191 protein-coding genes, 4 tRNA genes, 5 pseudogenes and 1 riboswitch (1 of these 201 running past the window's edge) are annotated in these 230,171 nt (G+C 72.7%); of the genes and pseudogenes, 114 read left to right on the forward strand and 86 right to left on the reverse strand.

Going from position 1 to position 230,171, the window contains the following annotated elements; genetic code table 11:
- From ACH34T_RS19395 to ACH34T_RS19405, 3 genes and pseudogenes are all read left to right on the forward strand, one after another.
- A pseudogene (locus tag ACH34T_RS19395) lies at positions 1-370 on the forward strand (magnesium chelatase); the annotation flags it as partial.
- A 1-nt stretch (position 371) separates the two neighbouring features.
- Positions 372-974: a cob(I)yrinic acid a,c-diamide adenosyltransferase gene (cobO, locus tag ACH34T_RS19400; RefSeq protein ID WP_395993569.1), complete on the forward strand. Its 603-nt coding sequence runs from the start codon at positions 372-374 to the stop codon at positions 972-974.
- 20 nt (positions 975-994) lie between these two features.
- Complete coding sequence (locus tag ACH34T_RS19405; RefSeq protein WP_395993792.1) at positions 995-2,350, forward strand: cobyrinate a,c-diamide synthase; 1,356 nt, start codon at positions 995-997, stop codon at positions 2,348-2,350.
- Here ACH34T_RS19405 and cobN read toward each other — a convergent pair.
- Entirely contained in the window at positions 2,269-5,913 is a 3,645-nt protein-coding gene (gene cobN / locus ACH34T_RS19410; RefSeq protein WP_395993570.1) for a cobaltochelatase subunit CobN, read from the reverse strand. The two genes, ACH34T_RS19405 and cobN, sit on opposite strands and share 82 nt — an antisense overlap.
- Before the next feature lie 52 nt (positions 5,914-5,965).
- Positions 5,966-6,089, reverse strand: a riboswitch (cobalamin riboswitch).
- A 123-nt stretch (positions 6,090-6,212) separates the two neighbouring features.
- Here cobN and ACH34T_RS19415 point away from each other — a divergent pair.
- The 3 genes from ACH34T_RS19415 (at position 6,213) to ACH34T_RS19425 (ending at position 9,504) form a co-directional block, all read left to right on the forward strand.
- Positions 6,213-7,322 (forward strand): precorrin-3B synthase, encoded by a 1,110-nt coding sequence (locus tag ACH34T_RS19415; RefSeq protein ID WP_395993571.1) that lies wholly within the window; start codon positions 6,213-6,215, stop codon positions 7,320-7,322.
- Positions 7,319-7,939: a precorrin-8X methylmutase gene (locus ACH34T_RS19420; RefSeq protein WP_395993572.1), complete on the forward strand. Its 621-nt coding sequence runs from the start codon at positions 7,319-7,321 to the stop codon at positions 7,937-7,939. The genes ACH34T_RS19415 and ACH34T_RS19420 overlap by 4 nt, the downstream gene beginning before the upstream one ends.
- Before the next feature lie 77 nt (positions 7,940-8,016).
- Positions 8,017-9,504 carry a precorrin-2 C(20)-methyltransferase gene (locus ACH34T_RS19425; protein ID WP_395993573.1) on the forward strand — a complete coding sequence of 496 codons (1,488 nt, stop codon included), beginning with the start codon at positions 8,017-8,019 and terminating at the stop codon, positions 9,502-9,504.
- Here ACH34T_RS19425 and ACH34T_RS19430 read toward each other — a convergent pair.
- From ACH34T_RS19430 to cbiE, 3 genes and pseudogenes are all read right to left on the reverse strand, one after another.
- Positions 9,495-10,226, reverse strand: coding sequence for a cobalt-precorrin-6A reductase (locus tag ACH34T_RS19430; protein ID WP_395993793.1), 732 nt, complete (start codon positions 10,224-10,226; stop codon positions 9,495-9,497). The two genes, ACH34T_RS19425 and ACH34T_RS19430, sit on opposite strands and share 10 nt — an antisense overlap.
- Positions 10,223-10,966, reverse strand: a complete 744-nt coding sequence (cobM, locus tag ACH34T_RS19435; protein WP_395993574.1) for a precorrin-4 C(11)-methyltransferase — start codon at positions 10,964-10,966, stop codon at positions 10,223-10,225. The genes ACH34T_RS19430 and cobM overlap by 4 nt, the downstream gene beginning before the upstream one ends.
- Before the next feature lie 214 nt (positions 10,967-11,180).
- Positions 11,181-12,257, reverse strand: a pseudogene (gene cbiE / locus ACH34T_RS19440) (precorrin-6y C5,15-methyltransferase (decarboxylating) subunit CbiE); the annotation flags it as partial.
- Between the two features lie 8 nt (positions 12,258-12,265).
- Between cbiE and cobF the strand changes: the two are divergent.
- From cobF to ACH34T_RS19455, 3 genes are all read left to right on the forward strand, one after another.
- A complete protein-coding gene (gene cobF / locus ACH34T_RS19445) occupies positions 12,266-13,021 on the forward strand; it encodes a precorrin-6A synthase (deacetylating) (protein WP_395993575.1) in 756 nt (251 codons plus the stop codon).
- 63 nt (positions 13,022-13,084) lie between these two features.
- Positions 13,085-14,002, forward strand: coding sequence for an MMPL family transporter (locus ACH34T_RS19450; protein WP_395993576.1), 918 nt, complete (start codon positions 13,085-13,087; stop codon positions 14,000-14,002).
- Positions 14,003-14,065: 63 nt separating this feature from the next.
- A complete protein-coding gene (locus ACH34T_RS19455) occupies positions 14,066-14,497 on the forward strand; it encodes a hypothetical protein (protein ID WP_395993577.1) in 432 nt (143 codons plus the stop codon).
- Positions 14,498-14,566: 69 nt separating this feature from the next.
- Here the strand turns inward: ACH34T_RS19455 and ACH34T_RS19460 are convergent, their stop codons facing one another.
- Positions 14,567-15,250 (reverse strand): hypothetical protein, encoded by a 684-nt coding sequence (locus tag ACH34T_RS19460; protein WP_395993578.1) that lies wholly within the window; start codon positions 15,248-15,250, stop codon positions 14,567-14,569.
- Positions 15,251-15,542: 292 nt separating this feature from the next.
- On the opposite strand from ACH34T_RS19460, the gene ACH34T_RS19465 reads away from it, so the two are divergent.
- Positions 15,543-16,367 (forward strand): helix-turn-helix domain-containing protein, encoded by an 825-nt coding sequence (locus ACH34T_RS19465; RefSeq protein WP_395993579.1) that lies wholly within the window; start codon positions 15,543-15,545, stop codon positions 16,365-16,367.
- 8 nt (positions 16,368-16,375) lie between these two features.
- On the opposite strand, the gene ACH34T_RS19470 is transcribed toward ACH34T_RS19465, so the two are convergent.
- Both ACH34T_RS19470 and ACH34T_RS19475 read right to left on the reverse strand, forming a co-directional pair.
- Complete coding sequence (locus tag ACH34T_RS19470) at positions 16,376-16,543, reverse strand: hypothetical protein (RefSeq protein ID WP_395993580.1); 168 nt, start codon at positions 16,541-16,543, stop codon at positions 16,376-16,378.
- A 99-nt stretch (positions 16,544-16,642) separates the two neighbouring features.
- Positions 16,643-17,338, reverse strand: a complete 696-nt coding sequence (locus ACH34T_RS19475; protein WP_395993581.1) for an alpha/beta fold hydrolase — start codon at positions 17,336-17,338, stop codon at positions 16,643-16,645.
- 401 nt (positions 17,339-17,739) lie between these two features.
- On the opposite strand from ACH34T_RS19475, the gene ACH34T_RS19480 reads away from it, so the two are divergent.
- From ACH34T_RS19480 to ACH34T_RS19500, 5 genes are all read left to right on the forward strand, one after another.
- Positions 17,740-19,674: an amino acid transporter gene (locus ACH34T_RS19480; protein ID WP_395993582.1), complete on the forward strand. Its 1,935-nt coding sequence runs from the start codon at positions 17,740-17,742 to the stop codon at positions 19,672-19,674.
- A 187-nt stretch (positions 19,675-19,861) separates the two neighbouring features.
- Positions 19,862-20,692, forward strand: a complete 831-nt coding sequence (locus tag ACH34T_RS19485; RefSeq protein WP_395993583.1) for an LLM class flavin-dependent oxidoreductase — start codon at positions 19,862-19,864, stop codon at positions 20,690-20,692.
- Positions 20,693-21,037: 345 nt separating this feature from the next.
- Positions 21,038-21,367 carry a YciI family protein gene (locus ACH34T_RS19490; protein ID WP_395993584.1) on the forward strand — a complete coding sequence of 110 codons (330 nt, stop codon included), beginning with the start codon at positions 21,038-21,040 and terminating at the stop codon, positions 21,365-21,367.
- Complete coding sequence (locus tag ACH34T_RS19495) at positions 21,364-22,605, forward strand: RNA polymerase sigma factor (RefSeq protein ID WP_395993585.1); 1,242 nt, start codon at positions 21,364-21,366, stop codon at positions 22,603-22,605. The genes ACH34T_RS19490 and ACH34T_RS19495 overlap by 4 nt, the downstream gene beginning before the upstream one ends.
- A gap of 392 nt (positions 22,606-22,997) precedes the next feature.
- The gene (locus ACH34T_RS19500) at positions 22,998-24,158 is read left to right on the forward strand and encodes an SIS domain-containing protein (protein ID WP_395993586.1); all 1,161 of its coding nucleotides are present in this window, start codon (positions 22,998-23,000) and stop codon (positions 24,156-24,158) included.
- Here the strand turns inward: ACH34T_RS19500 and ACH34T_RS19505 are convergent.
- Genes ACH34T_RS19505 through ACH34T_RS19515 form a run of 3 tightly spaced genes read right to left on the reverse strand, consistent with a single transcriptional unit; the run spans position 24,155 to position 27,883 of the window.
- Entirely contained in the window at positions 24,155-25,096 is a 942-nt protein-coding gene (locus ACH34T_RS19505) for a bifunctional heptose 7-phosphate kinase/heptose 1-phosphate adenyltransferase (RefSeq protein ID WP_395993587.1), read from the reverse strand. The two genes, ACH34T_RS19500 and ACH34T_RS19505, sit on opposite strands and share 4 nt — an antisense overlap.
- Before the next feature lie 25 nt (positions 25,097-25,121).
- On the reverse strand, positions 25,122-26,342 hold the full coding sequence (locus ACH34T_RS19510; protein ID WP_395993588.1) for a glycosyltransferase family 9 protein: 1,221 nt from the start codon (positions 26,340-26,342) through the stop codon (positions 25,122-25,124).
- Positions 26,343-26,392: 50 nt separating this feature from the next.
- On the reverse strand, positions 26,393-27,883 hold the full coding sequence (locus ACH34T_RS19515) for a carbamoyltransferase C-terminal domain-containing protein (protein ID WP_395993589.1): 1,491 nt from the start codon (positions 27,881-27,883) through the stop codon (positions 26,393-26,395).
- Between the two features lie 339 nt (positions 27,884-28,222).
- On the opposite strand from ACH34T_RS19515, the gene ACH34T_RS19520 reads away from it, so the two are divergent.
- The 6 genes from ACH34T_RS19520 (at position 28,223) to ACH34T_RS19545 (ending at position 38,474) form a co-directional block, all read left to right on the forward strand.
- Complete coding sequence (locus ACH34T_RS19520; RefSeq protein WP_395993590.1) at positions 28,223-29,977, forward strand: ABC transporter ATP-binding protein; 1,755 nt, start codon at positions 28,223-28,225, stop codon at positions 29,975-29,977.
- A gap of 100 nt (positions 29,978-30,077) precedes the next feature.
- The gene (locus tag ACH34T_RS19525; protein WP_395993591.1) at positions 30,078-33,185 is read left to right on the forward strand and encodes an ATP-binding protein; all 3,108 of its coding nucleotides are present in this window, start codon (positions 30,078-30,080) and stop codon (positions 33,183-33,185) included.
- Positions 33,186-33,268: 83 nt separating this feature from the next.
- A complete protein-coding gene (locus ACH34T_RS19530) occupies positions 33,269-34,675 on the forward strand; it encodes an FAD-binding oxidoreductase (protein ID WP_395993592.1) in 1,407 nt (468 codons plus the stop codon).
- 928 nt (positions 34,676-35,603) lie between these two features.
- On the forward strand, positions 35,604-35,921 hold the full coding sequence (locus ACH34T_RS19535; protein ID WP_395993593.1) for an acyl carrier protein: 318 nt from the start codon (positions 35,604-35,606) through the stop codon (positions 35,919-35,921).
- A gap of 123 nt (positions 35,922-36,044) precedes the next feature.
- A complete protein-coding gene (locus tag ACH34T_RS19540) occupies positions 36,045-37,577 on the forward strand; it encodes a long-chain-fatty-acid--CoA ligase (RefSeq protein ID WP_395993594.1) in 1,533 nt (510 codons plus the stop codon).
- Positions 37,578-37,685: 108 nt separating this feature from the next.
- Entirely contained in the window at positions 37,686-38,474 is a 789-nt protein-coding gene (locus ACH34T_RS19545; protein WP_395993595.1) for a BTAD domain-containing putative transcriptional regulator, read from the forward strand.
- Between the two features lie 161 nt (positions 38,475-38,635).
- On the opposite strand, the gene ACH34T_RS19550 is transcribed toward ACH34T_RS19545, so the two are convergent.
- Together ACH34T_RS19550 and ACH34T_RS19555 are read right to left on the reverse strand one after the other, a co-directional pair.
- Entirely contained in the window at positions 38,636-39,445 is an 810-nt protein-coding gene (locus ACH34T_RS19550; protein ID WP_395993596.1) for a thioesterase II family protein, read from the reverse strand.
- A 2-nt stretch (positions 39,446-39,447) separates the two neighbouring features.
- A complete protein-coding gene (locus ACH34T_RS19555) occupies positions 39,448-42,576 on the reverse strand; it encodes a type I polyketide synthase (protein WP_395993597.1) in 3,129 nt (1,042 codons plus the stop codon).
- A 150-nt stretch (positions 42,577-42,726) separates the two neighbouring features.
- On the opposite strand from ACH34T_RS19555, the gene ACH34T_RS19560 reads away from it, so the two are divergent.
- The 7 genes from ACH34T_RS19560 to ACH34T_RS19590 are packed head-to-tail and all read left to right on the forward strand — an operon-like array spanning position 42,727 to position 56,838.
- Positions 42,727-42,945 (forward strand): MbtH family protein, encoded by a 219-nt coding sequence (locus ACH34T_RS19560; RefSeq protein WP_395993598.1) that lies wholly within the window; start codon positions 42,727-42,729, stop codon positions 42,943-42,945.
- Positions 42,942-43,313, forward strand: a complete 372-nt coding sequence (locus ACH34T_RS19565) for a phosphopantetheine-binding protein (RefSeq protein ID WP_395993599.1) — start codon at positions 42,942-42,944, stop codon at positions 43,311-43,313. The genes ACH34T_RS19560 and ACH34T_RS19565 overlap by 4 nt, the downstream gene beginning before the upstream one ends.
- A complete protein-coding gene (locus ACH34T_RS19570; protein WP_395993600.1) occupies positions 43,310-46,480 on the forward strand; it encodes an amino acid adenylation domain-containing protein in 3,171 nt (1,056 codons plus the stop codon). Before ACH34T_RS19565 ends, ACH34T_RS19570 begins: the two co-directional genes overlap by 4 nt.
- A gap of 9 nt (positions 46,481-46,489) precedes the next feature.
- Positions 46,490-49,624 carry an amino acid adenylation domain-containing protein gene (locus ACH34T_RS19575; protein ID WP_395993601.1) on the forward strand — a complete coding sequence of 1,045 codons (3,135 nt, stop codon included), beginning with the start codon at positions 46,490-46,492 and terminating at the stop codon, positions 49,622-49,624.
- 9 nt (positions 49,625-49,633) lie between these two features.
- Positions 49,634-53,584, forward strand: a complete 3,951-nt coding sequence (locus ACH34T_RS19580; protein WP_395993602.1) for an amino acid adenylation domain-containing protein — start codon at positions 49,634-49,636, stop codon at positions 53,582-53,584.
- Positions 53,584-54,927: an MFS transporter gene (locus ACH34T_RS19585; protein WP_395993603.1), complete on the forward strand. Its 1,344-nt coding sequence runs from the start codon at positions 53,584-53,586 to the stop codon at positions 54,925-54,927. Before ACH34T_RS19580 ends, ACH34T_RS19585 begins: the two co-directional genes overlap by 1 nt.
- A 51-nt stretch (positions 54,928-54,978) precedes the next feature.
- Entirely contained in the window at positions 54,979-56,838 is a 1,860-nt protein-coding gene (locus tag ACH34T_RS19590) for a hypothetical protein (RefSeq protein WP_395993604.1), read from the forward strand.
- A gap of 97 nt (positions 56,839-56,935) precedes the next feature.
- On the opposite strand, the gene ACH34T_RS19595 is transcribed toward ACH34T_RS19590, so the two are convergent.
- Positions 56,936-57,091 carry a hypothetical protein gene (locus ACH34T_RS19595; protein ID WP_395993605.1) on the reverse strand — a complete coding sequence of 52 codons (156 nt, stop codon included), beginning with the start codon at positions 57,089-57,091 and terminating at the stop codon, positions 56,936-56,938.
- 120 nt (positions 57,092-57,211) lie between these two features.
- Complete coding sequence (locus ACH34T_RS19600; protein ID WP_395993606.1) at positions 57,212-58,207, reverse strand: bifunctional lysylphosphatidylglycerol flippase/synthetase MprF; 996 nt, start codon at positions 58,205-58,207, stop codon at positions 57,212-57,214.
- A gap of 228 nt (positions 58,208-58,435) precedes the next feature.
- On the opposite strand from ACH34T_RS19600, the gene ACH34T_RS19605 reads away from it, so the two are divergent.
- The 5 genes from ACH34T_RS19605 (at position 58,436) to ACH34T_RS19625 (ending at position 63,002) form a co-directional block, all read left to right on the forward strand.
- A tRNA-Cys gene (locus ACH34T_RS19605) sits at positions 58,436-58,529 on the forward strand.
- Between the two features lie 106 nt (positions 58,530-58,635).
- Positions 58,636-59,814: a hypothetical protein gene (locus tag ACH34T_RS19610; protein WP_395993607.1), complete on the forward strand. Its 1,179-nt coding sequence runs from the start codon at positions 58,636-58,638 to the stop codon at positions 59,812-59,814.
- A gap of 37 nt (positions 59,815-59,851) precedes the next feature.
- Complete coding sequence (locus tag ACH34T_RS19615; RefSeq protein ID WP_395993608.1) at positions 59,852-60,808, forward strand: prenyltransferase/squalene oxidase repeat-containing protein; 957 nt, start codon at positions 59,852-59,854, stop codon at positions 60,806-60,808.
- Positions 60,805-61,590, forward strand: a complete 786-nt coding sequence (locus tag ACH34T_RS19620) for a tryptophan synthase subunit alpha (RefSeq protein ID WP_395993609.1) — start codon at positions 60,805-60,807, stop codon at positions 61,588-61,590. The genes ACH34T_RS19615 and ACH34T_RS19620 overlap by 4 nt, the downstream gene beginning before the upstream one ends.
- Before the next feature lie 11 nt (positions 61,591-61,601).
- On the forward strand, positions 61,602-63,002 hold the full coding sequence (locus tag ACH34T_RS19625; RefSeq protein ID WP_395993610.1) for a pyridoxal phosphate-dependent decarboxylase family protein: 1,401 nt from the start codon (positions 61,602-61,604) through the stop codon (positions 63,000-63,002).
- 118 nt (positions 63,003-63,120) lie between these two features.
- Here ACH34T_RS19625 and ACH34T_RS19630 read toward each other — a convergent pair whose 3' ends face one another.
- Positions 63,121-64,224: an FkbM family methyltransferase gene (locus ACH34T_RS19630; protein WP_395993611.1), complete on the reverse strand. Its 1,104-nt coding sequence runs from the start codon at positions 64,222-64,224 to the stop codon at positions 63,121-63,123.
- Positions 64,225-64,429: 205 nt separating this feature from the next.
- Between ACH34T_RS19630 and ACH34T_RS19635 the strand changes: the two genes are divergently transcribed.
- Genes ACH34T_RS19635 through ACH34T_RS19650 form a run of 4 tightly spaced genes read left to right on the forward strand, consistent with a single transcriptional unit; the run spans position 64,430 to position 67,655 of the window.
- A complete protein-coding gene (locus ACH34T_RS19635; protein ID WP_395993612.1) occupies positions 64,430-65,566 on the forward strand; it encodes an acyl-CoA dehydrogenase family protein in 1,137 nt (378 codons plus the stop codon).
- A 34-nt stretch (positions 65,567-65,600) separates the two neighbouring features.
- Positions 65,601-66,122 (forward strand): hypothetical protein, encoded by a 522-nt coding sequence (locus ACH34T_RS19640; RefSeq protein ID WP_395993613.1) that lies wholly within the window; start codon positions 65,601-65,603, stop codon positions 66,120-66,122.
- A complete protein-coding gene (locus ACH34T_RS19645; protein WP_395993614.1) occupies positions 66,119-66,700 on the forward strand; it encodes a flavin reductase family protein in 582 nt (193 codons plus the stop codon). The genes ACH34T_RS19640 and ACH34T_RS19645 overlap by 4 nt, the downstream gene beginning before the upstream one ends.
- Entirely contained in the window at positions 66,672-67,655 is a 984-nt protein-coding gene (locus tag ACH34T_RS19650; RefSeq protein ID WP_395993615.1) for a hypothetical protein, read from the forward strand. Before ACH34T_RS19645 ends, ACH34T_RS19650 begins: the two co-directional genes overlap by 29 nt.
- On the opposite strand, the gene ACH34T_RS19655 is transcribed toward ACH34T_RS19650, so the two are convergent.
- Complete coding sequence (locus tag ACH34T_RS19655) at positions 67,652-69,031, reverse strand: NB-ARC domain-containing protein (RefSeq protein WP_395993616.1); 1,380 nt, start codon at positions 69,029-69,031, stop codon at positions 67,652-67,654. The genes ACH34T_RS19650 and ACH34T_RS19655 overlap by 4 nt on opposite strands.
- Before the next feature lie 319 nt (positions 69,032-69,350).
- On the opposite strand from ACH34T_RS19655, the gene ACH34T_RS19660 reads away from it, so the two are divergent.
- Genes ACH34T_RS19660 through ACH34T_RS19670 form a run of 3 tightly spaced genes read left to right on the forward strand, consistent with a single transcriptional unit; the run spans position 69,351 to position 76,345 of the window.
- Complete coding sequence (locus tag ACH34T_RS19660; RefSeq protein ID WP_395993617.1) at positions 69,351-70,004, forward strand: hypothetical protein; 654 nt, start codon at positions 69,351-69,353, stop codon at positions 70,002-70,004.
- The gene (locus ACH34T_RS19665; RefSeq protein WP_395993618.1) at positions 70,001-72,652 is read left to right on the forward strand and encodes an NACHT domain-containing protein; all 2,652 of its coding nucleotides are present in this window, start codon (positions 70,001-70,003) and stop codon (positions 72,650-72,652) included. Before ACH34T_RS19660 ends, ACH34T_RS19665 begins: the two co-directional genes overlap by 4 nt.
- Positions 72,653-72,703: 51 nt before the next feature.
- Complete coding sequence (locus tag ACH34T_RS19670) at positions 72,704-76,345, forward strand: hypothetical protein (RefSeq protein WP_395993619.1); 3,642 nt, start codon at positions 72,704-72,706, stop codon at positions 76,343-76,345.
- 16 nt (positions 76,346-76,361) lie between these two features.
- Here ACH34T_RS19670 and ACH34T_RS19675 read toward each other — a convergent pair whose 3' ends face one another.
- The 4 genes from ACH34T_RS19675 to ACH34T_RS19690 form a co-directional block, all read right to left on the reverse strand.
- Positions 76,362-77,015: a DUF4360 domain-containing protein gene (locus tag ACH34T_RS19675; RefSeq protein WP_395993620.1), complete on the reverse strand. Its 654-nt coding sequence runs from the start codon at positions 77,013-77,015 to the stop codon at positions 76,362-76,364.
- A 223-nt stretch (positions 77,016-77,238) separates the two neighbouring features.
- The gene (locus ACH34T_RS19680) at positions 77,239-78,450 is read right to left on the reverse strand and encodes an ammonium transporter (RefSeq protein ID WP_395993621.1); all 1,212 of its coding nucleotides are present in this window, start codon (positions 78,448-78,450) and stop codon (positions 77,239-77,241) included.
- Between the two features lie 188 nt (positions 78,451-78,638).
- Positions 78,639-79,208 (reverse strand): TetR/AcrR family transcriptional regulator C-terminal domain-containing protein, encoded by a 570-nt coding sequence (locus ACH34T_RS19685; protein WP_395993622.1) that lies wholly within the window; start codon positions 79,206-79,208, stop codon positions 78,639-78,641.
- 167 nt (positions 79,209-79,375) lie between these two features.
- On the reverse strand, positions 79,376-80,584 hold the full coding sequence (locus tag ACH34T_RS19690; protein ID WP_395993623.1) for an MFS transporter: 1,209 nt from the start codon (positions 80,582-80,584) through the stop codon (positions 79,376-79,378).
- 58 nt (positions 80,585-80,642) lie between these two features.
- Here ACH34T_RS19690 and ACH34T_RS19695 point away from each other — a divergent pair, with 58 nt between their 5' ends.
- Entirely contained in the window at positions 80,643-81,662 is a 1,020-nt protein-coding gene (locus ACH34T_RS19695; protein WP_395993624.1) for a transcriptional regulator, read from the forward strand.
- Positions 81,663-81,680: 18 nt separating this feature from the next.
- On the opposite strand, the gene ACH34T_RS19700 is transcribed toward ACH34T_RS19695, so the two are convergent.
- On the reverse strand, positions 81,681-82,469 hold the full coding sequence (locus tag ACH34T_RS19700; RefSeq protein WP_395993625.1) for an SAM-dependent methyltransferase: 789 nt from the start codon (positions 82,467-82,469) through the stop codon (positions 81,681-81,683).
- Positions 82,470-82,577: 108 nt separating this feature from the next.
- Between ACH34T_RS19700 and ACH34T_RS19705 the strand changes: the two genes are divergently transcribed.
- Positions 82,578-84,050, forward strand: a complete 1,473-nt coding sequence (locus tag ACH34T_RS19705) for a trypsin-like peptidase domain-containing protein (protein WP_395993626.1) — start codon at positions 82,578-82,580, stop codon at positions 84,048-84,050.
- A 5-nt stretch (positions 84,051-84,055) separates the two neighbouring features.
- Here ACH34T_RS19705 and ACH34T_RS19710 read toward each other — a convergent pair whose 3' ends face one another.
- A complete protein-coding gene (locus ACH34T_RS19710; protein WP_395993627.1) occupies positions 84,056-85,138 on the reverse strand; it encodes a LacI family DNA-binding transcriptional regulator in 1,083 nt (360 codons plus the stop codon).
- Positions 85,139-85,245: 107 nt separating this feature from the next.
- Between ACH34T_RS19710 and ACH34T_RS19715 the strand changes: the two genes are divergently transcribed.
- From ACH34T_RS19715 to ACH34T_RS19735, 5 genes and pseudogenes are all read left to right on the forward strand, one after another.
- Entirely contained in the window at positions 85,246-86,526 is a 1,281-nt protein-coding gene (locus ACH34T_RS19715; RefSeq protein WP_395993628.1) for a hypothetical protein, read from the forward strand.
- 95 nt (positions 86,527-86,621) lie between these two features.
- Positions 86,622-87,500, forward strand: a pseudogene (locus ACH34T_RS19720) (amidohydrolase); the annotation flags it as partial.
- 44 nt (positions 87,501-87,544) lie between these two features.
- A complete protein-coding gene (locus tag ACH34T_RS19725) occupies positions 87,545-88,204 on the forward strand; it encodes an amidohydrolase family protein (RefSeq protein ID WP_395993629.1) in 660 nt (219 codons plus the stop codon).
- Positions 88,205-88,233: 29 nt separating this feature from the next.
- Positions 88,234-89,628: an amidase gene (locus ACH34T_RS19730; RefSeq protein WP_395993630.1), complete on the forward strand. Its 1,395-nt coding sequence runs from the start codon at positions 88,234-88,236 to the stop codon at positions 89,626-89,628.
- A gap of 258 nt (positions 89,629-89,886) precedes the next feature.
- A complete protein-coding gene (locus tag ACH34T_RS19735) occupies positions 89,887-90,657 on the forward strand; it encodes a hypothetical protein (RefSeq protein ID WP_395993631.1) in 771 nt (256 codons plus the stop codon).
- A gap of 15 nt (positions 90,658-90,672) precedes the next feature.
- On the opposite strand, the gene ACH34T_RS19740 is transcribed toward ACH34T_RS19735, so the two are convergent.
- Complete coding sequence (locus ACH34T_RS19740) at positions 90,673-91,581, reverse strand: class I SAM-dependent methyltransferase (RefSeq protein WP_395993632.1); 909 nt, start codon at positions 91,579-91,581, stop codon at positions 90,673-90,675.
- Between the two features lie 242 nt (positions 91,582-91,823).
- Here ACH34T_RS19740 and ACH34T_RS19745 point away from each other — a divergent pair, with 242 nt between their 5' ends.
- From ACH34T_RS19745 to ACH34T_RS19760, 4 genes and pseudogenes are all read left to right on the forward strand, one after another.
- Positions 91,824-92,789, forward strand: a complete 966-nt coding sequence (locus ACH34T_RS19745) for an SIS domain-containing protein (RefSeq protein WP_395993633.1) — start codon at positions 91,824-91,826, stop codon at positions 92,787-92,789.
- A gap of 68 nt (positions 92,790-92,857) precedes the next feature.
- Positions 92,858-92,980 (forward strand): annotated as a pseudogene (locus ACH34T_RS19750) (PfkB family carbohydrate kinase); the annotation flags it as partial.
- Entirely contained in the window at positions 92,937-93,713 is a 777-nt protein-coding gene (locus ACH34T_RS19755; RefSeq protein WP_395993634.1) for a 1-phosphofructokinase family hexose kinase, read from the forward strand. The pseudogene ACH34T_RS19750 and the gene ACH34T_RS19755, both read left to right, overlap by 44 nt.
- A complete protein-coding gene (locus ACH34T_RS19760) occupies positions 93,691-94,530 on the forward strand; it encodes a class II fructose-bisphosphate aldolase (protein WP_395993635.1) in 840 nt (279 codons plus the stop codon). The genes ACH34T_RS19755 and ACH34T_RS19760 overlap by 23 nt, the downstream gene beginning before the upstream one ends.
- Here ACH34T_RS19760 and ACH34T_RS19765 read toward each other — a convergent pair.
- The 5 genes from ACH34T_RS19765 to ACH34T_RS19785 all read right to left on the reverse strand — a co-directional run bounded on the left by ACH34T_RS19765 (position 94,511) and on the right by ACH34T_RS19785 (position 99,406).
- Positions 94,511-95,113, reverse strand: a complete 603-nt coding sequence (locus ACH34T_RS19765) for a dihydrofolate reductase family protein (protein ID WP_395993636.1) — start codon at positions 95,111-95,113, stop codon at positions 94,511-94,513. The genes ACH34T_RS19760 and ACH34T_RS19765 overlap by 20 nt on opposite strands.
- Positions 95,114-95,150: 37 nt before the next feature.
- The gene (locus ACH34T_RS19770; protein ID WP_395993637.1) at positions 95,151-96,317 is read right to left on the reverse strand and encodes a hypothetical protein; all 1,167 of its coding nucleotides are present in this window, start codon (positions 96,315-96,317) and stop codon (positions 95,151-95,153) included.
- Complete coding sequence (locus ACH34T_RS19775; RefSeq protein ID WP_395993638.1) at positions 96,314-97,441, reverse strand: WxL protein peptidoglycan domain-containing protein; 1,128 nt, start codon at positions 97,439-97,441, stop codon at positions 96,314-96,316. The genes ACH34T_RS19770 and ACH34T_RS19775 overlap by 4 nt, the downstream gene beginning before the upstream one ends.
- A gap of 88 nt (positions 97,442-97,529) precedes the next feature.
- Positions 97,530-98,489 carry a hypothetical protein gene (locus ACH34T_RS19780; protein ID WP_395993639.1) on the reverse strand — a complete coding sequence of 320 codons (960 nt, stop codon included), beginning with the start codon at positions 98,487-98,489 and terminating at the stop codon, positions 97,530-97,532.
- 83 nt (positions 98,490-98,572) lie between these two features.
- Positions 98,573-99,406, reverse strand: a complete 834-nt coding sequence (locus ACH34T_RS19785; RefSeq protein ID WP_395993640.1) for an IPT/TIG domain-containing protein — start codon at positions 99,404-99,406, stop codon at positions 98,573-98,575.
- Positions 99,407-99,507: 101 nt separating this feature from the next.
- Here ACH34T_RS19785 and ACH34T_RS19790 point away from each other — a divergent pair, with 101 nt between their 5' ends.
- The 6 genes from ACH34T_RS19790 to ACH34T_RS19815 all read left to right on the forward strand — a co-directional run bounded on the left by ACH34T_RS19790 (position 99,508) and on the right by ACH34T_RS19815 (position 106,738).
- A complete protein-coding gene (locus tag ACH34T_RS19790) occupies positions 99,508-100,152 on the forward strand; it encodes a hypothetical protein (protein WP_395993641.1) in 645 nt (214 codons plus the stop codon).
- Positions 100,149-101,183, forward strand: a complete 1,035-nt coding sequence (locus ACH34T_RS19795) for a hemin ABC transporter substrate-binding protein (protein WP_395993642.1) — start codon at positions 100,149-100,151, stop codon at positions 101,181-101,183. Before ACH34T_RS19790 ends, ACH34T_RS19795 begins: the two co-directional genes overlap by 4 nt.
- The gene (locus ACH34T_RS19800; RefSeq protein ID WP_395993643.1) at positions 101,183-102,229 is read left to right on the forward strand and encodes a FecCD family ABC transporter permease; all 1,047 of its coding nucleotides are present in this window, start codon (positions 101,183-101,185) and stop codon (positions 102,227-102,229) included. Before ACH34T_RS19795 ends, ACH34T_RS19800 begins: the two co-directional genes overlap by 1 nt.
- Positions 102,230-102,255: 26 nt before the next feature.
- On the forward strand, positions 102,256-103,101 hold the full coding sequence (locus ACH34T_RS19805) for a heme ABC transporter ATP-binding protein (RefSeq protein WP_395993794.1): 846 nt from the start codon (positions 102,256-102,258) through the stop codon (positions 103,099-103,101).
- Positions 103,102-103,163: 62 nt separating this feature from the next.
- Positions 103,164-104,918: a sulfatase gene (locus ACH34T_RS19810; protein ID WP_395993644.1), complete on the forward strand. Its 1,755-nt coding sequence runs from the start codon at positions 103,164-103,166 to the stop codon at positions 104,916-104,918.
- A gap of 125 nt (positions 104,919-105,043) precedes the next feature.
- The gene (locus ACH34T_RS19815) at positions 105,044-106,738 is read left to right on the forward strand and encodes an ArnT family glycosyltransferase (RefSeq protein ID WP_395993645.1); all 1,695 of its coding nucleotides are present in this window, start codon (positions 105,044-105,046) and stop codon (positions 106,736-106,738) included.
- 32 nt (positions 106,739-106,770) lie between these two features.
- Here the strand turns inward: ACH34T_RS19815 and ACH34T_RS19820 are convergent, their stop codons facing one another.
- From ACH34T_RS19820 to ACH34T_RS19830, 3 genes are all read right to left on the reverse strand, one after another.
- Positions 106,771-109,617, reverse strand: a complete 2,847-nt coding sequence (locus ACH34T_RS19820) for a hypothetical protein (RefSeq protein WP_395993646.1) — start codon at positions 109,615-109,617, stop codon at positions 106,771-106,773.
- An 87-nt stretch (positions 109,618-109,704) separates the two neighbouring features.
- On the reverse strand, positions 109,705-110,253 hold the full coding sequence (locus tag ACH34T_RS19825) for a carboxymuconolactone decarboxylase family protein (RefSeq protein ID WP_395993647.1): 549 nt from the start codon (positions 110,251-110,253) through the stop codon (positions 109,705-109,707).
- A gap of 29 nt (positions 110,254-110,282) precedes the next feature.
- On the reverse strand, positions 110,283-111,845 hold the full coding sequence (locus tag ACH34T_RS19830) for an FAD-dependent monooxygenase (protein WP_395993648.1): 1,563 nt from the start codon (positions 111,843-111,845) through the stop codon (positions 110,283-110,285).
- A 143-nt stretch (positions 111,846-111,988) separates the two neighbouring features.
- Between ACH34T_RS19830 and ACH34T_RS19835 the strand changes: the two genes are divergently transcribed.
- The 5 genes from ACH34T_RS19835 to ACH34T_RS19855 are packed head-to-tail and all read left to right on the forward strand — an operon-like array spanning position 111,989 to position 115,917.
- Entirely contained in the window at positions 111,989-112,792 is an 804-nt protein-coding gene (locus ACH34T_RS19835) for a DUF4129 domain-containing protein (RefSeq protein WP_395993649.1), read from the forward strand.
- Positions 112,789-113,286: a hypothetical protein gene (locus ACH34T_RS19840; protein ID WP_395993650.1), complete on the forward strand. Its 498-nt coding sequence runs from the start codon at positions 112,789-112,791 to the stop codon at positions 113,284-113,286. Before ACH34T_RS19835 ends, ACH34T_RS19840 begins: the two co-directional genes overlap by 4 nt.
- Positions 113,271-114,254 carry an AAA family ATPase gene (locus tag ACH34T_RS19845; RefSeq protein WP_395993651.1) on the forward strand — a complete coding sequence of 328 codons (984 nt, stop codon included), beginning with the start codon at positions 113,271-113,273 and terminating at the stop codon, positions 114,252-114,254. Before ACH34T_RS19840 ends, ACH34T_RS19845 begins: the two co-directional genes overlap by 16 nt.
- Positions 114,251-115,576 carry a DUF58 domain-containing protein gene (locus tag ACH34T_RS19850; protein WP_395993652.1) on the forward strand — a complete coding sequence of 442 codons (1,326 nt, stop codon included), beginning with the start codon at positions 114,251-114,253 and terminating at the stop codon, positions 115,574-115,576. The genes ACH34T_RS19845 and ACH34T_RS19850 overlap by 4 nt, the downstream gene beginning before the upstream one ends.
- A complete protein-coding gene (locus ACH34T_RS19855) occupies positions 115,573-115,917 on the forward strand; it encodes a hypothetical protein (protein WP_395993653.1) in 345 nt (114 codons plus the stop codon). Before ACH34T_RS19850 ends, ACH34T_RS19855 begins: the two co-directional genes overlap by 4 nt.
- On the opposite strand, the gene ACH34T_RS19860 is transcribed toward ACH34T_RS19855, so the two are convergent.
- From ACH34T_RS19860 to ACH34T_RS19870, 3 genes are all read right to left on the reverse strand, one after another.
- Positions 115,847-116,365 carry an inorganic diphosphatase gene (locus ACH34T_RS19860; RefSeq protein WP_395993654.1) on the reverse strand — a complete coding sequence of 173 codons (519 nt, stop codon included), beginning with the start codon at positions 116,363-116,365 and terminating at the stop codon, positions 115,847-115,849. The two genes, ACH34T_RS19855 and ACH34T_RS19860, sit on opposite strands and share 71 nt — an antisense overlap.
- 48 nt (positions 116,366-116,413) lie before the next feature.
- Positions 116,414-119,119, reverse strand: coding sequence for a DNA polymerase I (gene polA / locus ACH34T_RS19865; RefSeq protein WP_395993655.1), 2,706 nt, complete (start codon positions 119,117-119,119; stop codon positions 116,414-116,416).
- Between the two features lie 79 nt (positions 119,120-119,198).
- Complete coding sequence (locus ACH34T_RS19870; RefSeq protein WP_395993656.1) at positions 119,199-120,710, reverse strand: M20/M25/M40 family metallo-hydrolase; 1,512 nt, start codon at positions 120,708-120,710, stop codon at positions 119,199-119,201.
- A 259-nt stretch (positions 120,711-120,969) separates the two neighbouring features.
- Here ACH34T_RS19870 and ACH34T_RS19875 point away from each other — a divergent pair, with 259 nt between their 5' ends.
- The 4 genes from ACH34T_RS19875 to ACH34T_RS19890 all read left to right on the forward strand — a co-directional run bounded on the left by ACH34T_RS19875 (position 120,970) and on the right by ACH34T_RS19890 (position 125,137).
- Entirely contained in the window at positions 120,970-123,588 is a 2,619-nt protein-coding gene (locus ACH34T_RS19875; RefSeq protein WP_395993657.1) for a nitrate- and nitrite sensing domain-containing protein, read from the forward strand.
- A complete protein-coding gene (locus tag ACH34T_RS19880) occupies positions 123,585-124,028 on the forward strand; it encodes a roadblock/LC7 domain-containing protein (protein WP_395993658.1) in 444 nt (147 codons plus the stop codon). Before ACH34T_RS19875 ends, ACH34T_RS19880 begins: the two co-directional genes overlap by 4 nt.
- A 7-nt stretch (positions 124,029-124,035) precedes the next feature.
- Positions 124,036-124,410 (forward strand): DUF742 domain-containing protein, encoded by a 375-nt coding sequence (locus ACH34T_RS19885; RefSeq protein ID WP_395993659.1) that lies wholly within the window; start codon positions 124,036-124,038, stop codon positions 124,408-124,410.
- Between the two features lie 151 nt (positions 124,411-124,561).
- The gene (locus ACH34T_RS19890; protein ID WP_395993795.1) at positions 124,562-125,137 is read left to right on the forward strand and encodes a GTP-binding protein; all 576 of its coding nucleotides are present in this window, start codon (positions 124,562-124,564) and stop codon (positions 125,135-125,137) included.
- On the opposite strand, the gene ACH34T_RS19895 is transcribed toward ACH34T_RS19890, so the two are convergent.
- Positions 125,126-125,773, reverse strand: coding sequence for a TetR/AcrR family transcriptional regulator (locus ACH34T_RS19895; protein WP_395993660.1), 648 nt, complete (start codon positions 125,771-125,773; stop codon positions 125,126-125,128). The two genes, ACH34T_RS19890 and ACH34T_RS19895, sit on opposite strands and share 12 nt — an antisense overlap.
- 72 nt (positions 125,774-125,845) lie before the next feature.
- On the opposite strand from ACH34T_RS19895, the gene ACH34T_RS19900 reads away from it, so the two are divergent.
- From ACH34T_RS19900 to ACH34T_RS19920, 5 genes are all read left to right on the forward strand, one after another.
- The gene (locus ACH34T_RS19900; protein ID WP_395993661.1) at positions 125,846-126,988 is read left to right on the forward strand and encodes an acyl-CoA dehydrogenase family protein; all 1,143 of its coding nucleotides are present in this window, start codon (positions 125,846-125,848) and stop codon (positions 126,986-126,988) included.
- A gap of 149 nt (positions 126,989-127,137) precedes the next feature.
- The gene (locus ACH34T_RS19905) at positions 127,138-127,959 is read left to right on the forward strand and encodes a PaaX family transcriptional regulator C-terminal domain-containing protein (protein ID WP_395993662.1); all 822 of its coding nucleotides are present in this window, start codon (positions 127,138-127,140) and stop codon (positions 127,957-127,959) included.
- Between the two features lie 161 nt (positions 127,960-128,120).
- Positions 128,121-128,933 carry a 4Fe-4S dicluster domain-containing protein gene (locus tag ACH34T_RS19910; RefSeq protein ID WP_395993796.1) on the forward strand — a complete coding sequence of 271 codons (813 nt, stop codon included), beginning with the start codon at positions 128,121-128,123 and terminating at the stop codon, positions 128,931-128,933.
- Positions 128,930-129,952, forward strand: a complete 1,023-nt coding sequence (gene nrfD / locus ACH34T_RS19915; RefSeq protein WP_395993663.1) for an NrfD/PsrC family molybdoenzyme membrane anchor subunit — start codon at positions 128,930-128,932, stop codon at positions 129,950-129,952. The genes ACH34T_RS19910 and nrfD overlap by 4 nt, the downstream gene beginning before the upstream one ends.
- Positions 129,953-129,991: 39 nt before the next feature.
- The gene (locus ACH34T_RS19920; protein ID WP_395993664.1) at positions 129,992-130,591 is read left to right on the forward strand and encodes a TetR/AcrR family transcriptional regulator; all 600 of its coding nucleotides are present in this window, start codon (positions 129,992-129,994) and stop codon (positions 130,589-130,591) included.
- A gap of 19 nt (positions 130,592-130,610) precedes the next feature.
- Here the strand turns inward: ACH34T_RS19920 and ACH34T_RS19925 are convergent, their stop codons facing one another.
- Entirely contained in the window at positions 130,611-131,144 is a 534-nt protein-coding gene (locus tag ACH34T_RS19925; protein ID WP_395993665.1) for a DoxX family protein, read from the reverse strand.
- 278 nt (positions 131,145-131,422) lie between these two features.
- Between ACH34T_RS19925 and ACH34T_RS19930 the strand changes: the two genes are divergently transcribed.
- A complete protein-coding gene (locus ACH34T_RS19930) occupies positions 131,423-132,064 on the forward strand; it encodes a hypothetical protein (RefSeq protein ID WP_395993666.1) in 642 nt (213 codons plus the stop codon).
- 134 nt (positions 132,065-132,198) lie between these two features.
- On the forward strand, positions 132,199-133,872 hold the full coding sequence (locus tag ACH34T_RS19935) for a cytochrome bc complex cytochrome b subunit (RefSeq protein ID WP_395993667.1): 1,674 nt from the start codon (positions 132,199-132,201) through the stop codon (positions 133,870-133,872).
- Positions 133,873-133,907: 35 nt separating this feature from the next.
- Here the strand turns inward: ACH34T_RS19935 and ACH34T_RS19940 are convergent, their stop codons facing one another.
- Positions 133,908-134,468 (reverse strand): TetR/AcrR family transcriptional regulator, encoded by a 561-nt coding sequence (locus ACH34T_RS19940; protein WP_395993668.1) that lies wholly within the window; start codon positions 134,466-134,468, stop codon positions 133,908-133,910.
- Between the two features lie 37 nt (positions 134,469-134,505).
- Here ACH34T_RS19940 and ACH34T_RS19945 point away from each other — a divergent pair, with 37 nt between their 5' ends.
- Positions 134,506-134,697, forward strand: coding sequence for a hypothetical protein (locus ACH34T_RS19945; RefSeq protein WP_395993669.1), 192 nt, complete (start codon positions 134,506-134,508; stop codon positions 134,695-134,697).
- Between the two features lie 92 nt (positions 134,698-134,789).
- Here the strand turns inward: ACH34T_RS19945 and ACH34T_RS19950 are convergent, their stop codons facing one another.
- The 3 genes from ACH34T_RS19950 to ACH34T_RS19960 all read right to left on the reverse strand — a co-directional run bounded on the left by ACH34T_RS19950 (position 134,790) and on the right by ACH34T_RS19960 (position 137,569).
- Positions 134,790-135,494 (reverse strand): Crp/Fnr family transcriptional regulator, encoded by a 705-nt coding sequence (locus ACH34T_RS19950; RefSeq protein ID WP_395993670.1) that lies wholly within the window; start codon positions 135,492-135,494, stop codon positions 134,790-134,792.
- Between the two features lie 102 nt (positions 135,495-135,596).
- Positions 135,597-136,394 (reverse strand): DUF427 domain-containing protein, encoded by a 798-nt coding sequence (locus ACH34T_RS19955; RefSeq protein WP_395993671.1) that lies wholly within the window; start codon positions 136,392-136,394, stop codon positions 135,597-135,599.
- 200 nt (positions 136,395-136,594) lie between these two features.
- Entirely contained in the window at positions 136,595-137,569 is a 975-nt protein-coding gene (locus tag ACH34T_RS19960; RefSeq protein WP_395993672.1) for a helix-turn-helix domain-containing protein, read from the reverse strand.
- 260 nt (positions 137,570-137,829) lie between these two features.
- On the opposite strand from ACH34T_RS19960, the gene ACH34T_RS19965 reads away from it, so the two are divergent.
- Both ACH34T_RS19965 and ACH34T_RS19970 read left to right on the forward strand, forming a co-directional pair.
- Positions 137,830-138,483 (forward strand): dioxygenase, encoded by a 654-nt coding sequence (locus ACH34T_RS19965; RefSeq protein WP_395993673.1) that lies wholly within the window; start codon positions 137,830-137,832, stop codon positions 138,481-138,483.
- A gap of 247 nt (positions 138,484-138,730) precedes the next feature.
- On the forward strand, positions 138,731-139,903 hold the full coding sequence (locus ACH34T_RS19970) for a DUF2637 domain-containing protein (RefSeq protein WP_395993674.1): 1,173 nt from the start codon (positions 138,731-138,733) through the stop codon (positions 139,901-139,903).
- A gap of 88 nt (positions 139,904-139,991) precedes the next feature.
- Here ACH34T_RS19970 and ACH34T_RS19975 read toward each other — a convergent pair whose 3' ends face one another.
- From ACH34T_RS19975 to ACH34T_RS20005, 7 genes are all read right to left on the reverse strand, one after another.
- Positions 139,992-140,597: a YbhB/YbcL family Raf kinase inhibitor-like protein gene (locus ACH34T_RS19975; RefSeq protein WP_395993797.1), complete on the reverse strand. Its 606-nt coding sequence runs from the start codon at positions 140,595-140,597 to the stop codon at positions 139,992-139,994.
- Positions 140,598-140,823: 226 nt separating this feature from the next.
- Positions 140,824-141,972: a hypothetical protein gene (locus ACH34T_RS19980; RefSeq protein WP_395993675.1), complete on the reverse strand. Its 1,149-nt coding sequence runs from the start codon at positions 141,970-141,972 to the stop codon at positions 140,824-140,826.
- 135 nt (positions 141,973-142,107) lie between these two features.
- Positions 142,108-142,740 (reverse strand): SRPBCC family protein, encoded by a 633-nt coding sequence (locus ACH34T_RS19985; RefSeq protein ID WP_395993676.1) that lies wholly within the window; start codon positions 142,738-142,740, stop codon positions 142,108-142,110.
- Complete coding sequence (locus ACH34T_RS19990) at positions 142,737-143,093, reverse strand: ArsR/SmtB family transcription factor (RefSeq protein WP_395993677.1); 357 nt, start codon at positions 143,091-143,093, stop codon at positions 142,737-142,739. The genes ACH34T_RS19985 and ACH34T_RS19990 overlap by 4 nt, the downstream gene beginning before the upstream one ends.
- A 43-nt stretch (positions 143,094-143,136) precedes the next feature.
- Positions 143,137-143,793: a CE1759 family FMN reductase gene (locus ACH34T_RS19995; RefSeq protein WP_395993678.1), complete on the reverse strand. Its 657-nt coding sequence runs from the start codon at positions 143,791-143,793 to the stop codon at positions 143,137-143,139.
- A complete protein-coding gene (locus tag ACH34T_RS20000; protein WP_395993679.1) occupies positions 143,790-144,869 on the reverse strand; it encodes an LLM class flavin-dependent oxidoreductase in 1,080 nt (359 codons plus the stop codon). Before ACH34T_RS20000 ends, ACH34T_RS19995 begins: the two co-directional genes overlap by 4 nt.
- A gap of 169 nt (positions 144,870-145,038) precedes the next feature.
- Positions 145,039-145,620, reverse strand: coding sequence for a YceI family protein (locus tag ACH34T_RS20005; RefSeq protein WP_395993680.1), 582 nt, complete (start codon positions 145,618-145,620; stop codon positions 145,039-145,041).
- 109 nt (positions 145,621-145,729) lie between these two features.
- Here ACH34T_RS20005 and ACH34T_RS20010 point away from each other — a divergent pair, with 109 nt between their 5' ends.
- The 5 genes from ACH34T_RS20010 to ACH34T_RS20030 all read left to right on the forward strand — a co-directional run bounded on the left by ACH34T_RS20010 (position 145,730) and on the right by ACH34T_RS20030 (position 147,943).
- Complete coding sequence (locus ACH34T_RS20010) at positions 145,730-146,542, forward strand: universal stress protein (RefSeq protein WP_395993681.1); 813 nt, start codon at positions 145,730-145,732, stop codon at positions 146,540-146,542.
- Between the two features lie 155 nt (positions 146,543-146,697).
- A complete protein-coding gene (locus ACH34T_RS20015; protein ID WP_395993682.1) occupies positions 146,698-147,654 on the forward strand; it encodes a CHAP domain-containing protein in 957 nt (318 codons plus the stop codon).
- Positions 147,655-147,690: 36 nt separating this feature from the next.
- Positions 147,691-147,763, forward strand: a tRNA-Gly gene (locus ACH34T_RS20020).
- Between the two features lie 29 nt (positions 147,764-147,792).
- A tRNA-Cys gene (locus ACH34T_RS20025) sits at positions 147,793-147,863 on the forward strand.
- Between the two features lie 5 nt (positions 147,864-147,868).
- A tRNA-Val gene (locus ACH34T_RS20030) sits at positions 147,869-147,943 on the forward strand.
- A 121-nt stretch (positions 147,944-148,064) separates the two neighbouring features.
- On the opposite strand, the gene ACH34T_RS20035 is transcribed toward ACH34T_RS20030, so the two are convergent.
- Entirely contained in the window at positions 148,065-148,340 is a 276-nt protein-coding gene (locus ACH34T_RS20035; protein ID WP_395993683.1) for a hypothetical protein, read from the reverse strand.
- Between the two features lie 829 nt (positions 148,341-149,169).
- Between ACH34T_RS20035 and ACH34T_RS20040 the strand changes: the two genes are divergently transcribed.
- A complete protein-coding gene (locus ACH34T_RS20040) occupies positions 149,170-149,502 on the forward strand; it encodes a hypothetical protein (protein WP_395993684.1) in 333 nt (110 codons plus the stop codon).
- 64 nt (positions 149,503-149,566) lie between these two features.
- Here the strand turns inward: ACH34T_RS20040 and ACH34T_RS20045 are convergent, their stop codons facing one another.
- The 5 genes from ACH34T_RS20045 to ACH34T_RS20065 all read right to left on the reverse strand — a co-directional run bounded on the left by ACH34T_RS20045 (position 149,567) and on the right by ACH34T_RS20065 (position 152,656).
- A complete protein-coding gene (locus ACH34T_RS20045) occupies positions 149,567-149,755 on the reverse strand; it encodes a hypothetical protein (RefSeq protein ID WP_395993685.1) in 189 nt (62 codons plus the stop codon).
- Positions 149,756-149,807: 52 nt separating this feature from the next.
- A complete protein-coding gene (locus tag ACH34T_RS20050) occupies positions 149,808-150,014 on the reverse strand; it encodes an ATP-binding protein (protein ID WP_395993686.1) in 207 nt (68 codons plus the stop codon).
- Between the two features lie 514 nt (positions 150,015-150,528).
- Positions 150,529-150,816: a MerR family transcriptional regulator gene (locus ACH34T_RS20055; RefSeq protein WP_395993798.1), complete on the reverse strand. Its 288-nt coding sequence runs from the start codon at positions 150,814-150,816 to the stop codon at positions 150,529-150,531.
- Between the two features lie 981 nt (positions 150,817-151,797).
- Positions 151,798-151,953, reverse strand: a complete 156-nt coding sequence (locus ACH34T_RS20060; RefSeq protein ID WP_395993687.1) for a hypothetical protein — start codon at positions 151,951-151,953, stop codon at positions 151,798-151,800.
- Between the two features lie 160 nt (positions 151,954-152,113).
- Positions 152,114-152,656, reverse strand: a complete 543-nt coding sequence (locus ACH34T_RS20065; RefSeq protein ID WP_395993688.1) for an STAS domain-containing protein — start codon at positions 152,654-152,656, stop codon at positions 152,114-152,116.
- Between the two features lie 592 nt (positions 152,657-153,248).
- Between ACH34T_RS20065 and ACH34T_RS20070 the strand changes: the two genes are divergently transcribed.
- Both ACH34T_RS20070 and ACH34T_RS20075 read left to right on the forward strand, forming a co-directional pair.
- Positions 153,249-153,824, forward strand: coding sequence for an RNA polymerase sigma factor (locus ACH34T_RS20070; RefSeq protein WP_395993689.1), 576 nt, complete (start codon positions 153,249-153,251; stop codon positions 153,822-153,824).
- A complete protein-coding gene (locus ACH34T_RS20075) occupies positions 153,817-154,908 on the forward strand; it encodes a hypothetical protein (protein WP_395993690.1) in 1,092 nt (363 codons plus the stop codon). Before ACH34T_RS20070 ends, ACH34T_RS20075 begins: the two co-directional genes overlap by 8 nt.
- Positions 154,909-155,161: 253 nt before the next feature.
- On the opposite strand, the gene ACH34T_RS20080 is transcribed toward ACH34T_RS20075, so the two are convergent.
- Positions 155,162-155,359 (reverse strand): hypothetical protein, encoded by a 198-nt coding sequence (locus ACH34T_RS20080; protein ID WP_395993691.1) that lies wholly within the window; start codon positions 155,357-155,359, stop codon positions 155,162-155,164.
- Between the two features lie 1,656 nt (positions 155,360-157,015).
- Between ACH34T_RS20080 and ACH34T_RS20085 the strand changes: the two genes are divergently transcribed.
- The 4 genes from ACH34T_RS20085 (at position 157,016) to ACH34T_RS20100 (ending at position 160,537) form a co-directional block, all read left to right on the forward strand.
- Entirely contained in the window at positions 157,016-157,393 is a 378-nt protein-coding gene (locus ACH34T_RS20085; RefSeq protein WP_395993692.1) for a hypothetical protein, read from the forward strand.
- Positions 157,394-158,271: 878 nt separating this feature from the next.
- On the forward strand, positions 158,272-159,726 hold the full coding sequence (locus ACH34T_RS20090) for a DUF6882 domain-containing protein (protein ID WP_395993693.1): 1,455 nt from the start codon (positions 158,272-158,274) through the stop codon (positions 159,724-159,726).
- Positions 159,727-159,913: 187 nt separating this feature from the next.
- Entirely contained in the window at positions 159,914-160,111 is a 198-nt protein-coding gene (locus tag ACH34T_RS20095; protein WP_395993799.1) for a transposase, read from the forward strand.
- A gap of 219 nt (positions 160,112-160,330) precedes the next feature.
- Positions 160,331-160,537, forward strand: coding sequence for a transposase (locus ACH34T_RS20100; protein WP_395993800.1), 207 nt, complete (start codon positions 160,331-160,333; stop codon positions 160,535-160,537).
- A 139-nt stretch (positions 160,538-160,676) separates the two neighbouring features.
- On the opposite strand, the gene ACH34T_RS20105 is transcribed toward ACH34T_RS20100, so the two are convergent.
- Complete coding sequence (locus ACH34T_RS20105; protein WP_395993694.1) at positions 160,677-161,945, reverse strand: tetratricopeptide repeat protein; 1,269 nt, start codon at positions 161,943-161,945, stop codon at positions 160,677-160,679.
- 322 nt (positions 161,946-162,267) lie between these two features.
- On the opposite strand from ACH34T_RS20105, the gene ACH34T_RS20110 reads away from it, so the two are divergent.
- Complete coding sequence (locus tag ACH34T_RS20110) at positions 162,268-162,474, forward strand: hypothetical protein (RefSeq protein ID WP_395993695.1); 207 nt, start codon at positions 162,268-162,270, stop codon at positions 162,472-162,474.
- Positions 162,475-162,649: 175 nt separating this feature from the next.
- On the opposite strand, the gene ACH34T_RS20115 is transcribed toward ACH34T_RS20110, so the two are convergent.
- Positions 162,650-163,615, reverse strand: coding sequence for a DMT family transporter (locus ACH34T_RS20115; RefSeq protein ID WP_395993696.1), 966 nt, complete (start codon positions 163,613-163,615; stop codon positions 162,650-162,652).
- Positions 163,612-164,232, reverse strand: coding sequence for a CGNR zinc finger domain-containing protein (locus tag ACH34T_RS20120; RefSeq protein WP_395993697.1), 621 nt, complete (start codon positions 164,230-164,232; stop codon positions 163,612-163,614). Before ACH34T_RS20120 ends, ACH34T_RS20115 begins: the two co-directional genes overlap by 4 nt.
- A gap of 247 nt (positions 164,233-164,479) precedes the next feature.
- Between ACH34T_RS20120 and ACH34T_RS20125 the strand changes: the two are divergent.
- Both ACH34T_RS20125 and ACH34T_RS20130 read left to right on the forward strand, forming a co-directional pair.
- Positions 164,480-164,812: pseudogene (locus tag ACH34T_RS20125) on the forward strand (hydantoinase/oxoprolinase family protein); the annotation flags it as partial.
- Positions 164,813-164,915: 103 nt separating this feature from the next.
- Positions 164,916-165,422 carry a hydantoinase/oxoprolinase family protein gene (locus ACH34T_RS20130; RefSeq protein ID WP_395993698.1) on the forward strand — a complete coding sequence of 169 codons (507 nt, stop codon included), beginning with the start codon at positions 164,916-164,918 and terminating at the stop codon, positions 165,420-165,422.
- Positions 165,423-165,543: 121 nt separating this feature from the next.
- Here ACH34T_RS20130 and ACH34T_RS20135 read toward each other — a convergent pair whose 3' ends face one another.
- Positions 165,544-165,774, reverse strand: a complete 231-nt coding sequence (locus ACH34T_RS20135; protein ID WP_395993801.1) for a hypothetical protein — start codon at positions 165,772-165,774, stop codon at positions 165,544-165,546.
- 396 nt (positions 165,775-166,170) lie between these two features.
- Here ACH34T_RS20135 and ACH34T_RS20140 point away from each other — a divergent pair, with 396 nt between their 5' ends.
- From ACH34T_RS20140 to ACH34T_RS20160, 5 genes are all read left to right on the forward strand, one after another.
- Complete coding sequence (locus ACH34T_RS20140; protein ID WP_395993699.1) at positions 166,171-167,076, forward strand: metallophosphoesterase family protein; 906 nt, start codon at positions 166,171-166,173, stop codon at positions 167,074-167,076.
- Positions 167,077-167,125: 49 nt separating this feature from the next.
- Positions 167,126-168,352, forward strand: coding sequence for an MFS transporter (locus ACH34T_RS20145; protein WP_395993700.1), 1,227 nt, complete (start codon positions 167,126-167,128; stop codon positions 168,350-168,352).
- Entirely contained in the window at positions 168,349-169,326 is a 978-nt protein-coding gene (locus ACH34T_RS20150; RefSeq protein WP_395993701.1) for a hypothetical protein, read from the forward strand. The genes ACH34T_RS20145 and ACH34T_RS20150 overlap by 4 nt, the downstream gene beginning before the upstream one ends.
- A 123-nt stretch (positions 169,327-169,449) precedes the next feature.
- The gene (locus ACH34T_RS20155) at positions 169,450-172,758 is read left to right on the forward strand and encodes a protein kinase (protein ID WP_395993702.1); all 3,309 of its coding nucleotides are present in this window, start codon (positions 169,450-169,452) and stop codon (positions 172,756-172,758) included.
- A 13-nt stretch (positions 172,759-172,771) separates the two neighbouring features.
- Complete coding sequence (locus ACH34T_RS20160; protein WP_395993703.1) at positions 172,772-176,065, forward strand: tetratricopeptide repeat protein; 3,294 nt, start codon at positions 172,772-172,774, stop codon at positions 176,063-176,065.
- 7 nt (positions 176,066-176,072) lie between these two features.
- On the opposite strand, the gene ACH34T_RS20165 is transcribed toward ACH34T_RS20160, so the two are convergent.
- The 9 genes from ACH34T_RS20165 to ACH34T_RS20205 all read right to left on the reverse strand — a co-directional run bounded on the left by ACH34T_RS20165 (position 176,073) and on the right by ACH34T_RS20205 (position 186,653).
- Positions 176,073-177,575, reverse strand: a complete 1,503-nt coding sequence (locus tag ACH34T_RS20165; RefSeq protein ID WP_395993704.1) for a protein kinase — start codon at positions 177,573-177,575, stop codon at positions 176,073-176,075.
- A 48-nt stretch (positions 177,576-177,623) separates the two neighbouring features.
- Positions 177,624-178,040, reverse strand: a complete 417-nt coding sequence (locus ACH34T_RS20170; RefSeq protein WP_395993705.1) for a YybH family protein — start codon at positions 178,038-178,040, stop codon at positions 177,624-177,626.
- A complete protein-coding gene (locus ACH34T_RS20175) occupies positions 178,037-179,206 on the reverse strand; it encodes a tryptophan 7-halogenase (protein WP_395993706.1) in 1,170 nt (389 codons plus the stop codon). Before ACH34T_RS20175 ends, ACH34T_RS20170 begins: the two co-directional genes overlap by 4 nt.
- Positions 179,203-181,293: a LodA/GoxA family CTQ-dependent oxidase gene (locus ACH34T_RS20180; protein WP_395993707.1), complete on the reverse strand. Its 2,091-nt coding sequence runs from the start codon at positions 181,291-181,293 to the stop codon at positions 179,203-179,205. The genes ACH34T_RS20175 and ACH34T_RS20180 overlap by 4 nt, the downstream gene beginning before the upstream one ends.
- Before the next feature lie 38 nt (positions 181,294-181,331).
- Complete coding sequence (locus ACH34T_RS20185; protein WP_395993708.1) at positions 181,332-182,297, reverse strand: ferritin-like domain-containing protein; 966 nt, start codon at positions 182,295-182,297, stop codon at positions 181,332-181,334.
- Positions 182,294-183,067, reverse strand: coding sequence for a hypothetical protein (locus ACH34T_RS20190; RefSeq protein WP_395993709.1), 774 nt, complete (start codon positions 183,065-183,067; stop codon positions 182,294-182,296). Before ACH34T_RS20190 ends, ACH34T_RS20185 begins: the two co-directional genes overlap by 4 nt.
- Positions 183,068-183,086: 19 nt before the next feature.
- A complete protein-coding gene (locus ACH34T_RS20195) occupies positions 183,087-184,724 on the reverse strand; it encodes a Dyp-type peroxidase (RefSeq protein ID WP_395993710.1) in 1,638 nt (545 codons plus the stop codon).
- Positions 184,724-186,103 (reverse strand): hypothetical protein, encoded by a 1,380-nt coding sequence (locus ACH34T_RS20200; RefSeq protein ID WP_395993711.1) that lies wholly within the window; start codon positions 186,101-186,103, stop codon positions 184,724-184,726. Before ACH34T_RS20200 ends, ACH34T_RS20195 begins: the two co-directional genes overlap by 1 nt.
- Before the next feature lie 238 nt (positions 186,104-186,341).
- Positions 186,342-186,653, reverse strand: a complete 312-nt coding sequence (locus ACH34T_RS20205; protein ID WP_395993712.1) for a hypothetical protein — start codon at positions 186,651-186,653, stop codon at positions 186,342-186,344.
- 336 nt (positions 186,654-186,989) lie between these two features.
- On the opposite strand from ACH34T_RS20205, the gene ACH34T_RS20210 reads away from it, so the two are divergent.
- On the forward strand, positions 186,990-188,339 hold the full coding sequence (locus tag ACH34T_RS20210; RefSeq protein ID WP_395993713.1) for a hypothetical protein: 1,350 nt from the start codon (positions 186,990-186,992) through the stop codon (positions 188,337-188,339).
- Positions 188,336-188,665: a hypothetical protein gene (locus ACH34T_RS20215; protein WP_395993714.1), complete on the forward strand. Its 330-nt coding sequence runs from the start codon at positions 188,336-188,338 to the stop codon at positions 188,663-188,665. The genes ACH34T_RS20210 and ACH34T_RS20215 overlap by 4 nt, the downstream gene beginning before the upstream one ends.
- A 15-nt stretch (positions 188,666-188,680) precedes the next feature.
- On the opposite strand, the gene ACH34T_RS20220 is transcribed toward ACH34T_RS20215, so the two are convergent.
- From ACH34T_RS20220 to ACH34T_RS20235, 4 genes are all read right to left on the reverse strand, one after another.
- On the reverse strand, positions 188,681-189,121 hold the full coding sequence (locus ACH34T_RS20220; protein ID WP_395993715.1) for a hypothetical protein: 441 nt from the start codon (positions 189,119-189,121) through the stop codon (positions 188,681-188,683).
- Between the two features lie 281 nt (positions 189,122-189,402).
- Positions 189,403-189,882, reverse strand: a complete 480-nt coding sequence (locus ACH34T_RS20225) for a MarR family winged helix-turn-helix transcriptional regulator (RefSeq protein ID WP_395993716.1) — start codon at positions 189,880-189,882, stop codon at positions 189,403-189,405.
- A gap of 129 nt (positions 189,883-190,011) precedes the next feature.
- On the reverse strand, positions 190,012-190,866 hold the full coding sequence (locus ACH34T_RS20230; protein WP_395993717.1) for a nitroreductase/quinone reductase family protein: 855 nt from the start codon (positions 190,864-190,866) through the stop codon (positions 190,012-190,014).
- A 56-nt stretch (positions 190,867-190,922) separates the two neighbouring features.
- Complete coding sequence (locus ACH34T_RS20235; RefSeq protein WP_395993718.1) at positions 190,923-191,966, reverse strand: histone-like nucleoid-structuring protein Lsr2; 1,044 nt, start codon at positions 191,964-191,966, stop codon at positions 190,923-190,925.
- Positions 191,967-192,029: 63 nt separating this feature from the next.
- Between ACH34T_RS20235 and ACH34T_RS20240 the strand changes: the two genes are divergently transcribed.
- The 8 genes from ACH34T_RS20240 to ACH34T_RS20275 all read left to right on the forward strand — a co-directional run bounded on the left by ACH34T_RS20240 (position 192,030) and on the right by ACH34T_RS20275 (position 200,975).
- Positions 192,030-192,845, forward strand: a complete 816-nt coding sequence (locus ACH34T_RS20240) for a class I SAM-dependent methyltransferase (RefSeq protein WP_395993719.1) — start codon at positions 192,030-192,032, stop codon at positions 192,843-192,845.
- Positions 192,846-192,941: 96 nt separating this feature from the next.
- Entirely contained in the window at positions 192,942-193,787 is an 846-nt protein-coding gene (locus tag ACH34T_RS20245) for an SDR family oxidoreductase (protein WP_395993720.1), read from the forward strand.
- Entirely contained in the window at positions 193,780-194,385 is a 606-nt protein-coding gene (locus ACH34T_RS20250) for a non-canonical purine NTP pyrophosphatase (protein WP_395993721.1), read from the forward strand. The genes ACH34T_RS20245 and ACH34T_RS20250 overlap by 8 nt, the downstream gene beginning before the upstream one ends.
- Positions 194,382-196,877 (forward strand): MBL fold metallo-hydrolase, encoded by a 2,496-nt coding sequence (locus tag ACH34T_RS20255; protein WP_395993722.1) that lies wholly within the window; start codon positions 194,382-194,384, stop codon positions 196,875-196,877. Before ACH34T_RS20250 ends, ACH34T_RS20255 begins: the two co-directional genes overlap by 4 nt.
- Positions 196,877-198,067 carry a deoxynucleoside kinase gene (locus ACH34T_RS20260; protein ID WP_395993723.1) on the forward strand — a complete coding sequence of 397 codons (1,191 nt, stop codon included), beginning with the start codon at positions 196,877-196,879 and terminating at the stop codon, positions 198,065-198,067. Before ACH34T_RS20255 ends, ACH34T_RS20260 begins: the two co-directional genes overlap by 1 nt.
- Complete coding sequence (gene moaA / locus ACH34T_RS20265) at positions 198,064-199,089, forward strand: GTP 3',8-cyclase MoaA (RefSeq protein ID WP_395993724.1); 1,026 nt, start codon at positions 198,064-198,066, stop codon at positions 199,087-199,089. Before ACH34T_RS20260 ends, moaA begins: the two co-directional genes overlap by 4 nt.
- Positions 199,090-199,107: 18 nt before the next feature.
- Entirely contained in the window at positions 199,108-199,914 is an 807-nt protein-coding gene (gene surE / locus ACH34T_RS20270; protein ID WP_395993725.1) for a 5'/3'-nucleotidase SurE, read from the forward strand.
- On the forward strand, positions 199,911-200,975 hold the full coding sequence (locus ACH34T_RS20275) for a glycosyltransferase (RefSeq protein WP_395993726.1): 1,065 nt from the start codon (positions 199,911-199,913) through the stop codon (positions 200,973-200,975). Before surE ends, ACH34T_RS20275 begins: the two co-directional genes overlap by 4 nt.
- Before the next feature lie 45 nt (positions 200,976-201,020).
- On the opposite strand, the gene ACH34T_RS20280 is transcribed toward ACH34T_RS20275, so the two are convergent.
- Complete coding sequence (locus ACH34T_RS20280; protein WP_395993727.1) at positions 201,021-202,985, reverse strand: DUF2264 domain-containing protein; 1,965 nt, start codon at positions 202,983-202,985, stop codon at positions 201,021-201,023.
- 147 nt (positions 202,986-203,132) lie between these two features.
- Between ACH34T_RS20280 and ACH34T_RS20285 the strand changes: the two genes are divergently transcribed.
- The 6 genes from ACH34T_RS20285 (at position 203,133) to ACH34T_RS20310 (ending at position 210,782) form a co-directional block, all read left to right on the forward strand.
- Positions 203,133-203,849: a methyltransferase gene (locus ACH34T_RS20285; RefSeq protein ID WP_395993728.1), complete on the forward strand. Its 717-nt coding sequence runs from the start codon at positions 203,133-203,135 to the stop codon at positions 203,847-203,849.
- 61 nt (positions 203,850-203,910) lie between these two features.
- Complete coding sequence (locus ACH34T_RS20290) at positions 203,911-204,612, forward strand: ArsR family transcriptional regulator (protein ID WP_395993729.1); 702 nt, start codon at positions 203,911-203,913, stop codon at positions 204,610-204,612.
- A gap of 68 nt (positions 204,613-204,680) precedes the next feature.
- Positions 204,681-205,367 carry an arsenate reductase ArsC gene (locus tag ACH34T_RS20295; protein ID WP_395993730.1) on the forward strand — a complete coding sequence of 229 codons (687 nt, stop codon included), beginning with the start codon at positions 204,681-204,683 and terminating at the stop codon, positions 205,365-205,367.
- 45 nt (positions 205,368-205,412) lie between these two features.
- A complete protein-coding gene (locus tag ACH34T_RS20300; RefSeq protein WP_395993731.1) occupies positions 205,413-206,243 on the forward strand; it encodes an aquaporin in 831 nt (276 codons plus the stop codon).
- Positions 206,244-206,435: 192 nt separating this feature from the next.
- Positions 206,436-209,918 carry a carboxylic acid reductase gene (gene car / locus ACH34T_RS20305; RefSeq protein ID WP_395993732.1) on the forward strand — a complete coding sequence of 1,161 codons (3,483 nt, stop codon included), beginning with the start codon at positions 206,436-206,438 and terminating at the stop codon, positions 209,916-209,918.
- A 12-nt stretch (positions 209,919-209,930) separates the two neighbouring features.
- Positions 209,931-210,782, forward strand: coding sequence for an LLM class flavin-dependent oxidoreductase (locus tag ACH34T_RS20310; protein ID WP_395993733.1), 852 nt, complete (start codon positions 209,931-209,933; stop codon positions 210,780-210,782).
- Positions 210,783-210,818: 36 nt separating this feature from the next.
- Here ACH34T_RS20310 and ACH34T_RS20315 read toward each other — a convergent pair whose 3' ends face one another.
- From ACH34T_RS20315 to ACH34T_RS20330, 4 genes are read right to left on the reverse strand one after another with little or no spacing between them, the layout of a single operon-like run.
- Positions 210,819-211,688, reverse strand: coding sequence for an ornithine cyclodeaminase family protein (locus ACH34T_RS20315; protein WP_395993734.1), 870 nt, complete (start codon positions 211,686-211,688; stop codon positions 210,819-210,821).
- Between the two features lie 28 nt (positions 211,689-211,716).
- Entirely contained in the window at positions 211,717-212,625 is a 909-nt protein-coding gene (locus tag ACH34T_RS20320) for an HpcH/HpaI aldolase/citrate lyase family protein (RefSeq protein ID WP_395993735.1), read from the reverse strand.
- Between the two features lie 35 nt (positions 212,626-212,660).
- Positions 212,661-213,866, reverse strand: a complete 1,206-nt coding sequence (locus ACH34T_RS20325; protein ID WP_395993736.1) for an aminotransferase class I/II-fold pyridoxal phosphate-dependent enzyme — start codon at positions 213,864-213,866, stop codon at positions 212,661-212,663.
- Positions 213,867-213,910: 44 nt separating this feature from the next.
- Positions 213,911-214,450: a MaoC family dehydratase gene (locus tag ACH34T_RS20330; protein WP_395993737.1), complete on the reverse strand. Its 540-nt coding sequence runs from the start codon at positions 214,448-214,450 to the stop codon at positions 213,911-213,913.
- Positions 214,451-214,941: 491 nt separating this feature from the next.
- Between ACH34T_RS20330 and ACH34T_RS20335 the strand changes: the two genes are divergently transcribed.
- Positions 214,942-217,659, forward strand: a complete 2,718-nt coding sequence (locus tag ACH34T_RS20335) for an AAA family ATPase (RefSeq protein ID WP_395993738.1) — start codon at positions 214,942-214,944, stop codon at positions 217,657-217,659.
- A 110-nt stretch (positions 217,660-217,769) separates the two neighbouring features.
- On the opposite strand, the gene ACH34T_RS20340 is transcribed toward ACH34T_RS20335, so the two are convergent.
- The 10 genes from ACH34T_RS20340 to ACH34T_RS20385 all read right to left on the reverse strand — a co-directional run bounded on the left by ACH34T_RS20340 (position 217,770) and on the right by ACH34T_RS20385 (position 229,649).
- Positions 217,770-218,924 carry a CaiB/BaiF CoA transferase family protein gene (locus tag ACH34T_RS20340; protein ID WP_395993739.1) on the reverse strand — a complete coding sequence of 385 codons (1,155 nt, stop codon included), beginning with the start codon at positions 218,922-218,924 and terminating at the stop codon, positions 217,770-217,772.
- Positions 218,906-220,627 carry a urocanate hydratase gene (hutU, locus tag ACH34T_RS20345; protein ID WP_395993740.1) on the reverse strand — a complete coding sequence of 574 codons (1,722 nt, stop codon included), beginning with the start codon at positions 220,625-220,627 and terminating at the stop codon, positions 218,906-218,908. Before hutU ends, ACH34T_RS20340 begins: the two co-directional genes overlap by 19 nt.
- A gap of 30 nt (positions 220,628-220,657) precedes the next feature.
- On the reverse strand, positions 220,658-221,527 hold the full coding sequence (locus ACH34T_RS20350) for an enoyl-CoA hydratase/isomerase family protein (RefSeq protein WP_395993741.1): 870 nt from the start codon (positions 221,525-221,527) through the stop codon (positions 220,658-220,660).
- A gap of 12 nt (positions 221,528-221,539) precedes the next feature.
- Entirely contained in the window at positions 221,540-223,777 is a 2,238-nt protein-coding gene (locus ACH34T_RS20355; RefSeq protein ID WP_395993742.1) for an acetate--CoA ligase family protein, read from the reverse strand.
- Positions 223,767-224,918: an ABC transporter ATP-binding protein gene (locus tag ACH34T_RS20360; protein ID WP_395993743.1), complete on the reverse strand. Its 1,152-nt coding sequence runs from the start codon at positions 224,916-224,918 to the stop codon at positions 223,767-223,769. Before ACH34T_RS20360 ends, ACH34T_RS20355 begins: the two co-directional genes overlap by 11 nt.
- The gene (locus ACH34T_RS20365) at positions 224,915-225,772 is read right to left on the reverse strand and encodes an ABC transporter permease (RefSeq protein ID WP_395993744.1); all 858 of its coding nucleotides are present in this window, start codon (positions 225,770-225,772) and stop codon (positions 224,915-224,917) included. The genes ACH34T_RS20360 and ACH34T_RS20365 overlap by 4 nt, the downstream gene beginning before the upstream one ends.
- Complete coding sequence (locus tag ACH34T_RS20370; protein WP_395993745.1) at positions 225,769-226,647, reverse strand: ABC transporter permease; 879 nt, start codon at positions 226,645-226,647, stop codon at positions 225,769-225,771. Before ACH34T_RS20370 ends, ACH34T_RS20365 begins: the two co-directional genes overlap by 4 nt.
- Before the next feature lie 125 nt (positions 226,648-226,772).
- The gene (locus tag ACH34T_RS20375; protein ID WP_395993746.1) at positions 226,773-227,876 is read right to left on the reverse strand and encodes an extracellular solute-binding protein; all 1,104 of its coding nucleotides are present in this window, start codon (positions 227,874-227,876) and stop codon (positions 226,773-226,775) included.
- A gap of 1 nt (position 227,877) precedes the next feature.
- The gene (locus ACH34T_RS20380; RefSeq protein ID WP_395993747.1) at positions 227,878-229,395 is read right to left on the reverse strand and encodes an amidase; all 1,518 of its coding nucleotides are present in this window, start codon (positions 229,393-229,395) and stop codon (positions 227,878-227,880) included.
- Positions 229,392-229,649, reverse strand: coding sequence for a hypothetical protein (locus ACH34T_RS20385; RefSeq protein ID WP_395993748.1), 258 nt, complete (start codon positions 229,647-229,649; stop codon positions 229,392-229,394). Before ACH34T_RS20385 ends, ACH34T_RS20380 begins: the two co-directional genes overlap by 4 nt.
- Before the next feature lie 75 nt (positions 229,650-229,724).
- Here ACH34T_RS20385 and ACH34T_RS20390 point away from each other — a divergent pair, with 75 nt between their 5' ends.
- A protein-coding gene (locus tag ACH34T_RS20390) for an enoyl-CoA hydratase/isomerase family protein (protein ID WP_395993749.1) crosses the window boundary here: on the forward strand, positions 229,725-230,171 show its 5' portion. It continues 270 nt past the right edge of the window; 447 of the gene's 717 nt are visible here — the first part of the coding sequence; its start codon is at positions 229,725-229,727; its stop codon lies off the right edge, out of view.

Below are 230,171 nucleotides of genomic sequence, written 5' to 3' on the forward strand. Positions count from 1 at the left end.
CGTCCTGCCGCCGACGTCGTCGGTCGAGGCGGGCGCGGCGCGGCTGCGGGCCCTCCCCACCGGCGGGCGCACGCCGCTGGCCGCCGGGCTGGTCCGCGCGGCGGAGGTGCTGCGCGCCGAGCGGCTGCGCGACCCGGCGCGGCGCCCGCTGCTCGTGATCGTCACCGACGGGCGCGCGACCGCCGGCGGCGACGGCGACGTGGCGCGGGCCGCCGGGCTGCTCGCGGGGACGGCCGGGATCGTCGTCGACTGCGAGGACGGCCCCGTCCAGCTCGGCCTCGCCGGACGGCTCGCGACGCGGCTCGGCGCACGCCTCGTGCCGCTGGGCGACCTCGACGGGATCGTGCGCGATCAGCGGAAGGCGGCCTGAGATGCCCCAGGGGAAGCCCGTGTCCGTCCCCGACGACGGACTGACCACGCGGCAGCGCCGCAACCGGCCGCTGCTGATCGTCCACACCGGTCCAGGGAAGGGGAAGTCGACGGCGGCGTTCGGGATGGCGCTGCGGGCGTGGAACCAGGGCTGGCCGGTCGCGGTGTACCAGTTCGTGAAGTCGGCGAAATGGCGGATCGGCGAGGAACGCGCGCTGCTGGTCCTGGGCGAGAGCGGCGAGGGCGGGCCGGTCGCGTGGCACAAGATGGGCGAGGGCTGGTCGTGGCTCCGGCGGCCGGGCGCCGAGGACGACCACGCCGCGAACGCGCGCGAGGGCTGGGCGCAGATCAAGCGCGACCTGGCCGCCGGGACGCACCGCTTCTACGTCCTGGACGAGTTCACCTACCCGCTCAAGTGGGGCTGGCTCGACCTGGACGACGTCGTCGAGACGCTCACGTCCCGTCCCGGCGACCAGCACGTCGTCGTCACCGGGCGGGACGCGCCCGACCGGCTCGTCGAGGCCGCCGACCTCGTCACGGAGATGGGCAAGGTCCGGCACCCCATGGACGCCGGGCAGAAGGGGCAGCGGGGCATCGAGTGGTGACCGCGGGGCGCGTCCCACGGCTGGTGGTCGCGGCGCCGGCGTCCGGGAGCGGGAAGACGACGGTGGCGACCGGGCTGATCGCGGCGCTGCGGGCGCGCGGCCTGGCGGTGTCCCCGCACAAGGTCGGGCCCGACTACATCGACCCCGGCTATCACGCGCTCGCCGCCGGACGCCCGGGCCGCAACCTCGACCCCTGGCTGGTCGGCGAGGACCGGATCGCGCCGCTGTTCCTGCACGGCGCCGCCGGGTGCGACGTCGCCGTGGTCGAGGGCGTGATGGGCCTGTTCGACGGGCGCGGCGACGGCGGCTTCGCGTCCACGGCCCATGTCGCGCGGCTGCTCGCCGCGCCCGTCGTGCTCGTGGTGGACGCCGCCCGGCAGAGCCGTTCGGTGGCGGCTCTCGTGCACGGCTTCGCGTCGTTCGAGCCGGACGTCCGGGTCGGCGGGGTCGTCCTCAACCGGATCGGGTCGGACCGGCACGAGGAGCTGTGCCGGGCCGCGCTGGCGGCGGCGGGCGTGCCGGTGCTCGGCGCGGTCCGCCGCGACGACGCGGTCGTGACGCCGTCCCGGCACCTCGGCCTGATCCCGGCGGCCGAGCGCGGGACCGAGGCCGTGCGCGCGGTCGACCGGCTCGGCGACCTGATCGCCCGCTCCTGCGACCTGGACGCGCTGCTACGGCTCGCCGCCACCGCTCCCCCGCTGCCGGGCCGGGCCTGGGATCCGTCCGAGCAGGTGGAGGCGTTGCCGGGACGTCCGGTGGTCGCCGTCGCGGGCGGGCGGGCGTTCACCTTCTCCTACGCGGAGCACGCCGAACTGCTGCGCGCGGCGGGCGCCGACGTCGCGGTCTTCGACCCGCTGCGCGACGAGGCGCTCCCGGACGGCGCCGCCGCGCTCGTCATCGGCGGCGGGTTCCCGGAGACGCACGCCGCCGAACTCGCCGCCAACGCGCCGATGCGCGCGGCCGTCGCCGCTTTCCCCGGCCCGGTCGCGGCGGAATGCGCGGGCCTCCTCTACCTGTGCGAGGAACTCGACGGGCGTGAAATGTGCGGACGGGTGCCCGGACGGGCGCAGATGACGCCGACGCTGACGCTCGGATACCGGGACGCGGTCGCGGTGGCGGAGTCGCCGCTGACCCGTCCGGGCGAACGGTTCCACGGCCACGAGTTCCACCGGACGGCCCTGACCACCACCGCCGGTCCCCTCTTCCAGTGGAAGGACGGGAGAGACGGGTTCGGGGACGACCGGATCACCGCGTCTTACCTGCATCTGCACTGGGCCGGGCACCCGGAGGCGGCTCAGCGGCTGGTGTCGTCCGCGTCGCCCCCGTCGTCCGCGTCGCCCCCGTCGTCCTCCAGGTCGCCCTCCGCCTTGAGGTAGACCTCCTGGAGGCCCTGGAGGACCTCCGGGTCCGGGTGCTCCCACATGCCGCGCTCGGCCGCCTCCAGCAGCCGTTCGGCGATGCCGTGCAGCGCCCACGGGTTGGACTCCTGCATGAACGCGCGGTTCTCCTCGTCCAGGACGTAGGCGGCGGTGAGCCGGTCGTACATCCAGTCGGCCATGACGCCGGTGGTGGCGTCGTAGCCGAACAGGTAGTCGACGGTCGCGGCCAGCTCGAACGCGCCCTTGTAGCCGTGCCGGCGCATCGCGGCCAGCCAGTTCGGGTTGACGACGCGGGCGCGGAAGATCCGCGCGGTCTCCTCCGACAGCGTCCGGGTGCGGACCGCGTCCGGGCGGGTGCTGTCGCCGACGTAGGCGGCCGGGTCGCGGCCGGTCAGCGCCCGCACCGTCGCGATCATGCCGCCGTGGTACTGGAAGTAGTCGTCAGAGTCGGCGATGTCGTGCTCGCGGGTGTCGATGTTCTTGGCGGCCACGGCGATCCGCCGGTAGGCGCTCTCCATGTCGGCGCGGGCCGGGACGCCGTCCAGGTCGCGGCCGTAGGCGTGGCCGCCCCACACCGCGTACACCTCGGCGAGGTCGGCGTCGTCGCGCCAGGTGCGGCTGTCGATGAGCGGCAGCAGGCCCGCGCCGTACGCGCCGGGCGCGGAGCCGAAGACGCGGAGGGTGGCGCGCCGGTCGTCGCCGTGCCGCTCCCGGTCGGCGTTCACGTGGGCGCGGACGTGATTGGCGTCGTCGGGCTCGTCGAGGGCGGCGACGAGGCGGACGGCGTCGTCCAGCATCGCGACGACGTGCGGGAACGCGTCCCGGAAGAACCCGCTGATGCGGACGGTCACGTCGATGCGCGGCCGGCCGAGCTCGGCGGGCGGGACCGGTTCGAGGCGGGTGACGCGGCGGGACGCCTCGTCCCACTCCGGGCGGACGCCGAGCAGCGCCAGCACCTCGGCCACGTCGTCGCCGGCCGTGCGCATCGCGCTCGTCCCCCACACCGACAGGCCCACCGAGCGCGGCCATTCGCCGTGGTCGGCGCGGTAGCGCGCCAGCAGCGACTCGGCCATCGCCTGCCCGGTCTCCCAGGCGAGGCGGCTGGGCACGGCGCGCGGGTCCACCGAGTAGAAGTTGCGGCCGGTCGGCAGGACGTTGATCAGGCCGCGCAGCGGCGAGCCGCTCGGCCCGGCCGGGACGTAGCCGCCGTCCAGCGCGTGCAGGACGTGGTCCACCTCGTCGGTCGTGCGGGCCAGGCGCGGGACGACCTCCGTCGCGGCGAACGCCAGCACCCGCGCCACGAGCCCCCTCCGCTCCTCGGGCGCCCGGGCGGCGACCTGGGGAACCGCGTCCGGCGACCAGCCGGCGTCCTCCATCGCCTGGACGAGGGAGCGGGCCGCGGCCTCGGCGGCGTCGACGTCGGCGAGCGCCTCGGTGCCGTCCTCGGCGAGGCCGAGCGCCTCGCGCAGGCCGGGCAGCGTCTCGCGTCCCGACCACATCTGCCGGGCGCGCAGCATGGCCAGCACCAGGCCGACGCGGACCGCGCCGGACGGCGCCTCGCCGAGGACGTGCAGGCCGTCGCGGATCTGCGCGTCCTTCACCTCGCACAGCCAGCCGTCCACGTGCAGGACGAAGTCGTCGAACTCGGCGTCGTGGGGACGATCGTCCAGGCCGAGGTCGTGGTCGAGCTTCGCGGCCTGGATGAGCGTCCAGATCTGGGCGCGGATCGCGGGCAGCTTCGCCGGGTCCATCGCGGCGATGGTGGCGTGCTCGTCCAGGAGCTGTTCGAGGCGGGCGATGTCGCCGTAGGTCTCGGCGCGGGCCATCGGCGGGACCATGTGGTCCACGAGCACGGCGTGCGCGCGGCGCTTGGCCTGCGTGCCCTCGCCGGGGTCGTTGACGAGGAACGGGTAGACCAGCGGGACGTCGCCGAGCGCCGCGTCGGTGCCGCACGACGCCGACATGCCCGCCGCCTTGCCGGGCAGCCATTCCAGGTTGCCGTGCTTGCCGACGTGCACGATCGCGTGCGCGCCGAACTCGTCCGACAGCCAGCGGTAGGCGGCCAGGTAGTGGTGGCTCGGCGGCAGGTCGGGATCGTGGTAGATCGCGATGGGGTTCTGCCCGAACCCGCGCGGCGGCTGCACCATGACGACGACGTTCCCGGCGCGGAGCGCGGCGAGGACGATGTCGCCGTCCTGGACGAACAGCCTCCCGGGCGGCGGGCCCCAGTGCCGCTCCATCTCGTCCCGCAGATCCTGCGGGAGGGTGCGGTACCAGCGCTCGTAGGACGCGGCGGAGATCCGGACGGGGTTGCCCGCGAGCTGCTCCTCGGTGAGCCAGTCCTCGTCCTGCCCGCCCGCCGCGATCAGCGCGTGGACGAGCGCGTCCCCGTCCTGCTCGGCGACGCCGGGGAAGCCGTCGCCGAGGTCGTATCCGGCGCCATCGAGCCGGGCCAGGAGCCGGACGGTGCTCGCCGGGGTGTCCAGCCCGACGGCGTTGCCGACGCGGGAGTGCTTCGTCGGGTACGCCGACAGCATCACGACCAGGCGCCGCCCGGCGGTCGGCGTGTGCCGCAGGCGGCCGTGCCGGACGGCGATGCCCGCGACCCGGGCCGCGCGCTCGGGGTCGGCGGCGTAGACGGTCAGGCCGTCCTCGCCGGTCTCCTTGAACGAGAACGGGACGGTGATGATCCGTCCGTCGAACTCGGGGATGGCGACCTGCGACGCGGCGTCGAGCGGGGACAGGCCGTCGTCGCTCGCCTCCCAGTCGGCCCGGGGCATGGTGAGGCAGAGGCCCTGCAGGATCGGGACGTCCAGTTCGGCGAGGGCGCCGACGTCCCACGCCTCGTCGTCGCCGCCCGCCCCGGCCGTCGCGGGCCGCGACCCGCCCGCCGCGAGGACGGTCACGACCAGCGCGTCCGCTTCGCGGAGCGTGTCGAGCAGCGCGGGTTCCGCCGTGCGCAGCGAGGAGCAGAACACCGGCAGCGCCCGTCCGCCCGCGTCCTCCACGGCGGTGCACAGCGCCTCGACGAAGCCGGTGTTCCCGGCCACGTGATGCGCGCGGTAGTACAGGACCCCGACCACAGGGCCTTCGGAGGCGCGGGGCTCACGCTCCAGCCGTCCCCACGTGGGGGTGGGCTGCGGCGGCGCGAACCCGCGGCCGGTCAGCAGCACGGTGTCGCACAGGAAGGCGTGCAGCTCGGTCAGGTTCGCGGGGCCGCCGTGCGCGAGGTAGGCGTGCGAGTCGGCGCACACGCCGCCGCTCACCGTGGAGAGCTCCATCAGCTCCGCGTCAGGCGCCTGCTCACCGCCGAGCACGACCACCGGCCGCGGGCCCGCCAGCAGGGCGTCCAGGCCGTCCTCCCAGGCGCGCCGCCCGCCGAGCAGCCGGACGACGACGAGATCGGCGCCCTCGACCAGGTCGGGCAGGTCGTCCACGGCGAGCCGCGCGGGGTTGCCGAGGCGGTAGGCGGCCCCGGACGCGCGGGCGCTCAGCAGATCGGTGTCGGACGTCGAGAGCAGCAGGACGATGCGCTCCTGCGCGGACGTGTCGGCGGACACGGCGGATCCTCCCCTGGGGTCCTCGCCCCGGTCGCGGGTGTCACGACGGCTGGAGTGTCCTGGCTTCCGGATCGGCGCTCGCCCCGGCCTTCCCGTCCCTGCGGACAGTGGCCGTGTGCGGGGTTCGCTCCCCGGTGACAGTGGCGGGACCGCGCCGGATTCCCACCGGCTTCCTCCACTGCCGTCGTCGATCAGAAGCGTACGGCAGCGCGGGCCGCCCGCAAACAGTGGCCGAGCGGAGCTCGTCCTTTGACCGGCGGCGGGCGGGGGACGGGAGGACGGGGGTTAACATCCTCATCGTGCCGAATGTCCAAGCGATGGGGAGGTCGCGTGCCGACGCGTGCCCCGGGACGCTGCAAACTCACGACGCCGCGGACGGCCCGCTGGCGCGCGTCCGCGTCCCCGGCGGTGCGGTGACGTCCGCGCAGCTCAGGACGCTCGGCGCCGCCGCCCGCGAGCTGGGCCTCGACGTCATCGAGCTGACATCCCGAGGCAACCTCCAGCTGCGCGGAGTGCGCGACCCGGCGGCGCTCGCGGAACGGGTCGCGGCCGCGGGACTGCTTCCGTCGCCCGCGCACGAGCGGGCGCGCAACATCGTCGCCTCGCCTCTCGGCGGACGCGGGAGGCACGGCGTCCTCGGCACGGATCCGCTGGTCGCGGAACTCGACCTCGCGCTGTGCGCGCGTCCACGGCTGGCCGGGCTCCCGGGCCGGTTCCTGTTCGCGCTGGACGACGGCACCGGCGACGTCGCGTCCCTGAACGCCGACCTGACGCTGACTCCCCATGGACTGCTCCTGGCCGGAGCCCGCCTCGACCTGCCGTACGAGAACGCCGTGACGGTGCTGGTCGCGGCGGCGGAGGCGTTCCTCGACGTCCGCGGCGACGCGTGGCGGCTGGCGGAGGTGCCGGACGGGGCGCGCCTCGTCGCGGAGCGGCTCGGCGGCAGCCCGGCGGACGGGCCGCGCGTCCCCGAGCCCCCGCCTCCGCATGCCGGGATCATCGACCAGCGGGACGGACGGGTCGCGCTGGAGGCCGTCCCGCCGCTGGGACGGCTGACGGGAGCCCAGGCCGAGACGCTCGCCGAGATCTCCGAGGACGTGCGGATCACGCCGTGGCGCAGCGTCGTCGTCCGGGACCTGACCCGGGCGGGCGCACGTCAGCTCGCGGGACGGCTGGGCGCGGCGGGATTCGCGACCGATCCGGACTCGCCGTGGGTCGGCGTCAGCGCGTGCACGGGCAGCCCCGGCTGCGCGAAGTCGCAAGGCGACGTCCAGGGCGAGGCCCGCCGCTGGGTGGACGCCCTGGACCGCGCACCGGAGACCCGCGTCCACTGGACGGGCTGCGACCGCCGCTGCGGGATGCCCCGCGGCACGGTCGTCCTGAAGACGGCGAGCGGAGCGGAGCGGTGACCGGCTACATCCGCGACGGCGCCGAGATCTACCGGCGGTCGTTCGCGACCATCCGCGCGGAGGCCGACCTGTCCGGCCTGCCGGACGACGTGGCGCGCGTCGCCGTCCGCATGATCCACGCCTGCGGGATGACCGACCTCGTCGACGACCTCGCGTGGTCGCCGGGGGTCGTCGCGAAGGCGCGGGCCGCGCTGCTGGACGGCGCGCCGGTGCTGTGCGACGCGCGGATGGTCGCGTCAGGCATCACCCGGGCGCGGCTGCCCGCGGGCAACGAGATCGTGTGCACGCTCGGCGACCCGCGCGTCCCGGCGCTCGCGGCGCGGCTCGGCACCACCCGCAGCGCGGCGGCCCTCGACCTGTGGCTGGACCGGCTGGACGGCGCGGTCGTCGCGATCGGCAACGCGCCGACCGCGCTGTTCCGGCTGCTGGAGCTGGTCGGGGACGGTGCGGGCCGTCCGGCGGCGGTCCTCGGCGTGCCGGTCGGGTTCATCGGCGCGGCCGAGTCCAAGGACGCCCTCGCCGCGAGCGACCTGCCGCACCTGGTGGTGCGCGGGCGGCGCGGCGGAAGCGCGATGACGGCGGCGGCCGTCAACGCCATCGCCAGCGAGACGCTATGACCGCAGCGGAGCGAGGATCATGGCGCGAGCCAACTCGGGGGTCTGGGGGTCGCCCCCCAGAGAGGCAGGGCGGAGTGATGGCGGGGCGGCTCTACGGCGTGGGCGTCGGACCCGGCGACCCCGAGCTGGTCACCGTGAAGGCGGCCCGGCTGATCGGCGCGGCGGACGTGGTCGCCTACCACTGCGCCCGGCACGGCCGCAGCATCGCGCGCGGCGTCGCCGAGCCCTACCTGCGCGGCGGCCAGATCGAGGAACAGCTCGTCTACCCGGTGACCACGGAGACGACCGACCATCCCGGCGGCTACCACGGCGCGCTGGAGGAGTTCTACACCGCCTGCACGGCCCGGCTCGCCGCGCACCTCGACGCGGGCCGGACGGTGGTCGTCCTGAGCGAGGGCGACCCGCTGTTCTACGGCTCCTACATGCACCTGCACAAACGTCTCGCGCCCCGCTACCCGGCCGAGGTGGTGCCGGGCGTCACCTCGGTCAGCGCGGCGTCGGCCGCGGCGGGACGCCCGCTGGTGGAGCGCGAGGAGACGCTGACCGTGCTGCCCGGCACGCTCCCCGCCGGCGAGCTGACCGAGCGGCTGCGCTCCGCGGACGCGGCGGCCGTCCTCAAGCTCGGCCGGACGTTCCCCAAGGTCAGGCAGGCGTTCGAGGACGCCGGACGGCTCGGCGACGCCTGCTACGTCGAACGGGCCGCGACCGACCGGCAGCGGATCGCGCCCCTCGCCGACGTCGATCCGGCGGACGTCCCGTACATGTCGCTGGCCCTGCTGACCAGCCCGGCCGAGAAGACGTTCACCGCCGCTCCCCCGGAGGCGCTGGGAGGGCCGGGAGGCGTCACGGTCGTCGGGCTCGGCCCGGCGGGACGGCCCTGGCTCACCCCGGAGGCGCAGGACGTCCTGTCGTCCGCCACCGACCTCGTCGGCTACGGCCCGTACCTGGACCGGGTGCCGCCGAACCCGCGGCAGCGGCGGCACTCCAGCGGCAACCGCGTCGAGGCCGACCGGGCCCGGCACGCGCTGGCGCTGGCCCGGGACGGCGCGCGGGTCGCCGTCGTCTCGTCCGGCGACCCCGGCGTGTTCGCGATGGCGACCGCCGTGCTGGAGGCGGCGGCCGAGGACGAGTTCGCTGACGTGCCGGTGCGGATCGTCCCCGGGCTGACCGCGGCCCAGGCCGTCGCCGCCCGCGCGGGCGCGCCGCTCGGCCACGACTTCTGCGTCCTGTCGCTGTCGGACCTGCTCAAACCCTGGGACGCGATCGCCCGGCGGATCACCGCCGCGGCCGAGGCCGACCTGGTGCTCGCCCTCTACAACCCGTCGTCGAGCCGCCGCAGGCACCAGTTCCCGGCGGCCCGGGACCTGCTGCTGGAGCACCGCTCACCCGAGACGCCGGTCGTGATCGGACGCGACGTCGGCGGCCCCGAGGAGAGCGTCACCGTGACGACGCTCGGCAAGCTCGACCCCGACGACGTCGACATGCGCTGCCTGGTCATCGTCGGATCGTCCACGACCCGGGTCACCGACCGAGGCGTGGTCTACACGCCCCGCCGCTACCCCTGAGCCCAGCGCGCGGCGGCGGCGACGTCACCGGTCGTCTCGACCCCGGCCGGCGGGCGCGGCCGATCCACCATGATCACCGGCAGCCGGGCGGCGCGGGCGGCGGTGAGCTTCGCGCGGGTCATCGTCCCGCCGCTGTCCTTGGTGACCAGCACGTCCAGGCGGTGCTCGCGGATCAGCGCGCGCTCGCCGTCCACCGTGTAGGGGCCCCGGGAGAGCAGCACGCGCACGTTGGACGGGACGGGCGGCTCGGGCGGGTCGACGGACCTGGCGAGGAACCACGCGTCCGTCCGGGCGGCGAACACCGGGATGCCGCGCCGCCCGGTGGTGAGGAACGCGCGGGCGCCGTCCGGCAGCGCGGCGGCCGCCGCGGCGAGCGACGGGACGCGGCGCCAGGCGTCGCCGTCCCCCTCCCGCCAGCCGGGGCGGCGCAGCGCGATCAGCGGCACTCCGGCCAGCGCCGACGCCTCCGCGGCCGAGGCGCTCATCCGCTCCGCGAACGGGTGCGTGGCGTCCACGAGGCGGTCGATCCGGTGCTCGCGGAGCCATGCCGCCAGCCCGCGAGGGCCGCCGAAGCCGCCGACGCGCACCTCCCCGGCGGGCAGCCGCGGCTCCGTGACGCGCCCGGCCAGCGACGACACCGTCAGCAGACCCGGGACGCCGGACAGCCGCGCCGCAAGGCCCCGGGCCTCCGCCGTCCCGCCGAGGATCAGGACGCGCCTCACACCCGTTCCCGCTCCGCGCTGTACAGGTGGCTGTCGGGGAACGCCGACGCCGTCAGCACCCGCCCGACGACGATCACGGCGGTGCGCTTCACCCCGGCCTCGCGGACCAGGGCGGCGATGCCGTCGAGGGTGCCGCGCAGGATCAGCTCGTCCGGACGGCTGGCACGGGCGACCACCGCGACCGGGCAGTCCGCGCCGTAGTGCGGCAGCAGCCCGGCCGCCACCTCCTCGACACGCTGGACGGCCAGGTGCAGCACCATGGTGGCGCCGCTCGCGCCGAGGGTGGCGAGGTCCTCGCCCGCCGGCATCGGCGTGGCGCGCGCCGCCGTCCGCGTCAGGATCACCGTCTGCCCGACGCCCGGCACGGTCAGCTCCCGCCCCAGCGAGGCCGCCGCCGCGGCGAACGCCGGCACGCCCGGGACGATCTCGTGCGGCACGCCCGCCGCGTCCAGCCGCCGCACCTGCTCGGCGACCGCGCTGAACACCGACGGATCGCCGGAGCACAGGCGCGCGACGTCCAGCCCGTCGCGGTGCGCGGCGGTCAGCTCGGCGACGATCTCGTCCAGCGTCAGGTTCGCGGTGTCGACCAGCCGGGCGCCCGGCGGGCAGGCGTCCAGCAGGTCGCGCGGCACCAGCGACCCCGCGTACAGGCACACCGGGGCGGACTCCAGCACCCGCAGCCCCCGCACGGTGATGAGGTCGGCGGCGCCGGGACCGGCCCCGACGAAGTAGACGGTCATCAGGCGTCCTTCCAGGTCGTCCAGATGGTGTGACGGGCATCGCCGGGCGCCAGCCGGTGAACCGGCCCAGCGGCCCCGCCCGCTCGACGCCGAGGCGTAGCAGCTCGCCGCCGCGCTCCCGGCGGGCCTGCGCCACCCGCGCCTCCGATTCGAGGGTGACGGCGTTGGCGACGAGCCGCCCGCCGGGTTGCAAGGCGTCCCAGCAGTGTTCCAGCAGGCCGGGCACGGTGAGGCCGCCGCCGACGAACACGGCGTCGGGGGGCGGCAGGCCGTCCAGGGCGTCCGGCGCCCGTCCCGTCACGACCCGCACCCCGGGCACGCCGAGCGCGCCGGCGTTCCGGCCGATCCGCTCCGCGCGCTCGGGCCGGCTCTCCACCGCGACCGCCGCGCACGACGGATGCGCCCGCGCCCACTCGATCGCGACGCTGCCCGCACCGGCGCCGACGTCCCACAGCAGCTCGCCCGGCAGCGGCGCTAGACGCGACAGTGTGACCGCGCGGACCTCGCTCTTGGTGATCTGCCCGTCATGCTCGAACGCGTCGTCGGGAAGCCCGGACGCGCGGGACAGCCGCGCGGCTCCCGGTCCGGGCGCGCATTCCACCGCGACGACGTTCAGCGCTGACGCGGCGGGCTCCGTCCACTCCCCCGCGACGCCGTCCCGCACGGTCTCGTCCGCCGCGCCGAGGTCGCACAGCACGGTCATCCGGCTGGGACCGTACCCGCGCCCGGCGAGCAGCGCCGCCACGATCGCGGGCGCCTCCCGTCCCGCACCGAGCACCAGGACCCGCCTGCCGGGCGCGACGAGCGCGTTCAGGGTCTCCGCCGGACGGCCGACGAGGCTGACGACGTCCACCCGCTCCAGCGGCCAGCCGAGCCGCGCGCACGCCAGCGACACCGACGACGGATGCGGCAGCACCCGCAGGCGTCCAGGGCCGAGCAGTTCCGCGAGCGTGGAGCCGATCCCGTAGAACATCGGGTCGCCGCTGGCCAGAACGACGATCGCGCGGCCCTCGTACCGCTGGATCAGCCCGGGCAGCGCGGGCAGAAGGGGCGACGGCCAGACCACCCGTTCGGCCTTCGCTTCGGGGACGAGCGCGAGCTGGCGGCGGCCGCCGACCAGCACGTCCGCTCCCCGCAGCGTCTCGCGCGAGACCTCCGCGAGCCCCTCCCACCCGTCGGCGCCGATGCCCACGACGGAGATGACACGCGCGTCCACGAGCCTCCAACCTCGCCCTCCGGGACGAGTCGACCGAAATGCGACGACAAGCCTATAGCAGCAGCTCTGGCACACTTGGCCGGGTGAAGCGGCTCCTGATCATCGGCATCGGCGCGGGCGACCCCGACCACCTCACCTTCCAGGGCGCCAAGGCCATCGCCGCCGCCGACGTCTTCCTGCTCGTCGGCAAGGGCGAGGCCAAGGACGACCTCACCCGGCTCCGCCGCGACCTCATCGCCGCGCACGGCCGGGAACCGTACCGGATCGTCGAGGCCCGCGACCCCGAACGCGACCGCGCCGCCCCCGCCTACACGGCCGCCGTCGAGGACTGGCGCTCCCGCCGCGCCGAGATCTACGAGTCCTTCGTCGCGGACGAACTCGCCGACGGGCAGACCGGCGCGCTCCTCGTCTGGGGCGACCCCGGCCTCTACGACAGCACGCTCGCCGCCCTGGACGAGATCCGCGCCGAGTTCGAGTACGAGGTCGTCCCCGGCATCAGCAGCGTCTCGGCGCTCACCGCCCGCCACCGCGTCCCCCTCACCCGCGTGGGACGCCCCGTCCACATCACGACGGGCCGCCGCCTGGCCGCCGAGGGCCCCACCGCCGACGACGTCCTCGTCATGCTGGACGCCGCCTGCTCCTTCACCGGCGCCGGCGACGACTACCACCTCTACTGGGGCGCCTACCTCGGCACCCCCGACGAGATCCTCATCTCGGGCCCGGTCACCGAGGTCGCCGCCCGCGTCCGCGCCGCCCGCGCCGAGGCCCGCGCCCGCAAGGGCTGGATCATGGACACCTACCTCCTCCGCCGCACTCCGGGCAGCACCCGAACCCGGTAGAAACCCGGGATGGGGCGGGGCGTTTCATGTTTTGGGCGGTGGCGGGTCGCCGACGGTGTCCGGGTGCGCGGCGCCCCGGTGCGGGTGACCGGCATGGACGCGCTGTTCGTCCGGTCGAGCGAGGCGAGCGGGCCGGGAGTGCTCGCCGAGCTGACCGTCGCCGGAGTCGGCGCGCTCGCCGTCCTGGCGATCGTGTTCGGATCCGCGCTGGCGGTCCTGCCGCTGCTCATGGCCGCGATCGCGATCCTCGCCTGCTTCCTGGCCGTCTGGGGCGTCACCGCGGTCGCGGACGTGTCGTTCGTCGTCCAGTTCCTGATCGCGCTGATCGGGCTCGGCGTGGCCATCGACTACGCGCTGCTGATCACGACGCGGTGGCGGGAGGAACGCGCCAGGGGCGCCGACGAGATCGCGGTGGTCGAACGCGCGATGACCACCGCCGGGTCGGCCGTAGTGTTCAGCGGCGTCACCGTGGCCATCGCGCTGGCCGCGCTGGTCGTCCTGCCGGTGCCGTTCCTGCGCAGCCAGGGATATGGCGGCTGCTCGTCCCGCTGTTCAGCGTGCTGGTCGCGATCACGCTGCTTCCGGTCGTCCTGGCCACGGCCGGCGCCCGCCTCGACCGGGCCCGCGTCCGCACCCGCGTCCGGGTCGGCGGCCACCGGCGGTCGGAACGGTGGGCGCGGCTGGTCGTCCGGCGCCCGGCGCTCACCGCCGCCGCGGCGGCGACGCTGCTGCTGGCGTCCCTGGTCGTCCCGGCGTTCGGGATGCGCCTGGGCGCGCCCGAACCGCCCGCCACCGCCTCGTCCGGACCGGCGCGCCAAGCGCTCGACCAGCTCACCGCCTCCGCGACCGGCGCCGCCACGCGGTCCCGGGTGCGCGAGGCCATGGCGGACGTCCCCGGCACCCGGATCGGCGGCACCGCCGCGCAGGGCCGCGACTTCGTCGACGCCGTCTACGGCAACGCGCCCCTGGCCCTCACGCTGATCGTCCCGCTGACCCTGGCCCTGCTGATCCGGACGTTCCGGCCCGTCGAGCGGAGCTCGTCCGTTGGTTGGTGGTGGGTGGGCTGGAGGACGGTCCGTCCTGCTGGCGGTCAAGGCCGTGGCGCTCAACCTCCTCAGCGTCACCGCGACCTTCGGGCTGCTCGTCCTGGCCTGGCAACACGGCTACCCAATGATGTGCGCCGCCACCATCATCCCGATGAACCAGCTCAGCGCCGCACAGATGGACCGGCGGCAGCCGCGGCTCCCGCAGACGGTCAGCGCCTCCGCGCGCCACCCCGCCACGGCATCCGACGGCTCGGTCTGGCTGGGCCAGACGGTGAGCATGCCCGAGGAGGACCTGTGGACGCGGAGGTCAGGGCACGTCCGCGAGTTCGCGGCCGGACGCACCGGCATCGCGATCATCATCGCCGGGGCGTTCGTCGTGGTCACCTTCGGCCTCCGCGCCGGCTCCGGAAGAGGGCACCGGACCCCCTGACCTCAGGACCTCCCCGAAACGAACAGATTCTAGGCGCCGCCCCGAGAACCCAGGCTGTGCCCTCGCGCATTACCAGGCCTGCGTGGGGCCGGCTGCTCCGGGAGCAGGGACGGAGGACCACAACCAGGCCCTGGCGCGGGTCTCCTTGCAGCTGACGCGCAGGGGGCGGTAGGCGTCCGGGTTGATCAGGCCGCCGCGGGCGACGGCGTCGTCATACAGCCGGTCGGACACGATGAGCCCAAGGTCTGCGGAGCCGTCGGCGAGTGCCTTCTTGAACACGGCGGCTTCGAGCAGCCGGAACAGATGGAGCACCGCCTGACCGGCCACGCCGTGCGCATCGCGGTGGACGTGACCGGCATGGACGGCGACGCGCAGCCTTAACCGCGCCGCCGGGGACGCAAGGCGGTTGGAGCGGCGGAGCACCGCGGTCAGATGATGCGCGAAGGGGTCCAGGAAATCGTCGGGGGGCACGTCGGGCGGCGCGATGATGAGCGCGCCGTCGCCACGGTCCTCTCGGTAGCAGTCCCACCAGGGAATCCGGGTGATCTCACAGGCCTCGGCCAGGCGCGCGTGCATCTGGTGACGCTGATGGAGCTGGCTGTGCTCGTCGCCGAGCAGGCCGAAGGAGCCGATGTCGACGGCGGCCAGGGTGGTGTAGAGGGGGGACGGCCCGGCGTGCGGCCGGACGGCGACCTCCCCGTCCGGCGGGGGCGGCAGCGGTTCGACGACGCGCAGATTGTGGGCGCTGGCCATGATCGCTGAACTCCGTTCGTGCGGCTTCGTGGTGTCGGCCTGCTCTGGCGGGAGATCCAGGCGGTGTCGAGAATCGGCCTGGCATAAGGTCATTAATTGCCCGCCCATTTTGGCTCGGGGTCTCCCCTGGTTCAGATCTAGCAGATCGGCTAGGAGGGGTTCGGAGCCCTTGACAAGAGTGCGACCTTTACTAGCGCCCGAGGGCGGCAGCGAAACTTTCCGAACTTTGGCGAATTTCTCCGGGTGATGGCGGACAATGACGGGCAATGATGCCTGCCGGAGCCCGTCTACCATGCCGCCACGTCCACGTCCCCTGAACCCGTCGGTCCCCGTGGAGCGCTTCGCGCTGGCCCTGCGCCGCCTGCACCGGGACGCGGGCAGGCCCAAGCAGCAGGTGCTCGCCGCCGCGATGCACTGCAGCCACGCCACCGTCTCGGCCATCCTCAACGGCCACCGGTTCCCCTCCTGGGAGCAGACGGCGGCGTTCGTCCGGGCCTGCCGCGGCGACGTCCAGGTCTGGCGACCCCGATGGGTTGACGTGGACCGGGAGATCAGCGCGGAACTCTCCCCGGACCACGGGGAGGAGGCATTGCTGCGCGCCTCCTCGTCGCCCGTCCAGCAGCTGACCGGACGCCATCACTACAAGGCCCTGACCGCCCAGATCCGCGAGACCCAGTCACGCATCCTTACCACCTATATCCGTGTGACGCCGCCGTTGTACTTCGTCGGGTTCACCGACCGCGACACGGGAGACGCCGCGGAGGAGTACTTCGCCGAGTTGGGCAATTGGCTCCTTGTAGAGGGGGCGCGTTCAATGTGCCGCCTGATCTGCCTGCCCAACCGGGAAATGATCGAATGGGCCAGAGAGCACCACGAGAGAAGCAGAGATCTCCCGAACTACGAAGTGCGAGTCGTCGACTGGCAGATCAACGCGGACCCCGTAAACCTGGCCGTCTTCGACGACACGACCGCTTTCCTCACGTTCGCGGCCGGCACCGCCCAGGAGATGACCGGCTTCCGCATCGACGACCGGAACCTCGTGCGCGACGCCACCGGATACTTCGGCCGGCTCTGGTCCAGCGGCATCCCGCTCGCTGATCGGCTCGCCGAACTCTGAAACACGTCCTAGGCCAGAAGTTGATTCGTAGCGGCCATCGTGCCGAGAATATCGTCGGCCGGCGCCGGGAGGTCCTTGGCATAAGCGTTGATCATCATGTACTTGCCGACTTCCGCGAAGTCGGTCGGCCCCATTCCGGGGAAGATCATAGCCAGTTCGGCACGCCGCGCTGACATCGGCTCCCACCCAACCTAGGTGGACGAACCCATCAGGAACGTCCTCATGACATCGATAAAGTGCCGGTCTCTTCAATGTGCGGGACATGGCTGGAATTCTCAAAAACATGCCAATCCGCGCCCGGGATGCGTTCGACAAAGGGGCCGTGTCGTTTCGGGGGACGCTTCGTCGTGCCGACCGCTCAACACGAGGGTCGGAGTCTCGATCCGCGGGAGGAGGTCGATGACCGACCAGTCCTTCAGGCTCCCGATCACATGGAACTCGTTCGGCCCGTTCATCGTGTAGTAGACGGTCGGATCAGTATGGATTTCGAGGTAGCTGGCCTTCAGTTCGAGCGGCCACGGCAGCCGGCAGACATGGCGTTCGTAGTAGACGCCGACGGCTTCGAGATACTCCGCGGAATCCGTCGTCCCGGCGGCCTCGTGCCGCAGGAGGACCTGCTGGACGTCAGGAGGAAGCGCGGAGCGCAGCCGGGCGGCCTCCTTCAGCCGCAGCGGCATGGACGCCGGCGAGTTCGCGATCACCAGCCGCCTGAGGCCCCGGGGCCTTCTCGCGGCATGCGCCGCGGCCAGCATGCCGCCCCAGGAATGGCCGAACAGGACGTACTCATCCGAGAGCTTGAGCCCGTCCAGGAGGTTGTCGAGCTCGGCCAGAAAGAGAGCAACGCTCCAGAAGTCCGCCGGCCAATCCGGCAAATGCGTGGACTTGCCATTGCCGAGCTGATCATAATGCACGACGGGCTCCAAGCCCCTGAACGGCACGATCCCCTGGACGCTGGGCGACTGGAACTCCATGAGCCTTCCCCGGCGCGCCATTAACCAGCGTGATTTGCGATCGAAGTTAGATCAACCCCGGCGCCGCGGGCAATGAAAAGGCGATGTGATCTAGCCCACATCCATCCAATCTGCGATATTGGTAACGGACGGTAAGGGAGCCCGGTCACCGTCTCTCACCTGCACAGATGGAACCGTGGACATCCTCCGACGCTCTGCACGCCGGCGGACGCCTCATTTCCGTACGGACCCCAGAAAGGTACAAATCACCGGGATTGGGCCCTCCATTGCGTCCGCCGGCCCGCTGAGACAACTGAATTCGCTGGCGGCGGCACCTGGATTCAACTCGAAGACGGCCTGTGGGTAGCATGCCTGCTCGTTGATCGGCGAGAGGGCGTCGGCGAGAGGGCGCGGGTGAGTGAGTGAACAAGTCGACGCGGTCGTCCAGCGGATCATTGCTGGGCCGCTGGCTGCTGCAGGGGCTGCACCGGCCCGGACGCCAAGCGGGGCCGCATCTTCGGCGTAAGCCCGATCATGAAGAGGTCACGCACAAACAGCATCGCTGGTGGCAGGTCATGTGCCTCACCGGCGTCGACTATTTCTCCACGCTGGGCTACCAGCCGGGCATCGCGGCCCTGGCCGCGGGGGCGCTGAGCCCGATCGCCACCGTCCTGCTGGTGGCGCTGACCGTGTTCGGCGCGTTGCCGGTGTACCGGTCGGTGGCCGGGCAGAGCCCGCACGGTCTGGGGTCGTTGTCGATGCTGGAGAAGCTGCTGCCCGGATGGCGCGGCAAGCTGCTGGTGCTGTTCCTCCTCGGCTTTGTGGCCACCGCGTTCATTGTGACGATCACGCTGTCGGCCGCCGACGCCACCGCGCACGTGCTGCACAACCCGTTCGCCCCCGACTGGATGGCCGGATGGCAGGTGCCGGTGACGCTGGTGCTGATCGCGGCGTTGGGCGGGGTGTTCCTCGCCGGGTTCAGCGAGGCGATCTCGATCGCGGTCGTGCTGGTGGCGGTCTACCTGTCGCTGAACGTGGTGGTGGTCGGCAGGGCGCTCGCCGAGGTGCTGGGCAACCCGGAACTGGTGACCGACTGGCAGGACGTGCTGACCGCCGACTACTCCAGTCCGCTGGCGATGATCGCCGTCTCGGTGTACGTGATGCCCAAGCTGGCCCTGGGCCTGTCCGGCTTCGAGACCGGCGTGGCGGTGATGCCGCTGGTGAAGGGAGACCTCGACCGGCGGATCCGGGGGACGCGCAAGCTGCTGACCACGGCGGCCGCCATCATGAGCGTCTTCCTGATCACGTCGAGCTTCGCCACCACCGTGCTGATCCCGAAGCGGGAATTCGAGGAGGGCGGCCAGGCCAACGGACGCGCCCTGGCCTATCTGTCCCACAAATACCTGGGCGACTGGTTCGGCAGTCTCTACGACCTCTCGACGATCGCGATCCTGTGGTTCGCGGGGGCCTCGGCGATGGCCGGGCTGATCAACATCGTGCCCCGGTACCTGCCCCGCTACGGCATGGCGCCGGACTGGACGCGGGCCACCCGGCCGATGGTGCTCATCTTCACCGGCGCCTCGTTCGCGATCACGGTGCTGTTCAACGCCGAGGTGGAGGCCCAGGGTGGCGCGTACGCCACCGGGGTGCTCGCGCTGATCCTCTCGGCGGCGGTGGCGGCGACGCTCTCGGCGTGGAAACGGCGGCGCCGCCGGGCGGCCGTCGCGTTCGGCGCCGTCATGCTGTTCTTGTCGTACGCGACGATCGCCAACATCATCGAGCGGCCCGACGGCCTGGTGATCGCGATTCTGTTCTGCGCGGCGATCGTCGTCACGTCCCTGCTGTCCCGCGCCACCCGGTCGACCGAGCTGCGGGTCACCTCCGTCACGTTCTCCGACGCGGCCCGCCGCTATCTCACCGAGATGGGCGAGATCCGGTTCATCGCCAACGAACCGCACGATCGCGACCCCAAGGAGTACGTCGACAAGGCCCTGGAGGCATGGGCGCTGCACCGCCTGCGCAGCGACGAACGGGTGACCTTCCTGGAGATCACCGTCTCCGACGCCTCGGAATTCGAGATCGAGCTGTACGTGACCGCCGAGGAACGGCACGGGTACCGGATCCTGCGGGCCGAAAGCCCGAGCGTCTCCAACGCGATCGCGGCGATCCTGCTGCACGTGCGCGACGAGACCGGCCGGCTGCCGCACATCTACTTCCATTGGGCCGAAGGCAATCCGGTGGGGGCGCTGCTGCGCTACCTGGTCTTCGGCGGCGGCGACGTCCCCCCGCTCACCCGTGAGATCCTGCGCCAGGCCGAACCCGACATCGAACGCCGCCCCGCCGTCCACGTCGGCTGATCGTCCGATCCGTGATCGTCCGCACTGGGCGCGCTTGGGGAGGTGGAGCGCGGTCGTCCCGGGTCGCCGGCAGGCGTACCGGAGGATTCTCGGCAGAATTTCCGGAGGCCTTGTCGGATCGGGGCGGCGGTGTTCGTCGCAGGGGTGAGGCCGTCCGCACGGGGCGCCCGAGGAGAGGAACGGAACGATGACCGATTCGCCGGCGACCGGTGGAACCAGGCCCTTCCGGTTCGGGGTCGTCGCCCCGCTCAGAACAGACCTGGCGACGTGGCGAGACCGGGTTCTCCGTATCGCCGACAGCGGATACTCCACGCTGCTGATGCCCGACGTCCCGCGATGGCAGCCGGCGCCCGCCCCCACGCTGGCCGTCGCGGCCACCCTCGCCGATCTGCGGGTCGGCACCTGGGTGTACGCCTCCCCGCTGCGCCCGGCTTGGAGCACCGCGTGGGAGGCGCACTCGCTGACGGTGCTCACCGGCGGTCGCTTCGAGCTGGGCATCGGCACCGGCAGGCCCGGCATCGAAGACGAACTCCGCGAGCTGGGGCTGCCCGTCGCACCGCCGGGCGAGCGGCTGGCCCAGGTGCGTGAGACCGTGACGGCGCTGCGGGATCTCGACGGCCCCGGCTCGCACACTCCGGTGGTGATGGCCGTGCGCGGGCCGAAGGCCCGGGCAGTGGCGGCCGAGGTCGCGGACACGGTCGCCTTCGCACTCATGCCGGGAGACGAACGGGTCGAGATCACGCGGGTGGTACGCGACTTCCGCACCGTCCGGGACGTCGAACTCGCGCAACACGTGGCGGTGATCGGCGACACGGTCGCGCCGTTCATGGCGCCCCCCGACACCGACCCTGCGGCGCTTCGCGCGGCGGACTCGCTGGCGGTGCTTCCGGACGACCCCGCGGCGGCCGCCGAGGAGATCCAGCGCCGACGGGAGGAGATCGGCTTCTCCTATTTCGTCTTCGGCGCCGACGCCGCCGACAAGCTCGCCCCGGTCGTAGCCGACCTCGCCGGACACTAGGCCGACGGGCCAGCGCGCCGACGGCCCGACGGGCCAGCGGGCCAGCGGGCCAGCGGGCCAGCGGGCCAGCGGGCCAGCGCGCCAGCGGGCCAGCGCGCCAGCGCGCCAGCGCGCCAGCGGGCCAGCGCGCCAGCGGGCCAGCGCGCCAGCGCGCCAGCGGGCCGATGGTGGGACGGGCAGCGGCACGACGGCACCGAGGCCCGCAATCGGTAACGAGAGGTGCCTGGAGAAAGACGTGAAGAAGATCCGGGAGGCGGTGTCGGATCGGGGCAAAGGTGTTCGTAGCGGGGGTAAGAGGCCGCCCACACGGGGGCGCGTCCCCCGACCACGGGAGATGATCTTCAGATGCAGTACCTAGTTTCGGTGATCCACGACAGGGACGACCTGGCCACCCCCGACGAGCAGGCGGCGATCGACGTGTTCAACGAGCGGCTCCAGGCCGAGGGCCACTGGGTCTTCGCCGGCGGTCTCGGGGCGCCGGGCACGGCCACCGTCATCGACAACCGCGGCGAGGAGGCGATGGTCACCGACGGGCCCTTCCTGGAGACCAAGGAGTATCTCGCCGGCTTCTGGATCATCGAGGCCGCCGACCTCGATGTGGCGCTCAAGCTCGCCGCCGACGGATCGAGGGCCTGCAATCGCAAGATCGAGGTGCGGCCGTTCCTGGCCGAGTGAGCGTGGTCGACGTCCAGGAGGCGATCACCCGCACCCACCACGCGGAGTGGGCGCGGGTCGTCGCCTCCCTGACCAGGCGCTTCGGCGACCTCGACATCGCCGAGGAGGCGGCCGCCGAGGCGTTCGCGACCGCCGTGGAGCGGTGGCCGGACGACGGCGTACCGCCCAACCCCGGCGCCTGGCTGACCACCACCGCCAACCGCAAGGCCATCGACCGGATCCGGCGCGAGAGCAAGCGCGACGGCAAGCACAAGGAGGCCCGGACGTTGTACGACGACGACCCGCCCGAGCCTCTCGGCCCCATCGACGACGACCGGCTCCGGCTGATCTTCACGTGCTGTCACCCGGCGCTGGGAATCCATGCCAGGGTGGCGCTGACGCTGCGCATGGTCGCCGGTCTGACCGTCCCCGAGATCGCCCGCGCCTTCCTGGTGCGGGAGAGCGCCATGGAACAGCGGATCACCCGCGCCAAGGCCAAGATCAAGGCGACGCGCATCCCCTACCGGGTGCCGTCCGCCGAGGACCTGCCGGCACGCGTCACCGGCGTCCTCGCCGTCCTGTACCTGGTGTTCAACGAGGGCTACCTGGCGACCGGCCCCGGCACCGATCCGGTACGTCCCGGCCTGACGGCCGAGGCGATCCGGCTCACCCGCCTGATCCGCGCCCTCCTGCCGGACGACGGTGAGGTGGCCGGGCTGCTGGCGCTGATGCTGCTCACCGAGGCCCGCCGCACCGCCCGGGTCTCGACCAGCGGCGAACTGGTCGCCCTCAACGAACAGGACCGCGGCGCCTGGGACGCGGCGCTGATCGCCGAGGGGCACCGGCTGGTGCGCGAGCGCCTCGCCGCTGCCGCCGCCGGGGCGGCTCCGGGCCGCTACCAGATCCTCGCGGCGATCAACGCCGTGCACACCTCCGCCCGCGACGTCCGCGACACCGACTGGTCCCAGGTCCTCGCCCTCTACGACCAGCTCGCCCGCCTCGACCCCTCACCGGTCATCGCCCTCAACCGGGCCGTCGCGGTCGCCGAACTCGACGGCACGGAGGTGGCACTGGCAGCCGTCGACCGCCTTGAGGACCAGCTGACCGGCTATCACGCCTACCACGCCACCCGCGCCGACCTGCTACGCCGCCTGGGCCGCAGTCAAGAGTCGCGCGCCGCCTACGACAGGGCGATCGAACTGGCGGGCAACACCGCCGAGACCGCCTACCTGACCCGCCGCCGCGACCAGCTGAGGTAGCCGCGATCCCGATCGGACACCCGCGATGAAGACGGAGAAGGCGTTGTCCAGGTAAGCGGTGCTACGCCCCAATCGAGGCCGCGCCGAAGTCACGCTTTCGACCATTCGGAGCTCGTTGACGCCGACGCGCTGCGCGAGCCCCGCCATTATCCGCGGACGGGAACTGGGGCGCCGCCGGGCCCGTGACCACTTCCGGTCCCCGCACCGACGCGGCGACTGTCGGCGCGTCGGCTGCGACACTGACCGCCAGGCCGCCAGGCACCTCTGGGAACGAACGGCTCGTTGAATCCCGCCGCTCCTTGGCAGATCTTTTCGGCCAACTGTTATGTCCACGCATGTATGTCCTTACCCATCGTGTCGTTGATGGTTCGCCGATCGCCTAGTATCGACGCATGCCGGATATCGACCTGCCCGAGATCGCGAGCATCAACAAGCGGTTTTCGTCCTTGGCCGATACTCTGAGTCATACGCGGGCCTGCGGAACGCAGATTCTCTCGGCCGCCGAGCAGATCGTTCGAACGCTCCAGGTGAACGCCAAGTTAATCGCCTTGGGAAATGGCGGCAGTGCCATGCTGGCCCAGCATCTCGCCGCGGAGTACGTCGGCCGCTATTCGATACGGCGACCGGGCCTCCGGGCCATCGCCCTGTCAGCCGACTCGGCGACCGTGACCGCCGTGAGCAACGACTTCGGCTTTGACCTGGTCTTCGCGCGCCAGGTCGAGGCCCTCGGCGACGCGGCCGACACCGTCATCGCGTTCAGCGCGAGCGGCAGGTCGCCCAACGTGGTCCGGGGTCTCGAAGCGGCGAAGAAGCTCGGGATGACGACGATACTGCTGACCGGCCCCACCCCAGATCGGAATCTGGCGCGGACCACGGACATCGTCATCGCGGCCCCCACCGAATCCACCGCGATGATTCAGGAATGCCACCTCGTCATCGTCCATCTTCTCGTCGAACTGGTCGAGTCGACGATGTTCGGCCGGGAGATGGCGGAAGCCGCACCCAGGATCACGACCGTCGAAGAGCTTCTGCCGCATCGTGAAATGTGGCGCCGGGCGGGTCTTACCTTGGTCTGGACCAATGGCTGCTTCGACCTCCTGCACGCCGGTCACGTCCGGAGCCTGGCGGAGGCGAAGGCGCGTGGCGATATTCTCGTCGTGGGCTTGAACACCGACGCCAGTGTGCGGCGGTTGAAAGGGGACGGCCGGCCGATCTACACGCTCGGCCATCGACAGGAAATCCTCGCGGGCATGTCGGCCGTCGATCACGTCGTGCCCATGGACGGGGACGATCCGCGGACGGCGCTCGAAATGTTGCGGCCGGACATCCACTTCAAGGGCGGCGACTACGGCCGCGCCGCCGGGCTCGTCGAGGAATCCACGGCCGACCGTCTCGGCGTTCGCCTCGTACAGGGCGAATACTGGGATGAATTCGGGACCTCAGGCACGATCGACTCTGTTGTGGAGCGTCATGGTCATTCCGGGGGTCGCCCTCGGACCGCTGGAATGAAAGGAGAGCCGGAATCTTCGGCTGACGGGTCCGCTCATTCCTAGCTGTGACCGCGGACGGCCGTCGTATCGGCGCTCGCGATCGCCTCGGCAGCGGCGTGCAGCGCGAGGTCGGCCACGTCGGGCATGTCCATTCCGACCGCGATCCCTAGCGCCAGAACTGCCGTGACCGTGTCACCCGCGCCGACGACGGACGTCACCGTTCGACCGGGAGGCGGGAACGCCCGATGGCAGTGACCGTCCGAGTCCAGGTACAGGACGCCTCGTTCCCCGTCCGTCATGACCACCATGGATCCACCCAGGATCTTGGAGATCGCTTTCACGGCGGTCCCGCATCCGCTTTCGTGGGAAAGCTCGCACCTAAGGACCGCCTCCAATTCGTGCCGATTCGCCTTGAACAAGGTGCAGCCTTCGAAGTGGCCGATATTCGTCGCCTTGCTGTCGACGATCACCGGTAGCGCGAGTGATCGCGCCCGGGCCAGAAGGCTGCGCGTGAAAGGCGCCGTGACGACACCTTTCCGATAGTCGGAGAGAACGAGGGCCGACGCGCCATCGAGTGCGCCGAGGCATTGAGCGAGGAGCTTCCGCGCGGCCAAGTCGCCGATCGGTTCCGTCGACTCTGTGTCCACTCTGACCACCGGCCGCTCACCGTGGTAGATGCGAAGCTTCTTTGTCGTCGGCCGCGAGGGATCGGCCACAAGAATGTGGCCGACTCCCGACCGTCGGAGAGCAGCGCGTAGCTCCGCGGCATCACCGTCGTCGCCCACTACGCCGAGATGGACGGCCTCGCCACCCAGCGCACTGACGTTGGCCGCGATGTTCGAGGCGCCGCCGGGAAAGCCGTTCTCCAGGTAAGCGGAGACCACAAGAAGGTCTTCGTCCTGGTGGTGGTACGACCGGCCGGATCGGATCGACTTGTCGATCATGGCATCGCCCACCACCACGATCCGCCGGCCGCGGAACTCCGAAGGCACGTGAACCATGGCGCCGCCCCCTGGCCGAGCCGGCCTAGGCCTCGTCCATGATGCTGATGAATGCCTTGAAGACCGCGTCCCTTAGCACCGCGTCCGACCCGGACTGCCGGAAGTCGAATCTGGTCGTGCAGACAGGGCGGTACGGAGTCTTCAGATAGCCGTCCGGGTAGGGGAAGAAGTCACCGAAACGGTCCTCTTCGGGGACGATCGGCCGCAGGAGAATCGTCACCGTGGGCGTCCCGCACTGCACGGCCAGATGTGATGTCCCGGTGTCGGGGCCGATATAGCACGCCGCGCTTTCGAAGCGCTCGACCAGCTCGGCGAAGGGCACTTCGTCCACCAGCGTCCTGATCCGCGCCGCAGCGGACGCCGAGGCGCCGGCCCTGCGGATCGCCTGCCGGACCTCCCCGACCCTGTCGCGCTCGGCGGGACCGCCGACGAAGCAAGGCCGATATCCCAGTTCGGCGATCCGCACGGCGAGCACGGCCCATTCCGTGATCGGCCAGTGCCGTGTCGCGTCCTTCGCCCCGAAGTTCAGCAGCACAGTGCCGTCCCGAGGACGCTCGGCGGGGATATGCCGGTGCTCCAACCTCAGTCCGAGAGCGGAGGCGAAAGCGTGTTGACGTTCGAGAACGTGCGGGACCCGCCGAGGTTGGTCGCAGCCTTCCGGCGGGACCTGGCGGCTCGCTTCCAAATACGGCGGGCAGGACTCCACTATGCGCGACATCCGGTCGAGGTAGTAGTCGAAGAGCCATGGGTACCAGCGGAGGTGGTAGAAGGGCAGGCTGCCCACGATCGATTCGGGTGCGGCCGAGACGTGGACCAGCGCGTCATCGCGCATTTCCAGCCGGTGGTGCATGAAGCAGACGGCCCGCTCGAATCGGGCCGCTCGGACGCGGTAGTTGACGGAGAGCCGGTATCTCAGACTGCGCGTGTACCGGCCCTCGTCGATGAACACGGTGGGAATGTCGGCGTAAAGGTTGCCGGAAAGGCAGCGCCAACTCGCATCCCCGAGGACGAGAAACGGGCCGTCGTAATGTGACCGCAGTTGCCGCACGAGAGGCAGGCTGACGACGGCGTCCCCCAGCCGGTTCACCAAGACGACGAGCGTCCCTGACCGCTCACCCCTGAACGGCAACGCGCGGACGAGGATGTCGGCCAGGACGAACACGCACCACCGCCACGGATGACGGCGGGGGGCTCTCTGGTCCCGGTAGACGAGGTTCAGCGCGGCGAACCTCAGCGGCGCGACCACCTGGCCGAACCTGCGGCCAGTGTTCCGATGGCCAACACGCGACGGACCGCTCACTGGAATCGGCAGAACCTTCCACTGTGAACAAAGGCGTCAACACCGTGATGCTTGCAGTAGCTGTACAGGTCACTGGTCCGATTGATGAATCCGCTGCCGTGGTAATTGAGGGATGTGTTGCAGAGGACGCCGGTTCCGGTCCGGTCCCGGAAACGGGTCAGCAGGGCGTGCATCATCGGATTCTGATCCGCTCGGACCGTCTGCGCACGGGTCGTGCCGTCGACGTGGATGACGGCTTCCAGCTTCTGGTCGCGCACGGTCTGGAAGTAGAGCATGTGCGGCGACGGCCCGGTCCATTCGAAGTGCCGTTCGACGTCCTCCTCCAGGCAGATGGGCGCGATCGGCCTGAAGTCCTCGCGTTCTTTGATCTTGTTGAGCCGCGCCGTCGTCTGGGCGCTGAAGGGGGCGGCGAGAAGCGATCGGTTGCCCAATGCCCGGGGACCGAGCTCGCAGCGGCCGTTCGCCCATGCGACCACGCGGTCGTCGGCCAGGAATCCGGCGACCTCGTCGTAATCCAGCTCCCGGACCAGCACGTCCGGCATGTCGGGCCGATCGTCGACGAATTCCTGGCCCCGGTAGACGTCCCAGGAGACCTTGGCCTCTCCGGTGAACTCCCGCATGGCGTCGATCGCCGTTCCTATCGCCGATCCGGTGTCGTTGGCGCAGGGCGGCACGAAGACGTCCTCGAATAACCCGCCGGCCCGCCACGCGGAGTTCCAGTCGCAGTTCAGGCCGCAGCCCCCGGAGACGAGGAGCGGGTATCCCTTGGTGAGGTGCCGGCGCGCGAATTGTTCGAACCGGCGGAACAGCTCGTCGGAGAAGCGCTTCGCCAGCCGGGTGAACGCCGGCGAACGCACCCCGATGTTGTAGTACGGCGAATCGCGAAGGTCGTCCTTGGCGAGGTCCAGGAAGCTCGGGTGATCGAGGAGAGGGTCGATGACGTCCCGTTCCTCGGGCGTGGGGTCGCCGGGCTCGCCGTACGCGCACAACGCCATCAGCTTTCCTGGGTCGCTGTAGCGGACGTGGCCACGGGGCAGGGTGGCGGCGGGATCGGCCAGCGCGTAGAGAAAGGAGTACTTGTTCCCCGGCGCCTTCATCACCTGGCCGAGATGATGCACGTGGAGTTGCGCGTCGACTTCGTAGAAATCCCCGAGCGCCCCTTCCCAGACCAGCGCGTAACAGGGCCTGCCCTGCTCGTACGGGGACATCCCATAGGAACCCCAGATATGCGAGAGGGCGTGACTCGACGAGAAGACGCGTACTCTCCGGCCGAACACGTTCGCGGAATGAACTTGGCGATCGGCGTCGCTCACGCCGTCGTAGCCCGCACCTATCGAATTGTTGGGCGCCAGGGTCCCCTTGCCCCACCCGCTGATGGCGAAGACGTCGGGCAGGCGGTCGAGCATGCCCGCCGCGTCGAGCATGGTGACCGGGTTGAAGACCGAGTAGCGAGGAAAGCTGTCCTTCTCCGCCTCGTAGGCGAGCACCAGTTCCCGCGAGTCGGCGTCAATGACGGCGACGCCCCCGTCGTGGTCCGGCTTCATCGAGTAAATGAGCATGGCGACCCGAGCTTCTGATGGTCAGAAGCACTTGTCAAGGGCCGGGCGGCGGGCCGCTGATCACTCTGGGACCGGCGAAATACGTTCGCCTTACCCGGACCGCCTGAGGCAGCATGGGAGAACGGCGGCGTGGAGGGCGGGGTGGCTGTGCCAGGAGTACGAGGCGGCTCCAAGGACGGCCGGTCGGCCCGGCAGCGAGCGATTCTGCTGGCCTTGCGCCATTACTGCGATGTGCTGCGCCGTCAGTGGCGTATCTCGCTTCCGGCGATGACTTTGCCGGCGCTCGGGAACATCTGCCTGTTCTACCTGACACCGCTGGTGGTGGCCGCCCTGGTGGGGCATCTGGCCGGCGGCGGGGAAAGCGGCCTCGCCGCGCTCCTCCCCTACGTTCTCGGCTTCGCCGGCCTGATGCTGGCGGGCGAGGCGCTGTGGCGAGTCGGGTTGCATTTCCTCAACCGGACGAACGGCCGCGGCATCGAATGGCTCGGCACCGTCGGCATGGACGAGCTGCTCGCCAAAGACACCGCGTTTTTCCACGACAACTTCGCCGGTTCACTGACCAAACGGATACTGAGCTTCTCCGGCGGCTTCGAAAACTTCGCCGACACCCTCACTTTCTCGGTCGTGGCCAACCTGATCCCGTTGTCCTTCGCCTCGGTGGTCCTGTGGCGGTATCACCCGCTCCTGGTCGTCGTCCTCGTGGGGCTGATCATCGTCACCGGCTTCCTCGTCGCCCCGTTCATCCGCCGCCGGCAGGTGCTGGTGGACGAGCGCGAGGCGGCCAAGGTGCGTGTGTCGGGCCACGTCGCCGACGTGATGACCAACATGGAGACGGTCCGCGCGTTCGCCGCCGAGGAGCGGGAGGCCGCCGAGTTCCGTGACCGGCTCGCCGAGCAGCACCGCCTGTCGCTGCTCTCCTGGGACTACGCCAACCTGCGGGTCGACACGATCGTCGCTCCGATGACGATCCTGACCAGCGCCCTCGGCCTGCTCGTCGCGGTGGCGCTCCGCGGCGGGCTCGGGGTGGAGGCGATCGTGGTGACGTTCTCCTACTACAGCAGCGCGACGCGGATCATGTTCGAGTTCAACCAGATCTACCGGCGGTTGGAGAGCACGCTCACCGAGAGCGCGCAGTTCACCGAGTTGCTCCTGACACCGCCGACCGTCGTGGACCCGCCCGACCCGCAGCCGTTGCGCCCGGCCGACGCCGCGGTCCGCTTCGAGCGGGTGCTCTTCGCGCACGGCGACGGCCCTCCCCTGTTCGAGAAGCTGGACCTGGAGATTCCCAGCGGCGCCAAGATCGGTCTGGTGGGCCGGTCCGGTGGCGGCAAGACCACCCTCACCCGGCTGCTGCTGCGTCTCATGGACGTCGACGGCGGCCGGATCCTCGTCGGCGGCCAGGACGTCGCGCGGCTGCGCCAGAGCGACCTGCGCAGCCTGATCGCGTACGTCCCGCAGGAACCCGCGATGTTCCACCGGTCGGTGCGCGACAACATCGCCTTCGCCCGTCCGGGCGCCACCGAGACCGAGGTCCTGCGGGCCGCGCGGGCGGCACACGTCACCGAGTTCGTCGACGGCCTTCCGGACGGGTTCGACACGCTGGTCGGCGAGCGCGGCGTCAAGCTGTCCGGCGGTCAGCGGCAGCGCGTCGCCCTCGCCCGCGCCATCCTCCGGGACGCCCCGATCCTGCTCCTGGACGAGGCGACCAGCGCCCTGGACTCCGAAAGCGAACTTCTCGTCCAGGAGGCCCTGTGGCACCTGATGCGCGACCGCACCGCACTGGTCGTCGCGCACCGGCTGAGCACGGTCGTCCGCATGGACCGCCTGATCGTTCTCGACCGCGGCCGCGTCCTGGAACAGGGCTCCCACCGGGAACTGCTCCAGTCCGAGGGCCCCTATGCGCGGCTCTGGCACCACCAGTCCGGCGGCTTCCTGACCGACGAAGCCACCCTGGACGCCCCGAGCGCCGCCCGGCTCGACCGGGTCGGGCGCCCGGTCGCCGAACGGAAAGGATCAGCCTAGCTGCAGCGCCTAGCAGGGCGGCGGCCGCCGAGTCGGCGCGCGCGCCCTGCCTGGGACGCATAGCACCAGGCTAGCCTGGGTTCCGGGAGGCGGGGTTGAGATGCTATATGCGTCCCTGCTGGGGGATCAGGTCATCGGCGACGACGAGACGGGCGTGCGGTCTCGTTCACCGCGCACGGTCGGCCTCGTCGCGTATCTGGCCGCGCATGCCGGGGCGTCCCAGACCCGGCAGCGCATCGCGGGCGTCTTCTGGCCGGACTCGCCGGACGCGCAGGCCCTGACCAACCTCCGCCGCGAACTGCATCACCTGCGCCGGATCCTCGGCCCCGAGCCCTCGCTGGCGGTCACCCCCAGGGACCTGTGCTGGCGGGACCACGAGACCTGCCGGGTCGACCTGCGCGTCTTCACCGTCCAGTACGAGGACGCCCTGGCGGCCCTGGCCAGGGACGACCGCAAAGCCGCCGTCAAGTCCGCCACGAGGGCCATCGACGAGTACAAGGGAGAGTTCCTGCCCGGCGTGTACGACGACTGGGCGCTGGACGTCAGGTCGGAGCTCCAACGCCGCTGCGTGGACATGTGCGACCTGGTCGCCGCGACGCGGACGGGAACGGGCGACCTGACCGGGGCCGTCGACGCCGCCCGCCGCCGGATCCGGCTGCAGCCGCTGGAGGAGGTCGGCTACCGGGTCCTGATCCAGTTGCAGGCCGACCTCGGCGACCGGGCCGGCGCCATCAGCAGCTACCACCATTGCGCGTCGGTCCTGGAACGCGAGCTCGGCGTCGTCCCGGACCCGGCGACGCAGCGGGCGTTCCAGCGCCTGATGGCGGGCGCGGGCGAGGAGGCGGCCGATCCACACCACATGGCGGTCGAGCCGGCCGCCCTCAGGTCCGGCGTCGCCGTCGCCCGGCTCGTCGGCCGGTCGCGGGAGCTCGACCTGCTCGGCGACCTGTGGCGGGCCGCCGTGGCGGGCCGTCCCGGCTGCACGCTGGTACGGGGCGCGCCCGGCGTCGGGAAGACCCGCCTGGTGACCGAGTTCGCGCAGCTGGCCAGGCGGCAGGGCGCCGTGGTGGCGGGCAGCCAGTGCTTCGGCTCGTCGGGACGTCTCGCGCTCGCGCCGGTGGCGGACTGGCTGCGCACCCCGGCCGGTCAGTCGGCCACCGCGACGCTCGACGAGACGTGGCGCGCCGAGGTCGACCGGCTGGTGCCGGTGCGGGGCTTCAGGTCGCGGGGAGCCGGATCGCGGGCCATGGCGGACGCCTGGCAGCGCCCCCGCTTCTTCGAGGGCCTGGCGCGGGCGCTGATCGCGGTGGGCCAGCCCCTGCTGCTGGTCCTGGACAACATGCAGTGGTGCGACCAGGACACGCTGGCGTTCCTGACGTTCTATCTGGGGCTGGCCCACGACTCTCCGGTCATGGTGGCCGGGACGCTGCGCGACGAGGGCCTCGGGGACGGCACCGAGCTGGCCGACTGGACCGTCCGGATGCGGACGGCCGGGCTCCTCACCGATCTCACCCTCGACCCGCTGGAGGCCGAGGGCACGGCGGGGCTCGCCGAGGCGATCGCCGGGCGGCGCCTCCCCGAGGCCGACGCGGACCTGCTCCACGCGACGACGGGCGGGTTCCCGCTCTACGTCGTCGAGACCCTGCGCCGCGCCGCCGACTCGGACGGCGTCCCGCTGCCCATCGGCGACCTCACCTCCGTCCTGCGCGACCGCCTGGAACGGGCGTCCGGCCCGGCCCGGGAGGTCGCGGGGCTCGCCGCCGCGGTCGGCACCGACTTCACCCTCGACCTGCTCACCGAGGCGAGCGACCTGGACCCCGGCGTCGTGGTCGAGGCGGTCGACGAGCTGTGGCGCCAGCGGATCATGCGGGAGTTCCGGGGCGGCTACGACTTCTCCCACGACCTGCTGCGCGACGCGGCGTACGCGGGGGTCACCCCGCCCAGGCGCTGGCTGCTGCACCGCCGGATCGCGCAGGGCCTGGAGCTGCTGCACGCCGACGACACCGACGCGGTCTCGGCGCAGCTCGCCGAGCAGTACGCGCGCGGCGGCCGCCCCGACCGCGCGCTGGCCTACTACCGGCGGGCGGCCGAGGTCGCGGCGGGCCTGTTCGCCCACACCGAGTCGATCCGGCTGCACCGGAAGGCGCTGTCGATCGTCCGCGGCCTGCCCGCGGGACGCAACAGGGACACCAAGGAACTCGAAGTCCTCCGGGCCATGGCGGCGCCGCTCAACGCCAGGTACGGCTACGCGTCCCCGCACCTGCGGGAGGCGCTCGAACGAGCCGTCGCGCTGGCCGAATCGCTCGGTCACGACGACTCGAAGCTGGCCGGGCTGGTCGCGCTCTGGACGTCCCGGTTCGTCCAGGGCCGGACGGCCGACGGGTACCGGGTCGCCGTCCAGGCGCTGAGCATCGCCGACCCCGACTCCGAGCCGAGCGGTCCGGCCCACTTCGCCGCCGGGGGGACGGCCATCAGCCTCGGCAGGCCCGCCGAAGGGCTGCGTCACCTGGAATCGGCCGTCGCGCTGATGCGCGGCGCCTTCATGCTGAGCGTCGGCACCCGGCTCGACGTTCACGGCACGGCCTGGGCGGCCCACGCCCACTGGCTCCTCGGCCACGACGCGGAGGCGCTGGCGGGCTGCACCGGGGCGATCAAGCACGCCCGGGAGATCGGGCACCCCTACAGCCTGGCCGTGGCGCTGGCCTACGGCGCCATCACCCATCAGATGCGCCGCGACATGCCCGAGCTGAGGGACACGGTCGCCGAGCTGCGCGAACTGTGCGACCGCTACGACTTCGCCTACTACCGGGAGTGGGGCCTGATCCTGGACGGGTGGCACCGTGGCGGCGACACCGGCGTCGGCCTCGCCCGGAAGGGAATCGGGAACCTCAAGGCCCAGGGCTCCTTCGCCCGCATGCCGTACTGGCTGTCGCTGCTCGCCGACCTGCTGGCCCGTGAGCACCGCCCGGACGCGGCACGCGCCACTCTCGACGCCGCTCTCGCGGACGGGCAGGCCCACGACGAGCTCTGGTGGCTGCCCGAGGTGATGCGGATGCGAGCCGTCTACGACGACGGCGAACAGGCCGTCTCGCGGTTGCGCTCCGCCGCCCGGATCGCGTCCGGCCAGGGCAGCGCCGCCCTGCTCCAGCGCTGCGAGCGCGACCTGGACGCCCGGCGCTCCGGCCCCGGCGTTCCCCCCACCGGCTGAGACGGCCCGGCTGGGCGAACGCTCCACGAACGCCCCGCTTCCTAACGTCGTTCACATCGAGCAACGCGTCCAAGGGGGGCACCATGAGCACGACAACAGAGACGACCAGCACGGCCCCGTACGACGAACTGGCCGGCGTCCTGCACGGCGACCTGATCAGACCCGGGGATCCCGCGTACGACGGCGCGCGCGCCGTCTACAACGCCATGATCGACAAGCGTCCCGCCGCCATCGCCCGCTGCCGGGACGTCGTCGACGTCATCTCCTGCGTGCGCTTCGGCCGCGCGCACGGCGTCGAGCTCGCCGTCCGGGGCGGCGGGCACAACGCGGGCGGCCTCGGAGTCTGGGACGACGCGCTGGTCATCGACCTGTCGCCGCTGCGCGGCACCACGGTGGATCCCGCGGGCCGCACCGTCCGCGTCGACGCCGGATGCACCTGGCAGGACGTCGACCACGCGACCGTCGGATTCGGCATGGCCACCCCGTCCGGCTTCCTCGGGACCACCGGCGTGGGCGGGCTGACGCTCGGCGGCGGCATCGGCTACCTGTCCCGCCGGTTCGGCCTCACCGTCGACAACCTGATCTCCGCCGACGTGGTCCTGGCCGACGGCACGTTCGTGACGGCGAGCCAGACGTCCCACAGCGACCTGTTCTGGGCGCTGCGCGGCGGCGGCGGGAACTTCGGCGTCGTCACCTCGTTCACGTTCCGCTGCCACGACATCGGCGAGGGCGGCGTCATCGTCGGCGGCCCGGTGCTGTACGACCTCGCCGACACCGCCGACGTCATGCGCTGGTACCGGGAGCTGCTGCCCTCGCTGCCGGAGGAGCTGAGCGGCTGGCTCGGGATCATGACCATCCCCCCGGCCCCGCCGTTCCCGGAGGAGCTCTGGGGCCGCAAGTCCTGCGGGATCGTCTGGTGCTACACCGGACCGCACGACAGGGCCGACAAGGTGCTCGAACCGGTCAGGACCTACGGCTCGCCGCTGCTGGTGGGGTTGCACGAGATGCCGTTCAACGTCCTGCAGAGCGCGTTCGACGCCCTCTACCCGGCCGGCCTGCAGTGGTACTGGCGGGCGGACTTCTTCGACGAGATCTCCGACACCGCCATCGACATCCACTGCAAGCACGGCGAGCAGCTGCCGACCGGCCACTCCACCATGCACCTCTACCCGATCGACGGGGCCGCCGCCCGCGTCCCCGCCGACGCCACCGCCTTCGCCTACCGCGACGGCGGCTGGGCCGGCGTCATCGTCGGCGTCGACCCGGATCCGGCCAACTCCGCCGTCATCACGCGGTGGGCGCAGGACTACTGGCAGGAGCTGCACCCAACCTCGGCCGGCGGCGCCTACGTCAACTTCATGATGAGCGAGGGCCAGGACCGGGTCCGGGCGGCCTACCGCGGCAACTACGACCGGCTCGCCAGCGTCAAGAACCGGTACGACCCGGACAACACCTTCCACATCAACCAGAACATCCAACCCACCACCTGACCACGCCCGGTCGGCTTCCGGGGCTGGTGCGTGACCGACGGCCAAGACGCCGACGGCGAACGCGCGCGGCGGCGGAAGGCCCGGCGGCGGGAGGCCCGGCGGCGCTTCCCGCCGACTCGCGAACCAGGAGGAGAACGCCTTCGCGTAGCCGTTTCTCGCTGACAGGCAGGGAAGGGCTCGTCCCGCGGGGGGCGAGCCCTTCCCTCATGGCAGCGCAGGACACGACCCTGTGCGGCACGGCGGCGTCCCGCGCCCGTCCCTGCGCCCAGGTCCAGCACCCGCGCGGGACGTCCGTGGCGCGCGGGAAGTCGTGTCATCCGGGAATGAAGATCGGGCGAATCTACTCCCGTGAAGGTCGATCGCAGGGGCGCGCGGGGGCGACGGCCGGGCCGGGCCGGCACGGCCGTTACCGGTCAGCCGGGGGCCGGAGTCGAACCGGGCGGGGGCCGCGTCCGTGAGCGACTACAGGGGAAGCCCTCGTCCAGCCGCCCGCGGAGGCGTGAACGAGCTTCGGACCGCCGGGCCGAACCGGCGGGGAGCCGGTGTTCTGGGACACCGGCCGCAGGTAGGGCGACCAGTCGTCGCGGACGGGACGGAGGGGTGACATAACACGGACTGTCAATAGGGCAGCCGCGCATCACCCCGCACACCCCGCGACGCGCGAACGAAGTCTTCAGGTGCTCATGCGTGCGAGCCGCACGGCGAGTCCGGCATGCCATTCATCGATCGGGCCGGGTCGCCGGGCCCGGACGATGTCCGACGCTTGTGGGGGGAGGGCTCATTCCGATGTCAGGACGGCGTCAGCAACGGGGGTTAAGTTTCCCAGTAGAAAGCGAGGGGCAGGCAATAGCGGCCTATTCGCCTCCGCGAAGACCCGAGCATATGCTCAGCAGTTTCCCGCATGCTGGGAAGGAAATCGGTAGAGAATATGCTGGCGATCGAAAGGTTGCACGGGCTGCCGCCGTCCGAGCGGCGCGAGGGGCTCGAGGAAATCGTCGTCACGGAGTTCAGGACGACCCTGATGATGACGGACGACGAGGACCTGCCGTTCGATTTGAGCTACTTCGAGCTCGGCTTCACCTCGCTCGGGCTCACCGAGATCAAAGAACGGCTGGAAACGCAGCTCGGTCGCCGGGTGAGCACGAACGTGTTCTTCAACAGCCCGACCATGGAACGACTCATTTCCTATCTGGCCGACGAGGTACTGGCAGACCTCTTCGGCTCGCTGTCAGCGCCGACGGATTGAGGAGCAGCACATGAGGCCGTCTCGTACCGCGTTACCCCGGCCGACCACCGCGGCCTTACCCCGGCCGACCACCGCGGCTTTACCCCGGCGAACCGCCGCGACGGAGGAGAGGGGCGCCAGGCCGTGAACGACCCGCAGACGCTCACGGCCTGCTCCGCCGAGCACGCCCGGCGGCGCCCGGACCATCCGGCCATCGTGTGCGAGGGCCGCGAGGTGACCTATGCGGAGCTGCATCGTCGCAGCAACCGGACCGCGCATGCGCTGGTGGCCGAGGGGCTGCGCCGGGGAGCGCGCGTCGCCTACCTCGGCCGCGAGTCGGAGCACTACTTCGAGATCGCGCTCGGCTGCGCCAAGAGCGGGACCGTGCTCGTGCCGATCAACTGGCGGCTGACCGCGCGCGAGGTGGATCACGTGCTGCGCGACTCGAAGGCCGAGCTGCTGTTCGTCGAGCGCGAGTTCCGGCCGATGGCGGACCGGCTCCGGGGGGCGCTGCCGGCCACGGTCGTCGAAATGGACACGCCAGGGTCGCGGGCGGAGGGCTTCCTGAAGTGGCGGGCCGATCACCCCGACACCGACCTCGATCCCGGCACGGGGCGCGACGACGCCGTCGTGCAGATGTACACCAGCGGGACGACGGGCCTGCCGAAGGGCGTCGTGCTCGCGCACCGCGCGTACTTCACCCTCTCCGAGCAGCTGCGCCGGGCGGGCGTCGACTGGTTCGACTACTACCCCGGGGACCGGTCGATGAGCTGCTTCTCCGGCCTGCACTCGGCGGGCATGGGCTGGTTCATGTTCGGGTTCGCCGCCGGTTGCACGAACGTGGTCATGAGGATGTTCGTCGCCGAGGAGGCGGTGCGGCGCATCCGCGAGGACCGCGTCACGATCATGTTCGCGGCCCCGGCGATGCTGCGGATGCTGCTGGCCGAGCCGGACGCCACGCGGGAGGCGTTCACGTCCCTGCGCAAGGTGACCTACGGCGGGTCGGCGATCGCGCCGTCGCTGCTGACGGAGTGCATGGAGCGGCTGGACTGCGAGCTCGCACAGATGTACGCGGCGGCGGAGTCGGGCAGCGGGGTGACGTGCCTGACGCCGGCGGAGCACCGGCCCGGCAACCCGAGGCTGCGGTCGGTCGGGGTGCCCTGCCCGGGCAACGAGGTGCGGATCGTGGGCTCCGGCGGGGAGGTGCTCCCGGCCGGGCGGGTCGGCCAGATCCACGCCAGGAACCCCGGCCACTTCATCGAGTACTGGAACCAGCCGGAGGCGACCGGGAAGGCGCTGGTGGACGGCTGGCTCCGCATGCCGGACGCGGGCTACCTGGACGACGAGGGGTACCTGTACGTCCTCGACCGGCTGGACGACGCCATCATCGTCGCCGGCCAGAACATCTATCCGGCGGAGGTCGAGACGGCGCTGGCCGAGCACCCGGCGGTGGCCGACTCCGCGGTGGTGGGCGTGCCCGACCCGCGGTGGGGGCAGGCGGTCAAGGCCGTGATCGTGTTCGACGGGGACCGGCGGGCGACCGCGCGCGAGCTCAGGGTCTTTCTGCGCGGCCGGATCGCCGATTTCAAGATTCCCACCCGGTACGACTTCGTGGACGACCTCCCCCGCAATCCGACCGGCAAGGTCCTGCGCCGGATGCTGCGCGCGGACGCGTGAGGGGAGAGCACGGCCCGGATCGCCGGATCCGGGCGCATGAAACGGGGTTTTCTCCATCGTGACCCTTTGTCGTGATGGAGTTCGACGGACATTTGAGGGGGACTTCGCATGGCGGAATTCTTTGTCCTCGGGCCATTGGAGTGCCGGTCGGCGAACCGTCCTGTGCACATCACCGGGACGCTTCAGCGGGCCTTGCTCGCGACGCTGCTGGCGGCCGAGGGGACGCCGGTCTCGGCCGACTCGCTGGTCGCGGAACTGTGGGGAGGCTCGCCTCCGCCGCACTGGGAGAACGCGTTACAGGCGCATATCAGCCGGCTGCGCAGAAGGATCGACGAGTTAGCCGGCGGCCGGTCCGCCCGGCTCATCGTCGAGCATTCCGCGTATTGCCTGCGGACCGACGACGACACCGTGGACGCGAAAGTGTTCATGCATAAATTCGGTTGTTCCCGGCAGCTGGGCCACACCGATCCGAGAGCCGCGGCCGACGCGTTGCGCGAGGCCCTGTCGCTGTGGCGCGGCAGGGCCTTCGGCCTGGTGACGCAGGGATCGCTGTGCCGGACGGTCGCCCAGCGCTACGAGACCGCCCGGCTGGTGGCCCTGGAGACGCTGTTCGACCTGGAACTGCGGAGCGGGCGGCACACCGACATCATCCCGATGCTGTCGGAACTGGTGGAGGCGCCGACGTTGAACGAGCGCTTCTGCGAGCAGCTGATGATCGCGCTCTACCGGTCCGGGCAGCAGGCGCGGGCCCTGGGCTCGTACAGCCGGATGCGCGAACGGCTCGACACCGAGCTCGGCGTCGAGCCGACCATCACGCTGCGCAATCTGTTCAACGCGATCCTCAACCACGACCCGGCCCTCCGGCTGGGCGCCGACCACGCCGTGCTGCGCGCCTGACCCTGACCCGCCGCACGGTCCCTTCGCCGTACTCGGTCATGATCCGCCGCCCCGTCCCCCGCCGGCGCGATCATGACCGAGTACCCGGTCGCGCTTCCAGCGGCCGTTTCCCAGCGGCTGTTTCCCAGCGGTTGTCTCCGGCGGACGTCCAGTGGGCGTCTCTAGTGGTCGTCGGTGAGTCGCATCAGGCGCCGGGCGAAGTCCGACATGACGGCGGCGGCGTGCTCGCCGACGTAGAAGTGGTCGCCGGGATAGTCGCGGTGTCCCTGGTAGCGGCGGCTGCGGACGGTCCAGGCCGTCATCGCGTCCGGCTCGACCAGCAGCGGGTCCGACCGGCCCGCGTACGACACCAGCGGGCACTCCACCACGGCGCCGTCGTCCTCGTACTGCACCGCGATGCGGAAGTCCGCGATCACCGGCGGCATCACCAGGTCCAGCATGTCCGGGTCGTTCCAGAGTTCCTCGGGGAAGGCGCCGAGGTCCTTGAAGAGCCCGCTGAACTCGTCCATCGAGAGCTTCTCGTGCCCGGGCGGCGCCTGGAAGAAGCCCTTCGGCGACCAGCCCGACATGCCGAGCAGCGACGGCGGCGGATCGCCGCCGGCCTCCAGGCGGACGGCCAGCCGGTAGGCGAGCATGGCGCCGATGCAGTGCCCGAAGAACGCGTACGGGCGGTCGTCGCCGTCCAGTGTGCGCAGCACGGCCTCGTGGAGGTCGTCGAGGAGCGTCTCCCAGTCGTCGGGCAGCGGCTCGGCGCGCCTGCTCTGCCGTCCGGGCAGGGTCAGCGCCTGCACGCCGATCTCCGCGGGCAGCAGGCGGCGCCAGCCGCGGTAGGCCGCCGCTCCGCTGCCGGCGTGGGGCATCAGGAACAGGCGCGTCCGGGCCTCCTCCGGCGGCTGCGCCGGGCTGAACCACCTGCCGCCCGCCGGGGCGGGGGCGGCCCTGTCCGCCGCCGCGTTCGCCGTGGTGTCCATCGTCATCCCACCTTCTCGAGCCGCTCGTCGAGGAATCCGGCGAGCGCGCGGGGCGTCGCGTTGTTGAAGATCTCCGGTGTGGCGAAGGTGACCGACAGCGCCGCGCTGAGCTCCTTGCGGAGCCTGACCGCGAGGAGGGAGTCCATCCCCAGGTCGGTGAAGTCGACGTCGGCGCCGACGTCGGCGAGGTCGGAGAACTCCAGCACCGCGGCGACCTTCGTCCGGATCAGCTCGGTGATCGCCGCGCGGCGGTCCCCGCCCTCCGGGGTGGACGGCGGCGTCGCCGCGGCCGGTCCAGCCTCCTTGGCCGCTGCCGCTGCCGGGGCAGGGGCAGGGGTGGGCGCCGGCCTGGCGGGCGGGGCGGCCGGCGGTCTCCGTGCCGAGCCGGTCGACAGCCCGTAGGGCCTGCGGTCGAACGCGTACGTCGGAAGCTCGATCTTCCGCCCGCGCCGCCCCCGGTGGAAGTCCGGCCACGAGATCGGCTGGCCGGCCGCGTAGGCCTTCGCGACCGAATCGAGGATGACCGTGCCGTCCTCGTCGGACGGGTGCATGCTGGCCAGCCAGAGGTGCCGCCCGGCCGGGACGCAGCGGCGGCCCAGCGAGGTGAGGGTCGCGAACGGGCTGACCTCGATGAAGAGGTGCCTGCCCCGCCGGTCCAGCGTCCGCATGGCGGCCATGAAGTGCACCGGTCCGGTGAGCTGCCGCACCCAGTAGTCGGCGGTGAAGTCGTGCTGCCTGGCGACCTCGCCGGACACCGTCGAGACGAGGGTGATCTCGGGCTCGTTGTGCCGGACGCCGTCGACCGCCGCGCGCAGTTCCCCGGCCACCTCGGTCATCAGGGGCGAGTGTGAGGCCTGCGACACCGCGAGGGGCGTGAAGTCGATGTCCAGCGCGGCCAGGTCGGCGGTGATCGCCGCGATGGAGGCGCGGCCGCCGGAGATCACGCACTGCTGCGGCGCGTTGACGGCGGCGACGGCGGTGTCAGGACGTCCGTCCAGCAGCGGGGTGATCGCGTCTGCGCCGGCCCCGACGGACACCATCCGGCCGGGGGTGCGGACGGAGTCCATCAGCCGGGCCCGGGCCGAGATCAGCGTGGCGGCGTCCGCGAGGCCGAACAGCCCGGCCACCGCTCCCGCCGCGACCTCGCCCATGCTGTGGCCCGCGACCGAGGTCGGCCGGACCCCCCAGGACATCCAGAGGCGTGCGAGCGCGTACTCGACGGCGAACTGGACGGGCTGCCCGTACCGGGCCAGGCTGAGCGCGGCGGCGTCCGCCGTTCCGCAGGTCCCGAGCACGATCTCCTTCACCGGACGGCCGACGAGCGGCGTCAGGACCTCGTCGCAGGCGTCCAGCTCCGCGGCGAACACCTGGTGCCGCCGGTACAGCCCGGCGCCGACGCCGGGACGCAGCGGACCCAGGCCCGAGAAGAGGAAGCAGACCTTGCGGGACGCCCGTCCCGGCAGTTCGTCCCGTTCGACGGTGTCGAGCAGCTCGTCCAGCCGGGCGGCGAGGTCGTCGTGGCCGGTCACCACGGCCGACACCCGATGCCGGAAGTGCGCCCGGCCGACGTTGGCCGTGTGGCACAGGTCGGCGACGTCGACGGCGGGCCCGCCGTCCAGCAGCCGCCGGTAGCGCCGGATCTGCCCGGCCAGCGCCGGGACCGACTTGGCGGAGAGGGTCAGCACCGCGGCCTCCGGCCGCTCCGGCGCCCCGGCCGTCGGCGGCGCCGGCTCCGGGGCCTCCTCCAGGACGGCCGACGCGATCGTCCCGGTGAACCCGAACGAGTTCACCAGCGCGCGGCGCACGTCCGCCCGCCACGGCTCCACCCGCGTCGGAACGCGGACCGGCCAGGTCTCCCACGCGATGCGGCTGGACGGCTTGTCGAGGTTGAGGTGCGGATACACGGTGCCGTTACGCAGCTGCAGGACGGTCTTGACCACGCCGCCGATGCCGGCTGCGGCCTCCATGTGCCCGATGTTGGTCTTGAGCGAGGCGACCAGGAGCGGGTCCCGCGCGCTGTGGGACGGCCCGAACACCTCGGCGATCGAGCCCATCTCGATCGGGTCGCCGAGCGGCGTGCCGGTCCCGTGGGCCTCCACGAACTGGACGTCCCCGGGTTCGAGCGCCGCGTCGGCCAGCGCGGCACGCATGAGCGCCTCCTGCGCGAGGCCGTTGGGGGCGGTGAACCCGGCGCTCTCGCCGTCCTGCCGCACCGCGGTGCCGCGCACCAGCGCGAGGACGGTGTCGCCGTCGCGCCGCGCGTCGCTGAGCCGCTTGAGCACGACGACGCCGCACCCCTCGGCGCGTCCGTAGCCGTCGGCGGACTCGTCGAACGTCTTGCACCGCCCGTCGGCCGACAGGGCCTGCATGTCGGAGAGCAGCATGCTGCTGTAGGGGTGGTGGATGATTCCGACGCCGCCGCACAACGCGACGTCGCACTCCCGGCCGCGCAGGCCCTTGACCGCGAGGTGCAGGGCGACCAGCGACGACGAGCAGGCGGTGTCCACCGACATGCACGGGCCGCGCGCGCCCAGGAAGTAGGAGACCCGTCCCGCCACGGCCGCGTTCAGCACCCCGCCCGCGAGATAGCCCTCCATGTCCTCGGCGGCGAGCGCGCCGATCTCCCAGGCGTAGTCGACGGAGCTGGCCCCGAAATAGACTCCGGCATTTCCGCGGCGCAGCCCGGTGGGGTCGATATTGGCGTTCTCCAGCGCTTCCCAGGACGTTTCCAGGGCGATTCGCTGCTGCGGATCTATGCAGCGCGCCTCTTTCGGGGAGATGTTGAAGAACGGCGCGTCGAACAGGTCGATCTCGTCGAGGAATCCCCCGCTGGCCGAACTTATGCGGCCCGCGCCGCCGCCGTCGCCGTCCGGCCCGGCGGGCCCGTCCGGCCCGGCGGCCGCGGCGAACTCGGCGGCCTGCCATCGGCCCCGCGGGATGGGTTCGATGGCCGACCGGCCCGAACCGAGGTACTCGGCGAAGTCGCCTAGGGTCGTGCTGCCTCCGGGCATGCGGAGGCCGGCGCCCACGATCGCGATGGGCTCCGTCCTTTCGGCCGTCAGCCGGTGTATCCGCGACTCGTGCTCGCGAATGATCTCGCGCGCCGCCTCAAGCTCAGCCTCGATCGTCATGGGAGCCAATGTCCCAGGCGTCGCTGATGCGCGGCTGCCGCACGGCTGACATCGCGCGCGCGGAGCATTTGTCAGAACGCCGTCAGCCGGAGATCAGAAGCTCCTGCGAGGATTCCGCGAAGACGATGGAAACAATTCTGGAGCGCACTCGTGGCTGATCCTTTTGAAATCGAGGAAGCGGGTTATCTCGTTCTGGTCAACCACCTGGGCCAGCATTCGCTGTGGCCGGAGGCGATCGACGTCCCGGCCGGGTGGCGGGTGGCGTTCGGCGGCGGCGCGCGGCAGGAGTGCCTCGCCTACGTCACGGCGAACTGGCGGGACATCGCGCCCGCGGAGCAGGCGGCCCCGCACCCGGCGGACGCGCCATGATCGGCGCCGAGGCCGTCGAGGCGGCGCTGTGCCGGATCATCGCCGGCGTCCTCGGCGAGGACCGCATCGGCCCGGAGGACGGGTTCTTCGAGGCGGGCGGGGACAGCGTCCTGGCGGTCCAGGTGGTGGCCCGCGCGCGTGAGGCCGGCCTCGACCTGAGCGTGCGCGATCTCTTCGACCACCAGACGCCCGCGTCGCTCGCCGCCGTGATCGGCGCCCTTCCCGCCGCGACGCCCGGCCCGGCCGACGCGACCCTCACGCCCGACGCGCCGGACACCCCTCTGGTCGCTTTCGCGGACGACGAGTTCGGCGACTTCGAGGCCGTCGACGCCGCCGGCTCCGAAGCCGAATGGGAGACGATCACGTGAGCCGCTCCGGCATCGAGTGCGTCCTGCCGCTGACCTCCCTTCAGGAGGGCCAGCTGTTCCACGCCGAGTTCGACGAGGCGGGCCCGAGCCTCTACAACATGTTCCTGTCGGCCCTGCTGACCGGCCCGCTGGACGCCGCGGCGCTGCGGTCCGCCTGCGCGCGGTTGCAGGCCAGGCACCAGTGCATGCGCGCCTGCTTCCGCCGGGACCGCGAGAACCGGACCGTCCAGGTCGTCCTCCGGGAGGCGCCGCTGCTCTGGCGGCAGGTCGACCTGTCCGGCCTTCCCGAGCCGGAACGCGCCGAGCGGCTGGAACGGCTGGCCCAGGAGACCCGGTCGGAGCGCTTCGACCTCGCGCGGGCGCCGCTGACCCGGTTCGTGCTGGTGCGGCTGGCGCCGGACGAGCACCGCTTCATCCTCTGCACCTATCACGCCGTGCTGGACGGGTGGTCGTCCTGGCTGCTTCTGGGCGAGCTGGCCCACCTCTACGAGCGGGGCGGGGACGGCGCCGGCCTACCGGCGCCTCCGCCCTACGAGGACTACTACCGGTGGCTGGCCGGGCAGGACCGCGCCGCGGCCGAGAGCGTGTGGCGGGACGCGCTCGACGGGCTGCCGGGGCCGACCCTGCTGGCGCCGTCCGGTCCCGAACGGTGGCTGACCGACAGCGAGCAGTTCGACATCGAGGTCCCCGCCGGGCTGGTCGAGAGGTTGCGCGGCCTGGCCCGCGGCCGCGGCCTGACGATGAACACGATCTTCCAAGGGGCGATGGGGCTGGCGCTCGGCACCGCCACCGGCCGGGGCGACGTGGTGTTCGGCGGCACGGTCACCGGCCGCTCCCCGGAGGTGCCGGGCATCGAGCGCATGGCGGGGATGTTCCTCAACACCGTGCCGGTCCGGGTCCGCCAGGACCTGGCCCGGTCCGAGACCGTCGCCGCGATGCTGGCGCGGATCCAGGCCGAGCAGGCGCGGCTGATCCCGCACCACCATCTCGGCCTGGTCGACATCCGGCGCGCCGCGGGGCGGCCCGAGCTGTTCGACGCCCACATGTCGTTCCAGAACTTCCCGGGCGCCGGCACGACGGGCGGCTTCCCGATGTCCGACGTGCGGACCGACGTCAAGACCGACTACACGCTGAACATCGCCGTGCAGGCGTCGGGCGACGTCATCGACATGGCCGTCGAGCACCGGCCCGTCCTGTTTGGCCGGGAGCGCGCGGAGGAACTCGCGGCCGGGCTGATGCGGGCGCTGGAGGCGATGGCCACGGCGCCGGACGCCCCGGTGAGCCGGGTCCAGGTGCGGACCGCCGAGGAGCGGCGGGCGCTGCTGGGGCTCGGCCGCACCCGGCCGGTGGCGGCTGAGCCGGAGCTGGTGCCGGAGTCGTTCGCGGCGCGGGCGGCGGCGGTGGATCCGGGGCTGACCGCGCTGGTCTGCGGGGACGTCGAGCTGTCGTTCGGCGAGCTGGCCGGACGGGTGAACCGGCTGGCCCGCTGGCTGATCGCGGCCGGAGCGGGCCCCGGGGACCCGGTGGCGGTGCTGCTGCCGAGGTCCGCCGACTCGGTCGTCGCGCCGCTGGCGGTGCTGGCCGCCGGGGCGATGTACGTGCCGGTGGACGCGTCCTACCCCGCCGAGCGGGTGCGGTACATGCTCGCGGACGCGGCGCCGCGCGTGGTGATCACCACGGCGGAGCTGGCGGCGCTCGCGGGGCGGGCGGCGGGCGGTGCGCGGCGACTGGCGCTGGACTCCCCCGAAGCCGCGGCCGAGCTGACGGGATTCGCGGACACGCCGGTCGGCGCGGCGGAGCGCCGCAGAGCGCTCGCACCTTCGGACCCGGCGTACATGATCTACACCTCCGGTTCGACGGGCCGTCCGAAGGGCGTGGTCGCCACCCATCAGGGCCTGGCCAGCCTGGCGGCGTTCTCGCGCGCCGAGGTGATCGGACCCGCCGCCCGCCGGGCCGGACGGCGGCTCCGGACGGCCCTGGTCACCACGACGTCGTTCGACGCGTCCTGGGACAGCGTGCTGTGGCTGCTGGAAGGCCACGAGCTGCACGTGCTGGACGACGACGTCCGCCGCGACGCGCACGCGCTCGTCGACCACGTCCGCGAGCACCGGATCGACGTCCTGGAGGTCACGCCCTCCTACGCGGAGCAACTCGTCGCGGAAGGGCTGCTCGGGCGGAGCCGGTCGTCGGTGCTGATTCTGGGCGGCGAGGCGGTGGGCGCCGGGCTGTGGGAACGGGTCGCCCGCGCCGAAGACGTGACGGGCTGGAACTTCTACGGCCCCACCGAATGCACGGTGAACGCGGTGGTCGCCCGGATCAGCGGCGAACGGCCGGTGATCGGCCGTCCGACGCCCGGCAGCCGGGTGTACGTGCTGGACGAATGGCTGCGCCCGGTGCCGGTCGGGGTGCCGGGCGCGCTGTATCTGGCCGGGGCGCAGGTGGCCCGGGGATATTGGGACCGTCCCGCGCTGACCGCGGAGCGGTTCGTGGCCGACCCGTTCGGCACGCCCGGTGAACGCATGTACCGCACCGGCGACCGGGCCCGCTGGACGCGCGACGGCGTCCTGGAATTCCTGGGCCGGACCGACGACCAGGTGAAGCTGCGCGGGTTCCGCATCGAGCCCGGCGAGATCGCCGCCGTCCTGACCGAGAGCCCGCTGGTCACCCAGGCCGCAGTAGTCGTCCGCGACGACACCCTGGTCGCCTACCTGGTGCCCGCCAGCGACCCCGCCGACGAGGACGAGCTGCGCGGACACGCGGCGAGCAGGCTGCCCGCCCACGTGATCCCGTCGGCGTTCGTCACCCTCGACGCCCTGCCGCTCACGCCCAACGGCAAACTCGACCGCGCCGCCCTCCCCGACCCCGACGCCTCGCGGCTCCCGGCCGGGCGCGGCCCGCGCGACCACCGGGAGGACGTGCTGTGCGGGCTGTTCGCCGAGCTGCTCGGCCGCGAGCCGATCGGGATCGACGACGACTTCTTCGCGCTCGGCGGCCACTCGCTGCTCGCCACCCGGCTGACCAGCCGGATCCGGACCGAGCTCGGGGCCGAGCTGTCCGTCCGGAAGGTGTTCCAGGCGCCGACCGTGGCCGAGCTGAGCGCCGAACTCTCGGGCGCGCGTCCGGCCCGCCCCGCGCTGCGGCGAATGAGCCGCGCGGCGACGAGCTGAGGAGAAACGATGATCCCGTTGTCGTTCGCGCAGCGGCGGCTGTGGTTCCTGAACAAGCTGGAGGGGCCCAGCGCGACCTACAACATGGCGGGCGCGCTGCGGTTGCGCGGGCCCCTGGACCGGCGGGCGCTGGCGGCCGCGATCAACGACGTCATCGACCGGCACGAGCCGCTGCGGACGGTGTTCCCGGACCTCAAAGGCGAGCCCTACCAGCGGATACTCGACATCGACCAGGCCCGCTCGGAGCTGGAGATCTTCGAGCCCGAGCCCGGCGAGCTGGCGGCGGCGCTCCAGCAGGCCGCGAACCATGTGTTCGACCTGGCCGCGCCCCGGCCGCCGTTCCGCGCGACGCTGTTCGTCGTCGGCCCGGACGAGCACGTGCTGATGCTCGTGGCTCACCATGTGGCCGGGGACGGCTGGTCGACCGCTCCGCTGCTGCGTGACGTCGGACGCGCCTACCAAGCGCGATCCAAGGGACGGGCACCGGACTGGGAGCCGCTCCCGGCCACCTACGTCGACTACACCTTCTGGCAGTCTGAGCTCCTCGGCCGGAGCGACGACCCCGGCAGTGTGCTCGCTCAGCAGCTCGCATTCTGGGCCAAGGAGCTGGAGGGCGCGCCCGAGTGCCTGCCGCTGCCCACCGACCGGCCTCGTCCACCGTTCGCCAGCCATCGCGGCGACACCACACCCCTGACGGTGGACGCCGATCTGCACGCACGCCTCGCCGACCTGGCGCGGGCGAACCAGGCGACGCTGTTCATGGTGCTGCACGCCGCGCTGGCCGTGCTGCTGAGCGGCAGAGGGGCGGGCCAGGACATCCCGGTCGGATCGCCGCTGGCCGGACGCACCGACGAAGCCCTGGACGATCTGGTCGGGTTCTTCATCAACACGGTGGTCGTGCGGACGGATGTGTCCGGGTCCCCGGGTTTCGCGGAACTGCTGGGCCGGGTGCGCGAGCGGACGCTGGCGGCGCTGGAGAACCAGGACGCGCCGTTCGAGCTGGTCGTCGAGCACCTCAACCCGGACCGGTCACCGTCCCGCAACCCCCTCTTCCAGGTCATGCTGACGTTGCAGAACGCGCCACGCGACGCGGAGCCGCTGCCGGGGCTGGACGCGGAGATGGAGGCGATAGGCACTCCGACCGCCAAGGTCGACCTCTCCTTCACGCTGACCGAGCACCAAGACCGCGACGGCCGTCCGGCCGGGCTGTCCGGCGACCTCGAATACGCGCTCGACCTGTTCGACCGCGAGGGCGCCGAGTCGCTGGCCGCAGGGCTGGTACGGGTGCTGGCGGCGGTCGCGGCGGCGCCGGACGCCCCGGTCGACCGGCTCGACCTGCTGACGTCCGAGGAACGGCGAGCACTGCTCGACCTCGGCCACACCCCACCGGCGACCACCGAACCGGTCCTGCTTCCGGAGCTGTTCGCGACCCGGGCGACGGCGGAGCCGGACCTGACCGCGCTGGTGTGCGGGGACGTGGAGCTGTCGTTCGGCGAGCTGGCCGGACGGGTGAACCGGCTGGCCCGCTGGCTGATCGCGGCCGGGGCCGGGCCCGGGGACCCGGTGGCGGTGCTCCTGCCGCGGTCGGCCGACTCGGTCGTCGCGATGCTGGCGGTGTTGGCGGCCGGAGCGATGTACGTGCCGGTGGACGCGTCCTACCCCGCCGAGCGGGTGGAGTACATCCTGGCGGACGCGGCGCCGACGCTGGTGATCACCACGGACGGGCTCGCGGCGCTGGAGGACACGCCGGCCGGCACGGCGAAGCGCCGGAGGGCGATCGCGCCGTCCGACCCGGCGTACATGATCTACACCTCCGGTTCGACGGGCCGTCCGAAGGGTGTGGTCGCCACCCATCAGGGCCTGGCGAACCTGGCCGCGTTCTCACGCGCCGAGGTGATCGGGCCCGCGGCGAGGCGGGCCGGGCGGCGGCTCCGGGCGACGCTGGTCGCCGCGCTGTCGTTCGACGCGTCCTGGGACGCGGTGCTGTGGCTGGTGGAAGGCCACGAGCTGCACCTGCTGGACGACGACGTCCGCCGCAACGCGCACGCGCTCGTCGACTACGTCCGCCAGAACCGGATCGACGTGGTCGACGTGACCCCCTCCCACGCCGAGCAACTGGCAGAGAACGGACTCCTGGACGGACGGCACCGCCCCTCGGTCCTGATCCTGGGCGGCGAGGCGGTGGGCGCCGGGCTGTGGGAACGGGTCGCCCGCGCCGAAGGCGTGACCGGCTGGAACTTCTACGGCCCCACCGAGTGCACGGTGGACTCGGTGGTCACGCGGATCAAGGGAGACCGGCCGGTCCTCGGACGTCCCGTCCCAGGTACTCGCGCGTACGTGCTGGACGAATGGCTGCGCCCGGTACCGATAGGGGTCCCGGGCGAGCTCTACGTGGCCGGCCCCCAAGTGGCGCGGGGATATCGGCGGCGTCCGGAACTGACCGCCGAGCGGTTCGTCGCCGACCCGTCCGGCACGCCGGGCACGTCCGGTGAACGCATGTACCGCACCGGCGACCGAGCCCGCTGGACGCGCGACGGCGTCCTGGAATTCCTCGGCCGGGCCGACGACCAGGTGAAGCTGCGCGGGTTCCGGATCGAGCCCGGCGAGATCGCCGCCGTCCTGACCGAGAGCCCGCTGGTCACCCAGGCCGCCGTGATCGTCCGCGACGACGCCCTGGTCGCCTACCTGGTGCCCACCGACGGCCCTGCCGACGAGGACGAGCTGCGCGGGCACGCGGCGAGCAGGCTGCCCGCCCACATGATCCCGTCAGCGTTCGTCACCCTCGACGCCCTGCCACTGACCCCCAACGACAAGCTCGACCGGGCCGCCCTCCCCGACCCGGCCGACTCGCACACCCCGGCCGGCCGCGGCCCGCGCGACCACCAGGAGGAGGTGCTGTGCGGGCTGTTCGCCGAGCTGCTCGGCCGCGAGCCGATCGGGATCGACGACGACTTCTTCGCGCTCGGCGGCCACTCGCTGCTGGTCACCAGGCTGGTCAACGAGATCCGGGACGAGCTCGGCGCCGAGATCTCCGTCCGGGCGGTGTTCCAGGCGCCGACCGTGGCCGCGCTGGCCGCCGAGCTCGCCGGCGCGCGTCCGGCCCGTCCCGCGCTGCGCCCGATGACCGATCCGGCGTCGACCTGAGGAGACACGATGATCCCGTTGTCGTTCGCGCAGCGGCGGCTGTGGTTCCTGAACAGGCTGGAAGGCCCCAGCGCGACCTACAACATCCCGGGCGCGCTGCGGCTGCGCGGGCCGCTGAACCGCCGGGCGCTGGCCGCCGCGCTGAACGACGTCGTCCACCGGCACGAGCCGCTGCGGACGGTGTTCCCGGACGTCGAAGGCGAGCCCTACCAGCGGATACTGACCATCGACCAGGCGCGCCTCGACCTGGAGATCGCCGAACCCGGGCCCGGTGAGCTGGCGGCGGCGCTCCAGCAGGCCGCGAACCATGTGTTCGACCTGGCCGCGCCCCGCCCGCCGTTCCGCGCGACGCTGTTCGCCGCCGGCCCGGACGAGCACGTGCTGATGATCGTGATGCACCACATCGCGGGAGACGGCTGGTCGACGGCCCCGCTGTGGCGTGACCTCGGGCAGGCCTACCAGGCGCGATGCGAGGGGCGGGAGCCGGGCTGGGAGCCGCTGCCCGTCCGGTACGTGGACTACACGCTGTGGCAGGCCGAACTCCTCGGCCGGGCCGACGATCCCGGCAGCGTCCTCGCCGGTCAGCTGGCCTTCTGGGCGAAGGAGCTGGCGGGCGCGCCGGAGTGCCTGCCGCTGCCCGCCGACCGGCCCCGGCCGCCGTTCGCCGGATTCCGCGGCGACACCGTGACGCTCGCGGTGGACGCGGAGCTGCACGCACGCCTCACCGACCTGGCGCGGCGGAACGGAGCGACGCTGTTCATGCTGCTGCACGCCGCGCTGGCCGTGCTGCTGAGCCGGTGGGGCGCCGGACGGGACATCCCGGTCGGGTCGCCGCTGGCCGGGCGCACCGACAGGGCGCTGCACGATCTGGTCGGCTTCTTCCTCAACACGGTGGTCGTGCGCACGGACCTGTCCGGCGATCCGACCTTCGCCGAGCTGCTGGGCCGGGTGCGCGAGACGACCCTGACGATCCTGGAGAACCAGGACGCGCCGTTCGAGCTGGTCGTCGAGCACCTCAACCCGGAGCGGTCGCCGTCCCGCAACCCGCTCTTCCAGGTCATGCTGAACGTGCTGGTCATGCCGGCGGTCGCGGACCTGCTGCCGGGGCTGACCGCGGAGATGGAGGCGGTGCGCACGCCGACCGCCAAGGTCGACCTCACCTTCACGCTGACCGAGCACTTCGGACCCGCCGCGCGGCCGGCCGGGCTGGGCGTCGACGTCGCGTACGCCCTCGACCTGTTCGACCGTGAGACCGCCGAAGCGCTGGCCGGAGGGCTGGTGCGGGTGCTGGAGGCGGCCGCCGCCGCGCCGGACGTCGCGGTGAGCCGGATGGAGGTGCTGACCGCGGACGAGCGGTCGGCGCCGCTGGAACTGGGGCGGGGCGAACCGGCGTCCGCCGGTTCGGAGCTGGTGCCGGAGCTGTTCGCGGCGCGGGCGGCGGCGATGGAACCGGGCCTGACCGCGCTGGTCTGCGGGGACGTCGAGCTGTCGTTCGGCGAGCTGGCCGGACGGGTGAACCGCGTGGCCCGATGGCTGATCGCCGCCGGGGCCGGTCCCGGGGACCCGGTGGCGGTGGCGTTGCCGAGGTCCGCGGACTCGGTGGCCGCGATGCTGGGGGTGCTCGCCGCCGGGGCGATGTACGTGCCGGTGGATCTGTCGTATCCAGCGGACCGGGTGCGGTTCATGCTCACGGACGCGACGCCGCGCGCAGTGATCACGACGCCCGACCCGGCGGCCGCGCTGACCGGCGCTGGAGCCCGGTCGTTGAAGCTGGGCTCGGCCGGCGCGGAAGCCCAGCTGGCGGCGCTTTCCGATTCACCGGTCGACGCCGCCGAACGTCGCAGATCCCTGACGCCGTCGGACCCGGCGCACCTCACCTACACCTCCGGCTCGACGGGCCGTCCCAAGGGCGTGGTCGCCACCCACCAGGGCCTGGCGAACCTGGCGGCGGCCCTGCGCGGCGAGGTGATCGAGCCCGCGGCGCGGCGAGCGGGACGGCGGCTGCGGGCGAGCCTCGTCACCGCGCTGTCGTTCGACGCCGTGTGGGTCATGGTGCTGTGGCTGCTGGAAGGCCATGAGCTGCACGTGCTGGACGAGAACGTCAGGCGCGACGCGAACGCGCTGGTCGGCTACGTCCGCGAGCACGGAGTGGACATCCTGGAGGTCACCCCTTCCTACGCCGGGCAACTCCTCACCGAAGGGCTGCTCGACGAAGGCGGAGCCTCGGTACTGATTCTGGGCGGCGAAGCGGTGACGGCCGGGCTGTGGGCACGGATCGGCCAGGCCGAACACGTGACGGGCTGGAACTTCTACGGCCTGACCGAATGCACGGTGGATTCGGTGCTCGCCCGGATCGGCGGCGACCGGCCGGTGATCGGCCGTCCGATGCCGGGCTCCCGCGTGTACGTGCTGGACGAATGGCTGCGCCCGGTACCAGTGGGGGTGCCGGGCGCGCTCTACGTGGCCGGGAAACCGGTGGCCCGGGGGTACTGGGGCCGTCCCGCCCTGACCGCGGAACGGTTCGTCGCGGACCCGTTCGGCGCCCCCGGCGAACGGATGTACCGCACCGGCGACCTGGCCCGCTGGACCCGCGACGGCGTACTCGAATTCCAGGGCCGGGCCGACGCCCAGGTGAAGATACGCGGGTTCCGGATCGAGCCCGGCGAGATAGCGACCGTCCTCACCGGAAACCCCCTGGTCGGCCAAGCGGCGGTGGTGGCCAAGGAGAACAGGCTGGTCGCCTACCTGGTCCCCGCGGACGCCGGAACCCTCGACGCCGACGAGCTGCGCCGCCACGCCATGGCCGAACTCCCCGAGTACATGGTTCCGTCGGCGTTCGTCACGCTCGACGTCCTCCCGCTGACCCCGCACGGGAAACTCGACCGGAAGGCACTCCCCGACCCCGATTACGCGGCGTCGAGCACCGGCGGTCAGGCCGCCGCCCGCACCGGCCGCGAGGAGGCGCTGTGCTGCCTGTTCGCCGAGGTCCTCGGCCTGGACTCGGTCGGCGCCGACGACAACTTCTTCGCGCTCGGCGGCCATTCGCTGCTCGCCACGCGGCTGGTGAGCCGGATCCGGGCGGCGCTGGGCACGGACCTGTCGGTCCGGCTGTTCCTGCAGGCGCCCACCGTGGCCGGGGTCATCGGGTCGCTCGCGGCGGACCCGGCCGCGCAGGCGCGGATCGACCCGGTCGCGGCGATCCGGACGTCCGGCGAGCGGCCGCCGCTGTTCTGCGTGCATCCGGTGTCCGGGGTGGCCTGGTGCTACTCCGGCCTGCAGCGGCACCTGCCCGCCGACGTCCCCATCTACGGCCTCCAGCTGGAGATGGGCGACGAGTCGCCCCGGCCGCGCGACCTGGCGGACCTCACCGCGCGCTACGCCGCCCGGATACGCGAGGTCCGGCCGACCGGCCCCTACCGGCTTCTCGGCTGGTCGCTGGGCGGCGCCATCGCGCACGCCGTCGCCGGGAGGCTCCAGCGCGAGGGTGAGCGGGTGGAGTTCCTGGGCCTCCTGGATTCGTATCCCGCCAATCCCTGGCTTCTGGAGATGGAACCGGCCGCGATGCTCGACGCGATCGAGCAGGCGATCCTCGTCACGATGGCCCAGGATCTCGGGCTGGACGTCGAGGACGCCGACGATCCGCGCTCCCGGCGGCGAATGCGCCAGGCGGTCGCGGACGGCTTCGGTCTCCCGGAGGACGTCCTGGCCGGCCTTCCGGGCGCGGCCGGGAACCTCATCCGGATAGCGCAGGGCGACGAGCACGAGGTCTTCCACGGGGATCCGGTCTTCGTCCAGGCAGCGGACACCGTTCTCGGCGATGTCGGCGCGGCCGAGCTGTGGCGGCCGCACGTCCGCGGGACCATCGACCACCACACCGTCGGCTGCGGCCACTTCGAGATGATGAAGCCCGGCCCGATGGCGGAGATCGGCGCGATTCTCGCGGCCGGGATGGCGCCCTGATGGCCACGGACACCGCCGCGGCCGCCGCCCCCGACGCCATCGCGGGCGGCGGCGCCCTGCGGGGACGGGACTTCCGGCTGCTGTGGACCGCCGAGTCCATCAGCAAGACCGGAAGTGCCGTCACGACCTTCGCGCTGCCCCTCGTGGCGCTGCAGACGCTCGGCGCGAACACGCTGATGATGGGCGTGCTCAACGCCATGATCTGGCTGCCGTGGCTGCTCGTCGGGTTGCAGGCGGGGGTCTGGGCCGACCGCCGCAGCCGCCGGCCGCTGATGATCGGCTGCGAGGCCGCGTCGGCGGTGCTGATCGTGAGCGTCCCGGTGCTGGCCGCGTTCGACGTCCTGACCATGTGGTACCTCCTCGTGATCGCGTTCGCGTCGGGGTGCTCGACGGTGCTGTTCACGGCGTCGTACAACGCGTACGTGCCGTTCCTGGTCGGCAAGGACGAGCTGCTGGCGGCGAACTCGCGCCTGCTGGGCAGCGAGCAGGCGGCCAACGTCGCGGGACCCGGCATCGGCGGCCTGCTCACCCAGGTCCTGTCGGCCGTTCTCGGGCTGGTCGTGGACGCGGCGAGCTTCGCGGTCAGCGCCTTCTGCCTGTGGGCCATCCGGGCGCGGGAGCCGTCCGAACGCACGGGCGAACAAGCGGGCAAGCAAGCGGATCACCCGGACGGACCGCGGGCCACCGTCCGGTCCGACATCTGGACGGCGGTCAGGTTCGTGGTCCGGGACCCCTACCTGCGGGTGATCACCGCGAACAGCGCCTGCACGAACCTGCTCATGGGCGGTATCCAGGCGCTGGTCGTCGTGTTCCTGGTCCGGGCCGAGGGGCTCAGCCCGTGGGCGGTCGGCGCGACCACGATCGTGATCAGCGTCGGCGGGCTGCTCGGCGCGTTCGCCGCGCCCAGGGTCAGCGCCCGGCTGGGGTCCGCCCGGACCCTCCTGACGGCCCCGTTCACCGACTGCTTCCTCCTGCTGTTCCCGCTCGCCGCCCCCGGCCCGCTGCTCGTGGTGGCGCTCGCCGGAACCCTGATATGGGCCACGGGAGTGGTAGTGAGAAACGTGACGGGCGGCGCTTTCCGGCAGGCCTACTGCCCGCCTGAAATGAGCGCCCGGGTCGCCATGACCATGCGGTTCATGTTCTTCGGCGTCTGGCCGATCGGCAGCCTTCTCGGCGGTGTGCTGGGCACGGTGTTCGAGGTCCAGACGGCCCTTTTCATCCTCTCCGGCGCGAACATTCTCACCAATATCTGGCTGTTCACCGGCCCGCTCAAGCGGAGCAGGGATCTGCCGACCGACCATGCGGAACCGCCCGCCGCGAGCGCCGCAAAGACTGCCACCTGACCGTCCGACGGTCGATTGCCATGAATGGCTCGGCAAAGCGAGGAGGAGCCGATGAGAGTGCGCAGGATACGAGGGCTCGTGGCATTGGCCGCGGCAGGCGGCATGGTGGCCGCCCTGGCGACGGGGCCGCCGGTGTCCGGCGCCGCGGACGCGGTGGCGCCGGACACGTCCGCGGCGGGGCCGTCCAGGGCCACGGCCGCCCTGGTGAACATGCCAGGCCCGGCCGGGGAGTTCCCGCGGAACGCGCAGGTCGGGCCGACGATGGCGGTCGACCCGGTCAACCCGAACATCGTGGCGGCGGTCGCGGAGGACCTGGTGGACATGCAGCCGTGCTCGAAGGAGGCCGCGATCAACGGGGCGGCGTGCGCCCTCCCGGCCAACGCCCAGTTCGGCGGGGCGACCAACCGCGGCGTGGGGTTCAGCGGGATCTACTTCTCACACGACAGCGGCCGCAACTGGACCCAGCCCACCTATCAGGGCCTGACCGCGGCCGGATGCGACCCGGCGGCGGAGCCGTGCACGGCCAAGCCGGGGCCGATCCACACGATTCCCAACTACCACGAGAATGGCAAGCGGACCCGCGGCGGCCCATCCGTGGCTTTCGGCCCGGTGCTCCGGAACGGCAAATTCTCCTGGGCGAACGGCTCGCGGCTCTATGTGTCCACGATCGCGTCGAACCTGACGCACACGCCGCTCGATCCGGGCCGTCTCGACGGCACCAGGGCCATCATGGTCTCGCATATCGACAATCCGACGCGGGCCCGCGCGGCCGATCAGTCGAACTGGTCGGCACCGGTGATCGTGCCGGAGCGCACGCCCTCCGTCGTCCTGCCGGCCGAGGACCAGATCTGGGCGGACAACGCCGCCAGCAGCAGGCACTTCGGGAACGTGTACGCGTGCTACCACGACTTCCAGTACGCCCCCACCGTCCCGGGCAACGTCGGCCCCCTCCGGGTTTTGGTGGGAGTGTCAAAGGACGGCGGGCAGACGTGGTCGAACCACGACGTCGCCCCTCCGGTCAACTCGGCCGCCGAGGGCTACCGGATGGCGTGCACGGTCCGCACGGACAGCCGCGGCGTGGTCTACACGTTCTTCACCCACTTCACAGGTGCGTTCCCGTCGTTCGAGCCGAAAGCGGCGATCAGCGTCATGAAGTCGTACGACGGCGGCGACACGTGGACGAAGCCCGTCGACTTCATGCGGACGAACACCGGCTGCTACCACGTCGACCGGATCGGCGACCGCTGCACCGAGGAAGGACCGGCGGGGACCGCGAACGAGCCCGGACCCAGCGTCAGCATCGCCAACGGCGCTCCCACCGGCCGCGACGCCACGGACGACATGGTCCTCACCTGGGCCGACGGCCGGTTCGGCCGGGGCAGGGAGGCGGCCCTCCTGTCGCATTCGCGGGACAGGGGCAGGACGTGGTCCGCTCCGGCGAAGGTGTCGCTGCCCGGCGACCGGGTCCTGTACAGCGCCGTCGCCATCGCGCCCGACGCGTCCCGCATGTACCTGACGTACAACGCCTTCACCACGCCGTTCAGCGAGACGACGGCCGATCCGCGGCTGTTGCGGGGCGTCCTGCGGTCGGCGGGGATCGGCCGGCACGGCAGACCGGCCGGCTGGAAGAACGAGTACATCGGCCGCACCGGCGACGCGCGGGGCACCAGTTTCGCCGTCTGGAACTACCCCGAGTTCCTCGGCTACTTCGTCTCCGCCATCGCCACCCGCCGCTACGGGGCCGGCGCGTGGACCGACGTGTCCCGCACGGCCGGCTGCCCGGTCATCGACTCGTGGCGGCAGGGGTCCCTCGAAGCGGACAAGATACTGACCCCGGCGCCGTGGCCGCGGGCGGACTGCCCGCCGAACTTCGGGAACTCCGACCTCCTGAGCGCGACGACCGCCCGTTAGCCGCCGCACGAGGAGAAGCCGCACCGGAAACGGAACGGCCATCGCCCGTCCTGCCGGCAGGACGGGCGATGGCCGTTCCGTTCTCGGCGCACCGCCGTCAGGGGCCGCCCGACGTCAGGAGGCGTTCGAGTTCCATCAGGGCCTTGTCGGCGGCCTCGCCGACCTCCACGTCGTCGGGGGCCGCCGCGCAGGCGCCGAGCATCTCGACGACCTTGGCTCCGGCCGCGGCGATCTCATCGGGTTCCTCCGCCATGGCATCTCCTCTCGGGTCGGTCCCGCCGTTGCGGGTGGGGTCCCGCCGTTGCGGGTGGGGTCCCGCCGTTGCGGGTGGGGGTCCCGCCCGCCGTTGCGGGTGGGGTCCCGTCGTGGCGGCTCAGACGGCGTTGCACGCCCGGAAGACGTGCACCAGGGCCGGGATGCTGGCTTCGCCCTGGAAGGCGATGTATTCGGGCAGGACGACGTCCTGCTTCCACTTCTCCTTGTAGGCGTACTGGGTCTGCGCCGGGTAGATGTGCCCGCCGTTGGTCCAGAGCTCCTTCGTGAACCACTGGAAGGCGCGGCTGTGACCGGGGAACTCGTACTCGGGCGAGAGGCCGGAAAAGGGCGTGTAGCCGAAGTGGAGCCACTCCACCCCCTCGGCCTGGAATTGCTCGATGGCCGCCTTGTTGATCGCCTCCATCACCCCGGGCGGAGAGTCCGGCAGGCGGCGGCTGAGGTCGTGCATCCACCCGGGGCGTGAGCCGTAGACCGGGGAGTACGAGATGTAGCCGGTCAGCCGGTCGCCGCGCACGCCGACGAAGAGCCGGCGCAGGTGCTGGTACGGCCCGCCGTACTCGCCGACGAGGAACTCCAGCGGCCTGGCGCCGCCCTTGGCGCCCAGCCAGGCCGCGTCGAGCCGCCTCATCTCGTCGTGCCAGGCGTCGAGCGGCGCCTCGGTGATCGTCAGCCCGCTCCGCACGGCTCGCGCGATCTTGTTGCGCAGCTGCATGAACGCCGTCCCGCGCAGGCTGAACGTGTCCAGCCGCAGCGCGTACGACCCGCCTATCTGGTTGACGACGAAGCCCTCGTCCAGGTACTCGGCGGCGTCGGCCGCCTGGAGCTGGACGGCGACGATCTCCCGGCGCTGTTCCGCGGCCAGGTCGACGAAGGCGCGCAACAGCCGGGCCCGCGCCCCGGCGGGCGCGAACGGGCCGCCGAACTGCACCAGGTAGCGCCCGGTGGGGCGGTAGACGATCACGCCGGGCGCGTCCGGCAGGCGCAGGTAGCGGTTGCCCGCGTTGACCGCGAGGAACGAGCTTGGATTGTCGGCGCCGGGATATCGCCGGATGGCGTCCAGGGCGATGTCCGGCATCGCGAGCGTCTCGGTCATCGTGTGCTCCATTTCTGCCACGGCCTTTTCTGCGACGGCCTTTTCCGCCGCGGTCGTGGAGCACCCCCAGAGTGCGTTCATGGCGCAGTACGGAAACGGCTCGATACTCGGTCCATTTATTGCATACGGGTGCGCGGATATCAAGCGCGAGAAAAGGTCAGCAGAGAGTCAGCCGCGGATCAGGGGCGTCCGGCATGATGGTTTCAGCGACAAAGAACGGTAATGCCAGGAGAGGTTCCCAAAGTGGCCTAATGGGGCCCGGCGCAAGCCGGGAAGGCGTCGTCCGGCGCCTGCGCAGGTTCGAATCCTGCCCTCTCCGCCAGGACGGGCAGAAGAGGCTTTCACGCCGCTTCCGCTCGTCGCTTTGTGTTCGTCAATCGTGTTCGACAATTCCGCCGGGCGCCCGTGGGTGCCTTCTAGGAGGACCCGTGGGTGACGCGACCGCAGACGAAGCCGTGCCCCCGGCGGCCGGCCGGCCCGGGTGGGGAGGCGAGGTCTCGATCCCGGTGTCCGGCGTCCACCAGTGGCTCACGACCCTGCTGCGGGACCTGCCCAAGCCCACCGAGTACCGGTACACCGCGGACTACACGCGCGCGGTCGTCGGCTACTGCCTGGAGAAATGGCTGGCCGCGCGGCCGGGTGACGCCGCCGCGCCGTCCGTCGAGGAGGCCGGCGCGCGGTTCAGGGACGCGATGCTGGCCGCGAAGGACCTCTCCGAGGACCAGGTCGACCAGGTGTGCGACCGGACGTTCGGCATGGACGACGACCTCCAGGCGTGGCTGAGCGGCACTGCCGAGCGGTTCCTCGGCCTCGTCAAGCCGTGGACGCCCGTCTGGCTCGGCTTCACGGACTGGGCGCTGCGCTGGTGCCGGCAGAACTCGATCGAGACGCTGGTCTTCCTGGCCCGCGACGCGCTGCCGTTCTACGTCGCGGCGACCGCTCTGGAACAGGGCCTCCACCTGCATCTGGCGCACGTGTCGAGGCACACGAGCCCGGACGCCGTGACGGCGAACTCGATCCTCGGGCAACCCGCCATCGCCCTGATCGACTCAGGGTGCTACGGGACGTGCATCAGTGAGCTCCAGCGGCGCCGCGGAGCCCTCGGCGAGAACGCGCATCAGCAAGGCGCGGCCACACTTTTCTTCTACAGCAGGAATCCCCGGCTGTTCGGCTATGTGAACTACGTGATGTCCCGGGACATGATCGCGAGCCCGGAGACGATGGACCGGGCGGCCGACTTCGTCATCCAGGCGGGCGACCTGCTGGAGGCATTGCCGAAGCCCTACCGATATCGCGCGGACGACCCGTCCATGGTGGAGCCGAGCGATCTCGTCAGTTTCACCGTCTCGATCGCCGTGCTCAGCGAGATGGCGAGCCTGGCGAAGGCGAGCACTTTTCTCGACGCCGAACGGCTGACGGACGTCCACGATCAGGTGCGGCTGCTGTTCCGGTCGTACGAACTGTCCGGGCATCGCAGCGGGCTGCGAAGCGACTTCCTCTTCGACGAGCCGACGCCCAAGAGCCTTCCGGCGCCCGGCGCCCTGGCCGGCCTCGACTTCCTTGAGATCCCGCCGCAGAGTCACGTGTTCGGCACGGTGAGCGGCTGATTCCGTCCCTCCGCGACAACGTGAGGAGCATTTCCCGATGACACTTCCGGCCAGTTCTTCCCTGCTGCTTCCGGCCGGTGCGACGCTGCGCTTCCTGGCCTCCCGCCGCCGGGGCCCCGGCGCCTACCTGGAGGCCCACGAGGACGAGCCGACCATGGAGGCGCTGCGGTGGGCCGCCGAGATCACCGCGCTGCTGTCGGGCGAGCCGGTGACGCCCGCCCCGTTCGTCGGCGAGTGCCGCCGGGCGGGCGGCACGTTCGCGATGACGGCGGCCGGTTCGGAGCCGTCCCGTGCCGCGGGCTACTACGCGGTGCGCGCTCTCGTGCTCACCGGCAGGCGGGGCGAGGTCCCGGGCCCGCTCCCCCGCTGGTTCGCCGGCGAGGTCGCGACGCCCGGCCTGCCCGCCACGGTCGACATCGACGAGATGTTCTACGTCCTGCGCGCGCTCGAACAGCTCGACGCGCTCGGCCTGCTCGGCCCCGAGGTGTCGCGCTCGCTCATCGGCTTCGTCCGGAGCTGCCGGACCGGCGACGGGGGCTACGCGGGAGCGCCGGGCGGGCCGCCCGACACCGAGCACACCTACTGCGCCGTGTGCAGCCTGTCCCTCCTGGGCGAACCGCTCGGGGCGTCCGCCAGCCGCGCGACCGCCGCCTGGCTCAGGTCGCGGTTCGCCACCCCGTCCGGCCTCGCGACGCTCACCGCGGAGGACGACGCCCCGTCGCTCGCCGCCACCTACTGGGGCTTCCGCGCGGGCGAGGTCCTGGACGCCGCCGTCTGGACGGACCGGCTCGCGCCCGCGGTGAGCGCCCTGGCCAGGCCCGGCGGCGGTTTCGGCGCGCACGAGGACGCCACGCTGTGGGAGTCGTACTGCGCGCTGCGCGTCCTGACCAGGCTCGCGGCCACCGGCGGCGCCACGACCGCCGACGCAGGCGCGGCCGCCGACGCAGGCGCGGCCGCCGACGCGGGCGCGGCCGCCGACGGAGCCGGACGATGAACCCGTCGCGGCTGTCGGACGCCATCGGCGGGCACACGAAACGGGGCGGGCTCGCCGTCGGGATGTACCTCGTGCCGGGCTTCCCCGACTGGGCCACGAGCCTGACGGCGCTGGACCTCTGCCTCGGCCACGGCGTCGACTTCATCGAGTTCCCGGCGATGGCGGACCCGCGATGGTCCCCCAGAACCGGCCCGATGATCGCGCGGGCGCTGGGGAAGGCCGAGCCCTACGCCGAGGCCGAGGCGGCGGAGTGGCTGCTGCGCGCCCCCGTGCGGGTGGCCGTCGTCTACGAGTCCGCCTGGCCGTCGCCGGAGCGCGCCGCATGGACGGCGCCGCTCCCCCTCCGCACCGGCGTCTCCGGGTACCTGTTCGAGAGCGACCCGCCGGACCTCGCGCCTTACGCCCGTGCCGCCGCCGAGGACGGCGCGGTCGTGATCCCCGCCGTGGACGCCACCGCGGCCGGCCTGTCGGACTCCGACCGGCGCCTCCTCACCCTCGGCGGCGGTTTCGTGTACGCGGCCATGGGGCCGGAGACCGGGACGAGGGCCGCCTCCCCCGCCGACCTCCGGCGGAAGCGGGCGGAGATCCGCGCCGTCCGTCCTGACCTGCCGGTCTGCGCCGCGTTCGGCATCAGCCGGGCCGCGGACGTCGAGGAACTGCGCGCGGGCGAGGCCTGCGACGGGGTCGTCATCGGCTCCGCCGCCCTCGCCAGGCTGGACGAGGGTGTGCCAGCGTTCGCCGGCTGGCTCTCGGAGATCGTCACGGCGGCGAGGGACGCGTGAACGGCGGCTCCATGCACGACCTGGACCACAGGCTTGCGCGGCGCGTCCTCGACGAGTGCCTGCGGCAGCTCAGCCTGGACGAGGTCCCGCTGAAGACCGGCGGCGACAGGGACCGGCTCGCCGAGCGGCTGGACGGGCTCATCGGGCCGTCCGGCCACGATCCCGAGACGGTCCTGTCGGCGTTCCTCCGCGACGTGGCCCCGGCGATCCTCGCGTGCGACACCCCGCGGTTCATGGCGTTCGTGTCGTGCGTGCCGTCGAAGACGTCGATGCTGTTCGACCTGCTGGTCTCCTCGTTCACGCTGCACGGGATCTCGTGGCTGGAGGCCGCCGGACCCGTCGCGGCCGAGAACCAGGCGCTGCGCGTGCTGGCCGACGCCGCCGGGCTGCCCGCCGGCGCGGGCGGATGCTTCGTGTCCGGGGGTTCCAGCGGCAACCTGTCGGCCCTCCTCGTCGCGCGCGACATCGGCGTGCGCCGTCGCGGCGGCCGGATCGAGCGGCCGAAGGCGGCGGTCACGGCCGACGCCCACAGCTCGATCGGGAAGGCCCTGCACGTCCTGGGCATGGACCCGCTGCCAGTGCCCGCGCGCGACCACCGCCTGACGGGCGCCGCGCTGCGGGACGCGCTGGCCCGCGACCCGGACCGGGACGACGTCGTCGCGGTGGTCGCGACCGCCGGCACCACCAACGGCGGGCTGGTCGACGATCTCGCCGGCGCCGCCGAGGCGGCCCGCGAGCGGGGGCTGTGGCTCCACGTCGACGCGGCCTACGGCGGCGCCGGTCTGCTGGCGCCCACCGTCCGCGACCTCTTCGACGGCGTCGAGCGGGCGGACTCCCTCGTCGTCGACCCGCACAAGTGGCTCTTCTCGCCGTTCGACTGCGCGGCGCTGCTCTACCGGGACCCGCCGGCGGCGAAGGCGGTGCACACCCAGCGGGCGTCCTACCTGGACGCCATCCACGACGACGCCGCGGGCGTGTGGAACCCGAGCGACTACGCCCACCACCTGACCCGCCGGGCCCGCGGCCTGCCCCTGTGGTTCGGGCTCGCGGTCCACGGGACGGACGCCTACCGCGACGCCGTCGAGAACACGCTGACCATGGCCCGCTACGCGGCCGACCGCGTCACCGGGACCGACGGCCTCACGCTGGTCCGCGAGCCCGAGCTCTCCGTGGTCCTCTTCCGGCGGGACGGGTGGGGCTGGGACGACTACAAGCGGTGGTCGGACCGGCTCCTCGCCGACCAGGTCGCCTACGTCCTGCCGACGGACTGGGACGGCGAGCCCGCGGCCCGGCTCTGCTTCGTCCACCCGGAGACCACCAAGCAGCTGGTCGACGAGGTGATCGCGTCGATCGCCTCACCGCTGAACGCGCCGAGCGCGTCCAGCGCGTCGACCGGGACCACCGGCCGCTGATCAACGCGCCGGATCCGCCGGGCGTCGACCGGCGGCGCGGGGGCGGATCCGGTGCTTCACATAGATGAGGGCCCTGCCGCGCGGGATCGAACGCGGCAGGGCCCTCGGCCTCAGGGGGTCAGGAGGCGTGCCCCTGAAGCGGACGGGAAAGCTCGTCGACGACGACCACCCGGTCCGGGAGGCGGTCGGCCGGCAGGCGGCCGGAAAGCCAGCCCGCGACGGATCCGGGGTCGACCGAGCGCGCCGCCGCCACCGGGCGCGGGTCCCGGTCGTAGCCCGGCCGGACGGCGTAGACCGCGTAGCGCCCGGTGCCGCGGAGCATCTCCTCGACCTCCACGCTGACGCGGAACCCCTGGTCGTCGAGCCGCGCGGTGACCTGCTCGACCCGGCCCTCGGTCGGCGACCCGGCCTCGTCGTGGACCTCCATGCTGATCTGCTGGATCAGCGGCCAGTGGCGGTCCTCGATCCCCTGGAGCACGTCGTACTCGGCGCGCTGGGCGTCGATCTTGATCAGGTCGATCGCGCGGACGCCGACCTCGTCGACCACCGCCGACAGGGGGCGGAGCAGGCACCGGCACTCGACGAACTCGAAGTCCTTCGCCGCCAGGCCCTCGACCTCGGCGAGGTGCCCGGCGCGTCCCGGCGGCCCGTTCCGCCGCTCGTTCGCGACGTACCGCTTGATCAGCTCGACCTCGTTGTCCCAGTTCGTGTAGTCGTGGCGGCACGACATGATCGAGATATCCGGGTAGTAATAGAACGAGACGTCGTGCTCGCGGTCGGACAGCCCGAAATTGAACGCCCGCGTGCCGAGACCGCGTTCGGCGATGTTCTCCTGTAGTTTGGCGTGCACCTCGGGTACCGGCTCGAAGGCGTACACTTTCGCGGACGGGCAGCGCGCCTCGACGAAAAGGCTGAACATGCCGATGTTCGCGCCGACGTCGAACACCACGGCGTCCTCGCGGAGCACGATTCCGCCGCGCAGATAGACCTCGTCCACGAAGATCTCGTCGTGCAGGAACCGCGTCTCGGCCATGTTCACCGCCGCCAGCTCCGCGAGGACCCCCTGGTCGGCGGTCACGGCGTGCGTCCCCCACGGAAGCACCTGCGCCACCAGCTCCCCGCCGGCATCGCGGAAAACCCGGGCGCGCGCGACGCCGGGATAACGGCGCAGCGTCCTCTCGATCTCGGTCGCGACCCCGGAAGAATCATCAGAGGTGGACATGGGTCTCCTTACCTCTTGCCTCTCGACGGTCCGTCAAATGATGCCAGGCGACGCAGATCCCGCACTGACATCTCACTGACACCCCTCTCCCCCGCACCCCCCGCCGCCGAATATGCAAGCGTTGTGAATTCACGCCGTCAGCCGTATGTCAGGACGGGCTGCAATCATTTCGGGAAGGAACATAAACAGATCGGAGACTGATTCGATGCGCTCCCTTGATGAGGCGCGTGATGTGTGCGAGCGCCATCACCCCGGCCTGTGCGGCGCGCTCTCGGACATCTCCCTGGCCGAGCGCGAGGCTCCGGGCGGTCCGGTACTCGGCATGTTCCGCAAGTTCGGCGGGCCAGGGCTGCTCGTGCCGGCGGAGTTCGGCGGCCAGGGGGTGGACGCGCTCGCCGCGTCGCGCGTCGTCCGGGCGATGTCGTCGTACTCGCCCTCGCTGGGCGCCGCCACCACGATGCACCACTACACGACGGCGACGCTCTTCTCGCTCGCCAAGCGCGCCGGACGCCTGACCCCGGCCCAGCTGGACCTGCTGGCCGACATCGCGCCGGCCGACCTGATCGTCGCCTCCGGGTGGGCGGAGGGCAGGCCGGGGGCGAACATCGTCGTCCCGGCGGCGACCGCCCGTGCCACCGAGGGCGGCTACCTGGTCAACGGCGGGAAGAAGCCGTGCAGCCTGGCCCGCTCGATGGACCTGCTCACGGCCAGCGTCGCGCTGCCCGCGGACGGCGCCCAGACGCTCGCCCTGCTGCTGGTCCCGGCCGGCTCGCCGGGCATCTCGGTGCACCGGTTCTGGCTGAGCGACGTGCTGGCCGGGGCGGAGAGCCACGAGGTCAGGCTCACCGACGTGTTCGTCCCGGCGGACATGGTCATCCGGACCGAGCCGGACGCCCCGGACCGCCTGGACGACCTCCAGACCACCGGCTTCGCCTGGTTCGAGATGCTGGCGACCTCCGTCTACGTGGGCGCCGCGGGCAACCTGGTGGAGCAGGCGCTGACCAGGGGACGGGGCAGCGTGACCGACCGATTGCAGGCGGCGCTGCAACTGGAGTCCGCCGTCGCGCTGGTCGAGGGCGCGGCCCGCGCCCTCGACGACGGCCTCGCAGGCGACGCCGCCGTGTCGGCCGTCCTGGTGGCGAGGTACGCGGCCCAGCAGGCGCTCAGGGAGGCCGCGGACATGGCGGCGGAGCTCCTCGGCGGCATCGCGTTCATGCGGTCGCCGGACATCGCGTACCTGATCGCCGCCGTCCGCCCGCTGGCCTACCACCCGCCGTCGCGGACCGCCATGGCGGAGGCCCTTGTCGACTACTTCGCCGGCCGTCCGCTGCGGCTGGCGTGACCGGCCGTCAACGAAGGCAGGGAGGAATCCGGCCATGGACGTGAAGAACCCCTTCGAGAGCCCGGCGACGTTCCGGCTGCACCGGGCCGAGTACGTGGCCGCCTGGATCGCCGTGAACGTGCTCCTCGTCATGCACTGGAGCGAGATCCGCTGGCTGCCGGCGCTCGTCCTGTTCGCCTACATCGATCTCCTCGGGTACCTCCCCGGCGCGGTCGCGTTCCGGCGCAGCCCGGGCGGGCGGATCTCGAAGAACTACTACGTCGCCTACAACGTCCTGCACAGCCAGATCACGCAGGGCGCCGTCATCGTGGCCTGGGGGCTGACGATCGGCTGGGAGTGGGCGCTGCTCGCGATCCCCTGGCACATCTGGGGTGACCGCGGCATCTGGGGCAACTTCCTCAAGCCGTTCAGCCTGCCCTTCGAGCCGCACGCGGCCCCCGGGTACGGCCGCCTGATCGACGAGCTCTCCGCCGGACGCCCGGCCACCGAACCGGCCACCGAAGCGGCGCCCACGTCCGCCGCCGGGGCGCCCGCTGCCGGAGCGCCCGCCAAATGACGGCCGCCGATCTGGACGTGGCGCTGCGCCGGGCGGTCCGCCGCCTGGCGACCGGCGTGGCCGTGCTGACCGCGTGGCAGGGCGACGACGTCCACGGCACCACCGTCTCGTCGGTGGCCGCGATCTCGCGGGACCCCCTGCTGGTGGGCGTGTGCCTGCGCGAGGGGTCCGGTCTCTCCGGGCTCATCGGCGAGGCCCGCCGGTTCGCGGTGAACGTGCTGTGCACGCGGCAGTCCGCGCTCGCCGGCTGGTTCGCCGACCCGACCCGTCCGCGCGGGCTGGCCCAGTTCGACCACCTCGACTGGGAGCCCGACCCGTTCAGCGGAGCGCCGTGGATCGGCGGGTCGCTCGCGTCGCTCGGCTGCCAGCTCACCGCGACGGTCCCCGCCGGCGACCACAACCTCCTGATCGGCGAGGTCGTCACCGCCCGCGACGGCGAGGGCGGCCCGCTGCTGCACTTCACCGGGCGCCTGCACGACGGGACGCTCCGCGTCCTGCCGCGCGAGGCCACCCACCCCCAGAACGGCGACGAACGACGAGGAGACCGGCATGACGCGTTCAGTGCCGCGCGAGGCTGACTTCGACCGGGCGCCCGACCTGCTCGACGGCGCGACGAACCTGACCCTGACCACCCGCGACTGCGACCTGGCGTACTGGCTGACCGCCGTGGCGCAGGGCACCCTGCTCGGACGCGCCGAGACCGGCCACGCCGTCGCCGCCGCCACGCCCGACTTCATGCGCGAGGACGGCCCCCTCCGCGAGGCGCTGATCCTGGAGCTGGGCTGGCGTTCCGTCGCCGAGGACCGGGCGGCGCGGGCGCTGTCGTACTTCGTCGTCGAGGCGCCTGGCGTCCCGGAGCTGGAGTTCTTCGCGACGCAGGTGCTCGACGAGGCCAGGCACGCGATGGTCTTCCGCAATCACCTCGTCGAGCTCGGCGTGCCCGCGGAGCGGCTGCACGAGACCGTCGCGGAGCTGTCCGCCGACTACACCGCCGAGGTGCTCGCGCCCATCGAGGAGTTCGTGGTCCGCACCGTCCGCGACGAGGGCGACTTCGCCGGCGCCGTGGCGGCGTTCACGATCGTCGTGGAGGGGGTGCTGGCGCCCGCCGCGGAGCTGAGCGAGCGCAAGTGGGACCGGCTCGACCCGGCGGCCGGCGAGATCGCCCGGGGAGCCGGGATCGACGAGATCCGGCACCTGACCGTCGGGAGCTCGATCGTCCGCGAGCACCTCCTCCGCGACCCCGGCTACCGCTCGCGGGCCCTGGAGATCGTGACCGAGGGCCGCGGGATCTGGGACGAGGTGCCCGTCCTCAAGTACGTGCTGCGCCGCGAGAACCTCTTCCAGGAGGGCATGCGGGAGCACGCCGGCCTGCTCGACGGCTACGAGGTGTTCCCCGGCCGGAAACTGCTGGAGACCGGCGCGACCGAACGCTACGACATCGCCGAACGATGGACGGACGAGATGGCCGAGGCCCGCCTGCGCTACATGGGCCTCCCCGAGGCCGCCGCGATCCTGACCGCCACCGCGCGCTAGAGCGTGAGGCGGGCGTGGTCGCTCACCAGCTCATGGAACCGGTAGAGGCCCGGGGTGTGCTCTTGCAGGAGGTGGACGCGCAGTAGCTGGTCCAGGAGGCGGCCAGCCTGTTCCGGTGTCATGTCCAGGAGGGCGGCGGCCTCGTCGGGCCGGAACTCGCCGCCGCGCGAGCCCAGCACCCGGTACGCGCGCCGCTGGTCCTCGGAGAGGCGCTGGTAGGACAGGTCGAGCGCGGCGGCGACGCCGGATCGCCCGGCCGGCGGCCCGGCCGGGCGGCGGTCGCGGTCGTCCAGCCGCTCCAGCAGGTGCCCGACGCTCCAGGCGGGATGCGACCTGAGCCGCGCCGCGGCGAGGCCGACCGCGAGCGGGAGCAGCCCGCACCGCTCCACGGTCCGGCGCAGGACGTCCGCCGGAGTGTCCGCCACGCGGTCCTGCCCCGCCATGCGGACGAACAGCGCGACCGCCTCCCGCACCGGCAGGACGTCCAGCGACAGGGTCCGGGTGTGGTCCAGGCGGACCAGCCGGCGCCGGCGGGTGACGATCACCCGGCCGCCGGGGCTCGCGGGCAGCAGCGGCCGGCCCTGGTCCTCGTCGGCGGCGTTGTCCAGCACGATCAGGACCCTGCGGTCGGCGAGGACGCTGCGGAGCAGCGCCGAGCCGTCTTCGATGTGCCCCGGAACGTGCGCCTCGGGGACGCCGAGCGCGCGGATCACGCGGGCGAGCGCCGCCCCCGGCTGGACCGGCGCCGCGTCCGGGGTGTGGCCGTGCAGGTCCAGGAAGAGCTGCCCGTCGGGGAACCTGGACGCCAGCCGGTGCGCGGCATGGACGGCCAGGACGGTCTTGCCGGATCCGGCCATCCCGTCGATGGCGTCGACCGTCACCGTGTTCGCGCTCTGGTGGCCGTCCAGGGCCGTCAGTTCCCGCTCCCGGCCGACGAACGCGGCCACGTCCGCCGGAAGCTGCCGCGGGACGATCGGGGTCGGCGCGGCCCCCGTCGCGCCGACCCCGGCCGGATCCTCGTATCCGCCGAGGGATGACAGCCCACGAGCCGCGTCCACCAGCGTCTCCCGCTCCTCGGTGTCGAGTCCCAGCGCCTCCGCCAGCAGCAGAAGCGACGTCGTGCGAGCCTGCCGGAGCCCGTTGGCCTCCAGCCGGCGGACGGTGCGGACGTTGAGCCTCGCCCGCTCGGCCAGCTGCTCCTGTGTGAGCAGCGCCCGCTCCCGCCACCTGCGGAGGAGCACCCCCAGGTTCAGCTCGGCATCGCCGTACGGCCCGGCCCTCCCCGGCCGGGACACGGGCGGCCCGCATCCGACGGCGGCGACCTGCCCGGCCTCACCCGGGAGGGTGATGGGCCGGGAACGACCGTCGCCGGTCATCGCGTCCCGCTCCTGATGACATGGTCACGCTGCAGCATTTGATCTTTTCGCCCCCGTCGGCTGCGCGATCTGCACCTCCATGGAGCCGTATCCGGGCTGTTCAGACCACCACTGGGACGAATTCGCACGGAATCGGACGGCCCGCGGGCGTCCAGGGCGACCGCACCATCCGCGACGACCACGCCGCCCGTGCGGGAGACTGGACGGCGACGGCCGCGGGCGACGGAGTCCGGCCCGGGGCTTCCCGCATGAGCGAACGCAGGCGCGCGGTGGGTGATCATTCCAGCGCGGCCGAACCCTCGTGGAGTGACGAGCACCGATGTTCCTGAGAGGCTTCCGGCGCCGGACGGGCAAGCCGTCCCGGGAGCTCGCCGAGCTGTTCCGCTCGATCGCCGCCGAGGCCCGGGGAATCCATCCGATGGCCTCCGACTTCCTGACCCACTTCATGGACGGCGCCGGCGCCGCCAGGACGATGTCGCCGCGCTGGCTGCGCTCGTTCAAGGCGATCAGGAAGGCCGAGGAGAAGAACCACCGCCGGTTCGAGCGGCAGCTCGCGCGCGCCGCCGGGGAGATCGGCGACGGCGACTCGACCTGGCTCCACGACCACTGGGACGCCCGCGTCAACGCGTTCATCGGCACGGAGCTGTTCTACGTCAGCCGGATGAGCCTGCTGCGCTCGCAGGGGTCCTTCGTCCTGACCCGTTCCGGGGCCGAGGTGCGGGTGTCCGGCACGGTCCGCCACCACTGGTTCGACCCCTACGACTGGGACCGCGGCCGGTGGGTCTACATCCCGCGGCACGGGTTCGTCCCCATCGCGGTCGGCCGGGACCTGGTCGAGGCGGACGAGGCGCGCAACTTCCTCATGGAGTCGCGGCACGTCCACACGGTGGAGGGCACCTGCGCGGTCGGCGGGCGGTCACGGCGCGCGAGGACGTCGTTCGCATGGGCACTGACGACAACGGAGCAGCGATGACCACGGATCACTCCGCCCCACCCGACCCCGCGGAGGCCGGGACCGTGACCGAGTTCGTGCTGACCCTGGCGAGGCTCCGGCTCTGGGCCGGCGAACCGTCGTTAAGCAGGCTGCGGATGCTCGGCGGCCGGGCCGAGGCCCCGGACGGGAACCTCGTCGACAGGCTGCCCCAGAGCACGGTCTCGCACGTTCTGCGGCAGACCGGCAGGCTGCCCCGGTGGGAGTTCGTGGAGGCGTTCGTCACGGCCTGCCTGCGCTACTGCGGCCATCCGCCCGAGCGCATCCCCGGTGAGCTGGAACGCTGGCGGACGGCGAGGACGTCCCTGACCGAGCCGGTACCCGCCCCCGCTCCCCCACCCGAAGAGGCCACGCACCCCAGCCACCCCGCGCCAGACCACGCGGTGCCGCACCCCGCAGCGCCAGACCGCTCACATTCGGACCGTCCACACCCGGACGACGCACAGCCAGGCCACGCGGCGCCAGAGCGCGCAGAACCGGACCACGCCGTCGAGCTGCTGGCGCGGCGCGTGGCCCGCGAGGAGGACAGGGCGCGCAAGGGGCTGCTCGGCGGCTACAGCATCGCGCCCGTCACCTTCGGCGTGGACGCGGGCGGCGATCCAGAGGAGAAACCCGCCGAGGAGCCGGCCGACGACCTGCGCTCGATCGCCCGGTTCTTCGTCGGCCTCAGCCCGCGGCGCCTGATGGTCGTCGGCGGATCGGGCGTCGGCAAGACGGTGCTGGCCATCGAGCTGGTGCTGCAGCTGCTGGAGCCGCACACCGCCGGAGGGCGGCCCGGCCTCCCGGCCATGGTGCCGGTGCGCCTGGCCGCGGCCCGCTGGTCGTCGCGCCGCCGGTTCGAGCCGTGGCTGGCCGAACAGCTGACCCGGGACTTCGGGCTCTCCGCCAAGGACGCGGCCCGGCTCGTCCGCGACCGCCGAGTCCTGCCGGTGGTGGACGGCCTGGACGAGCTGGACCCCGTCCCGTCCGCTGGCCCGCCCCGGCAGGCGATCGAGCTGCTGGCCGAGCTGAACCGCTACAGCGACCCGTCCGGACGGCGTCCGGGCGCGGCCGTGGTGACCTGCCGCGACGACCGGTACGCCGAGCTGGCGCGGGCCCGGGTCAGCCTGGAGCACGCCACCCTGCTGCACCTGCACAACCTGAGCACCGGGCAGATCACCGAGTACCTGCACGCGCGCTGGGTGGACGGGCATCCCTGCGCCCCGCACCGGGACGCCGTCCTGACGGCCCTGTCGGGCGCCTCGGGAGAGGCCGTCCGGACCGCGCTGGGCACCCCGTGGCGGCTGCAGCTGACGGCGACCGCGATCGAGTCCGGCGCGGACCCGGCGGAGCTGCTGCGCGCCGACCCGGAAGGCGACGCGGAGGCCGAGGCCGCGCGGATCACCCGGCGGCTGATCGACGCCTACGTCCCGGCGGCGACGGAGCTGACCCCGCGCACCTCGCACGGGACCCGGTACCGTCCCGAGCAGGTGCGGTCGTGGCTCACGCACCTGGCGGTGCACCTGCGCCACCAGGCCGCGCAGGCGGGCGCGCTCGACCGGCCGCCCGCCGGGCTCACCGGGATCGACCTCGTCCCCCATCTGCTGTGGCCGATCGGCGGCCGGCGCCTGGTCCGGGTGCTGCACGGTTCGTGCTGCGCGGTCCTGGCGGTGGTCGCGATGCTGGCGTTCTGGACGGGATCGGCGGTCGACCGTCCCGGCGACCTGACCGACGGGCTGGCCCCGGGCGAGGCGTTCTCCCTGGTGCTCATGGCGGCGTGGGTGTGCCTTGCGGTCGCGCTGTCGCTGGCGCCGTGGCCCACCGCGGCGGGCGGGCGCTCGAACGTCCGGTACGGGCCGCGCCTGCTCGGCAGCCTGGTGGGCGCGCTGGCGGGCTGTGCCGTCGGCGTGGCGGGCGGCCTGGCCGGGCTGGTCGTGACGGGAGGCGAGATCTTCGGCCCCGCGTTCGCCGTCGCGGGCGGCGCGGCCGGTGCGGGGGTGTTCGGCGCGGTGATCGGGTTGACGGCCGCCGGGCGGCCCAGGTCCGAGCGGATGACGGTGTCCGAGACGGTCCGTACCGCGCCCGGCACGCTGGTGGGCTTCGGCCTGTGCGGCGCCCTCACGGGCCTGCCGCCGCTGCGGCTCGCCCACGTCGGCCCACCGGCGATGGCCGCGGTGGCCGTCGTGCTGTTCGTGCTGGCCTTCGCGCTCGGCGTCGGCTTCAGGATCGCCGCGGGCGGCTGGAGCGAGGACGCGGAGCTGGCCCACCCGCGCGAGGCGCTGCACCGCAACCCGATGCTCGGCGTGGCCTACGGCCTCACCGGCGGCGTCGCGGCGTTCCTGGTGTTCCTGATCAACAGCGACGTGCTGGTGTCGGCGGCCTGCGCGCTGGTCGGCGGCGTGACCTTCGGGGTGGCGTTCGGCGCGATCGCGTGGACCCGCGCCGTGATCGGCCTGGCCGTCGCCGCGGCCCGCGGCCGCCTGCCGCTGCAGCTGTGGGCGTTCCTCGACTGGGCCCAGGAGGCGCAGCTCCTGCGCATCAGCGGCCCTACCTACCAGTTCCGCCACCACGAACTCCAGGACTTCCTCGCCCCGCCGCCCCGGGAGACCGGCGCCGCAGGTGAGAAGGGTCCCGCCGTCACGGCGGCGTGAATGGCGCGATTCCCACCCGGCGCACGGAAAATGATCAGTGAGAATGGCGGCATGAATCCGGGAGAAGGTCACCGCGTAACGGCGGAAGCGGTCTCCGGCAGGTCCTTCCGGCCGCTGCCCGGCGGCGCGGAATGCCCCTACCAGGGCCTGGCGCCGTTCGCGACCGACCGGAGCGAGCTGTTCTTCGGGCGCACCCGGGCGACCCGGAACCTGCTCGACCGGCTGGCGCCGCGCCTGCGGGAGCGGGGGACCATCCTGCTGGTGTCGGGCGCGTCGGGCGTCGGGAAGTCGTCCCTGCTCAAGGCGGGCCTGATACCCGCGCTGGCGGAGGGCGCGCTGCCCGTCGCGGGCTCCGAGAAGTGGCCGCGCCTCCTCGTCACCCCCGGATCGGACCCGTGGCACGCGCTGTCCGCCGCCTGGACGCAGGCGTTCGGCGGCGACCCCGGCGAGACGCGCGCGCGCCTGCTGGACGATCCCCGCCAGGTCTTCGAGGGCGCCGGGCGCGTCATCCTGGTCGTCGACCAGTTCGAGGAACTGTTCACCCTCGTCACCGACGAGGCGGTGCGGCAGGCGTACGTCGAGGCCCTGCACGTCCTGGCCACGGGGCCCGCGGCCGCCGCAGTCGTCATCGGGCTTCGCGCCGACTACTGGGACCGGTGCGCCGCCTACCCCCGGTTCGCCCGCGCCATCCAGGACGGCCAGGTCATCGTCGAGCCGATGGCGGCGGACGACCTCCGACTGGCCATCACCGGTCCGGCCGGGGTCGCCGGTCTGGAGATCGAGCCCGGGCTGGTCGAGACGATCCTGGACGAGCTGCACGCCGACCGCGCCGCCGACCGCGGCCACGACCGGGCCGGCGGCCGGTACGAGGTCGGGGCGCTGCCCCTCCTGTCGCAGGCGCTGCGCAACACCTGGGAGAGGCGGGAGGACGGCCGCCTGACAATCCGGGGATACGAGGAGTCGGGCCGGGTCAGGGACGCCGTCCGGCGCACCGCCAACGGGGTGCTGGAGAACCTGTCGCCGGACGACCGCAAGACCGCGCTCCGCCTCTTCCGCCGGATGACCCTGATCACCCCCGGGGGACGGCTCGCGCGGCGTCGCGCGACGCTGGCCGAACTGCACGCCGCCGCGTCCGCCGCCACCGCGGAGCGGCGCGACCGGGTGACCGCGCTGCTGTCGGCGTTCGCGGACCGGCGGCTGCTGACCCTGGACGAGGACGCCGCCGAGATCTCGCACGACGCGCTCCTCACGGCGTGGCCGACGCTGCACCAGTGGATCGAGCCCGACCTGACGGCGCAGAACGTGTACGACCGGCTGATCTCGGACGCCGAGGCGTGGCAGCGGCACCACCGCGACCCCGACATGCTCTACCGGGGCGCCCGCCTGCTGAGCGTCCAGGACAGCCGGCCGCGCTGGGATCGCGACCCCGCGAGCTTCCCGCCCCCGGGGCCCACCGTGTCCGCCTTCCTGGCCGCGTCCGCCCGGTCCGCGCGCCAGGCCGGACGGCGCCGCCGCCTGATCACGGCCTCCCTGGCCGCCCTGACGGTGCTGGCCGTCATCGCCGCCACCGCCGCCGTCCGGGCCGCCGGAAACGCCGGCGACCAGCGCAGGCTGGCCGTCTCCCGGCAGCTGGCGGTGCAGAGCGGCGCGGCGGGCGACGCGGACGTGTCGGCGCTGCTGGCCGTGGCGGCCTGGGAGTCCGCGCCGACTCCCGAGGCCAGGTACGCGCTGATCGCCAGCGCCGCCCGGCCGGGGCGCGGGAAGCTCACCGGGCACGGCGACGCCGTCAGGACCATGGCGTTCAGCCCGGACGGGAAGACCATCGCCACCGCGAGCGACGACCGCACCGTCCGGTTCTGGGACTCCGCCTCCCACGCGCAGCTCGGCGCCCCCCTCGGCCCGCCGCGGGACTCCTGCTCAACGATGAAGGACCTGGACTTCAGCCCCGACGGCCGGACGCTGGCCGTGGCCTGCCTGGACACGGTCACCTTCTGGGACGTGGCGTCCCACCGCCCCCATGCCGCCCCGGTGGAGGCGGCGGGCATCGTCAACGCGGTCGACTTCAGCCCGGACGGGCGCCTCCTCGCGACCGGTCTCTCCAACGGGGCCGTCCAGCTGTGGAACGCGGCCGCCCGCCGTCCGGACGGCGAGCTCTTGGGCAAGGCCGCCGACTCCTTTGCCGATCGGATCGGCGTCGAGACGGTGCAGTTCAGCCCTGACGGGAAGATCCTGTTCAGCGGGCACGGGGACGGGCGCGCGCGATCCTGGGACGTCGGGACGCGCGCGCCGACCGGGACCTTCGCGGGGCATCGCGAAGGCGTGACCGACCTGGCCGTCAGCCCGGACGGGAGGAGCCTCGCCACCGTGGGCTACGACATGACGGCGCGGATCTGGGACACCTCGACCCGCAAGCAGTCAGGCGCCCTGCGGACGGACCGGCCGAACCTGATCAACTCGATCGCCTACAGCCCGGACGGCACGAGGATCGTCACCGGCAGCAGCAACGGGCGCACCCAGCTGTGGGACGCGCGGGGACACGGCCCCGTGGGCCCGTACCTCATAGAGAACGCCTATCCCGTCGAGGAGGTCGCCTTCAGCCCCACGGGAAGGCTCTACGCCGCGGCCAGCCGCGACGGCATCGTGCGCCTGGCCGACCCGGTGACCTTCCAGCAGACCGGCGCCACCATCCGCGCGGAGTCGGCGCTCGCGGTGAGCCCCGACGGCAGGACCCTCGCGACCGGCGGCCCCACCCTGGACGACCCCCTGACACGGCTGTGGGACGTCGCCTCCCAGCGGCCCATCGGTGAGCCTCTGCGGCCCACGGAGAAGCAGAAGAAGCGCCGCAACCCGTACGCGTCCCAGCTCTGGTTCGGTCCGGACGGGCGGACGCTGTTCGCCAACGACCCCGACGGCGTGCGGACCTGGGACGTCGCGTCCCAGGGCCAGCGCGGCCCGGTCATGCGGGAGGCGGATCGCGCGGGCGTGGGCGCGGTCAGTCCCAACGGCGGATTCGCCGCCGTGCAGGAGGGCGAGGCGATCGTCTTCCGCGCCACGGGCGACGGGCGCGAGATCCGCCCGAAGCTCCGCGTGCCCGGCTTCACCGAGGTCATCACCGCGATGGAGATCGGCCCGGACGCGAAGACCCTGGTCGCCTCCGGCTACGACCGGACCGCACGGGTCTTCGACGTGGCCACCGGCCGCCAGGTCGGGCGGCCGCTCCCCTTCAAGACCGACATCCTCGTCAACGACATCGCCTTCAGCCCCGACGGCCGGGTCGTCGCCGTCACGGCCGACGACAGCAGCGCCCAGCTGTGGGACCTGGCGCGCGGCCGCCTGCTCGCCGCCCCCCACACCGACCAGACCGAGGCCGTCACCGCGCTCGCGTTCAGCCCCGACGGCAGGACCCTCGCGACCGGCTCGATGGACAACACCATCCGGCTGTGGGACCTGCGGTCCCTGCGCCAGATCGGGACGCCCCTCACCGGCCACACGCGGAACATCGTCCAGATCGCCTACGCCGCGGACGGCAGGACCGTCGCGTCGATCGGCCAGGACGGGACGGCGCGCCTGTGGAACGTCACCCTTCCCTCCGATCTCGTCTCCACGGCCTGCGCGAACGCCGGCCGCTCCCTCACCCGCGCCGAATGGGAGCGGTACGCGCCGCGCGAGGACTTCCCGAACGCCTGCCGCTGACCGCCGCCGGGCGAGGTCAATTGCAGAACTTCCACACGAGGTGGTAGGTCGTCTTGCCGCCGCCGGCGGAGTTCATGGAGAGGAAGCTGGCCTTTGCCGGGTCGGAGGTTCCCTTGTCGACCCGCAGGTCGGAGTGGAGGGTGAGGTCCCGCTCCGAGCCGCACGGTTTCCACACGATCTGGTCCGCCGGTATCCGCTCGGTGATCTGGAATTTCTCGTCGTAGGGGCCGGCCAGATCGAGCGTGGTGATCTTGGGCGGCCAGCCGGCCTGGAAGAAGTAGGTGGCCTTCAACACGGCCTTCGCGCCGGATTGCAGGTTCGCGTGCGCACGGTAGTCCGTCTGCGAGATGGCGTAGGTGAAACCCTCGGGGAGGTGCGCCTTCAGGGTGATCTGGCAGAGACTGCGGGCGTCGGCCGGTTCCGACGCACCGCCTGCCTGGGCCGTGTGGTCGCCGTAGTCGACGGTGAAGGACTCCGCGTCGTCCGACAGGTCGACGGCGGCGGTGCCGGGGAGGCATCCCGCGCCGTTGCTGCGCACGACCTCGAAGGCGACGCCGTCGGGCCCGCGGACGGGCCGCGGCCCGGACGCGGCGGCCGGGACGGCGGCTCCCGCGGCCAGGACGGCGAGCGCCGCGCCGCCCGCGGCGGAAACGGCGATCCTCTTACGCATGCGAATTCCTCTTCACCGGAAATCTCGATTTCCCAGGCGCGCCTTCAATGAACGCGAATCCACTAGCTGACCGGATGCTAACCAGCAGCCGAAATGGTGTCAATCGTGAAGACACCGGCGAGCACATGGGCAGGCTCGATCACGAACACTCGAAAGTCGGCCCCCTTTTGGACAAGGATCGTTCCATTCCAAAATCGCCGTCGCGCAGGCGGCAGGTCCGGGGTCAGCCCTCGACGAAGGCGGCGTCCGTGCCCCGGGCCTGTTCCTCGTCGGTCATGCGCATGCGGAGCGCCGCGTCGATGATCCTGCCGATGACATAGGTGACGGCGAAGGCGTAGAGCCCGACGGCGATCACCGCGACGACCTGCTTGCCGAGCACCGAGACGGACCCGCCGTAGAAGAGACCGGCCTCGCCGGCGTCCCAGCCGGTGGCCAGGAAGCCGAGCGACACGACGCCGACGATTCCCCCGGCGCCGTGGATTCCGGTGACGTCCAAGGTGTCGTCGTAACCGGCGACCAGCTTCAGCTCGACCGCATAGGTGCACACCGCGGCGGCGACGGCCCCGATGACGAAGGCCCCCTCGACGCTGACGAAGGCGCAGGAGGGGGTGATGGCCACGAGCCCCGCGAGCGCGCCGCTCGCCGACCCGAGCTTGGTCAGGTGCCGGACGCGGATCCACTCCAGCACCCGCCAGGTCAGCATCCCGGCGCAGCCCGCGATCATCGTGCTGACGAACGCCCGGGTCGCGAGGCCGCCGTCGCTCAGCGCCGAGCCGGCGTTGAAGCCGAACCAGCCGAACCACAGCAGCCCGAGGCCCAGCAGCACGTACGGGACGTTCCCGGGACGCGGCCCCTCCCTCCGCCGGAACTCGACGCCCTGGCCGAGCACCAGCGCCAGCGCGAGCCCGGAGACGCCGGAGCTCAGCTCGACGACGAGCCCCCCGGCGAAGTCCATCACGCCCCATTCGTTGAGCCAGCCGGACGAGGCGAAGACCCAGTGCGCGACGGGCAGGTACACCAGCGTCACCCACACGACGACGAACAGGATCCACGGGCCGAACCTGGCCCGTCCCGCGATCGAGCCGCTGATCAGCGCGACGGTGATGATCGCGAACGTCAGCTGGAAGCACGCGTAGATCTGCTCCGGGATCCTGCCCTGGAGCGCGTCGGGGCCGGCGCGGCCGAGCCGCCAGTCCCCCCAGCCGATGAGCCCGGCGCCGCCGACGTCCTCGCCGAACGCCAGCCCGTACCCGTAGAGGAACCACAGGACCGTCACGAGGCTGATGCAGATGTAGCTCATGTAGAGCATCGTCAGCATGTTCTTGGAGCGGACCATTCCGCCGTAGAAGAAGGCGAGGCCCGGCGTCATGAGGAGCACCATCGCGGTGCTCACCATCAGCCAGGCGGAATCACCGGTATTCAGCCCCGTGGACATTTCAGGCCTCTCGGTCGCTCCCCTCCCCCGCCCCCGGAAAGCCCGATCCCAAGGCGAAGCATTTCCGGCTTACCTTCGCGTCCCGGCACACCACAAACGTCGCCGCCGGAAATTTGCCCGGCACTTAGCGCGATTATTGTGACTCGTCCGGCGGGGCTCGATCTCCGGGGCCGGTCGCGGGGCGTCCCTCAGGGGGACAGGCGCAGGCCCTCGACGAGGAGGGCGGCGTATTCCTGGCGCGGCGGAAGCATGTCGTCGCCGAGCAGCATGACGCTGAAGACGTAGTTGAGGCAGGCGCCGATCAGCAGCCGGGCCGCGCCCAGCGGCTCCGCGTCGGCGGCGACGCGTCCGAGCTCCTGCTCCCGGCGCAGGTAGGCGGCGACCGTCGCCTCCGCCTGATGCGGTCCGATCTGGCGGGGCTTCATCACCTGCCGCAGCCGGACCAGCTGCGGCGGGCTGGCCACCACCGCCATCTTGGCGGCCAGGACCTCGCTGTAGAAGCCGATCGTCGCCTCCGCGGCCATCACCAGGTTCTTGTGCACGCTGGCCTGCCCGGCCTGGGCGAAGAGCTCGTGCATCGTGCCGACGTAGACCGGCAGCCGGTCCTGCAGCAGCGCGAGGTAGAGGCGCAGCTCGCCATGGTCGAAATGCTCCACCGCCCGCATGGAGTCGCTGACCGCCTCGACCACGCGCCGCCGGACACCGTCGGCGGGACCCTCGGAGACGGGACTGGACGCAGGACCCCGTTCGGGACGCATGATCTCCTCAGGTTATTTACGGCATCCCTATCACGGGCGGTGCGCCGACGATCGGCATCACGTCTAATGGCGCGTCCTAGATTATGGGCTTCGCCTTTTCCGGGCAACGGAAACGAAAACTTGCCCCCCATGATCCGGGCCCCATGATCCGGGCCCCATGTTCCGGCTCACGGCCCGGCCGGTGATTCGCGGAGTTCCGTCGCGCCGGGCCGGGTTTCGGGGAGGGGGCGCAGGCCGGGGGCGAGGGCGAGGGTGACGGCGACCGAGGCGGCGGCCATGATCGCCATCGCGGCCGAGGGGGAGGTCAGCTGCGCGACGCCGCCGGCCAGGGCCGCGCAGACGCCCTGCATGGTCAGCATGGCGGACGAGTGCAGGCCCAGCGCGTGGCCGTGAATGGAGACCGGGGTCAGGGCCATGAGGCGTTCCTGCAGGAGCAGCGTCGCGGCGTACCCGGCGGACGCCAGAAGGACGGCCGCCGCGCCGAGCGGGAGCGGCGGGTCGACGGCGAACAGCAGGTACGGGACGGCCAGCAGCAGGCGCAGCGACGGGCCGAGGCGCTCGCGCAGGCGGCGCGGGACGAAGCGTCCCGTCACGGTGTCGCCGATCAGCATGCCGACGGCCGCGACGGCGAGCAGCAGACCCGCGTGCCGCGGGGAGTAGGAGACGAAGAGGGCCTCGCAGCCGACGATCAGGCCGTTCGGCACGCACATCGCCAGGTAGGTGGCGCGGCGCGGTCCGGACGAGAGCAGGTGCGCGTTGGTGCGCCAGGTCTGGGCGAGGCTCGGGTGGCCGGTGGCCCGCGGCCGGCGGCGGCTCAGCCCGGTGAGCGCCGTCGCCGCGGTGAGGAGGTAGAGCACGGCGGCGGTGAGCAGCGTGCCCCGGGGCGAGAGCACGACGACCAGGACGCCGCCGACGGCGAACCCGCAGATCTGCATGGTCCCCACGGACATGTTCAGGACCGAGCGGCCGAGGAGGTAGCCCTCCTCGGGGAGGATCTCGCTCAGCAGCCCGTACCGGACGGCGCTCGCGAGCGAGGTGACGAGGCCGGTGCCCAGCACGAGGGCGAGCAGCGCGGCGACCGGCAGGCCGGGGACCGCCAGCACGGCCGTGCCCGCGCCGAAGATCAGCGCCATCCAGGTCAGCGCGGCCCGCGGCGGGAGGCGGTCGGCGGCCGACAGGAGGGTCAGCGCGCCGATCATCTGGGCGAACGAGCCGCCGAACATGCTCAGCGCCGACAGCAGCGGCGACCGGGTCGACTCGTACACGAGCGTGCCGAGGGCCAGGGCGGCGACCGTCTGGGCGGACGCCTGGAGCGTGAACGACGCGAAGAGCGGGGTGTACTCGGGGGTGCGGAACAGGTCCCGATACGTGCGCATGATCCAAGGCTCCGGGGCCGCCGGCGCGGGCCGGTAATGTTTCGCACGGAGGCGAAACATGGGGTGGTGGCTGATCGACGCGGACACGCTCGCGGGCGGGCGGTTCGCGGTCTCGGCCCTGGCGGAGACCAGCGCGTGCCTCAGGCTCCTGGACGGCGACACCGCCGCGCACCCGGGAGAGCGTGCCTGGCTCGGCGCCCATCGGGACGCGTACCGGGAGGCGCTCCGCCGGGAGCCCGTCACCGCCGCGCTGCTGGAGGCCGCCCTCGGCGTCAGGACCAAGTGGACGGCCGACTTCCTCACTCCCCCGCACCCCGGCGTGGGTTCGCCGACGTTCCACGAGGAGCTCGACGCCGTGCGCCGGACGCCGGTGGAGCGGGCACACGCCGATCTGGAGGTCTCGCTGGGGCGTCCGCTGCCCGCCGGGCTCCGCCGCCCCGACGTGGTCGAACGGCTCACCGGCCTGCTGGAGTGGGTGTGGACGCACACCGTCGAGCCGGACTGGGAGCGCCGCCGCCGCGTCCTCGAAGCCGAGGCGGTGGCGCGGGCCGGGCAGCTGAGCCGGGGCGGGTGGGCCGCCGCGCTGGACGACATGCGCCCGGGGATGCGCTGGCTCGGCGGCGGGCGCCTGCAGATCAACGTCCGCGACTATCCCCCGAAGGACGTCTCCGGCGCGCAGCTGCTCTTCGTCCCGGTCACACCGGATGTGGGCTGGGTGGCGTGGGAGGAGCCCGGCCCCGGCCGGTACATGATCGTCTATCCCTGCCTGGGCCCGCTGGCGGGCGCGGGCACCGCGCGCGGCGCGCACGGCGCGGGTGACGCGGGGACCGTCCCCGAGGCGCTGGAGCGGCTGCTTGGGGCCGCGCGCGCGAGCGCCCTCGTCCTGCTCGCGTCGCCGCTCAGCACCACGCAGCTGGTGGCGCTGACCGGCCAGGGGCTCGGCTCGGTCGGACGCCACCTCAAGGTGCTGCTCGACGCGCGCCTGATCGACCGCCGCCGCGCCGGGCGGTCCGTCCTCTACTACCGGACGCGCGCCGGCAACGCCCTCGTGGAGGCACAGGACGCCCGCCCGTCGTGACGCCCAGGGACGGACGGGTCAGGGCTTGCGGGCCACGCCGCCCGAGCACGACACCTCGGGGACGTTCTCGTGCCCGGGGTCGGGCCGCCACTCCGTCACCGGGACGACGCCCGGGTCGACGAGGTCCAGCCCGTCGAAGTAGCGGGCGATCTGCTCGGGGGTGCGCGGCTTGTAGGGGGCCGCGCCGCTCCCGGCGTTGTAGGCGCTGATCGCCCGGGTGTAGGCCGGATCGCGGTCGGTGCCGTCGTAGACGGCCAGGTAGCTGCCGGACGGCAGCGCCGCCGTCAGCCGCGCCACGATCGACCGCGCCTCGTCGAAGTCGCCGACCAGGCCCAGGATGCCCATCAGCATGAGCGCGACCGGCCGGTCGTAGTCGAGGGTGCGGGCGGCCCCGGCCAGGATGGCGCCGGGGTCGTGCACGTCCGCCTCGATGTAGTCGGTGGCGCCCTCGGGCGTGCTGGTCAGCAGCGCCCTGGCGTGCGTCAGCACGAGCGGGTCGTTGTCGACGTAGACGATCCGGGCGTGCGGCACGAGCCGCTGGGCCACCTCGTGCGTGTTGTCCACGGTGGGCAGGCCGGTGCCGATGTCCAGGAACTGCTCGATGCCCGCCTCCCCCGCCAGGTAGCGCACCACCCTGCGCAGCATCTGCCGGGACTGCTGGGCCATGTCGACCATCCCCCGGAAGGTCGCGATGACCCGCTCGCCGGCCCGCCGGTCCACCGGGAAGTTGTCGGTTCCGCCCAGCAGGAAGTTCCAGACGCGCGCCGAATGGGGCACCGTGGTGTCGATCTTGGCTTTCGGCTCCATGAGGGACAACTACCCAATCGGCGCGGAGGGTCCTAGCCTGTCGGCGAAGTCGATCAAGTACATGAGGGGCCCGGCCGGTCGGCGGCCGGGGCGTGGAAGGACGAGGGTATGCGTAGAAAGCTCCTGCGGATCGCGATGGTCGCCGCCATCGCCATCGCCATCGCCATCGGCGCGGCGCCGGGCGGTCCGGCGGTCGCGTCGCCCGGCGGAGGGGATGCCCCGCTGTTACGGTCCACCGATCCGGGGGCGGAGCGGTTCCGGCCCGTCGGACGGCTGAAGGCGTCGAGCCAGTGCACGGCGACGGTGATCTCACCGCCCGGGAAGACCGGCGGCGTCCCGGACCCGGCGGCCCGCGCGCTGGTGCTCACGGCCGGGCACTGCGTCGGACGGTTCGCGGCCAACGACGTGCGCACCGGCGAGGACGCGCCCTCCGGCTGGACGTTCACCCCCGCGTACTTCGTCGACACCGCCGACCGGCACCGGTCGTTCCCGGTCGCCTCGATCAGGTACGCCACGATGAAGGGCGTCGATCTGGCCGTCGTCGAACTGGCGGCGAGCTACGCGGACCTGGCCGCGATCGACGTCCGTCCGCTGGAGACCTCGGCGGCGCCGCCCCCGGAGGGCGCGTCCATCGAGGTGGTGCACGCGCCCGTGGACGACCTGCCGTCCGACCAGCAGTTCCTCCGCCGCTCCCAGTGCCGCAGCGCCGCGCGCACCGACGTGGCCGAGTCGCCGTGGGTCTGGTACGGGGCGTCCCCGAACGACTGCGCGGGCGTCGCGGGCGGCTCGTCCGGCGGGCTGGTCGTCCAGCGGGACGGGCGCCGGGTCGTGGCGGTGCTCAACACGACCGTGGAGACCAGTGTGTCGGGGGTGTGCAAGCTGGGGCGGCCGTGCGAGATCGGTCCCGGCGGCCCGGTGCTGCGTCCCGGCACCTCGTACGCGATCGGCGTGGCGCCGCTGGCGGGCTGCTCGCTCCAGGATCTCAGCGGCCCGGCCTGCCGGCTCGACCCGGGGGCGGGGGCCGCACCGTCCGACACCAGGGTCGCCGTCCCCTCCGAGAACGCCCGGTGGGACGCGGCGCTCAGCGCCAACGGCCAGCGGTACGCGCGGATCAAGACCGGCCCGCTGGGCCGTACCGACTGCCGCGACTCGGCGGGCTACGGCAAGCCGTTCGCCATCGGCGACCGGCCGACGATCACCGACCCGCTGCCGCCCCGCGAGGACTTCTACCTCCTGTGCGCGGTGAGCGGCCAGGACTCGGCGTGGGTGCCGACCCGGTTCGCCTCGTTCACGACCGTGCAGGTCGACGACACCCCGCCGACGGTCGCGCCTGTGGTGAGCGCCCGCGATCTCGACACCCAGTGGGCGGTGGAGCCGATCTTCCAGATCTTCGAGATCGTCCACTACGAGATCAAGTACGGCGCCCCGGACGCGGTGGACTGCGCCGACCCGGCCGGCTACCAGCCGTACCGGCGCTTCCCGGCGTTCCTCGACAAGACCCAGGCGTGGCGGTACTGCGCCATCGGCTACGACCTCGCCGGCAACGCCACCCCGCCGAAAACGGTCGACCTGACCCCGTGACCCGGTCAGTCCCCGGTGTGCGGGGACGCGCTGGATTCGCGGACTCGTAGCTCCGGAGGGAGGACGATGCGCTCGGGCGGCTCGCCGCGCATCATGCGGACGAGGAGGTCGACGCCCTGCGCGCCGACGTCGTACATCGGGTTGCGCACGCTGCTGAGCGGGATCGTGAGCTGCGCGGCGATGGGCACGTCGTTGAAGCCGACCACGGCGACGTCCCGTCCGGCGCGCAGGCCGCGCTCGCGGAGCACGCCGAGCACGCCGATCGCGGCGAAGTCGCTCACCGCGAAGATCGCCGACGGGTGGGGGGCGCGGTCGAGCAGCCGTTCGGCGGCCAGCGCGCCGCCCGCCGCGTCGAAGCTCGCGTGGACGACGCGGTCCCCCGGCACGGGGTGGCCGCGTTCGGCGAAGTAGCGGGTGAAGGCGGTCGTGCGGTCGATGCCGTTGGCGGCGTACGGGAGCCCGGCCACCACGCCCACCCGGCGGTGCCCGAGCGCGTACAGGTGCTCGGCGGCGAGCCGGCCGCCCTCCAGGTCGTCGCAGGTGACCGAGGGATGGTCGCCGGCCCGCCGGTTGACCAGCACGAACGGGACGCCGTGCGCGGCGAAGTCGGCCAGGAACTTGCCGTCCACATGCGCGTCACCGAAGATCATCGCGTCGACGCGGCGGGACAGCAGCATCGAGATGTGGGCCTGCCGGGTGGCGGGGTCGTCCCAGGAGTTGCTGACCATGGTGTGGAAGCCGTGCCGGGTCGCGGAGCGCTCGACGCCCTCGTAGATCGAGGCGAGCACCTGGTCGGTCAGCCTGGCCATCATGACGCCGAGCAGCCGGGAGCTCTGCCGCCGCAGCCCGGCCGCCTGGATGTCGGGCACGTACCCGACCTCCCTGGCGACCTGCCTGACCCGCTCGGCGGTCGCGGCCGAGGCGGCCCGTGCGCCGCTGGTGGTGCCGTTCAGGACCCGGGACACCGTGGACACGTGCAGCCCGGTCAGTTCGGCGATCGTCTTCAGCGTCGCCCGGCCGCTGGACGCCGCGGGCCCGTCCGGCGCTGGATCGGCGGCCTCTCCGTTCCTCGCCCCTTGCAAGACCACCTGTTTTCCCCGGCGACGCTCGTCGGCCGATTTTCCGGCATCGGCTCTTGACAGGGTCCAGGTTAGCAGTTTCTCATTGAGCAAACGTTATAGCCAAACGTTTGCGCATGCCGGTGCCCGATCGGCGGTTCGGCCCGTTCAGGGAGGTCACGTCCATGGCGACCGAGGTGATCGCGCCGCGTCGGTCGCGGCTGGTGACCCAGCTGCTGCTCGTCTGCGGCGGCGCCGTCCTGCTCAACCTGATCATGCGGGCCGCCGAGGACGAGCTGCCGAGCACCGTCCCGGAGGCGGCGAGCCCGGCGGGACGCGGGCTCGGCGAATGGGTCGTGTGGATCCTGGGCGACACCAACGAGGCGCAGTTCTACAAGACCTCGCTGGGCGGGATCGGGCTGCTGCTCTTCGCGGCCGGCGCGCACTACGCGGCGCGGCGCCGGCTGCGCGCCCGGGGCTTCGACATCGCCTACGGGACGGGCCTGTGGCCCTGGCTGCTGGCCTCGTCCGGGATCGCGCTGCTGCTCTCCAACCTGCTGTGGGGCTGGACGCTCGCGCCCGACACCTGGCAGCCGACGTTCGTGCCGTTCGTGTCCGTGGCGCCGTCGGTCGTCCTCGTGTACGGGGCGGGCTGGCGGGTCGCGCTGACCGCCGCCGGGCTGGGCGCGGTGCTCACGACACCGGTGTCGATCCTGGTCGTCGAGCACTTCTGCCTGCCGCTGGAGCTGCCGGCGGTCATCGGGAACGTCACCGGCATGTGGGTGGGCGCGCTGCTCGCGTTCCTGATCTGCCGCGGCCTGCCCTGGATGGCCCTCCCGCCGCCGCCGGAGGGCCCGGCCGGCGAGGGCGTCGACGCCGAACCCGATCCGGTGCCCGACCGCCGTCCCGAGGACGCGGACGCGCCGGGCGACGACGGGCTCCCGCGCTGGTGGCTGCCGCGCCGGGCGCTGGCGGACTTCAGCGAGGCGCAGTTCTACGGGAACGAGTGGGCGTCCCTCGGGCTGGTCGGCGGGGCGGTGCTGGCCTGGGCGGTCAACACGACGGGCCCGGCGTACGGCAGCGGCGTGTTCCCCGACCTGCTCACCGCGCAGATCCTCACGGCCGTCCTCGGGGTGTGGCTGTGGGCCGGGGAATGGCGGCGGCACGGCTGGTACCCGACGTTCGTGCCGGTGGTGTCGTTCGCCCCGGCGGCGGTGATCGTCATGGAGGGCGGCTGGCCGGTGATCCTGTTCGCGTCCGTCACCGGGGCCGTCGCGGGCGCGCCGCTCGCCCGCGCGATCGCCGCGCGGCTGCCCGGAGACTTCCATCCGTTCATCGGCAGCGTCATGTCGATGACCGTCATCACCACGATCGGAGTGCCCGTGCTCAAGCTGCTCGACTCGGCGGGACTCGTATGAGCCCGCACGCCGCCCGTCCCGCCGACGCCGCCCGTCCCGCCGACGCGGCCGAGGCGTCCCGGGCCAGGATCTTCTCGGCGCGCCGGATCGTCACCATGAACGGGGACGAGCCCGAGGCGGTCGCCGTCCTCGGCGAGCGCGTCGTGGCGACCGGGGCCCGGCGCGACCTGCGCGACCGGTTCCCGGGCGCCGAGGACGTCGACCTCGGCGACGGGGTCCTGCTGCCCGGGTTCGACGACGCCCACGCGCACCCCTCCGTGCTCGCCGACGGCGGCCTCTACGTGGACCTGGCGCCGACCGTGACCGGCAGCGCCGAGCAGGTGCGGCGGGCGCTGGCCGAGCGGGCGGCCGCCACCCCCGAGGGCGAATGGGTGGTCGGGCACAACTTCGACGTCTCCCGCACCGAGGACGGCCGGAGCGTGAACCGGACGCTGCTCGACCGGGTCTCCGAGCGGCACCCCGTGCTGATCATTCACTACTCCTACCACGGCGCCGTCGCCAACTCCCGGGCGCTGGCCGCCGCCGGCTACGCCGAGGACACGCCCGACCCCGTCGGCGGCGAGCTGGTGCGCGGCAGTGCCGCCGAAGGTGGACGCCTGACGGGCGTGCTGTACGAGCGGGCCTGGATGGAGGGCTACCTCGGGCACGGATCGCGGGCGCCGCTCGTCCCGCAGCCGACCCTGCAGGCGCGGGTCGAGTCGCTGCGCCGGATGCTCGCCCGGATGAACGCCGCCGGGATCACCTCGGTGACCGACGCGATGGTGCACCCCGCCGACTGGGCCCTCTACCAGGCCGCACGCGACGCCGGCGCGCTGACCACGCGGGTCGGGATGCTGCTCTGGTACGAGTTCTTCGAGCCCGCGCGGGAGCTGGGCCTGCGCACCGGGTTCGGCGACACGACGCTGCGCTTCAACGGCGTGAAGATGATGACCGACGGCGCGGTCTCCGGCGGCACCTGCCTGTGCCGGACGCCGTACCAGGGCGCGCTCGGCGCGAGCGCACCGGCGGCATCCAGGTCATGCCGGACGAGGAGATCGCCGAGGTCGTCCACCGGGTGCACGCGGCGGGCAGCCGCCTCGCGGTGCACGCCAACGGCGACCTCGCGATCTCCAAGGTCCTGGACGCGATGGAGGCCGCGGTCGCCGCCGCTCCGCCGCGTCCCGGCCAGACGCACCGCATCGAGCACTGCTCGGTGGTCGATCCGGGGCTGGTGGAGCGGATCCGCGCGCTGGGCGTTATCCCGGTGCCCTTCGGCGCGTTCATCTCCTACCACGGCCGCAACCTCGTCGGCCACTACGGGCGGGAGCGCGCCGCGCGGATCAGCCCGCACCGCACCTTCCGCGACGCGGGGATCACGGTGGCCGGATCGTCCGACTACCCGTGCGGCCCGCTGGAACCGCTGTACGCGCTCCAGTCGCTGACGACCCGGCGCGCCCAGGACGGCACCGTCCTCGGCGAGGACGAGCGGCTCACCCCGTACGAGGCGCTGGAGGTCTACACGGCCGGCTCGGCGGCGGCGTCCGGCGAGCAGCACGACAAGGGCCGCGTCGCCATCGGCCGGCTCGCCGACTTCACGGTCCTCGGCGCGGACCCGCTGCGCGCCGACCCGGAGGAACTGGCGGAGATCCCGGTGCTGTCCACGTGGGTCGGCGGCCGCCAGGTCTGGCACGCAGGATGACCCGTACCGCAACGATCTAGGAGGTCCCGATGTCCACCTTCGCAGCGGAGGACGGCCGCACCATCGGCGAGCTGCGCGCGCTGTACGACGCCGGGGAGGCCACCCCGGTGGACGCCGTCGAGGCCGCGCTCGGCCGGATCGAGCGCGACGGCGGCGACGCCGGGCTGCGCGCGTTCGCGCACCTGCGCGCGGACCAGGCCCGCGAGGAGGCGGAGTCGGCGGCGCGGCGGCTCGCGGCCGGGACCCCGCTGAGCCCCCTCGACGGCGTCCCGGTCGCCGTGAAGAGCATGGTCGCGATGGCCGGGATGCCGCAGGACGCGGGCTCCCGCGTCCTGGAGGGCCGCTACCCCGACCGCGACGCGACGCTGGTCGGCGCGCTCAAGGAGGCCGGCGCGGTGATCGTCGGCACGACCACCATGGACGAGTTCGCGCTCACCACGCTCGGCCCGGCCCGCAACCCGTTCGACCGGACCCGGACGGCGGGCGGCTCCAGCGGCGGGTCGGCGGCGGCCGTGCACGCCGGGATGTGCTTCGCGGCCATCGGCACCGACACCGGCGGCAGCGTCCGGATCCCGGCGGCGTGCTGCGCGGTCGTCGGCCTCAAGCCCACCTACGGCCTGCTGCCCACCGACGGGATCATCCCGCTGGCCTGGTCGCTCGACCACGCCGGGCCGATCGGCCGGACGGTCGCGGACGTCGCGGCGATGTTCGGCGTCCTGCTCAGCGGCGTCACCGGCTCCGACTCCGGCGGCGGCTCCGGCGGCTTCGGCTTCGGCGCCGGGGCGGCCAACGGCTCCGGCCCGGCGGCCGGGCTCGGCGGGATGCGCATCGGGATCCCGTCGGACGAGTACCTGGGCATCGCCGAACCGCACCTGCTCGCGGACTTCCGCACCGCGCTCGCCGCCGCGGCCGACGCGGGCGCCGAGGTCGTCCGGATCGAGTTGCCCGATCAGGAGCAGGTCAAGGCCGTCCACTGGCCGGTGCTGTCCGCCGAGATGGCCGCGTACCACCTGCGCCGGTTCGGGGCGTCCGAGAACCGCTACAACGCGCCGATGAAGGACGGGATCTCCGCGGGCGCGACCGTCACCACCGAGGAGTACCTGACCGCGCAGCGCGGACGTCCCGTGCTGCGCGCGAAGGTCGACGCGGCCCTGTCCGGCGTGGACGTCATCGCGCTGCCGACCATGGCCGTCGACCCGCCCGAGCTGGGCCGCACCGAGGTGGACCTGGACGGACGTCCCGAGGACGCCGTGGCCGCCATGGTCCGGCTGACGTCGCTCGCCAACCACACCGGGCACCCGGCGGTGTCCGTCCCGCCCGGGACCGCGCCCGCGGGCCGTCCCGCCGGCGTCCAGCTGATCGGCCGCCACTACGACGAGCGGCGCCTCCTGTCGGTGGCCGCCGGCCTGGAGGCCCTGGGCTAGGCGCCGGGAATGCCCAGTTCGGTCATGGCCGCACCGGGGGGATGTTCCGGGTGATGTGGCCGCTGGTGATCCGGCGGCAGCACGACGTCGTGATCGAGCTGGTCCTCGACAACCTGGAGCGGGAGGCGACGCGCACCGGGGTGGCCTGATCTCCGTCCGGCGGGCTAGGCGGCTCCGCCGCGCGGGGGAAGATCGGCCCGGGCCGGCGCTGCGACCGTGTGGGAGCGGACGAGGGACGTCCGCGGAAAGGGGACCCACATGTCGCGGAAAGCACGTGTTCTGGCCGCCGGGCTCGGCACGCTCGGCGTGGTCGTGACGGCGGCCGCCGGAGGCGCGACCGCCGGCGGCGCGACGGCGCAGGCCGAGACCCCGCGCCCCGCCGAGACCCCGCGCTCGGCCCAGCCGCCTCGCGGCCCGGCCCAGCCGCCTCGCGGCCCGGCCCAGCCGCCTCGCGGCCCGGCCCAGGCGCCGCGGCCGGTCGAGGAGGCGCATGTGACCGGGGACGCGTGGCTCGAATATCCGGGCGATCCCGAGTACCCGTACCGGCGGTTCATCGTGGACGCGCACGGCGGGCCGTGGAAGGTCGTCGGCGGGAAGATGGTCATGGGCGCGGGGCGCGGCACGGTGAAGTACGACCATTACGCGCCGGACGAGCCCGGCGGGCCGTCCAGGCACCACTGGGGCTGGATCAAGGTCGACTACGTGATGGCGACCGGGCCCGTCGCGGTCGTGTCCGGGATCCAGCAGGACACCGAGCACGGCACCCCGCCGAACCAGAAGCGGGCGAACCTGACGTTCTACCAGTCGCCACGCGGCCACCGGTACGACCGGATGGGCTTCTCCTGGGGCATCGTGTTCCCGCAGTGCCAGCAGATGGGGAACGGGCCGGCGCCGTTCAACGCGAACAGCCCCGGCCCGTTCGGGAAATGGCTGAAGGGCTACACGGTCAAGGACGCGCCCCTGACGTTGCCCACCGGTGACATCAAGCCGCCCGACAACCCGTCCGACTGCTCCTTCGCCGACGAGTAGGCGCGACCCACCCGGCTACGAGCCGGGGTTCCGGCGGCGGAGGGCTCTGGGCAGCGCGGTCACCGACCGGCCGACCCGGAAGCTGACCGAGTTGCGGACGGCGGCGAGCTCGTCGCGGGTGCGGGCGAGGCGGTCCTCCATGCGGGCCGCCCGGTCCTGCGACTTGGCGAGGCGGTCCTTCAGCCGCTGCGCCTCGCTCGACGACGCCCACTTCCCCTTGACGCGGAGGAGGCGGCGGCCCGCGACCTCCTGGACCTCGTGCCAGATGTCGTCCCGCTCGGCCAGCCAGTCCAGGAGGTCGTCCTGGATCGGCCCGACCTCGCCCCAGGTGCCGTAGAGCTTCTGGGTGGTGACGCAGATCGGGCGCAGCCCGCTGACGGCGACCGACTCCCAGACGGCGGCGGAGACGCCGGGGGTGTGCTCGGACCGGTAGTCGTCGCACACGATCACGCCCCCGGCGGGCAGCATGACGTGCGCGGCCTGGATGTCGCCGCTCACGTGCTCGTAGAGGTGGGACGCGTCGACGTGCACGAACCGGCAGGACTCGGGTTCGACGTGGTCCAGGATCAGCGAGGTCGGCCCCTGGACGATCTCTGGGAGCCGGTCGTGGAAGGCGCGGTAGTTGGTCTCGAAGGCGGTGCGGGTCAGGGTCGCGTAGGACCCGTTCATCTCCGCCTGGTTGGAGTCGTCCGGGGCCTCGGAGTCGAAGAGGTCGCAGACCGTGAAGGTCTCGTCCGCGCGCCGGTGGCGGCCCATCAGGATGGCGCTCTTCCCGAGGTAGGAGCCGAGTTCCACCAGGTCGCCCGTCTGGCCGAGGCGCTCCTGGCGTTCCAGGAACCAGGTGAACAGCAGCTGGTCGATCTTGGGGAACCAGCCCTTGACGTCGTCGAGGGAGGCGGGGGGCACGGTCTCTTGCCTGATCATGCGGATAGCTCCACCGTCATCGTGTACGAGAGCGAAGGAGACGAAGTGGACGTCGTGCCCTTTCGTCGTGCCCGCGCCCCGTTGGCGGGTTTTGGTATGACGCAGCCGGATTGACGGCATCCGGGGTTCGCCATGATAGGTGAGCCGGCCGCCCCCGCAATCCGCTCGCCGGTCTTGCGCCTCCCGCTCGTTCATTAATGATTGAGGTGAATATCGGGCTAAACGCGCAGATATGAGGATTCATGGGCGGCAGCCGGACGAGCATCGAGATCACCGCGCAGCCGGAGTGCTGGCGGCGGGCCGCCGGGCTCGCGGCGGACGCGGGCGGCGCGCTGCCCGGACGCGGCGAGCGGGTCGCGGTCGTCGGCTGCGGCACCTCGCTGTTCATGGCGCAGGCGTACGCGGCGCTGCGCGAGGCCGCCGGGCACGGCGAGACCGACGCGTTCGCCGCCTCGGAGCTGCCGCCCGCCCGCCGCTACGACCGGGTGCTCGCGCTCACCAGGTCCGGGACGACGACCGAGGTCGTCGACGTGCTCGGGCGGCTCGCCGGGACGGTCCGGACGACCGCGATCACCGCCGTCCCGGACGCGCCGGCCGCCCAGCGCGCCGACGCCGTCATCGGCCTGGACTTCGCCGACGAGGAGTCGGTCGTGCAGACCCGGTTCGCCACGACGCAGCTGATCCTGCTGCGCGCCCACCTCGGCGAGGACGTGACGGACGCGATCGCCGGCGCGGAGGCCGCCGTCCGCGACCCGCTCCCGCCGGAGCTGCTGAACGCCGGCCAGTTCACCTTCCTCGGACGCGGCTGGACGGTCGGCCTCGCCCGGGAGGCCGCCCTCAAGCTGCGGGAGGCGGCCGGCTTCTGGGCGGAGGCGTACCCCGCGATGGAGTACCGGCACGGCCCGATCAGCATCACCGGCCCCGGCCGCGCGGTGTGGATGTTCGGGACGATCCCGGACGGCCTGGCCGGCGAGGTGCGCGCGGCGGGCGGGCTGCTGCGCGTCTCCGGCGCCGATCCGCTGGCGGAGCTCGTCCGCGCGCAGCGGGTGGCGGTCGCGCTGGCGACCGCGGCGGGCCTGGACCCCGACCGCCCCCGCAACCTCACCCGCTCCGTGATCCTGGACGGCTCGGCGGTCCCGGACGGCCCGGCGGTCCCGGACGGCTCGGCGGTCCCGGACGGCTCGGCGGTCCCGGACGGCGGGGCATGATCCTCACCGTCACCCTGAACGCGGCGCTCGACGACACCTACGAGGTGCCGGACGTCCGGCTCGGTGAGATGAACCGGGTGGCGGCCGTGCATCGGCGGCCGGGCGGCAAGGGCGTCAACGTGGCCCGCGTCCTGCACAGCCTCGGGCATGAGGTGGTGGCCGCCGGGCTGGCGGGCGGCGGCACGGGACGGCAGATCGAGGAGGGCCTCGCGTCGCTGGGCGTGCCCGCCGCGTTCACGCGGACGTCCGGGGGAGGCGCGCCGGACGGTCACCGTCGTCGGCGCCGAGGTCACGGTGTTCAACGAGCCCGGGCCCACGGTCACCGACCGGGAATGGGCGGCCCACCTGCGCGAGTACACGGCCCTGGCCCGGGACGCGGCCGTGGTCGTGCTGTCGGGGAGCCTTCCGCCGGGCGTCCCGCCGGACGCCTACGCCGTGCTGGCCCGTCTCGCCCCGGGGCCGGTGATCCTGGACGCGGACGGCGAGGCGCTGCGGCTGGGCCTCGCCGGTCGTCCCGACGTCGTGAAGCCGAACGCCGGAGAACTGGCCCGTGCCAGCGGGAGGGACGACCCGGCCGCCGGGATCGGTGCGCTCCGAGAAGCGGGCGCGGTCGTCGTCGTGGCCTCGCTCGGCGCGGACGGGGTCCTGGCCGGGACCCCGGACGGCGTCCTCCGCGCGGCCCTGGACCGTCCGGTGTCCGGCAACCCGACGGGCGCGGGCGACGCGCTCGCTGCCGGGCTCGCGGCGGGCCTGGCGGGCGGACTGTCCTGGCCGGACCGGCTCCGGAACGCGGTCGCGCTGGCCGCGTGCGCGGTCCGCTCGCCCGTCGCCGGCGAGGTCGACGCCGGTGAGCTGGCCGCGTTCCTCGCGCGCGTGACCGTCCGGACGGAGGAGGAGGATCATGCCGCTCGCGGCCATGAGTGACGTGGTCGCCGGGCCCGCCGCGCAGGGGCGCGGCCTCGGGGCGTTCAACGTGATCCAGCTGGAGCACGCCGAGGCGATCGTCGGCGGCGCGGAACGCGCAGGCGCGCCCGTGGTGCTCCAGGTGAGCGAGAACTGCGTCGCCTACCACGGCGCGCTGGCGCCGATCGGGCGGGCGGTGCTGGCGGTCGGGCGCGCGGCCGCCGTGCCGGTCGTCGTCCACCTGGACCACGCGACGTCCGAGGACCTCGTCCGGGAGGCCGTCGCGCTCGGGTTCGGCTCGGTGATGTTCGACGCGTCCCGGCTCGGCCATGACGCGAACGTGGCGCGCACGGCCGAGGTGACGGCCCGCTGCCACGCAGGCGGCGTCTGGGTGGAGGCGGAGCTCGGGGAGGTCGGCGGCAAGGACGGCGTGCACGCCCCGCACACCCGCACCGATCCCGGCGAGGCGGCCCGCTACGCCGCCGCGACCGGCGTGGACGCGCTGGCGGTCGCGGTCGGGACGTCCCACGCGATGCGCACCCGCGACGCCGTCCTCGACCTGCCGCTGATCGCGCGGCTGCGGGCGGCGGTGCCGGTCCCGCTGGTGCTGCACGGCTCGTCCGGCGTGCCCGACGGCGGGCTCGCCGCCGCCGTCGCGCACGGCATGACGAAGATCAACATCGCGACGCGGCTCAACGAGGTCTACACGGCGGCGGTCCGCGGCCGGTTGGCCGCGGACCCGGACCTGGTGGACCCGCGCCGCTACGTCGCCGCCGGACGCGACGCCGTCGCCGCCGAGGTCACGCGCCTCCTGGAGGTCATCCGCGCGACGGGGTGACCCGGTACGTGACGTGCGTGACGAGGTCGCTGCGCGACACGGCGGTCTGTTCGAGACCGATGTCGCCGACCCCCTCGAACAGCCGCGCGCCCGCGCCGAACACGACCGGCGCGATGTGCAGGCGGAGCTCGTCGAGCAGCCCCGCCGCCAGGTACTGGTTCACCGTCTGGGCGCCGCCGCAGATCGCGACGTTCCGGTCGCCCGCCGCGTCCCGCGCGCGCCCCAGCGCCGACTCGATCCCGTCGGTGACGAAGTGGAACGTGGTGCCGCCCTCCCTCGGCACCGGCTCGCGCGGGTGGTGGGTCAGGACGAACACCGGCGCGTGGTACGGCGGCTCCTCGCCCCAGTAGCCCTTCCACTCCAGGTCCCAGTCGCCGCGCCCGGCGGTGAACATGTTGCGGCCCATGATGAACGCCCCCGCGTCCGTGATGGACTCGATGACCTCGGCGTTGGCCTCGGCCTCCTCGAACATCCAGCGGTGCAGCAGGTCGCCGCCGTCGCCGATCGGCTCGTCCAGGCGCTGGTTCGGGCCGGCGACGAAACCGTCCACGGACATCGCGATGTCGCAGGTGACCTTGCTCATGTCGGTGCCTCCCATCGCGGCGCCCTCGTGGCGCCGCTCACCAGATGGTCGGAGCCGTGCCCGCGTCCTCGACATCCGCACCAGAAATCTTGTATCCGGCCGGTGGGAGGAACAGCGCGGGGAGCGGGACGTCCAGGGCGCGGCTGAACGCGTGCAGCTCGTCGGCGTCGAACCGGCGCGGCGGCGTGGAGGTCTCCGCGCGCTCGACCTGGCCGGCGGTCCAGGCGGCGCCGGTGAGCGTGGTCAGCGTCTCGGCGAGCGCCATCGCCGGCAAGTCGCGGACGCGGCGCCACTGGCGGATGTTCGCGGCGACGATCTCGTTCATGCCGACCCCCGTCCGCGCGGCAGGCGCGGCGGGCGCGGCGGCCGTAGGCGCGGGCGTGCGGTGGCGGGCCGGCCTGCGCTTGCCCGTCAGCTCCCTGACGACGGTCGCCGGGACGGCGAGCGCGAGCAGCGCGGGCAGCGCCCACGGGTAGGAGGACGTGTGCGCGGTGAACCGGGCGGGACGGTCGACGCCGGTGAGCTCGCCGACGACCGTGTACCGGCCGAACGCGGGCCCGGGCAGCGTCACCTCCACCTTGTAGGTGCGTTCCTGGCCGGGCGCGAGCGTCCCGATCTTGGGCGCGTCCAGGACGCCGGTCGGCTCGGCGCCGCGTCCGAACGCGAGGGCGAGCGGCGGGTCGGCGACGGGCGCCCGGCCGGTGTTGCGGACGGTGAACGTCACCGTCCGCTCGGCGGGCCCCGCGAACCACGCGGCGGACGGTGCGCCGCCGCTCACCCGCACCCCGGACACGGTCAGGTCGCGTCCCGGGCCCGCGGACACGGTGCGCCGCTGCGCCGCGGTGAGCACCGGCACGCCGTCGATCTTCAGCGGGACGGTGCGCGCCCGCCCGCCCGCGACCGGACGGGCGGACACGACGCAGGGGCAGCCGATCGGCGGCCTCACCACCGTGATCATCGCGGTGCCGCGGCCCTGCGGGTTGACGAACGTGGTCGCGGCGGCGGCCACGGCGCAGTCGGCGGACCCGCGCGCGCCGCCGTTGCCGCACAGCTCGATCAGCACGTTCCCGGCGGGCCATGCGGCGAGGTCGACGGTGACGGTCTCCCCCACCCGGGCCTCGGCGCGGTCGATCTCGACGGACGGCCCCGGCGCCGCGAAGAGCAGGGACGGGAGGGTCAGCGTCCCGGCCAGCAGCGCCTTCATGACCGCGTCCTGCGGCGGTACAGCACGAACAGGGCGACGGCGAGCACGACCGCGCCGACGGCCGTCCACGGCGTGGCCCACCAGCCGGCCGTCCGGACCGTCGGACGCGTCGCGCCCGGCGCGGCGGCCATCGAGTCGAGCGGCGTCAGCTTGAGCGTGGCGGTGAGCGACCCGGCGGGGAACACGCCCCGGACCCGGTCGGTGAACGTGTAGGCGTTGCCCGGCAGCAGCTCGGGCACGCGCCGGGTGGCGGCCCGTCCGAGCCCGATGCCGAACGGCCCGCTCACGCCGATCCGCGTCGTGGCGGCGAGCCGCACGTTGCCGGCGTTGCGGACCCGGTAGGTGACCAGGACGCTCCCGGTGCCGAGCCACGCGCTCTCGGGCGCCACCTTCAGCGACTCCACCTGCAAGGACGACGAGAGCGCCCCGTTGACGCGCGCGTAGACGCGGGCGGCGACGCGGCGGTCGACGTTGACCCGCCGGCCCTGCGCACCGGTGGTCTGCTCGGTGACGGCCGCGATCACGCCGCCGGAGTGGTCGCCCGGCGTGGCGCCGGACGGCACCGCCAGCGTGAACGGCAGGCGCGCGGACCTGCCGGGCTGGACGGTCCGGGCCGGCGCGCCGGCGATGGAGATCCAGGTGCCGACGTCGTCCGCCTGCCGGTCGGCGGTGAGGAGCGCGAACGAGCCGTCGGCGGTGTTGAAGGCGTCCGTGGCGTACACGCGGAACGTCAGCGGGCGGTCGCTCAGATTGGTGATCACGACCGTGTCGCGGATCCGCTGCCCCGGCGAGAGCGTGTACACGAAGAAGTCGCGCCGGGACCGGCCCCCGACCCCGGCCGGCTTGACCGACCAGGCCAGCCCGCCCGGCCCAGCCCCCGCAACCCGCCCCGAAACCCCGCGCACCGCAACGGCCTGGCCCGGAACGGCGTGTGCCGGGACGGCCTGGCCCGGAACGGCGTGTGCCGGGGCGGCGTGGCCCGGGGCGGCGTGTGCCGGAGCGGTGTGGTCCGGGGCGGCGTGTGCCGGAGCGGTGTGGTCCGGGGCGGCGTGTGCCGGGGTGGGGAGGGAGGCGGGCAGGGCCAGTGCCGCCGCCAGGATCGCGCCGCCACGGAATGCGTTCATCGGTTGGCTCCGCGTACTCTCTGTCCGGGGCGGGGTGGGGATGCTTCGACCATTCCCACCCCGCCTTCCTTCTCCTCGGAGGCGCCCTCTAGGAGAGGGTCAGGGTGAGCGTCGCGGTGTAGTCGCCCGGCGAGGTCCCGGCGGGGACGCCGAGGTCCAGCCCGGCGCCCGCCTGGAACACTCCGCCGCTGCTTCCGGCTGCGGACGACGCCAGCGTCCGGGCCGTGCCGAGCGAACCGGCAGCGCCCGGCGTGACCGCGCCCCGCGAGCCGTCGTCCACGACCTGCGCGGACGGGCTCCAGGCCAGGTTGCCCCTGGGGATCGTCGCGCCCTGCGGGTGGCTGAAGTCCGTCACCTCGCCGACGAGGCTCCAGCCCGCCTGGGTCCCGCGCGCGTCGGTGACCGTGGCGGTGCGCAGCGCCCCGGTGGAGTGCTGGCCCGGCGCGACCGTGCTGAGCTGCGCACTGTCCCCGTCCAGGGAGAGGGTGAGGGCGCCGTTGTCCACCTTGGTGGACAGCGTCTGCTCGCCCTTGTCGGCCGGGTCCGGGCCGGGGCCCGGGTTGTTGCCGCCGACGAACGTGACGGGCGTGAAGGTGTCCTGGCCGCGGTCGGCCGAGCCGTGCGCCGCCATGGTGATGACGTAGCACTGCGTCGTCAGGCAGTCGACGGCCTTGCCGCTGCCGTCGGTGTACTTGGCCTTGACGCCGGCCAGGGTGAGGGCGAAGGTGCCGTCGGCGTTGAGCTTGTTCTCTCCGGCGCCGTTCTTGTGCACCCATTTGGACGCCTGGAAGGCGCCCGCGTTCGTCCAGTAGTCGGGGACCTTCGGCCCGAACACGACGTAGACGCCGAGGCCGCCGTTGGCGGCCGGGTCGAACCCGCTGCCCTTGACGGCGAGGTCCTGCCCGGCGGGGTCGGCCTCGGTGGCCGGGGTGACGGTGGTCGCCGGCCCGGCGGCGAGCGCGGGCGCCGCGCCGAGCCCGATCGTGATCAGCCCGGCGGCGGCGATGACGGCGCCGCCGCGGGTGATTCGTGTGGTCGCCTGTCTCATGGCTTCCTCTCGCGGGGAGAACGACGGCAAGAACTTAGGTAAGCCTTACCTAATCGAGGACTGTATCGGAGTCCCGGCGGGGATCAAGGGATGTGATCGAGATCGCGCCGCCGCGCGGAGCGTCCTGACCGGCGGCGCAGCACGGAGCGCGCCGCCAGCGCGGCCGCTCCGGCGGCGGCCGTCGCGGCCCAGAACGGCCACGGCGACCCGGCCCGGCCGCCCGACACCGATTGCTCGAACGCCCCCGCCGGTGAGGCGCCGTCGAGCGACGCGCCGTCCGGTGTCGCCGACGGCGAGGCAGTCCCGGACGCGCCGCCGCCCGGCGTGGACGCGCCCGGCGCGCCCTGCGCACCCGTCCCGGAGCCCGAGCCCGCACTCCCCTGGCCACTCCCGGCCGCACCCGCCGAGCCGCCGGAGCCCGTCCCCGGCCCGGCGCCTGAGCCGGAGCCCTTGAAGCGGATCGGCGTGGACGTGTCCTGGCTGCGGTCGGGGACGCCGTGCGCCGCCATCGTGAGGACGTAGCACTGCGTCTTCAGGCAGTCGACCTTCTTGCCGTCTCCGTCCGTGTACTTCGCCTTCACCGAGAGCGTCACCGAGAAGCCGCCGGAGGGGCTCATAGGCGCCTGCCCGCCGCCCGAGCCGCCCGGGTGCACCCATTTTGCCGCGAGGTAGGCGTTGGAGTTCGACGTCCAGTTCGCGCCGCGCGGCCCGAAGACGACGTACACGCCGAACCTGTTGTTGCGCGCGGGATCGAAGCCGGAACCGCGGACCGTCAGGGTCTGCCCCGCCGGGCTCACCCCCGACGTCGGGGACACCAGGACCGACGCCGCGTGCGCGGGCGGCGGCGCCGCCACGAGCAGGGCGGCCGCCGTCGCGGCGACGGCGGCGGCACGCCGGGACGCTCTGAAGTTAGGCAAGGCTCACCTCTTAAGAGTTAGGCAAGCCTAAGCTAATCTAAGGGCGAATCTTGGTAAAGGCCCTGGTGGGCCCTGGATCGCCTCCGAGGGGCTGACACCCGATGCACGCAACCCTTCCGATCGCGGCGCTCGCGCTGACGGCCGCCGCCTGTGCCGCGAGCGCGGGCGCCTTCGCTTCGGGCGCGCACGCGGACACCGGCAGGGCCACCGGCCCGTCCGGGCAGACGCTGACCGTCTCGCAGGTCGACGGCCTGCCCGCGAAGGGCGCGACGGTGCGGGTCAAGGGCTCGGGATTCGACACGCGCAAGGGCGTCTACGTCGCGCTGTGCAAGGACAACGGGCCCGGGAAGACGCCCTCGCCGTGCGGCGGCGGCGCCGACACGTCCGGGACGGCCGGGGCATCGCAGTGGATCTCGTCCAACCCGCCGCCGTACGGGAAGGGGCTGGCCGTCCCGTACGGGCCGGGGGGCGGCTTCGACGTGAAGATCCGCGTCGGGTCCGCGCTGGCGGGGTCGGTCGACTGCACCGAGGTGAAGTGCGCCGTGGTGTCCAGGTCCGACCACACGCGGACCTCCGACCGTTCGCAGGACGTCAGGGTGCCGGTGACGTTCGGCGGCGACGGCGGATTCCCCGCGTGGGCCTGGGCGGCCGCCGGCGCGGGCGGCCTGCTCGTGGCCGGTGGCGGCGTCCTGCTCGTCCTCCGCCGCCGCCGGTCTCCCGCCGCGCCCGCCGGGGCCGCCGCGTGACCCGATCGACCAGGGCGGGACGTTTGGTGGGGGCGCTCGCGCTGGGCGGTTCGCTGCTGCTGGCCGGATGCGGTCTCGGGACGGCCGGGGTGTCGGGGGGCGGCGGCGACGATCCCGCGGCCCGGTGCGGGGCGGGCACCGTCGCGGCGCCGAAGGGAAACCCGGAGCCCGTGCCGAAGCCGGGCGAGCCGGAGCTGCCGGTGACCGTCCGGTCCGCCGACGGGCGGGACGTGACCGTCCGCGACGCGCGGCGCGTCCTCGCCGTCAACCTGTACGGCTCGCTGGCGGAGATCGTCCACGGGCTCGGGCTCGGCGACCGGCTCGTCGGGCGCGACGTCTCCACCACGTTCCCGGCCGCGCGGGCGCTCCCGCTCGTCACCGGGCAGGGGCACGACCTGTCCGCCGAGGGGGTGCTGAAGCTCGACCCGTCCGTCGTGATCACCGACAGGAGCATCGGGCCGCCGGAGGTGCTCGACCAGATCCGGCGGTCGGGCGTCCCCGTCGTGCTCGTGGACGACCGCCAGACGCTCCCCGCGATCGGCCCGCACATCCGCGCGGTCGCCGCGGCGCTCGGCGTCCCGGACGCGGGCCGCACGCTCGCCGCCCAGGTGGACGGCCAGATCAAGGGGGCCGCGAAGCCGGCGTCCGGCGCCCGGCCCACCGTCGGGTTCTTGTACGTGCGGGGCAGCGCGGGCGTCTACCTGATCGGCGGGAAGGGCGCCGGGTCGGACGCGATGATCGAGGCGATCGGCGCGGCGGACGCGGGCTCGTCCCTCGGGCTGTCCGGCTTCCGGCCGCTGACCAGCGAGGGCATGATCAACGCCGCGCCGGACGTGCTGCTGGTGATGACCGCCGGGCTGAAGTCGGTCGGCGGCGTCTCCGGCCTGCTCAAGCTGCCGGGCGTCGCGCAGACCCCCGCCGGGCGGAACCGGCGGATCATCGACGTGGACGACGGGACGCTGCTGTCCTTCGGCCCGCGCACCGGAGAGACGATCTCCGCGCTCGCCGCCGCCGTGTACCGGACGTGCTGATGAGGCCGCTGAAGCGCGGACGCGGTCCCGTGCTGCTCGGCGCGCTCGGCGTCGCCCTGGTCGTGCTGTGCGTCGTCGCGGCGGGGATCGGGCAGGTCAACGTGCCGCCCGACCAGGTCGTCGGGTCGATCCTGCACCGCGCCGGGCTGGACGTCGGCCCGCGTCCGAGCGCGGCGCAGGGCGACAACGCGCTGTGGATCGTGCGGTTCCCGCGCGTCGCGCTGGCCGTCGTCACGGGCGCGGCGCTCGGCTGCTCCGGCGCCGTCATGCAGGGCGTGTTCGGCAACCCGCTCGCCGAGCCCGCCGTCATCGGCGTGTCGTGGGGCGCGGCGGTCGGCGCCGCCACCGTGATCGTGTTCGGCCTGACCGTGCTCGGCAACTGGACGATCGTCGCCGCCGCGTTCGCCTGCGGCCTGGTCACCACGCTGCTGGTGTACGCGGTGTCGCGGTCGGCGGGCCGGACCGAGGTCGTCACGCTGCTGCTGACCGGCATCGCGGTGAACGCGGTCGCGAGCGCGCTGCTCGGGCTGCTGATGTTCGCGGCCGGGAACGACGCGCTGCGCGCCATCACGTCCTGGAACCTCGGGAGCCTGGCGGGCGCGAACTGGGACGCCGTCGCGACCGTCGCGCCGCTCGCCGCCGCGGGGATCGCGGTCGCGCTCGGCTGCGCGCGACGCCTCGACCTGCTGTCGCTCGGCGAGCGCACCGCCCGCCACCTGGGTGTGGACGTCGAGCGGCTGCGTTTCACGGCGATCGTCCTGATCGCGCTGCTGACGTCGTCGGCGGTCGCGTTCGCGGGCGTGATCTCGTTCGTCGGGCTGGTCGTGCCGCACCTGGTCCGGATGGTCGCGGGCCCCGGGCACCGGGTCCTGATCCCGGCGAGCGCGCTCGGCGGCGCGGTCGTGCTGGTCGCGGCGGACATGGTCGCCCGGACCGCGATCGCCTACCAGGAGCTGCCGCTCGGCGTGCTGACCGCGCTGCTCGGCGGCCCGTTCTTCTTCTGGCTGCTGCGCCGCGCCCGGCACAGCTCGGGAGGCTGGGCGTGAAAAGGCCGGGAGTGAGCGGGCTGGGCCTGATCGGGCTGCGCGCGATCGAGCGGCGCGTCCGGAGGCCGGTCGTGCCGCGTCCCGTCCCGGCCGGGGCGGCGGCGGTCGAGGTGCGCGGGCTCCGCGTCGAGCGCGGCGCCCGGACGGTCCTCGCCGACGTCGACCTGACCGTGCGGACGGGCGAGGTGCTGGCCCTGGTCGGCCCGAACGGCGCCGGGAAGTCGACGCTGCTGGCGGCGGTCGGCGGGGACGTCGCGTCCACCGGCGACATCGCGGTGGACGGCAGGCCGCTCGCCGCGTGGAGCCACACCGAGCTGGCGATGCGGCGCGCGATCCTGCTCCAGCGGCAGACCGTGTCGTTCCCGTTCACCGTCGCCCAGGTCGTCGCCATGGGCCGCGCGCCCTGGGCCGGGACCCCGCTGGAGGAGGACGACGACGCCGCCGTCGCCGAGGCGATGCGCCAGACGGACGTCACCGGATTCGCGGACCGTCCCTATCCGCAGCTGTCGGGCGGCGAGCAGGCCAGGGTCGCGCTGGCCCGCGTCCTGGCGCAACGGACCGGCACCCTCCTGCTGGACGAGCCCACCGCCGCCCTCGACCTGCACCACCAGGAGATGGTGTTCGACGTCGTCCGGGAACGCGCCGGAGCCGGAGACGCCGTCGTGGCGGTGGTGCACGACCTCGGTCTCGCGGCCGCGCACGCCGACCGCGTCGCCGTGCTCGCGGGCGGCCGCCTCGCCGCCTGCGGCGCGCCCGGCGACGTTCTCACGGCGGAGCTGCTCAGCGACGTCTACCGGCACGACATCGAGGTCGTCCCGCATCCGCGGACGGGCCGTCCGCTGATCCTGCCGCGCCGCTCCGGGCCGGGGTGATGGCCCGCCCCGGTGAATGGTGGAAGCGTTGAACCGGCGGCCGCCGGACGGACGTGCTGTGGGTGTCGCGAGACGGCGACCGAAACGACGGCCGAGACGGCGGCCGGGACCGAGCTGGGGAGGACGCGCTGACCACCGACAGCCGCGCGGAGCGGGAAGAAGCGGAGCGGGACGAGGGCGCCGAGGCGGCGGCCGCGCCGGCGGGCGGCCGGAGCAGGTGGCGGCGCGTCGCGGGACGGGCCGTCACCGTCGCGGCGTTCCTGTTCGTGCTGGTCGCGCTCGTCCTGCCGGACGAGTTCGCCCGGCTGACCCCGGCGGCGCTGGTGCGCGTCCCGGTGGAGGGGATCGTGGGGGTCGTCCTGGTCCTCGCGGCGCCGGAGCGGGCGCGGCGGTACGCGGCCCTGGCGGCGGGCGCGCTGCTGGGATTGCTGACCGTGCTGAAGGTCATGGACATCGGCTTCGACGCGGTCCTGGTCCGGCCGTTCGACCTGGTGCTGGACTGGCCGCTGCTCCGTCCGGCCGTGGAGTTCGTCGAGGGGTCGGCCGGGCGGGCCGGGGCGATCGGCGCCGTGGCCGTGGTGGTCGTGCTGATCGTCGCCGTGGTCGTGCTGATGGCGTTGGCGGCGCTTCGGCTCAGCCGCGTGGCCGTCCGGCACGACCGGACGGCGGCCGGGACGGCGGCCGTCCTCGGCGTGACCTGGGTCGTGTGCGCGGCGCTCGGGGCGCAGCTCGTCGACGGGGTGCCGGTCGCGGCGCGGAGCGACGCCGTCCTCGCCTACGACCACGCGCGGCAGGTCCGCGACAGCCTGAACGACAAGGAGGAGTTCGCCAAGGCCGCCGCCGTCGACGCGTTCCGCGACACTCCGGGCGCCGGGCTGCTGACGGGTCTGCGCGGCAAGGACGTCCTGCTGGCGTTCGTGGAGAGCTACGGGCGCACCGCCGTCGAGAACCCGCAGTACGTGCCGCAGGTCGGCGCGGTCCTGGACGCCGGGACGCGGCGGCTCCGCGGCGCCGGGTACTCCGCGCGCAGCGGCTGGCTCACCTCGCCGACGGCGGGCGGCGGGAGCTGGCTGGCGCACGCCACCCTGCTGTCGGGGCTGTGGGTCGACAACTCGCAGCGGTACCGGACGCTCGTCCGCAGCGACCGGTTCACGCTCAACCAGGCGTTCCGCCGCGCGGACTCCCGGACGGTCGCCCTCATGCCGGCCATCACGCGGGCCTGGCCGGAAGGGGAGTTCTTCGGCTACGACAAGGTCTACGACAACCGCAACCTCGGGTACCGGGGGCCGCGCTTCAGCTTCGCCACCATGCCCGACCAGTACACGCTGTCGTTCCTGCAACGCGCTGAGCTCGACCGGAAGGGCCGGGGGCCCGTGATGGCGGAGACGGCGCTGGTGTCGAGCCACGCGCCGTGGGCGTCCATCCCGCGGCTCGTCGGATGGGACCAGGTCGGCGACGGCTCGGTGTTCAACGGCGTGGGCAAGGGCTACGACGCGCCGTGGCCGACCGGCGGACGCGTCCGCACGGAGTACCGCAAGTCGATCGAGTACACGCTGAACACGCTCGTCTCGTACGTGGAGACCTACGGCGACGACGACCTCGTCCTCGTCTTCCTCGGCGACCATGAGCCCGCGCCGCTCGTCACGGGACCGGACGCGGGCCGCGACGTGCCGATCACGATCGTCGCCAAGGACAGGGCCGTCCTGGACAGGGTCTCCGGCTGGGGCTGGGCGGACGGCCTCCGCCCGGCGAAGAACGGCCCGGTCTGGCCGATGAGCGCCTTCCGCGACCGTTTCCTGACGGCGTTCGGCCGCTGACGCGGTCGGCGCGGACGGCGCGGCCCACGCGGACGGCCGGGTTCGGCGGTGCGCGACGCGGGAAGGGGTGACAACGATCATTCAGGCTCCGACCTGCGACGACGGGGTGAAGTGAAGGTGGTGGAGTGACCTCGCTGTCCGCCGAGCCGGGACGCCCGCAGGCTCCTCCGGGCGAGGCGCCGGCGCACCGGTTCCGGGCGGCGCTGCGGCGCCGCCGCCGCCTGCTGGTCGTCCTGGCCGTGGCGGCGCTGCTCGCGCAGATGGCCGCCGCGATGCTCTCCACGGCCTGGTCGCAGAGCCCGACGACCGACGAGCCGGTGTACGCGGCGTCGGGCGTGTTCTACCTCAAGGAGCACGACCTCCGGTACAACGCCGAGCATCCGCCGCTCGGCAAGCTGATCATCGGCGCCGGGCCGGTGCTCGCCGGAGCGCGCGTGGACGCCGGCTTCGGCGGCGACCAGTACGCGGCCGGGCGGCACGTGCTGTACGACTGGGGCAACGACGCGCGGCGGCTGATGCTGGCGGCCCGGCTGCCCGTCATCGTCCTGACGCTGGCGTTCGGGCTCGTCCTGTTCGCCTTCGCCCGCGACCTCACCGGCCCGGCCGGCGGGCTCGGGGCGCTCACCCTGTACGCCTTCTCTCCCGACGTCATCGCGCACGGGTCGCTGGCCACGCTCGACGTCCCGATGGCCGGGTTCCTGCTGACCGCGGTGTGGCTGCTGTGGCGGGCGCGGCGGCGTCCGCTGTACGTGCCGCTCGCCGCGGCCGCGCTCGGCGCGGCGCTCGCCACCAAGATGAGCGCGCTCCCGGCGGTCCCGGTGCTGATGGGACTGGCGGCGGCGTCGGTATGGGCGGCGTCGCGGCGGACGCGGGGGCCGTCAGGCGCGAGACGGGCCGTCCTGATCGGCGCCATGTCGGCGGCCGGTGTCGCGCTGATCGCGGTCGCGGTGGTGTGGGCGACTTACTTGGCCGTCGACCCGCGGCTCCGCTGGACGACCCCCGCCGGCGTGCCGCCCGTAGGCGGGCTGCGCGGGCTCGCCATCGCCTTGATGCCGTTCCCTGAGCCGTTCCAGGACGGCATGCGCCTCCAGTTCCGCTTCGAGGGACTGCACTGGACCGGCTTCCTGTTCGGGCAGACCTACCGGGGCCCGCTCTGGTACTACCTTCCGGCCGCGCTGCTGGTGAAGACGCCGCTGGGCATGCTCGCGCTGTGGGCGCTGGGCGTCGCCGCGCTGTGGGCCGTGCCGCGGCTCCGTCCGGCCGCGCCGTACCTGCTCGTGCCCGCGGTCGTGCTGCTGGCGGCCGCGTCGACCGGCTCCCGCAACTTCGGCGTCCGGTACGCCATCTTCATCCCGATGTTCCTGGCCGTCGTGGCGGCCGGGACGACGCTGCTCCGCCGCCGGTGGGTGCCGGCCGTCGCGGGGGCGCTGCTGCTGTTCGTCGCGGTCAGCTCGCTGCGGACGTACCCGTTCTACCTGCCGTACTCCAACGAGGCGTTCGGCGGGCCGTCCAAGACCCATCTGCGCCTGCACGACTCCAACGTCGACTGGGGCCAGGACCTCGGACGCCTCGCCGACCGCCTCCGCGACCGGTATCCGGGCGAGCCGGTGTGGCTCGTCTACAAGGGCGCCGGCGACCCGTCCTACTACGGCATCGACGCGTCCGACCCGCGCGTCGCGCCGCCGGGGCAGGTGCACGGGCTGCTGGTGCTGTCCGACAGCTGGATCGCCAAGTCGGACCCGCGGCTGACCCCGCTGATCGCGACGAGCGAGCGGATCGACGAGGTCGGGCACTCCATCACCATCTTCCGCCGCCCGTAATCGGCGGCGCGCGGAATCAGCGGCGGGCGGAGTCAGCGGCGGCGGGTGTGGGCGCGGGCCCAGAGCGCCGTCCAGCCGCCGGGCGGCAGCCAGGACGCGGGGACGCGCAGCCCGTGCGCGGCGATCTCGACCCAGAAGCGCGTGGTGTCGGCGCCGAGCTCGCGGGCGGCGGGGAAGGCGCGCCGCCACGGGCCGTCCTCGTCCTTGAGGGCGGTGGCCGGGTAGCCGGGGACGCCGACCCGCCGCGGGGCGGTCACGGTCGCCAGCTCAATCCCGGGGGCCGCGCACGTGACCGCGACGGCGAGCGCGCAGAGCAGCGGCTCGGTCGTGCGCCGGGCGACGGCGCGGGCGACGGCCGGGTCGTCCTGGACGGCCAGCAGCCCGATCGCCCGGCGCGTCCGGCGTCCCGCCAGGTCGAAGGCGTAGGCGTCGGCGACGGCGGGGAGCTTGACGAGCCTGCGCAGCGCCTTCGGGAGCGGCGGCTCGTCCAGCAGGAGCGGGAGTTGGTCGAAGCGGTCGCGCAGCGCCGGGTCCAGGGCGTCGAGGGCCGTGGCGAGCGGGCGGTGCCCGGTCGCCGCCCACAGCCGGACGAGGTCGACGGCGCCGTTGTCCAGCGCGCGCCGGACAGCGCCGGTCAGCTGCGCGCCGCCGAGGCGGCGCAGCCGGACGAGCGCCGCGTCCGGCGGGGTGGCGGCGACGGCGGCGAAGACGTCGCGGACGTCCGGTCCGGCCTCCCGCCAGGCGCGTTCCGCGAGCGGACCGAGCACCGGGCCCACGTCCTCGACGAGGCGCGGCGCAGCGCGGCGCCGGGCGGGCCGGGCGGGCGGAAGCTCCTCGGGCGTCCGGACGGGCTCAGCCCTCGCGGGGCCGGGGATCGCGGCCACCCACTCGCGGAACCGCCGCTCCAGCTCCTCGCCCGGATCGTCGTTAAACCGCGCCGCGATCTCGCTGACCCGCCATCCCCTGGCCGCGGGCCGCAGCGGGGTCAACTCGGCGTTGGCGACCAGCAGCCCGTCCTTGTCGTAGAGGCCGGCGAGGCCGATGCGGCCGTTCCTGGCGTAGTCGATGTAGAACGGCCCGGCGATGCAGTTGCCCATGTAGTCCGACCATTCGGACAGGTCGCGGGCGCCGCGCGCGACCTTGAACCGGACGCCGGCGCCGGGTACGGCCGTCCCGTCCCGCTCCAGCAGCGCGGCCGGGACGGCGAACTCCCCGGTCAGCGCCTCGGCGATCGCGGTCCCCGCCATCAGCCCGCCGGTGAGGTCCGTCCAGGTGCGGGCGCCGCGCGGCGGGACGCCGCCGAGCGCGACGAGCTGCGCGGCGCCGGACACCGCGAGGGTGACCGAGTCGAGGCGCGGCGCCAGCGGCTCGACGGCCGGCTCCGGGTCGTGCTCGAACCACGGCTCCCCGGCGCCGAGCGCGTCCCGGGCCAGCTCGTGCCCGTGCAGCTGGGCGAGGGCGTCGATCAGGTCCGCGTACCACAGCAGGTCGCCGACCTTCTCGACGGACGCGGGGTCCTGCCCGGGTGCGAGCCGCTCGTGCAGTGGGGCGGCGTCGTCCAGCAGGGGCCCCATCCACAGCGGGATGCCGGCCCACTCGGCGGGCGGCCGGACGTACCCGGCCCCTTCGCGCCATCCGCTCAGGCCGCCCGCCGCCCACTGGCGGAACAGTTCGGCACGCGTCGAGCGCATGTCCTGGATCACGCGGGCGACGTCCTCGATGATCACGAGCGCGAAGGCGCGGGCGCAGGCCAGGCGCGGCCGCACGTAGGCGGCGAACCTGGCGTCCCGCGGCGCGTCGCCGGACAGCTTGCGGGCGAGGTCGCGCACGTAGGCGGCCGGACGCGCCGGAAGCCCGGTCAGGCCCGGAACGCGGCGCGCCGAGTACGTCGCGGACAGGTCGTACACCTGCGCCTCCGCCGTGCGGATGACGGCGGCCGAGCGGTCCAGCCCGTCGTCCAGGCCGTGGTCGGCGACCGCCGCGGCGGTGCGGAGCAGGGCGGTGGCGCCGAGCGCGTCGTCGAGGATCCGCGTGAGCCGGTCGCGCCAGTACCACTCGTGCGGCGTCCAGCGCGCGGCGTCGGCGAGCGACGGCTCCGCGTCGCCGAGCTCGGTCCGCAGCCGCGACAGGATCAGCTCGTCGTCGAAATGGTCGCGGCGCTTGCGCAGGTCGGGCACCCGGTCGCGCCTGCTCTGCGTCGCCAGCCGCCGCTCGCGCCTGGCGACGCCCGCGTGGTGCTCCAGCACCCGCGCCCACAGGTCCAGGATCAGGTCGAGCCGGCGCGGCCGCGGCACCGGCCGCAGCACCTGCCGGAGATGCTCCGCGAGGACGGACGGCGGACCGCCCGGGATGACGCCGGCGTCCTCGGCCGCCTCCAGCGCGAGGACCCGTTCCAGCTGCTCGGGCCCGAGGACGTCGCTGGCCGCGACCGCCAGATGCAGCGCCGCCCACCGGCCCTCGGCGACGGCCCGTCCGGCCGCAGAGCCGACCCGTTTCGTCACCGCCGGGCCGAACAGCGCCACCAGGAACCCGGCGCGGTCTCCTAGCTTGTGCGTGCCGTCGAGGCCGACGACGCGCAGGGCCGCGAGGACGGCGTCGCGCTGGTCGCCGCGCGCGCCGTCCAGCCGTGCGGACCGGAAGCCGCCGCCGAGGTCCACGCCCGCGCCCGCCGCCACCGCTCCCCCGGCCGCGACGAGCCGCGCCAGTTCCGCGACGGCGTGCGCGACGTCCTCGCCGGCGGCGCCGTCCGGCCCGAGCGCGACGGCCTCGCCGGGGCGTCCGCCCGCGCCGTCCGGCGGCAGCCTGACGGGGCCCGCGGGCCGCGCCGTCCACGCGCACACACCCGAGGCCACGACACCGCCCGCGAGCCTGATCTTCACCCGCACCATCATCCAGGCCCGGACGGCCGCGGCCAACGGAGTTTCCGGCGGGCCCGGCCCGGCGCGGGGCTCGGCCCGGCGCGGGGCTCAGCCGGGCCGGGTCAGGTCCGTGTATCCGTGTGCGACGAGACGCTCCGCCGCCCGGGCGTAGGCGGCGGGGTCGGCGGGGAGGCCGGTGGCGAGGCCGTCCACGTACCGGTTGTACATGCAGAACGCGGCGGCGATGAGCACGGTGTCGTGGATCTCCACGTCGGTGGCGCCCTCGGCGCGAGCCGCGCCGACGTGCGCCTCGCCGACCTCCCTGCCGCCCCGTGCGGCGGCGGCGGCGATCGCCAGGAGGGCGCGGAGCCGTCCGCCGACGGGCGCGGCGTCCAAGTCGGCGTGCACCTGCTGGACAAGCGCCATGCCGCCGGGCAGCTGCGCGGCCGCGCACGCCCCATGGGTCGAGGCGCAGAAGCGGCAGCGGTTCAGCTCCGACACGTACGCCGCGATCAGCTCCCGCTCACCGCGCTTCAGCGGGCCCGGGCCCCGCAGGAGAGTCTCTGCCAGCTCGCAGAGCGGGCCCGCCGTTGCCGGCCGGAACCGGAGCAGGGACGGGAGCCCGGGAACGGCGTCGTCCAACTCGATGTGCGCCAAGGGGGGCCGCCTCTCTGTAGGGACGTTCACTACGCGACGTGCCCGCAGGCCCGGTCGAGCGCGCGGGTCACGGCTTCGGGGTCGTAGGACGGGAGCACGGCGGCGAGATGGCCGTCCGGGCGGACGACATGGACGGTGTCCGGTCCCGCGTGCAGGGCCGACCGCAGGACGCCTTCGGCGTCGATGTCGTCCAGCGCGTGGACGCGGTGCGGGACGTCGGTCGGAAGTGATTCCGCGGCGTGGCGCCTCGCGGTCAGGACGACGAACGCGGTGCCGAGCAGGCGGCGCAGCCGAGTGGGCTCGCCGGAGACGACGCACGGGCCGTCGGGGCAGATCACGCCCGGCACCGGCGGTCGGACGGCCCCCGGCTCGCGCGGGAAGTCGTCCAGGGGGCGGGCGGGCGGCGTCGTCAGCGGCGAGTCCAGGTACCAGTACGGCTCGGCGAGGCGGCCCGAGTCGATGGTGGTGCGGGCGGCGGGGTCCGTCCTGGCCGTCTCGAGGGCCTCCTGGCGGCGGGCGCGCTGCGCGGGCGTGTGCGGGACGAGGAACTCCATCGTCCGGGTGGTGACGCGGAGGTTCTCGCCCGCCGCCGCCCGCCGCTCGGCGTCGTAGCTGCGCAGCAGGCCCTCGGGCGCCCAGCCGCGCCGGACGAACGCGAGCTTCCACGCGAGGTTCTCCGCGTCCTGGACGCCCGAGTTCAGGCCCCGCGCGCCGAACGGCGCGTAGAGGTGGGCGGCGTCCCCGGCGAGGAACGCGCGGCCGGACGCGAACGTCGCGGCCCGCCGCTCGTGGAACCGGTACACGCTGGCCCACACGATCTCGTACGGGACGTCCCCGACGATCTTCCGGATGCGGGCGTCCAGCGCCCCGGACGCGCGTTCGGCGTCGAGGTCGTGGTCGGCGGGGACCTGCCAGTCGATGCGCCACGTCCCGTCCGGGCACTGGTGGAGGAGGACCTGCCGCCCGGGGTTCCACTCCGGGTCGAAGAAGAACCGCCGCTCGCTCGGGAACGGCAGCTCCGCCCGGATGTCGCAGATGAGGAACTTGTCGGCGAACGTGCGCCCGGGGAAGGCGATGCCGAGCATCCGCCGGACGGCGCTGTGCCCGCCGTCCGCGCCGACCGCGTGGCTGCCGCGGACGGTCCCGCCCGCGTCCACCTCGACGCCGCGTCCGTCATGGTGGAGCCCGCACACGGGACGCCCGTACCGGACGTCGGCGAGCGGCTCGGCGTCGGCGAGGTCGCGCAGCCACGCCTCGACCTCCGCCTGCGAGACGTTGATCCACGGCGGCACGGCGCTCCGCCCGGCCTCGGGGAACGTGACGGAGAACAGCTCCTCGCCGCGGTAGTAGGTGCGGCCGGTCGTCCACGTCACCCCGCGTTCGATCATCGGCTCGGCGCAGCCGACCCGGTCGAGGACGTCGAGGACGTCCCGCTGGAAGCAGATCGCCTTGGACCCGGACGGGTCGCGCCGCGCCGCCGCCTCCAGCACCACGCTAGGCACGCCGTGCCGGGCCAGCAGCAGCGCGGTGACCAGGCCGACCGGTCCGGCGCCGACGATCACGACCGGTTCGCCGTCACTCCAGGAGCTCACGTCTGAGATGGTGCGCCGCCCGCCCGCCGCGCGTAAAGGCGTCCACGCCGGACGGGCCGATTCGTGCCCGGCGCGCGGGCGGCTCATGGCCGGGGGCGGCCATGTTCGATCAAGCCGGGGCGGGGGCGTGCGCACAATGACGTATGGCTCCCCACCGCACGCCGACCCGGCGGGAGTTCGGCAGGGCGGGCGCGGCGGCGCTCCTCCTCGCGGGGGGCGCGTACGGCGTGCGCGGGCTCGCCGGCCTGTGGTCGGACCTGTCGGTGCGCCGGCCCTCGACGCCGTCGCTGATCGCGTTCGCGGTGCTGCTGACGGTCGCGGCGGCGCTGGTGGCCGCCGCCCTGCACAGGCGCCGTGAGCCGGTCTCCGTCCGCCGGCCGCACGCCGGTCTCGTGCTCCTGGTCGTGGGACTGCCGATCGCGGTGATGTGCATCGCGTTCACCCTCCCCAGGACGGAGAAGGTGCCGAAGCCGAAGCCGAAGCTGGAGCCGGGACGGCCGTCCGCCCCGTGGACGGTCAGCTGGCCGGTCGTCGCGGCCGTCCTCGCCCTCGCCGTGATCGCGCTGGTGGCCTGGACGGTCGTCCGGCGCCGCCTGAGCAGGCTTCCGGTACCCGCCGCGCCGCCTCCGCCGGACGGGTTCGAGGAGGCGGCGGCCGCCGGGAGCCGGGCGCTCCGGTCCACCGGCGATCCCCGGGCCGCCGTCATCGCCTGCTACGCCGCGATGGAGGGCGTCCTGGCGGAGGCGGGCGCCGCGCCGCTCGACAGCGACACCCCGGCCGAGGTGCTGGCGCGCGCCTCCGGCTCGGGCCTGGACGGGCTGGACGCCGCGACCGCGCTGACCGCCCTGTTCACCGAGGCCCGCTACAGCGTCCACCCGGTGACCGAGCGGCACCGGGCGGAGGCGCTGGCCGCGCTGGAGTCGCTGCGCGCGCGGAGCCGGGCATGAGGGCCGCCGCGCTGGTGGCGGCGGCCGTGTGCGGGCTCGCCGCCGTCCACATCGTCGCCGGGACGCCGGGCGTGCTGGCGCTGGCCGCCGGGCTGGCGGTCCTCGGGCTGCTCGCCGCCCTGGCGCGGATCCCGGCCGCGCCGCCGTCCCGTCCGGCCGCGCTCCGCACGCGGGACGAACCAGACGAGCTCCGCGAGTACCCCTCGTACCGCCGGGTCCGCGAGGCGGTGTCGTGGGCGCCGGTGTCCGCCCGGCACTACGACTCGGTGACCCGGCCGCTGCTCGTGCGGCTCGTCGCCGCCGCGCTGGCCGAGCGGCACGGCGTCGACGTCCACCGGGAGCCCGCGCGGGCCAGGGAGCTGGTCGGCGAGGACGTGTGGCCGCTCGTCGACCCCGGCCGTCCCGGCTCCGGCGGCCCGTCCGCGCCCGGCCCGGGACTGGCCGACCTGCGGACCGTCGTGAACCGACTGGAGGAACTGTGGACGGACGACTGACCATCGACTCGCCCGCCGCCGCGGCGGCGCGCTGCCGGGACGTGCTCGACGAGGTCGAGAAGGCCGTCGTCGGCAAGCGCGCCGCGGTCGAGCAGGTGATGACGGGGATCCTCGCGTCCGGCCACGTACTGATCGAAGACCTGCCGGGCCTCGGCAAGACGCTGCTGGCCAGGACGTTCGCCGCCGTCCTCGGGCTGGACTTCGCGCGCGTCCAGTTCACCCCGGACATGCTGCCCGCCGACCTGACCGGCGCGGCCGTCTACGACCCCCGCACCTCGGACGTGGTGTTCCGGCCCGGCCCGGTGTTCACGCAGTTCCTGCTGGCGGACGAGATCAACCGGACGCCGCCGAAGACGCAGGCCGCGCTGCTGGAGGCCATGGAGGAGCGGCAGGTCAGCGCGGACGGCGAGAGCCGCCCCCTGCCCAGCCCCTTCATCGTGCTGGCGACCGACAACCCCATCGAGTACGAGGGCACCTATCCGCTGCCGGAGGCGCAGCTCGACCGGTTCGCGCTGCGGATCCGGCTCGGCTACCTCGACGCCGTCCAGGAGAGCGAGATGATCTCCCGGCGGCTGTCGCGGGGCGCGGCGCCGCCCGTCCTGCGCGCGCTGGCCGGGCCGGGCGACGTGCTCGCCATGCGCGAGTGCGTCGAGCGCGTGCACGTCGACGAGGCGATCGTCCGGTACGCGGTCGCGATCTCGGCGGCGACGCGCGCACACGCCAAGATCACGGTCGGGGCGAGCTCGCGGGCGACGCTCGGCGTCGTCCAGCTCGCGCGGGCGCACGCGCTGCTCGCTGACCGCGACCACGTGCTGCCGGAGGACGTGAAGGCCGTCGCGGTCCCGGGTCTCGCGCACCGGCTCGTGCTGCAGCCGGAGATGTGGGTCCGGCAGGTCAGCGGCGAGTCCCTGGTCACCGAGATCCTCGGCCAGGTCCCGGTGCCGCGCGCCGCGGACCAGCCGGCGTGAGCGAGCTGACCTGGCGGCCCGCGCCGGTGGCGAACGGCCTGGCCACGCTCGCGGTGCTGGCGGGCCTGGCGGCGCTGCTGCTGGCCCGCCCGAACCTGCTGCTCCTGGCCGCCCCGCCGGTCGGGGTGCTGGCCGCCGGTCTAGCGGCGCGGCGCCCGGGGACCGTCACCCTGCGGACGACGGAATGCCCCCGGCGGTGCTTCGAGGGCGACGCCCTCGAAATCACCGTCACCGCCGACGCCGGCGGCCCGGTGGACGAGATCGCACTCCGCCTCGACCATGCGCCGGCGTTCGGCGTCGACGTCACCGCCTACGTCGAGGACCACGCCGCCGGGACCGCGCGGGCCACGTTCGTCCTACGTCCCGGATACTGGGGCCGCCACCGGCTGCCCCGCGTGGTCGTCGACTGCCGCAGCCGCTACCGCGTCGCGCGGGCCCTGGCGGCGCTGTCGCTCGGCGACATCAGCGTCTATCCCGCCGGGCCGCCCGTCCGGCCCAGGCTCGTCCCGCTGGACCTGCCGCGGCGGCTCGGCGACCACGTCGCCCGCGCCGCCGGGTCCGGGATGGAGTTCGCGGGCATCCGCCCCTACCTGCCGGGCGACCGGGCGCGGGACGTGAACTGGAAGGCCAGCGGGCTGCGCGGACGGCTGCACGTCACGACGCGGGCCGACCAGCGGCAGGCCGAGATCGTCCTCGCCCTGGACGCCTACACCGACCTCGGCGACCCCGACCGTCCTCCAGCCCCCACCCACCGCCAATCAAAGGACGAGCTCCGCTCGCGCCAGACGCTGCTCGACCGCGCGGTGCGGGGGGCGGCGGCGGTCGCGACGGCCTACCTGCGCGGCGCCGACCGCGTCGGGATCGTCGTGTTCGGCGGCGAGCTGCGCTGGCTCGCGCCCGGCCAGGGCGAGCACCACTTCTACCGGCTCGCCGAGGCCGTCATGGACGCCCGCAGCCTCGGCGCCGACCTCGGCTCCGACCTGGCGGGCGACCTCCGCCGGGCGCCGCGGTCCGCGCTGCCGCCCGGCGCGCTGGTGATCGTGTTCTCGCCGCTGCTGGACGACCGGGCGGTGCGCACCGTCCAGGACCTCCGCCGCCGCGGCACGCCCGTCGTCGTGGTCGACACCCTCGACCGGGAGCCGCCGGGCGGCGGCCGCGAGGAGTACCTGGAGCTGTCCCTGCGGCTGTGGCGGCTCGACCGCCGGGCGCTGCGGGCCGGGCTCGCCGACCTCGGCGTGCCCGTGGTGCCGTGGACGCCCGAGGACTCGCTGGACGTCGTCGTCGGGTCGTTCGGGCACCGGATCTCGGGGAGGCACTCGTGAACCCGCTCCGGCCCGGGGCGACGACGGTGTTCGCGCTGGCCGCCGTGCTGGCCTGCGCGGCCTGGGACCCGGGCGTCCCGGCGGCGGCCGTCGTCGGGCTGCTGGTCACGGCGCTGCTGCTGCTCGCGGACTCCTCCGGCGCGTACGGCGGCGCGGGCCGCTACCTCCCGCCGCTGATCGCCGCCGGTTCCTGCACCGCGCTCGTCGCGGCCGTGCTCGTGCTGCCCGCCGCGTCCAGCGCCCTCGCCGTGGTCGCCGGGCTGGCGGCGCTCATCGCGGCGTACTGGCTGACGTACTCTGGCCGGCCGACGCACTCCGGGCGCGCTCGGCGGCCTCGGTGATCGTCCGCTCGGCGACCCCCTTGTCCTGCCAGCCCCGCACGTCGGTGCCCTTGCCCGGCTCCAGGCTCTTGTAGATGTCGAAGAAGTGGGCGATCTCGTCGAGGACGTAGTCGTGCACGTCCCGCAGGTCGCGGATCGCGGCGTAGCGGACGTCCCGCGCCGGCACGCTGAGGATCTTGGCGTCGGGGCCGCCCTCGTCGTGCATCCAGAACACCCCGACGCTGCGGACGGTGATCTCGCAGCCGGGGAACGTGGGCTCCTCCAGCAGGACCATGACGTCCAGCGGGTCGCCGTCCTCGGCGAGCGTGTCCGGGATGTAGCCGTAGTCGACCGGGTACTGCGTCGACGTGAACAGCATCCGGTCCAGCCTGATGCGGCCGAGCCGGTGGTCCATCTCGTACTTGTTGCGAGATCCGCGCGGGATCTCGACGATCATGTCGATGTCCATCCGTTCCCTCCCCGGGAGTGCCCTACCCGGCGGGGGCGGGCTTGATCGTCAGTGGGCGGCGGCGTCCCAGTCTGGCCCGGCTCCGATGGCGACGTCCAGGCCCACGATCAGCGGATAGGCGGTGGTCATGCCGTCGTGGACGATCTCCCGCACCGCGTCCCGCTCCCCCGGCGCGACCTCCAGGACGATCTCGTCGTGGACCTGGAGGAGCAGGCGGCTGCGCAGCCCGGCCGCGGTCAGCGCCGCGTCCACCCGCAGCATCGCGATCTTGACGATGTCGGCGGCGGAGCCCTGCACCGGCGCGTTCAGCGCCATCCGCTCCGCGGTCTCGCGGCGCTGCCGGTTGTCGCTGGTCAGGTGCGGCAGGTAGCGGCGGCGGCCGAGGATCGTGCGGGTGTAGCCGGTGCCGCGGGCCTCGGCGACGACGTGGTCGAGGTAGTCGCGGACGCCGCCGAGCCGCTCGAAGTAGGCGTCCATCAGCGGGCGCGCCTCCGCCATCGGGATGCCGAGCTGCTTCGCCAGCCCGAACGCCGACAGCCCGTAGGCCAGGCCGTACGACATCGCCTTGATCTTGCGGCGCATGTCCGGGGTGACGGCGCCGGGCGCGACCCGGAACACCTGCGCCGCCGTCGTGGTGTGCAGGTCCTCGCCGGACTCGAACGCGGCCAGTAACGTCGGGTCCCGCGACAGGTGCGCCATGACGCGCAGTTCGAGCTGCCCGTAGTCGGCGGTCAGCAGCGACTCGTAGCCGTCGCCGGGCGCGAACGCGCGGCGGATGCGGCGGCCCTCCTCCGTCCGGACGGGGATGACCTGCAGGTTCGGCTCGATGGACGACAGCCGCCCGGTGGCCGCGACCGTCTGCTGGAACGTGGTGTGGATCCGGCCGTCCGCGCCGATCTCCCTGATCAGCCCGGCCACCGTCGTGCGCAGCCGCGCCTGGTCGCGGTGCCGCAGCAGGATCTCCGGGAGGCCGTTGTCGGTCTGGGCGGCGAGCCAGGTCAGCGCGTCCACGTCGGTGGAGTGACCGGACTTGATCTTCTTGGTCTTCGGCAGCCCCAGCTCGTCGAACAGCACCTCCTGGAGCTGCTTCGTCGAGCCCGGGTTGAACGGGTGCCCGGCGATGCCGGCGGCGTCGGCGGCGGCGCGCTCCATCGCGGCGGCGAAGTGCTTCTCCAGCTCGTCCAGCAGGCCCGCGTCGACGTGGACGCCCGCACGCTCCGCGCGGGCCAGCACGCCGGACAGCGGCAGCTCGACGTCGCGCAGCACCTCGTCCATGCCGGTGGACGCGAGGTCCGCGGCGAACTTCCCGGCCAGGTCGAGGACGGCGCGGGCGTTCAGCATCAGCCCCGCCGCGCCCTCACCGGAGGGACGGCGCCCCAGATGCCGTCCGGCGAGGTCGGCGATGCCGTAGGCGGCGAGGCCGGGCAGGAGCAGGTACGCGGCCATCGCGGTGTCGGTGGCGACGCCGTCGAGGCTCCAGCCGCGCTCGCCCAAGACTCGCAGCAGCGACTTCACGTCGTGCAGCGCCTTCGGTCGGCCGGGGTCGGCCAGCCAGCCAGCGAACGCGCGCTCGTCGTCCTCGGTGAGCCGGGACGGCTCGAACGACGCGGCGTGGTCGCCGCCGGTCGCGAGCGCGATCCGGGTGATGTCGCCCTCGCCGCGCACCCACGTGTAGTCGGCGGCGAGCCCGGTCAGCCCGGTCGCGCGGGCCTGGAGCCAGCCCGCCAGCTCGCCCGGCTCCAGCTCGCGTCCCTGGATCGTCTCCGGCCCTGCTGTTCCCGATGCCGCGGCGGCCTCCGGCGGGCGGCCGCCGCCCGGGTCGGCGGCGAAGAGGCGCTGCCGGAGGCTGGCGTTGCGGAACTCCAGCTCGTCCAGCAGGGACGTGAACGCCGGCAGGTCGTAGGGCCGCCGCCGCAGGTCGTCCAGCCCGACCGGCAGGTCGAGGTCGCGGACGAGCTCGGTCAGCCGCCGGTTCAGCCGCACGGTGTCCGCCGCCGCGCGCAGCTTCTCGCCCGCCTTGCCCTTCACCTCGTCCGCGCGGTCCAGCAGCGCGGCGAGCGAGCCGAACTCGCGGACCCACTTCGCCGCCGTCTTCTCCCCGATGCCGGGGATGCTCGGCAGGTTGTCGGACGGGTCGCCGCGCAGCGCCGCGAAGTCCGGGTACTGCGCCGGGGTCAGCCCGTACTTCTCCGCCACCGCGGCGGGTGTGTAGCGGATCATCTCCGAGGCCGTCCGGTAGAAGTACAGGACGGTGACGTTCTCGCTGACGAGCTGGAGCACGTCCCGGTCACCGGTGATGATCAGGACCTGGAGGCCGTCCGCCTCGGCCTTGACCGTCAGGGACGCGATGACGTCGTCGGCCTCGTAGCCGGGCGCCCGCAGCACCGGCATGCTCATCGCGGCGAGGAACCGGTCCAGGACCTCCAGCTGGCTGCCGAATTCGTCCGGCGACTTCGCCCGGCCCGCCTTGTACTCGGGGAACGCCTCGGTGCGGAACGTCCGGCGCGACACGTCGAACGCGACGGCCGCGTGCGTCGGGCGCTCGTCGCGCAGCGCGTTGGCGAGCATGTTGGCGAACCCGTACACCACGTTCGTGGGCTGGCCCGCCGTGGTGCTGAAGTTCTCGACGGGCAGCGCATAGAACGCCCGGTAGGCCAGCGAGTGACCGTCCAGGAGCAGCAGACACAGCCGGTCTGTCGAGCGCAGCTCGTCCTTTGAATGGTGGCGGGTGGGGGCTGGAGGACGGTGCGACATGGTCACATCCTGGCATCCTGTCCGCGCCGAGGGGGCGCGCCCTAGCGGCGGGCGCGCCCCCCAGGTCAGATCCGGTGGGTCACCGGGTCGCGTAGTGGCCGATCTGGTCGGGCGTGGCGGGCTTGGCGGGCGCGTGCCGCCGGGCGAGCTCGTTGCCGTTGACGGTCAGGGTGCTGTGGGCGAAGAACTGGGTGATCGCTGCGGTGCCGTCGATCATCTGGTCGAAGCCCGTGAGGTCGACGTTGTCGTACCGGTCGCAGACCGAGTGGTAGCACGGGTCGTAGGCCACGCCGGCCTTGCCGCCGTACACCTTGGCCTGCTCGGCCGTCTTGATGCCCTCCGCGCCGGTGAACAGGCCCCCGGCGGGGATGCCCACGGTGATGAAGGCGTTGTAGTCCGACCGCCCGTTGAACGGCGACTGGTCGGAGGCCAGCTTCTTGCTCGCGAAGTAGTCGGCGAACGCCTTCTCGATCGCGCCGGACCCCGCGGGCGGCGGGACGGAGCTGCCGCCCGTGCTGTTGTCGCCGTCGTAGACGAACCGCACGAAGTTCGGCGAGCCGATCATGTCGAAGTTGAGGTTGAGCGCGATCTTGTCGCGCTCGGCCTGCGGGAGGTTGTCGACGTAGTACTGCGAGCCGAGCAGCCCCTCTTCCTCGGCGCCCCAGAACGCGAACCGCACCTTGTTGCGCAGCTGCTTGTTCCCGAGCTTGTTGATCTGCTTGGCCATCTCCAGCAGCGCCGCGGTGCCGGACCCGTTGTCGTTGATGCCGGGGCCCTCGATGACGCTGTCGTTGTGCGCGCCGACGACCACGACGTTGTCGGCGCGGCCGCGCGCGGTCTCGGCGATGACGTTGGCGGCCTGGCGCTTCTCGGTGAACGTGGCGGTCTTGACGTGCAGCGTGACGCCGCCGTTCTGCGCCTGCTGGACGAGCGCCTTCCCGACGGCGTTGGTCGGGCCGACCACCGGGACGCCGTACGGCTTCGTGAGCGTGCCCGCGACGGGACCCGGCTGGTCGGGCAGCTGGTAGATGACGACGGCCGCCGCACCCGCGGCGACGGCGTTGTCGGCCTTGACGGAGAAGAAGCATCCGCCGCGCTGGACCAGCGCGATGCGGCCCTTGGGGAAGCCCGCGAAGTCGTCGGCCTCGCAGCCGCTGCCCGCCCCGGTCGCGCCGGGGTCGACCGGGCTCGCGGCGGCCGTGACGTCGCCGGACCCGGAGTACTGCAGGGTCTGGTAGTCGGTTCCCGGCTCGAACGTCTTCTGCCCGGGAGCGGTCTGGGCGAAGGACGGCTCGGACACCTCTTGCCAGAAATCGAACTGGAACTGCTGGACCGTCGGGCTGTATCCGGCCCGTTTGAGCTGGTCCGCGAGGTACTTCACAGTGATCACGTTGCCGGGGAGTCCGGCGGCGCGGTTGCCGCCGTTGGCGTCCGAGATCTTCTGCAGGTTGTTTTGGTGGTGCCTGACGTTCTTGAGCGTGACGAGGGCGGCCAAATCGGCCTGACTCGGCGCCGCCTGGGCCGGGGCCGCCGCCAGGGTGGTCGCGGCGAGCGAAAGCCCGAGGAGCGTTGCTAGCGCGGCTCTGCGCATGACTCGGTCTCCGTTGGTGGGGGGACGAAGCATGCCGAAGCTTTGCATGCGACATTTCGCTACAACAAGCAGCAACTCTCACATATCGCGGCCGACATCGGCCTCGTCCGGAATCGGATAGTAAGCGATACGTCGCCGTCTGCACACTGAAACGCCCAGAGTTGTCCGAATTCGGTATCGCCTCTGGCTTTCCGCACGTCAGCGTCTATAAGCTCCGTGGGCTTCGGTGATGGCCGATTAATTTCATGGGAGTGAACCAGTGTCGAAGTCGGAGGCAGCAGGCGCGTCGCACGGTCGGTCGCGCACGTATCCGATCTGGCGCCGGATCGCCCTGCTCCTCGCGGTGCCGCTCACGGCGCTGTTCGTGCAGTGGGGCATCCCGGCCGCCGTCACGGTGTCCAACGCGCTCCAGCGGTTCGACTTCTCCACCGTGTACGACAACGTCGCCGTGCCGGCCACGACCGTCACCGAGACGCTGCAGGAGGAGCGGGCGGCCGCCGTCCGGTTCCTGCACCGGTTCAAGGTCGCCGACCGGCAGCGGTTCGGCGAACAGGTGGCCAGGACCGACGCCGCGGTGGCCGCGTTCCGCAAGCGGGCCCTGTCGTCCGGCACCAGGGACGCGATGGACGACACGATGACCACGCGGGTGCGCGAGCTCAGCGACGCCTACAACCACCTCGTGACGCTGCGGGAGCGGGTCGGCATCGGCGGCACCACGCCGCTCGGCGCCATCGACGGGTACAGCAAGGTCGCCGACATCACGATCCGGCTGCTGACCACGCTGGTGAGCATCGACGACCGGACCGTCTACCTGCACACGACCGCGCTGCTGCACAACTTCTGGTCCCGCGAGTTCATGCTGCGCGAGCACGCGCTGCTGTCCACGCTGAACGCCGGGCAGATGAGCACCTCCGACCGCGCGGCGTTCGCCGCCTGGTCCGAGGCCCGCATCCAGTACTTCGAGCTCGGCCGCGCGCAGGCCTCCGGCGACATCGCCCAGATCATGTACGATCTTGCGAACTCGGGGGAGTTCACTGCGTATACGACGCTGGAGAACAATGTCGTGAACAACGGCATCGTCCCCGACCCGGGCGAGTGGCGCGCCACGATCGACGCGCTGACACCGGCGTGGTCGAAGGCCGCCGCGAAGGCGGAGACCGTGGTGAGCGACGACGACGTCAAGCCCGCCGGACGCCGGATCATGCTCGGGTTCCTCCTGATCGGCGTCGTCGGGCTGCTGGGCGTGGTGGCCTCGGTCGTCCTGTCGCTGCTGTTCGCGCGGCGGCTCAGCGCCGAGCTGCGCGAGCTCCAGGAGTCGGCGCAGCGGCTGGCCAACGAGCGCCTGCCGCGGGTCGTGGCCCGGCTGCGCCGCGGCGAGCAGGTGGACGTGGAGGCCGAGTCGCCGGCCCCGACGACCGGAAGGACGAAGGAGGTCGCCCTGGTCGGCGAGGCGTTCGGCACCGTCCAGCGGACCGCGGTCGCCACCGCCGTCGCCGAGTCCGACCTGCGCGCGAGCATCAACCGGGTCTTCATCAACCTGTCCTGGCGGAGCCAGTCGCTGCTGCACCGCCAGCTCCGCCTGCTCGACCAGATGGAGCGGCGCGCCGCGGGGCCCGAGGAGCTCGACGACCTGTTCCGCCTCGACCACCTCACCACCCGCATGCGCCGGCACGCCGAGGGCCTGGTCATCCTCGCCGGGTCGCCGACCGTCCGGGCCTGGGACCACCCGGTCGCCGCGGAGGACGTCGTCCGCGCCGCGGTCGCCGAGATCGAGGACTACACGCGGGTGGAGCTCACCGGCGCCTCGTCGGTCGCCGTGACCGGCGACGTCGTCGCCGACATCATCCACCTGCTCGCCGAGCTGATCGAGAACGCGGCGGTGTTCTCCCCGCCCACCACCGAGGTGACCGTCAAGGTCGAGACCGTCGCCAACGGCCTCGCCGTCGAGGTCATCGACCGCGGCATCGGCCTGCACCCCGACGAGCTGGACGAGCTCAACCTGCGGCTCGAAGGCGCCGGCGAGTTCGACCTGATCGACACCGAGCGCCTCGGGCTGTTCGTCGTCGCGCGCCTGGCCGCCAGGCACGGGGTCAAGGTGTCGCTCCAGCCGTCGGCGTACGGCGGCACGACGGCGGTCGTCCTCGTCCCGCACGCGCTGGTGACGCTGGACGACGACCTGGCGCGCGGCGGCCCGATCCCGGGCACGGCCCGCACGATGGTCACCGCCATGGCGACCGCCGACGGACCGCAGCGGCTCGGCCGCCCGGACCGCCCGGCGATCACCGGCTCGGTCGTCCGCCCGCGCCCGGACGAGACGCAGGAGGACCCGCGGGACGAGCCGCCCGCCGGACCGCCGCCGATCGTGTCGTCGCCCGCGCCGTGGTTCGACGACGCCCCGTACGAGCAGGCCGCGCCCCAGTACGACCAGGCGCCCTCGCTCGACCCGCCCACCGTCGAGTTCGAGCGCCCCGCCGCGTCCTTCGACCAGGCCGCGCCGCCGTACGACCAGACACCGCCGTACGACCAGACACCGCCGTACGACCAGAGACCGCCGTACGACCGGACACCGCCGCATGGAGGCCCGCCGCGCCAGCCCGCCGGGGACGAGGAGCCGGCCGAGGTGGAGTCCAGCGAAGTCACCGGCAGGCTGCCGCGGCGCGTGCGCCAGAGCAGCCTCGCCCCACAGTTGCGCAGGGGCCCCGCGCCCCAGCGCGCGGAGCCCGCCGACGTCGCCGTGCCGGACGACGACTTCGACGAGCCGAGTCCAGAGTTCAGCCGCGCCCTGATGTCCTCACTACAGTCGGGGTGGTTGCGCGGCAGGGTGGCCGACGATGAACCGGACGATCCCGGTCCACGCGATGAATGGGGGGAACGATGACGCAGCACGGCCACGCATCCGGCGAGCTCGACTGGCTGCTCGAAGACCTGGTGCAGCGGGTCGGGGAGGTCCATCAGGCGGTCCTGCTGTCCAGGGACGGCCTGGTCATGGGCGCGTCGAGCGGCGTCACCCGCAAGGACGCCGAGTTCCTCGCGGCGCTGTCGTCGGGGTTCCACAGCCTCGCCAACGGCGCCCGCGAGCACTTCAAGGCCAAGCAGGTGCGGCAGACGGTCGTCGAGCTCGACGGCCTGCTGTTCTTCGTCATGCCGGCCGGAAACGGGAGCTGCCTCGCGGTGCTGAGCGACGCGGGCGGCAACGCCGGGCTGGTCGCCTACGAGACGACCATGCTGATCAAGCGGGTGCGGCGGCACCTGGCGACGTCGCCGCGCGCCGCGGCCGAGTCGCAGGACCCGACGCTCCGCTCGGGCGCCTCGGGCTGAGCCTGCCGTGGAGACTCCGAGAGAACGCTGGGTCGGGCAGGACGCGGGCCCGATCGTCCGGCCGTACGCGGTGACCCGGGGGCGCACCCGCCCCCGGGGGATCGTCATCGATCTGGTGACCATCCTCGTCGCCACCGGCCGTACCCCCGGCGACCAGGTGTGGCTGTCCCGCGAGCAGCGGCGGCTGCTGGAGCTGTGCCGGCGTCCTTCCACGCCGGCCGACCTGGCCTCGGAGATCGACCTGCCGTTCCGCGTCGTGCAGATCCTGCTGGAGGACCTGCACCAGTACGGACTGATCGAGGAGACGACCCGCACCGAGCAGCCCGACCGCCCCGACCCTCGAATCCTGATGAGAGTGCTCGATGAACTTCGCCGCCTTTGACAGCGCCTCGGACGAAGTCCCGGGGGTCTGGGGGTCCGCCCCCAGAGAAAGCACGGCCGGCACTTCGGGCGAGCCCCGGGGGGTGTGGGAGCCCGCTCCCAGGAACGAGCCCGCGCCGTACGCGGCGCCGGTCGCGGCCCCGGCCCCGGCCGTGGCGCCGTTCGGGCAGGACGCCGACGTCCCGCTGCACACGCTGAAGATCCTGGTGGCCGGCGGCTTCGGCGTCGGCAAGACGACGCTCGTCGGCGCGGTGAGCGAGATCCGCCCGCTGCGCACGGAGGAGACCCTCACCGACGCCTCCGTCGGCGTGGACGACCTCGGCGGCGTGGAGCAGAAGACCACCACGACCGTCGCGATGGACTTCGGGCGGCTGACGTTCTCCGGCGGCGTCCGGCTGTACCTGTTCGGGACGCCGGGCCAGGAGCGGTTCTGGTTCATGTGGGACCAGATCTCCTACGGCGCGGTCGGCGCGATCGTGCTGGTCGACACGCGGCGGCTCACCACGAGCTTCGCGTCCATCGACTTCTTCGAGCAGCGGCGGATCCCGTTCGTCGTCGCCGCCAACGTGTTCGACGGCGCCCGCCGCTACCGGGTCGAGGAGATCCGCGACGCGCTGGACGTCGACCCGAACGTCCCGGTCATGCTGTGCGACGTCCGGCACCGGGACACGGCGAAGGGCGTCCTCGTCGCGCTGGTCGAGCACGCCCTCCAGTCGTCACGGCGCTAGCCCCGGACGCTCCGGGCGCTCCGGGCGCTCCCGGAGGGCCATCCTGGCGACGATGAGGGACGCGAGCGCGGCGTAGGCGGCGGAGTCGTCCAGGCCCGTCTGCGCCTTGATCTCGCCGCGGTGGATCGACTCCATGACCTGCCCGGCGACGGCCCCGACGAACGCCGCGTCCGGCGCCGCGTCCCGCTCCGGCGACGCCTCCCGGACGAGGCCCTGCACGCGCCGCACGGCGAACCGCGTGTTCCGCTTGTAGATCTCGCGGGCGGGCGCGAACGCGTCCAGGTCGGCGAAGAACGCGGGCGAGGCGGGCGCGAGCTGATCGGAGATCGCGCGCAGGTACGCCCCGACCCGAGCCCGCGGATCGGCGTCCGCGGCGCTGGTCTCCAGCGCGGCTTCGACGCGTTCGGTCGCGCGGCGGAAGAACGCGCGGACGACGGCCACGATGATCTGCTCCCGGCTGGCCGCGACGGAGTAGAGCGTGCTCTTCGAGCAGCGCAGCTCGGCGGCCAGGTCCGCGACGCTCATGCCGGCGAAACCGCGGTCGAGGAAGACGTCCATGAGCCGGTCGACGAGGGCCTCGCGCCGCCTGGACGCCCGGGTGGCGCGGGCCCGTACCCGTTCGTCGACCGAGGTCATGACCGGAACGGTACCAAAACGGGTTCGCGGGTACTGCTCTTGGTACTGTGAGGGCGCCGAAAGGAGCCGCCCATGCCCGCCACCCGGCATCTCCCCACGTCCGAGGCCGAGGACCTCCTCGCGCTCGCCCGCGAGATCGCGGCGAAGGAGCTGGCGCCGCGGGCCGCCGACGCCGAGCGCGCCGGGACGTTCCCCCGCGAGGCGTTCACGACGCTGGGCCGGGCCGGGCTGCTGACGCTGCCGTACCCGGAGGAGTTCGGCGGCGGCGACCAGCCGTACGAGATCTACCTGCAGGTCCTGGAGGAGATCGGCGCGGCGTGGGCGAGCGTCGGCGTGGGCGTGAGCGTCCACGCGCTGTCCTGCTTCCCGCTGTTCGCCTACGGGACGGACGAGCAGCGCGCCCAGTGGCTCCCCGACCTGCTGTCCGGCGAGCGGCTCGGCGCGTACTGCCTGTCGGAGGCCCACGCCGGGTCCGACCCGGCGGCGATGCGGACCAGGGCCGTCCGGGACGGCGACGCCTACGTCCTCAACGGCGCGAAGGCGTGGACGACGCACGGCGGCAAGGCCGACTTCTACACCGTCATGGCGCGCACGTCCGACGACGGCGGGCGCGGCATCTCCTGCTTCCACGTCCCGGCCGGCACGCCGGGCCTGGAGTTCGACCGGCCCGAGGACAAGATGGGCCTGATGGGGTCGACGACGGCGACGGTCAGGTTCGTGGACGCCCGCGTCCCGGCCGGCAACCTGGTCGGCCGCGAGGGCGAGGGCCTGTCGATCGCGCTCGCGGGCCTCGACGCCGGACGGCTCGGCATCGCGGCCGTCGCCACCGGCCTGTCCCAGGGCGCGCTCGACACGGCCGTCGCCTACGCGAAGGAGCGGGAGGCGTTCGGCCGCGCGATCATCGAGCACCAGGGCCTCGCGTTCGTGCTCGCCGACATGGCGGCCGCGATCGAGTCGGCGCGCGCCACGTACCTGTCGGCGGCGCGGCTCAAGGACGCGGGCCGCCCCTACGGCCGCGAGGCGTCGATCGCCAAGCTGGTCGCGACCGACAACGCGATGAAGGTGACGACGGACGCCGTCCAGGTCCTCGGCGGCGCCGGCTACACCCGCGACTTCCCCGTCGAGCGCTACATGCGCGAAGCCAAGGTCATGCAGATCTTCGAGGGCACCAACCAGATCCAGCGCCTCGTCATCTCCCGCCACCTCGCCCGCTGATCCGGCGGCGGCCCGTCCGCACGCGATACTGGACGGGTCCGCCACCGGGTTCAGGGAGGCAACGGATGGCCGGAGCCGGCGAGAACGCGAGGCCCGGTCCGCCCCTGCCAGGTGAGGTGGAGGGTCCGCCCCCACGAGGAACCGAGCCGGTGTTCCGGCGGCGGCGCGAGCTCGGCGCGGCCAGCGCCCGGTCGCTGCTGCTGACCGTGCTGGGCGAGTTCGTCCTCCCCGGCGGCGAGCCTGTCTGGACGGCCGCGTTCCTGCGCGCCCTCGGGCTGCTCGGCGTGGAGGAGAAGGCCGTCCGGCAGGCGCTGGCCCGCAGCGCCACCGAGGGCTGGCTCGCCGGCGAGCGCCGCGGCCGCCGCACCGCCTGGCGGCTGACCCCGTCCGGGGAGCGGCTCCTCACCGACGGCACCGAGCGCATCTGCGGCTTCGGCCGGCCGTCCGGCGGCTGGGACGGGCGGTGGCTGGTGGTCCTCGCCACCGTCCCGGAGACCAGCCGCAGGCTCCGGCACCTGCTGCGGACGCGGCTCGCCTGGAACGGGCTCGGCAACCTCTCCCCCGGCGTGTGGGTCAGCCCGCACCCGGAGCGGGAACCCGAGGTGCGCGAGGTCCTCGCCGAGATCGGCGTGGCCGGCACGTCCACTCTGTTCGTCGGGCGGCTCGGCGACCTGGCCGAGGCGCGGCGCGTGGCCCGGCAGGCGTGGGATCTGGCCGAGATCGAGCTGGCCTACGCGGACTTCCTCGACGCCGTCCGCGGGCTGCGTCCCGCCGACGATCCCGGCACGTTCGTGGCGCACACCAGGCTCGTCCAGGAATGGCGCCGGTTCCCGTTCCTCGACCCCGACCTGCCGGCCGAGCTGCTGCCGGACGGCTGGAGCGGCTCCCCCGCCTCCGTGCTCTTCCACGAGCGCCACGAGCTGTGGCGTCCCGTCGCCGACCGCCAGTGGAAGGCCCTCGCGGACGCCTGAGACGGGCGGCAAGTGTAGGAGGCGAGCCCGGGGGAACCCGGAGAAGCGTCGGCGCCGCGGTTGGGAGGTCCGGGATGGGCGGTCTGGTGGGACGGAATCTGCTCGCCGGGGCCGAACCCGACACGCCCGCGGACGCGGGCCGTCCCGATCCGCCGCCGCGGATGGGGTTCTTCACCGACACGTCCGTGTGCATCGGGTGCAAGGCGTGCGAGGTGGCGTGCAAGGAGTGGAACGCCGTCCCCGAGGACGGCCTGGAATTCACCGGCATGTCCTACGACAACACGCAGGGCCTGGGCGCCGACACCTGGCGGCACGTCGCATTCATCGAGCAGAACAAGCCTATGGGCAACGCCGAGACAGGCGTCGACCACGGCGACGGGGACGGCACCACGGACTTCCGGTGGCTGATGGCGTCCGACGTCTGCAAGCACTGCACGCACGCCGCCTGCCTGGACGTCTGCCCAACCGGTTCGCTGTTCCGCACCGAGTTCGGCACCGTCGTCGTCCAGGAGGACATCTGCAACGGGTGCGGGTACTGCATTCCCGCCTGCCCGTACGGCGTCATCGACCAGCGCAAGGGCGACGGCCGGGCGTGGAAGTGCACGATGTGCTACGACCGGATCGGCGTCGGCATGGAACCGGCGTGCGCGAAGGCGTGCCCGACCGACTCCATCCAGTACGGCCCCCTGGACGAGCTGCGCGAGCGGGCCGCCCTGCGCGTCGACCAGCTGCACGACCTCGGCGTCGACGACGCCCGCCTGTACGGACACGACCCGGACGACGGCGTCGGCGGCGACGGCGCATTCTTCCTCCTCCTGGACGAGCCGGAGGTGTACGGCCTCCCGCCGGACCCCGTCGTCACCACCCGCGACCTGCCGTCCATGTGGAAGCACGCGGGCCTGGCGGCGGCCACGCTCCTCGGCGGGCTCGCCGCCGTCTTCGCCGTCCACGGCCGCGCGGGAGGCGCACGATGAGCACGTCCGACGTCGGCAAGGGCGGAATGCGGGGCGAGCGGCCGGGCCGTGAGGCGCAGGTCGGCAGGGGCCCGCGGCGGCGCGGCCGGAGGCGCGGCAAGCACCGGGGCGAGAAGGCGATGGTGCCGGACGCCGAGTTCACGTCCTACTACGGCAGGCCGATCCTGAACCCGCCGGTCTGGAAGGCGTCCGACGTCGCCGCGTACTTCTTCCTCGGCGGCCTGGCCGGGGCCGGTTCGACGCTGGCCGCGGGCGCGCAGCTCACCGGGCGTCCCGCCGCCGCGCGGGCGCTGAAGGTCTCGTCGCTGGCCGCCATCGCCGGGTCGACGGCCGCGCTGATCCACGATCTCGGACGGCCCGAGCGGTTCCTCAACATGCTGCGGGTGATGAAGCCGACCTCGCCGATGAGCATGGGCTCGTGGCTGCTGGCCGCCTACGGTCCCATGGTGGGCGGCGCGGCCGTCCTGGACGTGACCGGGCTCTTCCCGCGCCTCGGCGCGGCGGCCACCGCCGGGGCGGGCGCGCTCGGCCCGGCCGTCGCCGCGTACACCGCCGCGCTGGCCGCCGACACGGCGGTGCCCGCCTGGCACGAGGCCCACCGCGAGCTGCCGTTCGTGTTCGTGGGCTCGGCGGCGGCGGCCGCGTCCGGCATGGCGCTGATCGCGGCCCCGGTCCGCGAGACCGGGCCGATGCGGACGGCGGCGGCCCTCGGCGCGGGGCTGGAGCTGGCGGCCGCGAAAACGCTGGCGCGTCGAGCCGGGCTGGCCGCCGAGCCGTACAAGGAGGGTGAGGCCGGCCGGTTCGTGCGCGCGGGTGAGTTCCTGTCGGTCGCGGGCGCCGCCGGGGGCGTCCTGCTCGGCGGGCGCGGCCGCACGGCGGCGGCGCTCAGCGGGGCGGCGCTCCTGGCGGGCTCGGCCTGCACGCGCTTCGGCGTCTTCCACGCCGGGATGCGGTCGGCGGGGGACCCCAAGTACACCGTGATCCCGCAACGGGAGCGGCTCCGCGCCGCCGCTGGATAGTCTGGCCCCTCACCGCAGGCGCAGGAGAGGGGCCGTCCCGTGCCCGGTCAGGTCGCCGCCGAGAGGGTGCGCATCATGGACGCCGCGTACCGGTGCCTCGCGGACGCGCGCGGCGCCCCCGTGTCCATCACCGAGATCCTGACGGCGGCGGGGTTATCGACAAGGGCGTTCTACCGGCAGTTCGAGTCCAAGGACGCGCTGCTGCTGGCGATGTTCCGGCGCGACAGCACGCGGGTGATGGCCGAGCTGCGGGAGGTCGCCGCGTCCGCCGCGTCCCCGGCCGAGGCGCTGGGCGGGCTCATCGCGGGGATGCTCGCCATCACCGCCGACGAGCGCCGCCGCAGGCGCGTCCTCGCGCTCACCTCGGGCGAGGCGACCCGTGCCCGCGGCTACGCCGGGGAGCGCGGGCGCGTCATGGCCGAGCAGGAGGCGGTCATCGCCGAGATCCTCGCGGCCGGGCGCGCGGACGGCTCGTTCCCGCTGGCCGATCCCGGCCAGGACGCGCGGTTCGTCCGCGCCGCGCTCGGCCAGGCGTTCGAGGACCAGATGGCGGGCACCGCCGACGCCACCGCCGCCGAGACGGCGGCGCGGCTCACGGGGTTCGCGCTGCGAGCCCTGGGCGCGAACCCGCACCGCTGATCGGGCCCGAACGCGCCGGTCAGGCCGCGGACTCGGGCTTCTCGCCCGGCCGCCAGTAGACCGCCAGCAGGAGCGCGGCGCCGAGCCCGCCGGCGAGCGCGGCGATCGCGAGGCCCGGCCAGCCGGCCAGGTCGTCCGCCACCCCGAGCGCCCGGTCGAGCGAGACCGCGCCGCCGCCGAGCGCCCCCACCGCGCACGCCACCAGGATGATCATGACGACGTACTCGTAGCCCTGGCCCGGCCGGAAGATGAAGAACCCGTTCCGCAGGTGGGCGGTGACGAACGCGACCGCCATCGTGCCGACCGCGCCCGCCGCGGCGAGCGGAGTGAGCAGCCCGAGCAGCAGCAGGACGCCGGCGCCGAGCTCGGTGCCGGTGGCCATCAGGGCGTGCAGCCTGCCAGGCCGCAGCCCGATCGACTCGAACCAGCCCGCCGTGCCCTCGATCCTGCCGCCGCCGAACGCGTGGTTCCAGCCGTGGGCGACGAGCGTGCCGCCGACGGACACCCGCAGGACGAGGGACGCGATGTCGGCGCCCGCGGCGTCCACAGCCATGTACGGCCCCTTTCCCGCGCGGGGAGGTCGCGTCCCCGCGCACCGGTCCCGGACAAGGTACAGGGCGCCCGGTTATCCCGCGCATCGTGGGGCAGATCACAGAAATCGTGGGCCAGATCACAGGAATCGGGCTCTGGATCGCGTCACATTCCGGGGTGCCCGATCCCTCTTCTGTATGGGTGCCCCTCTCCCGGCGGCACCGGAGGCGGAGAGCTTGGAGTCGACATGAGCGCAGCGATCGGGGCGGCGTGGGGGCTCGCCCCCAGCGAGGGGTAGGCATGGGCTGCCAGCCGCGGCGGTACGACCTCACGATGCTGCACGCCGCGTACGACGCGTTCCGCCGCGACACGGCCCGGATGGAGGCCGCGGCGGAGGCGGACGGCGCGCTCCCCGGCACGGCGGTCGAGAACAGCTGGTCCCTGTTCAGGTTCCACTGGCGCGTCCAGGACGTCGCGGAGAAGCGCGCCCTGTGGACGGTGATGTACGCCAAGGAGGCGGACGGCCCCGGACGGCTCTGCGCCGCCCTGGACGCCATGGCGCTGCGGGCGATGCGCGTCGTCTCCCTGATGGACGCCGTGGACGCGGCCCTGGAGCGGCGCGACCGTCCGATGTTCGCCCAGTACACGCGGGACCTCCGGGCGGCGGTGGGCACGGTCGTGGACTTCAAGGAGTCGGCCGTCCTCCCGCTGGTCCCGGAGACGCTCACCGCGTTCGAGTGGGGCACGTTCGACGTCGAGTTCCGCCGCGAGCTCGGCCTCCGCGGGCTCGGCGTGTTCCTGCCGTGGCTGCTGGACGGCGCGCCGGACGCCACCCGCCGCGCCGTGCTGCGGCTGCTCCCGCCGCCGATCCGGCTCGTCTACCGGACGAGCTGGCGGCCCCGCTACCAGCGGCGCAGCCGCCTCGCGGTGCCCGCCTGCTGAACCCAGGACGGCCTTCTCGACAGGGCGTCCGAGGTGTGATGGGCTTCACATCATGCGATGTCACATTCTTCCCCGCTGATCGGTCTTATGCGCAGAAGCGCATGCGCTCGAACGGCGACGAAAGGACGTTGACGATGGCGGGGTACGGAACGCCGGCCGGCCGGACGTCGAGAGCCGTGGACGGCTCCGCGCGGGCCCTGGACGAGCGGTTCGGCACGAACCGCTGGGCCCGCAAGGCGCTCCGCAAGGCGTTCCCCGACCAGTGGAGCTTCCTGCTCGGCGAGATCGCGATGTACTCGTTCGTCGTCATCCTGCTGACCGGCGTGTACCTCACGCTGTTCTTCAAGCCGAGCATGCACGAGGTCATCTACAACGGCTCCTACACCAAGCTGCAGGGCGTGAAGATGAGCGAGGCGTACGCGTCCACGCTCGAGATCAGCTTCGATGTGCGCGGCGGGCTGCTCGTCCGGCAGATGCACCACTGGTCGACGCTGATCTTCATGGCCGCGATCCTCGTGCACATGCTGCGGAACTTCTTCAGCGGCGCGTTCCGCAAGCCCCGCGAGGTGAACTGGCTGATCGGCATCCTCATGTTCATGCTGGTGATGCTGAACGGCCTGTTCGGCTACTCCCTGCCGGACGACCTGCTGTCGGGCACCGGCATCCGGATCCTGGAGGGCGTGCTCGCGGGCATCCCGCTGGTCGGCTCCTACACGGTGATGTTCGTGTTCGGCGGCGAGTTCCCGGGGACGGACATCATCCCGCGGCTGTACATCGTCCACGTGCTGCTGATCCCGGGCATCCTGGCGGCGCTGATCCCGCTGCACGCGATCGTGCTGACGTGGCGGCAGACGCACACGCAGTTCCCCGGCAAGAGGAGCTCGAACACGACCGTCTACGGCTACCCGTTCTTCCCCGTGTTCGTCGCCAAGACCACGGCGTTCTTCCTGTGGGTGATCGGCGTCACGGTGCTGCTGGCGGCGTTCGTCCAGATCAACCCGGTGTGGTTGTTCGGCCCGTACGACCCGGGCGCGATCAGCTCCGGCTCGCAGCCCGACTGGTACATGGGCTGGCTGGAGGGCGCGCTGCGGATCATGCCCGCCTGGGAGATCAGCGCGTGGGGCCACACGGTCTCGATGAGCGTGATCGTCCCGGCGCTGGTGGTCCCGGGGGTGCTGTTCACCGGCCTCGCCGCGTACCCGTTCCTGGAACGCTGGGTGACCGGCGACCACGCGATCCACCATCTGCTGGACCGGCCGCGCGACGTCCCGGCGCGCACGGGCGTCGGCGTCGCGGGCGTGGTCTTCTTCGGGCTGCTCTGGCTGGCGGGCGGCAACGACATCCTCGCCGAGCGGTTCCACATCTCGCTGTTCGCGACGACCTGGTTCTTCCGCTTCGCGGTGATCCTCGGGCCGATCCTCGGCTACATCGTCGCCTACCGCATCTGCGTCGGGCTGCAGCGCCGCGACCTCGGCATCGCCGCGCACGGGCTGGAGACCGGCGTCATCCGGATGTCCCCGGACGGGAAGTTCAGTGAGGTCGAGCGGCCCATGACGGACGAGGCGATCGCCGCGATCACCGACCCGCGTCCGGCGGCGGCGGTCCCGCTGGACGTGCCCCCGCCGATCGAGGGCGTGGAGAGCCCGCGCGCCCGCAGCGGCGTGAAGCGGGTCCGCGCGGCGCTGAACCGGCGCTTCAGGGCCGATCTGGTGGTCGTCCCTGAGCGGCACCCGGACGAGGGCGGAAACGGCCACGAGCGCGCGATCAGCGCCGCGGAGCCGGAGTCGGAGTCCGCCTCGCGGAGGTGAGGCGAGCCGAGTCCGTGTCGCGGCGGTGAGGCCCGTCAGCCCTCGAACAGGAGGCGGATGACGGGCCGCGCGGCCTCCACCGGGTCGTCGCCGAGGCCGGACAGCGCGCCGCTCAGCCAGAGGTGCGCGAAGCCGTGCACGATCGACCAGGCGGCGAGCCCGCGCGTCCGCGCGCCCTCGGGATCCGCGCCCGGCGCGAGGTCGCGGACGCCCGCGGCGAGGATCCGGTCGGCGCGGTCGCGGGCGGCGCTCACCTCCGGGTCGTCGGCCCGGTAGAGCGCGGGGGTGAAGATCACCTCGAAGTACGCGCGGTGGCCGACGGCGAAGCGGACGTAGGCGAGGCCGAGCTCGTACAGGTCGTCGCCCGCGGCTTCGAGCGCGTCCGCGAACCGGGCGTAGCCCTCGGCCGCGACGGCCGTGAGCAGTCCCGCCTTGTCGCCGAAGTGGTGCGCGGGCGCCGCGTGCGAGACGCCGGCGCGGCGGGCCAGCTCGCGCAGGCTCCAGGTGGCGGGGCCCTGCTCGGCGATCGCCTCGACGGCGGCGTCGAGGACGGCCCGGCGCAGGTTGCCGTGATGGTAGCTCGGCTGGTCGGTCATACCCCGATCCTATCTTGCCATTGACAAGTTCGTCTCGATGACGCAATCTAGGCAGTGCCAAGATAGTCGTCGCGGGAAGCAGGGGAAGGCCGCCGCCGAGCCGCACGAGTCCACCATGCGCCGCAAGCGCGCGGTGATGCGCGACTCCACGTTCGTCTTCTGGGAGGCCAGCGCCGGCGACCTCCCCATCGACTGGGCCGAGGCCCGGCGCCGCATAGCGGAGAACTGACCCGGACGCCACCACCGGCCCGGACGCCGCCGCTCACCCGGACGCCGCCACCGGCCCGGACGCCGCCGGGAGGCCCGGCCGCGACATCGCGGTCAGTCGAGCTCCTTGGCGAACTCCTGGAGGCCCGGCAGGTCGATGACGGTGATCTTGCGCCAGCCGGTCCGGATGAGGCCCTCGCGGCGCAGGCCGTTGAGGGCCCGCGCGACCGTCTCCCGGGACGCGTCCATCCAGCTGCCGAGCTCCTCCTGGGACAGCGGCGGCCCGATCTCGATCGACCCGTCGGGCGCGGGCGGGACGTGTTGCGCCGACAGCTCCGCCAGATCGGTCAGCAGCGCGGCGAGCCGCTGCGCGCCGCCCCTGCTCATGTGGGCGGTCAGCCGCCGGTCGGAGTCGTCGAGGCGCTGCACGAAGGTGCCGGTGACGAGCAGCCACACGTCCGGGTGGACGTCCAGGAAGCCGGTGAAGCGCGCGGCGGGCACCACCAGCGCGCGAATGGGCGACAGCGCGGTCACCGTGGCCGACCGGGTCCGGCCGCCGAGCACCGCGCTCTCGGCGAGCAGGTCGCCGGGCCCGCGCACGGCGAGCACCACGTCCTGGCCGGCCTCCGTCGCCGAGGTCACCTTCGCCCAGCCCCGCTCGATGACGATCACGTGGTCGGACTCGTCGCCCTGGTACACCAGGGGCGCCTTCACGGGGTACTGCCGGGGCCGCCCCGCGGCGCGCAGCGCGGACCGCTGCGCGGGGTCGAGCGCGGCCCAGAAACCCGCGCGCGGAGAGGACGCCGCGTACGGTGCCACCAGCCGCCTCCCTTGCCTGTGGCCTACCAGAAACAGTAAACCCGAAGACGGGCGGGCGGCCCTGCGCCCGCGCGGCGGCGAGGTCCTTTGGACGGTGCGCCACTACATGCCGGACATGCCCGGCGGCGGCTCCGTCTCGATCGTCAGCGCCTCGTGGTCGAAGGACAGGTGGCCCGCGACCTTGAGGGCGTTCTCCAGCGGTTCCGCGTAGGACCAGGCCGCGTCCTCCGCGCCGTCCAGCGACCAGTACGCCGCCTCCCCCTTGTACGGGCAAACGGTCCGCTTCCCGCTCTCGCGCAGCAGCTCGCGGCGGACGTCCGCGGCCGGGATGTAGAACCGGTTCGGCAGGCCCGTCTCCGACAGCAGCTTCGGCCGCTCCGTCTCGGCGACGACCTCGCCGTCCAGCAGCACCCGCACGTGCCGGGACGTCGCGCGGACGTCCACGCGGTGGAACGGGTCGCGCAGGTGGCCGCGGACCTCCTCGTCCTCGTCGTACCAGGCGTCCATCGGGTCCCAGTAGAACGCCATGCGGCCGCGCAGCCACGACGCCTCCGGCTTCGGCTCCGGATACGCCCACACGGCGTTCTCCGCGGCGCGGCCGCCGGCGCGGACCGTCCAGTACGCCGCGTCGCCCTTGAAAGGGCAGTGCGTCGTGCGGGCGGTCCGCTCCAGCAGGTCGGTCCGCACGTCCGCCTCCGGGACGTACAGGACGGGCAGCAGGCCCGTCTCGTGCAGGAGCCCGCCGCGCTCGGTGTCCAGGACGGTCTCCCCCGCGAACCGCGCCCGGACGCGCCGCGGGAAGTCATGCATGAACAGCTTGTGCTTCGGCCCGTCGATGGTGAAGTTGACCTCGTCTCCGGGCGATCCCGCGAGCGGCCCCGGCCGCAGAGTCAGCGACATGGCGTGTCTCCCAACGTTCCCGTGCCCGCCCTTCGGTGGGCATCGTCCTCAGCTCACACGTGTCCAGTGCACCACGCGTCCAGCCCACCACGCGGCCAGCCACCACGGGGCGGCGTGGACGGCGACGTTCCCTGCGTCGCCGTCCACCGCGTTCCCCGGATCGAGGGGACGATGCGATCCGGGGCGCGCGAGGGCGGGCGCTAGGCGTCCCGCAGGATGCCGGTGGTGGCCGCGCGGTAGGCGGTGGGGGTCACGCCGTAGGCGGCGCGGAAGGCGCGGCTGAACGCGGCGGCGTCGGGCAGGCCCCAGCGGTTCGCGATCGCGCCGATCCGCTGCGTGCCGAGGAACGGGTCGCTGAGCTCGCGGCGACAGTGTTCGAGGCGGCGGGTGCGGACGTAGCGGGCGACGGTCGTCCCGGCCGGCTGGAACACCCGGTACAGCTGCCGGACGGAGATGTGGTGCGCCTCGGCGATCGTCGCCGGGCACAGGGCGGGGTCGTGCAGCCGGCCCTCGATCCACTCCTTGATCGCGCGCAGCATCTCTGCTCCTTCCGGGGACGGGGACGGAGGCGCGCCCAGCCATTCGCTGGCCGCGCCGGTGACGAGTTCGACGATCGCGCCGCCGAGGTGGTGGGCGTAGGGCTCGTCGGTCGCGACGCCGTCCTCGACGCCGTCCTCGGCCAGGGCGCCGAGGAGCGAGGACACCAGCCGGCCGTGGCGGGAGCGCTCGGCGAGCAGGGTGCCGCCGAAGGAGGCCAGCCGCTCGGGCGGCAGCGGGACGGCCCGGTGCGGGATGACGACGGTGAAGATGTGGTGCGCGTCGAAGGAGATCTCGACCGGGCGGGTGAGGTCGTAGAACACGACGTCGCCGACGCCGACGCGGGCGTGGCGGCCGTTCTGCCGCAGGACGCAGGAGCCGTGCAGGACCAGGCCGAGCTTGTAGCATTCCCGGGTGTCGCGGGCGATCTGGCGGGCGCTGCGCCGCACCGCGTGGGGGGGAGCGTACACGTCCCCGGCCTCCACGGGGCCGAGCGTGCGTCCGTACAGGCGGGCGGCGAACCCGCCGGCGAGGCGCGGGTGAATATGGAAAGGACCGAAGGCCGAGGTGATCAGGTGGCGCCAGTATTCAGCCTGATCCCGGGCAGCATGATCCGAGGTGTCAGCGAGCGTTGACATGACGCTCCTCCGAGGTGGGCGGGCGGGGGGTCTCGGACGCCACCCGCCAGGTTTCTACGAGGCGTCAGGAAGGTCAATGAGCGAGTCGGCACGACGCTCGCGGCGGGCTTTGTCACTCGACGCCAAATGTCGGGCAGGGAAACCCAAGACCAACCCCTCGTGACCGGCCTATACATGTCGCGACGACTCCCAGGGAGCCCCGCCAGCCGGGTGTCCGGAAGATCCCGAAATGCCCGGAAGACCTCGAGAGGAAACCCCCCATGCCAGAGGACGAGCAGGAACAGCTGGAATCCGGCATCAGCCGGAAGAACTTCATCGTCGCCGCCGGAATCGGCGCCCTCGCCGTGCCCACCGCCGTGACCGCCGTGACGACGGCGACCGCGGAGGCCGGCACCGGCACGAGCACCCAGCCGCGGCGGCTGGAGTACACGCCGAAGTGCACCGACGGCGATGACGAGCCCACCCCGGCCCAGACCGAGGGTCCGTACTTCACCCCCGGCTCGCCGGAGCGCACGGACATCAGGGCCGGCAAGCAGGGGACCCTGCTCACGGTGACCGGGATCGTGTACGACATCAACTGCAAGCCGGTCAACCGCGCGCTGCTCGACTTCTGGCAGTGCGACAACGCCGGCGTCTACGACAACGTCGGCTACGTGCTGCGCGGCCACCTGTTCTCGGGCGCCGACGGACGGTACACCCTGACGACGATCGTGCCCGGCCTCTACCCGGGACGTACGCGCCACATCCACGTCAAGGTCCAGGCGCCGAACGCACGGATCCTCACGACGCAGATGTACTTCCCGAACGAGCCGCGGAACAACACCGACACGATCTTCGACCCGCGGCTGCTGATGACCATGAGCGACGGCCCGACCGGACGGACCGGCACGCTCGACTTCGTCATCCGCACCTGACCGCGTAACAGAGGCACCGCGTAACAGAGAGGCAAGGTTCCGTCGCTCCCGCGGAATCCAGTCCCCGCCCGGGCACCGGCGCGCCCCGGCGGGGACATCCGCATGTCCGGACGCCGCCCGGCGGGCACATCCGCATGTCCGGATGAAACCGGGAAGTGATCGAAATCCCCCACGAACCGCCAAAGGAATGGATAGTCTCCCTCCGATCACTTTCTGTTGTGTAGGGAAATCTGGGAGCACACGCGGCATGAGCGCTGCCAACCGGGCACAGGTCATCACACGGTGGGGGGCCATCGCCTTCATGGCGGCCGCGGTCCTGACCGCCACCGCGGGCGGCTTCGCCCAGTCCTACGCGGGCCTCTACCACTGGGCGATGGAGCACGGCCTGCGCGGCTGGAAGGCGGAGTCGTTCCCCCTGCTGGTCGACCTGTTCATCATCGTGGGCGAACTCGGCCTCTTCCTCCTCGCCATCGACGCCTTCGTGCTGCGCCGCCGCCACCTGATGAGCTGGCTCGACTTCTCCCTCCCGCTGACCATCGCCATCGCGGGCTGGACGGCCAGCCTCATCTTCAACGTCGGCCACGTCGGCCAGCAGTCGTTCTCCTACCAGGCGACGGCCGCCGTCCCGCCGATCGTGTCGATGCTCGGCCTGTTCGTCCTGCTGCGGACGCTGCACCGGTACGTGTCACGCGAGGTCGAGGCGGAGAACGAGAAGCCGAAGCAGCCCGAGCCGCAGACGCGCGCCATCGCCGGGCCCGTCACGCTGAACCAGATCACGCTGATGCCGCTGCGCAACACCGGCCCGTTCCCGCAGATCCAGGTCCCCGGGCACTCCGGGAAGGCGCTTGAGTCCGGCGCGTCGTCCGCCGCCACCGCCACCCGGCAGGGGCCGGACGCGGCGTCCAAGGGCGCGCCCGAATCCGGGGACGAGGCCGCCGCCGCGGCGGGCGCGGGCGCCGCCCGGCCCGCCGCCGAAAAGCCCGCTCCCGCGCCTGCTCCGGCGCCTGCACCTGCTCCCGCGCCCCTTCCGGACCCCGAACCCGAACTCGCCGTCGTCAGCGCCGCCGCGCGCGGGAGCGTCAACGGCCGCAGCGGCTACGGCGCGGCCGCCGAGGAGGCCGCCGCGCCCGCGCCGCCCGCCGCCGACCCGGAGAACCTGCGCGCCCTCGTCATCGACGTCCTCGAACGCCGGCACGGCGACGTCACGGGGACGCTCGCCGAGGTCAGGGCCCAGGGCCACGTCTGCGACGAGGCCGAGATCCAGCGCATCAGCGACAACCACTGGTTCCCGTACGCGGTGTACCGGCTGCTGGCCAAGCACCACGGCGACGGCGAGCTGGTCGCGCGGGAGCTCATATCGCAGGGCATCATCTACGATCAGGCCGCGCTGGACGAGCTCGTCCGGTCCTGGCGCGTCTGAGCGCCTGAACGGGCCCCGTCCAGGCCTGTTCAGGCCCGTTCGAGGCCCGTCAGTTCAGGCTCGGCGGAGGCTCGTCCGGCGGTCCGGGTCAGGACTCTCCGGAGATCACGGCCGAGCCCAGCGACGCGCTGGTGATGCTGTTGGCGCCGGTCTGGATGGACGAGTTCTCGTTGAGCTCCGTCAGCGACGCCCGGTTGAGGGCGTAGACCGTGAACGTGTAGGTGTTCACCGACGAGGGCGAGCACGGGCCCTGGTATCCGAACAGGCTCGCGCTTCCGCGGTAGTAGATCTGCCTCGATCCGGCGGGGACCGCCGGCTTGTAGACGTGCTCGACGTTCTGCGGGAGCTCGGCCACCGTCGCGGGGATGTCGTAGATGATCCAGTGCAACAGGTTCCGGTTGTCGACGTCGCGCATGATGATCGCGTAGCTCTTCGCCTCGGCGGGCCCGCCCGTCCAGGCCAGCGGCGGGGACTCGTTCTTCTTGCGCGGATCGTTGTCACCGCTGCTGGTGCATTCGTGGACCGTCGGGATTCTCCCGCCCGATGTGAAGGCGCTGCTCGTCACCGCGAAGGCGGCCGCGCCCGGCGCCGGGGCGCCGGACGGCGAGGAGGACGAGGGCAGCGTGGCGGCGGCGACGGTGGACCCGCCGGCGCCCACGACGAGCAGGGCGGACAACGCGACTCGCTTGATCATCACGGAGGGCTCCTAGAGGTTTGTGACCCTGACTCCCCCGCCCCTTCACCCCGGTGGTGTTGGCCGCAGCGTAGGAAACGCGGCAGCCGTCCGCCATTGCACGCAGTGCCAGAAGAGAACCCGTTCTTGTCCCTCCCTGCCAGACCCGGCGGCCGCCGGACCGTCCTCCAGCCCCCACCCGCCGCCATTCAACGGACGAGCTTCGCTCGACGGACCGGTCCTCGCGTCAGTAGGCGTACGCGGCTCCGCACGGCGGGCTGGCGAGCGGATCCTGGAGGTCGCCGCCGAGCGCCCTGCCGAAGGGATCGGTACCGCTCAGGCAGGCGTACCGGGGCGGATCAGTCGAAGCGACCAGCGCCACCGCCTGATCGACACCTGGCTTGGGCGTGATCGTCCGGGTGACGCGCATGGGCTCGCCTTCGGCGAAGGAGAAGAAGACGGTGCTCACCGGGTCGCTCTTCCTCAGCACGCCGTAGCCGCCGCGGCCGTCCGGGCCCATCACGGCGCTGGTGACGAACGTCGAGGCGTCCGGCTGCCGGAACAGGACGCGGCCCGCGCGCAGGTCGGCGCCTTTCGCCTCGGTGTCGAGGGCGTGCACGGTGGCGTTCCCGATGTCGCGTGGCGACCTCTCCCCCGGTCCGCCGCTCCCCGAGCCGTCCCCCGGTATCGCGTCCGGCCGGACGTCGCTGATGACGTAGCCGAGCGTCCGGCCGTCCTCGGCCCAGACGATCTGCCCGACGAGCGCCGGGCCGGGCGTGCCCCAGCCGCGCCGGCGCCCCGAGCCGAGGTCGAGGACGGTCACGTCCGCGCTCGGCGGCGGGGCCGTCTCCACGTCGCCGCCGCAGGGAGCCGTCGTGTAGGCGATCTTGTCGCCGTCCGGGGTCATCGCCAGGCCGCCGACGCGGGCGGGGACGACGTCCCCGGTCAGCCGCGCGAGCCCGGTCACGTGGCCGTCTCGGGTGAGCCCGAAGCGGTAGAGGCGCGACTCGCACGGCTCGTCCCGGGTGGAGGCGATCACGAACGTCCCGCCTGGACCGTCGAGGATCTCCCGCGCCTCACCGGCGGACGACGACGGCGGCCGGACCGAGTCCACCGGCCGGTAGCGTCCGCTGCCCGACAGCGCCCCGACCCGGATCCACGGTGCCGGCCGCTCCTCCTCCGGGCCGACCCCGACGTGGCCGACGGTGAGCATGAAGCGCGGCATCCGGGCGTCGCCGGTTGGTGCACCGGACGGGACAGCGTCGTCGTCCGCCAGCAGGTGCACCGCGCTGATGGAGGCCGCGACCGACGCGGCCATCGCGATCGGCGCCGCCCATCGCCGTATCCGCCAGGATCGAGGTTCGCGGTCCCGCGGCTCGTCCCGTTCGTCCGCCATACGATGATCATGCCGCGCCGGACGCCCGTCGTGGGCCTGTTCAGGACGATCCGGGTTCAGGACGATCCGGGCCGCCGTCCCCGGAAGCGGCGAAGGCGCGGACGCGGGACGCGGAGCGGCGTCACGTTCCGGGGATCATTCCGTTTCCCCGGTGTAGGCGGCGATGGTCTTGTCCGCGGCGCGCCGGGCGGTCGCCTCGTCGGCTCCCGATTCGACGTGTGCCCTGAACCAGCCCTCGCCGCTCAGCCGCGTGAACTCCTTGCCCTCGTCCGTCATGGCCCACTCCGCGCCCATGTCGTCCCGGACGTCCGCGCCGGACGACAGGTGCAGCGTGAGGCCGAGGAGCCCCTGCTCCCAGCCGATGCCGACCGCGCCTGGGCCGTACTGGTCCCAGTGGTCGTCGACGTGCGCGATGTGCTCCAGCTCCAGGCGGGACCGGTCGCCGTCCTCGGGCGTCAGCCGCACCTCGATCCAGCTGATCTGGCCGGCGTACTCCCAGGTCGCGAAGAAGCTCTTGGGCGGGTCGCAGCGCTCGATCGTCCCGCTCGCGTTGCCCTCCAGCGCGAAGCGCCCGCCGGGCCGCAGCTCGCCGGAGACGGGCAGGAACCAGCGGGAGATGCGGTCGGCGGTGGTCACCGCTTCCCAGAGGTCCTCGACGTCGGTGTCGTAGCTGCGGCCGATCGTCATGGTCCGCGCGGCGCCGGCCTCCAGCACCCGGTCGCCGACCCGGCGCCGTACCGCGTTGATCTGGCCGTTCACATCGATCATGGCTCGCTCCCTGAGTCGCTCCGATCCCGGCGGCGGGCGCGCCTGCCGCGCGCGATCTCCGTCGCCAGGGCGTCCAGATGCGGCGTCCAGTACCGGCGGAACCGGTCGAGCCAGGCGTCGATCTCCCGCAGCGGACCGGAGTCGACGGCGTAGAGCCGCCGCGCCCCCTCCGCCCGCACCACCGCGAACCCGTTGTCGCGCAACACCTTCAGATGCTGCGACACCGCGGGCTGCGAGATCCCGAACTCCGCCCTGATGACCGCCGACACGTCCCCTGAGGACCGCTCGCCGTCGGCGAGCAGCTCCAGGATCCGGCGCCGTACCGGATCACCGAGCACATCGAACGCGTGCACGGCCACAAGTTACAGCCTCCGCTTATATAAGCCAAGCCTTAAATCATCGTCCGCCGGCGAGGAGGTCCTCGAACGGGACGGGGTCGTCGTACGGGTCGGCCTTCGCCGGCGCGGGACGGGCCCCCATCAGCGCGGCCAGCTCGGTCGCGGCGCGGGTGACGCGGTCCGCGAGCGGGTCGGCGCCGTGCCATTCCCCGGACGCGCCGTGCCATTCCCCGGACGCGCCGTCCCAGTCCGCGGACGCGCCGCCCCAGTCCTCGGACGCGGCGTACACGGCGGTCGGGACGACGGCGGCGCGCAGATGGGCGAACAACGGCCGCATGGCGTAGTCGATCGCCAGGGAGTGCCGCGGGGTGCCGCCGGTCGCGCCGAGCAGCACCGGCGTCCCGTCCAGGGCGTCGCGCTCCAGGACGTCGAAGAACGTCTTGAACAGGCCGCTGTACGAGGCGTTGAAGACGGGCGTCACGGCGATGAGGCCGGCGGCGCCGGTCACCGTCTCGACGGCGGCGCGGAGCGTCCCGGACGGGAAGCCGGTCAGGGTCGCGTCGGCCAGCGCGTGCGCGTGGTCGCGCAGCTCGACCGTCTCGACGGCGGCGTCCCCGCCGAGGGCCTCAGACGCCGCCGCGGCGAGCCGGTCGGCCAGGAGCCGGGTGGACGACGGCTGCCCGAGCCCGGCGGACACGACGGCGAGCGTGCTCATCGGGCCTCCTCCTTGATCCGCGAAGCGTGGGTGGGGGCGGTCGCGGGGACGTGCGCCGGGCGAAGCGCCTCGAACTCCCTGCGCAGCACCGGGACGACCTCCTCCCCCAGCATGTCGATCTGCTCCAGGACGGTCTTCAGCGGCAGTCCCGCGTGGTCCATCAGGAACAGCTGCCGCTGGTAGTCGCCGAAGTTGTCGCGGAACGTCAGGGTCTTCTCGATGACCTGCTGCGGGCTGCCCACGGTCAGCGGCGTCTCGGCGGTGAACTCCTCCAGCGACGGGCCGTGCCCGTACACCGGGGCGTTGTCGAAGTAGGGCCGGAACTCGCGGACGGCGTCCTGGGAGTTCTTCCGCATGAACACCTGCCCGCCGAGCCCCACGATCGCCTGGTCGGCGGACCCGTGGCCGTAGTGCTCGTAGCGCCGCCGGTAGAGGCCGATCAGCCGCTGGAAGTGCTCCTTCGGCCAGAAGATGTGGTTCGCGAAGAACCCGTCGCCGTAGTACGCGGCCTGCTCGGCGATCTCCGGGCTGCGGATCGAGCCGTGCCACACGAACGGCGGCACCCCGTCCAGCGGGCGCGGGGTCGCGGTGAACGACTGGAGCGGCGTCCGGAACTTGCCCTTCCAGTCGACGGCGTCCTCGCGCCAGAGGCGGTGCAGGAGGTGGTAGTTCTCGATGGCGAGGTCGATGCCGTCGCGGATGTCCTTGCCGAACCACGGGTAGACGGGGGCGGTGTTGCCGCGTCCCATCATCAGGTCGACCCGGCCGTCCGCCAGGTGCTGGAGCATCGCGAAGTCCTCGGCGATCTTCACCGGGTCGTTGGTGGTGATCAGCGTGGTCGCGGTGGACAGGATCAGCCGCTCGGTGCGGGCCGCGACGTAGCCGAGCATGGTCGTCGGGGAGGACGGCACGAACGGCGGGTTGTGGTGCTCGCCGGTCGCGAAGACGTCGAGCCCGGCCTCCTCGGCCTTGTCCGCGATCGCGACCATGGCCTTGATCCGCTCGGCCTCGGTCGGGACGCGCCCGGTGGTCGGGTCGGGCGTGACGTCGCCGACGGTGAAGACCCCGAACTGCATGCCGGCCTCCCAGATAGTAGAACGTTCAATTATTCTACCGGAACCACGCGGCCCGCGATCGTATTCCGGACGACGACCGCACGAAGGGACGAGGACCCGACTTGACGCGGGGCGTCCCGGCGCGGCCCGTCCCGGCTAGACGCGGGCGTCCTTGCGCGGGCCGTCCCGGCTAGACGCGGGCGTCCTCGGTGGCCAGGACGGCCTGGATCTCCAGCGCGATCGCGATCTCGTCGCCGAGCATGACCTTGTCGCCCTGGAGGGGGATGTTGAACTCGATGCCGAAGTCGCGGCGGCTGATGGACGCCGTCGCGGTGAAGCCCGCGCGGGTGCCGCCCCACGGGTCCGGCCCGACGCCGTGGAACTCGGTCAGCAGCCGGACCCGGCGGGTCACGTCCTTGATCGTCAGGTCGCCGTCCAGGTGGTAGCGGGGCGTGCGGGCCCGGCGGCCGATCATGGCACGTTCCACTCCCGTTCCGGCGAACGTCATGACCGGGTGCTTGTCCACCTCCAGGAAGTCGGACGAGCGGATGTGCTCGTCCCGCTCCGCGCTGCGGGTGTCGATCGAGGCCATCCGGATCTCGGCGCGGGCGCTGGAGTCGAGCGGATCGTCGGCGATCACCACCTCGCCGCCGAAGTCGGGAAACGTGCCGCGCACCGTGGTCATCAGGTGCCGGATCGTGAAGGTGATTTCGGAGTGGACCGGGTCGATGGTCCAGCACCCGGGTTCGAGGTCCGACGCCTCGGGCCCCATGTCACATCCCCCCAAACATTGACAACCAGGAAAAACTACCTCAAATTGCCCCTGGTCTGACCGGCGCCCTTGGGGGAATGCTTGATCACATGATCGGAGCTCGGGTCGCATGATCGGGGACCACGTCCTCGCCGGATACGTCAACGACGCCGGCGGCAGGGAGGCCCTCGACCTCGCGTGCGCGATGGTCGCGCTGACGGACGGCCGGCTCAGCGTGGCGACCGTCCATCCGCCGGACCTCCCCGCGGCCGCCGGCGAGGCCCGCACGCTCCTCGACCAGGCGGCCGACCTGCTGGAGGACCAGCCCGCCGACCTGCACGTCCAGGAGGGACGCAGCGTCGGACGCGGGCTTACCGTGCTCGCCAGCCGGATCGGCGCCGACCTGATCGTCGTCGGCTCCCCCGAGGGCGGCGCCCGCGGCCGCATCGGCGTCGGCGCCGCCGCCGACCACCTGCTGCACTCGGCGACCGAGGCCGTCATGCTCACCCCGTCCGGCTACACGCCGCCGGACGACCTCGCCCGCATCACGGTCATGTACGTCCGGCGGCCCCAGTGCGACGACGCGGTCATCCGCGCCGCCCAGGCCGCCGACCGCCTGGAGGTCCCGCTCCGCCTGGTCACCCTGGCGGTCGGCGACGTCGGGAACGGCGGGCCCGACCGGCTGCGCGACGACCTGGCCCTCGCCATCCGCCTCGCCGTCGACTCCGCCGACCTGCCGCCCGAGGACGTCTCCGCCGAGCTCGCCGAGGGCGACGACGTCGCCGACGCCCTGGACGACGTCGACTGGCAGGACGGCGAGATCCTCGTCTGCGCGTCCAGCGAGGACGCCGCCGCGCACCGCGTCTTCGTGGGCGAAGTCGCCCTGAAGGTCCTGCGTGCGGCCCCTTGCCCCGTGACCGTCCTCCCGCGTGGCTACTTCTGAGTAGTCCGTTTTGACCGCTTCTCCGGAACCGGTTGCCGTCCAGGGTTTACCTTCGCTACATTCCGTCGAGACCGGAACGTGACCTTGGAACGCGGCACGTTCCGACCCCGGTCGGGCGCCACCCTGCCCGAACGAGCGAGGCGGCAGGGAGCGACATGGACCCGATCGGCAAGCAGCTGCTCGACATCGCCAAGAAGGAGCTCGGCTACACCGAGAAGGGCGACGGCTACACCAAGTTCGGCGAGTGGTACCGCAAGAACGTCGACGGCGACCACGACGAGTACTTCTCCACCGCCCCCTGGTGCGACATGTTCCTCGCCTGGGCCGCCGACAAGGCCGGCGTCACCGAGCAGACCGGGCAGTTCGCCGCCACCTCCGACCACGCCAAATGGTTCAAGAAGAACGACGCCTGGGGCCATGCCCCCGAACCCGGCGCCATCGTCTTCTACGACTGGAGCGGCTCCCGCGACCTCGACCAGATCGACCACGTCGGCATCGTCGAGAAGGTCGACGGACGCACCCTCCACACCATCGAGGGCAACGCCGACGGCTACAAGCTCATGCGCAAGACCCGCGACATGGACCACGTCGTCGGCTTCGGCTACCCCGCCAAAATCAAGGTCGCGGCCAAGTACACCCCCAAGCACGCCGCCCCCGCCCCCACCGTCGACAAGGTCGGCTCCCCCGCCACCTCGACCGGCGCCCACGAGCAGGAGCACACCGCCCCGCAGAACCTCCCCACCCAGGAGGTCGTCCTCGGCGGCATCCTCGCCTTCGTCCTCTGCGGCACCCTCGCCCTCACCGCCGGACGCGCCGCCGCGGCCAAGGCCCCGAGCGCGGCGCCCATCCGCGTCCGCAAGCGCGGCAAGCACCACCGCCCGTCCACGCCGGTCGCCCTGCCCGCCGACCTCACCCCTGCCGACCTCGACCGCGCCGACGCCGGAACCACCGTCATGCCCGCCCTCTCTCTCGCCGCCGCGCACGAGGCCGAGGACCGCGAGTTCTGGGGCCGCATCGCCCATCTCGAAGAGGACGGCGAGCTCGCCTTCTGGAACTCCCTGCACGCCGAACTCGCCGAGTCCCAGTACGCAAGCACGGAGGGATTCCGCTAGAGTTGACCGTGCGGGCCGGGCTCCGGCCGCCCGCATGCGGACGTGGCTCAGCTGGTAGAGCATCACCTTGCCAAGGTGAGGGTCGCGGGTTCGAATCCCGTCGTCCGCTCTGAGAGGCCCCCGATCAGGCCTCGCTCTGGTGGAGTGGCCGAGAGGCGAGGCAACGGCCTGCAAAGCCGTCTACACGGGTTCAAATCCCGTCTCCACCTCGCAAGGGCGATTAGCTCAGTGGGAGAGCGCTACCTTGACACGGTAGAGGCCACTGGTTCAATCCCAGTATCGCCCACCACGTTCCTGTGCAGGTCAGGGGCCATGCTTGTGTTGTTGACGAGGGATGCCTCAGGCCTGGTTGGGCGATATCTGGGCGATGATCTTGCTCTCGTCCGTCGCCGCTTCAGCCTGGTTCCTCGTCAGCGGTCTAGCGAGTGTCTTCCCCAGCTGGGGGCGGCGGCGATGAGCCGGTCCCGCTCATCAGCCCGCAGGGCCAGCAGCGAGGTCTCCCACCGCTTTTGCAAGGGCTGAAGGACCTGCTCCTTCATCGCGGGAGTCACGTGCTCGTAGACGTCGGCCATCCCAGGCAGTCTGTGGCCGAGCCGGGCGGCTCGGGCCACATCGGGGATGCCGTCTTCGGCCAGCCAGGTCCGCTGGGTGTGGCGGCCCTCGTGGAAGGCGAAGCCTCGCAGCACCGGTGGCCGGCGCCGGTTCGGGTCGGGGTGGTCGGGGTCACCGTCCCAGGCCGGCCGCCAGAACCGGCGGGCGAAGTGGCTGCGGCGCAGCCGGCCGCCCTTGTCCCCCCACGAATACGTAGGGGTGTTCGGTCTGCTCCAGCAGGGGCTCGTAGAGGTCGGCCAGGAACGGTGGTAGCTGCACCCAGCGTTTGCTGGCCGGCGTCTTGGGGCGCTCGGCCTTGACCAGCCGCCCGCTCGCCTCTGCGAGAGGTTCGGGACGGACAAGCCCAGGTTCGCCGCGACGCTGAACCTGCGCGGTGGTCCGGGCCGGCTGTCTGTCAGGCCGCTGATCCGGGGTCATGGGTCATGCTGCTCTGTTGCTCTGCCTGTCGGTCTGTGACGGCGTCAGGGTCATCTGCGTGGAACATCTCGGCGTGCTCTCTCCGCCGCTGGGAGACGAATGGGAGACGATCACCGACCTGAAGGTCCCCCGGCCCGCGCTTCCCTTCTGCCACGGGGCAGGGGAACGCGATCGAGCGGCTCCTTGCTGCGCCATGGCGGATGTGGCAAGGTCACATGCTTATCACTTGAGGACACGACGCAGACACAGTGAGCAACGAGAGCGCGTGGACGAGCAGTGCCGAGGGGTTCGGACACGACCGAACACAACAACACGACCGAACACAACGCCGACGTCTCACCCCGGACCCCACACCGATCCCGATCGGACCGCGCCCGCCCCGCGACCCCACCGCACCGTCCGCGCACCCCGCATCCGCGTCCACCACTTGGCCTCTTCGCGGGGGCCGGTGTCGATCCCACGGCTACACGCTGGGTCCGGGCCACCGTGCTGCTGGCCGCGCTCTTCGCCGCAGCCATCGCCGCCGGCGGGCTGGCGCTGACCGCCGTCGCGTGCGCCGTGCTCGGCCTGGCCTACCTCCTGCAAGGCACCTGGCTGACCGCGCTCGCCCTCGGCACCGGCTACGTGCTGGCCGGCAGTGCGGTGATGCTGCTGGCCGGACTGGCCAAGCGCTGCACCATGCGGCACCGCGCCCGGCTGGGCACCGCTGTGATCACCCGACGGGATCGTCTCACCCCCCGCCGCAGCACTGGCGGCAACACTGGCGGCAGCGGCCGCCGACGCGCGCCGCGGCGCCTTAACGCGCCCGGCCACCGGTGACCGCCGCAAGCGTGAGCACGGGTGCCGCGCTCAGGCACCCGCCCGCTCGTCACAGGCTCCGGGCTCAGTCGTCCAGGACGAAGTGCTGACCGGCTGAGCCCGGCTCCCACGCCAACGGCTTTTCGAACCGGACCATCCCGCCATGCTGCAGGCCGTTGACGATCTGCAGCTTCTCGGCCAGAGCATCGATGATCTGAAGGCCCCGGCCGTGCTCGGCGGTGAGCGTGGCGTCCGCCCGCACCTTCTCCAACATGGCCGCATCGAACCCGCGGCCAGCGTCAATCACCTCGATCCGGCAGCGGGAGTCAGGCACCCCCGACCCGCAACTCATACACATCGGCCGGATCAGCATGCTGGACCACGTTCGCGCACGCCTCTCCCAACGCCAGGGTGATGTCATCGCGCGTCTCCGCAGTGACCCCCAGCACCTTCAGCGACGCATCCAGCACCCCACGTGTCAACTGCACCGTCTCGACATCGCGCGGCAAGCACAACACCAACCCCGACTGCATGACCCACCTCCCTTCCCGGCGGGTACCCAGCGGCCCCGACAGGCCCAACGGCAGACCTACGGGCCTGAGCCGACATTCCCTACCGCACCTCCATGCCGAGTAGATGTGCCATCCCCCGACGACCGCGGACACCGTCGACAAGCCGATCGGCCTAGTGATCAACGAGGACGGCGCCAGCTGCTATCGCGACGGGTCTGCCACTCGGCGAAGTCCGTGCGGCCGACTTGAACGTCACACCGCGGGCGGCGAGGATCGCATCACGCCGGCGGTCGGCCCGTTCACGCCCTGACTGTTCTCTGCCGCTCTTGTCTCTCTGGCCTCCTCGTCGCGGGTGGTGTCGTGGCTGGGCGGTCTCGGTGGAGGCGTCACCCAGGCGTCGGCGGACAGGAGCGGGACCTGCGGGCTGGGCGCCCGGTCGGACCGAGCGGTCGGTCACCGCGCCGCGTGGATCCCGCCGCCGAGGGACAAACGCGCCCAAAGCAGCAGTGTCGGCGTCGGCCCGGTCATGGGGGGATCAGCCCTGCTCGGTGTCCTGTTCGGGGGGCGGGGTGATGCGCTGCCTGAGTTGGGTGTTGATGCGTTGGGCTTCGGTGAGCTGGTCTTCCAGGATGATGATGCGGCAGGCCGCGTCCAGCGCGGTGCCCTGGTCGACCAGGTCGCGGGCACGCTGGGCCAGGCGCAGCTGGTAGCGGGAGTAGCGGCGGTGCCCGCCGGCCGAGCGTTGCGGGACGAACAGCCTGGCGGCGTCCAGGCTGCGCAGGAACCCCGGGGTGACGCCGAGGATCTCGGCGGCCCGGCCCATGCTGTAGGCGGGGTAGTCCTCATCGTCAAGCTTGTCGTCCAGCCCGCTGCCAGTGTCGGGGGCGGTGCCGGTGTCGGTGCTGGTGTCGTCCTGTACCGGACCGGGCTGGGCGGGGTGCGGGTCACGGTGTGCTGAGTCAGTACCGGATCCAACCGGCTGAGGTGCTTTCACAAAACCTTCCGTACCGTCGTCGGCGTAGGTGCCTGTAGGTGCCGGACGCAGGCCGGATGTGCTCCGAAGAAAAACGACGGGCCCCGGCGCCAAGGGCGGCGCCGGGGCCATGAGGTACAACACCATCTATCCGGCGCTGCGGCCGGGTGTCTTCCGCGCCGGCCGCCTGAGGCGGGGGCGCGGGGATCGCGAATGCGTGACCGTAGACCACCGTCCAATCTGTGGGGCTGCGGTACCCGCGCGGCGTGACTGGAGCCCGCTGCGGGCGATCCCGATGGTGCCGAGACCCTCCTTCCGTGTTCTTCCTACCTGCGTTACCTGTGTTTCTTGCGTTAGTGCCACTTGCATTGGTGCCGTCGGCGGCCCGTTGACCGCCGGACGCACGGCCGACTGCCGGGGTCCCTTTCACTGCGTTGACCCCGGCACGCCCGGCCCGCGTCATCCATCTGTGCGGGCAGTTCATCATCTGCCACGTCTCATGGACTTGTTTCTCTTCGATGGCAGGAACACTACCTCACCACACCGCGGAAATCTACCTCGATCACCACAGTTTTTCGGAGGTCACCTGAGGTGGTTGTCTGAGGTGATTGTTGCCGCGGGTGCCTGGGCGAGTATCGGGCCTCGGGTGTCCCGGACTGTGCGGCGAGCGTTCCAACAGGTGGGGACGGTCAGGTGGGTGATGGCGTGGACCAGGATGGCGGTGGCGGGGACGTACTGATCCAGGCCGGTGCGGTGCAGGATCCAGCGGCACATTTCCGGTGCCCGGCACCAGCCGGGGCGCGAGAGCGACCGTGCGGCCGTGATCGCGCGCTAGCGCAGCAGCCCGGCGGTGGCGTTGTCGATCTCCCCGGCGACGTGCACCACCAGGACGTGACCGCCCGGCGGGGCTCGGTGCGCAGGCTCAACCGCGTCTCGGGCGTGGACGGCGACCGTCCGCCGGCATCGTGCGGGGGCCGGTGCGAGCATGAGACACGCCCCGAGGTTCGCGCCACGCCGCGCGGTGACACCGCGCGGCGACCGAGCTGGAGACGGACGATTCGCCGATGACCGCCCTGCCCGACCCAGCCGGCGCGCTGACCATCACCGCCGAGCGGCCCGGGTCTCGGTGGGTGCTGAGGCTGACCGGCTAGCTGGACGTGGCCACCGGCCCGCGGCTGGCCGAGGCCATCCTGGCGGGCAGATGACCGAACCGGCTGAGGACTTCCGGAGCGGGCAAGCCGACGACAGGCCGGCCGCGGGGCGGGTGGCGACATCTAGCGCGCCTGTCAGTGTCAACATCCACCGGGACCCGTGCTGCTCGGCGGTAACGTTCAGCGCGCTGGCTGAGCCGGGCACGGACCACTCCCTGCTGTGGGCGGGCAGTGCCAGCGGGTGAGGTGGGTGATGGCGGCATCGAGCCTGGCTGTGGTGTGGATGTGCTGGTCCAGGCCGGTGTGGCGCAGGATCCGGCGGCACATTCTCTGGGGCCGGGCGATGACCAGGGCGCCGTGGCGGGCATGCACGGCGTTGCGGATCGCACCAGGGCGCCCAGGCCGGCGGCGGCGCAGAAGCTCACCCGGTCCAGGGCCAGCACCAGCCGCGGCGGACAGGCCACCAGCGCCGCAGAGATGACGTGCTCGCGCAGCGCAGCGGCGGTGGCGTGATCGATTTCGCCGACAATGCGCACCATCTGTACACGGCCGGGTAGGGCTCGAGGTGCACGGTCACCGGCTCTGCGGAGATGGACAGCGGTCGCGCTCCAACATCATCGGGCAATCCGATCATCTCCATCCAAGTCCCAGCCGCTACCCCGGCAGGAGAACGTGGAGAACGCGTCAACCGGTGACCGACGGCCGGTGAGGGCAGGCTGAGGGCCCCTGCGGGTCCGACGCCAACCGCTGGCGGGCGCCGGTGCTGCCACGGGTGGCGGCCTCTGCGCTTTCGCCGCCGAACTCGGCCAGCCCCGGACGAAGTAGTCATGGTCCTCGAGGCTCTCACGTGCGGTTATGCCTTGTGGACGAGGTCCGGAAGGCGGATGTGATTTGGCGCGAAGGCGCCAGGCTCGCGGTCGGGGACTGTTACTTCAAGCGTTGTCTCTGGGGCCGACGTGAGGGAGCAGGAGCAGGTGGTGCCGGCCACTGCGGTTGGAGGGATGTGCGCCGGTGGTTGGGCGGCTAGGCGGGTTTTGCTGGTCTGTGCGTGAAGAAGATTTCGGGTTCCGGCTAACAAGGGGTGACCGCCGATACGTGTCCTGGAAGGCCGGATATGACAGGAAGCCACCGATGACACCCTCGACGCGCGCCGTCGGCGTGCCGAAGGGGTCTTGGCATGAGCCTGACCGATTCGCCGAGATCTACGACGAGTTCTTCCCCCAGATCTACCGGTACGTGGCGGCGCGGCTCGGCCGTGACGACGCCGCCGATATCGCCGCGGAGACGTTCCTGGCCGCGTACCGCGGCCGGGACCGGTTCGACCCGGAGCGCGGTGCCCTGCGGCCCTGGCTTTACGGCATCGCCACCAACCTGGTCGGCCAGCACCGGCGCACCGAGAACCGCCGCATGGCGGCGATCGCGCGGCTCGGCACGGGGGCCGCGGCCGCCGGGCACGAGGAGCGGGTCGTGGAACGCCTCACCGCCGAGGGCATGCGTCCTCGGCTGGCGGCGGCCGTGGCCGCGCTGACCGAGGGTGATCGCGACGTGCTGCTGCTCGTCGCGGTCGGCGGCCTGGGCTACGAGGAGGTCGCGGCGGCGCTCAAGATTCCCGCGGGGACGGTCGGATCGCGGATGAGCCGGGCTCGAAGGAAGCTGCGGGAGACGCTGGGCCAGATCGATCACACCGAGGAGGAGCCCCATGGATGAGCTGACGATGGTCGCGGAGACGTTCGACGAGGGAGGCCCGTCCGCCCAGGAGACCGATGCCGGGCGGCGCCGCCTAGAGGAGCTGATGCGGCCAAAGCCGCGCAATCGGCCCCGGCGGCTGCAGTTCGGGCTCGGGCTGGGCCTGGTCGCCGCCGCCACCGCCGCCATGGTCGTGGCCGCGTCCCTCGGGGAAGGGCAGGCGGGCCCGGTGCTGTCCAAAGAGCAGGCGGCGGAGCAGCATCTTCAGGCACGGACGTTCCTCCTGGCCGCCGCGACGAGGCTGGAGGCCGGGACGGCTCTGAAGGCCGAGACGCCTCTGAAAGCGGGCCGCTACTGGCGGCAGCGCACGCTCCGGGGACAGGCGTGGCGCGTCGTCCCCAAGGACGGGGGCTACGTGATCTACACGGAGGTGGAGAGCGACGTCTGGCAGCCACGAACGGCATCGGGCCGGGGTTACTTCGCCGAAAAGGCCAAGCCGGTGGGACCGCGGACGCCCGAGGACATGGCGGCGTGGCGCAAGGCCGGGTCCCCGGCGCGCTGGCGGGCCGAAGCCGACGGTGACCGCCTCAACCTGAGCAGCGACAACAAGCCGCTGGGGCCGCACCGGCCCAGCTACCTCACCCTCGACCCGAACACCGAGCCGCCGAGCGTGGAATCCCGGCTCACCTCCGGTGCGGACCCGGCCGCGTTCGTCGCGATGGTCCGCCGGGACGCCGGTTTCGTGGACGGCAGCGCCAACGAGCTGATGATCGGAGCCCGCTACATCGGCGACCAGCTGGCGGCGCCGAAGTCTCGGGCGGCGGTGCTGCGGATGCTGGCCGGGCTGTCCGGCGTCCGCTCCATCGGGACGGTCCAGGACGCGTGCGACCGTAAGGGCGTGGCCCTGGCCGCGCCGTGGGTCGACCGGGCCGACGGGTCAGTCGTGGAATACCAGCTCATCCTGGATCCGAAGACCAACCACGTGCTCGGCGACCAGATGATCCTCAAGAAGGCGGGCGAGACCGGGATGCGGCCGGGCATCCGCTTCGACTACACCTGCATGCTCAGCGAGAGTTGGACGAACGAGACGCCGCCTCGCGATTGAACGAGGAGATCCCGCAATCGCGGACGCACCCGGCGGCGGGATCGTCTCGACCACCGCGGCGGAGACCTTCACGACGGCCCTCACGACGAATCACCGGCCCGCCAAGACCACCACCACCGCGGCGGTGGTGGTGGTGGGGACCGGGACGAGTTGTTCGACGCGATTGAGGAACGTCCTGGACGTTCAGGACGCGCCCGGCACTCCAGGACGTCCTTACCGACGCCCAGACCTGCCCTGCCTCGGCGTTCCCGGCCTAGGGTTCGGTCGTGACGCCGGGCTGGACGCGCGGTGCCGGCCCGGTGATGGTGCCTGTGCACAGGACGAGCAGCCAGGCGGCACCTGGGGCGGCCATGAGGGCGCCGAGGAGGATGAGCAGGGTGCGGTGGCCGAGTCCCGCGACGCGGCCGGGGAACCGTACACCATCCTGTTGCTCACCGACGGCCGACGGCACGCCGTGCTCGATATCTCCTGGGGCGATGGATACTGCCGCCGCACGTCGCCGCCCGGCACGTCACGACGTACCGCCTCAGCGGAGAGCGCACGGACGTCGACGAGCCGCTCGGCGACCGCGGCTCCCGGCATGAGTCCCGTTCGGCACAGAGTCCACCCCGGCTGCCGATCCCGGGGTTCGGCCAGTGGCAGGACTTGCTCGGACTCGCCGGCGACGGGCTGTCCGACATCCTCGATGCCGCCCACAACCCGCTGCCCGTTCGTACGGATTCCCGCCCACCATGGCGTCCGCCTCGGCCATTGCAGCCGTACGGGATCGAGGAACCGTTCGCCACCGGCGCCGAGCGCGTCATCAAGGACCGGCGCCTCCGACTGAGCACCCGTAGCGCCGGGTCGCTGCGCCTGCCTTCCGGCCGACCCGTCGTCGCCGCCCTACGACGGTAAGCCGTTCAGCGTCACCGTCTCGCCGGGCACGTATCCGCAGCGTCCGCGACATCCCCGCCGAGGTCCCCGGCCGGACGGCCGCCAGACCAAGATGCTCGGCCAGGAGCACCCGCAGACCGCCAATGTCACCCGCCCGAATCGCCTCCGTGACCGCCACCGCGACCGGATCGCCAGGAAAGTCGCACGCCAGCAGCGCCTCGGCCTGCGAGCGCAGCAACCCGGCCCACGTGGGTGGCGGAATGCTCGGGGGCCGGATCGATGTCGGCGTCCTTGAGGATCTCCCAGACGGTGGAGGCGGCCACCGTGACGCCGAGCACCAGCGGTTCACCGTGCACCCGCCGGTACCCCCAACCCGGGTTCTCCCGCACCAGGCGAAGCACCAGCGCCGGATGGAGTTGCCAGTCGGCGGGCGGCCCTGCCGCCTGGGCTTGGATCGGGCGGCGTGCCGACCGGCGATCAGGTCACGGCGCCAACGCAGCACCGTCTCCGGCCATACCAGGAACCGCATCCGCCACAGCGCGCCAAAAGGTAACCGGTGCAGCAGCGCTGCGAGCAATACTCGGTCAGGAGTGATGAACCGCGCCCTCATCCCGTCGAGTTGACGCTCCAGCACAGTGATCTGATGCCGCAGCACTGAGACTTCGGCGTCCTTCTCCCTCTCGGTCATCGACAGCAGACGCAGCACCGCGAACGTGTTGGTCACGGTCAAGTAGCGGCAGGCGCATGCACGCCGCGATGGGCTCTCGTGAGGGGGACGCTCCGTCCCCTGCACCTCGACGAGTTCATCGACGAGGCACTCGCCATCGGCTTCCTATTCGAAGCTGCTCCTACGAAGAACTTCTCGGCGATGGTCTCGACAACGCCGGGATCGCCGAACACCTCACGCTGTCCGAGCACACCATCAGACGCACCTCAGCGACCTGCTCACCAAGACCGGCTGCCTCTTCCATCTCGCACTGGAAGAGGCGCGCCGCCCGAGCCTGTTCTTCAGCGGCAACCACAAAGAGCACGGCCGACTCGCCTGGTCGCACCAGTCACGCGGCGTCGCGTGGCACGGAACGTGACAATTCTCGGCGGCCGATTGACAAACGTCGCCGATTACAAAAAAGGGCTATGAAACTGAACCCGATTGATCGGAGTCCTCGTACCCCAGGTCGCACGAAGGTCGCACGGAGACCGCGATCTTCGGCATTCCAGAGACCAGGGAGAAGAAATGTCCGCAAGCAGTTACCCGGCCCGCCGAATCGTCACCGCCGCCGCCTTCCTCGGCGCCGCCGGAGCCATCGGACTCGGAACGGCCTCCTCGGCCAACGCCGCCGCACCCGCCAAGGTCACTGTCAACGTCGCGCAGAAGGGCAACTACACCGCCGCGATCTGCGTCGGCGACATCCTTGAGGCCCGATGCGCTGACAACGTCGGCAAGGGCCAGACCAAAACGTTCACAGTGTCCCCGCCGAAGGGCACCGCGGTCAGTGTCAGCGTGATCGTCAAGGGTGGCGGCTCGGCCGACAAGTCGGTGGTGAGCAACAAGACCCAGCTCAAGTTCGAGACCGCCGGCAGCAAGGCCAAGCCGGTCGTCAAGCAGACCTGATCTGCCAGGACCGCACCGACCCGTTTCCCGTCCCGCAACCACCCCGCGGTTGCGGGACGGGCTTTCCCGTTCGCACGTCACCTTTTTCCCAGGGACCAAGAAAGCAATAACTACATTGTTCAGAGCGGGCGGCAGCGGCTTCATCACACTCGGCGACCTCGACGAGTTGCAGGTAGAGGGCATGTCCTCGCAGAAACAGGCGAAAGGCTGAACCTGCTCCACAAGACGCTCAAAGAGACCTGGCGACGTCCCCACGTCAGCACACTCGCGCACGGATTGTCCCGTAAGGGGCACATGGTCGTACGCTGCGGAAGGAGCGAGCGATGGGACTGCTGAAGCGTTTCTGGCGACGGAGGACGAGACAGCGCGACGCGAGGCCGTCGCCGCCAGCGCGACGCCGCGTGTCGACCTTCCGGGAGATGCACGCCAGGATGCGGGTCGACGCGCCGAGGCCACGCTCCTGGCAACCGAGGCGAAAATCCATCAGCAAGCGGAACGGCACCGCCGTGGGCGCCGCCGCACCGGCTGAGGAGCTTTCAACGGCGCCAGCGAGAAGGCCAAAGACGCGGCCCGGGAGGTTCAGCGCACCACCGAGCGTTGACGCTCCAGACAGGGCACTGCAGACCGTCCTGCGCGAACCCGAAGTGGGCCGACACGCTCACCGAGCAGGACCGGCGCGTCCTGTCTCCGCTGTTCTGGGCACCCATTAACTCTCTACGGCCGCTTCCCTCGACATGGACACGCGCCTGGACCTTACTGCGGGATCGCGTGCGGATGGCGATGCCATCGGGGTCCGGCCGCCCGGCGTCGCCAAGGCCCCGACCGTGTGATCAAACCGGCTGAGGATTCGGGGGCCTGGCCTGCTCTAGGCTTCCGCGATGGAGACTTTCAGTGATGCTCTGCTCAATCTTGCCTTTCCTCACCTCGGGTGGGTGGTCGAGCAGTTGGATACGTTCTATTCGGTCCTCCCCCTTGGGGAGGTTGGCTATGACGCTGCCGTGGGAACGGCCCGGTTCGGTGATCTGGAGCTCCGCGCGGATCTGCTGGGAACCTATGCCGAGGATGGCACCTTCCAGTGGGGGTGGGCCGAGCAGGCCCTGGCCTCAACATCGGCGATCACTGGTCCCGTGCGGCTCAGGGAGATAGGTCAGCGCCACACGGTCCCGGAATTGACCGATGCGATGGTTGACCTCACCCGTTTCCCCGATCCCCGCCTGGCCGCCAGGCACCTCGGCGTCATCGCCATGGGGCTACTGGGTTCCCGGGGCGCGGCCGATTTCTCTCACGGCGGCAGGTCCCTGACCTTTCTGGTCACCGATGACCCTCGTCTCCCGGCTGCCCGGCCCGACCCGGCCGGCCTCGCCGAGACGCTGCAGACCGGCGCCCAGATGCTGCCCGGGGCGAACGTGGAAGGGGTGATCAATGGATACGCCGCGCATCACCGCTTGGCTGCGCGGCCCGTTACCGCGGGTCTGGAACTGGACCTGCCCGGACACCATCAGGCTCTGGTCCGCGTCGAACATGGACGAATCAGCGAGGTCGTCGTCACTGGCCCGGACGGTCCGGTCATCCCCGCACCCAGGCACGTCCCGCCCGGCACCGACCCTGCGGCCGCCACGTTCATCCCCGCGGGCCTATTCGCCGAGCTGGCCCGCAGGGCGGCGGCGGCGCTGGATCGGGGTGCGGTCGCCCTCGGCGATCACTTGAAGGGCCTGGGCTGGGATCCGCAGGCCTTGCCGGTGTGGGAGGCCGGTGTCGTCCGCTACGGGGATGTGCTCACCGCACGCGCGCGCGAGATCGGCATCTACCGTCCCGGCACCGGCACCTGGCACTGGAGTGACAGCGAGTGGGACGGGGTGGCGCGCGTGCGCTCGGCAGCGCGCGAGTACGGCGCTGACGCCCTGGCCGCCGATCAGGTAGTCCTGCCCGATAGTGAGGTCCAGATCTTCGTCGCGGTGTTCCTGGCCCGCTCGGCGATCCACCTGGGGCGGGCCCGGGGACTGGTGCGCATCCCCACCGCGGAAGGCGACCATCGCTTCGTCGCCGTCATCGACCCCCGCGTCCCCGAGCCCGCCAGTGAATTGGACATCATCTGCGACGTCATTGTCTCCGCGGCCAACTTCCTGCAAGAACTGACCCCTCACCAGGACCGGTACGCGACGATGCGGGCCATGGTCGTCGACTATTTCGAGGCTTACGGCATCGCACCGATACATGCGTGTGAACCACAGATGCTCATTGGGTTGCGCGGCCTGAACGAGGTGCGCGTCAACTTCAGCCACGACGGCACGATCAACCACGCCACATGGGGCATGCACGGCGCACTCGGCTAGACCGGGAAGATCGACTACGCTCAGCAACCGGTCAACAGGCAGATCACCCGCGTCGGGCAGCTCCACTACGACAGGAGAATATGGATTACCCGTCACACTGGCCTCGGTCGATCCGCTTCCTGCCCAGTTCGCCACCCGCCGACCCGGAGGCCGCGGCCGCGATGGGCACCGGCCATCTCGCCGCCAAATACGGGCTGCGCCCCGCGCCGTTCCTGGTCGGTTCAAGCAGGTGTACGGCACCGAGTTGTCGCACGAGCAGGTCTCGCGGATCACCGACCAGGTGATGGACGAGGCCCGCGCCTGGCAGACCCGGCCACTGGATTCGACCTACGCCGTGGTGTTCCTGAACGCGATCGTGGCAAAGTCCGCGACAACGATGTGGTGACCAACAAGGCCGCCTGCATCGCCGTCGGCGTCGATGCCGACGGGGAGCCGACGGGAAGAAGCACGTGCTGGGCATCTGGCTCGCGCGCACCCCGGCCGGGTCGGCCACCGCGGGCGAGAGCGCCCGGTTCTGGGCCAGCGTGATGGCCGGCCTGCGCGACCGCGGGGTCCGCGCATTCTGATCGCCTGCTGCGACGGCCTCGACGGCTTCGAGGACGCCATCGCCGCCGCGTTCCCCGCCACGGTAGTGCAGACCTGTGTGGTTCACCTGATCCGCAACGCGCTGCGGCCGGTGGCGCGCCGGGACGCCGCCGCGGTGGCCAAGCACGCCTTCCAGCACGTCCGGCTCGTCGAAGGACAACACGTCGCAGGCTGGCGCGAAGCACTCAACGAGCTCGCCGTAGCCCATCCAGGGCGAATCAGGTAACGCAAACCGGCCTTCTACCTGCAAATTCTTCTCACACCTGAAGTTACAAGCTCTCCAGCCCGGAGGCCAGATACACATCACTCAACAAACCCGGTGGACTCCGAGGTGGTTCCGGGCTGGGGCCGTGCGACTGCGGCGATCAGGTGGCTTTGCCGCGGGCGATGTAGGTGTTCATGTCGGTGAAGTCGAGGGTGATGTTGGTGGGTTTGTGGAAGGCGTGGTCGAAGCCGGCCAGTTTGTAGAATCCTTCGCTGCCGAGCGTGTTCTTTCCGCCTGCGTAGCAGTAGACGCCCTTGGCGGTGACGTCGCCGAGGCGGACTTCCTGGGGGTAGCAGGGGTAGGCGAGGACGGGCTGGCCTCCGGCAAAGGAGGCGAAGGGGCGGTCGTAGTCGATGCGGACCCCCAACCGCTTGGCCGTTTCCTCGGAGATGCCCGCGACTTGTTCGCCGGTTCCGCCGATGTTCAGCGACACCACCCCGGTGTCGGAGGCGGCGGCGTCGGCGACGCTGCCCTCGGTGTACAGCAGGTGGTCATTGGCCAGCCACAACGGCAGCGGCTTGGCACCCGCGCGTGCGGCGTCGGCGCGTGCCCTCCGGGCCGTTTCGGGGGTGCGGCGGCGCAGGATCAGTGACTGGCCCGCGTAGTCGAAGGTGGGCAGCAGGTGGTAGAAGATCCACGTGCCGATCATGCCGTCGTGGGCCTCGGGGGCGATCTCTCCGCCCGACTCCCGCTCTGACCATCCCACCGGGATGTTGCGCAGTTCGATGCCGCCCAGCTTGAAGGATTCCAGCACTCCGTAGTACAGCCAGATGATGTCGCCGTAGGCCTCGATCTTTTGCTTGGCCACGGCGCTCAGCCCGGTCTCCTTGGCGAGTTTCGCGGACACGCCCAATGCGTCGATGTGGGTGTAGAACGTGAAGCTCTTCGGCGGTCCGCCATTGATCGAGGCTTCCACCAGCGGAAACGGGTCCGTCTGCTGCCATGGCAACCGCGCGACGTCGCCGTGGATCTGATACGGCGTGCCGCGGATCGCCGTGAACTGTTTGGCGTAGGCTTCCTCGCCTGCTGCCTGCCAGCGGGGTGCGGCCAGGGAGAGCTTGTCCTGCCGGGTGTAGCAGTCGGCCAGGAACCGGTTGGTCTGTTTGTCGTCGGGTGCCAGGTTCAGGGCCATGGTGAGGTATTTTTCGGCGTCGGGGAACTGGTTGCCCAGGAGTCCCACATAGCCGCGCTGGCGCGCGGCGTGTACGTTCTCAGGGTCCTTTTTCAGGATCTCCTCGTACATGCGACCGGCTCGCTCGAACTTTCCGGCCTGGAACAACGTGTCCGCGTCACCGCTGCCGGCGTGAGCCGTGGCCGTCTTACCCAGCAGTGGTGCGACCGCGGCGGCACCGGCCACCACGCCGGCCACCGCGGCGGCGCCCCGCAGCAGCGAACGCCGGCCCCATTCTCCGTCCTCGGCGATGGCCTTCCCCTTTTCGCGGTCGCCTTCGAAGCCGCGGCACTATGCCTCGGCACGGACCGCTGTGGGCCCATACCTTCACACCCAAGACGGAGAACTGTTGCCGTGGCATATGTGTTTTTCGATACGCCCGCGATACACCCCATCTAGGCCCAGGACTCACGAAGCTACGGCCGGGCGCGAAACGGCTGTCTACCGCAGGTCAGCAGGCGCACAGACGTCGACCGGCCTGCCCTCTGTCCTCGCCGTTCTGGTCGCACCGACCAACACGTTGCACCTGGACTGCGTCGACAACTACAGCCAGCCCGACCTGTGGTTGCAGCTCCACACCGATGACCTGGACGCGGCCACGGCCAAACTGGCCGGCGCCGGCATCCATCCGTGTGACGAGATCGAACCGCCGGAGAACCTCGAATCCAGAATCCACTGGATCAGGAACCCGGCCGGCGTCGTTCACCTGCTCGCAGAATCCGGCTGAGCTGCCCAGCCCTTTGCGCGTCCTTGCGAACCGGCACATTCGCTGTCCGCCAACCAGCACTCAAACGGCTCTGGCGGGCTTCGTGGGAGGTGCCCACGGTGCGTAGCGGTCGGTGACCTGGCGAGGCACGCGCACATTCGCGCGGCGGGGGCATCGGCGACGCGCGTCACTGCGATCACGGGGATTCGTCGCCCGTGATTCGCGTCCTGTCAGGCAGGGCGTGCGTTGAGGGCGGTGTGGGAGACGGCGAGGTGATGCAGACGGCCATGCAGGCCACGATCACGGCGGCGGTGGCGGGGACGGCCCAGGTGATGTGCTCGCCGACAAGAACGGCGGACCACACAATGGCCAGGAACGGTTGAGCGAGGTTGAGCTGGCCGATGCGCGCGGTTCCGCCGGTGCTCAGCCCGTGGTACCAGGCCAGCGATCCAGCGAACATGCTCGCCACGCCCGCGTAGCCGAGGCCGGCCCACGCCGATGCCGGAACCGGCGGGTAGTCGCGGGTCGCCAGCCAGGCCAAGAAAGGGCCGGCCACGGGCAGCAGAAGGATCATCGCCCAGCACAGGGCGGAGACCGCGCCGATCCGCCGCGCCGTGCGGGCACCCTCGACATACCCGATCGCGCAGCTCACCACCGCGGCGGCCAGCAAGGCGTCGGCGAGCTGCAGCCCGCCGCCGCTCTGCCCGAGCGCGAAGACGACCACCGTGACAAGGCCGACAACGCTGGCGAGCCAAAACCGCGACCCCGGCCGCTCGGCCGCGCGGACGGCGGCGATCGCCGCGGTCGCGGCGGGAGTCAACCCGATCACCACGGCACCGTGGTAGGCCGGAACCCGATCAACGGCCAGGGCCAGAAACAGCGGATAGCCGACCGCCAGACCTATCCCCATCACCAGCAACCCGCCGACGTCACGATGGCCCGGCCACCGAAGCCGGCCCGTGGCCGCCAGCGTCACCGCGCCCAGCACGGCGGCGATCACGATCCGGGCGCAGGTAACGGTCGCCGCCCCGAACACCGGCACCGCCACCCGGGTGGCCGGGGCCGTGCCGCTGAAGCACACCATCCCCACACCACCGAACAGCAACCCCGCTCTCCACCCGCCCCTACCCGAAGAGGTCGCCGGTCCCCCTCCCGCGCTCATGCCGGATCCTCGGCGCGTCGCCCCAAACCGCCGGTACGCGCCCGGTGGTCGCGGACGCGCTGGCGATTACCGCACCGATTCATCGCACACCACCGCCGCTTGCCCGCACGGGAGGTGTCCACGAACAAGAACGCGCAATCCGGCGCGGCGCACTCGTGCAGGCGCCCGGCCAGCGGCCCGGTCAGCAAGTCGATGCAGTCCCGCGCCACCTCAGCGAACGCCGCCGGCATCGGCGCATCTGCGACCCACTCGACCCGCCCACCCGTGGTCAGCCGGGGAACACGTACCGCGGCCGCGGCGGCGGCATTGAGCCGGGCCACGTCCGGGCCCGTCAACCCGGTGCCTTCCACCTGGGCGCGTACGAGCCGGTAGATCACCTCCCGCAGCCCCCGCGCACGACGCAGATCCGCATCGCCGGCGACGCAGCCGACCGGGCACAGTCCCGCCTCCACCAGCCATCGGGACACGTCCTCTGGCCGGCGTAGCAACTCCACCGGGCTGCGATGCCGCCACAGCAGGGTCGAGCACAGATCCAGGCTGGACCGCCCGGCCCGGAACCGGAACCCGGCCCCCTCAGCGGTACCGGGCCGGGTACGCGGCGGCGAAGAATCCACCATTGTCGCAATGTAACGCCTTAAACCCATTACATCAACGTCGATGGAGCGCCCCGCCCAGACCCTGGCCACAGCCGCGCTGGCCGGTCAGGCGTCCAGGTGCTTCGCGGGGTCGACGGACCGGACGGCAATTCCCGTGAGGGCAGCGTGGACAATCGATCGGACTTCCCGGCGCGGGTCTTCGTGGGCAGACCGTTCCGAGGGCGTCCTCAACACGTTGCGGCTCGCCGCCGAGTCCTACGGGCTGGGCATGCCGGAGCTGTGCGCGGCCACCGTGTACTTCGCGCACGGCACGGCGGCCGCGACGAACGCGCTGATCGAACGGAAGGGCGCGCCGACCGCGCTGCTGACGACCCGCGGCTTCGCCGACACCCTGCTTGTCGCGAACCTGGAGGGACGGCTTCGCGCGGCCGGGTTCGCCGGCGACTTCTCGATCATGGACTCGGGCGGCGGCACGATGCGGGCCTCCGACGCGGCGCGGCGTTCGGCGTCCATGCTGACCTCCGGCCCGGCAGGCGGGGTGCTGGCCTCGGCCGCGCTCGCCGGCCGCCTCGGCCACCCGAACGTGATCACCTCGGACATGGGCGGCACGAGCTTCGATGTGGGCCTGATCACCGACGGCAAGCCGGTGGTGGAACGGTCCGGCGAGGGTCTGCGACCTCCACCCGGCGCTGCCGCGCATCAAGATGACGGCGATCGCTGGACCGCTCCCTCGCGGAGAAGGCGATCCGCGAGCACATCGCCGGGCCGCTCGGCTCACCGTGGAGGAGGCCGCCGCCGGGATCCGCCGCGTCGCCGACAACCAGATGCCCGACCTGCTGCGCAAGGTGACCATCGAGCAGGGGCACGATCCGCGGGACTTCGTCGTGTACGCGTACGGCGGGGCCGGGCCGACGCACGCCTACGCCTACACGGAGGCGGCCGGGATTTCGGCGCTGGTCGTCCCGCCGACATCGACGGTGCATTCGGCGTACCGGGCAATCACGTCCGCCCGATACCGGGCGGTGCAGACCACGGAGGTGCTTCGGACGCCGCCCGGCGCCGACGACCCGGCCGCGGCCTTCCTCGGCGAGCGCGCCGTGCACTTCCCGGAGATCAGCCGGGTCCCGGCCCGGGTCTATTGCGGCGAGGGGCTCGGCGCGGGCGCCGCGCTGCACGGCCCGGCGACCCTTTCGCCGGGACCACGGTGGTGATCGGGCCGTCGCAGTCCTGCGCGGTCGACCGCCACAACAACGTCGTCATCAACTGCGAGGAGGAGGCGTGACCATCACCGCCACCGGCATCGACCCCGTCACCTTCGAGGTCATCCGGCGCTCAGCGGCTGCCTGGCTTGGCGTTCACCTGCTCGGCGCCCGGTGTGCCGGTGGGGGCCGGCTTGTCGTGTTCGAGGATCAGCAGCGCTATGTCGTCGTGGTCCTGACCGGCGGGGTGCGTCCCCAACTCGTCGAGCAACCGATCGAGGAGTTCTCCGGAATCAGCGGTCAGCAGGTCCGCGACCCGCTGCTCGAAGGGGTAGGCGAGACCGCGCTCGTCGCGCGTCTCGATCGCGCCGTCGGTGTAGAGGACGAGACGCCGTGACCGACACCGCCTTCCACACGGGCCTCACCGCCGGAGTCGGCTGATCCAGAAGCGCGGGGACCTCCGGCGACGGAGTGAAGAGCCTCGTGCCAAAACCCGTCCTGGCGTGGGGGGAACCGGACGCCATGGAAATGGTTCATTCCGCCATCTGGAAATCGTCTCGGAAATCAGGCTTTTCCAATTTCCGGTTCGGGGGTTATCCGGCGGCGGGGTGCCCCAATCACTGACTCTCGCTTTTTACGGATCTTCGTTCTCCAGCGTCATTCATCCACTGGATGGCGTCCGCTCGCCAGAGCACCCCCGGGAGGTGTAGCGGCGAAATTACCGTCCGGAGCGCCCAATTCCACCGCAAAGGGAGTGGACATGACCCCACGCAGGAGCACGGTCGCGATCGCCCTCACGGGCGTTCTCGGCGCCGCCTCGATCACGGCGCTCGCGCTGCCCGGCGGCGCGGCCTCGGCGGCGGCCGACCCGGTCCTCGTCGGCGCCGGCGACATCAGCAACTCCGGCAGCGGCGACACCGCCACCGCGGCGCTGCTCGACAACATCGCCGGGACGGTCTTCACCGCCGGCGACAACGTCTACAGCAACGGCACGGCCAGCGAGTTCAACACCTACTACAACCCGACGTGGGGACGGCACAAGGCGCGCACCCGGCCCTCGCCCGGCAACCACGACTACAACACGTCCGGGGCCAGCGGCTACTACGGGTACTTCGGCTCCGCCGCGGGCGAACCGGGCAAGGGCTACTACTCTTACAACATCGGCGCCAACTGGCACGTCGTCGCGCTCAACTCGAACTGCGGGTCGATCAGCGGCGGCTGCGCGGCGGGCGGCGCGCAGGAGCGGTGGCTGCGAGCCGACCTCGCCGCCAACCCGAGGGCGTGCACCGTCGCCTACTGGCACCACCCGCGGTGGACGTCCGGCGCCAACCACTCCCCGAACACCGCCGTGGCCCCGCTGGTGCAGGCGCTCTACGACAACAACGCCGACGTCATCGTCGCCGGCCACAACCACCAGTACGAGCGGTTCGCGCCGCAGAACCCCAGCGGCGGCGCCGACTCCGCGCGCGGCATCCGCCAGTTCGTCGCCGGGATGGGCGGGGCGAGCCACTACTCGTTCGGCACGATCCGGCCGAACAGCCAGGCCCGCAACAGCGACACCTACGGCGTCCTCAAGCTGACGCTGCACGCCGGCAGCTACAGCTGGCAGTTCGTCCCGCAGGCCGGAAAGACCTACGCCGACAGCGGCACCACCAACTGCCACTGACGTCCCGGGCCCGGCGCCGCGATGCGCCGGGCCCACCCAAGGAGCCGGCGTGTACCTTTCCACCCTCACCCGCCCGGCCGCGGGCGGCCGCCGCGCGGGCCCCGTCGCGGCCAACGTGGTCGCGCTCGGCGCCGTCAGCCTGATCACGGACGTCTCCGCCGAGATGGTCACCGCGATCCTGCCGCTCTACCTGGTGGTCGGGCTCCAGTTCAGCCCGGCGGCCTACGGGGCGATCGACGGGCTCTACACCGGCGCGACCGTCCTGCTCCGCCTCGCCGGCGGGTACACGGCCGACCGCGTCGACCGGCGCAAGCCGGTGGCGCTGGCCGGGTACGGCGCGTCCGCCGCCGCGAAGCTCGGCCTGCTCGCCGCGGCGGGCTCCGGCGTCGGGATCGGCCTGGCCATCACCGCGGACCGCGCGGGCAAGGGCCTGCGCACCGCGCCGCGGGACGCCCTCATCACCCTGTCCACGCCCCCCGACAGGCTCGGCCGGGCGTTCGGCGTCCACCGGACGATGGACGCCGCCGGGGCGTTCGCCGGTCCGCTCGTCGCGCTCGCCGTCCTCGCCGCCGCGCCCGGCTCCTACGACTCGGTCATCATGACGAGTTTCTGCGTCGCGCTCCTCGGCGTCATGGTGCTCGTGCTGTTCGTCCGCGACACGCCGGGACCGAGGCCGCCCCGCGAGGCGCTGCGCTGGCGGGAACTGCTGCGCGGGCCCGCCGCCCGGCGGCTGGTCCCCGCCTCGTTCCTGCTCGGGCTGGCCACCATCGGGGACGGCTTCACCTACCTGCTGGTCGCCGAGCGCGCGGACCTGGCGCTCGGCTGGTTCCCGCTGCTGGCCGTCGCCACCAGCGGCGTCTACCTGCTGCTCGCCACGCCCCTCGGCCTGCTCGCCGACCGGGCCGGACGGCTCCCCGTCGTGCTCGGCGGCTACCTGACGCTCACCGCCACCTACCTGCTGCTCGGTCTCGCGTCCGGCGGCGGGCTCTGGCTCGTCGGCGCCGTCGTCGTCCTGCACGGGACGTTCTACGCCGCGACCGACGGCGGGCTGATGGCGCTCGCCGGGCCGCTGCTCCCGGCGGGCCTGCGGACGACCGGCATCGCGCTCGTGCAGAGCGGGCAGGCGCTGGCCTACCTGATCTCGTCGGTGCTGTTCGGGGTGGCGTGGCAGGTGTGGGGCACGCGTCCCGCGCTGCTCGCCGCCGCCGTCGTCAGCGTCATCGCCCTCGCCGGGACCGCCGTCGTTCTCCGTCCGTCAGAAAGGGCCACACCGTGAACGCGCGCTCCCGCGTCATCATCCTGACGGCCACGGCCGTGCTGCTCGCCGCCGTGGCCGTCGCCTACACGGTGTCGCACGGCGCCGAACCCGCGCCCGCCGAGGGCCGGACCTCCGGCGGCGGGACCGCCGGCGGCGGGACCGCCGACGGCCGGCGGCTCCAGCTCCTCACCAACGGCCGGCTGTCCTACACCGCCCCGCCGGGATCGCGGCGGGTGACGTCGGTGGAGTGCGACCGGGCCTACGCCGCCGCCGGTACGGTCGCCTGCCTGCGCCCGGTCGGCGCGCTGAGCGCGGGCGCGCTGGTCGTCATGGACGCCGGGCTGCACCAGCGGCGGCGCGTCCCGCTCACCGGATTCCCCAACCGGCTACGGGTGTCGGCCTCCGGGCGGATGGTCGCCTGGACGCTCTTCATCGACGGCCACAGCTACGCGACCACGGGATTCTCCACCCGGGCGGGCATCCTCGACACACGGACGGGACGCCTCGTCACGTCCCTGGAGGACTTCGCGATCACCAAGGACGGCGCCCCGTACCGGAACCGGGACGTCAACTTCTGGGGCGTCACGTTCGCCGCCGACGACAACCGGTTCTACGCGACGCTGTCCACGGGCGGGGGGCGGTACCTCGTCCAGGGGGACTTCGCGGCCCGGACGGTCCGGACGCTCGCGCCCGGCGTCGAATGCCCGTCCCTGTCACCGGACGGCACCCGCCTGGCCTTCAAGTCCGCGATCGCCGGCGACCCGAAGCGCGGCTGGCGCCTGTCGACGCTCGACCTCGCCACGTTGAAGACCGCTCCGCTCGGCGAGACCCGCAGCGTCGACGACCAGCCCGTCTGGCTGGACGACCGCACCATCGCCTACACGCTTCAGCTCAACGACGGCACGAACCAGACGTGGGCCGTCCCGGCGTCCGCGCCCGGGAAGCCGCGGCTCCTGCTCGACAACGCCAGTTCGGTGTCGCCGATCCCGTGACGCCCGGGCCCGGAGCCCGGGTGTCGAACGTCCGATCGCCTCCGCGACCGCCGGCGGCGGGACCGGTCCCCCGGCGGGGCTGGCAGGCTGGGTGCGCCCGCATGCCACGCGAGAGGGGACACCATGGCCGCGACGGGGACGGAGCATGGGCCCGAGTCGGGGCGGTGGTCGTCCGGCGGGGTGGTGGCCGGGTTGTACGAGGTGGGCGAGCGGCTCGGGGCCGGCGGGATGGGCGTGGTCGACCGGGTACGCCACCTCGGCTGGGGCCAGGACCTGGCGGTCAAGAGCCCGCGCCGGGAGCTGTGGGACGGCCCCGACGGCGCCCGGGGGTTCCTGGACGAGGCGAAGGTCTGGGTGGACCTGCCGCCGCATCCGCACATCTGCACCTGCCACTACGTGCGGATGATCGACGGGGTGCCGCGGATCTTCGCGGAGTACGTGCCGGGCGGCAGCGTGGCGGAGGCGCTGCGGTCCGGCGGGATCGGCGCGCTGGCGGAGATCCTGGACGTGGCCGTGCAGATGGCGGCGGGGCTGCTGGCGGCGCATCGGGCGGGGGTCGTCCATCAGGACGTCAAGCCGGCCAACGTGCTGCTCGCCGCGGACGGCACCGCCAAGATCACCGACTTCGGGCTGGCCCGGGCGCAGGCCCGCGCCGAAGCGGATCCGGCGGACGGTGACGCGACGTCCACCCAGGGCGGGCTGACGCCCGCGTACGCGTCGCCGGAGCAGCTCGCCGGACGACCGGCGGGGCAGCCCAGCGACCAGTGGTCGTGGGCGGTGTCGGTGCTGGAGCTGTTCACCGGACGGGCCACCTGGGCGGCGGGCTCGGTCGCGGCCGAGGCGCTGGAGTCCCACCTGGCCGAGGGGGCGGCGCCGGGACGGCCGATGATGCCCGACGCGGTGGCGGCGCTGCTGCGGGAGTGCTTCACCGTCGACCCGTCCGGACGGCCCGCCGGCATGGACGTGGTCGCGGAGCGGCTCCGCACGGTGTACGAGGACGAGCTGGGCCGGAGGTACCCGCGCGAGGAGGGCGTGCCGGTGGCCCATCTGGCCGGCGGGCTGAACAACAAGGCCCTGTCGCTGCTCGACCTCGGCCGGCCGGACGACGCGGAGACCTGCTGGGAGAAGGCGCTCCGCGCCGACCCGCGCTATTCGAACGCGACGTTCAACCGGGGGATCCTGCAGTGGCGGGACGCGAAGATCACCGACCGCCGGCTGGTGGACCTGCTCGAAGCCGTCCGCGAGGCCGACGCGGGGGCCGGTATCCGCGACGGGCAGGCCCAGTACCTCCTGGGCCTCGTGCATCTGGAGCGCGGCGACAGCTCCGCCGCGGCGGCGGCGCTGGGCGAGGCCGCCCGGCTGGCGCCCGCCGACCCGGAGATCGCGTCCACGCTGCGGGCGGCGACGACCGACCAGAGCGTCCGCCCGGCGCGCGCGCTGACCGGGCACACGCGGGTCGTCACCGCGGTGGCCATGACCCCGGACGGCCGCTACGCCGTCTCCGGCGGCTACGACAACTCCGTCCGCGTGTGGGATCTCGGCGAGGGCCGCTGCCTGCGCACCCTGAAAGGCCACAGGGGCCACGTGGACGCGGTGGCGATCACCGCGGACGGCCGGCACGCGCTTTCCGGGAGCGACGACGGCACGGCCCGGTGGTGGGATCTCGGCAGCGGCCGCTGCCTGCGGAAACTCAAGAGCCACAGCGGCCATGTGACCGCGGTGGCGATCACGCCGGACGGCCGGCACGCGCTGACCGGCGACTTGGGCGGCACGCTGCACCGGTGGGATCTGCCCCTGGGCCGCCGTCTCGGGACCCTCACCGGCCACCGCAAGGCGACGACGTCGGTGGCGCTGACCCCGGACGCCCGATACGCGCTGTCCGGGGACCCCATGGACGGCACCGTCCACTTCTGGGACCTGGGCGGCGGCCAGCGCCTGCTCACCCTCACCGGCCACACCGGCGGAGCCCACGCGGTGGCGATCACCCCTGACGGCCGCTACGCGCTGACCGGCGGTGAGAACGCCCTGGCACGCTGGTGGGACCTGTCGGACGGACGCTGCCTGCGCACCCTCACCGGCCACACCGGCTGGGTCGTGTCGGTGGCGGTGGCGTCCGATGGCCGGCACGCCGTCACCGGCGGCCTCGACGACACGGTGCGCTGGTGGGACCTGGCCACCGGGCGCTGCCTGCGCACGATGACCGGCCCCAGCGAGGCGGTCACGTCGGTGGCGGTGAGCGGCGACGCCCGGCAGGTCATCGCCGGCGGGCTGGACGCGACGGTGCGCTGGTGGGAGCTGTCCCCCGGCATCGCGGCGCCGTGGGTCTACAGCCGTCCGCAGGCCGCCGCCGACGTGTCGGAGCGGGCGGCGGAGTTCCGGTCGCGGATCGACGAGGCGCGACGGTCGCTCGACCGCGGGGACCCCGGCGCCGCCACCAGCGCGCTCCGCGCGGCGCGGGCGATCTCCGGTTTCACCCGGCACCCCGAGCTCACGGACCTGTGGCGGCGGGCCGGCCGGGGACGGCCGCGGGTCATGGTCCTGGACGTCCGGCAGGACCACGCGCTCGGGCACTCCGGGACCGTCCCCGCGGTGGCGATGACCCCCGACGGCCGGCACGCGCTCACCGGAAGCGGCGACCACACGGCGCGCTGGTGGGACCTGGGCAGCGGCAAGTGCCTGAACGTCCTCGCCGGTCACGCGGGGACGGTGTCCGCCGTGGCGGTGACCCCCGACGCCCGCCTGGCCGTCACCGCGAGCTACGACGACACGCTGCGCGTGTGGGACCTGGCCGACGGACGGTCCCGCACCCTCACCGGCCACACCGCGAGCCTCAACGCCGTGGCGGTGACCCCCGACGGCCGCTACGCCATCACCGGCGCCGAGGACCGCACGGCGCGCTGGTGGGACCTGACCGCCGGGCGCTGCCTGCACGTCCTCACCGGCCACTCCAGCGTGGTCACGTCGGTGGCGGTGACCCCGGACGCCCGCGTCGCGCTGACGGGCGGCGCCGACGGCGCCGTCCTGGGCTGGAACCTCGCGGACGGGACGTTCCAGCAGTACGACACGCCCCACACCAGCTGGGTCACCTCGATCACGCTGGCGCCCGACGCGGGCCGCGCCCTCACCACGAGCAACGACCACACGCTGCGCTGGTGGGACCTGATCGGCGGACACTGCCTGCGCACCTTCACCGGCCATACCAGCTGGGTGAAGTCGGCGGCGATCACCCGGGACGCCCGGCACGCCCTCTCCGGCAGCCTGGACGGCACGGTACGGCTGTGGGACTTGGACGACGGCCGCTGCCTGCGCATCGTCCCCGGGCACGACGGTCATGTGCTGTCGGTGTCGCTGAGCGCGGACGGACACCGCGCGGCGTTCGCCGGCCTGGGCCACGCGGCCCAGGTGTGGGAGATCGACTGGGACTACGAATGATCATGGAGGCGGAATGACCGGAGCCGGGCGGATGCAACGGTGGTGGCGGGGCCGACGGGCGGGGACGGCGCCGGACGGGCCGCGTTTCCCGGCCGTGCCCGAGGCGACGCTGGCGGCCCTGGCGCGTCCGGGCGGGCCGCCCGCGCGGTGGTCCCCCGGACTCGTGGTGGACGGCGTGTACGAGATCGGCAAGCGGTGCGGCGCCGGGCGGTCGGGCGTCGTGGACCAGGTGCGTCATCTGGGGTGGGGCCTGGACCTGGCGGTGAAGAGCCCGCAGCCGCGAGACATCGCCGACCCGGAGAGCCTGCAGCGCTTCCTCGGCGAGGCGGTGGCGTGGCTCGGCCTGCCCCCGCATCCGCACCTGTGCGCCTGCCACTTCGTGCGGGTGCTCGACGGGACGCCCCGGGTCTTCGCCGAGTACGCGGACGGCGGCAGCGTCGCGGACGCGCTGTCGTCCGGCGGGTGCGCGACCGTGGAGGAGGTCCTGGACGTGGCCGTCCAGCTGGCGTGGGCGCTGCGGGCCACGCACGACGCGGGCCTGGCGCATCGGGACGTCAGGCTCGCGAAGGCGCTGCGCACGTCCGGCGGGGTCGTGAAGCTGCTCCCGGGAGGGGCTCCGGCGCGCCGGGCGGACGCGGAAGGCCGGGCCGGCGACGTCCGGTCATGGGCGGCGGCGGTGCTGGAGATGTTCAGCGGCCGCGCCACCTGGCCGACGCTCTCGCAGGCGGGCGACGCGCTGGCCGCGTACGTGGCGCAGCCGCCGCCGGAACGTCCGGCCATGCCCGAGCCGGTGGCGGCGCTGCTGCGCGACTGCCTCACCTCGCCCCCGGACGACCCGCGTCCGCTCGCCGACCGGCTGATCGACGCCTACCAGGCCGAGCTGGGCAGGCCGTACCCGCGCGAGCCCGCCGAACCGGCCGAGCTCGACGCGGACGGCCTGAACAACAAGGCCCTGTCCTTTGTCGACCTCGGCCGGCGCGAGGACGCGGAGCGGTGCTGGGAGGACGCGCTACGAAGCGACCCAAGGCACCCGGACACGACCTACAACCGCGGCCTGCTGCACTGGAGAGCGGGCGACATCGACGACCGGACGCTGATCGACCGGCTCGAAGCCGTCGCCGGCGCCCACCCCGAAGCCGAGGCGCACTGCGACCACCTGCTGGGCCGGGTGCACCTGGAACGCGGGGACACGGCCGCCGCCGCGGCGGCGCTGGAGGACGCCGCCCGCGCCGCGCCCGACGACCCCGGGATCGCCGCCGCCGCGCGGGAAGCCGCCGGCCGGCGAACCGGCCGCGACCACGTGCTCACGGGCCACACCGAGAAGGTCTGGTCGGTGGCGATCACCGACGACGGCCGGCACGTCCTGTCCGGCGGCTTCGACAAGACGGTGCGGTGGTGGGACCTGTCGGACGGCCGCTGCGTGCACGTCCTGTCCGGCCACGACAGGGCGGTCACCTCGGTGTCGCTGACTCCGACCGGCTGCCACGCCCTGACCTGCAGCGTCGACGGCGTGGCGTGCGTGTGGGTGCCCGCCGAAGGCCGGCTGGAGAGTACCTTCGAGGGCGGGTTCATCTCGGCGGCGATCACCCCCGACATGGGACACCTCCTGACCGGCGGCCCGGACGGGATGGTGCGCCTGCGGGACTCGCGCACGGGCCGCTGGCTGTACGCGATGTCCGGCCACGAGGGCGCGGTCTCGAAGGTGGCGCTGACCCCGGACGTGAGGTACGGGGTGTCCTGCGATCCGCCCGAGGTGCAGGTGTGGGACCTGACCACCGGGCAGTGCGTCGCCACCCTCACCGGCGACCTCCACTCGGTGGCGCTCCCCCCGGACGGCCGCCGCCTCCTGACCGGGCACAACGAGGGGTCCGTCAAGCTGTGGAGCCTGGCCCCCGAGTCGATCGGCAGCATGCTGTGGCACCTGTCCGGGCACATCGGCAAGGTGCACTCGGTCGCGATCACCGCCGACAGCCGGTACGCGGTGTCGGGCGGACGCGACGGGACCCTCCGGTGGTGGGACCTCACCGGCGGACGCTGCCTGCGCACCCTCACCGGCCACACCGACGCGATCGTGTCGGTGGCGGTCACCCCGGACGGGCGGCACGCCGTCTCCTGCGGCCACGCGCTGGACAAGACCGTCCGGGTGTGGGAGCTCGGCGACCGCGTCGACGCGCCCTGGAGTCACTGCCGCCCGCGCGCCGCGTCCGACCTCGCCGCGCGGACGGCGGAGTTCCGGGCCCGGCTGGAGCGGGCTCGCCGGTCGCTGGACGGCGACGACGTGGCCGGGGCGGCGGCCGAGCTGCGCCGGGCGCGGGCCGTCCCCGGGCTGGCGCGGCATCCGGAGCTGCTGGAGCTGTGGCGCCGGTCGGGCGGCCGTGGCGGCCGGCGGACCGCGTTCGAGGACGCCGGGGAACGCGGCGTCCTGACCGGTCACACCAGGCCCGTCGCGACCGTGGCGATCACCCCGGACGGCCGCCGCGCCCTTTCCGGCAGCGGCGACAGATCGGTGCGGTACTGGGACCTGGAGACCGGGGAATGCCTGCGCAGGCTCACCGGTCACACCGACAGCGTCCCCTCGGTCGCGATCACCGGCGACGGCCGGTACGGACTGTCCGGCGGCAACGACGGTTCGATGCGGTGGTGGGACCTGGAGACAGGGAAATGCGTGCGCACCTTCACCGGCCACACCGACAGTGTCCACGCGGTCGCGATGACCCCCGACCGCAGGCACGCGGTGTCCGGCAGCAACGACGGCTCGCTGCGGTGGTGGGATCTGGACACGGGAGACTGCCTGCGCATCATGACCGGTCACACCAGCGGCGTGTGGTCCGCGGCCGTGACGCCCGACGGCCGGTACGCGCTGTCCGGCAGCTTCGACCGCACGATGCGGTGGTGGGACCTGTCGGACGGCCGCTGCCTGGGGACCTTCACCGAGCACACCGACGCGGTCCAGTCGGTGGCGTTCACTCCGGACGGCCGCCGGGCGTTCTCCGCCGGGGACGACACGGTGCGGCTTTGGGAGTTGAGCACCGGCGAGTGCGTGCGCACCATGACCGACCACACCGACACCGTCATGTCGGTGGCGGTCACCGCGGACGCCCGGCACGCCTTCTCCAGCGGTGAGGACGCCACGGTCCGGCTGTGGGACGTGGACACCGGGCGGTGCCTGCGCGTCCTCCGCGGTCACTCCATGAGGGTCTGGTCGGTGGCGACGACGCCCGGCGGGACCCGCGTCCTGTCCGGAAGCTCGGACACCGAACTGCGGCTGTGGGACGTCGACTGGGACTTCGAGTTCCCGGACGCTTGACCGGTCGTCAGCGGGAGGCGTCCAGCAGGGCGCGGCGGAGCTCCGCCGCCGTGCCGATCCCGATCCGGGGGCGGTCCGCCAGCGCCCGGTCCAGTACCGCCGCCACCGGCTCGGGGATGGACGCGTCGCGCTCACGGACGGGCACCGGCGCGTCCTCCAGGACGATCCGCCACGGGTCCCGGCCGGCCGGGAAGTCGCGCGGCGGACAGCGGGTGATCAGGTAGTACAGGCAGGCCGCGGCGGCCCACACGTCCACCTCGGGACGCGCGTACTTGAAGTTGATCACCAGCTGGCGGGGCATGAACCACGGCTTGCCGGCGGTGACGCCGGTGCGGGTGTACCCGCTGAGCCCGGCGGCGTCGAACGCCTTGGCCAGCCCGAAGTCGCCGACCTTCGCGACGCCGCCGTCCAGCAGGATGTTGTGCGGGCTCAGGTCCCGGTGGACGAGCCCGCGGGCCACACCGTCGCGGCCGCCGTCGCGGCCGTCGCCGCGGTCGTCGCGGTCGCCGCCGCCGTCGGAGACCTTGACCTCGGCCTGGTGTGCGTACGCCAGGCCGTCGAGCACCTGCAGGATGATCTCGACCGCTTCGCCGACCGGCAGCGGCGCGTCCCGGTGCTTGAGCAGCCCGCCTGCGTCGCCGCCGGCGCAGTAGTCCATCGCGAAGTAGAAGACGCCGTTCCAGCATCCGTGGTCGTGCACTCCGACGATGTTCGGATGGTCCAGCGCCATGCTGCTGGAGATCTCCCGCAGGAACAACGCCTTGGCCCGTTCGAGCGCCGCCACCTGCGGCAGCATCACCTTGAGCGCGACGCGCCGGCCCGTGCGCCCGCACCGCGCCAGGTACACCGCGCCCATGCCGCCGCGGCCCAGCACCCTCTCGACCGCGTAGCCGGCGAACGCGGACGCGCCGGCGTCCAGCAGGTGCCGCATGACCCGGTCGGGGTCGGCGCGGCAGGCCGCGCACACCGCGTCGCCGGGCCGGGCGCCGACCTCGTCCGCCACGTCCGTCCCGCACACGACGCAGCGCGGCCGCGGCCCCGGACCGCCGCCGCCGGTCGGCACGCAGGCCCGGCAGCGGGGCCTCTCGGACGCATCGGGAACCTGGTCCTCCGGGATCTCCCGCTGGCAGTGCGCGCACAGCACGGGGGCCGTGGCACAGACCCGCAGCACCGTCTCCCCCACTCGCAGCTCGTCGCCATCCTGCAGGTCGTGCTCGGGGAACCGGCGCCCGGCGGCCTGTTCCGGGGTCTGTCCGGGCTCGCGCCGGCCGATCGCCGTGCCGTTGAGCCAGGTGCCGTTGAGGCTGCCGAGGTCCCGTACGCGCAGGCCGGGCGGGTTGATGTCGAGCAGGCAGTGATGCCGGGACACGGTGCGGTGCCATTCGTCGTCGGGCACCGGCAGATTGCAGTCGCCCGCCCGGCCGATGACACAGGTCTCCGGCTCGGCGAACACGAATTCCCGACCGGTGAGGCGGCCACCGGTGACCTTCAACGTGATCTGCGCCGGCATCCCGGATGCTCTTCCGTCGGCTCCGCGTAGATCGTACTAGCGAGGCGTTCAGTTGGGTTTGTCGTTGAAGATGATTCGGGCGATCTTCCAGCCGTCGGAGGCCAGGCGGAAGAGCCAGATCTCGCGGCCGTGGACGATGCTCTCGGGGCCGCCGCCCTTGGGGCGGACCTTCGCCTCAAGGGTGCCGTTGACGTATCCGTACTCGTCGGCCACCACGACCTCCTCGGCGCGGAAGGACGGGTCGATGGCGAATTCGGCGAGGAGGTCGCCGACGCCTGTGCGGATCTCGTCCTTTCCCCGGCGATCGGGTCTGTTCGGCGGGCACCACATGCAGTCCTCGTCCCACAGGCTCAGGTAGCCGTCGAGGTCCTCCGCGCGGACGTAGGAGGCGAGTTCGACCTCGAAGATGCGGCGGATCTGATCCTCGTTTGTGCGGAGTCCGGGACGTGCTGATGAAGTCGTCATTGGAGCCTTCCGGATGGTGTGGTTCGGTGACGGCGGTGCCAGAACGGTGCGGTGGGCCAGCGCCGTTCCAGCCCGTAGAGGTGGTCCCGGACGCGCAGGTAGTCGGTGAAGCGCAGGTCGACGGCCCGGTGGTGGTCGCCGGTGTCGCGGGGACGGCCGTGCAGCCGGTCGGCGATCAGCAGTGCGGCGTCCCGCCCGTCGGCGAGGGCGTTGTGGAGGCCCCGGGCGCAGATGGGGTCGCAGGACGCCGCGGCGTCCCCGACCGCCAGCCAGCCGGGGCCGGACGCGCGGTCCAGGACGAACGACGGCGCGGCACGGGCCGTCACGCGCCCGCCGGTGGGCGCCCGTCCGGCCAGCTCGCCGGACAGGCGGGCCGTGGCGCGCGCGCCCGCGAGCCAGCCCTCGGCCGTGTGCAGCCGCAGGCGCCGGACGATGCCGGGGTCGGTGGCGACGGCGACCGCGAGGCGGCCGCCCGGCAGCCGGGCGGCGTACCACCATCCGTGCTCGGTGGCCTCCACCAGGGTGAGGTTCGGGAATTCCGACGACGCCGGGAGCCGGATCACGCCGGTGACGAAGGTGAGCCGGTCATGGTGGCGCGGACGGGCGCCCATGGCGCGGGCGAGGCGGCAGCGGCGTCCGCTGGCGTCGACGGCGACGGCGGCACGGATGGTCCGGGCGGGCCGGTCATCGCGGGCGACGCACAGCTCGATCCCGCCGGGCACGGTGCGCGGGACGCCGACGAGCCTGCCGCGCGTGAGCGTGTCCGCGGCCGCCGCGGCGTGCCGGGCGAGCAGGCGGTCGAAGCGGCCCCGCTCGAGCTGCCATCCGGTGCCGTGCGGGTTGAACAGGTAGTCGTTGTAGCCGAGCGCCTCGCCGCCCCAGGACGAGCAGGACCCCAGGCACGGCTCGTGCCCCTGGGCGAGGAAGTCGTCCCAGACGCCAAGGTCCTCCAGGAGCGGCCGGGTGTCGGGCGGGATGCTCTCGCCGGCGCGGGGCCGCTCGGCGCGTGGCAGCTCGTCGCGGGGCCGCTCGGCGCGGGGGGCCTCGGGATCGCCCGCGTCGACGATGAGCACCCGTCCGGCCCCGTGGCGCCGCAGCGCGATCGCGGTGGCGCAGCCCGCCGGCCCGGCCCCGATGATCACGACGTCGTGCTCGGGGACGGTCATGGTGAGCGCTGGCTGTACGTGGCGCCGCTGAAGTCGTTCCAGTGGCCGGAGTTCATCGGCCAGGGCGTGATCTTGGGGTTCTCGGACGGCTCTTCGTCCAGGTCGCTGGCGACCTCCAGGTACTGCCGCGGGGAGTGCTCGGCGCCGCCTTCGATGCGGCTGCCCTGGAGGATGACGCCGATCCGGTGCCAGTGGCGGACGCTGTCCAGAAGGTCCTGGTAGCGGCCGGTCTCGCCCAGGTCGGGCGAGACGGTGCCCTTGCCCCGGACGGAGTAGTACTGCGGTCCGAGGCGGCCGTGCTTGACGTCCTGTGCCCGGTACACCTGGGTGGGACGCTGCGCGGGCCACGACCAGAACAGCGTGGTGCTCTTCGGCAGGTTCGGCGCCACGTTGTGGGTCGCGCAGGCGTTGTAGTCGGTCTGCCATGGGATCGCCATGAACTTGCTCGCGTCGCCCGGCTCCAGGGGCGCGGTCCGCCCGGGTTCCGGATGGAGCGGTATGTAACCGACGGTCAGGAAGGGCCGGTCGGCGTACGCGGCGGCGTAGTCGAGCGGACGGGCCCGGATCCGGAACGGCCCGCAGCACGATTCCCGCCAGTCGCGCCGGTAGATCTCCTCGTCCCGGACGGTGAAGGTCATCTCGATGCCCGGGGCGAAGCGGCCGCCGAGCCCGCTGGTGAGGACCGCCTTGTCGAGGTACTCCCCCGGCCCCAGCGGCGGGCCGTCACCGGGTTGCGCGCGTCCGCGGTCCCACTGCTGGAGCAGGAAGTACTGGGTTTGCGTGACCGTCAGGAACGCCAGGCCCGCGTCGCCCATGGACAGCGGCATGTAGGGCGGCCCTATGTGGGACTGTGGCGTGTCGTTCGGATCGCGGATGTAGGCCAGCCCGGTCAGGACCGTGTCGGCCGGTTGGCTGTGGGCGTCGATGTCGCCGACGGCGTCGTGCGCGGAGACGGCGCGGTCGGGCAGGTTGGTGGTCCAGCGTTGCAGCGCGGCGGCCTGGAAGACCGGCGCCAGGTCGTCGTCGAAGGCCGGGCGGTAGGCGCGGTCGAACTTGCCGTCGCCGAACAGGTCGGGCCGCAGGCCGAGCTTGCGCACCCAGGTGTCGTACATGTCGTCCCACAGCGTGACGACGTTGCGGATCTGCGGGGCGTAGCCGGGGTCGGTGGTGACGGCCCACGCACCGTGGACGGGCTGCGTCCCCCCGTCCTCGTACACCAGCGTCGCGCTCACGGGGCCGTCGCCGGTGTCGTCGAACCAGCCGTCGGCGTTCACGTCGCCGTACACGCCCTCGGAGAGCATGCCGCCGAAGAGCGGGAACGGCCTGCCGTCGGGTCCGTACCAGGCGCAGGCGCGGCCGGGCGCGGGCAGGACCAGCAGGCGTCCGAACTCGTCGGTGCTCAGCTCGCCGAGCGCGTCGATCCGCCCGGCGGGCTCGTAGAGGCGGTCGAATCGATCGCACGGGAAGGCGCGGGGATAGCTCGGGTAAGGGGTGATCTCGCCGCCGTTCTCCGCGCAGGGAGTCGTCCGCCGGTCGAAGGCGACCGGGCCCGCGTTCGTGCCCCGGATGGCGCGAGGTCCGGGATCGATGACCAGGCGTTCGAGGCGTTCCAGGCTGCCTAGGTCGGGGCCCTCGGCCCTGTTGCGCAGATACCGCCGCTCCTCGTGCTCCGGCTCGTAGAGGTGGATTCCGAGGTCGTCGTTCAGGACGTGGCAGTTCGCCTTCTTGTTGGCCAGGTGGACGGTCCAGACGATGTCCGTGACCTTCCTGCCGCCGATCTCGCTGCCCACGCGGATTTCCATGGCCTCACCGGCCGGGTAGGCGTGGGCGCCTTCGTCGGGGTAGCAGAAGATCCTGAATCGCGCGGCCTGGCGTTTCAGCGCGCCGGCGGAGTCCCTCAGGTCGCCGCTGGTGATGGGATCGGCCTCGGTCCCGGCCCTGATGGGCAGGCCCCCGACGGTCGCCTCGTCGTTCCGGACGGGCATTCCGGTCATCGTCTCCGGACAGAGGTAGTACTCGGCGCTGTTCCCCACCCGGGCGATGCCGATCGCCGGATGGACCCGGAAATGGTACGGGGAGTCGTCCATCGCTTTCTCCTTTCTCGTGGCGGCCCGGATCCTCAGGATCAGGAGAATTTGGGGACGACCCCGTGCTGCCAGCAGGCGAGGATGTCGCCGCCGACCTCGGCCATGCACGCGCCGAAGTCGTCGCGCGGACGGCCGGCGAACAGATCCCCCAGGATGTCCAGGAGCCGGCGGAAGTCCTTGATGAGGATCCGCCGCGCCTCCCGCGCGTGTTCGTCTCCGGGCTCGGCACTGGCCTGATAGATCGGGGGCAGACCCGAAAGATTGGAGCGGATATCGTTGAAACGGCGGAAGTGCGACCATGACTCTTTGTAGCCGTCCGCGGTGTTGCGGTGCTCCACCGCGACGGCGGAGTCGCCTTTCGACTCGCCCTCGCCCTGGTCGACGATGAGGTCGACGAATCCCAGCGCCTGCGCGAGCCCGCCCGGCCCGTCCTTGGTGATCCGCTGTTTCGGGAAACGGTTGTAGAAGTACCCGAACTCGTCGACCTGATTGACCTTGCTTCGCAGTTCGGTCACCAGCTCGCACATGCCGTAGCTGACCGCGTCATAGAACTCCGCGATCGAGCCGTAGTCCCGGCGTTCCGTGCGCATGGTCGCCGCGGGCAGTTCCATGCCCCATTTCGGGTACTCGACGAGGCACATGGTGTTGACGCGTTTCTCGTCGAGCGGGCCGATCTCGGCGCTGTAGGGCTTGTAGTACTGGGTCGGATCCGGGTCGTTGAGCGAGAAGTCGATGTGCGGAATGTGCTTGCCCTGGTACACCGGCGGCTTGAACGTCGGCACCTGGCCGTAGGCGTTGGCGATGTTGCAGGCGAGCTGGAGGTGCAGCATCTCCTCCCGGATGACCGCCTCGATCAGCCGGAACGCGTGGTGCGCCGGTTCGGTGATCGAGTACATCGCGGCCATGTAATACGGGATGGTCCACATTTCCAGGTCGACGAGGCCCTGCAGGTGGGTCCGCAAGGTCTTCAGGTCCCATCCCGTACGGGTTTCCGTGACGGTCATCGCGACCGGCCCCTCTCGCAGGGATCGTTCTCGTTGAGCTGGTTGGCGGTGCTGAACCAGACCGTGGCCGCGCCCGTGAGATCGAGGGTCGCGGGCGCGGTCTTGCGGCCCTCGACCAGCACCGGGCAGGAGCCCCCAGGCAGCGGGTTCCGGCACGGGACGGAAAGGCTCGGAACGCTCTCCATCGTCAGCGCGGTCCCGGCCTCGATCTGCTCGGACGACAGCCAGTCCGGAACCCTCCCCAGGGTGACGATGTGCTGGTAGTCGGGATCGCTCGCGATGTAGTGGGTGAGATGCGCCTCCGGACCCTTGCCGAAGATCACGTAGTTGAGATGCTCCGGGCGGGGAACGTCGGCGTTGAAATGGCGGAAATGCACCACGTTCTCGACGGTGACCGGGACTTGCTCCGCCAACGGCGGGCCGACGGGCTTCGGGTTCTCCTGATCGTCGTCGTATTCGCGGAACAGGTCCGCGCGGAACTGCGTCACGGCGCCGCATTTGATTTGCGGCATGGTGAACTTGTCGTCCTCGGAGTTGACGAGGTTGTAGGGGAGACCGGGGTTCTTTCTGCGGTCCTCCTGATAGCGGGTCATGATCTCCGGCGGCAGCGTCGCGCGCAGCACGACCTGGTACGAGTGCTTCGCCATGGTGAACATCGGCATATGCGACAGGAACAGCGTCTCCAAGCCGATCATGAAGCAGTTGTGATATCCGGGCGGGTCGATGATCGGGTCCTGGTGTCCAGGATGCCTCTTCGCGGCCGGGGTCATCGTGCTCCTCCTTCTATCGTCATGCTTCTACGTTCCTGCCGAGCACGTCGCGCAGGGCACTGATCGAAGGGCTGAAGAAGTAACCGCCGCCGGTCGGAACGACCCAGTCGACAGAAGTCGACAGGGTGGCGGTCTTCGCGCCCGCACCAAAAACGGTGCTGGTCCTCCGGCGGCCCTGCTTCGGTTCGCCGTTCTGGCCGATGAGCATGTCGAACCCGCTCGGGCTGCGGGGCGCGGTCGGGCTGCCCATCCATTTCGCGTTGAGGAATTCGAACTGGTCGCTGATCGACGACTGGTAGCACAGGAACAGCAGCCCGCGGTCCGCGTCCTGCGAGCCGGGATCGTTCTCGGCGAAGGGCGGCCCGTACGGCAGGCCCCTGCGCAGGATTCGGCGGCTGAACGACGCCCGCCGTCCGCCGAGGTCGTTCGGCGTCGCCCGCGCGTTGACCTTGCGGATGTGAGCGGCCATCGGGCAGATCAGGCCGACCGGGTCGGCCTCGGCCTCCGGCCATTGGTCGTCGCCCTCGGACGGCGGCGGGCCGCCCGGCGCCGCGAAGCCGAAGTTGTTGTTGGCGAGCCGGTCGACGCCCAGCGCTCTGTCGTCCTTGTCGGGCAGCCGGGACACCGGAGCGCCGCTGGGCCAGCGCCCCACGATCCGCGCCGCCAGCCATTCCGCGGTCACATGCTCGAAGCCCGCCACCTGCGTCGACAGCCGTTCGGCCTCGTCGCGCACGAACGCGTGGAACGCGGGCACGTCCTGCCGCAGCCGCCGGAAGACCAGGTAGGAGCCGTTGCGGCTCCAGCGCGGGCCAGGCAGGTTGATCTGGCCTGGCATCAGCGGGTCGGCGCCCGACGCGGGATAGCCGAAGACGAACTCGCCCGGCCAGACCAGGTACTGACCGGGCAGGCCGAACAGCCACGCGTCGGGGATCGCGTCCGGGTCCACCTTCCGTGGCGTGATGACCGCCTTCGGATCGTCGGCGTAGCGGCCCCGGACACCGGGCTGCGACACCCCGTCCTGGAACCCGAAGTGCTCTTCGCCGATGCTGTTGAGCTTGCGGCCCTCATCCTCGTAGAAGCAGTGCAGGCCGTTGGCCTCGGCGTCGTCGCGCAGCTCCGCCAGCAACTCCTGGCACGCCTCGTACCGGTCGGCGTTGAACACCAGCAGCACGTCGGCCTCGGTGCCGGGGCCGCCGACCCGCCAGTTCGCCGGGTTGCCCTCGCTCGACGGGTCGGTCGGGTCGCCCAGCAGCGCCGACCGGGTCGCCATGCCGTGCGCGAACCCCTCGTCCTCGAACGCCTCCACGTCCGGCGCGTACGGCCCGTCCGCGAGCAGCCTCTTCATGGCCGGACGGCTGACCGCGACGTTGAACCAGGCGTCGTCGACGTCCTCGGGGATCGCCCCGAGCGTCTCCAGCCGCCGGGTCGCGGTGTATCCGCGCAACCGCCTGACCTTCTCCCGTGTCTTCATGGCCTGGCGCAACGTCGTCACCCGCGGCGCGACGGCGGCGAACCATGCCCGCGCCCGCACCACGTCGATGATCGTGAACGCCGCGATCGCCATGTGGGGCTTGAAGAAACCCGGTACGACGTTGCCCTGGATCTCGTCCGCGTCCAGCAACGGCTCCTGCGGCGGGCCCTTGCGCTCTTCCGCCATCAGCGGCCCCCATTCCTCGTCCGGCCCGCTCGGGCCGCGGCCGGTTCCGCGCCGCCTCCGGTTGTGGCGCCGACGCCGGCGGCCGAGCCCGAGCCCGCGGCCGCGCCCACGAGCAGCGACGACTGCGCATAGTCGAAGGCGGGCAGCGCGCAGCCCCGGTAGTACAGGAAGGCGGGGTTGGCCTCGTCGGCGCACGCGCCGCAGCGGTGCCCCGCGCACGAGCAGCGGACCGGACGGTTCGTGAACCGCCCGGGCGCCGACACCTGTCCGATGATCTTCATGGTGATGCACTCGGCGACCTGGCCGCCGTAGGTGATCGGTACCCCGCCGATCGTGATGTCCCCGACGGTGTAGCCCTCCTCCGCGGGCACTTCCAGCACCGCCCGCTCCACCATTCCGCGGCGACCGCGCAAGACCTGGAAGAAGGCGGGATCGACCGGCCTGCCGCCGGGCCCGGCCCACCCCGTCATCTCCAGGTGGTCCATGTAGAGGCCGACGGGATTGGCGATCGTGATCTCGAACCCGAGCGCCGCCAGCTCGTGGACGCTCGCGCCGATCGTCGGGTCACTGGCGCGGTTGAGCCCGCCGTAGCCCGCGCACGCGATCAGCGCGTCCGCGTCGACCATCGGCGTCGCGCCGGGGCCCGGGTCCATCGTGGTGCGCAGGACCGTCGCGTCGGCGCCCAGCACGATCTCCGCGGACAGCGTGTTGTCCGGCTGGCCGAGATGCATGATCCCGTCCACGGTGTTCCAGCGGTTGTACGGGTTGTAGGCCCCCTTCGCGTACACCAGGCGGGGCTTCAGCGGATCGCGGTAGTCGTAGAGATCCTCGGAGCAGAGCAGGTCAGCGAGCTCGACGTCCGGGCTCACATGCTCGCGGTAGAGGTCGACCAGCAGTTTCGGGTCGCCGGGGATGTCGTACTTCGGATTGCCGTTGATATCGGGAAGCCTGTCGCCGTGCAGCGCCTGCCAGTACTCCGGCGGCTCGGAGGTGAACGTCACGCGAAGAATGCGGCCTTTTTCGTCGCGTGTGGTGCGCCATTCGCAGTACTCGTCCTGCGGGCGATAGTAGAGGTGTTTCCACTGCTCGCCGACGTAGTACGCACCTGGACCGTCCATGCGTTCGGTGAGGGGAATCAGCTGCTCTGCGCGGCGGAGCGCCTCCGTCCGGCCCCAGCGATTGCGCAGCGTGCCGGAAAAGCCCGTCCAAACGATGTCCTGCGAGAGCGGATTCTTGGGCTCCGTCTTGAGCTGGTTGATGTACTGGCAGGGCTGCCCGTCGAGTTTGGGAAGCTCGGAAGCGATGGCCTCGTCGAACCATCCGGAGACCGCGTCGCTCCACTTCTCCCGCTGGTTCGGAATCCTGTCGAAGTCAGTCATATAGCCGGGCGGATCGTACATGGTCAATCGTGCCGGTCCGGCCGTGGTGTTCTCCTGTGTCATGCCATGCCAATCTCCGGCGCTCCTGGACGAGGTCCATGTCGCCGCGCGTTCGAATCTCGCGGGCTTGCCTCCCCCCGCGGGGACACCGCGTACCGTTCGGCCAGCATGATTTGCCGGGCCTTTTCCAGTTCGTGAACGCCATCACGATCCCTACCAGGCCGGAAGAGGCGAACGGTCAGTCGGGAGCACCTGGTGAAGCGATCTCCATCCGGTCCTCGGGGAGGAAGGGACTGTGCGCGGAACCGCCGGGCTCGTCCTGCCGCCAGAGGCGCCCGCAATGAGGGCAGATGATGTCCAGCCGCTGATGCGGCAGGAGGTACCTGGTCAACAGGTCGGAAAGCACTACCTCGTGGGAGGCGTCCGGCAGATGTGAAAAGTGCTCGGCCACCCAGGAACCGCGCCTGCCGTTCTCTACGGCCTCGACGTACTGTGCGGCGGCGGCACTCCAGCGGTCGAGAACCGTCTCCTCGTCGGTACTGCCGATCACGGAGAACTCCTCCGGCGGAGGGCTTGAGTTGTCAGAGACGACCTCTCCGCAGCGGCACAAGAACCTCATCCGACGAGTGTGGCAGCCGGCGAAGTGTCGGGGAGGCGGACCCCTCTCCACGCAGATCGTGATAATGGACGGTAGTGAATCTCCATAGGCTCGTCCCCTTGAAGGTGAGCGATGGCTGAGGAAAGGGCCGGGAACACTGCCGGCGCACGAGTAGCGGTTGCGCAGGTGTAGTGCGATGCCGCGACGTTCCATGGACCGGCTCCTCGGGCGGGCCGGGCGCCCGCCGCGGGGGCCCGCGGGCGGCGGGCTTGGCGGCGGTTGGTGCGGATGTGCGCCGCCGGGGACGCCGCCGCACAGGACGCGGTGCGTTCCGCCGAACTACCCGAGGGCGACGTCCAGGATCTGCTCGCGGCCGCCCCGGACGAGCCCGCCGATCGCGCCGCCTACCTCACCCTCATCGGCCAGCACGCCCAGCGGCAGGCACTGGACCCGGACGGATCCCTGCTCGCCCTCGCCTACCGGGCCGCGACTCCGCGGGTACGCGAACGGCTGCGCGCACTCGCCGCCGCCGCGGAGGACATCGGCGTGGTCCGGGTGCTGGTCACCGGCGACCAGCGTGACCGCATCGCCGAGATGACCCGCGACGAGCTGGACTACCTCGGACGCCATCTCGCCGATCACCGGCAGTGGGACGAACTGCGCCGCCTCGCCCGCGACCTGCCGGTGGCCGAAGCGCTCGCGGCCCTTCGGCTTCTCCCGGAGCGAGAGCGCACCGGGCGCTCTCCCGAAGAGTTCCGGGCGACCGTCGAAAGGCTGCCGCGCGACCGCCTGATCACGTATGAAGTACGCCATTCGATCGACCTGCGCGCGTCCTTCTCTCCGGACACGTCCGAACTCGCCCTGCATTACGAGAGCCTCAAGCCCATGCGGCCGACCCGGCTTCACGTGGAGGCGATCCGGGTCGGCACGGGCGAGATCGTTCACAGTTTCAGCCAGGTCGAGAAGGAGTACGGGGGCCGCTCGGTACTTCACCTCGGCGACCAGATCGTCGTCAAGCGTCCGGAGCCTGAATGGTCGCGCATCGTCCGGGTCGTGCCGGACGTCGTGCCGCTCGGTCCGCCGGACTTCTATTCGGAGCTGCGCAGATCGAGCGGCGGCGGGGTGACCCTCACCTCGGAGAGGCTCGCCTTCATCGACCCGGGTGCGGACGCGTTGCGCTATGAGCCGCTTTCCTCGGGAAGGACCGGCACCGTCGCCACGCTCCCCGCGGCACGGTTGATCGCCACGTTCAGCCTCGGTCACATCGGCGTCTGGGACGAGGACGGAAACGTCGTTCATAAGATCGCGCTGCCCGGCTGGCACGTCACCGAACGGTGCCATTCGGCGCTCAGCTTCCTGTCCCCGGATTCATTGGCGCTGAACGAGTTCGGATACTCCCACCCCGAGCAGAGCACCGAGATAGGGAGTTCCCGTCGGACGGGGAGCCTCGCCGAACCGTCCGGCACGACGGCCCGATCCGGGAACACCGGCCTCTGGAGAAGTGGGAGGGGCTGCCGCTGGACCATGCGTTCGCCGCGCGGATATTCAGTTCGTACAAGGGATACCTCGACGAGGACATTCCTTGGCTGCAAACGACCCCGGCGCCGACGACGACGCTCCGGAAACTGCTCGCGATGACCCCGGGAGGCGACATGTTCGCCACCGGCGTCGAGGGTCGCGTGCCGCGGTTCGAGGTGCACAGCCCGCACCTGCCCGCCGCGCGCGAGCTACTGGAACGCCCGCTGCTGCACAGCGGTCCGCAGGACCTGCGGCGCGCGGCGAGCCTGCGGGCGAAGATCGGCGATCCAGCCGTCCGGGACGCGCTCGACGTCCTCGCCGCCCACCTTGAAGACCGCTTCGCCGGGGATATCGAGCTCGGCACGGGCCCGGCGGCCGCGGGCGGCCCCACCGACGTCGCCCTGTCCCGGTACCCGAATCCGCTAGAGCACAAAGGGAACGCATGACCGGGCACCGTGGATTCAGAGACGTCGTCGATGGCGGGCGAATATCCAGACGGACCCGAGCCCACCGGTGATCAGCATCAGGACGAGCCCGGCGGTCAGCCACCATCGTGCCGTTGACGTTCCGGTGTGCCCCGAAACCGCGGGCCCGAACGCCGGACTTTCTGTCGCGTCCACCGAAGGGAAGGTGCGCGGCACGTTGATCTTGTCGTCGTCGCTGAAGACGTGGTTGTGCGCGCGGAAGTCGTCCAGGTCGTCATAGGAATCACCCTTCCAATCCACGATCTTCACGAGATGGTTCGGCTGGCACACCAGGAACAGCGGCTTCAGCTCGACCTTTCCGTTCTTGTGCTCGACGATGACGTTCACCGAGTACGTCCGTCCGGCGGACGCGCACCGGGCCGGACTTGCCGCCGCCCGCGAGGCGATCCCGAGGGCAGGCGAGTCCCAAGTCGCCACCAATGGGATGAGGCACGCCGCAACCGCCGCGCATAGGGCGCGGATGGTCCTCTCTGCACTGCACACCGAACGGTCTCCTCACACTGCGCCTATCGCGCGTGCATCATGTCGGCATCCATCTGGGACCGGTCCCGTCCGAGCCCTGCCCCTCCCGGCGAGATGCGTTCCACGTTTCCGGTGGCGCCGGTGACCGGGACCGTCGGCGGCCTGTCGCCTCCTCGGCGGCGGATGGGGACAGCTCATCCACCCGGGCGCGAGGACGGCCCCACTCTGGCTCGCCGTCACTCGCCGGTGCCGGACGCCTCGCGCTCGTAGGTGCGGATCGTCCGGACGAACAGCGCCCGTTCCTCATCGGTGAGCTGCTCGAACGCCGTGTGCCACGCCTGCGCCCCGTTGGCGAGCCAGCCCTCGATGGCGGCGCGGGTCTCCGGCTCGTCGGTGATGGCCACGATGGTGCGGCGGCGGTCGGCGGGATCGCCGCGGCGTTCCAGCACGCCCTGCCGGCTCAGGTCGCTCACCATCAGGCTCACCGTGGTCGGCGCGATCTCCAGCCGTTCGGCCAGGGTGTTGACCGTCATCTCGCCGTCGAACAGCAGGTTGGACAGCAGGGTCAGATGCCGCGGGGCGAGGTTCAGCGATCGCAGCCGCTCGGGCAGCGGCGTGCGCTTCACCCGGGCGACCACGCGCGGCATCAGCAGCAGCATCGCCCTGATCGCGTCATTCGTGCTGAGGCCGACCTCCGGATCCCGCTGCGTTGACATCCCGGCACCCTCCAACTATTTTTGCATTCAAAGCAAAGCTTTCCTCGACGCCTCCTAGATTACCGAAGGCGCGGAAGGGCGCTCTCCTGTCCGATGCAGCGGCCGGGGACCAGGGCGTTCGCCGGGGGCTCAGGCGTTCTCTGTGGCGGCCAGGAGGGCTTCCTCCTCGTGGACGAAGTGGGCCTCCAGGTCGTCCACGACCCTTTCCAGTTCGGCGCGGATCTCGGCGGTGCCGGTGTCCTGGCGGTCCAGGAAGGTCTCGAACCGGGCGAGGAGCTTCTCGATGGCCTCGTGCTCCTCGCGGAGGCGGGCGATGGTGGGGGCGAGCCCGGGGAACCGCCGCTCGAACGCGGTGAAGGCGCCGTCTTCGCGCGTGTGGTGCATCTGCAGGTCGAAGCAGTAGGTGAGGCAGTGCCGGCGGAGCTGCTGGAGCAGGTCCGGGGCGGGGGGCCGCGCCCCGGCCTCGTCGAGCCGCGCGCGGGCGGCGGCGAGTTCCGCGCGCAGGTTGCCGTGCAGCCTGGTCAGCTGCTCGGCGATCATCCGTGCCCGGTGCGGGTCGGCGGCGAGGTCGAGGACGGTGATCGCGACGACGGGGATGGTGCGCCCGCTCGTCTTCTCGTAGTCGCGGAAGGCCGGGTCGATCGCGCACTGCCGTTCCCACTGCCGGTCCCGCTCCTCGCCTTCGAGTGGGACCGCCTGTGCCGCGAACGGTTCGACCCGTCCCCCGGCGGTGCCCAGCTCGACGGTGACCTGCGCGGCGGCGAGGATGTTGTGATACCAGTCCGGGTGCCGGTCCCGGCCGGCGTTGGCCCCGAAGATCAGGTAGTGGTCCCCGTCGTGCAGGTGGATCACGGGCGTGGTGTGAGGTTTCCCGGTTCTTCTGCCCGCCGTGGTGACCAGGAGCATGGGGGCGCCCTCGAACCGGCCGCCCACCTTCCCGTTGTTCTCGCGAAACTCCGCGATGATCTTGTCGTTCCAGCCCATCGCCTCTCCTTTATACTTTGCTTTCAAAGCAAAACTAGGTGGCGATGTACTCGATGTCAACGGTGCGGACGCGCACCACCGCGGTGTGCGGCCTCGTACTTGGCGACCATGTGGGCGGGGATGCGACCGTATTCGTTGATGGGGATTCCGTTGCTTATCGCCCAGGCTCGGATGTCACTGTCGGCGGGGGGTCGCCGCGCTGCGGTGGGCCGTTCCGGACGGCGACGGCGGCCGGTCTGGTCGGTCGCCTTGATGAGTTTCCCGGGTGCCGATGGTGCCCGCCACAGCTGGATCAGGTGCTGTTCCGCGGCGCCTGCGTCGCGCCCTCGGACGCTGACCCGGACGCGGTACATGCAATCGGACGGCCAGACCGGGTCGAGGTGGAGCAGGGCGACGCCGTCGCGTCCGGGTGCGGCGGCGATGAGCTTGTTCCCCTCGGGTGGTGGTATTGGGATGCCGACGGTCGAGAACCACGATGATGCTTCGGCGACGTCGTCCCACGGCCCGGTCTCCAGCGGGGGCGGGCCGCTCAGGAGTTCGACGGTGACGTGGACGGTCCCGTCGCGAGTGCCGGTGAGGATGTGTGAGCGGACGAGAAGCCCGTTGCCCTTATCGATCCGGGCGTCGTAGCCCCTGTCCATTCCGGCGCACCTGTCCCCGTTGGTGCTCCATGCGCTGTCCAGTTCGTAGAAGCCCAGTTCACCGACGGGAACGTCGGCCTGACCGCGTTGGGGGGCCGACGGTTGTGCGGGGGCGGGCAGGACGTCGCTGAGCGTTTCGGTGATCCGGTCGCGTACCCGCAGGTTGACCGGGGACTCTTCGGGATTGACGTCCTGGAACCCCGTCCTGTCGAGGAGACCGGCGAGCAGGAACCAGTGGCGGAGTGTCAGTGACACCGTGACCGGGCCGTCGGGGGGAGGGTCGTCGCTCTGGCCGACAGGAGGGCTGGTGTGCTCCCAAACTTCATCCCGGATGGCCGAGTACTCGTCGGCCTCTGCTCTGTGGCCTTCAACACCCAGGCCCCACCCCACGTTCTCCAGGGTGCCGATGATGATGTCGCGCTCGTGGACGGTGCATTCCACCGAATACAGCTCGCTCATGGGTCTTCACTACCACCCAGAATGCGCCACCGCACTCCCCCGCCATGCGTAAGCGCGTCCCGCATGGGGGAATTGATTGGCGTGACGAGTGGTGGTCGATTCGCGGGGACGGCATCATACTATGCGCGGTTCCGTCCGGGTTATCCGAGGGTGTTGTTCGACGAAGTGGTACGGCACTTCCGGCTCGATGGCGCCGGACGGCTCTTGGACCTTGGATGTGGCACCGGCCAACTCGTCATCCCACTGGCGGAGCACTTCGCCGAAGCGGTCGGCATGGACCGCGAGCCGGAAATGATCGACCAGGCCGCTCGGCGGGCGCGGGCCGCGCAGGCCGCCAAGGTCACCTGGGTCTGCGGCGATTCACACGAAATGCCGGACGATCTGGGGTCCTTTCGGCTGGTCACGATGGGCCGTTCCTTCCACTGGATGGACCGCGAGCTGGTCTTGGACGTCCTGGACGACATGGTCGACGCCGGCGGCGGCCTCGTGATCGCCCACGACTGGCGTCTGCCGCGGCCGGTCACGGCATGGCAGCGCGCCGTCGCCGAAGTCCAGCGGCGTTTCGTGGGCCCGATCCCCGAATGCGAAGGCCGGCCGCCGGCCGAACCGCATGAGGCCGTGCTGGCGAGATCGCCGTTTCAGGACGTGGTCCGGGCCGTCCACGAGTTCGAGCGGTCCTGGACGGTCGAGCGGATCACCGGCTACCTGTATTCGACGTCGCTGCCGCCGCTGCGGCGGCTGCTCGGCGAGCGGCGTCCGGCCTTCGAGCGGGAGCTCACCGACGCGTTGTCGGCCGCGGATCCGACGGGCCGGTTCATCGAGCCGGCCGTCCTGGAAGTCCTGATGGCCCGCAGACCACAAGCCGTGTCCCGCGCCTGAGTTTCGCTCAGCATCCTTTTACTCAAATGGGGGCATCGGCTGCAGATCGCCAGGGAACTCCAGCGAGCGCTCAGTTCTCCTAAAGAGGGATCAGCTGTGACAATACCTGGCGGGCTCGGTCGCGCGGTGTCCTCGCCCGACCTCGGCGGCACGGTGTGCGTCGTCACGGGCGGAGCGTCGGGTATCGGCCGCGCCACCGTCGACGCCTTCGTCGCGGCGGGCGCACACGTGGTCGTGTTCGACCGCGACGACGACGCGCTGGGGCGAACGGTCAAGGAGCTCGGCGACGCGACGACCGCGGTGCCCGGTGACGTGTCCTCTCAGGAGGACTGCCGTGAGGCGGTGCGGGCCGCCCGGGCCGCGGGCGCGCCCGTCCGCGCGGTGGTGAACTGCGCGGCGACCTTTCTGGCCCGCGGGGAGCGGGCCACGCCGTCCGAGTGGGACCGGAGCCTCGGCGTCAACGTGAAGGGCGCCGCGCTGATGACGGCCGCTCTGGTGCCGCTGCTGCGCGAGGCGGGACACGCCGCGGTGGTCAACGTGGCGTCGGTCTCCGGGCACATCGCCCAGCCCGGCCAGTGGACCTACAGCGCCGGCAAGGGCGCGCTGCTGGCGCTGACCCGCTGCCAGGCGCTGGACCTGGCCGACGACGGCATCCGGGTGAACAGCGTGTCGCCGGGCCTGGTGTGGACGCCGGAGGTGGACCGGATGACCGGCGGAGACCGTGCCCGCTGGGAACCGGTCCTCGGCGAGCACCACATACTGCGGCGGGTGGGGCGGCCGGAGGAGGTCGCCGCCGCGATCGTCTTCCTGTGCGGGCCCGGGGCCTCGTTCGTCACGGGCGCCGATCTGCCGGTCGACGGCGGCTATCTCGCGATGGGCCACAGCCGGTCGGAGCCGGACGTGCTGCCGGGCCGGCGGGAGGCCGGACTGCGCCGTGTCTGAGCGGGCCGGGGTGCTGCGGGTCGTCCTGGCGACGGCCAATCCGGACAAGGCCGTGGAGATCACGGCCCTGCTCGACGGGGCCCTGGAACCGCTGCCGCGGCCGCCCGGGCTGCCGGACGTCCCGGAGGACGGGACGACGGTCGAGGAGAACGCGCACCTCAAGGCCGCCGCGGCCGCCGCGGCGACGGGGCTTCCCGCGGTCGCCGACGACACCGTGCTGGAGGTGGACGCTCTCGGCGGCGCCCCCGGACTCCGCTCGGGCCGCTACGCCGGAGACGGCGCGCACTACGTCGAGAACACGGCGAAGCTGCTGCGTGAGATGGCCGCGGTTCCCGAGCCGGAGCGCGGCGCGCGGGTGCGGACGGTGGCGCTGCTGTGCTTCCCGGACGGTCGCACCGTGGCCGGTCACGGCGTGACGCTCGGCCGGATCGCCGATCGGCCGTCCGGCCGGTCCGGGTTCGGGTACGACGCGGTCTTCGTGCCCGGGGAGGGGGACGGTCGCACGCTCGGCCAGATGACGGCCGAGGAGAAACGCGTCCTGTTCTGCCGGGGGCGCGCGTTCCGCGACCTGGTCGCACGACTGGGAGCACGGGTGTGAGCGTCCGCGAGAAGCGTCGGAGCGACCGCGAGGCGCGGGTGAGCGACCGCGAGAGGCGTGGGAGCGACCGCGAGGGGATCGACATCGAGGTCGGCGGGCACGCGACCGTGCTCGTGCGCGCCCGGGGCTTCACGCTGCTGTGCGATCCGCATCTGCGCGACGGCTACCGTGCGGGGCTGACGGGCTTCGCCCCGGCGCGGCGGATCCTGCCCGACGCCCTCCCCCGGCCCGACGCGGTCTGGATCTCCCATTCGCACCGCGACCACTTCGACATCGCCTCGCTCGACCTGCTCGACCGCGCCCTTCCCGTGCTGCACCCCGACGACCCGCGGATCGAGCACGCGCTGCGCCGCCTCGGCTTCACGGACACGACCGTGGTGCACGACTGGATGAGCCTCACCCCGCGGCCCGGGCTCGACCTGGTGTGGACGCCCTCGACCCTCGCCGTGCCCGAGCACGGCCTGGCGATCCGCACCGCCGGCTCGCTCGTCTGGCACATGGTCGACAGCCTGGTCACGCCCGCGTGGGTGGACCGGCTGCTCGCCGCGGGGCCGCAGCCCCTGGCCCTGCTGCTGACGCCGTGCCAGCCGATCATGGAGACGCGCAGCGTGGAGGGGGTGCCGCCCGGCGCGGACGCGGACTGGGCCGAGCCGCTGTCCGCACTGTTGGAACGGTCCCGTCCCGCGCATGTCGTCCCGCTGCCCGAAGGACAGTTCGGGCTGGACGACGCCGCGTGGCTCAACGGGCACAAGTTCCCCGTCTCGCCCGACCTGGTCGACCGGGCCCTTCGCACCGACGATCCCGGACGCCGGATACTGCGTCCCGCGCCCGGAGACCGGATCACGGTGACGGACGCGGGGACCGTACGCCTGGAGGAAGGCGCGACCGCGTGGGCGCGTGCCACAGGCGAGACGCGCGACCGCGGTTACCGCCCCGGCCACTGGATCGCCCCGTTGACGGACGCGCGAACACCGCCGTCCGCGGAGGCGCACACGCCACCATTGACGGTCGCGGGGACACTGCATTTCGCGGACGCGGGGACGCCGCCGTCCGGCGATGCGCTCGACCGGCTGCTCGCCGCACCGGCGCGTGACGTCCTCTCCCATCTGGCCGCGACGGCCGCGGGGCGGCTCCGCGAAACCTGCTACCGCTTCACCGTGGTGGGGCCCGGCTCCGCCCCCGCGGCCGCGCGGACCGTGCGGCTGCTGCCGGACGGCATCCTCGCCCCCGCGCCGCCGGAGAGCGTGGCGGACGTCGAAGTGGCGGTGACCGCAGGCGATCTGGAGGACCTGCTCGCCGGTGACCTGGGCTACTCCGCGGCCCAATACGGCGGCCGGCTGCGCGAGATCAGAGCGGCCGATCCCGGCCCGGCCGTGATCACCAGCCGGCACGACCCGGTACCGGACAGCGGGGCGGTGATGCTGTCGGGCATCGGCCTGTTCGCTCTGCTGTTGCGCGCGAGCCTCGGCTCAGCGCTGGTCGAGCTGGACCGGGAGATCGACGCCTGCCATCAACGACGCCCTCGGCCGGTGGCGCGCGTCCACCCGCCGCTCCCTGAGCTTCGCCCGCCGCTCCCTGAGCTGCGTCCGCCACCCCCCGCGCTGCGCCCGCTCCCCGCCCGGCCTTCGTCGCTCCCCTCGCGGCGCCCGCCGCTCGCCGGGCTGCGCTCGTTGCGCCCGGCGCGGCGTTCGCCGGGCCTCGATCGGTGGGCGCAGGACGCTCCGGAGCTGGGCGAGGTGTGGGCGAGCATCGGCCGATGCCTGGCGCGCGGCGACGATCCCGGCGGAGCCTCCGGGACGATCGCCGGGGGCGGCTATGCCGGAGTGCTCGGCCGCACGGAATGGCCCGTCCCCCGCGACGATCCCGCCGGCGGGACCGGGTCGCTCCTGCTGAGCTGCCTGGTGGAGGCGCAGCCGCACCTCGGCGGGGGCGTCCGGTTCCCGCACGCCTCGTACCGGAGGCTGCTGGCCAACCTGGAGGCGTCCCCGATCCGCCGCTGGCGGGTGATCACCGCGCTGCCCGAAGGGCTGGGCGTCCCGGCATGGCGCTCGGCGTCGCTGTTCCCCGTCACCGTGGACCGGCTCCGCACCGACCTGGCCCGGCGGGGGTGGCGCGGGGAGATCGTCGGCCCGGGTCCGGCGGAGCCGCGCTGGTGGCTCGGCGTGCCGCCGCTGCCGGGCCGGGTCGGCGCGGGCCCCCGGGTCCTGCGGGTCACCGAGTCGCCCGGGTGCCGCCTGCGCGGAGAGGTCGGCCCGCGGACGCCGGACGGCGAGGGGCCCGACTTCCTGCTGTGGTCCCCGTCCCCGGGGAAGGACGTCCTGACCACCTTGGTCCGCGGGGACGTCCGCTTCTCCTGGCTCCTGCCGCCCCGGGAGACGGCCGCGCGGGCCGGACGCCCGGTGGACCCGGTCGCCTTCGCCGAACGGGTCGCCCTGCTGGCCACGGCGGAGTTCCTCCGCGAGCACGCTCGAACGGAACTGGTGGAAACGTGATGCTGACCGAACCGCCGCGACGGCACCGTCCGGACCACCGTCGCGCCGCGTGCCTGATCGTCGACGACGCGGGGCGGGTGCTGCTCACCGGTCCGGCCGGCGCGTCCCTCCCGTCGGCGGTCGTCCCGCCGGACGAGCCCGCCCGCAGGGCCGCGGCCGCGGCCGCCCGCCGCGCCTGCGGACGGCGCGTACCGCCCGCCGATCTGCGCTACCTGACCGAGCTCTACCTTCCATCCGGAGCCGCCCCGTCCAGAGCCACCCAGTCCGGAGCCGCTCCGTCCGGAGCCACCCAGTCCAGAAGCGGTGGGGGCGCGTATGATCTCCGGGTCTTCGCCTGGAGGTATCCGGGCGGCGGTCCGCAGGAGCTGGGCTGGCGGGCCCCGGACGAGATTGAGCGCGACGGTCTCGACCCGGCCACGGCGCACTGCCTGAGCGCCGAGCTGCCGCGCCTCGCCGACGGAGCGGGCCCGCTCGCCGGCATCGAGCGGGCGGCGCGGCGGCTCATCGATCCGGTGCCGGTGCTCTGGCGCGCGGAGGCCCCCGCCCCCGTCGTGGTCCTGGGACCGCCGGCCGTCGGCAAGAGCACCCTGCTCCGAGCACACGCCGCACAGGACCCCACCGTCGAGCACGTCCGGGACATCGTGCCGGTCACCCGTGGCCCGGGCCGCGACAACTACCTGACGCGGTACCTGCTCGGCGACGACGCCTCGGCCTTCTTCCTGCAGATGGAGACGTTGCTCCTGCGCGTCCTGCAGAACGTCCGCGCCACCGGCGGCGGAATGCTGGACCAGGACGTGCACAGCTCCCTGGCCTACGCCAAGGCGCTCCGGCTGAACGGCGCCATGAGCGCCCGGCAGTACGAGACGTACTACCGCTACCACCATCTGATCGCCTCCGCGCTCCCGCCGCCCGCGGCCGTGGTGCACCTGACCGCCCGCACCGACGTGCTGATGCGCCGGATGCGTGGCCGCAGGCGTGCCCGTGAACGCTCGCTGACCAGCGCCTACGTGTCGCTGGTCGCCCAGTGCTTCGAGGACGTGGCCGAGGAGTTGTCCGAGCGCGCCCCGGTCCACCGCATCGATGCCTCGGCACTGAGCCCGGACGAGGTCCTGGCGCTTTTCCGGAAGCTGACCGGCGTCCGGCCGCTGTCCGAGGACGTCCGACCGCTAGCTAAGGAGCAGCAGATATGACCGCACCGAAGACCGATCCGGGACCGGCGCCCACCGAGGGGCCGCTCATCGACACGTTCGGGCGCGTGGCCGGCGATCTGCGGATCTCGGTCATCGACAAGTGCAATCTGCGATGTACGTATTGCATGCCCGCCGAAGGCCTGCCCTGGCTCGGCCGGGACGAGATCCTCACCGTCGACGAGATCGACCGGCTGGCCCGCCTGTTCCATACCCTGGGGGCCCGGGAGTTCAAGATCACGGGCGGTGAGCCGACCGTCCGCCGGGAGCTGCCCGAGATCGTCGGCCGGGTGTGCGCGCTGCCGAACGTGGACGTCTCCGTCACCACCAACGGGCTGACGCTGGACCGGCTGGCCGGGCCGCTGCGCGAGGCCGGGCTGAACCGGGTCACGGTCTCGCTCGACTCGCTGATGCGCCACCGCTACGCCGAGATGACCCGGCGGGACGCCTTCGCCAAGGTGGAGGCGGGGCTGAAGGCCGCGCGGGAGGCCGACTTCGACGTCGTCAAGATCAACTGCGTGGTGATCCGCGGCACCAACGACGACGAGGCGGTGGCGTTCGCGCGGCTGGCCCGCGACCACGGCCATGACGTGCGCTTCATCGAGTACATGCCGCTGGACGCCGAGCAGTCCTGGGAGCGCGACAAGGTCGTCCCGGGCGAGGAGATATTGGAGACCATCGCGGCGGAGTACCCGCTGGAACCCGTCACCCAGGACGCGCCGCAGCCGGCCACCTCGTTCCGGTTCGCCGACGGCGCTCCCGGCACGATCGGGGTCATCCCTTCGGTGACCAGCCCCTTCTGCGAGAGCTGCAATCGCATGCGGGTGACCGCGGAGGGCGCGTTCCGCGTCTGCCTGTTCGCGCTGGAGGAGACGGATCTGCGCGGCCCGATGCGCGCGGGCGCCGACGACGCCGAGCTGGAGCGGCTGATCCGCGAGGCGCTCTGGGGCAAGTGGGCCGGACACAAGATCAACCATCCTGACTTCGTCCGTCCAGGGCGCAGCATGTCGATGATCGGCGGCTGACCGCTGAAGCCGCTCAGGGTGCTGGTCACCAACGACGACGGCGCGCGGGCCGAGGGCCTGCGCCGGCTGGCCGCCCATCTGTGCGGCCAGGGCGTGGACGTGCTGGTCGCGGCCCCGGAGCGCGACCAGAGCGGCTGCGGCACCAGCCGCTCGGTCGCGGACGACGGGCTGGTGCGGACCCGGTCCGGCGTCCTGCCCGGCCTCGACGGCGTCCCGGTGCACGTGGTGGCGGCGCCCCCGGGGCTGATCGTCACGGCCGCGTGCCAGGGCGCCTTCGGCCCGGCCCCTCAGCTGGTGGTGGCCGGCATCAACCCGGGGGCCAACATCGGGCCGTCTGTCCTGCACTCCGGCACCGTGGGCGCCGCGCTCACCGCCGCCCACCACGGCCGGCCCGCCGTCGCCGTGTCGCTGACCCACGGCGCGCCGTACCACTGGGACACCGCGCTGCGGGCGCTGTCGTCCGTCCTGCCGCTGCTCGTCGACAGCGCGGAGGTACCGTCGCCGCCCGGCGGCAGCGCAGGGGTGCCGTCGCGGTTCGCCGACGGTGCGGGGGTGCCGCGGTTGCTCAATCTCAACGTGCCGAACGTGCCCGCGCACCGGCTGGCCGGGGTACGGCGCGCGGGGCTCGGCCGCCGCGCCGACGCGCGCTTCACCGTCCGCCGGCTCGACCCCGGCCACCTGCGCGTCTCGCACGACACCGACGGCGTCCGCGACGCGGGAGAGGCCGCCCTGCTCGCCGCCGGCTACGCGACGGTGACGGCGTTGCGCACGGTCACCGAGGATCCGGACGCGGTCGTGGCCCTGGACGCCGAGGTGCCGCGATGAGCCGGCGTGTGGTCTCGTTCGCCTGGGGCAGGGGGCTCGGCCACGTGTCCCGCCTGATCGCCGTGCACAGCGAGGTGCGGCGGTTGGGGTGGGAGTCCCTGCTGCTCACCGAGCGGCCGCAGCGCCTCGTCGACGACTACGGCCTGCCGCAGATCGTCGTCCCCACCGACGCCGACAGCCTGGTCGGCGAGCCGCTGCTCGGCGCCGGGCCCGCCGTCGACCACCGCGTGGCGCGGGCCCTGGTCGCCGAGACGCTGCGCGCGGGCGATGTGGTGCTGCACGACGTCACGGTGCAGCGGGAGCTGTACGACGAGGCGGAGCGGCGGGGCAGCCCCCAGTTCCTGGTCCACCGCTTCCAGCGCAACCGGCCCGACCCCGCGCTGTGGGCCGCCCGGCACGTGCCCGCGCTGCGCGGCGTCTACCTGCTGGGCGCGGCCCCGGGACCCGACCTCGTCAGGCACGGAGTGCGCCTGGTGAGCACACCGCCGGTCCTGCGCCGCCTGCTCGGGACCGACTCGCCGTGGCCGGGGGACGCGGGGCCGCTGCGGGTCGCGGTGGTGGCGGGCGGGGGCGGGCACGCCGACGCGGCCGGCTTCCTGTCCGCCGCGCTCGGCGGCATCGCCGGATACGGGCGGCGCGCCGCCGTCGAGGGCCTGGACGTCCTGGTCGTCACCGGCCCGCACTTCGACGGCCAGGTGGTCGTGCCGGACGGGCTGCCGGGGCCCGTCCGGGTCACCCCGTACCTGGGGCCCGGCTACGACCCCTACCGGCACGCGACCGTCGCCGTCACCCACGCCGGGTACAACACCGTGCAGGAGCTGGCCCACGCCCGGGTACCGGCCGTGGTGGTGCCCGGCGTCCGCGACTTCGACGACCAGCGGGTGCACCTGCGGGCGGCGGCCGCACGGCTGAACGCGATCGTCGTCCAGCCGGACGCCAAGGCCGTCGCGGACGCGCTGCCCGAGGCGATGCGCGCGGGCCGGCCCGCCAGTGAGACGGCGCCGCACCCCGTCCCGGACGGCGCGGCCTACATCGCCCGTGACCTGGTCGAATCGTCCTGATCCCCCGGCTGACCAGGTGCGGAATCGCCGGCTGCCGCCCGAGCCTCAACCGCTGACGACGGGATGCGCGGCGCCCGGCCGGATCAGCGACGCGGGCCGCCCGGGCGCAAGCAGCCGCACGGCGAGCCCCTCGACGGTCACCGAGATCTCCGCGGGCGGCACCGGGTCGGCGCAGCCGCCGAGCAGGACGGCCGACACGAAGATCGATTCGCCCTCGGGCGGCGTGACCCCGGAGAGGAACGGCACCGCCGAGTGCTCGCCGAAGGCGCTGGCGCCGGATCCGCTTCGCACGTCCGCGTCCCGCCAGCCGTGCAGGGCGGCCACGGCGCTCACCAGCCCGTCCGGGCGGCGGACGACGGCGTGCGTCCCCGCGGCGCTCGCGGTGGGCGGGACGGGCCCCGCCAGCGAGTAGCCGCCCTCACGGAGCGGACGGCCGGGCTGCGCCACGACGCGGTGCACCCGGATCTCCCAGTGACCGCACACCACGGACACGCTGTCGATCCGGCAGGCGTCCGGCGGCGTGCCGTCGTCGAGCAGCGGCCGGTGCCAGGACGCGGCGTGGTCGCCCGCCACGGCGGCACGGTGGACGCGCTCGCGCCGCGACGCGCGCCCGTTCGCCGAGATCAGGCAGACGTGGTTGTCGAGCCGCCCGTCCTGCCCCAGCTCGGGCCCGGTGTGCGTGGAGTAGGCCAGCTTGGCGTAGTGCGGGTCGTCGCGTTCCCTGGACGGCGGCGCCATCAGGTAGTGGCTGCCGTGGTTGAGCACCCGGACGACGCCGTCGCCGCGAGTGCCGTGCACGAGGAGGCCCGGCACGGGCAGGGCCGTCACGTAGTCGCCGGTCTCGACGGGAAGCGGTTCCTCAGCCGCCGTCCAGACGGGATGCGCGGGCGGGATCAGCAGACCCAAGAAGCCCTTGCTCGCCGCGTACGGCGAACCCGGCCCGCTGTACGGCTGGATCGACGGCCGGAACGCGCCGTACCAGCCCGGCCGTAGCAGGCCCTGCGCGTCCGGCGCCCCGTGCGCGGCGAAGTGGCGCAGCGTCCCGCTGGCCAGGCGGCGGGTCAGGCCGGGCGCGAGCGGGGTCGCGTCCTGCCAGGCGCCGAGCCAGAACGGCGCCAGGCACGCGAACCGGTACGTCAGTGAGCGGCCGTGGTGGAGGGGCGCCCCGTCCGCACCGAACAGCCGCACGTACTGGGCAAGGAAGCTGCGCAGCCGCGCCCGGTACACGACGGCCCGCTGCCCGGCCCGCGCGCCGGCGATGTGCGCCCAGAGCAGGGGGTAGTAGTGAAAACCCCAGGCGTTGTAGTAGTCGAACCGTTCACCGGCGTCGTAGCCGGACGCGCAGACGACGCCGTCCGCCGCGTCCCGGTAATCGGTGCGGCGGCGCGGGCCGTCCTGGTACCAGCCGTCGCCCCGATACCACTCCTCCACCCGCGCCAGCCCGGCTTCGATGCCGGCGCGATCGTCGAGGGCGCCCGCCGAGCTCAGGAACTCCTCCACCACGATCTGGAAGAGCACGTGGTTGTTGTCCCGTACGCGGCGGCCGACCACGCCCGCGAGCCATGCGCAGACCCGCTCACGCGCGTTCGAGGACAGCCGGTCCCAGATCCACGGCCTGGACAGGTGCAACGCGACGGCGATCGAGGCGGCCTCGACGATCTGCTGCGAGTGGTCGGTGATGGGCGGCCACGCCTCCGGGCCGCCACGATCGGTACCCGCGCACAGGCCCCGCACCCACCGCTCGGCTTGATCGCGCCGATCGATCCCGCCGTTCCCGGCGAGGCGGACGGCCGCCAGCAGGAAGCAGCGCGCGAACCCCTCAAGTCCGTCGACGACCGGGCCCGACCAGCCCGGCGTCCCTGGAAGGCGCACCAACGCCCCCTGGGGGCTCATGTACGGCGTCACCGCGTCCAGGAGCCGGTCGGCGGCGGCCTCCCAATGCGCACGCGTCCATCCGGTGTACGGCGAGCGGACTCGATCCTCGGACGGCAGCGAATACAAAGTCACCATAAGGACGAAAAGTGTATCCGCCGTCCGGTCATCGCACCGAAAAAACCGCATACGCCATAGGACGTGGATTACCGGCGAGGGCAAAGCTGTCGCCAGGTCTTGAATTCCACGGCAATGGACGGCGATCGGGCTGGATACGATACGCACATGGCAGATTCCGGACGCGACGCCTATGCCTACCAGCCGACCCTGCCGGCGGAGCAGGCCGAAAGAATCCGCCGATGGCACGATGTCGCCTATCGCCGCGGCAAGGCCCGCGGCCGGACCACGCGGCGGTTCGGCTATCTCGACACGGTCCTTGAGGTGCCGCCCGACGTGCACCCGGTCACGGACGTGTCCCACCTGCTCGGCGAGGCGGTGCTGGCGGAGGTGCGCGCGGGCGACGCCGTCCTGGACATGGGGACCGGGAGCGGCGTCAACGCCGTTCTCGCCGCGTCCAAGGCGGCCGCGGTCGTCGCGGTCGACGTCAACCCGGTCGCCCTCGACGCCGCGCGCCGCAACGCCGCGAACAACGGCGTCCCGGATCGTGTCGAGGTCCGTTACAGCGACGTGTTCAGCCATGTCGACGAGACATTCGACCTCATCGTATTCGACCCGCCCTTCCGGTGGTTCGCTCCCCGCGAGAGATACGAGCTCGCCTACACCGACCACAATTACCGCGCGCTGACCAGATTCTTCCGCGAGGCCCGGGACCACCTGTCCCCCGCCGGGAGAATGCTGATCCTCTTCACCACCGCCGGCGATATCGATTACCTGCGGCGCCTCGCCGACGAAAACGGTTTCACCACCGAAGTCGTGGCCCACCAGCGGATGATGCGGGACGACTGGCCGGTCGACTACTACAGCTTCCGCATGACCATCTGATTCTCCGCACCCTGGGCGGGCTTGACTCCGGCCGCATGCCTCAACGAAGATTGAGTCAATCATGGTTGAGGCAAACGAGATCGAGGCGCGGGCGGCCGTCCATGCCGCGCTGGGCGAGCCGGCGCGGCTGGCCATCGTCGACCACCTGCTGCTGGGCGACGCCGCGCCCGGTGAGCTGGGCGCCGTGCTGGGCATGCCGTCCAATCTGCTGGCCCATCACCTGCGGGTCCTGGCCGGGGCCGGGGTGATCGACAGGACGCGGTCGGAGGCCGACCGGCGCCGCGCCTACGTGCGGCTGGCGCCCGGGGCGCTGGCCGCGCTGGCTCCGGCCGCGTGGGTCCGGGCGGTGGCGGCGCCGCGGGTGGTGTTCGTGTGCACCCGCAACTCGGCGCGCTCGCAGCTGGCGGCGGCCCTGTGGACGCAGCGCAGCCCGGTCCCGGCGGCGTCGGCCGGCACCCGTCCCGGACGGCGGGTCCACCGGCGCGCGATCGCGGTCGCGCGCCGCCACGGCCTGGCCCTCCACGAGCACGGCACGCGGCACGTCCACGACGTGGTGGGCGCCGGCGACCTGGTCGTGGCCGTCTGCGACAACGCCTACGAAGAGCTCGACCCCAGACCGCGCCTGCACTGGTCGGTGCCCGACCCGATCGGCGCCGGCACCGACACCGCGTTCGAGACCGCCTTCGCCGAGATCGCCTCCCGCGTCGACCGCCTCACCGCGGCCGTCCGGACCCCGGACGGCGATTGCCCCGTCCCCGACTGACCGTCCCCAAGTGATCGTCCCGAGTGATCGTCCCGAGTGACCGACCATCCCCTGGGAGGGGCGTCCTGATGCCCGACAGCCCGATGTCCAAGAGCCCGATCACGGACGCGTACCGCCGCGACGACCTGAGCGTCGACCAGCGGCACGCCCTGTTCACCGCCGCCCGCCGCCTGGCCGACGAGTTCACCGGCACCTTCGGCGCCGAGACCATAGACCGCTACCTGCACACCAGCTACGACCAGTTCGCCGGCCGCGCCACCGTGCCGCACTTCCTGCCGCTGCTCGCCGAGCGGTTCGCCCGCCAGCGCCTCCACGCGCTGGCCCGCGTCGAGGGCAAGGACACCGGCGCGACCCCGATCGTGCTGTTCCTGTGCGTGCACAACGCCGGACGCTCCCAGATGGCCCTGGGCTTCTTCACCGACCTGGCCGGAGACCGGGCGATCGGCTGGTCGGGCGGGTCCGAGCCCGGCGACCGGGTCAACCCCGTCGCCGTCCAGGCGATGCGCGAGGTCGGCATCGACATCACCGCCGAGTTCCCCAAGCCCTGGACCACCGAGATCGCCCAGGCCGCCGACGTCGTCGTCACCATGGGCTGCGGCGACGCCTGCCCCGTCTTCCCCGGCAAGCGCTACCTGGACTGGGACCTCGACGACCCCCAGGGCAGAGACCTGGCGGCCGCCCGGCCCATCCGGGACGAGATCGAACGCCGCGTCCGCGCCCTCCTGGACGACCTGAAGATCCCCATTCGCGAGTGACCCCCGAGCCAGCTCGCATCCCTCGGCAGCGAAGGCCTCTTTCCTGTGACGACCTCTTCTGATCCGGCCGCCCCTTCGATCCGCAACCGGCCGGCGGAGGCACCCGCCGCGCCCGGCGAGTACGCCGCCGGGCCCGGCGCCGTGCCGCTGCCGCGCCGCGTGTTCGCCGAGGCGCTCGGCACGGGGTCGCTGGTCACCGTGGTGATCGGCTCCGGGATCATGGCCGCGCGGCTGTCGCCCCACGACGCCGGCCTGCAACTGCTGATGAACTCCACCACCACCGCGCTCGCGCTGACCGTCCTGATCATCTGGCTGGGTCCGGTGTCGGGCGCGCATTTCAACCCGGCCGTCAGCCTGGCCGACTGGTTCGTGCACCGCCGCCGCACCACCGGCCTCAACGCCCGGGAGCTGGCCGCCTACGTCACCGCGCAGACCGCCGGAGCCGCGGGCGGCGCGATCCTGGCCAACCTGATGTTCGCGCTGCCCGCCGTCGCCCTCTCCCAGCACGAGCGCGCCCAGCCGCACCTGTGGCTCGGGGAGGTCGTCGCCACCGCCGGGCTGATCGCGGTCGTCCTCACGCTGGCCCGGACCGGCCGCGCCGCGCTGGCCGCCCCCACGATCGGCGCCTACATCGGCGCCGCCTACTGGTTCACCAGCAGCACCAGCTTCGCCAACCCCGCCGTCACCGCCGGCCGCGCTCTCAGCGACACCTTCGCCGGGATCGCGCCCGCCTCGGTCCCCGGCTTCGTCGCCGCCCAGCTGGCGGGGGCGGTGATCGGTGTGCTGCTGCTGGCCGTCCTGTATCCGTCCGCCGGCGCGGCGGCGGACGGCGCGGAGCGGGCAGCCGAACCGGCGCGGCGACCGGCCCGCCCCTGACGCTCGCTTCGAACAGGGTCTGGCAGGTGTCCGCGGCACGGCGGTCCGGTATGATCGTCGGCATCGCCGTGCCGGGCCGCCTCCCCACCCGTCACGGCATCCTGGCACCCGCCCTGGCCTCCCCGTCGCCGTCCACCCGCTGATGGTCGTGGCCGCCCTGGATCGGCGGCCGGAGCCTGAACCGGAGCGCACATGCCCGAGCAGCCGGATCCCTCCGCACAGCCGGACCTCGCGGACAGGGTGGCGGCGCTCCTCGCGACCGACGCCCAGTTCGCAGGGTCCGTCCCCGACCCGCGCGTCGCCGAGGCGATCGCCCGCGCCGACGGCGATCTCATCGGCTCCATCGCAGCGGCGATGGACGGCTACGCGGACCGTCCCGCGCTCGGCGGCCGGGCGGTGCGCGTCGTCCGCGACCCCGCCACCGGCCGTGCCGTGCACGAACTCCAGCCCTGGTTCGAGACCGTGAGCTACGCCGAGCTGTGGCGGCGGGTCCGCGCGCTCGCCGCGGCCTGGTCGGGACGGCTGCACCCCGGCGACCTCGTCGCCGTGCTCGGCTTCACCGGCGTCGACCACGCCGTGATCGACCTGGCCTGCATGTACCTGGGGGCGGTGCCGGTCCCGCTGCCGCTCGGCTCCGCGGCGGAGCGTCTCGCGCCCGTCCTCGCGGAGACCCGGCCGCGGCTGCTCGCCGCCGACACCGGCTCGCTCGGGCTCGCGGCCGAGGCCGTCCTTGGCTGCGACGCGATCGAACGCCTGGTGGTCTTCGATCACGATCCCCGGGTCGACGACCACAGCGACGCCCTCCGCTCGGCCGTGCACCGGCTCGGCGGCCGGGCCCCGGTGACGGCCCTCGACGACGACCTGTTACGCGGCGGCGAGCTCCCGCCCGTCGACCCATGCCGCGATCCCGACCCCGATCGGCTGGCCGCCCTGATCTACACGTCCGGGAGCACCGGCGCGCCCAAGGGCGCCGTCTACACCGCGTCGATGATCACGCGGATCTGGCAGCGGGGCCGCGGCGGCATGGTCGACGCCGGCGCGGACGGCGCCGCCCCGCTGCCGACGATCATGCTGCACTTCATGCCGATGAGCCATGTCAACGGCCGCGGCTGGCTGGTCTACGGGCTCGCCTCCGGCGGCGTCGGCTACTTCACCGGCCGCGGCGACCTGTCCGCGCTGTTCGAGGACGTCGGCCTGGCCCGGCCCACCGTGCTGAGCCTGGTGCCGCGGATCTGCGACCAGATCCACCAGCGGTACCTGCTGGAGGCCGGACGCCTCGAACGCCAGGGCCGTCCCGACCCCGAGTCCGCCGCGCTCACCCTGGTCAGGGATCAGGTGCTCGGCGGCCGGGTCGTCAGGGCCATGTGCGGCAGCGCCCCGCTGTCGGCGGCCGCGCGCACGTTCATGACCACGGTGCTCGGCACCGGGATCTCCGACCGCTACGGCTCCACCGAGACGACCCAGGCGGTGGTCATCGACCAGCGGGTGCAGCGCCCCCCGGTCCTGGACTACCGGCTCGCCGACGTCCCGGAGCTCGGCTACTTCTCGACCGACAGGCCGTATCCGCGCGGCGAGCTGCGGCTGAGGTCGGCGGGGCTGGTGCCCGGCTACTACAAGCGGCCCGGGTCCGTCCTGGACGACGACGGCTACTACCGGACCGGCGACGTGTTCGCCGAACTGGCGCCCGACCGGCTCGCCTACGTCGACCGGATCGGCAACGTCGTCAAGCTGTCGCAGGGCGAGTTCGTCGCCGTGTCCCGGCTGGAGGCGCTGTTCACGACCGGACCGTCGATCCACCAGCTCTATCTCTACGGCAATCCCGAGCAGGCGTTCCTGCTCGGGGTGGCGGTCCCCGACCCCGAGCGGCTGGGGACGGCCGACGAGCCGTCCGCGCGCGCGGCCGTCCTCGACACGATCCGCGAGGTGGCCGCCGGGGCCGGTCTCGCCGGCTACGAGGTGCCCCACGACGTGATCATCGAGCGGACCCCGTTCAGCGTCGAGAACGGGCTGCTGTCGGGGATCGGCAAACCGCTGCGACCCGCGCTCAAAGAGCGCTACGGCCCCCGGCTGGAGCGCCTGTACGGCGAGATCGCCGACGACCGGGCGCGGCGATTCGCGGCATTGCGGGCGGCGGGCCGGAACGCGCCGCCGCTTGAGACCGTCCTCGCCGCCGTGCGGACCACGCTCGGGCTGCCCGTCGCGCGGGTCGGGCCGCACGACGTCTTCGCCGACCTGGGCGGCGACTCCCTCGCCGCGCACACGCTGACGACTGTCCTGGAACAGGTCTTCGACCGGGAGATCCCGGTCCAGGCCGTCCTCGACCCCGGCGCGACCCTCGCGGAAATCGCCGGACGGCTGGACGACGGCGACCGCGCAGCGGCGACCTTCGCCTCGGTGCACGGGACCGGAGCCACCGTGGTGCGGGCCCGGGAACTGGCCCCCGACCGGTTCTTCGACCCGCGAGTCCTGGCCGTCGCGTCGCCTGGCCCCGCCGACGGCAGAACCCTGCTCACCGGCGCGACCGGATACCTGGGCCGGTTCCTGGCGCTCGACCGGCTCCGCGGCGGCGGCGAGCGGCTGACCGTCCTGGCCCGCGCGGCCGACGACGACACCGCCAGACGGCGGGTGCTGGAAGGCCTGCGCACCGCCGCGGGCGGCCGCAACGGCCGGGACGACCGGCTGGAGGCGGCCGCCGCGGAACGGCTGGAAGTGCTGGCCGCGGACGTGTCGGCGCCCAGGTTCGGCCTCGACGACAAGACGTGGGCGCGGCTGGCGGACGAGACCGGCCAGATCGTGCACTCGGCGGCCCTGGTCAACCATGTGCTGCCCTACAGCCGGTTGTTCGCGCCGAACGTCGTCGCGACGGCCGGGCTGGTGGAGCTCGCCCTCACCGGGCCGATGAAGCATTTCACGTACCTGTCGACCATCGCCGCCGCGCTCGAACCCGACGGGACCGTCCTCGACGAGGACGCCGACGTCCGCAGCGGCCTGCGCCATTTGGACGACTCCGACGCGGGCGGCTACGCGGTCAGCAAATGGGCGGGCGAGGTGCTGCTGCGCGAGACCCACCACCGCACGGGCCTGCCCGTCACGGTGTTCCGGCCCGGCATGGTCCTCGCGCACAGCAGCCTGCCGGGCGTGCTGAACCTGCCCGACCGGTTCACCCGGCTGCTCGTCAGCGTCCTCGCGACGGGCCTCGCGCCGCGCTCGTTCTACCGGCTCGGCCCGGACGGCGAACGGCGGCGCGCCCACTACGGCGGGCTGCCGGTCGACTTCACGACGGCGGCGATCAGCGCGCTCACCGCCTGTCCGCCCGGCGCCCGTCCGCCCGGCGGGTACGTCACCTACAACACCGTCAACGCCGTCGACGACGGGATCTCCCTGGACGAGGTCGTCGACTGGCTGATCGACATGGGCCGTCCCATCGTCCGGTTCGACGACCACCGGGAGTGGCTGGCCCGGTTCTCCCCGGCCCTGCGCGGCCTGCCGCCGCACCGGCGGCGGCTGTCGCTGCTGCCCATGCTCGCCGCCTACGCCCGGCCGCTCGAACCGCGGCCCGCCGGCGCCGTCCCGGCGGCCCGGTTCACCGCGGCGCTGGACGGCCCGGTGCCCTCGCTCACCCCCGAGTACATCGGCAAGTACGTCGCCGATCTACGCGACCTCGACCTCGTCTAGAAGGAGCCCGCCGTGCGCTTCTCCGTCAGCATGCCGAACTTCGGCGACTTCGCCGATCCGCGCCTGTTCGTCGAGGCGGCCGTGACGGCCGAGCAGGCCGGCTGGGACGGTGTGTTCGTCTGGGACCATCTGACCTTCGTCAAGGCGCAGCACCGGCCGATCGCCGACCCCTGGATCCTGCTCGCGGCCGCCGGGATGGCGACCTCCCGCGTCCTGCTCGGGCCGATGGTCACGCCGGTGGCGCGGCGGCGGCCCGCCCGGCTGGCCCGGGAGCTGACCACCCTGGACCATCTCACCGGCGGACGGGTCGTGTTCGGCGCGGGCCTCGGCGCCCCGCTGGAGGACGAGTTCGGCAGCTTCGGCGAGCCGACCGACCCCAAGACCCTCGCGCTGATGCTCGACGAGGGCCTGGACGTCCTGAACCTGCTGTGGTCCGGCGAGGAGTCGTCCTACCAGGGCGTCCACACCGTCCTGGACGACGTGCGGTTCCTGCCGCGCCCGGTCCAGTCGCCGCGCGTCCCGGTCTGGGTGGGCGGCCGCTGGCCGACGCGCGCCCCGTTCCGCCGGGCGGCCCGCTGGGACGGCGCGGTCCCCCTGTTCCCCGGATATCGCGACCAGACCCCGCCGCCGGCGGACGAGGTCGGCGCGCTCGCCACGTTCCTGCGGGCCGAGCGCCCCGCCGGGGCCGGCCAGTTCGACCTGGTCGTCGGCGGCCGGACCGACCCCGCCTCCGCGGCGGACACCGTGCGGCCGCTCGCGGCGGCGGGCGCGACCTGGTGGGAGGAGCGGATGCCGTTCGACGACCGCCTCGACCGGCTGGACCCCTACCTGCGCCGGATCGAGCAGGGCCCGCCCCGGCTCTGACCGTCGTCCCCTCGCGAGGGCTCCGACGGACCGCGTTCAGTGGTCGATGAGGTAGGCGCACGTGATGAGGTCCAGCGACGCGTGACCGGTCGAGCTGAACACCGTGGTGCGGCGGGCCAGGCCCGCGGGGTCGGCGTCGAGCAGCGCCGCGAGATCGAGCGCGGAGCGATGGATCTCACCGGCCTCGGCGATCGCGATGTCGCGGGACTCGACGACCAGCAGGCTGCTCTCCAGCAGTTCCCTGGTGAGTTCCCGGGAGTCCGGCGTGTGGGCGCCCATGCAGTTGACGTGCGCATGGGCGGGGAGCTCGGTGGAGATCGGCAGCGGCTCGGCCGAGGTCGTCGCGGTGGCGACGATGTCGGCTCCCGCCGTGGCCTCGGCCGCGGACCCGCACACGGTGACCTCGGCCCGGCCCGCCGCGCGGATCCTCGCGCCGAACGCCTCGGCGTTGCGGCGGGTGCGGGAGAAGATCCGGACCCGTCCGATCTCCCGGACGGCCGTGACCGCCCGATACTGCTGCCAGGCCTGCACCCCGGCGCCGACGATGGCCAGGGTGGCGGCATCGGGGGCGGCGCAACGGCCGGTGACCAGCGCGGAGACCGCCGCGCACTTGAGGTCGGTGACCTCCGCGCCGTCGAGCACGGCGAGGAGCCCGCCGGTCTCCGCCGAGAACACCGGCACCACCGAGGTCACGGTCGTGCCGGGCCCGCGGGTGATCGTGGCCGTCTTGTTGACGTAGAGCCGGTGGTCGGGCGAGACGGCGGGCATGGAGATGTACTTGGTGCCGCGCTCGTCGACGATTCTCTGGCGGGGCGGCACGGTCATCCGGGCGACCGCGCCGCCCGCCACCGCGTCGCCGATCATGGCGGCCAGGGCGAGCACGTCCTCGGTGGTGCGAGCGGTCATCCGATACCCGCCGCTCCCCGGTTTCCGTTCACTTTCCCGTTGGCTGCGCATCCGCCCGTATGGCCTCCGGGGTGTCCATCGGTTCGGCCGGCTCACTTCCGTAGCGGCGGAGCAGGGCCATGGCGGCGGACACGAAAGGACGTCCGATCATCATTCCGCCGACGGAGGTGGCGTTGCCCGAATTGGCTTCGGAGGCCGCGACGATCTGGCGGGCCAGCTCGATGGTCTCGGGGTCCGGGGAGAATCTCTCGTTGATGAGCGGGACCTGACTCGGATGTATGGCGGCTTTGCCGCTGAAGCCCATGTTGCGGTCCAGCACGGACTCATGGGCGAGCGTCTCGACGTCGTGGTAGTCGAAGACCGGCGCATCGACGCAGTCGATCCCGGCGCAGTAGGCGGTGTTGACGATGCGAGCGCGGGCGGCGTACAGGGAGGCCCAGTCCCGGCTGGCGCCGATCGCGAAGGAGTAGTCCGCCGATCCGAAGACCAGGGCCCGCATGCGCGGCGACGACTGGGCGATGTCGGATGCCCGCTCCAGGCCTTTCGGGGTCTCCAGGATGGCGGCGAGGTCCGGGGCGTACGAGACCGAGGAAAGGATCGACTCGACTATCTCGATGTCGCGCGGCGCTTCCACCTTCGGTACGACGATCACGTCGGGCTTGGGATCGAACTCGCAGAGGGCCAGCAGATCCAGTAATCCGTGGACGGTGGTGAGCGGATTGATCCGGAGGGCCTCCGCCTGCCCGCGTTCGGCGCCTCTTCCGGTGAAGAACCGGCGGCACTCTTTCCGAGCGGAATCCTTGTACGCTTCGGCGACCGCGTCCTCCAGGTCCACCACCGCGACGTCGGCGCCGCTTCGATGGGCCGAGGCGAACTTCTCCGCGGAGGTCGCCGGGGTGAACAGCATCGAACGGTTGTCGGGACTGAACTTCATCATCGCTGACACTTCTCCTTTGGGAGGCAGGTGCCGCTTCATAAACGTAAACGGTCCAACTCCTTGCCGAACCGCACGATCTCGGCGTCGGGAATATTGGCTCGAATCATGACTCTCAGGCACGCCACACCGCGGCGCACGATCGGGAAGAACAGGGCGGCGGCGTAGAATCCCTCGGCGAGGAGACCCGAGGCGACGCGCACGGCCTCTGCCTCGTCCCCCAGCATGACGGTCCGGATCGGAAAGGCATCGCCCCGCTGCCCGGTTTCGATCAGGGAGTCGAACAGCGCCACCTTGCGGTTCAGTTCGGCCTGCAATTCGTCGACCTCGCCCGACAGATGGATTTCGGTCGACTTGACGATGCCGCCGAGTCCCGCGGTGTTGATGCGCTGGGACCACATGATCGGGCCGCTGTTGCGCAGCAGCAGATCCTCGACCCGGCCCGCGGCGAGCGAAGGATGGAACAGGACGAATCCGCCGGAGGCGCCGAAACCCTTGTTCAGGGACGCGATGATGATCGTGTTCTGGGTCAGCCCGCCCAGCTGGTCGAGCACCCAGCCGACGCCGCGCGCCCCGACCGTGGAGATTCCGTGCGCCTCGTCGTAGACGACGAGGAGGCCGTACTTCTCCTGCAACCGGTGCAGCTCGGCCACGGGCGCGCCGCCGCCGGTGCTGTAGACGCCGTCGGCGACGTACGCCACACGGGCGTTGGACGCGCACAGCCGCTCCAGCTCTTCGACGTCGTTGTGACGAATCGTCACGACCGGGGCCTCGTCGGCCGCGAGCGCCTTCATCGCGTTCAAGCAGAAGTGGGCGTTCTTGTCGAACACCATCAGCGGCTCCGTGCCACCGGTCAGAGCGCCCGACGCCGCCAGGGGGATCACTGACCAGCCGGCGGCGGCCCCGGACGTCGTGGTGATCGCGGTGGCGCCGAACAGCTCCCCCAGGCCGTGCTCGGCCTCCTCAAGGAGGGCGGAGCGCATTCTCACCCGGGAGATGGTGGTGTTCAGGGTGCCCTCGCGCAGCAGGGCGTCCGCCGCGGCCCGCACGATCCGCGGATCCTGGTCGAGCCCGAGGTAGGAGTACGACGACATGTTGGTGATCGGGTGGTCGAACCCCTCGACCCGCGCCCGGTCCGAGCGGCTGGCCGACAGCACCAGATCGGTCAGTCCGGCCTCTTCGCACGCGTCCCAGTAAGGCCAGCTCGCATCCAGGGCCTTCTTGATATTGGCGAACTGATGCAAGGGTCGCCCTCCACTTCCACAAAGAGTTCTGACGTCGTCGGTGGTCAGTCCTTCTTCATGGTCGGGACCATGAAACTTCGTTCGAAGGTGATGACGATCTCGCCGTTCTGGTTGACGCCGGTCGTCCGGACCGTGACGATCCCCCGGTTCTCCCGGCTCCGGGATCGGCGCTTGCCGAGGATCTCGCTCTCGGAATACAGCGTGTCGCCCACGAAGACCGGCTTCGCCAGCCGAATGGAATCCCAGCCGAGATTGGCGATACCGCGTCCGCTGGTACTTCGCACGCTCATTCCGCAGACGATGCTGAGCGTGACCAGACTGGAGACCAGCGGACGCCCCCATTCGGTCTCGTCGCAGAACGCCGCGTCGATGTGCAGCGGCGACTGGTTCATCGCCATGGTGCTCATCAGGACGTTGTCCATCTCCGTGACCGTCCGGCCGGGCCTGTGTTCGAACACGGCGCCGGGCTCGAACTCCTCGTAGTAGAAGCCGACGCGTTCACGGTGGCGATTCTCGCCGATCAGGTCGTAGCCCGCATAGGGCGAGGGGACGCCGGTCGACGCGTATGCGGTTGGTTCAGACAATCTCACTCCACTGGTATTGCGCCGCTTCGGCGCCGAACACGACTCCACGACCTTTCTGAAATCGGCCTCGTCCGGCCCGGACAGCCGTCAGTTCGGGCATATCGGATCGCAATGACAGCGCTGTTGCCGGACATATTCGTGCAACTGACCATCGTGGTCATGGTACGGTCCACACCGTCGCGGGTGCGCATATTGTTGGTGATTCGGGAGCGTCCTCAACAACGTAGCCGAACCATTCTCTCACGATCAACATACAGTTTGTGAACAACCGATTACGAACGGTCAGAGCGGCAGGTGGGAAGGGATATCCGGGAATCCCGCGCCCTCGACCCGTCGAAAACGGACGGAAAGAAGCGATAAAAACGGACAGAAGTAAGCGATGAGCTGCGTATTCACCGGCGGGCCGGAACCGGCAGCGCAGGTCACGGCGATCCGGCGGCGGGCGCGCGCCTTCGGGTGAGGGACCGGCGGGGGCGTGACATTCTTGGATCATGCGCGGCGGAAACGGGCGGTCGGTGGCGCCTTCCCCCATCCTCGGCCGGCGGAACGTGACCGACCGGCTGGCCGCCCTGATCGGCGCGGCGCGCGGCGGGGCGGGCGGGGCGCTGGTCCTGCGCGGTGAGGCGGGCATCGGGAAGAGCGCGCTGCTGCGGCACGCGGAGGGCATGGCGACCGGGTTCCGGATCATGCGGGCGTCCGGGGCGGAGTTCGAGATGGAGCTGCCCTACGCCGCCCTGCACCAGCTGTGCGTGCCCGCCCTGGACCGGCTCGGGACGCTGCCCGTCCGGCATCGCGGCGCGCTGGAGGTCGCGTTCGGCCTGGAGGCCGGCACGCCCGACCCGTTCCTGGTCGGCATCGCCACGCTGGAGCTGCTGGCGGAGGCGGCGGGCGACCGTCCGCTGCTGTGCGCCGTCGACGACGCCCAGTGGCTGGACCACGCCTCGGCCAGGGCGCTCGCCTTCCTCGCCCGCCGCCTCGGCGCCGAGAAGGTGATCATGCTGGCCGCCACGCGCACGCCGAGCCGGACGTCCGAGCTCGACGGCCTGCCGGGCCTGACCGTCGAGGGCCTCGCCGCGGACGACGCGCGCGCCCTGCTGGCTGCTGAGGTGCGGGCCCCGCTGGACGAACGGGTCCGCGACCGCATCCTCGCCGAGGCCCGCGGCAACCCGCTGGCGCTGCTGGAGCTCCCCCGGAGCGTGGGGCCGACCGGCATGGCGGGCGGGTTCGTCCCGCCCGACGCCGCGCCCCTGGCCGGACGGATCGAACGGAGCTACCAGGACCGGCTGGAGCGGCTGCCCGACCCGGTGCGCCAGCTGCTGACGCTCGCCGCCGCGGAGCCCGTCGGCGACCCGGCGCTGCTCTGGCGGGCCGCCGCCGAACTGGGCCTGGACGCCTCGAACGCGGGGCCCGCGCAGGCGTCGTCCCTGATCCAGTTCGACGCGCGGGTCCGCTTCCCCCATCCGCTGGCCCGCTCCGCCGTGTACCGCGCCGCCGACCCGGAGCGGCGCAGGGCCGCGCACCGCGCGCTGGCGGCGGCCACCGACCCCGGCACGGACCCCGACCGCCGCGCCTGGCATCGCGCCCAGGCCGCCGCCGGTCCCGACGAGGAGGTGGCGGCCGAGCTGCGGCGGTCCGCGTCCCGGGCCCGGGCGCGCGGCGGGGTGGCGGCCGCGGCCGCGTTCCTGGAACGGTCGGCGGCGCTGTCGCTCGACCCTGAGCAGCGCGTCGAGCGCGGCCTCGACGCCGCCCGCGCCAAGTTCGACGCCGGCGCGTTCGACGTCGCGGCCGAGCTGCTCACCGGCATCCAGTCGGGCTCCCTCGGCGAGGAGCAGCTGGCCCGGATCGACCTGCTGCGCGGCGAGCTGTCCTTCGTCCTGCACCGCGGCGGCGACGCCCCGCACGTCCATGTGCTACGCGCCGCCCGCCGCTTCGCCGCCCTCGACCCGGAGCGGTCCCGCGCATGCTATCTGGACGCGGTCGAGATGGGCGCGCTCATCGGCGGGCTGCGGGAGGTCGTGGACGCCGCCCGCGCCGCGCCCCCGGCCGGGGCGCGGGGCGGGAGCGGCGACATCGTGCTGGACGCCATGATCACGCTGGTGCGGGACGGCCACCGGGCGGCCGTCCCGGCGCTGCGGCCCGTCCTCGCCGACGTCCGCGACCCGGTGTGGAGCCGCCGCCCCTCGCTCGGCGTCCTGCTCGCGATTGAGCTGTGGGACTTCGACGGCTTCCTCGACTTCGCCGACCACACCATCGCGGCGGGACGCGAGTCGGGCTCGTTCCACACCCTCCCCATCGGGCTCGCGATGCTGGGCGCGGTCTCGGTGCACGCGGGCGACTTCGCGACCGCCATGGGCGCGATCACCGAGGGCGCGGCGGTCGCCGAGGCCACCGGCGCGTCGCCGCTGGTCTACCCGAGCGTCCACCTCGCCGCCCTGCGCGGACGCAGGAAGGCGGCGACCGACCTGTTCGCGGAGGTCCTCGCCGCGGACCAGCGCATGACGCTGAGCGTGCACTGGGCCAACGCCGTCCTGCACAACGCCCTCGGCGACTACCGGACGGCGTTCCATTCCGCGCGGCGGGCCATCGCCCACGACGACCTCGCCGTCACCGGACTCGCCCTGCCCGAGCTGGTCGAGGCCGCGGTGCGGTGCGGCGAGCACGAGGCGGCGTCCGGCGCGCTGGAATCGCTGGCCGAGCGCACCCAGGCCAGCGGCACCGCCTGGGGGCTGGGCGTGGAGTCCTGCGCCCGCGCGCTCGTCACGGGCGACGAGGACGCCTACCGCCGGGCCGTCGACCACCTCGACGGCTGCCGCGCCGCCGTCCACCGGGCCCGCGCGCATCTGCTGTACGGCGAGTGGCTGCGCCGGCAGGGACGGCGGCGCGACGCCCGGGAACGGCTGCGCACCGCGCACGAGCTGCTGTCCCGGATCGGAGCCGAGGCGTTCGCCGCACGCGCCGCCGCCGAACTGCAAGGGACGGGCGAGCGCGCCCGCGGCCGCGCCCCGCACAGCTACGAGCGGCTGACGATGCAGGAGGTGCACATCGCCCGGCTCGTCGCCACCGGCGCGACCACCAAGGACGTCGCGGCCCGCCTGTTCCTCAGCCCCCGCACCATCGACGCCCATCTCCGCAACGTCTTCCGCAAGCTCGGCATCACCTCGCGCCGCCAGCTCCGCGACCTCCCCGAACTCCGCGACCGCCCGGGCTGACGCGACGCCCAGAGACCCGCCTCCACACGCGCGGCGCCCCGCCTCCGCACGCGCCAGGACGCCCGGCGACCCGCCTCCGGACGCGGCGGGACGTCCGGAGGCGTGCCGTCTCACGCGCCGGGCGGCGCCTCCGGAGTCCGCAGCTCGCCGAGGATCTCCTTGGTGTGCTGGCCGATCGAGGGCGGGCCCGCGGCGAACGCCGAGCCGACCACCGGCAGCGGGGAACCGGGCACGATCACCTCGCCGGGCCCGCTCTCCAGCGGGATCGACCGCACCATCGCGCGGTGCAGGACGTGCGGGTCGGCCGCCAGCGCGTCCACGGTGAAGATCGGGCTGCACGGGACGCCGACGTCGCCCATCCGCGTGACGACCTCGGACACCGGGTGCGCGCGCGTCCACTCCTCGATGGCGCGGTCGAGCTCGTCGCGGTGGTCCAGCCGGGTGTCGGCGTCCATGGCGGTGAAGTACGGCAGCAGGCCGGGGGTCTGCACCACGCCGGCGAGGGCCGTCCACATCCGCAGGGTCATCGGCGCGAGGTACACGTAGCCGTCGGCCGCGGTGTAGGTGCCGGCGTACGACCGCCGCACCTTGCTGCCGACCCGCATGGGGCTGACGCCGAGCTGGAGCGCCTCGGCCAGGCACGGGCCCAGCAGCGACATCATGCTGTCGAGCATGCTCAGGTCCGTGAACGAGCCCTCGCCGGCGCCGTGCCGGCGGCTGAGCCCGAACATCACCGCGAGGGCGGCGTAGAGGCCGGTGACGTGGTCGGGCACGAACAGGCCGGCCTGCATCGGCATCCCGTCGGGCTCCCCGGTCAGGTGCACGAGGCCCGACATCGCCTGGATGATGCCGTCGAAGGCGGGCCGCTTCGCGTAGGGGCTGTCGTTGCCGAAGCCGCTGGCGTGCACGTAGACCAGCCGCGGGTTGACCTCCCTGGCGCGCGCGTGGCCGAAGCCGAGCCGCTCGGGGACGCCGACGGCGTAGTTGGTGACCACCACGTCGGCGGAGCGCAGCAGGGCGAGCAGGGACTCCTGCCCCTCCTCGGTCTTCAGGTCGAGCATGACGCTGCGCTTGTTGCGGTTCAGCGCGTGGAAGTAGACGTCGTTGTAGGAGAGGCTCTCGGTGCCCCGGCTGGCGTCGCCCTCGGGCGGCTCCACCTTGATCACGTCGGCGCCCTGGTCGGCCAGGATCTGGCCGCAGAACGGGCCGGCGATGTAGTGGCCGAACTCCAGTACGCGGATGTCGCTCAGGGGCGCGGCGTCCATGGGGTCCCCTCCCTTGTGGCGTCGCCTTTCGCGGACGCCGCGGCGTCCCGGTACGGCATCCGGATGCCCTGCTCGGCGGCGAACTCGACCGCGCGCTCGTAGCCGGCGTCGGCGTGGCGGACCACGCCGCTGCCGGGGTCGTTGGTCATCACGCGGTCCACGCGCAGCGCGGCGAGCGGCGTCCCGTCGGCGACCACGACCATCCCGGTGTGGACCGACCGTCCGATGCCGGTGCCGCCGCCGTGCTGCACGCCCACCCACGTCGCGCCGCTGGACGCGTTGAGCAGCGCGTTCAGCACCGGCCAGTCGGCGATGGCGTCGCTGCCGTCGATCATCGCCTCGGTCTCCCGGTAGGGGGACGCGACCGAGCCTGCGTCGAGGTGCTCGCGCCCGATCGCGACGGGCGCGCTGACCTTCCCGTCGCGGACGAGGTCGTTGATGACCCGTCCCGCGCGGGCGCGCTCCCCGTACCCGAGCATGCAGGTCCGCGCGGGCAGGCCCTGCACGCGGACGTGCCGCGCCGCCAGCCGCAGCCACCGGGTCACGGACGGGTTGTCGGCGAACTCGTCGAGCATCGCGGCGTCGATCACGGCGATGTCGGCCGGGTCGCCGGAGAGCGCGATCCAGCGGCAGTGGCCCTTCGCCTCGCAGAACATCGGACGGATGTAGGCGACGATGAAGCCGGGATAGTCCAGCGCCCGCTTGAAGCCGCCGAGGTCGGCCTCGACGCGGAGGCCGTTGCCGTACTCGAACACCTCGGTGCCGCGGTCGAGCAGCGCGCACAGCGCCTTGACGTGGTCGGCCATGCTCGCGCGGGCGCGCAGCACGTACGTCTTCTTGTCGTGGGCGCGCAGGTCGTCGGCGTCCTCCTGCGACAGGCCGGGGACGGCGTACAGCAGCGGGTCGTGCGCGGACGTCTGGTCGGTGGCGATGTCGACGGCGATGTCGCGGGCGACGATCCGGGGCAGCACCTCGGCGGCGTTGCCGCGCAGCCCGACGGACAGGGCCCGCCGCTCGTCCTTGGCGGCCAGCGCCAGGGACAGGGCGTGGTCGAGGTCGTCGGCCTGGGTGTCGAGGTAGCCGAGCCGCATCCGCCGGGTGATCTTCGTCTGGTCGACCTCCACGCAGAGGGCGACGCCGCCGTTCATGGTGATCGCGAGCGGCTGCGCGCCGCCCATGCCGCCGAGGCCGGCGGTGACGGTCAGCGTCCCGGCGAGCGTTCCGCCGAAGCGCTTGGACGCCACCGCCGCGAACGTCTCGAACGTGCTCTGCAGGATGCCCTGCGACCCGATGTAGGCCCACGAACCCGCCGTCATCTGGCCGAACATCGTCAGGCCCGCGTCTTCGAGGCGGCGGAACTCCTCCAGCGTCGCCCACTCCGGGACGATCATCGCGTTGGAGATGAGCACCCGCGGTGCCCACTCGTGCGTGCGGAACACCGCCACCGGACGGCCCGACTGCACGAGCATCGTCTCGTCATCGGCCAGGTCGCGCAGGGTGGCGACGATCGCGTCAAAGTCCCGCCAGGACCGCGCCGCCCGGCCGTTGCCGCCGTAGACGACGAGGTCGTCGGGACGCTCGGCGACGTCCGGGTCGAGGTTGTTCATGAGCAGCCGCAGGGCCGCCTCCTGCGCCCAGCCCTTGCAGGTCAGGTCGCCTCCGTGAGGCGCCCTGACCGGTCGTGCCCCCGCCGTTCCCGCCATCGCCTCTCCTCTGATCACGTGGGATGCCATCTACTCGCCCGGCCCGGCGGACCGCGGCCCGAACGGCTCGGGCCGGAACGGCTCGTCGCGGGCGCTGAGGAACGCCCGCAGGCCGCCCTCGGCCTTCGCCGCGTTGAGCCGCTCGCGCTCCGGCCCGTAGGACGAGTGGGCCATCGCGTTGAGCGCGCCGTTGAGCAGCAGGCCGCTGTCGACGCCCGCCGCCCGCAGGCCCTGCATGGTGATCGCCTTGTTCAGCCGCACCGACGCCGCCGGGACCTGCGCGATGCGCCTGCCGAGCCGCCGCGCGGCGGGCAGCAGCTCGCCGGGCGCGACGACCTCGTTGACCACGCCGATGCGGAGCGCCTCGGCGGCGTCGAAGTGGTCGCCGGTGAGGGTGTAGCGGTTGGCGCTCTTCCACCCGCACAGCGCCGCGAACAGGAAGATGGAGCTGGACGTCATCCGCACCTCGGGCTGGGCGAAGACGGCGTCGGCGGACGCGATGGTGATGTCGCAGGCCAGGGCGTACCAGAACCCGCCGCCCATGCACCAGCCGTTGACGGCGGCGATCACCGGCTTGGGCAGGCTCCAGATCTCCCTGAGGTGGTCGAGCTCCCCCTGGTTGCGCTCGTACCAGTCGCCGATGACGTCCGCCGGGTAACGCGCGGCCGGGTCGGTCCCGTTCGAGGCCTCGACCGCGGACATGTCGTAGCCGGAGCAGAACGCCCGGCCCGCCCCGGTCAGGACGATCGCGCGGACGTCCGGGTCGGCCCCGGCCCGTCGCAGGGCGTCGTGCAGCTCCCGCTCCAGGTCGGACGACAGCGCGTTCATGACCTCGGGCCGGTTGAGGGTGATGGTGGCGACGGCGTCGCCCACCTCGTAGAGGATCGTTGCGTAGTCCATGGCGGTGTGGTCCTAACGTGTCTGCGGCGGTTTCGGGGCGGGGCGGTCGGCGGCCGGGTGGTCGGCGGCGGAGTGGTCGGCGGCGACGATCCGGAGGTCGAGCACCCGCACGCCCTGCCCCCGCGGCAGCACGGCGACCGGGTTGAGGTCGATCTCCACGGCGGCCTCGCGCAGGTCGGCGGCCAGCCGCGCGACGCGCAGGACGAGGTCGGCGAACGCGTCCGCGTCGGACGGCGGCGAGCCGCGATACCCGCCGAACAGGCGCGCCAGCGGCGTACTGGCCACCAGCGTGCGTACTTCCTTTGGCGAGACCGGCGGCAGCGTCAGCGCGGGGTCGGGCTGGAGCTCGACGAGCGTCCCACCGGCTCCCAATGCCAGGACCTGCCCGAACACCGGGTCGAGCCCGCACCCGACGAACGCCTCCACGCCGCCGGAGACCATCTCCTCCACCACGACCTGCGGAGCGGGTTCGCCGAGGTGCCGCGCCACCGACGACGTGACGTCCTCGTACGCGTCGCGCACCTGCGAGGCCGTCGACAGCCCGACCGCGACTCCCCCGGCGTCGCTCTTGTGCACGACCTTCGGCGACGCGGTCTTGAGCACGACCGGGAATCCGATCGACTCCGCGGCCGCGACCGCCTCGGCGGCGGAGCCGGCGGTGGCCCGCCGCGGCAAGGGCAGCCCGTACCGCTCGGCCAGCTCCTCCAGCAGGTCGCCGGACACCTGCCCGGACGGCGACGCGTCCAACGCCCGCCGCACGGCCTTCAAGGACCCGGCGGCGACGATCTCGCCGGCCTCGCCGACGTCTTGGCCTTGGTGCGAGGCGGTGGCGGTTGTGGTCGTGACGGCGGCGATCGCGGCCATTCCGGCGCGGGTGCCGTGCACGACCGGGATGTCCGAACCGGCCAGGGCGTCGGCGGCGAACGGGTGCAGCCCGCCGCCGTAGTTCGACAGCACCATCACCGGCGTGCCGGAGCGCTGCCGGACGCCCGGCAGGGTCGCCAGCAGCCGGGTGTAGGACGCGGCCAGCCGATCGCCCAGCGACGGCGGCGCGTCCAGGACGACGGTCAGGAGGTCGACGCCCGGGTCGCCGGCGACGGCCGCCGCGAGGCGTCCGAACCGCTCGGGCTCGCCGACCAGCTGGCCGGTTCCGTCGAGCGGGTTGGCGATCGTGGCGTAGTCCGGCAGGATCCGCGCGAGCTCCTCGCGGGTGCCCGCCGACAGCTCCGCGAGCCGCACGTCCCCGTCGACGACGGCGTCGGCGACCAGCCCGATCTCGCCTCCGGACAGCCCGACGAACGCCACGCGATCCCCCGCCGGACCGGGCCGCAGAGTCGACAGGGCCACCAGCGCCTCGGTCAGCTGGTCGAAGTCGTCCACCGTGACGATCCCGGCGCGCCGGCAGAACGCCTCGTAGACCCGCGCGTCCCCGGCGATCGCGCCGGTGTGGGACGCGACGTTGCGGGCGCCCAGCTCCGTCCGCCCGACCTTCAGGGCGACGACCGCGACGCCGCTGTCGTGGCCCTTCCGCACGGCGGCCATGACGCCGTCGGCGTCGCCGATGCCCTCCACCACGATGCCGACCGCCCGGGTGGACGGGTCCTGGACGAGGTAGTCGAGGTAGTCGGCCAGCCCGGTCACGGTCTCGTTGCCGCTGGACACGACGTAGGAGAACCCCAGCCGCCCGGACCCGGCCAGCAGGATGCACCCCGACCCCGACTGCGAGACGACGGCGACGGGCCCGGCGGGCAGGTCGGCGCCGAAGTCGGTGCCGGTGAGCCACACGTCGCGGCCGGGGTTGAACGCGCCCAGGCAGTTGGGGCCGATGAGGCTCATGCCGTGGCGTCCGGCCAGCTCGCGCAGGCGGACGGCCCGCGCCGCGCCGCCGGCGGTCTCCTCGAACCCGGACGCGTAGACGACCGCGCCCCGGCAGCCCTTCGCCCCGGCCTCGTCGACCAGCGCGGGCACGGTGTCGCCGGGAGTGCAGATCAGCGCGACCGTCGGGGTGTCGGGCACGTCGGCGAGCGTCCGGTACACCGCGACGCCGTCGACGTCCCGGCCGCCGGGGTGCACGCCGTGGACCGCTCCACCGAAGCCCGCACGCCGGAGGTTGCCGAGGATGCGGCGGCCGGTCGAGCCGGGCCGCGGCGACAGCCCGACGATCACGACGCTCTTCGGGTTCAGCAGGTCGTCCAGCGCGGGCTGGCGGTAGGTGCGGCCGCTACCGCCCATGGGGCCGCTACCGCTCATGGGGCACCGCCGCCACCTGGGACGTGTCGAGATAGGCCGTCAGCGTGCCGCCGTGCCGGATCGATTCGCGGGCGTCGCGGGGCAGGGTGGCGCGGAGCGTCACGCCGTCGGCGGTGCGCAGGGTGACGCGCACGCCGTTGCCCAGGTACAGGTCGTCGAGCACGTCCAGCTCAAGGCGGGCCGGCGCCGGGCCGGACGGCGCCAGGCTCAGCGCCTCCTCGGGAATGCTGAGATCGACCCGGCCGGACGGCTCCAGCGGCTGCCCGCACATGACCTCCATGTCGCAGCCCGCGAACCCGACCCGCGCCCGGTCCCCGGCGAGCCCGGCCATGGTGGCCTCGGCGACGTTGTGGCCGCCGAAGAAGCTCGCGACGAAGCCGCTCCGCGGCCGGGTGTAGAGCTCCTCGGCGGTGCCGACGGCGTCGATGCGTCCGTCGTGCATGATGACGATCCAGTCCGAGAGGGTCAGGGCCTCCTCGCGGTCGTGCGTGACGTAGACGGTCGTCGCCCCGGCCTCCTGGTGGAGGCGGCGCAGTTCCACGGCCATGCGCATGCGCAGCTCGCGGTCGAGGGCGCCGAGCGGCTCGTCCATCAGCAGCAGCTGCGGCCGGAACGCCAGCGCGCGGGCGACGGCGACGCGCTGCTGCTGCCCGCCCGACAGCTCGCGCGGGAGGCGGCCGCCGAGCTCGTCCAGGCCGACCAGGGCCAGCATGTCGGCGACCCGCCGGTCGCGCTCCTGCTTCGGCCAGCGGCGCATCTTCAGGCCGTAGGCGATGTTGTCGGCGGCGGTCATGTGCGGGAACAGCGCGTAGTTCTGGAACACCATGCCGATCTCGCGCGCCGCGGGCGGCATCCGGGTGACGTCGCGTCCGTCGATGAGCACCTCGCCGCCGTCGGGCGCGAGGAACCCGGCGACGACGCGCAGGATCGTGGTCTTCCCCGAGCCGCTCGGCCCGAGGACGGTGACGAAGTTCCCCCGGCCGGCGACCAGGTCGATCCCGCGCAGCGCCTCGGTGCCGCCGAACCGCTTGACGAGCCCGCGCAGCTCCAGCCCGGCCTCCGCATCGGCGGGGGCGTCAGGAGCGGGACTGGGCCCGGTCCCCTCCTCCTGCCGCGGGTCCTTCCGTGCCCTGACGTTCATACTTTCCTCCGCAGCAGAAACGCGAGCGAGCCGACGACGCCGGTGCCCGCCATGAGCAGGGTCGCGATCGCGGTGATGTTGGGATCCAGTCCCGTCTTGACGTTGTCGAAGATCGCCTTCGGGAGCGTCACCGTCCCCGGGCCGCCGAGGAAGTTGATCAGCACGGCCTCGTCGAAGCTGGAGATGAACGCGAAGATGTAGGACGCGCCGATGGCCGGCAGCAGCTGCCGCAGCGTGATCCCGACCATCGCGCGCGGCCGGGACGCGCCGAGCGTCATCGCGACCAGCTCCGTCTCCGCGGGCAGGCGCGACAGCGCCGACCCGAGGATCAGCAGGACGAACGGCAGCCCGTGCACCGCGTACGTCAGCACCAGCGCCGCCATGTTGCTGGTCAGCCTGAACTGCACGAACAGCGTGTAGAGCGCCACGGCGTAGGCGACGCCCGGGATCACCAGCGGGCTCAGCCCGACGGCCTGGAGCAGCCCCTTCAGCGGGAGCCGCGACCGGTGCAGCGCGAACACCGCCGGGATGCCGATCAGCAGCGAGATCGCCGCCGAGACGGTGGCCAGCTTGAACGACAGCACCATCGCGTCGATCCAGGCGTCCGAGCCGAAGAACGACCGGTACTGGCGCAGGCCCCACTCCTCCGGCGGGAACTGGAGCACCTCGGCGTTGGAGAACGACAGCACGACGACGCACAGGATCGGCACGCCGAGGAACAGCACCGCCGCCGCGCGCACCACGAGGTCGGCCGCCTGCACGCCGCGGGCGAGGGCCCGGCGTCCGGCGGTGTCGGCCACGGCCCGCGGCGCCGTCTCCGACGGGACGGACGAGGTCAGAACGTCGGTCGTCATCCGAGGGCCCTCCGCATCCGCTCCTTGCCCACCAGCCGCAGCCCGCCGAGGATGACCAGGCCCGCGACGACCAGCAGCAGCACCGAGGCGACCGCGGCCTGCTGCGGGACGAACAGGTTGAAGATGTCGTCGGCGATGAGGCTCGCGGTGAACGGCGCCGTGGCGCCGCCGAGCAGCACCGGCGTCAGGTAGTAGCCGATGCAGATCACGTAGACGATCACCGTGGACGCCAGCAGGCCCGGCAGGGCCAGCGGCGTCACCACGTCGCGCAGCGCCCGCACCCGCGAGGCGCCCATGCTCTCCGCCGCCTGGATCAGGTTCAGGTCGATCGTGACGTAGACCGCATACATCGGCAGCACCGCGTACGGCAGCATCTGGTACGTCATCCCGGCCACCACCGCGAACTGGGTGCGGAGCAGCTGCATGGGCTCGTCGATCACGCCCAGCCACGTCAGGGTCCGGTTGACGACCCCGAACCGCTCCAGCAGGACGGTGAAGGCGTAGATCTTCATCACCGCCCCCATCCAGAGCGGCATGAAGACCGCCAGCGCGATCACCATCCGGGTCAGCCGGCTCCTGGTGGTGCGCAGCGACCAGGCCAGCACCGCGCCGACCGTCACGACGATCACCGTGACGATCAGCGAGGTGAGGCAGGTCGTCCACAGGGTGCGGCGCGCCGCCGGGCTCTGGAAGAAGTCGCCGAAGTTGCCGAGCCCGTCCGGTTCGCCGAACGCCGTCCGCAGCAGTTCGACGAACGGGTAGACGATGAACACCCCGGCGACCACGAGGAACGGCGCGATCAGCCCCAGCCCGGTCAGGCCGGAGAACGTGGACTGCCACCCCCTGGCGCGCGTCCGGCGCCTTATCTGAACCATGTGCTCATCTCCTGGTCATCTCCCATCCGTGTTCGCCGGACCGCCGCCGGACCGCCGCTGGGGCGGCGGGCCTGCGGGAGCGGCGTGCCGGCGGCTCGGCTGCGTGGCCGCCGGCACGCCTGCCTTCAGCCGACGAGGATCTCGCGCAGCGCCTTGCCGAGTTCCTGCTGCTGCTTGGCGCCCGCCTTGCCGTCGACGAGGGTGACGCCCGTCTTGTTGATGGGCAGGTTCTTGATCACCTCAGGCGACAGGTACTTCTGCATGTCGCGCCCGCCGGTGCCGCTGTAGATCTTCTCGGTGAACTTGGCCTGCAGCTCCCGGTGCTCCGCGTACCACTTGACGAACTTGAACGCGGCCTCCTTGTTCTTCGCGCCCTTGGGCACGCACCAGCCCTCGTCGAACAGCAGGCCGCCGTCCCAGTAGAGCTTCAGCTCGGGGACCTGCTTCATCGCCGAGACCAGCACCGTGTTGGGCGCCTGCATGATGCCGACCTCGCCGTCCACGACGGCCTGCTGCATCTGCGCGGGGCTCGTCGACCAGACCTGGACGTTCGGCTTGATCCGCTTGAGCGCGTTCATGGCCCGGTTCACGTCGACGGGGAAGTACTGCTGCGGCTGGACGCCGTCGCCCGCCAGCGCGAACAGGCTGGTGAAGATCGGGTTGTTGGCCGTGATGCCCCGCGTGCCCGGGAAGCTCTTCACGTCGAAGAACTCGCGCGGGTTCGTGGGGCACTTCTTGACCAGCTTGGTGTTGCAGCCGATCAGGTTCACCGTGCCGCCGTGGTCGAGGTAGTACGGCTCCGACGGGCCGGGCCTGATCGCGCCGTCCGCCACCAGCGGCGTGATCTCCGTGACCAGCGACGCGGGGAACTTCTCCAGGTTGCCGTCCAGGACGAGCTTCGAGGTGTCGCCGCCCGGCGCCTCCAGCAGGTCCCACTCGATGTTGTTGCCGGCGCGCTGCGCGGCGACCTTGGCCGCGAAGCCGCCGCCGGGCGTGGCGATGGTCACCTTGATCCCGGTGTCCTTCTGGAACTGGTCGTAGAAGGCCTCCTTGTTCGCGGCCGTGAACGACCCGCCCCAGCCGGCGATGACCAGGCTGTCCGAGCCGCCGCCGCCGGAGTCGGAGTCCGAGCCGCAGGCGGCCGTGACGGTCGCGACCATCGCGGTGAGCGCCAGGACCGCTATCCGGCCCCGCCGGACGCCGCGGGCGTGCGTTCTCTGGGAAGACATGTCATCCTGCTCCTTCTTGTGGGGTGGTCGAAGACCGTGCGAACCCCTGGTGAGCACCCCTCTGGTGCGCGGCCCCCCGGTCTGCGGTCGCGGCCTCGCGGTGCGCGATCCCGGCGCGGGCGGACGGCGGCACCCGCAGGTGCCAGCCGGTGCGGCGCTGGTAGGCGTCGGCGGCGCGCAGCACCGTGCTCTCGGCGAACGGCCGTCCGACCAGCTGGAACGACAGCGGGAGCCCCGTCTCGGCGAACCCGCAGGGCACGGCGATCGACGGCAGCCCCGACGCGTTCCACGGGCCGTGGAAGCCCGGCCTGAACAGCGCCGCCGCCAGGTCCGCCGTCGCGATCGGCGCGGCGGGCGTGAACGACACCGGCGTGAGGAGGACGTCGACCTTCGCGAAGACGTCCGCCAGGCCCCGCCGGAACAGCGCCCTGACCCGCTGCGCCTGGACGTAGTCGGCGCCGGTGAAGAACGCCGCCCGCGCCAGCAGCTCGCGGGTCGACCTCCCGTACTCGTCCCACCTGTCCACCAGGTTCTGCCGGTGGTAGGCGAACGCCTCGGAGAGGAACGTGATGTTGTTGGCGTCGTTGGCCTCCTGCGCGTGCGGGACGACGACGTAGGTGAGCGTCGCGCCCGCGTCCGCCAGTTCGTCGGCGGCGCGCAGCACGGCGGTGCGGACCTCGCCGTCCAGCAGCGGCGAGTCCAGGAAGTACCGGGTCGGGACGCCGACGCGCAGCCCCTCGGCCCCGCCGTCGCGGGCGTCGTCGGCGTAGCGGCCGGGCGGGAGCGGCGAGGAGTACGGGTCGGCGGGGTCGTGGCCGGCGATCGCGTCGAGGATCAGCGCACAGTCGTAGGCGCTGCGGGCCATCGGGCCCACGGTGTCGAGGCTGAACGCGCACGGGACGACGCCGCTCTTCGGCACCCGTCCGAGCGTGACCTTCAGCCCGGTGCAGCCGTTCGCCCCGGCCGGGCCGCGCACCGAGCCGCCGGTGTCGGTGCCCAGCCCGCCGAGGGCCAGCCCGGCGCTGACGGCGATGGCCGTCCCGGAGCTGGAGCCCATCGGCGTGCGCTCGGGGTTCCACGGGTTGCGCGGGAACGGGAAGCGCGCCGTGCGGTCGGGCAGGCCGCAGGCGAACTCGTTCGTCGTGGACTTGCCGAGCAGGACGCTCCCCGCCGCCCGCAGCCGCGCCACCGCCGGCGCGTCGGCGCCGCCGCCCCAGCCAGGTTCGAGGACCTCGCTGTTGGCGCGCGTCGGCGCGTCCCGCGTCGCGATGAGGTCCTTGACCACCAGCGGGACGCCCTGGAGCGGCGACCGGTCGCGGCCGCGCGCGAAGTCGGCGTCGGCCTCGGCCGCCGCGGCCAGCGCCTCGTCCTCGGTGACGGTGACGTAGGCGCCCAGCGCGGGGTCGAGCCGGGCGACGCGGTCGAGCACCGTCCGGGTCAGGGCCGTCGACGTGGTCGCGCCGGCGCGCAGGGCGGCGGCGGCGTCCTCGATGGTCAGCGGCAGGGGCGGCGTGGTCACGGGCGTTCGCCTTCTCCTGGGAGCGCGCTGGTCTGGGCCATGGCGACGGGGTCGATCGGCGGGTCGTCGCGCAGGTCCAGGGCCGACAGCGCGTCGGCCTTCGCGCGCAGCGTCCGGTAGCCGGCGGCGAGCCGGGCGATCTCGTCGTCGGAGAGCGAGAGCCCGGCGGCGCGCAGCGCGAGCGCCGCCTCGTCCGTATCGGCGTCCACGCCGGTGTCCGCGTTGGTGTTCGTGTCGTGGCTCGTGTCGTCCATGGGCGGGCCGTCCCTTCGGTCGCGATGTGGGCGTGGGTACGATCGGCCGCACCGCCCGACCTGGAGGAGAAGCGCGTGAGAGCCGAGTCCGTGCGCGTCGAGGTGACCGGTTCCGTCGGGCTGGTCGAGATCCGCCGGCCGCGCAAGCGCAACGCCGTCGACGCCGCGACCGCGACGCTGCTGGCCGGGGCGGTCGCCCGCCTCGACGCCGACCCCGGCGTGACCGCGATCGTGCTGTGCGGCCAGGGCGGCGACCTCTCCTCGGGGGCGGACGTGAGCGAGCCCGCGCCCGACCCGGCGGGCGTCCCGTGGCGGCAGACCCCGCACGCGCGGATGCTCCGCGTCGTGCGCACCACGACGCTGCCGGTCGTCGCGGCGGTCGACGGCTGGGCGCTCGGCCTGGGCGCCGGGCTCGTCGGCGCGTGCACGTACGCGGTGGCGGGCGCCTCGGCCCGGTTCGGGTTCCCCGAGGCGCAGTTCGGCTACTTTCCGATGGGCGCGGCGCCCAACGTGGTCCGCCGG

Source organism: Actinomadura sp. 9N215, from assembly GCF_044326345.1.
Lineage (GTDB): Bacteria > Actinomycetota > Actinomycetes > Streptosporangiales > Streptosporangiaceae > Spirillospora.

Bases quoted from the DNA above. Each gene is read 5' to 3' on its own strand.
- ACH34T_RS19955 (WP_395993671.1), bottom strand. From the start codon at position 136,394: ATGTCGCTGACTCTGCGGCCGGGGCCGCTCGCGGGATCGCCCGGAGAC.
- ACH34T_RS19615 (WP_395993608.1), top strand. From the start codon at position 59,852: ATGACACTTCCGGCCAGTTCTTCCCTGCTGCTTCCGGCCGGTGCGACG.
- ACH34T_RS20180 (WP_395993707.1), bottom strand. From the start codon at position 181,293: ATGGACGACTCCCCGTACCATTTCCGGGTCCATCCGGCGATCGGCATC.
- ACH34T_RS19685 (WP_395993622.1), bottom strand. From the start codon at position 79,208: ATGCGTCCCGAACGGGGTCCTGCGTCCAGTCCCGTCTCCGAGGGTCCC.
- ACH34T_RS19665 (WP_395993618.1), top strand. From the start codon at position 70,001: ATGACCACGGATCACTCCGCCCCACCCGACCCCGCGGAGGCCGGGACC.
- ACH34T_RS20155 (WP_395993702.1), top strand. From the start codon at position 169,450: ATGGCCGCGACGGGGACGGAGCATGGGCCCGAGTCGGGGCGGTGGTCG.
- ACH34T_RS19700 (WP_395993625.1), bottom strand. From the start codon at position 82,469: ATGGAGCCGAAAGCCAAGATCGACACCACGGTGCCCCATTCGGCGCGC.
- ACH34T_RS19995 (WP_395993678.1), bottom strand. From the start codon at position 143,793: ATGAGCACGCTCGCCGTCGTGTCCGCCGGGCTCGGGCAGCCGTCGTCC.
- ACH34T_RS20185 (WP_395993708.1), bottom strand. From the start codon at position 182,297: ATGACCGTCACGGAAACCCGTACGGGATGGGACCTGAAGACCTTGCGG.
- ACH34T_RS20385 (WP_395993748.1), bottom strand. From the start codon at position 229,649: ATGGACGACACGAGCCACGACACGAACACCAACGCGGACACCGGCGTG.
- ACH34T_RS20090 (WP_395993693.1), top strand. From the start codon at position 158,272: ATGGAGACTTTCAGTGATGCTCTGCTCAATCTTGCCTTTCCTCACCTC.
- ACH34T_RS20350 (WP_395993741.1), bottom strand. From the start codon at position 221,527: ATGGACTACGCAACGATCCTCTACGAGGTGGGCGACGCCGTCGCCACC.
- ACH34T_RS19680 (WP_395993621.1), bottom strand. From the start codon at position 78,450: ATGTCCACGGGGCTGAATACCGGTGATTCCGCCTGGCTGATGGTGAGC.
- ACH34T_RS19525 (WP_395993591.1), top strand. From the start codon at position 30,078: ATGCTATATGCGTCCCTGCTGGGGGATCAGGTCATCGGCGACGACGAG.
- ACH34T_RS19775 (WP_395993638.1), bottom strand. From the start codon at position 97,441: ATGAACGCATTCCGTGGCGGCGCGATCCTGGCGGCGGCACTGGCCCTG.
- ACH34T_RS19715 (WP_395993628.1), top strand. From the start codon at position 85,246: ATGCCGGTGCCCGATCGGCGGTTCGGCCCGTTCAGGGAGGTCACGTCC.
- ACH34T_RS19940 (WP_395993668.1), bottom strand. From the start codon at position 134,468: ATGACCGACCAGCCGAGCTACCATCACGGCAACCTGCGCCGGGCCGTC.
- ACH34T_RS20130 (WP_395993698.1), top strand. From the start codon at position 164,916: ATGACGGCGATCGCTGGACCGCTCCCTCGCGGAGAAGGCGATCCGCGA.
- ACH34T_RS19625 (WP_395993610.1), top strand. From the start codon at position 61,602: ATGCACGACCTGGACCACAGGCTTGCGCGGCGCGTCCTCGACGAGTGC.
- cobM (WP_395993574.1), bottom strand. From the start codon at position 10,966: ATGACCGTCTACTTCGTCGGGGCCGGTCCCGGCGCCGCCGACCTCATC.
- ACH34T_RS19575 (WP_395993601.1), top strand. From the start codon at position 46,490: ATGATCCCGTTGTCGTTCGCGCAGCGGCGGCTGTGGTTCCTGAACAAG.
- ACH34T_RS19475 (WP_395993581.1), bottom strand. From the start codon at position 17,338: ATGGAGTTCCAGTCGCCCAGCGTCCAGGGGATCGTGCCGTTCAGGGGC.
- ACH34T_RS19505 (WP_395993587.1), bottom strand. From the start codon at position 25,096: ATGGTTCACGTGCCTTCGGAGTTCCGCGGCCGGCGGATCGTGGTGGTG.
- ACH34T_RS19965 (WP_395993673.1), top strand. From the start codon at position 137,830: ATGCCAGAGGACGAGCAGGAACAGCTGGAATCCGGCATCAGCCGGAAG.
- ACH34T_RS20170 (WP_395993705.1), bottom strand. From the start codon at position 178,040: ATGACGACTTCATCAGCACGTCCCGGACTCCGCACAAACGAGGATCAG.
- hutU (WP_395993740.1), bottom strand. From the start codon at position 220,627: ATGGCGGGAACGGCGGGGGCACGACCGGTCAGGGCGCCTCACGGAGGC.
- ACH34T_RS20215 (WP_395993714.1), top strand. From the start codon at position 188,336: ATGACCCCGGGAGGCGACATGTTCGCCACCGGCGTCGAGGGTCGCGTG.
- ACH34T_RS20165 (WP_395993704.1), bottom strand. From the start codon at position 177,575: ATGCCGGCGCAGATCACGTTGAAGGTCACCGGTGGCCGCCTCACCGGT.
- ACH34T_RS19835 (WP_395993649.1), top strand. From the start codon at position 111,989: ATGGCTCCCCACCGCACGCCGACCCGGCGGGAGTTCGGCAGGGCGGGC.
- ACH34T_RS20340 (WP_395993739.1), bottom strand. From the start codon at position 218,924: ATGGACGCCGCGCCCCTGAGCGACATCCGCGTACTGGAGTTCGGCCAC.
- ACH34T_RS19945 (WP_395993669.1), top strand. From the start codon at position 134,506: ATGACGCAATCTAGGCAGTGCCAAGATAGTCGTCGCGGGAAGCAGGGG.
- ACH34T_RS20240 (WP_395993719.1), top strand. From the start codon at position 192,030: ATGGGGGAATTGATTGGCGTGACGAGTGGTGGTCGATTCGCGGGGACG.
- ACH34T_RS19705 (WP_395993626.1), top strand. From the start codon at position 82,578: ATGCGTAGAAAGCTCCTGCGGATCGCGATGGTCGCCGCCATCGCCATC.
- ACH34T_RS19880 (WP_395993658.1), top strand. From the start codon at position 123,585: ATGACGCAGCACGGCCACGCATCCGGCGAGCTCGACTGGCTGCTCGAA.
- ACH34T_RS20000 (WP_395993679.1), bottom strand. From the start codon at position 144,869: ATGCAGTTCGGGGTCTTCACCGTCGGCGACGTCACGCCCGACCCGACC.
- ACH34T_RS19960 (WP_395993672.1), bottom strand. From the start codon at position 137,569: ATGTCAACGCTCGCTGACACCTCGGATCATGCTGCCCGGGATCAGGCT.
- ACH34T_RS19530 (WP_395993592.1), top strand. From the start codon at position 33,269: ATGAGCACGACAACAGAGACGACCAGCACGGCCCCGTACGACGAACTG.
- ACH34T_RS19670 (WP_395993619.1), top strand. From the start codon at position 72,704: ATGAATCCGGGAGAAGGTCACCGCGTAACGGCGGAAGCGGTCTCCGGC.
- ACH34T_RS20370 (WP_395993745.1), bottom strand. From the start codon at position 226,647: ATGGTTCAGATAAGGCGCCGGACGCGCGCCAGGGGGTGGCAGTCCACG.
- ACH34T_RS19590 (WP_395993604.1), top strand. From the start codon at position 54,979: ATGAGAGTGCGCAGGATACGAGGGCTCGTGGCATTGGCCGCGGCAGGC.
- ACH34T_RS19870 (WP_395993656.1), bottom strand. From the start codon at position 120,710: ATGCGCAGAGCCGCGCTAGCAACGCTCCTCGGGCTTTCGCTCGCCGCG.
- ACH34T_RS19980 (WP_395993675.1), bottom strand. From the start codon at position 141,972: ATGGCGGACGAACGGGACGAGCCGCGGGACCGCGAACCTCGATCCTGG.
- ACH34T_RS19600 (WP_395993606.1), bottom strand. From the start codon at position 58,207: ATGACCGAGACGCTCGCGATGCCGGACATCGCCCTGGACGCCATCCGG.
- ACH34T_RS20060 (WP_395993687.1), bottom strand. From the start codon at position 151,953: ATGCTCGCACCGGCCCCCGCACGATGCCGGCGGACGGTCGCCGTCCAC.
- ACH34T_RS19485 (WP_395993583.1), top strand. From the start codon at position 19,862: ATGACCGATTCGCCGGCGACCGGTGGAACCAGGCCCTTCCGGTTCGGG.
- ACH34T_RS19555 (WP_395993597.1), bottom strand. From the start codon at position 42,576: ATGACGATCGAGGCTGAGCTTGAGGCGGCGCGCGAGATCATTCGCGAG.
- ACH34T_RS19565 (WP_395993599.1), top strand. From the start codon at position 42,942: ATGATCGGCGCCGAGGCCGTCGAGGCGGCGCTGTGCCGGATCATCGCC.
- ACH34T_RS20200 (WP_395993711.1), bottom strand. From the start codon at position 186,103: ATGACTGACTTCGACAGGATTCCGAACCAGCGGGAGAAGTGGAGCGAC.
- ACH34T_RS20360 (WP_395993743.1), bottom strand. From the start codon at position 224,918: ATGAACGTCAGGGCACGGAAGGACCCGCGGCAGGAGGAGGGGACCGGG.
- ACH34T_RS19660 (WP_395993617.1), top strand. From the start codon at position 69,351: ATGTTCCTGAGAGGCTTCCGGCGCCGGACGGGCAAGCCGTCCCGGGAG.
- moaA (WP_395993724.1), top strand. From the start codon at position 198,064: ATGACCGCACCGAAGACCGATCCGGGACCGGCGCCCACCGAGGGGCCG.
- ACH34T_RS20280 (WP_395993727.1), bottom strand. From the start codon at position 202,985: ATGGTGACTTTGTATTCGCTGCCGTCCGAGGATCGAGTCCGCTCGCCG.
- ACH34T_RS20375 (WP_395993746.1), bottom strand. From the start codon at position 227,876: ATGTCTTCCCAGAGAACGCACGCCCGCGGCGTCCGGCGGGGCCGGATA.
- ACH34T_RS19585 (WP_395993603.1), top strand. From the start codon at position 53,584: ATGGCCACGGACACCGCCGCGGCCGCCGCCCCCGACGCCATCGCGGGC.
- ACH34T_RS20160 (WP_395993703.1), top strand. From the start codon at position 172,772: ATGACCGGAGCCGGGCGGATGCAACGGTGGTGGCGGGGCCGACGGGCG.
- ACH34T_RS20315 (WP_395993734.1), bottom strand. From the start codon at position 211,688: ATGACCGCTCGCACCACCGAGGACGTGCTCGCCCTGGCCGCCATGATC.
- ACH34T_RS19500 (WP_395993586.1), top strand. From the start codon at position 22,998: ATGCCGGATATCGACCTGCCCGAGATCGCGAGCATCAACAAGCGGTTT.
- ACH34T_RS20010 (WP_395993681.1), top strand. From the start codon at position 145,730: ATGATCGGGGACCACGTCCTCGCCGGATACGTCAACGACGCCGGCGGC.
- nrfD (WP_395993663.1), top strand. From the start codon at position 128,930: ATGAGCACGTCCGACGTCGGCAAGGGCGGAATGCGGGGCGAGCGGCCG.
- ACH34T_RS20085 (WP_395993692.1), top strand. From the start codon at position 157,016: ATGTCCGCAAGCAGTTACCCGGCCCGCCGAATCGTCACCGCCGCCGCC.
- ACH34T_RS19465 (WP_395993579.1), top strand. From the start codon at position 15,543: ATGCCGCCACGTCCACGTCCCCTGAACCCGTCGGTCCCCGTGGAGCGC.
- ACH34T_RS20235 (WP_395993718.1), bottom strand. From the start codon at position 191,966: ATGAGCGAGCTGTATTCGGTGGAATGCACCGTCCACGAGCGCGACATC.
- ACH34T_RS19930 (WP_395993666.1), top strand. From the start codon at position 131,423: ATGGGCTGCCAGCCGCGGCGGTACGACCTCACGATGCTGCACGCCGCG.
- ACH34T_RS19730 (WP_395993630.1), top strand. From the start codon at position 88,234: ATGTCCACCTTCGCAGCGGAGGACGGCCGCACCATCGGCGAGCTGCGC.
- ACH34T_RS20355 (WP_395993742.1), bottom strand. From the start codon at position 223,777: ATGAGCGGTAGCGGCCCCATGGGCGGTAGCGGCCGCACCTACCGCCAG.
- ACH34T_RS19925 (WP_395993665.1), bottom strand. From the start codon at position 131,144: ATGGCTGTGGACGCCGCGGGCGCCGACATCGCGTCCCTCGTCCTGCGG.
- ACH34T_RS19650 (WP_395993615.1), top strand. From the start codon at position 66,672: ATGACGCGTTCAGTGCCGCGCGAGGCTGACTTCGACCGGGCGCCCGAC.
- ACH34T_RS20045 (WP_395993685.1), bottom strand. From the start codon at position 149,755: ATGTTGGAGAAGGTGCGGGCGGACGCCACGCTCACCGCCGAGCACGGC.
- cobO (WP_395993569.1), top strand. From the start codon at position 372: ATGCCCCAGGGGAAGCCCGTGTCCGTCCCCGACGACGGACTGACCACG.
- ACH34T_RS19630 (WP_395993611.1), bottom strand. From the start codon at position 64,224: ATGTCCACCTCTGATGATTCTTCCGGGGTCGCGACCGAGATCGAGAGG.
- ACH34T_RS20285 (WP_395993728.1), top strand. From the start codon at position 203,133: ATGGCAGATTCCGGACGCGACGCCTATGCCTACCAGCCGACCCTGCCG.
- ACH34T_RS20005 (WP_395993680.1), bottom strand. From the start codon at position 145,620: ATGGGGCCCGAGGCGTCGGACCTCGAACCCGGGTGCTGGACCATCGAC.
- ACH34T_RS19535 (WP_395993593.1), top strand. From the start codon at position 35,604: ATGCTGGCGATCGAAAGGTTGCACGGGCTGCCGCCGTCCGAGCGGCGC.
- ACH34T_RS19690 (WP_395993623.1), bottom strand. From the start codon at position 80,584: ATGCGCACGTATCGGGACCTGTTCCGCACCCCCGAGTACACCCCGCTC.
- ACH34T_RS19470 (WP_395993580.1), bottom strand. From the start codon at position 16,543: ATGTCAGCGCGGCGTGCCGAACTGGCTATGATCTTCCCCGGAATGGGG.
- ACH34T_RS20295 (WP_395993730.1), top strand. From the start codon at position 204,681: ATGCCCGACAGCCCGATGTCCAAGAGCCCGATCACGGACGCGTACCGC.
- ACH34T_RS19935 (WP_395993667.1), top strand. From the start codon at position 132,199: ATGGCGGGGTACGGAACGCCGGCCGGCCGGACGTCGAGAGCCGTGGAC.
- ACH34T_RS19985 (WP_395993676.1), bottom strand. From the start codon at position 142,740: ATGATCGATGTGAACGGCCAGATCAACGCGGTACGGCGCCGGGTCGGC.
- ACH34T_RS20365 (WP_395993744.1), bottom strand. From the start codon at position 225,772: ATGACGACCGACGTTCTGACCTCGTCCGTCCCGTCGGAGACGGCGCCG.
- ACH34T_RS19895 (WP_395993660.1), bottom strand. From the start codon at position 125,773: ATGACCTCGGTCGACGAACGGGTACGGGCCCGCGCCACCCGGGCGTCC.
- ACH34T_RS20290 (WP_395993729.1), top strand. From the start codon at position 203,911: ATGGTTGAGGCAAACGAGATCGAGGCGCGGGCGGCCGTCCATGCCGCG.
- ACH34T_RS19840 (WP_395993650.1), top strand. From the start codon at position 112,789: ATGAGGGCCGCCGCGCTGGTGGCGGCGGCCGTGTGCGGGCTCGCCGCC.
- ACH34T_RS19635 (WP_395993612.1), top strand. From the start codon at position 64,430: ATGCGCTCCCTTGATGAGGCGCGTGATGTGTGCGAGCGCCATCACCCC.
- ACH34T_RS20230 (WP_395993717.1), bottom strand. From the start codon at position 190,866: ATGGGCTGGAACGACAAGATCATCGCGGAGTTTCGCGAGAACAACGGG.
- ACH34T_RS19655 (WP_395993616.1), bottom strand. From the start codon at position 69,031: ATGACCGGCGACGGTCGTTCCCGGCCCATCACCCTCCCGGGTGAGGCC.
- ACH34T_RS19745 (WP_395993633.1), top strand. From the start codon at position 91,824: ATGGGCGGCAGCCGGACGAGCATCGAGATCACCGCGCAGCCGGAGTGC.
- ACH34T_RS20275 (WP_395993726.1), top strand. From the start codon at position 199,911: ATGAGCCGGCGTGTGGTCTCGTTCGCCTGGGGCAGGGGGCTCGGCCAC.
- ACH34T_RS19595 (WP_395993605.1), bottom strand. From the start codon at position 57,091: ATGGCGGAGGAACCCGATGAGATCGCCGCGGCCGGAGCCAAGGTCGTC.
- ACH34T_RS19545 (WP_395993595.1), top strand. From the start codon at position 37,686: ATGGCGGAATTCTTTGTCCTCGGGCCATTGGAGTGCCGGTCGGCGAAC.
- ACH34T_RS19580 (WP_395993602.1), top strand. From the start codon at position 49,634: ATGATCCCGTTGTCGTTCGCGCAGCGGCGGCTGTGGTTCCTGAACAGG.
- ACH34T_RS20335 (WP_395993738.1), top strand. From the start codon at position 214,942: ATGCGCGGCGGAAACGGGCGGTCGGTGGCGCCTTCCCCCATCCTCGGC.
- ACH34T_RS20210 (WP_395993713.1), top strand. From the start codon at position 186,990: ATGTGCGCCGCCGGGGACGCCGCCGCACAGGACGCGGTGCGTTCCGCC.
- ACH34T_RS20015 (WP_395993682.1), top strand. From the start codon at position 146,698: ATGGACCCGATCGGCAAGCAGCTGCTCGACATCGCCAAGAAGGAGCTC.
- polA (WP_395993655.1), bottom strand. From the start codon at position 119,119: ATGTCGCACCGTCCTCCAGCCCCCACCCGCCACCATTCAAAGGACGAG.
- ACH34T_RS20050 (WP_395993686.1), bottom strand. From the start codon at position 150,014: ATGCAGTCGGGGTTGGTGTTGTGCTTGCCGCGCGATGTCGAGACGGTG.
- ACH34T_RS19740 (WP_395993632.1), bottom strand. From the start codon at position 91,581: ATGATCAGGCAAGAGACCGTGCCCCCCGCCTCCCTCGACGACGTCAAG.
- ACH34T_RS19860 (WP_395993654.1), bottom strand. From the start codon at position 116,365: ATGGACATCGACATGATCGTCGAGATCCCGCGCGGATCTCGCAACAAG.
- ACH34T_RS20115 (WP_395993696.1), bottom strand. From the start codon at position 163,615: ATGAGCGCGGGAGGGGGACCGGCGACCTCTTCGGGTAGGGGCGGGTGG.
- ACH34T_RS20175 (WP_395993706.1), bottom strand. From the start codon at position 179,206: ATGACCGTCCCCGAGCACGACGTCGTGATCATCGGGGCCGGGCCGGCG.
- ACH34T_RS20320 (WP_395993735.1), bottom strand. From the start codon at position 212,625: ATGATGAAGTTCAGTCCCGACAACCGTTCGATGCTGTTCACCCCGGCG.
- ACH34T_RS19520 (WP_395993590.1), top strand. From the start codon at position 28,223: ATGACTTTGCCGGCGCTCGGGAACATCTGCCTGTTCTACCTGACACCG.
- ACH34T_RS20075 (WP_395993690.1), top strand. From the start codon at position 153,817: ATGGATGAGCTGACGATGGTCGCGGAGACGTTCGACGAGGGAGGCCCG.
- ACH34T_RS19675 (WP_395993620.1), bottom strand. From the start codon at position 77,015: ATGCGTAAGAGGATCGCCGTTTCCGCCGCGGGCGGCGCGGCGCTCGCC.
- ACH34T_RS19645 (WP_395993614.1), top strand. From the start codon at position 66,119: ATGACGGCCGCCGATCTGGACGTGGCGCTGCGCCGGGCGGTCCGCCGC.
- ACH34T_RS19975 (WP_395993797.1), bottom strand. From the start codon at position 140,597: ATGATCAAGCGAGTCGCGTTGTCCGCCCTGCTCGTCGTGGGCGCCGGC.
- ACH34T_RS20225 (WP_395993716.1), bottom strand. From the start codon at position 189,882: ATGTCAACGCAGCGGGATCCGGAGGTCGGCCTCAGCACGAATGACGCG.
- ACH34T_RS19765 (WP_395993636.1), bottom strand. From the start codon at position 95,113: ATGAGCAAGGTCACCTGCGACATCGCGATGTCCGTGGACGGTTTCGTC.
- ACH34T_RS19900 (WP_395993661.1), top strand. From the start codon at position 125,846: ATGCCCGCCACCCGGCATCTCCCCACGTCCGAGGCCGAGGACCTCCTC.
- ACH34T_RS19425 (WP_395993573.1), top strand. From the start codon at position 8,017: ATGGCGGGGCGGCTCTACGGCGTGGGCGTCGGACCCGGCGACCCCGAG.
- ACH34T_RS19755 (WP_395993634.1), top strand. From the start codon at position 92,937: ATGAGGTGGTGGCCGCCGGGCTGGCGGGCGGCGGCACGGGACGGCAGA.
- ACH34T_RS20055 (WP_395993798.1), bottom strand. From the start codon at position 150,816: ATGGGCCGGGCCGCCGAGATCCTCGGCGTCACCCCGGGGTTCCTGCGC.
- ACH34T_RS19790 (WP_395993641.1), top strand. From the start codon at position 99,508: ATGCACGCAACCCTTCCGATCGCGGCGCTCGCGCTGACGGCCGCCGCC.
- ACH34T_RS20190 (WP_395993709.1), bottom strand. From the start codon at position 183,067: ATGACCCCGGCCGCGAAGAGGCATCCTGGACACCAGGACCCGATCATC.
- ACH34T_RS20065 (WP_395993688.1), bottom strand. From the start codon at position 152,656: ATGGTGCGCATTGTCGGCGAAATCGATCACGCCACCGCCGCTGCGCTG.
- ACH34T_RS19695 (WP_395993624.1), top strand. From the start codon at position 80,643: ATGGGGTGGTGGCTGATCGACGCGGACACGCTCGCGGGCGGGCGGTTC.
- ACH34T_RS19780 (WP_395993639.1), bottom strand. From the start codon at position 98,489: ATGAGACAGGCGACCACACGAATCACCCGCGGCGGCGCCGTCATCGCC.
- ACH34T_RS19620 (WP_395993609.1), top strand. From the start codon at position 60,805: ATGAACCCGTCGCGGCTGTCGGACGCCATCGGCGGGCACACGAAACGG.
- ACH34T_RS20120 (WP_395993697.1), bottom strand. From the start codon at position 164,232: ATGGTGGATTCTTCGCCGCCGCGTACCCGGCCCGGTACCGCTGAGGGG.
- ACH34T_RS19760 (WP_395993635.1), top strand. From the start codon at position 93,691: ATGCCGCTCGCGGCCATGAGTGACGTGGTCGCCGGGCCCGCCGCGCAG.
- ACH34T_RS20140 (WP_395993699.1), top strand. From the start codon at position 166,171: ATGACCCCACGCAGGAGCACGGTCGCGATCGCCCTCACGGGCGTTCTC.
- ACH34T_RS19490 (WP_395993584.1), top strand. From the start codon at position 21,038: ATGCAGTACCTAGTTTCGGTGATCCACGACAGGGACGACCTGGCCACC.
- ACH34T_RS20260 (WP_395993723.1), top strand. From the start codon at position 196,877: ATGCTGACCGAACCGCCGCGACGGCACCGTCCGGACCACCGTCGCGCC.
- ACH34T_RS19725 (WP_395993629.1), top strand. From the start codon at position 87,545: ATGCCGGACGAGGAGATCGCCGAGGTCGTCCACCGGGTGCACGCGGCG.
- ACH34T_RS19800 (WP_395993643.1), top strand. From the start codon at position 101,183: ATGAGGCCGCTGAAGCGCGGACGCGGTCCCGTGCTGCTCGGCGCGCTC.
- ACH34T_RS19550 (WP_395993596.1), bottom strand. From the start codon at position 39,445: ATGGACACCACGGCGAACGCGGCGGCGGACAGGGCCGCCCCCGCCCCG.
- ACH34T_RS19460 (WP_395993578.1), bottom strand. From the start codon at position 15,250: ATGGCCAGCGCCCACAATCTGCGCGTCGTCGAACCGCTGCCGCCCCCG.
- ACH34T_RS19910 (WP_395993796.1), top strand. From the start codon at position 128,121: ATGGGGTTCTTCACCGACACGTCCGTGTGCATCGGGTGCAAGGCGTGC.
- ACH34T_RS19970 (WP_395993674.1), top strand. From the start codon at position 138,731: ATGAGCGCTGCCAACCGGGCACAGGTCATCACACGGTGGGGGGCCATC.
- car (WP_395993732.1), top strand. From the start codon at position 206,436: ATGCCCGAGCAGCCGGATCCCTCCGCACAGCCGGACCTCGCGGACAGG.
- ACH34T_RS20195 (WP_395993710.1), bottom strand. From the start codon at position 184,724: ATGGCGGAAGAGCGCAAGGGCCCGCCGCAGGAGCCGTTGCTGGACGCG.
- ACH34T_RS19735 (WP_395993631.1), top strand. From the start codon at position 89,887: ATGTCGCGGAAAGCACGTGTTCTGGCCGCCGGGCTCGGCACGCTCGGC.
- ACH34T_RS20070 (WP_395993689.1), top strand. From the start codon at position 153,249: ATGACACCCTCGACGCGCGCCGTCGGCGTGCCGAAGGGGTCTTGGCAT.
- ACH34T_RS19770 (WP_395993637.1), bottom strand. From the start codon at position 96,317: ATGAAGGCGCTGCTGGCCGGGACGCTGACCCTCCCGTCCCTGCTCTTC.
- ACH34T_RS19640 (WP_395993613.1), top strand. From the start codon at position 65,601: ATGGACGTGAAGAACCCCTTCGAGAGCCCGGCGACGTTCCGGCTGCAC.